The organism is Burkholderia sp. D-99 (assembly GCF_011605345.1).
GTDB lineage: Bacteria > Pseudomonadota > Gammaproteobacteria > Burkholderiales > Burkholderiaceae > Burkholderia.
On sequence record NZ_JAAOXM010000004.1, the window covers coordinates 287,552 to 518,237 of the forward strand.

Below are 230,686 nucleotides of genomic sequence, written 5' to 3' on the forward strand. Positions count from 1 at the left end.
TCACGGTAACAAGATGCGGAAAGTCGGGCCGTACAGGCACTCCTCGGGCCGAATCTATCGGCCGTTTCAGCAGGCTTGGCCGCTATTTAGGCGTCATATCGCCTTGGCGGTGTCAGCGGCGGCGCATGGTCATTCCAAGGAGGGAAGCCTCGATGACGATGAGCGGGAAGAGCTTGGACTTCAACATCGCATGCACCAGGCCGATCGATGTCCATTCGTTCTTGCTGACAATTGGACTAGCTTGCCAACCGACCGCAACAATGGCGACATCTATTGGGCATCTGTAGATCTTGAGAAGTTCTACCCGTCCGTCCACCTCACAGCATGCGTCGACGCAATCGCGCAGTCTGTTCCAGCCGAACTGCGCCCAGAAGTTCAACGACTGCTAAAGACGTTGACACAACTTCCATTGAACCTTGATGGTTGGACGGATGCCGAACTAAAGCACATCGAACTTGATGAGTCTCGTAAAACATTCCGCAGAATTCCTACTGGGCTCATGGTGTCAGGGTTTCTCGCAAATGCGGCTCTCCTACTGGTCGACGAAGAGGTACAGAAAACGCTCCCGCGTGGGCGCGTCGCGCACTTCCGCTATGTCGATGACCATGTGATATTGGCAAAGACGTTTGAGGAACTGATTACGTGGATCGATCACTACAAGGATGTGATCGATAGGCTAGGTTCCGGCGCAAGCATTAATCCCGCAAAGACCGAACCGAAAGCGCTAGGGGAACTGCTTGGAACAGACGACACCAGCAAGCGCCTTGTCGGGTCAGACCTATGGAATCGCGCACAAGATGAGTGCCGCCTCGATCCTGAGTTTCCAACTCCATTAATGACGAAGACGATTGCTCTGGTTTCGGCAATCGGCAAAACCGACTTCACGACGCTCGAAGACAACGAACTCTCCATCCTATCGCAGCAGTTGGAGCATCTATTGCTCGTAGATGTTCCTGAAGCGGAGATGCCAGCGCGAACACGTCAGGCATTCGCAGCGACTCGCCTTGCTCGCGTCGCCGAAGCAAGACTCGCCGCACCGGAAACACTCAACATTCGACATGGCGCGTCCAGCCAAAGCCGAACGACCGGGGGGCAAGCAACCAGTCGCAATGGCGAGGCCCCTTCACTCGATCCAATCGCTGCTCTTACTGGCATCAATGACTTTCAGATTCAAGCCCGGCTTGCCGGCATTGCCGACAGAGTATTCGGCTTGGTCAGAAGAGTTCTGCACGAACGGCCTGATCGCGTCCGTCTTTGGACTCATGCACTAACCATCGCTCGCCGCCTTGGTGCTACAGGACTGGAACTCCTCTTTGATGACATCGATCGCTATGCGCGCGACCCAGTGAATCGTCTAGCGGCCAGCTACATACTCGGCAATTCATACGCGGTGCTCGCGGCAGAAACAGTGCGAGCTGCACAGCTACTTGTTGACATCAATGCGGCGGGGTGGCGTAGAGCGGCCGCGCTGAGATTTCTGCGAGATATCGCGAGGCTTACCAATAGATGCCTGCCTGAAGCAGACCGATGGTTTGTACAGAAAAGCCAAAACCAGCTTTTCGTCGGTGTGTATTGCGCCACGGTGTTGTTGGAACAATCGCCAGGCACCTTGCAACTCTTAGGGGAGCGGCTGAGCAAACCATTTGTTGACAAAGGCCGCGCGTTGCTAACTAGCCATGACATGCCGTCGGAACTGCGCGTTGCGCTTGCCTGGTGGGGATGCAAGTTCGACCTTCGCAAGCCTGTTCGCCGAGCGTCTGATCTGATCATTCACTTGGGAACCCTCGTCGATGACCTCGCTGAATCCGACGACCTGTGGACTTTCTTCCCTGCGGATGCACCAATTGCACCACTACTGCGAATCGCGTCAGCAACTAAGTCAACTCAAACGAATCAAGAAGGGTGGTGGTTTGACGCTTTGATGAGCCGCCTCGATCGCCCAGAGATCCTGCAAGTGACGGCTCTTTCACCGGCGGCGTCTCGCGTTCGGACATCACTCGAAGGACCTGAGACGGGGAAACTAATACCGCTGCCGGTCTGGGCAACACGGATCTGGGGCAGTCGCGATCCCAGAATCACAAAGGAATGGAGAATCGGTGAATGGACCTGCCTAGAAATTGTCAGGCAAGCAGCGTTGTTGCTGTCGCCTACCGCCGAGACCTTAGACCAAGACTATCTTAAACGCGCGTCGCGCAAAGACACTGATACGCGCTCCCCTTGCGCACACCCGCTCAACTTCGCGCTGCCGAGACATCTCATCGACACGGGGGCAGTCTCCTGGCAAGAGTGGAAGCAGAAGCTGCGAGAGCCCGGAATTGGAGCTCTACGACGAGTCCCCCAGCGGCAACAGATCTATGACAGACGGTATGCGCCGCTCGTCGTAAGCGAAATAGGCTCCGCGCAGAATCCAATTCGCGGCCTTGGCCTGTGCCTATTTGCCTTGCTTTCGCGCTCGTTCCTACTGCCAGCCCAATGGAACGGGCTGGGGCATGAAAGCATGCTTAGACATCTCCCTCAGCTCCTGCGAGACGAGATCACATATTCGTCGGCAACACTTGGAATTCTTGAGGCGTGCCTCCAACCTCGCGCGGACGAGAACGTATTGGCTGGCCTGTACCAAGCATGGAGCCCGGACTTCGATGATGACACTAAGCATGATCCGGTAAGCCTCATCGACACGGCGGATTTGGCGCGCGTCATCTCGATTGCACAACTCGAATTAGAAGCAAATCAAATCTCGACCTTCAATCAGCAATCTCGGCAAGTCACTCCCGTCAATCTCATGCACCTCACCGACGTCGATTGGAAGCGTTATTTTGAAATGGGGCCGGCATGATTTCTGAGAAGCCAGCATTGGTTGAGACGCTTACGCTTGGCGTAATTCAGACGACCTTAGATTCCACGGTCGCGTGGAATGCCGATAGTGGTGAGCCAAAAATCTCGGCAGCCGAGGATAGCCGCGCATGGCACGAGATTCGCAGAGCGATGAGGGCATTGGCAGATCATGATGATCAGCCTCGCGTCGTTCTTCTCCCCGAGCTAGCACTCCCAAGAACGCGATTGGATGACTTCGAGCGGCTTGTCTGTTCCATGAATGTGCTAGCAATCGTTGGGGTTGACTACCGTCTGGACCATCGAACAAAGTCTGCGAAAAATGAAGGTCTCGTCCTCGTTCCTAGAAATTTTTGGAAGCGCACACCTTCACGCTATGCCGCCAGAGTTTGGTTCGGCAAGCGGGACCCTGCGCCAGCTGAGGCATCCGGCTTCAAAAAGTACGTACCACCGTGGGCATTCCATGCCGATCCCAACGTCTATGTCTTCGATTCAGGGCCTTATGGACGGATCGGGGTCAGCATTTGCTACGATTTCATGGATATTGAGCGCGCCCTACTCTATCGTGGTCGGGTTCACCACTTGTTCGTCATAGCCTACAACCGCGACGTAAAGCTCTTTGAGTCGTTGGCCGTTTCTTTATCAAGGACGGTCTTCTGCAACGTAGTGGTCTGCAACACCGGGCACTTCGGCGGCTCGCTGGTCGTCAGCCCATACCACGAGGCATTCAAGCGCGTTGGATACTCGGTCGACGGGGGAAAGATTTTCACAGCTCAGTGCGTTCAGCTTCCAGTGCGCGATCTCCATGCGGCCATTCACGGTTGCGACACCGAGCCAAAGGCCACATACAAGCACTTGCCACCCGGCTTCACGGCTAGCATCGGTCACACGGCTGCGCCGCCAGACGGTCCATCGCCAGTGACCATCCCACTGTTCACTCCGAACTAAACGTTGATTGCGACATGCTCAGATTCCGGCGCCAACCTACGCCGACTCGATAACAGGTCGTCGCGGGCGACGGCCTACATCAGCATGTGCACTCAAAAATTGAACGACCGCATTCAGGAGTCGAATTAGCCTTACGTAGGACAGCGGCCGCTGCAAAGTAGACGTTAGCGATCGAAATTCGAACGGCCGCAATGGGGGATTCAATCGGTAACGTACCACCGCGGAATTCTGCCATTATGAGCAATTCACGACCAGCGCCCGTAATGGCGCTTAAGTGCCGCGGTGACGCTCGCAGCGATACGCTCGAAACTTGTTCTGCGACCTAGTACGCCCGGTTGTTTTCATCGCTAATGAGTACCCTGTCGCCCGTGCGGCCCCGATGAGCGGCGCACTCGAAGGCATCACCCTTCCGATCATAGTGCCTCTGCACAGGCGCCAACGTCAGCGCCAGGCGGCATGTAGCACCATCCGGCTTCGGCGCACCTGCCCAGGCACACCCCATGCGATGATTCGCCATGACTAACATGAGAGATGTAATGACGACTACATTCGACGAGGCGACAACGGCGGCGATCGCCGCGTTTGCCCAATTGGATTTCTACACGGCTGTGCAAGCGATGCGCGCCGAGGCCGATTACGACCACGAACGAGATCAGTGGATCTCGCGCTACATCGACGAGCACGGCGGCGGCGCGGACGACGCAGACCTTGCACGCGCAGGCCCAGGCAACCCCGGAATACGCGCAGTTCATCGATGCGGCTCGCCGGGAAATCCTGGAATACTTCGACGTGACCGACGAGCAACTGGACTGCATGGTCCTGCTGCGCGATGACGACAGCGATGAGCTTTGGGCGGAAGTCAACCGCCAGCGGAGCGCGCTGGGAACCGGTGAAGTGCGCGGAGATCTCTGATCATTGCTTGCCATTGGAGTCTCGAGCCGTGCAGGGTTCGGGCTAGAGTCAGGTCAGTCACGTGGTACGCCGGGCATCACATATCCCGGCGGTCAGGTCATCGCCTCCCCTGCTACGCCTTTTTCGCATAAGCACTACACCAGCCTTTCGCATTGACCTGCTTGCCGCCGAAGATGGCGCACGGCGCCATCGCGGCACCCGTCTTGCCCTGGAAGAACTGGCAATTCGCGCAGGCCTCGCCCGCCTGAAATTTCGGGAATTTCGCATGGTCGACCCGGCTTGCATCCGTCTTGTAGCCGAGGGCCTGGGCGTTTGCATCGGTTTCCTTCACGGCCCCGGCCCCGGTATCTGCGGCCGCAGCGCGGCGTCCAAGGGCCAGCGCGGATGCCAGAACAGTGGTGGCTGCAATAAAACGTCGGCGTGAAAACTTCATCTTGCCCTCCTCCATGTTTGCGTGACCGGATGACCGGCTCCTCCGATGCCGCGACGCCGCCCGGCGCACAACCGCGGCGCATCACCCTGCCCGTCGCGCTGCGACACGCTCATCGCCCGCAAACCACCCGGCGAAGAAATCACCGAAAGAACAGCTCCCGCATCCCAAACGTGTGATGCGCCTCAGCCGCCATCAACACCATGAGCACCAGCAGACACAGCGGCGGCACCAGAATCGCGTACACCAGCGCCAGCCGCTCCCACATCATGTGCATGAAGATCGACACGATCAGCCCGGCCTTGGCGATCATCAGCACGACGATCAGCACCCAGCGCAGCAAACCCTGCACATTGAAATAGTCGACCAGGTACGACAACGTGCTCAGCACGAACAGCAGGCCCCAGATCTTCAGGTAGAGGCCGATCGGATGCTGCTGGCCGTGCGCGGCGTCGGGTCGATCGGCGGGATCGGTGTGGTCCATGGCCTGCCTCACCACAAATAGAACAGTGCGAAGATGAACACCCAAACCAGGTCGACGAAGTGCCAGTACAGGCCGGCGATCTCGACGATCTGGAAGTTGCCGTGTTCGGTGAACCCCGGCTGCAGGATCTTGCGTGCGATCAGCAGCAGGTAGATCACGCCGCAGGTCACGTGAAACCCGTGGAACCCGGTGATCGTGAAGAAGCACGCGCCGAACTGCGCCGCGCCCAGCGGGTTGCCCCACGGGCGGATGCCTTCACGAAAGATCAGGTTGCTCCATTCGAACGCCTGCAGCGACACGAAGGTGGCGCCCAGCAGCGCGGTCGCCAGCAACAGCGCGGCGGCAGGCTTGGCGTTGCGCCGGTAGCCGAAGTTGACGGCCATCGCCATGGTGCCGCTGCTGCTGATCAGCGTGAACGTCATGATGGCAATCAGCAGCAACGGCACTTCCACGCCGCCCACGTTGAGCCCGAACACCTTCGCGGTATCGGGCCACGGCGCCGTGGTCGACATGCGCACCGTCATGTAGCCGATCAGGAAACTGCTGAAGACGAAGGTGTCCGACAGCAGGAAGATCCACATCATCGCCTTGCCCCACGGCACCTTGAAGGCTTCGCGATCGGCCGACCAGTCGGTGACGATGCCGCGCCAGCCGTCGGGCCGGGCATCGGCAGATGAAGCATCGGCGGGCAGAGCCGCAGGCGAATCGGCCGCGGATTCAGTGGGTGCCGTGGGCGCGGTCATGGCGCGGCTCCATACAAGGGCCCGCAGACGGCGGCGACGATCCCGGGGGTCAGCCACCACATCGCCGCCAGCAACACGAGCCAAACCGCGAGCAGGAAATGCCAGTAGAGCGCGCACAGCGCGATGGCGCGCCGGGCCCGGAACGGGTCCGCGCGCCGGAGCTGCACGATCGTCACCACCCACGCCACCAGCCCGCCCAGCACATGCAATCCGTGCAGCCCGGTAAGCAGGTAGAGGAAGCTGTTGGACGGATTGACGGCGACAGTCTGCCCGGCCGCCGACAGCATGTGCCAGGCGGTCAATTGCCCGATCACGAACACGGCCGCCAGCACGCCGCCGCCCACCAGCCACGCCGCGCGGTGCAAGGTCAATTGCCGGGCGCGCTGCATGGCGATGCTGGCCAGTACCAGCGCGCCAGTGTTCCACCACAGCAGCGCCGGATGCGGAATCGGCTGCCAGTCAGGCTCGCGCATGCGCATCGCATAGGCGAGCAGCAGCAGCGAAAACAACGTGGTCGCGACCGCCATGAAAACGACCAGGCCGGTGCGGCCCGCATTCGGCAAGCCGGGTGGCGCGTCGTGAACGAAGGGGCGCGGCAGCGTGGTCATTCGTGGGCCTCGCCAGGGTGAAGCGCCGGGTGGGCCGGTTCAGGCGCCGTTGCGGGCGGCTGGTTCTGCGGCACGAAATCTTCCTCTTGCCCCGGCGGACTGTATTCGTATGCCCAGCGGTAGACGACCGGAAGCGCCGCGCCCCAGTTGCCGTGCACGGGCGGCGTTTGCGGCGTCTGCCATTCGAGCGTGGTGGCCCGCCACGGGTTGCCGTCCGCACGCTTGCCGCGCACGAGGCTCCACGCCAGGTTGAACAGGAACAGCAACTGCGCCGCCGCGACGATCAGCGCGACGACGGTGATGAACGTGTTGAGCGTCTGCGCCGAATGCGGAATGAAGCTGTAGCCCTGATACGCGTAATACCGCCGCGGCATGCCGAGGATCCCGAGATAGTGCATCGGGAAGTAGATCGCATAGGTGCCGACGAAGGTGATCCAGAAGTGCGCGCGCCCGAGCGTGTCGTCGAGCATGCGGCCCGTCACCTTCGGGTACCAGTGGTAGAGGCCGCCGAACACCACCAGGATCGGCGACACGGCCATCACCATATGGAAATGCGCGACCACGAAATACGTGTTCGACAGCGGGATATCCACGCTCACGTTGCCGAGATAGAGCCCGGTCAACCCGCCCAGCACGAAGGTGCTGATGAAGCCGATGGCGAACAGCATCGGCACGGTCAGGTGGATGTCGCCGCGCCACAGCGTCAGCACCCAGTTGTAGACCTTGAGGGCGGTCGGCACGGCGATGATGAGCGTGGTGGTCGCGAAGAAGAAGCCGAAGTACGGGTTCATGCCGGCGATGAACATGTGGTGCGCCCAGACCACGAAGCTCAGCGCGCCGATGATGACGATGGCCCACACCATCATCCGGTAGCCGAAGATGCTCTTGCGCGCGTGCGTACTGATCAGGTCCGACGCGATGCCGAAGGCCGGCAGCGCGACGATGTAGACCTCCGGATGCCCGAAGAACCAGAACAGGTGCTGGAACAGCAGCGGGCTGCCGCCGGCATGCTTGAGCGTCTGCCCCATCGACACAACGGCCGGTATGAAGAAACTGGTGCCGAGCGTCCGGTCGAACAGCATCATCACCGCCGACACGAACAGCGCCGGAAACGCCAGCAGCGCCATGATGGTCGCGATGAAGATGCCCCAAACCGTGAGCGGCATGCGCATGAGCGTCATGCCGCGCGTGCGGGCCTGCAGCGTGGTGGTCACGTAATTCAGGCCGCCCATCGTCGCTGCGACGATAAAGATCGCCAGCGACACGAGCATCAGCACGATGCCCCATTCCACGCCCGGCGTGCCCGGCAGGATGGCCTGCGGCGGATACAGCGTCCAGCCCGCACCGGTCGGCCCGCCCGGCACGAAGAAGCTCGCCACCAGCACCAGCACGGCCACCAGGTAAACCCAGTAGCTCAGCATGTTGAGAAACGGGAACACCATGTCGCGCGCGCCCAGCATCAGCGGGATCAGGTAGTTGCCGAAGCCGCCCAGGAACAGCGCCGTCAGCAGGTAGATCACCATGATCATCCCGTGCATCGTGACGAACTGGTAGTAGTGGTTCGCGTCGATGAAAGCGAACTTGCCCGGAAAACCGAGCTGCAGCCGCATCAGGTCGGACAATACGAGGCCGACCAGGCCGATGGAGATGGCCGTCAGCGCATACTGCACGGCGATGACCTTGTGGTCCTGGCTCCAGACATACCGGGTCCAGAAGCTGCGCGGGGCGTGGTCGGTGTGCGCATAAGTCATGGTTTCTGCTCCGCTATTGCTTGGCCGCAGTACTGGCGGCGGGCGGCCCGCCTTGCGCCTCGATATACGCCACCAGCGCGGACAGCTCCTGGTCGCTCAGGTCGAAGTGCGGCATGATCGGCGAGAAGCCCTTCACGACCCGCGCCGTCGGATTGCGGATGAACGCGCGCAGATAGGCTTCGTCCACCTTCGCGGTGCTGCCGTCGGCCATCGTTTCGGTCTTGCCGTACAGCCCCTTCCAGGTCGGGCCCACGAGCGGGCTGCCGTCCACGGTATGGCAGGCGACGCAGCCCTTGGCCGCCGCGAGCGTCTTGCCCAGTTCGGCCAGCGCCTTCGCGCTGCCGCCGGCAGCGGCCGGTGCGGCCTGCACGTGGGCGAGTTGCTGCTGCGCGAAGGTGGTCTGCTGCGCGAGCCAGCGCGAGAACGCGGCTTCGTCTTCCACGACCACCATGCCGCGCATCCCGGAGTGCCCGATCCCGCAGAGCTGCGCGCACAGGATGTCGTAGCGCCCTGCCTTGGTCGGCGTGAACCAGAAGGTGGTCACCATGCCCGGCACCATGTTCATCCGCGCCCGGAACGGCGGAACGTAGAAGTCGTGCAGCACGTCGCGCGAACGCGTCAGGACCTGAATCGGCCGATTCAGCGGCAGGTGTACCTCGGGCGTTTCGATCAGGTAATTGTCACGGCCGTTGGGGTCGGCAGGGTTCAGGCCGAACGGGTTGTCGTTGCTGATGTAGCGCACGTCGGTCGTGCCCAGCTTGCCGCCGGGGCCGGCGAAGCGGAAGCGCCATTGCCATTGCTGGCCGAGCACTTCCATCTGCAGCACGTTGCGCGGCGGCCGGATGTAGTCCGCGTAGACGAACAGCCCCGGCGCCAGCAACGCCGCCACGCCGACGGCGGTCAGGCCGATCAGCCACCATTCCAGCTTCCGGTTGTGCGGCTCGTAGGCCGCGCGATGCCCGCTGCGGTGGCGATAGCGCACCAGTGCGACGACGATGAACAGGTTGATGGCGATGAAGAGTGCACCGGTGATGACGAGCGTGATCGTCAGCATGTCGTCCATGCGCACCCAGTTCGACGCGATCGGCGTGATCCACCACGGACTGGCAAAGTGAAACCCCACCGCCAATACGATGATCAGGACCAGGGCAATCGCAAGGGCCATAGGCCGCCTCGCTGCATGTCACTCGCCGGAGCCGCCGACACCGGGTTCCGTGTCTCCCGCGAACGCTGCGTGGTCAAGCTCGGCGCGGCGGGAAACGCAATGTGTCAGTCGTCCACGTTCTGCTTGCGCAATCGCTCCAGCCTGCCGTAGGTGATGGCCGCAACCACGCCGAACAACAGGTTGGCCAACAAGGGCCCGGAACCCCGCTCGGAGACGAACCACGGGAACACGGCCGTCATGACGTAGAAGTTCCACCCATACGCGACGATCCCGAACGCCAGCCCGATGGCGGCTTCCATGGCCACGCTCGAATCGAGGCGGAAAGGCGCCATGATCGCGGCGAGCATCATCCCCATGATCGCGCCGAGCACGTAGTGCAGCAGCAGCGCCATCGCCACGATTTCAAGGTTGAATTGCGTCATCTGGCCGAGTGCGCTGCGGCCCATCACCATCGCCGCGATCTTGTGCGTCGGTTGCCACGGGCTTGAGCCGAGCACGAGTGTCGACCAGACGAATTCCAGCGCGATCACCAGCGCACCGCCTGCGAGACCGGCCACGGCGGCGGCGACCCAGTCCGGCGTACGACGCTCCCAATGGTGCGATTGAATGTGCAGTTCCATACGACCTCCTTGCCGGCGGTTCGACGTCGGCGCTTCGGTTCCGAGGGCGTCACGCGCGTCGGGCCTGCGTCTCTTGCGCGATTCGGAAGCGCGGACCGGGTTGCCTGCGCAACTTGCGAACGCCCCTCTCCGCGCTCCGCCCGCGGCCGTGCGCTCGACGAAATGCGTCGATGAACCCGGGTATCGGGCAGGCAGGCTTGCTGTCGCGCGTCAGGGGAAGATCGGTGTCGTAGGCTCGGCGCCTTCCAGGTCCGCCTTCGGAAAATGCTGGGCGACCATCTCTTCGATTTCCTGCTCTCGCAATGCCGGCACGTCGGCCATGATCAGGATCTGGCCTTCCTGTATGGCCTCGCGAAATCTCTGGAGTCGCGCGTTCGGCTCGGCGATGCCGATCATCGCGGCGGTCCACGCCCCGAAACCCGCTCCGGCCAACGTCAACCCGACGACGGCGCCGCCTGCGATCACGAGCTCCGCCGGGGGAAATACCAGCGCGACGAGGCCGATCAGCGCACCCGCCGCGCCGCCAAGCGCGACGCCGCGCTCGAGCGCATGCACGACATCGCTGCTTTGCAGCAACGATGCTTCGGGTAACTGATCGAGTGTGACGCTGTGATCGGCGAGAACGTGGATATGGCGCCAGATAATGCGTGCGCGCAATAGATCGTCGACGATGGCCTTCGCCATCTGCGTATCGGGTACGAGGAAATAAAGGCGTCTCATGTTGGCACCCCTTTTCTTGCCATCAAGTCGTCCTCAAGGGACTGTTTTATATTCTATGTCAGCATCGGCGACGCGCTAGGTGCGCGTGGGCCAGCGCCGGGGCCGCACGCGTGCATTCGGCACGCGCGGCAGGTGTGGCTGAAGAGGGGTGAGTGGTCGTCGATCGCGGTCGATCGATGCAGGGCGACGCGGCACGCGCGGCATTCGCCCCTGATTGGCGTTATCCGCGTTTTCGCAACGGCTCCAGCAAGTCTCGCAGGCCGTTGTGATCGATCTCGTGCATCAGCGCGAGTTGCCGGCCGATTTCGCCGCGCGGGAACCCTTCGCGGGCGAGCCAGTTGAGGTATGGCCCAGGCAGGTCGGCAATGAGTCGGCCCTTGTACTTTCCGAAGGGCATGGTGACGGTGACGAGGTGTTCAAGGTCTGGGGTCTGCATGCGGGTATTGTGCACGGCTTTTCGAGCCTGCCGCGTGTCGGGCGATTCCGGCCGGCTGAAGGTCGTGAATCCCGCCGTTCACGGGAGGCTGAATCGGGTTGACGGCCATCGCTCACGTCCGGCGGGTGCCAGCCGATTACCCGTCAGATCGAGTTCCGACGAAGACAAATGAATGGACCGGAATGACGCACGGACATCGAGGCGGGAAAACCTCCCGCGAAGACCTCGCGGAAAGGATGCAGCGAACCGCCTGCGCCCCTTTTCTGGCCTGCTAGACTGGAATTCCCCCCCTGCAAACGATGGAGGGAATCATGTTGTCCGTCTACGTCGTGAAGACCGGCGAGCAGTTCCTCTGCACCGCCGAGGATGGCGATATCGGCATGGCACCGGCGGTCGAAGATGCCACGTCGTTTCGTTCGTATGAGGAAGCGGAAAAGGCGGCGCACGTGCATGCCGACCCCGGATACGAAATCGTGGCCGTTTGCGTGCTCAGACACTGACGTGGCGCCCGCTGCCGGGTGCCCGGCTCGTCCACACACGCTTCAGGCGGCCGCCTCTCCATTGCGATCCTGCCCATCCGGTCGCGGCCTCACGCGCTCCGTCTCCGTCTCCATCAAGCGGCGGCGCGCGGCTGCGGTAACAACACCCGCCTGGTAACGCAATTCGGTAGCGGGCGCCGATGAACCCACATCATCGACGCCCGCACACCGGCCCGCAGGCCGGTCATGCGGCTTCAGCCCTCGCTGCCGGCCGCCCCCTTCCCGCCAAACGCCTCACACTCCGGCTTGTCCCACCGCGTCTTCACCACGCGGCTATCCGAATCGAACCGGACCTGGTACTGGCAGGTCGCGACCTTGCCGGCCTCGCGGAACTGGAACAGGTAGTTCCACGTCCGCACGTGGAAGATCCACTCGTGAAAATGCGGCGGGCCGAGCAGCTCGTACAGCTGGTTCTTCGTCACCCCCGGCTGGACCTGCGCCAGATTGGCGAGATTCGGGTACGTCCCCTCGGGCAGCGTGGCCGTATCGGCGGACGGAAACGGCGGATCGCCCTGCTGCGTGGCGCATCCGGTCAGGCCGGCGGCAGCGAGCAGTGCCGCGGCCGCGAACTTTGCAAGATTTGCGTTCATGTTTGGCATCGTTTGAATGGAAGGGAAACGGCGCGGGCCGCGGCTCACCACTGGTACCCGGCACCGACCACCGCGCCATACGTGCCGCGCGTGTTGGTCGAAACGGCCGCCTTGTAGACCCAGTGGTTGTTCTCCGAGATCGTCGAAATACCGAGCGCCTGCCCCGACTGGCCGCGATACACGCTGCCGGCCAGCGCGACCATGCTCTTGCCGGGCCCCGACGGTTGCGGCAGGCCGGCCACGGCCATCGCCGTCGCCGTGCCGCCGTCCGCGTCGCGGCGGTAGCTGTCGAGGCTGTTGCGCAGGCCGGCGACCTGGCCGTCCGTGTAGCTGTTCGCCTGCGACAGCGTGTTGCCCACGCTGGCGTTCAGCTGGTTCACGTTGACCGCGTCGGTGCCCTGCGTGCCGGCCGCGACGTTGACGACCTGGCGCGCCGAATCCGCGGAGCCCACGGCGACGACGTTCGAGCGGCCGCCGTCGTTGCTGCCCGTGCCGATCGCGGCCGAATTGCTGCCCGCCGCGGTCGACCCGACGCCGATCGCGGTCGATCCGTTGCCGGACGCCACCGATCCGTTGCCGACCGCCGTGCTGTTCGAGCCCGAAGCGATCGCGCCCGAACCGCCCGCCGACGAATTCGATCCCGTCGAGCCCGGCGGCACGTTCGTGCCGGTCGGGTTCGTCGTGTACGACCCGCCGAGGTTCGACGTGCGCTGGGTGATCAACGTCGTCAACTGGTTGGCGACCGAGTCGAGCTGCGACACGTTCACCGCATCGGTGCCGTTCTTGCCGGCCGCGAGGCCGGTGATCTGCCGGTTGCCGACGTTCACTTCGCCGGCCGACGACTGCGGGCTGCTCAGGCCATACGCGATGTAGTTCGTCTGCGCGCCGACGGTGGTCAGCGAACCCGCGCCGAGCGCGACGCTGTTCGCGAACGTCGCTGTCGCGCCGGCGCCGAGCGCGAGCGCATCGGTCGCGGTGCTGCGTGCGCCTGAACCGAGCGCGACGCTGCCGACGCTCACCGCGACCGCGTTGGCGCCCTGCGCCACCGACTGCGCGCCGGTGGCCGTCGCGCCGCTGCCGAGCGCCATCGCGTCGGCCTGCGCGGCGCTCGCCGCCTGCCCGATCGCGACGCCGCCCGGCGCGGTCGCGTCGACGATCGCACCGTTGCCGATACCCACGCCGTTGTCGCCGTTGACCACCGTCGTCGGGCCGACCGCGACCGACTCCGCGCCGACCGCGAGCGAATCCACGGCCGTCGAGTTCGCGTGGAAGTACTTCGTGGTCGTGACCGCGAACGACTGCAGCGCGCCGGCCAGCTGACGCACAGTCACCGCGTCCTGCTGGCCGGTGCCGTCCGCGACGTTGGTGATCTGGCGATACGTCTTGCTCGTCGCGTCGCCGACCGATACCGCACCCAGCAGCGTCTGGTCGGTCGTGTTGAACGGAATCGACGCGCTGCCGTTGCGGAGGATCCCCGAAGCCGGCGCCGTCGCGCGATCGGACACCGAACCGGCGCCGAGCGCGATGCTGCCGTCCACCTTCGCGATCGCGTTCGGGCCGATCGCGACGCTGTCGAGCCCGAGCGCCTGGCTGTCCGGCGCGGTCGAGTTCGCGTGGAAATACTTGATGCCGTGCGCGTTGATGTTGTCGATCGCCGAGCCGACGTTGTTGTTGACCGTCGTCGAGCCGTCGCTGTTGTACGTCACGTATGACGGCGCGGAAATCGTGCCGGTCGTCGGGTTGTAGGTCGCCCCGCCGCCGAGCCCGCCAGCCGCGCTGTTGCCGAGATTGGTGTTGTTCGACGCGATCGAGCTGAGGCCCGTCGACAGCGAACCGATGCCCGTCGACGTCGCGGTGGACAGCGACGTCAGGTTGCTGTTCGTGCTCGACAGGCCGGTGGACAGCGAGCCGACCGTCGTCGAGGTCGACGTCGACAGCGACGAAATCGAGCTGGTCGTCGAACTGAGGCCGGTGGACAGCGAACCGATGCTCGTCGACGTGGCGGTCGACAGCGACGTCACGCTGCTGTTCGTCGTGCTCAGGCCGGTCGACAGCGACGCGACGCCGGTGGACAGCGAACCGACGATCGTCGACGTGGACGTTGACAGCGACGTTACCGCGCTGTTCGTCGAACTCAGGCCGGTGGACAGCGAGCTGACGATCGTCGACGTGGATGTCGACAGCGACGTGACCGCGCTGTTCGTCGAACTCAGGCCGGTGGACAACGAGCCGACGATCGTCGACGTGGATGTCGACAGCGACGTGACCGCGCTGTTCGTCGAACTCAGGCCGGTGGACAACGAGCTGATGCCGGTCGATGTCGAAGTCGACAACGAAGCCACCGAGCTGTTGGTTGAACTCAGGCCGGTCGAAGCCGACGTGGACAGCGACGTGATCGCGCTGTTGGTCGACGACAGGCCGGTCGACGTGGACGTCGACAATGAAGTCACCGCGCTGTTGGTCGAACTCAAGCCCGTCGACAACGAAGTGATGCCCGTCGACGTCGATGTGGAGAGCGACGCGATCGAGCTGTTGGCCGACGACAAGCCGGTCGACGTGGACGTCGACAATGACGTCACTGCGCTGTTGGTCGAACTCAATCCCGTCGACAACGAGGTGATGCCGGTCGACGTCGACGTGGACAACGACGTGATCGCGCTATTTGCCGACGACAACCCAGTCGACGTGGAGGTCGACAACGAAGTCACCGAGCTATTGGTCGAACTCAATCCCGTCGACAGCGAGCTGATGCCCGTCGACGTCGATGTGGAAAGCGACGTGATCGCGCTGTTAGCCGATGACAACCCGGTAGACGCAGAGGTCGACAACGAGCTGATCCCCGTCGAAGTCGACGTGGAAAGCGACGTGATCGCACTATTGGCCGACGACAACCCGGTCGACAACGACGACACCCCCGTCGACAACGAACTGACGCTCGACGCGGTCGAAGTCGACAGCGAATTCACCGCCAGATTCGTCGCATTGAGCTGCGACCCGTTGATCGCGTCCGTGCTCGCCGAACTGATGCGCCCGGCCGCGACATTGGTGATCTGGCGCTCGGTGCCCGCCGCCCCGACGCTGACGACACTGGTCGGCGACGTGCCGTTGAAGTTGTACGTAACGCCGCCAATCACCGCGCTTGCCGTCGGATTCGGCGCGGCCGTCGTCGACCCGGAACCGAGCGCGACATCGCCCGCATTGTTCGCCACGGCCGACGCACCGAACGCCACCGCACCCGCCGCCGCGGCCGTCGACGTATTGCCGAGCGCGAGCGAACCGGTGCCCTGCGCAATGTTCGAATTGCCGATTGCGACCGCGCCGTTGCCGTTCGCCGTGTTGTTCGCCCCGGCCGTGACCGCGCCGGTTCCGATCGCGGTGCTCGGGTCGCCGATCGCCACCGCACCGTTGCCGCTGACCGTCTGGCCCAGGCCGAGCGCGACGGCACCGGCCCCGCTCAGCACCTTCGAGCTGTTGCCGCCGGCGATCGAGCCCGCGCCTGCCGCGGCCGCGACCGAGTTGCTGTCGCCGATCGCGACGGTGGAACCCGCCGCCGCGACGCTGTTGATGCCGATGGCCGTCGCATTCGTGGCCGACGCCGTCGCACCGGAGCCCAGCGCAGTCGCCGATATGCCGCTGCCGAGCGCAAGATTGCCGAGCGCGACGGCAAACTGCTGGGTCGTGGTCGACTGCACGCCCATCGCGATCGAACTGACACCCGATGCGTTGGCGTTCAGGCCGAACGCCATCGCCGTATCGGCGCCGGCCGTCGTGGACGAGCCGAGCGCGATCGAACTGGTGCCGAGCGACTGCGTGCCCGAGCCCGCTACGCCGGCTATCCCGCCCCAGCCGATCGCAATCGACGTCGCGCCCTTCGCGCCGCTGTTGACCCCCATCGAGATCGAGGAATTGCCGGTCGTCAGCGCACCGCTGCCCACCGCCACGCCGGCTGCGCCGGAACTCGTCGACTGGTTGCCGAGCGCAATCGCGCCCTGATTGGTCGCCTGTGACGCATAACCGAGCGACACGCTGCCGATGCCCAACGAAGTCGAACCGAGCCCAAGCGCAACCGCATACTGACCGGAGGCCGTGGCATTGTTCCCGAGCCCGATGGCGGAAACGCCGTTCGCGGTCGCCCCACTGCCGATCGCCACCGTGCCGGACTGCGTCGCCTGCGCTAAATTGCCGACGGCAACCGCAAATGGTCCCGAACTGATCGCCTGCACGCCGAGCGATGCGCTGTTGGTGCCGGTCGCCTGCGCATTGATGCCGATGGCCGTCGAGCCGTCGGCCATCGCATGCGCGCCCGGGCCCAGCGCCGTGGCCGACACGCCTTGCGCCGTCGCCAGGTTGCCCAGCGCGGTCGAATTCTGTTGCGCGGCACTCGACCCGACGCCGATCGAGATCGACGTCACGCCGCCGGTCGCGGAGCCGCTATCCGGCGCGTACTGCGCGTGTGCACCCGCATGGAACAACGCAAGATACGCGGACGCCATCAGCACGGCCAGCCGTCGCGGCGACGGCGCCGAACGCAGGCCCGCGCGTATCGCCGCGCCCTCGTTCGCCGCGTGCTCGCGCGTGCCGCACGCCGACGCGACACGCTTTCCGCGCGCACGGTCAAGCTCGGAAGCCGCAACCCAGGCCCCCAGTGCTTCGTTCCAGATCGACTTGAACGACTTGTTCATCTTGTGTTCCCTCGGTTCTCATGTGCTGGATCACGCAGCAGCGAACGCGACGGCAGGCGATGACGCATCGGTCTGCCTCCTCGCCCGTGTCGCGATGCCCCGCGCTTCACTTTGGATAGCTAACTAAACGATCGAACAACACTGCTCGGCAATCGCGATCGTCATGGCGATCGCACGACTGCACGCCGCACGTGCGTGACGGCACGTTGAGCGGCGGCACTCGCCGGTAATCGGGACATGGAGGTCGACGGCACGGGAAAAACGGCGACGCGCTGCCCCGCGCACCGCGAATCCGCGTGCGTGTGCCGTCGCGCCGAACCGGCGGCGACCTCGAATTTCATGGGAAGGCGTCGTTCAGACGCCGGATGGACGGATGCCGGCCCGAACCACGGGACGGCCCGTCATGATTCATTCAGGAGGAGGATGACGCCGTGTAATCCCCGGGTATGAAGCATGCGCATCCGGTTCGCTCGAACCGGTGCGTTGACCTGTGATGCCTGTCGTGCTCATGTTTTTCGTGCCCGCCTGATTCGAGAACGCACTGCGTGATCGCGCCCGGACGGATCAGACCGCCGGGCCGCCCACGCGCAGCCGCTCACCCTCTCCGCCGGCAATCAAACGCTTTTCCGGATTTCCGGGAAAAGCGCCTGACTTGCCGAACGACCCCCGCATCGATTAATCGATCGAATTTCCTTGACGATTTTTCTTGTCGATGCGTCACACCCGAACCGGTCTCACAATTTTTCCGCTTATCTTGTATACGAACCCATTCGGAAAATTATGAAACCTGTATTACCCTCGCGCCAATTTTTTGTCCGTCATCGCACTCCCATACTCTGAGAATTGCCATCATTCGATGCCACATTGAATATCGCGTGATCCGAATATGGCAGCGGCAAGGAATCCACGAACAGCCACGCTCCTCGAAGAACCGATTCCAGCCGCGCCGGGGCTAGTGTGCCGGCATCCATTCAAACAAACCTTTTCCGGAGCGGAAAAATACTTTTCCCGAGCGGATGATATTTACATTCATACACTCCGACTCGAAATCCGGTTTTCCATCAAATAAAACTTGACCGATAAGACATAAATCATTAATCAGGCGTCCGCCGATTAGATGCATCCATTTCACATTGAAAGGAATCGCCTCTCGACACAACCCACCCGAATTCATCATGCGGGCCAATTCGATTTGATAATCGATAAAACCCGGAAATTAAGACCGATATTAAAAAGCACTTCGGCATGTTTTTCCACTCCCGTTCCGTTCGGTCGCGCGTCGGTGCCGAAATCGCGCGGCGCCCCACCCCACAAGCCCCCACGAACCGCACGGAATCCTCACAGCCCGCAGGGTTGTCGACATATAATTTTTCGCAACAATCGAGCAGAAAGCGATGCTCTCAAGCTGACCGGCCACCTTTCCACCGCCTTCGCCACCATGTCATCCCGCTCGTCCAGTTCGGCGTCGCCTCGTCCCACGCCGGATCTCGCTGACGCACATATTCTTGTCGTCGACGATCGCCCGAACGACCTGCGGCTCCTGACCGAAATCCTGCGTGCCGCGCGGTGCCGGATCAGCGTCGCGTTCGACGGGCTGCAGGCCTATCACCGCGCCCAGGCGATCGCGCCCGACCTGATCCTGATGGATGTCCGCATGCCGCGCATGGACGGCTTCGCCGCGTGCCGGCTGCTGGCGTCGACCCCTTCGACACAAACGATCCCGGTCATCATCCTGACGGCCGCGGGCGATCTCGAGGATCGCATCGCGGGGCTCGAAACCGGCGCGATCGACTACATCGTCAAACCTTTCGAGCCGGCTGAAGTGCTGGCCCGGATCCGCAATCACCTGAAGCGCGCACGGCGCAGCCAGCCGTTCGCGCACCTGCCCGAACTGCCCGACAACCCGGATGCGGCCCTCGTGCGCGCGGCGACCGAGGTCCTGCTGCGCGACCTGCGCCATCCGCCGGCGCTCGAGGAGCTCGCCCGGCAGGTCGGCACGCACGAAAAGCGCCTGTCCCGCGTGTTCCGCGACCAGCTCGGCCAGACCGTGTTCGAGTACCTGCGCGATACGCGCCTGCGCGCCGCGATGCATTTCCTCGCGGAAACGTCGATGGGGATCGGCGACATCGCCGAGGAAATCGGCTTCTCCACGCCCGGCAATTTCGCGACGGCGTTCCGCGAGCGCTTCGGCATCACGCCGTCCGACTGGCGGCGCCAGCGCCACGCGGTCAACGCGCCGCCCGCGCCCGGCGGGCATCATCCCGATGCGTAGGCACGACGCGGCGTGGGCAGCCGGATGGCGCGCGGTGCTGCTGCTCCTGGTGGCACTGGCCGTCACCTGCGCGACGGCCCGCGCGGCATCGACACCGAACCCTGCGCAGCTGGAAGCCGTGTCGGTGTTCGAAGACGCGAGCACGACGATGACCGCCGACCAGGTCGCTGCTCGTCAGGCCGACCGGTCGCACGATGCATCGACGACAACCGCGCGCTCGTTCAATATCGCGTTCTCGCGGTCGGCATGGTGGGTTCGCGCGACGCTGACCAACCGTGACAGCGCCGCACGTTCGCTGGTGCTGGTGATTCGCGACGCGCGCGTCGACCGGGCCGACTTCTATGTCGGCCAGAACGACCGGTGGACGCTCGACAACCGCTTCCCGGCCGCCGACGCCGGTGGTGGTAATGCCGGGCCGCCATCGCGCTACCCGGCACTCGACGTCACGCTACCCGCCGGCGCAAGCATCCCCGTGCTGATCCGCGTCACGTCGCGCAAGGAAATGCGGCTCGCGCCGGCCGCATTCACTCACGCAGCATGGGATGCGCTGGAACGGCGCGCGACGATGTGGGACTTCGGTTTCTTCGGCGGGCTGCTCGCGCTCGTGTGGTGCGCGCTGCTGATCGGGTTCTTTTCGCGCAGCGGCGTGTTCTACGTCCTGGCCGGGCTTGCGCTGGGCACGACGCTGTTCGAGGCGACCTACCGCGGCTATACGGCGATGGCGCTGCCGCCCGCGCTGCGCGAGTGGTCGGCGCGCGGCGAAATCATCTCCGTGTACCTGGCGATCGCCTGCTTCATCGTCTTCATCCTGACGGTCGCCCGGCGCGAACAGGCCAGGCTGCCGCTGCGCGCGGTCTACATGGTTTTCCTCGCGCTCGAGTTCATCGGCATGGCGGGCGCCGCAAGCGGCGACCTGCTGACCTTCACGTGGTTCTGCCTGCGGCTGAACGCGGTGCTGGGGATCGTCAACATCAGCCTCGCACTGTTGCTCGCCGTCCGCCGGACCCCCACCGGCCGCGTGATGCTGATCGCGATCGCGTTCGCCACCTTCAACATGCTGATCCGCGTGCTTGACGGCATGGACGCGCTGCCGCCGGTGCTGTCCTGGCTCAAGTCCGACATCTATCCGAACCCCGTCATCGCGGTCATCGGGCTCGCCACGCACCTGCTGGTGCTGGCCGCGTGGATCCACCACGTGGGCCGTCAGCGCACCGAGGCACGCAAGCGGCTCGAACACTGGCAGCTCACCGAACAGGATCGCCTGCGCGACGAAGTCGCACGCCGCACGCTCGCGCTCAACGACGCGCTGCAGCAGGTCACCACCCACATGCAGCAGAAGATCGAGACGCTCGGCTATGTCAGCCACGACCTGCGCGCGCCGCTGTCCACGATCAACGGTTACGCGAAGCTGCTGCTGCAAGGCGCGACGCACGGCCAGGCGCGGCTGATCCGCTCGATCGATCGCAGCATCCGCTACCAGCTCACGCTGATCGATGAACTGCTCGCGTTCACGAAGGCCGAGCTGCAGCCGCTCGGCGTGTCGCCGGACGCGACCGACCTGCCCGGCCTGCTCGACGACATCGGCCACTATGCCCTCGCGCTGTGCGCGCAGCAGGACAACCGGTTCGTGTACCGGCCGGCCACGCCGCTGCCGCGCACGATGTCGATCGACGGGATGCGGCTGCAGCAGGTGCTGCTGAACCTGCTGTCCAACGCATCGAAGTTCACGCGCGACGGCACGGTCACGCTGTCGATTCACGCCGCGCGCGAAGGCGACACATGGCGCCTGCGGTTCGAAGTGGCCGATACGGGTATCGGGATCGACATCAGCGGAAACCGCGACATCTTCCGCGCGTACCAGCAGGTGCAGGCCGTCAACGGCGGCACCGGGCTCGGCCTGTTCATCGCGCAGCGCATCGTCGGCGCGATGGGCGGCGAGCTGGCCGTCGCCAGCCAGCCGGGCATCGGCACGGCGTTCTCGTTCGCGATCGTTGCGCCGGCCGTCGGGCATGCAGTCGTGCCGGCATCGGAACTCGTGCGGCGGTTTCATCCGGCGGACGATGTCGCGCCGGGCGGCGCCGCTCCCGCGATGGGCTGCCCGCCCGACGATGCACTCGACGAGCTGATCCTGTTTGCCGGCAACGGGCAGCTCACCGATATCGAGGAATGGCTCGGGCAGTATGCGGACGAGCAGGACTACGCGGCCTTCGTGCAGGCGGTGCGCGAGCATCTCGATACGCTGGACCTGCACGCGATCGGGAAGCTGGCCGGCGCGCTGAAACGTGCGCGCGACGCGGCTGCAACGGATGACGCGGAGACAGACGCGGCCGGGCCGGCCTGATCGCAACCGGGCACGCAGCTTCGGAGCGAATCCGCTTACCTGAACGCGCGGTGAAAGCGCGCAGAAAGAAACCAGTCACGCGGCGCTCCCGCGCCGGTACCCATCGCCGTTCACGCCGTCTTGCTCAAAATAGCGGCGGGATCGGACGCACACGAGCGGCGTGCCGTTCCATCGGGAATGTGCGAGCCGGCAATCGTTCGACTGACGAACCGGCTTCGACAGCCCCGTCCGTCCGCACACGTTTGCGCCGCTTCCGCACCGATTCGTTTCCCGTGCAGACCTCGATTTCGTTGCCAACCTGCCGTTAACCCGGGTTTCAGCGCAGCCCGGTTCATCGCCCCGGTCTTCCCCCACGAGCGCGTAGCATGCCCGCATCCACTTCCATCGAGAAAATCGCCGACTGGGCGGGACGAAACCACCTTGTCGTCGGCGCGCTCGGCACACTGATGTCGCTTGCGGCGCTGGGCCTCAGCGCGATGACGCTCTGGGCCGCGAGAAGCGAAGTCGTCGAGCACGCGCACGAAACCTCGCGCAACGTCGCCGCCGTGCTGGTCAGCGAGATCGCGCGGACCGTCGAGACGTCCAACAACGCGCTGATCGCGCTCGCCGCCGATCTCGGCAAGCCGGCGGTGCGGCGCATGGACGCCGGGCTGCGGCACGACCTGCTGTTCCAGCGCGCCGCCGCGCAATACGTGACCGGGATGGGCGTGACGGACCAGGGCGGCCAGCTGATCGACGCGTGCTGCGGCCCGTCCCACCACTGGAACTTCGGCGATCGCGACTATTTCAAGGTTCATCGCGACTCGCCGAATGTCGGCCTTTACGTTTCCGAGGCCTATCGCGCGCGCTCGCGCGGCGGCACGGCATCCATCGCGCTGTCCCGGCGCATCGAACGGCCCGACCACACGTTCAGCGGGATCGCGGTGGTCGCGATCGACCTCACGTATTTCGATCAGCTGCTGTCACGGCTGAACGTCGGGCAGTACGGCATCAGCGCAATCCTGCGCGCGGACGGCACCATCCTGGCCCGCAACCCGCCGGTGAGCGATCACCAGATGATCCGCCTGACTCGGTCGAAAACCTTCGATCGCATGCTGAACCAGGATGCGGGATTCTATGCGGCCTACTCGCGCATCGACGGGACCTTGCGGCTGTATACGTTCCAGCGGGTACCCGGTACGCCGCTGATCGCGGTCGTCGCCCCTGCCGAACGCGACGTGCTGGCCGATTTCATCCGCATGTCATGGTCGGTCGGCATATCGGCGTCGATCATCTGCGCGCTCTTCTGCACGGTCGTCTGGCTGCTCGCCTTCGCGTTGCGGGACAACCTTCGCAAGCAGACGCTGCTGACCGGTCTCACCCGCACCGATCCGCTGACCGGCCTGCACAACCGCCGCGCGCTCGACGCCGCGCTGGCCGACGAATGGGCGCGGCTCCAGCGCGGCCACGACGGCAGCCTGTCCGTACTGTTCATCGACGCCGACCACTTCAAGCAGTACAACGACCGATACGGGCATGCGCAAGGCGACATCGCGCTCCGGTTCCTGGCCGAATGCATCCGCGCGCACACGCAGCGGCGCGGCGATCTCGCCGTGCGTTACGGCGGCGAGGAATTCGTCGCGGTGTTGCCGGATACCGACGAAAACGGCGCCTCGCAAGTGGCGGAGGCCATTCGCCGGGACGTGGAAAGCAACCGGCTCGACGGATTTGCCGAGCCGGTTCCCCCTTTTACGGTGAGCATCGGCTGCGCGACCGCCCGCCCTGCGTACCCGTCTTCCATCGACGCGCTGTCGCGTCAGGCGGACGTCGCGCTGTACACCGCCAAGCGCCATGGACGCAACCGGGTCTGCCAGGCACCGGCGGAGCTGCACGAGCATGCGGCCTGAAAGCGCGTATCGATGCGTGCGTTGACGCCGCGCATCCGGCGCACGCGCGCTGGATCGCTAGACGCCCGGGGGGAACACCGGCTGGTGCGTCAGCGCGCACCAGTACGGACAGTCTCGCTCATCGCATCGGCAGATCGCTCCGCTCGCTCGACGAGGCGTGTCAGCCGCATGATGTCGGACAGCGCGAACTCGCTCGCGTCGGGCCTCGGCCGGCCCAGCTCGTCCGCCATGCGCGTCGCGAACGCAAGCGCTTCGGCGCGCTCGCGCAGCAGCGCACGCAGTGCGTCCGCGACAACGCGGCGGTCGCGCGGATCCCCGAGACCGAGTATCGGCCCGTGATCCTGTCCTGCGTCCGGCGTCGCGAGCGGCACGGCCGCCGCCTTCACGATGCGTGGCACGGGAACCGTGTTCCGTTTCATCCCTTTCCCCCGTTGATCGGCGACCGGCATCGCGTCACCGCCGGTTCGACCGCGACACCACGTCGATCCACACCGCCAGCACCAGTACCGCGCCCTTGACGATCATCTGCCAGTACGCGTCGACGTCCAGCATCGACATGCCGTTGTCGAGGCTCGCCATCACGAGCGCGCCGATCAGCGCGCCGTACACGGTGCCCGAGCCGCCGCGCATCGACGTGCCGCCGATGAAGCACGCGGCGATCGCGTCGAGTTCGCCCATCGTGCCCGCGGACGGCGAGCCGGCCGCGAGCCGCGCGGTGTTCACGATGCCGGCGAACGCGCACATCAGCCCCATCAGCGCGAAGATCGCGAGCTTCACGCGGTCGGTATCGACGCCGGACAGCCGCGTCGCCTCGAGATTCGAGCCGACCGCGTAGATGCGCCGCCCGAACACGGTCTGCGTCGCGATCCACGAGAAGATGCCGAGCAGCGCGAGCAGCAACAGCACCGGCACCGGGATACCGCCGTAGCGGTCGAGCGTTGCGACGAACGCGAACAGCACCGCACCCGCGCCCGCGATCTTGACGGCGTCCTGCCAGGGCGGCGCGACCGCGAGCCGGTAGCGGCGCCGCGTGCCGCGCTGGCGCACGACCAGCAGCGCGACGAGCGCGAACAGCAGCAGCGCGAGGCCGTCCCCCGCCACGCGCGGCAGGTAGCCCTGCCCGAGGAACACGAAGCCGTCGGACACGGGTGCGATCGTCGAGCCGCCCGTCACGCCGAGCAGGATCCCGCGAAACGCGAGCATCCCGCCCAACCCGACGATGAACGACGGCACGCGCCGGTAGGTCGACCACCAGCCGTTGAGGAGCCCGACCAGCACGCCGAGCACGAGCACCGCCGGCACCGTCGCGGCGACCGGCCAGTGGCGGTTCACGTCGAGGATCGCCGCGACGCCGCCGAGCAGCCCGAGCAGCGAGCCGACCGACAGGTCGATCTCGCCCGCGATGATCACGAACACCATCCCGCACGCGAGCATGCCGGTGATCGACATCTGCCGCAGCAGGTTCGACACGTTGCGCGGCGTGACGAACGCGCCGTCGGTCAGCACCGAGAAGAATGCCCAGATCGCCGCGACCGCGAGCAGCAGCGCGAGGATCTTGTAGCGCACGAAGACCTGGCGAAGCTGACTGCCGGTCGAGCGACCCGCCGGGCGCCCCGCTTCGTGATCGCCTGAACGGCGCGCGTCCGCGTCCTGCGTCGCCGGGGTAGAAGAGGAAAGTTCGGAATTCATGTCGCACTCGCTGCGGTGGGTTCGGTTGGCCGCCGGCCGGATTTCAGCGCGGCGCCGAGGATCTGTTCCTGCGTGAGGCCGTCGTTGACGAAGTCGCCGCGCAGCTCGCCTTCGCCGATCACCAGCACGCGATCGGCAAGCCCGAGCACTTCCGGCATTTCCGACGACACGACGATCAGCGCGACGCCGCGCTTCGCGAGCGCGAACACGAGGCGGTAGATCTCGGCTTTCGCGCCGACGTCGACGCCGCGCGTCGGCTCGTCGAGAATCAGCACCTGCGGCTCGGCCAGCAGCATCTTCGCGAGCACGGCCTTCTGCTGGTTGCCGCCGGACAGGCTCGCGATCGGCAGGAACGGATGCGCGGCGCGCACCGACAGCCGCTGCATCTCGGTGCGGATCGCGTCCAGCTCGGCGGCCGCGTCGATCCGGCCGCGCGCCGCGAAGCGCCGCAGCACCGCCAGCGTGATGTTGTGGCCGACACCGAGCTGCGGCACGATGCCGTGCCGCTTGCGATCCTCGGGCACCATCGCGATACCGGCGCGGATCGCATCGGCGGGCGTGCGGATCGACAGTGGCCGGCCGTTCATCAGCACGGTCGCCGTGCACGCGCCCGGATACGCGCCGAAGATCGCCTGCATCAGCTCGGTACGGCCCGCGCCGACGAGCCCCGCGACACCGAGAATCTCGCCGCGCCGCACGCTGAACGACACGTCGTCCACCCGTTTGCGATGCACGTTCGTCACGTCGCGACAGGTCACGTGGCGCGCTTCCAGCACGACGTCGCCGATCTCGTGCGGCTCGCGCGGATACAGGTCACGGATCTCGCGGCCGACCATCATCGCGATGATCCGGTCGGTCGTGAGCGCGCGCATCGGCTCGGTCGCGACGTGGCGACCGTCGCGGATCACCGTCACCGTGTCGCACACCGCCTCGACCTCGTCGAGCTTGTGCGAGATGTACACGCACGCGACGCCGCGACGCTTCAGATCGCGCACGATGTCGAGCAGGATGCGTGTTTCGGACGCGCTCAGCGACGACGAAGGCTCGTCGAGGATCAGCAGCTTCGCGCGCTTGTTCAGCGCCTTCGCGATCTCGATCAGCTGCTGGTGGCCGCCGCCGTAGTTCATCACCGGCTGCGCGACGTTGATCGAGTCGATCCGCAATTCGTGCAGCAGTGCCTCGGCGCGCTGCACCATCGCCGCGTAGTTCATGCGCCCGCCCGGCAGCGTGATCTCGTTGCCGAGGAAAATGTTCTCGGCCACCGACAGCTCGGGTACGAGCATCAGTTCCTGGTGGATGATCACGATGCCCGCGCGCTCGGTGTCGCGCACGCCGGACGCGACGAGCGGCGCGCCCTCCCAGCGGATCTCGCCATCCCACGTGCCGTGCGGATACACGCCCGACAGCACCTTCATCAGCGTCGATTTGCCCGCGCCGTTCTCGCCGCACAGCCCCACGCACTCGCCTGGCCGCACCATCAGGTCGATCCCGTCGAGTGCCTTCACGCCGTCGAATTCCTTGACGATGCCGCGCATCGTCAGCAAGGGTTCCGTCATACCTTCATGCCCCGCGATATGCGCACGGCCGCACCGGCGGCCGGCCGCGCGCGTTGCGCCGTTACTGGCTCGCCAGTTGCGCCTGGGTGTAGAAGCCGTCCTTCACGACGACGTCGACGTTGCGTTTGGTCAACAGCGTCGGCTGCAGCAGTACCGTGTCGACCTTCTTCTTGCCGTTGTCGTATTGCGCGTTGAACGCGGGCTTCGTGCCCTTCGCGAGATCCACCGCGAGCTTCGCCGCTTCGCTCGCGATCAGCTTGAGCGGCTTGTAGACGGTCATCGTCTGCGTGCCGGCGATCACGCGCTTGACCGCGGCGAGATCGGCATCCTGCCCGGACACCGGCACCTTGCCGGCCAGGTGCTGCGCGGCGAGCGCCTGGATCGCGCCGCCTGCGGTGCCGTCGTTCGATGCGACGATCGCGTCGATCTTGTTGTTGTTCGCGGTCAGCGCATCCTCGACGATCCGCAGCGCGGTCGACGCGCTCCACTCCGGCACCCACTGCTGGCCGACGACCTTGATGTCGCCGCGATCGATCGCCGGCTTCAGCACCTTCAGTTGCCCTTCGCGCAGCATCTTCGCGTTGTTGTCGGTCGGCGCGCCGCCGAGCAGGAAATAGTTGCCCTTCGGCTTCGCGTCGTAGACGCCCTGCGCCTGCAGTTCGCCGACCTTCTGGTTGTCGAACGAGATGTACGCATCGACGTCGGCGTCGAGGATCAGGCGGTCGTACGACACGATCTTGATGCCCGCCTTGCGCGCTTCGGCGACGACGTTGCCGAGCGTCTTCGAATTGAACGGCACGATCACGATCACGTCCACGCCGCGGGAGATCAGGTTCTCGATCTGCGAGATCTGCCGCTCCTCGCTCGCATCCGCGGACTGCACGGACACTTTCGCGCCGAGCTTCGTCGCGGCGGCCACGAAATAGTCGCGGTCGCGCGACCAGCGCTCGACGCGCAGGTCGTCGATGCAGAAGCCGATTTCCGGCTTGTCCTTGCTCGCATGTGCGAGCGGTGCGCCCAGCGCGAGGATCGCCAGCGCGGCGGCGCCGGCAAGCGAGCTCAATACGGTACGACGCGTCACGGATTTCATGTCTCCAACTCCTCGTTATTGGACAACCTCACGAACGCCGGGCCGGCGCCGGAATGCGCCGCCCGCATCGAGTCACTGCAACGTACGGCGCCGTTCAGGCGAGCCGCCGTTCAAGCGCCCTGTGCAAACACCGGTTCGAGCGCCCGATAGAGCGCGCGAAACGTCGGCCGCCGCGCGTCGCGATACCACGCGTGGCGCGCCATGTCGGGCTCCCGTACCGCGACGACGGGCGGCTGCGGGCACACGGCGTCGAGCGGCGCATCCGGTTCGAGCGCGAGATGCGCGAGCCGCGCGGCGCCGAGCGCCGGGCCGACTTCGCCGCCCGCGCGCAAGGTCAGCGCGCGGCCGCTCAGGTCGGCCAGCATCTGCGTCCAGTACGCGCTGCGCGAACCGCCGCCGATCACCGTGATGCCGTCGGGCGCGAGCCCGGCCGCATGCAGCGCGTCGATCCCGTCGAGCAGCGCGAAACCGACGCCTTCGAGCGTCGCGTTCGCGAGATCCGCGCGCCGCGTGTCAGGCGTCAGCCCGTAGAACACGCCCTTCGCATTCACGTCGTTGTGCGGCGTGCGCTCGCCGCTCAGGTAAGGCAGGAACCACGGGCGATCCGCGCGCGCGTTCGCTTCCGCGTCGGCGAGCAGCGCGGCAACGCCGTCGTAGCCGGCCAGTTGCGCGGTGAAATCGACGCAGCCGGCCGCATTCAGCATCACCGACATCAGGTGCCACGTGCGCGGCAACGCGTGACAGAAGCTGTGGACGCCGGATTCGGGATTCGCGCGAAAACCATCCGACACCGCGAAATAAACGCCCGACGTGCCGAGCGAAAGCAGCGCATCGCCGGGCCGCACGATGCCCACGCCCACCGCGCCGGCCGCGTTGTCGCCCCCGCCCGCGACGACCGGGATTTCACGCAACCCGAGCGCGCGAGCGACGGCCGGCAGCAGCGTGCCGGTGATGCGGTTGCCCTCGAACACGGCCGGCACCTGCGCACGCGAAAGCCCGCATGCGGCAAGCAGCGTGTCGTCGTAATCGCGCTTCGCGACATCGAGCCACAACGTGCCGGCCGCATCCGACGGATCGGTCGCGAACGCGCCGGTCAACCGGTAGCGCAGATAATCCTTCGGCAACAGTACGTGGGCGATCCGCGCGAATACGTCCGGCTCGTGCCGCCGCACCCACAACAGCTTCGGCGCGGTGAAACCCGGCATCGCGAGATTGCCGGCGACCGCGCGCAGCGTGGGCGCGCGCCGCTCGAGTTCCGCGCACTCTGCATCCGCGCGGCCGTCATTCCACAGGATCGCGGGGCGCAGCACGTCGCCGCGCGCATCGAGCAGCGTCGCACCGTGCATCTGCCCGGTCAGGCCGAGCGCATCGATATCACGCGGATCGATGCCGGCCGCGCGCGCATCGGCGACGAGCGCCGCCAGCGCGCCGCACGCGGCGTCCCACCAGTCGCGCGGCGCCTGTTCGGACCAGCGCGGCCGAGGCCGGCTCACTGCCAGCGGCCTGCTTGCGCTGGCTCGCACCGCGCCGTCGCGGTCGAGCAGCACGGCCTTCACGCCCGACGTACCGAGGTCGACTCCGATGTACATGGCGTCAGCGCAGCCCGTAGATGGCCTGGTTCACGATGTTCTCGAGCCGCTCCTGCCCGCCGCTCGCATGCTGCGGGTTCACGCCGCGCGCGAGTGCGTCGGCGGCAAGCGACTCCAGCGTGTAGCCGCCCGACAGGATCTCGCGGCCGAATGCGCTGTCCCACTGCGCGTAGCGCTGCCGGCGCAGCGCGTCGAGCCGGTCGCTTTCGACCAGCACGGCCGCGCGCTCGACGGCCAGCGCGAGCACGTCGATCGCGCCGACATGGCCGTAGAACAGGTCTTCCGGATCGACGCTCTGGCGTCGCACTTTCGCGTCGAAGTTCATGCCGCCGGTGGTGAAGCCACCGTGGCGCAGGATCTCGTAGAACGCGAGGGTCAGCTCCTCGACACTGTTCGGGAACTGGTCGGTATCCCAGCCGTTCTGCGGATCGCCGCGATTCGCATCGACGCTGCCGAACACGCCGAGCGCGAACGCGTTCGCGATCTCGTGATGGAACGAATGGCCGGCGAGCGTCGCGTGGTTCGCCTCGATGTTCACGCGGATCTCGTTCTGCAGTCCGTACTGGGTGAGGAAGCCGTGCACGGTCGCGACATCGTAGTCGTACTGGTGCTTGGTCGGTTCCTGCGGCTTCGGCTCGATCAGCAGCGCGCCGTTGAAACCGATCCGGTGCTTGTGCTCGACAACCATCGACAGGAAGCGCGCGAACTGGTCGCGTTCGCGCTTCAAGTCGGTATTGAGCAGCGTCTCGTACCCTTCGCGGCCGCCCCACAGCACGTAGTTCTCACCGCCGAGCCGATGCGTCGCGTCGAGCGCGTGGCGCACCTGGGTGGCCGCCCACGCGAACACGTCGGGATTCGGGTTGGTCGCCGCGCCCGCCGCGAAGCGTGGATGCGAGAACAGGTTCGCGGTGCCCCACAGCAACCGCACGCCCGTCGCCTGCTGACGCTCGCCCAGGTAATCGGTCATCCGCGCGAAGTTCTCGACATACTCGCGCAGGTTGTCGCCCTCCGGCGCGACATCGGTGTCGTGGAACGTATAGAACGGCGTACCGAGCTTCGTGAAGAACTCGAACGCCGCATCGGCCTTCTGCCGCGCGCGCTCGAGCGGGTCGCCCGGCTGGTGCCATGGCCGCCGGAATGCCCCCTGGCCGAAGATGTCGTGGCCCGGCCACACGAACGTGTGCCAGTAGCACACCGCGATCCGCAGATGCTCCTCGAGCGTCTTGCCAAGCACCCGCTTCGTGCGGTCGTAATAGCGGTAGGCAAGCGGGTTGTCCGACTGCGGACCTTCGTAGCGAATCGCGGGAATCTGTTCGAAATACGACATGGCGTCTCCGTCCGGTTTCTTGTTGCAGTGCGGCGTGCATCGCGGTGGCGTGCGACGCCGAATTCGGTCTGGCTGGATCGTGCCCGCGCGCCCCCTCGCCCGCAATTGCGAAATTGCGCAGTACGCTTAACGTTTCTTGCCAGTGCGGTGCGCAGGGCATGCGTTCCGTCCTACAATCGCCGGACACCTGACAAACCCGACAGCCGCGCGGCACCGCCGCGCCCCCGGAGACAACGGCGCGACGCCCCGGACGGCGCGCGCCTCGAGACCGAGATGACCCGCGCCCCTTCCAGCCAGACGCCGCACCGCATCGCGCTGCTGTTCAACGCCAACAAGGTCTACGACCGCGAGATCATCAGCGGCATCGGCCAGTACCTGCGCTCGACGCGCGTGGTGTGGGACCTGTTCCTCGAAGACGACTTCCGCTGCCGGCTCGCCGGCATCGAGCATTTCGACGGCGACGGCATCATTGCCGACTTCGACGATCCGGCCGTCGCCGACGCGCTCGCCGGCTCGCCGCTGCCGGTCGTCGCGCTCGGCTCGTCTTACGAGGATCCGGCGCAATATCCGGACGGCGTGCCGTATATCGCGACCGACAACGCAAAGCTCGTGTCGCTCGCGTACACGCACCTGATCGGCGCCGGGCTCGCGCACTTCGCGATGTACAGCCTGCCCGTCGCGCAGCAGAACCGCTGGGCGCAGCAGCGCGAGCTGGCGTTCGACCGGCTCGCGCGCGCGGACGGGCTCGACGCGCCGATCTACCGCGGGCTGTCGACCAGCGCATCGGCATGGAACCACGCGATCGAGCAGTTGATCGGCTGGCTGCACGCGCTGCCCAAGCCCGTCGGCATCATCGCAGTGACCGACGCGCGCGCGCGGCACCTGCTGCAGGCGTGCCTGATCGCCGGCCTCGCGGTGCCGGAACAGGTCGCGATCATCGGCATCGACAACGACCCGCTCACCCGCACGCTCACGCGCATTCCGCTGTCGTCCGTGATCCAGGGCACCGAGGAAATGGGCCGCACCGCCGCGCACCTGCTGCACCAGATGCTGCGCGGCGCGCGGTTTCCCGACCGGCGGATTCTCGTGCCGCCGGTCGGGATCAACGTGCTCGAATCGACGCGCCACCAGCCGCTCACGAGCCCGTACGTGATGCGCGCACGCCATTTCATTCGCCAGTACGCGTGCCAGGGCATCAAGACCGAGCAGGTCGCCGACTATGTCGGCGTATCGCGATCGCTGCTCGAGGAACACTTCCGGCGCGAACTGCAGCGCACCGTGCACCAGGAGATCCTGCGCCACAAGCTCGAAGCGGCGCAGGCGCTGCTCGCCGGCCGGCAGGCATCGAGCGCCGAAGTCGCGATCCGTTGCGGGTTCACGTCGATTCAGTACATGTACGCGGTATTCCGGCGCGAGCTGGGCTGTACGCCGCGCGAATACCAGGAACGCGCGGTCGCCGCGCCCTGAAGCCCGCCTTTCTCATCGAATCCACCCATGCACATCGATACCGACTCTCCCCGCCTGACGCCCGGCATCGCACGCGTGCCTTCCGAACCGTGGGGCACGCTGCCCGACGGCGACGCGGTGCGGCGCTATACGCTGCGCAACGCGCACGGGATGCGCGTCGTCGTCAGCGATCTCGGCGCGACCGTCGTGTCGTGGCTCGCGCCTGACCGCACCGGACGCTTCGCCGATATCGTGCTCGCGCACGACACGCCCGCCGAATACGTCGAATCGGGCGTCTACCTCGGCGCGACGATCGGCCGGTGGGCGAACCGGATCGCCGGCGCGCGCTTCACGCTCGACGGCGTCGACTACCGGCTCGATCGCAACGAGCGCGGCAATCTGCTACACGGCGGCGCAAACGGCTTTCATCGCCAGCGCTGGGCCGTCGTCGACGATTGCGGCGGGCTGACGCTGCGGCTCGACTCGCCGGAAGGCGACGCGGGTTTTCCGGGCAACGTAAGTGTGCAGGTTCGCTATGCGCTCGACGACGACGGCACGCTGACGATCGACTACACCGGCGTCACCGACGCGCCCACACCGCTCAACCTGACGAATCACAGCTATTTCAACCTCAGCGGCCGCGCGGGCGGCGACGTGCACGGCCACGTGCTGAGCATCGACGCCGACGCGTTCCTCGAAGTCGACGACGCACTGATCCCGACCGGCACCGCCGACGTGACCGGCACGGCGTTCGACTTCCGGCAGAGCGCGCCGCTCGGCGCGCGCCTCGACTGGCCGCATGCGCAACTCGCAAGGGCGCGCGGCTTCGATCACTGCTTCGTGCTGCGCGACGGCGCGCACGCGCTCAGGCCCGTCGCAAGCATCTACGATCCGGAAAGCGGCCGCGAGCTGGTCGTGTCGACGGATCAGCGCGGCCTGCAACTCTATACGGGCAACTACCTCGACGGCGTGCGTGTGAGCGGCGGCACGCGCTGCGCGCGACACGCCGCGCTGTGCGTCGAAGCCGGCGGCTTTCCGGATCAGGTCAACATGGCCGAACTGCGCGACGACGTCATCGTTCATCCGGGCGCCGTCTATCGGCAGACCACGCAGTACCGCGTGGGTGTTCGCGCATGACGCGGTGCGCGCCGCCCGGGACACGCACCGGCGGTGCGGCGCGGCGCGGCCACACCGCGCGGCCGCTGCCCTGTTGATCCACTGCGCCGCACGCGTCGCGCAATCCGCTACACGCGCCGCATCGTCGATACGAGCGCCGCGTCGTCGCCCGTCCCTGCCGGCCGTGCCGATGCAGCGTCGGCTGGTCGCGGCCGCTCCCCCAGCCCCGTGCCGCCGGTGCGCCGCCGCGCGGCATGCCGCTCGATCACCCGCTGCAGCACGCAAAACACGCACAGCAGCGCGCCGATCACGATCCGCGTCCACCACGAGCTCAACGTACCGTCGAACGTGATCAGCACCTGGATCGTGCCGAGGATGCCGACGCCGAATACCGAACCGATCACATAGCCCACGCCGCCGGTGAGCAGCGTGCCGCCGATCACGGTCGCGGCGATCGCGTCGAGTTCCATCCCCTGCGCCTGAAGCCCGTAGCCCGACAGCACGTACAGCGTGAACACCACGCCGCCGAGCGCCGAACAGAAGCCGCTGAGCGCATAGACACCGATCTTCGTGCGCGCGACCGGCAAGCCCATCAGCAGCGCCGAGCGCTCGTTGCCGCCGATCGCATACACGTTGCGGCCGAAGCGCGTGAAGTGCGCGACGTAGATCGCGGCGGCCAGCGTCGCGAGCGCGATCAGCGCGCCCGCACTCAGCGTGCCGCCGCCGAGCGGCACGCTGATGCCCGCGATCGCATGAAACGTCGGCTCGTTGATCGTGATCGACTGCGTCGTGATCAGGAAACACGCGCCGCGCGCGAGAAACATCCCGGCGAGCGTGACGATGAACGGCTGCAACCGGAAATAATGGATCAGCGCGCCCATCGCTGCGCCGTACAACGCGCCGAATGCAAGCACGAGCGGCACGATGATCCACACCGGCCAGTGCAGCCGCTCGGCGCCGACCGCACAAAATATGGTTGTCAGCGCAACCACCGAGCCGACCGACAGGTCGATCCCGCCCGACACGATCACGAACGTCATCCCGATCGCGACGATCAGCAGGAACGCGTTGTCGACGAGCAGCCCGGTCAGCACCTGCATCGAGAAAAAGCCCGTGTACATCACGGACCCGAAACCGAACAGCGCGACGAACAGCAGGATCGTCACGACGATCGGCAGCGTGCGCGGGTCGGCGAGCCGGCCAAGGAATCGGGTCATCGGGGCGTCGCTCCGGTGGTGGCGCGCGAACGCGCGGAAGGCAGCAGCCGTGACGCGTGCCGGACGACGAGCGCGCGCGCCGCCTCCGACTGGATCAGCGTCACGACGATCACGACGATCGCCTTGACGACGAGCGTCGCCTCCGGCGGCACACCGATCGAATAGGTCGTATAGGTGAGCGTCTGGATGATCAGCGCGCCGAGCACGGAACCGGCGAGGCTGAAGCGGCCGCCGAGCAGCGACGTGCCGCCGAGTGTCACCGCGAGGATCGCGTCGAGTTCGAGCAGCAGCCCCGCGTTGTTGCCGTCGGCGCTGCGCACGTTCGAACTCAAGAGGACGCCGGCAAGCGCCGCCATCACGCCCGAACACAGATACACGCCGAACACCACCGCGCCCGAGCGCAGCCCGACGAGCCGCGTCGCGACCGGGTTCACGCCGATCGCGCGGATGAACAGACCGAGCGCCGTGCGGTTCACGAGCAGCGCGGTCGCGGCAATCGTCGCGATCGCGATCCACACCGCGCACGGCACGGTCGCGAGATAACCGCCGCCGAGCGCGAGGTAGCCGGGTGCGCCGATCGGGATGATCTGACCGCCCGTCAGCAGTTGCGCGACGCCGCGGCCGGCCACCATCAGGATCAGCGTCGCGATGATCGGCTGCATCCCGACGAACGCAACGAGCAGCCCATTCCATGCGCCCGCGAGCAGCCCGACGCCGAGCGCGGCGGCCAGCGCCGCGCCGACGCGCGACGGGTCCGCATCGAGCACGATCGCCGCGGCCGCACCGGCAATCGCGACGATCGCGCCGACCGAGATGTCGATCCCGCGCGTCGCGATCACGAGCGTCATCCCGAGCGACACGATCACGAGCGGCGCCGCACGATTCAGGATGTCGATCGGCGCGCCGAACAGGTGGCCGTCGAGCAGCGCGATCGACAGGAACCCGGGACGATGCGCGACATCGAGCGCGAACAGCAGCGCGAGCGTCAGCACCGGCCACACCAGCGAATGACGGAACAGCGTGCGCAACCGCGTCATGACTGGCCTCCCGCGATCAGCCGGTACACCTGTTCCTCGGATGCATCGGCGCCGGTCAGCTCGGCGACCTTGCGCCGGTCGCGCAGCACCGCGATCCGGTGGCTCACGCGCACGACCTCGCCGATCTCCGACGAGATGAACAGGATCGCAAGCCCGGTCTTGCACAGCGCGAGTACGCGCTCCATGATGTCGAACTTCGCGGCGACGTCGATCCCGCGTGTCGGTTCGTCGAGAATCAGCAGCTTCGGGTCCGTCGCAAGCCAGCGCGCGAGCAGCACCTTCTGCTGATTGCCGCCCGACAGCAGCCCGATCGGCTGCTCCGCGTCGCGCGCCTTGATGCCGAGCCTGGCGATGTACGTATCGGCGATCTCGCGCTGGCGCGCGCGCCCGATCAGCCGCCACCAGCCGCGCCGCGCCTGCAGCGCGAGCACGATGTTCTCGCGGATCGACAGCGCGGCGACGATGCCTTCCTTCTTGCGGTCCTCCGGGCAGTACGCGATGCCGTGCCGCACCGCGTCGTGCGGCGACGCGAGCCGCGTGCGCGCGCCGTCGATCTCGATCGCGCCGGTGTCCGGGCGTTCCGCGGCGAACGCGAGCTGCGCGGTTTCGGTGCGCCCCGAGCCGAGCAGCCCGGCCAGCCCGACGATCTCGCCAGGACGCACGTCGAGGTCGAGCGCGCTCATCATCCCGCGCCGGCCGACCTGCCGCATCGACAGGAACGGCGCGGCGTCGCCGGCGGTGCGCCCGACGGCCGCGGCACCCGCCTGCAGTGTGTCCGACATCCGCTCGCGGCCGGTCATCTTCGCGACCAGCGCATCGACCGGCAGGTCGCGCGCCAGGTACTCGCCTTCACGTTCGCCGTTACGCATCACGGTGATCCGGTCGGACACCGCATAGGTCTGTTCCAGGAAGTGCGTGACGAACAGGATCGCGATGCCCGACGCCTTCAGCCGGCGCAGCACGTCGAACAGCCGCGCGACCTCGCCGTCGTCGAGACTCGAGGTCGGCTCGTCGAGGATCAGCACGCGCGCGTCGACGGAAACGGCGCGCGCGATCGCCACCATCTGCTGCACGGCGATCGGATACGCGTCGAGCGAGCGCGTGACGTCGAGCGACAGGTCGAGTTCGGCCAGTGCCGCGCGCGAGCGCGCATGGATCGCGCTCCAGTCGATCGCGCCGCGCCGCATCGGCTGCCGGCCCGCAAAGATGTTCTCGGCGACCGACAGGTTCGTGCACAGATTCACTTCCTGGTAGAGCGTCTGGATCCCGGCCGCCTCGGCTTCGCGCGGCGCGGCAAACCGCACGGGCCGGCCGCCGACGCGAATCTCGCCCGCGTCGTGCGCATGCACGCCGGTGAGCACGTTGATCAGCGTCGACTTGCCCGCGCCGTTCTGGCCCATCAGCGCATGGATCTCGCCCGGATACAGCCGGAAGTCCACGCGCCGCAGCGCGCTGACGCCCGGGAATGCCTTGTCGATGCCGGTCATCTCGACCACCGGCGTATGCGTCATGACCCCTCCGTCGAAACGGTTGCGATGCGGGCGGCGGCCACACCGCCGCCCGTGCGGGACATCAGTACTTGCGGTTCGGCAGCACCTGCGCCGCGACGCTCATCGGGAACACCGTCTCGTTCGTCACGATCCGCTTGGGCAGTTGCTTGCCGGCGACGACGTCCTTCACCGCGCTCATCAGTTGCGGGCCGAGCAGCGGGCTGCATTCGACGTCGACGTTGATCTTGCCGGCGATCATTGCCTGGAAGCCGCCCTTCGTCGCGTCGAACGACACGACGCTCACGTCCTTGCCGGGCTTGATCCCCGCTTCCTCCATCGCCTGGATCGCGCCGAGCGCCATGTCGTCGTTGTGCGCGTACACGACGTTGATCTGCTTGCCGTAGGTCTTCGCGAACGCTTCCATCACCTGCTTGCCGCCGGCGAGCGTGAAGTCGCCGCTTTGCGACGCGATCACCTTGAATTTCGGATTGCTTTTGATCACTTCGAGCAGCCCCGCGCGGCGATCGTTGGCCGGCGCCGAGCCGACCGTGCCCTGCAGCTCGACGATGTTGATCGGGCCCGCGTCGTTCTTGTAGTGCTCTTCCATCCAGTGGCCCGCGCGCCGCCCTTCCTCGAGGAAGTCCGAGCCGATCATCGTCACGTACAGCGACGGATCCTTCACGTCGACCGCACGATCGGTCAGGATCACCGGGATGTGCGCGGCCTTCGCTTCGGTCAGCACCGGTTCCCAGCCCGATTCGACGACCGGCGAGAACGCGATCACGTCGACCTTCTGCGCGATGAACGAGCGGATCGCGCGGATCTGGTTCTCCTGCTTCTGCTGCGCGTCCGAGAATTTCAGGTTGATGCCGGCGTCCTTCGCCGCGCCCTTCACCGACACGGTGTTCGCGGTGCGCCACGCGCTTTCCGCGCCCACCTGCGAAAACCCGAGCGTGATCGGCTTCTGCTGCGCGAACGCGCCGGGCGCGAACACCGTCGCCGCGGCGACGAGCGCGCCGGCCGTCAGCTTCCTGATGAATGTCATGATCCGTCTCCGATGATGTCGTTGTATGCCGCTGCGCTGTTCTCGTTCTGCGTGGCGCGGATGCGGGGAGGGGCTGCGGCCAGCCGGCGCGTGCGGCCGGCCCGGTCTGCATGCCCCGCATCAGTCTAGAAACAAGTCCGATAACCTTCCAATGAAATATTGGATTGGGGAGATACCGGAATCGGCATACGTATAAACACCTAAACGTGCCGGGTAGCCGGCGCGGCTGCCAGGCGCGGCCTGGCGGTGACGAATGCGTAATGGCCGGCGCATTCGTGAATGCGCCGGCCAGACCGCGATGCCGTAATGGAAGAGAAAGCTGCAGACCCGTTTCAGATCGCGACCAGCAGGCCGGACGACAGCGTCGCGCGAATCCCGAACCGCATCACCCGCTTCGACGACAAGCCCCGCGAAAACCCCGCCATCACGACGCTGGCCGGCAGGAACGCGAGCCCGACCTGCATCGCGCCGTAGTGCAGCACACGCTGCAGGTGCAGCGCGGAAATGAACGACCGCGCGAACAGGCGCAGCGGCATCAGCGGTTGCGGCACGCGCGACTCGACGACGACAACGACGAACGCGAACGCGAGCACGAACGCGACACCGAGCTGGACGAGCGTCTGCGCCGATGTCCAGCCTGCTGCATTGCCGTGCACGATCGCGTAAACGGCCAGCATCAGCGACGCGGTAACGGTCACCGCGCCCGCCAGATCCAGCGGAGCGCGCTCGGCCGGCGGCCGGCGCGCCGCTCAGCGCATCGCGCCCTTCGCGCGCAGTGCGTGGCCGATGCGCACGATCTCGCGCTCGCCTTCCACCAGCGCGGCGGCGCTCGTATGCACCGAGTAGTTGCCGAGATGCAGATCGTGCGGATGCGGGATGGCCGTCCCGACGACGAAGCGCGCATCGGTCACCGCTTCGAATTCGAGCGGCGCGTCGGACGCATCGAAGACGGCCAGTTCGCCCTGGCCGACCGGCTCCGGCATGCGCAGGCTGCCGTCCATCACGGCGGTCCAGCCGACCCGGTAGCCCTGCGGCGGCCGCGACACCCAGCGTTCGCCGGCCTTCAGCTGCACGACCAGGTAGTTGATGCCCGGCGGCGCATCGATCGGGCTGACCGCGTCGCCGCTGCGGCCGAGCAGCACGCGCGCCGGGCCGTCGGTCGGGATGTCGTCGATCGACAGGTGCTGGCTGAACGCCGGCGCCAGCTCGCGCCCCGGCGGCAGCGCGACCCACAGCTGGAACGCCTTGACCGGCGGCACGACGGAACCCGTATGCCAGACGCCGCGCCCCGCGCTCATCCATTCGATGTCGCCGGGCGCCATCGTGCCTTCGTGGCCGGTGGATTCGGCATAGGTGCCGCGTCCGTCGATCGCGAGCGTCAGCGTCGCGATGCCCGAATGCGGATGCCAGCCGAAAGCCGTCTGCCCGATCGGCGCCTGCGTGTCGATCAGGTCGAGAAACACGAACGGCTTGATCATCTCGCCGACGTCGGACGGGCTCACCATCCGCACGACCGGCCCGTGTGCGTGGCCACGCGTGCGAAACACGACGTGACGGCCGGCGACAGCGGTCCGCGGGGCGGGTTCGAGGGCATTCAACATGATGGTTCTCCTGTGGCCGGCATCCGGCCCGTTGCGTCAGGCCGCGAGTGCCGCCGCCGCTTCCTTCGCCGACGCGATCGCGCCGCTGCGCTTGTCCGGCCCCATCGCGACGCCTTCCGCGCGAATGAACGTGATGTCCGTGATGCCGAGGAAGCCGAACGCGTCTTTCAGATAGGTTTCCTGATGATCGAACGAGGCCACCGGCGAGCCAGCGCTGTACACGCCGCCGCGCGACGACGCGACGACCAGCTTCTTGCCGCCGGACAGGCCCTCCGGCCCGTTCTCGGTATAGCGGAACGTCTTGCCGGCCACCGAGATGCGGTCGATCCACGCCTTCAGTTGCGACGCGATGCCGAAGTTGTACATCGGTGCGCCGATGACCACGATGTCGGCCGCGAGGAATTCGTCGAGCGCGCGCTGGCCGATCTCGACGTCCGCCTTCAGCGCGTCGTCGACGGGCGCGCCTTGTGCGGCGGCCAGGTGCAGGCCGGTCAGATGACCGATTGGCGTCGCGGCGAGATCGAGGCGCGTGACCGTGAGGCCGGGATCGCGGGCGCGGAAGGTCGCGACGACCTCCGCCGACAGTTCGCGGCTGACCGAGCCTTGACCGAGGATGCTGGAATCGATGTGCAGCAGTTTCATGAGGGTTCTCCGAACGGGATGACGGGATTACTGCTTGATGGCTTCGGCCGTGATGAGCAGGCGGGTCTTCATGCTGAAGCCGTACGCCTTGCCGAAATCGACGCCGAAGTCGCTGCGGTCGAACTCGCCCACCGCGTCGACGCCGCACACTTCGCGCTTGAGCATCGGATGCGGCATGCACTTGAACGAATCGATCTTCAGCGTGAGCGGACGCGTCACGCCGTGCATCGTGAGATTGCCGACGACCGTCGCCGGCCTGTCGCCGTCGAACGTGATCGCACCCTTGTAAGTCGCTTGCGGGAACTTCGATGCGTCGAAGAACTGGTTCGACTGCAGGTCCTGGTCGAGCTTCGCGCTGCCGGTATGCACCGATGCAATCGCGGTGGTCACGTCGACGGTGCCGGTCTTGGCCGCGCGGTCGAGCGTCACCGTGCCGCCCGATTTGTCGAACTTGCCGCGCCAGACCGACAGGCCGCCGATATGATCGGCCTCGAAGCTCGGGTACGTATGGTCCGGATCGAACTGGTACGTCGACGCGGCGGCGAATGCGGAAAACGACAGCGAGGCGGCGAGCAGGCCAGCCGCGAACGTCAGGGGCTTGTTCAATTCAATCTCCGTGGGACATCAGGGGTTCGTCTGTAGCGTGAAACCAGTATGGAGACTGAAGCCGCTTTACACTAGACGGATAAATAGGATTTGATTAATCCATTTTTGGAGGAATCCGATGCTCGATCTGAATGATCTCGCGCTGTTCGTCCAGGTCGTCCGGGCCGGCAGCTTCTCGGAGGCCGCGCGGCGCCTTCGCATGCCGGCCAACACGCTGAGCCGGCGCATCGACCAGCTCGAGGGGCAGATCGGCACGCGCCTGCTGCACCGCTCCACCCGCAAGCTCGCGCCGAGCACCGAAGGCCAGGCGCTGTTCGAGCGCTATGCGCCGGCGCTCGACCGGATCTTCGAGATCGAGCGGCAGCATGCGGACGGGCAGGAACCGTCCGGCACCGTGCGCGTGGCGGCAATGGCCGGCCTGTTCGAATTCTTCAAGCTGGAATGGCTCGCCGAGTTCTATGCGCGCTATCCGCAGATCAGCATCGACTTCCTGCTCGACGACACGCCGTCCGACCTGATCGCCGAGCGCATCGACCTCGCGCTGCGCATCGGCATCGAGACGGGCGGCAGCTTCCGCGTGCGCCGGATCGCGCCGGGCACGATGATCCTCGCCGCCAGCCCCGCCTATCTCGAACGACGCGGCGCGCCACGCACGCCGCGCGACCTGGCCGACCACGATTGCCTCACCGTGTCGAGCCGCCAGGGGCGCAGCATGTGGCGCCTGCAGGGGCCGCGCGGCACGCAGGAAATCTCGATCGCCGGCCGTTTCTCGGTCAACGACATGCGCGTGGTCGTGCAAGCCTGCATCGCCGGGCTGGGCATCGCGCTGGTGCCGCAGTTGCTCGTCGAGCCTGCGATCGAGCAAGGCAAGCTGGTGCGCGTGCTGCCGTCCTATCGACGCTCGAGCACGGGCCTCGGGCTGCAGCTCGTCTATACGAGCCGCCCGCCGCTGCCGCCCGCGGTCACGCTCGTCGCCGAATTCCTGCTGGAAAAGCTGGGGCAAGGGATACCGGGGTACCCGGAGCACACGGCCGACCGATAAGGTTTCGTTGTCGCGGCAAACGGAATTTCTTGTTGGACGCGGAATTTCGGCACACGAACACTGCGGGGCATCGCGTCGGGTACCGCCCGACGCCCAAGCAAGGGCCCGGGGCCCCATCGCAGGAGACAGCCATGCCGGCATCAGGAAGCGCCATCAACGTCCGGGAATTCATCGACGAACGCCCCGTCAGCCCGTTTCAGTGGCTGGTGGGGTTGCTCACGTTCGTCGTGATCTCGCTGGACGGCTGGGATACCGTCATCATCGGTTTCGTCGTGCCGGAGCTCATCAAGGAATGGGGCGTCACCAAAAGCGCGCTGGCGCCGGTACTCAGCGCCGCGCTGTTCGGGCTGGCAGCCGGCGCGCTGTCGGGCGGGCCGATCGCCGACCGGTTCGGCCGCAAGCGCGTGCTGGTCGCGAGCGTGCTGATCATCGGTATCGGGACGCTGGCCACTGCGCACGCGACGTCGCTCGCGACGATGCTGCCGATCCGCTTCGTCACCGGGCTCGGCCTCGGCGCCGTGATGCCGAACGTCGTGACGCTGTGGTCCGAGTACGTGCCGGAACGCCGGCGCTCGTTCCTCGTGACGCTCGTGTACAGCGGGTTCACGGTCGGCGCCGCGCTGTGCGGGTTCATCGCGGCATGGATCATCCCGAGCTACGGGTGGCGCGCGATGCTGACGGTGGGTGGTGTGCTTGCGGTGGTCTGCGTCCCGATCCTGATGCGCTGGCTGCCCGAATCGGTCGCATTCCTGACGGTTCAGAACAAGCGTCCCGAACTGATTGCGAAGATCCTTGCCGCGATCGGCCGCACGCGCGTGGCGGCTGATACGACATTCTTCCTGCCCGCGCAGCCGAAGGTGAAAGGCGGCGCGATCGGCACGATCCTGTCGACGCGCTATCTCGCGGGCACGGTCCTGATCTGGCTGTGTTATTTCGTCGGGCTGTTCGTCCTTTACCTGCTGTACAACTGGCTGCCGACGATGGCGAAAGACGCCGGTTATACCAGTGCACAAGGCGCGATCATGGTCGGCTTCCTGAACTGGGGCGGCACGCTGGGCTCGGTCGCGATCGGCTGGCTGATGGATCGCTTCGACCGCTACCGGGTGATCGCCGTGAGTTTTTGCCTGGCGGCACTGTCGCTCTGGGCCGTACACGGAATGCAGTCGACGTTCTGGGTCCTGCAGGTGCTCGCCTTTGCGTGGGGATGGTTCATTCCCGGCACCAATACCGGCATGAACGCGCTGACCGCGCGCTTCTACCCGACCGTCGCGCGTTCGACCGGATTGAGCTGGATGCACGCGTTCGGACGGCTGGGCGCGATCGGCAGCGCATTTGCCGGCGCGGCGCTCCTGAGCGCGGGGCTGGGGCTCGGCCAGATTCTCCCGATCATGGCCGTCGCGCCGCTGACCGGCGCCGTAGCCGTGCTCGTGATCGCGGGGCTCGTGAAGCGCTGGGCGCTGGCCGATGAGTCGGCGGGAACGGCGGTGACTTCTGCGGCGGAGGTTTCCGCGAATACCTAACGATAGCCGTCGCGACAGCGCTCAGATCCGGCAGGTCGCCACCTTCCTGTCGGTCTCGCCAACAATCTCCGCGGTCAACGAGGGGATAACGACTTGTGTCCCGTTGCCTTCAACGCGACATTGACATCATCGCGCGTGTTGACGATACGGCCTTCCACCTTGCAGTCCGATTGCACCGGCTTCGCACCGACTGCAAATCCCACGCCGCCGAGATCGGTTGCTACCCATTGCGCGTTGCGCTTTTCAAGCGCGAACTTCATGATCTCGGCCTGGTCATCCGTCATCTCCAGGCTGCCGTCCTTATCCGTCAATGCAACACATGCGAAGGCGGCATCACGATCCTTGATCAGATCGACCACGAAATAGTGGTAATCCTTCAGGTCCGGTTCGCTGTCGTTCAGCCGGTGAACGGCGGCCAGTATATGGGCGCGGTCAGGGTCGCTCTTGTCCAGATCGCGGGCATACGTCACGTTGGCGACGGTCGCGACGAGGATCAATGCGCATGCAGTGAGCTTTGATAGCTTTATCATCAAGATTCGAGAAAAATAAGTAACCGGGATCGCCCCGTCATCGAGCGGCAGTGCGAACGTCTCGCGGGACATCGCAACACCCGGCGTCGGGCAAAAGTACATCTATCGAGTCGATGCTGCCGTCATCGATGTGCTGCCGTCATCCGGCACAAGCGCCAGTTGATAGTCATCATCCGTTGCGTCATAGCCGTTCGGGAGACGATACGCTACCACCAAAGACGGCGGCAGATGGCTTTTGTTCACCTCATGCGCCTTGCCCTGGTTCCCACCCAACGTTGCCAACGATTGCAGATGTTGATGAGCATCGAAGCGATGAGCACCGTTGACAAAGGTAACGTGGTACGCGCTCTTGCCGAAGCGCACGACGGCGATGGCGCCGTACACCGGCTTGTTCCCCTTGGTCGGCTTCCCCCACTTCAGGAAACTGCTTGCCATCGCATTGGTCTTTCCCTTCGTCCCCTCATAGCCCGCGCGCTGCAGACACCAGTTCACGAATGCCGCACAGTATGCGGCGGAATTCGGATCAGCCTTGGCTTGCGACGTCGCACCGAAATACTCCTTGATGTGCTCGGTGGAAACGTCTCCTCCCTTGCGCTTGATGCCGACGCGACGCTCCTCCTCTGCATACGTCATCCACGGTGCATGACTGGCACTCAGTGCCTCGGTTTTCGGGTGATCGCTCTCGTCCCGGGAACGGACAGCATGCACTTCCGGCGCCGGCTTTGGCGCGGGTGATGACCCGGCAGACCCGCTTGCCGGATGCGTGCTTGGGTGCGCAGGCGCGCTCGTTGCAGGTGCGGCAGGAGCCGTATGAACGGCTTTCCCGTGAGTCTCCGCTGCGTGGGCCGAGGCAGCGGTCGATGCAGATGCCGCGGTCGTCGCGGGAGCCGCCGCTGCGACGGCCGATCCGGCGCCCACAGGGGCCGCCGCAGATGATGAGCCTGCCGCCACCGGTGCGGCGGCCGTTGCCGCGCCCGGTGACGAAGACGGGTGCGCATGTGCCTTCGGTACGGTCAATACCTGATGCGGATACAGAAAGTACGGCGATGCAATGCCGTTCAGACGCGCCAGCACGCGATAGCTCGTCGAGTATTTTTTCGCGATCTTGCTGAGCGTATCGCCTTTCTGAACGATATAGGTCTCCGTACCGCCATGCGGAGCGACGCTGGCTGCGCTGGCGTGCGAGGCGGCAGCAGCGGGAGCGGGAGCGGGAGCGGGAGTCGGGGTAGGCGCCGCGGGATGACTCGCTGCAGGCTGAGGCTGCGCAGGCGCAGGCGGCGGCTTGTGCAATTCGGTCGCCGACGGCACGACGATTGTCGGCGCAACGACCGTAATGGCCGTAGCGGGCGTCGTCGGTGTCACGGTCTGCTCGATCTGCACCCACTTGTGATCGTGTTCCGACCAGGCCTGCAAGGAAACCGGCCCACCCGACAGCGCGGCCTGTACCTGCACTTGCCCGTTCTTGTCCGTGACCAGGTCGATCGTTTTGCCGCCCTGGGTTGCCTTCATTTTGGTGTTGACCAGATGCGCCTTGGCCTGGTCGAGCACGTAGACGTTCACCGTCGGCAGACAGCCTTTGCAGCCAGCCTTCTGTGCGCGTTCGATAGCCCGCTTCATCGACGGGCCACCGGCCACTTCGATAATGTTCTTCGCGTATTTCTTGTCCGTGGCGTAACCAGCCGACTGCAGCGCCCGTGCTTCCGCTTCGAGATTCCCCTTTACCCCTTCGCTATAAAGACCCGCCGCCGCATAGCGAGGATTCGATGCAAGAAATTTCTGACGATCTCGCAAGCTCTCCAGCATGGACGGATACACGCGAAACGCAGCCGTCACCAAATACTTGCTTCCATCTTCCCTCTCTTCCGGGACGGTAAAGGTACGCGACTCACCGTGCCACGACGCATCAGCCTTGATGTTGAAGAAGTTGTTCGTTCCCTGCAGAACGCGCTCTCCCCAGCCCGTTTCCTGCGCAGCCTGCGCAAGAATCAGTTTCCACGAGCAGCCCGTCTCGTCGGCGACCTGTCGAGCCGGACAATACAGGTTCTTGATGAATTCCAGTTCGTCGTCGTACGTATATTTCTTGTCGCCCGCCATGACTTAACTCGCTCCCCGCTGAAATACAGCGCCATGCCCTTTGGTTTTCGTCACGCCGACCCAATTACTGCCGTCGAACCCGATCGCATCCATCTCGCTGCCGAACGTATGGAGCGTACTCACGGCATGCGAGGTCGGATCGATGGACAGCAACACGGCGCGATTGCCCTTGCATGCGTCACCGATGACGCTCACGGTACGATTGCCGCTAGCGACCGCATCGATGCTGCAGAGCGTGCCATTTCCCGTCGAGAAGGTGGACGTTGTCTTTCCCGCAGGATCGACCGTCACGACCGTCAACACACCAGCAGGCGTGACGCCGACGTCATGCACAAGCCCGTCGGAAGACACGAACGCACTCGCCGCCGTCACGTTGCCGGGCAACGGATACGCGGAACGGACATATCGCTTGCTGTCGAGATCGATCTGCGACACCGCGTATCCGTCGTGCCCTGCTCCGGCGTTCGGCAGGAACTTGCCTGCCACCAGAAGGCGCCGGCCATCCAGCCGGGCGGACGCGTCGGTCCAGAATGCTCCACTCGAAAGCTGCGTCAGCGTGGGCTGCCCGAGATCGGCATCGAAGTGCGCGACGAATGTGCCGAATGGCCCGCCACGCTGCAATGTCGCGCTCGTGCCCCCTGCGACATTGACGCCGGCAGGACCCACGTCGAGCATGTAGAACCACTCGTCAAAGCCTGCATGAATCGGCTGCCGCTTTTCGAGCTTGCCCGCAACGGAGAGGCGGTTCACGACGACGCTCGTTTGATTGAGCGACTCGCTGCCCTGCGTGTGTTCCTCGGTCACCGCATAAATCGAGTGGCCGTCGCTACCACAGGCCACCGCCGAATTGCTGACATGACCCGAGCCATATGGAATGGCGGTACGCCACTCCACCCGGCGGCTACCCGCATCGACCAGCACGACCATTGCGGATCGGCTCGGCGCGCTGTCGTCATAGATATGTCCGCTGATGCAGTAACGGTCATTGCCGAGAGGATTGATGGCGTCGGCACTGAATCCTGCCGGCGTACCGAGCGGAAGCTCCGTCGTCTGCGCCGATGCAACCGTGGCGTGGACCAGCATCGCACCCAATACAGCGCGTATCCAGTACTTGACCTGCACTCGTGCTTTCATCTGCTTTTGCCTTATCTCTCTGACTGCCTTTCGCGACCTCAAATGCCCACCCGTCCACTTCCGGATGGGGGTCAGGCCGCCGTGTGTTCCGTATCCGTCGAATCGTCCGCGTCAGTCGAATCGTCTTCGCCCGTCGTGTCGCCGGCATCGTCCGTCATCGCATGATCCGCGTAGTCAAACACGCCCGCATCGGGGTGATCGACCTCGTTGGCGCTCATGTAGAACGGCTCCTGATACATCATCGTCTTCCATTTGCCATGGTTCAGATCGAAGATCGCGTGGATCTGCTGCGGCGTATCGGTAAAGGCGCGCAAGGTCTGTCCACTGCCATCGAGCATGCCGCTGCCGAGAATGACCCCCGCGTCACCAACCAATCGATAACCGACCGCCTGCACAACGCCATCCGGTTTGTGCAGGACTTCGTCGAGCACCAGTTGCTGGCTGTACTGCAACGGTTGCTGGCTTTCGAAAAACGCCTGCTGCGGGGGCGAGACGCTCGTGCCGCCTTGCTTTTCCCACGATGCGCACCGCTCGAGGATCTGCCCCGGCGTACCGTTCTCGATCCCGTTCGTCGAGATCTTGATGTAAGAGTTGCCCGCGCCGATCCAGATTTCTTTCGGAGCGGTCAGAACGATCCGGCCGTCCTTGGTCGAGATCGAAATGTCTTTCAATGCCGCCAACGCCATCGCATCACCCTGTGCCTGGATCTCGACCTTGCCTTTGGCCGCGAACAGTTTCATCCCCGCTTTCTGAACGAACAGGCTGAGTTTCTCCGCAACGCTCGCGACAAGAGACTTGCCTGTCGCAACGTGCATGTTTTGCCCGCTGACGAGATTGACGTGCTCATCTGCCGTGATCTGCGTCGACTGCTGCGTCGACAGCGCGATACCGTCCGGACTTGCCATCAGCATCACCGGCTTCGCAAAGCTGTTCGCGCTGCCCGTGCCACCGCCAGCAGTCCGCCCGCCATGCGACGCGGCAGTGACACTGTGCCGCGTCGCATCACGGAATCCGGCCAGCGCATCGCTGCCCGGCTGCAGGCTTTCCGCCTGGCTCGCCACACTCGCCTGCGACTGCGCGTCGAGCACCCCGTATGCATTGACGAGTTGCTCCGTCGCCTCGCCTGCATCCAGCGGTTGTCCCGCGGTCGCCTGATGCGTCGATATGTACAATCCTTGACCTGCACGGATCGCGCCGTATGCTGTCGACTTCAGATCGAAGCCCGTTCCGAGATAGCTTCCCCGCGTGTTGTCGGCATGCTCGACAAGGTGCCCGAGATGCAGATGCGAATCGCCACTCGTCGAGTACAGCTGCGCCCGGTTCTGGCCAGTAGAGTCATCCATCACGAGATGGTTGTAACCACTGCCGCCATATTCTTTCGACCGATAGCCGGACAAGACGCCGTGGCTGTGCCACTGGGGCCGGACGCTCCCGTTGTAGACTCGATGGAGAACGATCGGCCTGTCACAATCCCCGCCTACGTATCCGACCAATACTTCCTCACCGACCCTCGGAACGTGAACGCTCCCGTACCCGCCACCGGTATCCGATTGCGCAACTCTCACCCAGCATGAAGCACTCGCATCGGCCGGGTTTTGGCGATCCCACACGAACATGACCTTGACCCGGTTCAGTTCGTCCGTGTACACCTCTTCTCCACGGGGACCCACTACGATGGCCGTCTCCAGCTCCATCACCGGCTTCTTGTGCTCGAACGGGCTCCGATACGGGACGGTCACCCGCTGCGCTTCCACCTCGACCAGGTAAAATCCCGCCGATCCATCTCCGTGCACAACGGCCTCTCCCGTATGTGCCGATTTCGCGTGCGCAAGCTGGCTCTGCAAGCTATGCGGGAAGCTCGCTTCCTGGATGGGCAGCGGCAGGTTGTTCTCGATGTGCCGCTGCACCTTGATCGCGACGAATTCGCGCTGGCTGGCCGAGTCGCGATCATGTTCCGGATGTCCCGTCAAAGTGAAGCGACAACCGGCGTCAATTGCGCGGACACCACCCACGCCGAAGAATCGCTTCGCTCGCGACTCCCATTCCTCCAGGTGAATCTTTGACAGGTGTTCGCCGCGGCTCCGGTCCAGATACGTATAGGCGCCGGTGTATTCGTAGACTTCAGCCTGCTCCGGCAAATTCCCCTGACCAGACATTGTCGGCAAAGTCGTGCCTTTGGGATTGACGACGGACGAAGGCGCCTTGTAATCGAACGTGCGTGTCGTGTAAACGGTGCTCTGCAACGTCCGGGAACCCGCCCACTGCGCAAATGCATCCGTTTCGCCACGCGTACCCGACCTGGAGAACCCGACCGAACCGGGTGACATCTCATCGAGTGAGTAGATATCGTCGGTCACGACAAATCGATGCGACTTCCCGTCGTTGTCGTGCCGCCAGAAGCCGAACAAGCCCTCTTCCTCCAGCAAGCGATGGATGAAATTCCAGTCGGTCTCGCTCTGGCGGCAATATGAACGCGAAGGCAGCGGCTTCAGCAACGCAAATTCGAACTGCCCTCGTGCCTGCGGATGCACGTTGAATACGTCCGTGATGATGGCGTCGACGCTTTTGTCCTGCCAGTACCGCATGTCGGTGCGGAACTTGAGGAAATGCATCCAGGAAGCGAAAGTCAGCTGATAGCTCGAAAGGCTACCGTCAGCACCCAGTCTGCGAGCCGTATGAATGTAGCCGTTGAGCGGCCGATAGGACTTGTTCGCTTGTTGAATCCAGAGCGTGATCGGTTGGGCGATCAGCGTCTTCAATTCGATGTCGCCCGCCGTGGAGACCATGTCGAGCGTCACGCTAAAATCGCGACCAAGCTCGGCATAGGTCACGGCTCGCCGCGGTACGAGTGCGTTCTCCGGCAACATCGGGATGCTCGTCTTGAGCAGGCGGTCCTGCTGGATCAGGCCGCCACGAATCGCCTGAGCCACTTCGGTCATGTTCATTCGTTATCCATCTTCTTGTTTTTTGCGAGCCAGCAGTGGTCCGCACTCTCACGGGAACGGCACCCCGTCTTGCCGCCGCAATTCTAGCGGCAACAACAAGTCGCGAGATTGTATTTAATCTCTAAAACAACAATATTGACTGACAAAAATTGAAGTGCGAATCACGAACCTGCCAGCCGCATCCTTTCGGCATCTTCAATATTTCATTTTCCAAACAACTTCATTTATTTTTAATTTCTATTTTCGTTACAGAGAATGAAATATGTAATGTCGAGGTGCCTCACGGTAACCGCCACAGTCGATGCTGATGTCGACGACGCTTCAATCAGCCCCACTGGCGTTGTATCCGGCTGAACCGCCCGGAGGCGGACGACGTCGCAATCAATACCGGCTGTTCAGTGCTGTCAACTGAAAAGCGAACCGCCTATCGGGTTCGCCTCATTGCAGACCAATTTGATTCAAACTGAATGAGTTACGCAACGAACCATTTCGGAACAGCCAACACGGCAAATCAAGCACCGCGCCTCGCTTCGGAACAAGCGTCCCGAACTGATTGCGAAGATCCTTGCCGCGATCGGCCGCACGCGCGTGACAGCTGATACGACATTCTTCCTGCCCGCGCAGCCGAAGGTGAAAGGCGGCGCGATCGGCACGATCCTGTCGACGCGCTATCTCGCGGGCACGGTCCTGATCTGGCTGTGTTACTTCGTCGGGCTGTTCGTCCTTTACCTGCTGTACAACTGGCTGCCGACGATGGCGAAAGACGCCGGTTATACGAGCGCACAAGGCGCGATCATGGTCGGCTTCCTGAACCGGGGCGGCACGCTGGGCTCGGTCGCGATCGGCTGGCTGATGGATCGCTTCGACCGCTACCGGGTGATCGCCGCGAGTTTTTGCCTGGCGGCACTGTCGCTATGGGCCGTGCACGGGATGCAGTCGACGTTCTGGGTCCTGCAGGTGCTCGCCTTTGCGTGGGGATGGTTCATTCCCGGCACCAATACCGGCATGAACGCGCTGACCGCGCGCTTCTACCCGACCGTCGCGCGTTCGACCGGCTTGAGCTGGATGCACGCGTTCGGACGGCTGGGCGCGATCGGCAGCGCATTTGCCGGCGCGGCCCTCCTGAGCGCGGGGCTGGGGCTCGGCCAGACTCTCCCGATCATGGCCGTCGCGCCGCTGACCGGTGCGGTCGCCGTGCTCGTGATCGCGGGGCTCGTGAAACGCTGGGCGCTGGCCGATGAATCGGCGGTGCCGGCCGCACCTGCGGAGGCCGAGGTTTCGCTGAATACCTGAGAGCGGATGAACCGGGGCAGCCTCGCTTCACGGTGTGTTCGCCGCATCACCCGCGCTTTCCGGCCGGATTGCGATCCCGTCGCTCACGTCGGCCGGGATTGCCGCCCGTGGCGGTTCATGGCCGCTCATGGCCGCGCATCGCCGGCCACGCCGAGTTGCCGGTCGATGCCGCTGTCGCGACCGCGCGACGTCTCGCCGCCCCGATTCGATACGACGCCGGCCGCATGCGGTCGACCGTCGTCAGCCACGCGCGCCGGGTTCAACGCTTGCAGCACGCTGGCGCGGCTGCCGTCGTCATTGGGCAATTGCGGCATCCCGCGTGCAAAGGCGGGCGCGACCGCCGCCGTGAGCAGCGCAGCGATCGCCAGTCGGGAAAGACGCTTCATCGCCAGCCTCCCGGTTACTGCGCACTGACGGCCGGCACCGGCGCCGACGCCGTCGCGGTAGCCTGCTCGCCGTGCGCGATCGCATAGAGCTCGCGATTGCGCGCGATCGTCTGCGTGCTCGGCGGATAGTCCCAGTTCGACGTGGGCACGGTGCCGTCGCGCTGCGCCTGAACGAGATCGGCGATCACGTCGGCACGGGTCGGGCCCGACGATGACGTCTGCGCGAAAGCGGCTACCGGCGTGCCGATGGCGAGGGTGAGCAGCGCGGTCGCTGCGATCAGTCTGCGATTCATGATGAAACTCCCCAGAACGGTTCGATGAGGACGCATCGTCGATGCGCCGCCGGCGGTGCCGCGGATGCGGTTCGCCGCCCGACACCTTCATTCTGGTGACCGCGGCCGGCACGACGCTGACCGCCACATGACAATCCTGAAATCTGCGCCGCAACCCGCAGATAACAGCTTCGTAATCTTCGAGTCAGGGCCGGGTCAACGCGGCATCGGCAGACTGCACGCTCGTCGCATCCATTGCGGCGCCCGTGCCCTGCTTCGAGGAAAACATCATGTGGATCGTCCGGCTGGCGTTGCGCAGGCCCTATACGTTCGTCGTGCTCGCGCTGCTGATCTTCATCGCGGGCACGCTCGCGATCCTGCGCACGCCGACCGACATCTTTCCGAACATCGACATCCCGGTCGTCAGCATCGTCTGGTCGTACAACGGTTTTTCCGCCGAGGACATGGCCAGGCGCATCACGACCAACTACGAGCGCGCGCTCACGTCCGACGTCGACGACATCGAGCACATCGAATCGCAATCCCTGAACGGCGTGTCGGTCGTGAAGATCTTCTTCCACCCCGGCGCGGACATCAATCGCGCGATTGCCGAAGCCTCGAGCAACTCCGCGTCGATCCTGCGGATCCTGCCGCCCGGCACGCTGCCGCCGAACATCATCACGTACAACGCGTCGACGGTGCCGATCCTGCAGCTCGGGCTGTCGAGCAGCACGCTCGCCGAACAGCAGCTGTACGACCTCGGCAACAGCTTCATCCGCACGCAGCTCGCGACCGTCCAGGGCGCGGCCGTGCCGCTGCCGTTCGGCGGCAAGGTGCCCGAGATCGTCGTCGACCTGAACATGCGCGCGCTGCAGGCCAAGGGGCTCGCACCGATCGACGTGGTCAACGCGATCAACGCGCAGAACCTGATCCTGCCCGGCGGCACCGCGAAGATCGGCGCGCGCGAATACAACGTGCAGATGAACGGCAGCACGCAGACCGTCGCCGCGTTGAACGACCTGCCGGTGAAGACCATCGGCGGCAACGTCGTCTATGTGCGCGACGTGGCCCACGTGCGCAACGGCTACGCGCCGCAGACCAACATCGTGCGCAGCGACGGCAAGCGCGCGGCGCTGCTGACGGTCGAGAAGACCGGCAGCGCATCGACGCTGACGATCATCGGCCAGGTGAAGGCGATGCTGCCGAAGATCGCGGCCGGCCTGCCGAAGGCGCTGCACATCACGCCGCTCGGCGACCAGTCGGTGTTCGTGAAATCGGCGATCCAGGGCGTCGCGCGCGAAGCGCTGATCGCCGCGTGCCTGACGGCGCTGATGATCCTGCTGTTCCTCGGCAGCTGGCGCGCGACGCTGATCATCGCGGTGACGATCCCGCTCGCGGTGCTGACCTCGCTGTGCGCGCTGGCCGCGCTCCGCGAGACGATCAACATCATGACGCTCGGCGGGCTCGCGCTGGCGGTCGGGATTCTCGTCGACGATGCGACCGTCGCGATCGAGAACATCACGCACCACCTCGAACGCGGCGCGCCGCTCGAGGAGGCGATCCTGACCGGCGCGGGCGAGATCGCCGTGCCGACCTTCGTGTCGACGCTGTCGATCTGCATCGTGTTCGCGCCGATGTTCCTGCTGACGGGCGTCGCGCGCTACCTGTTCGTGCCGATGGCCGAAGCGGTGATCTTCGCGATGATCGCGTCGTACTTCTTCTCGCGCACGCTGATCCCGACGCTTGCGATGGTGCTGATGCGCGCAAAGGGGCACGGCAGGCCGCCGCGCCGCATCTTCGCTCGCTTCGCGCGCTTCCAGGCCGCCTTCGAGCACCGTTTCGAGGCGGTCCGCGCGCGCTATCGCGCACTGCTGTCGGCCGCGATCGAGAACCGCCGCCGCTTCACGGCCGCGTTCCTGCTCGCCTGTGTGGCTTCCACGAGCCTGTTCGCCGTCGCCGGGCAGGATTTCTTCCCGTCGGTCGATACCGGCGAGATCCGGCTGCACCTGCGCGCGCCGACCGGCACGCGAATCGAGGAGACCGCGCGCCTGACCGACGAGGTCGAGGCGCGGATCCGCTCAGTGATCCCGGCGAACGAACTGGCCGGCGTGCTCGACAACATCGGCGTGCCGGTCAGCGGGATCAACCTGACCTACGACTCGTCCGATCCGGTCGGCGCCGGCGATGCCGACATCATGATCACGCTGAAGCCGAACCACCCGCCGACCGCGCAGTACGTGACGAAGCTGCGCAACCTGCTGAACCAGGCGTTCCCGGGCGTGACCTTCGCGTTCCTGCCGGCCGACATCGTCAGCCAGATCCTCAACTTCGGGTTGCCCGCGCCGATCGACATCCAGATCGTCGGCAACCGGCTCGATGCGAACCGCGCGGTCGCGAACCGGTTGCTCGCGCAACTGCGCGGCGTGCGCGGCCTCGTGGACGCGCGCATCCAGCAGCCCGGCGACGCACCCGCGATCAACGTCGACGTCGATCGCACCAAGGCGATCCAGGCCGGGCTCCAGCAACGCGACGTGTCGCAGAACCTGCTGATCGCGCTGTCCGGCAGCTCGCAGACCACGCCGAACTTCTGGCTGAACCCGGCCAACGGCGTCAGTTACCCGGTGCTGGTGCAGACGCCGCAGTACGACGTCAATTCGCTGCAGTCGCTCGCGAACATCGCGATGCCGACCGCCGCGCAATCGCCGCAGACGCCCGCGGGCGGCCCCGCGGCCGGCGCGGGTGCGCAGAACCTGCTCGGCACGCTGGGCACCTTCTCGCGCGCCGAGCAGCAGGCCGTCGTGTCGCACTACAACGTGCAGCCGGTGCTCGACATCTTCGCGTCGGTGCAGGACCGCGATCTCGGCGGCGTGACGGCCGACGTGACGACGCTCGTCGACGCCGCACGCGCGCAACTGCCGCCCGGCTCGTCGATCGTGCTGCGCGGCCAGGTGCAGGCGATGCACCAGTCGTTCGCGGGGCTGCTGAGCGGCCTCGTGCTCGCGATCGCGCTGGTCTACCTGCTGATGGTCGTGAACTTCCAGTCGTGGCTCGACCCGCTCGTGATCGTCAGCGGCCTGCCCGCATCGCTCGCGGGCATCGCGTGGATGCTGTTCGTCACGAACACGACGCTGTCGGTGCCCGCGCTGACCGGCACGATCCTGTGCATCGGCATCGCGACCGCGAACAGCATTCTCGTCGTCAACGCGGCGCGCGAGCTGAGCGCCGGCGGCACGCCGCCGTGGCAGGCCGCGCTCGACGCGGGGTTCAGCCGGTTCCGCCCGGTCGTGATGACCGCGCTCGCGATGCTGATCGGCATGCTGCCAATGGCGCTCGGCCTCGGCGACGGCGGCGAACAGAACGCGCCGCTCGGCCGCGCGGTGATCGGCGGCCTGGCGTTCGGCACGGTGTCGACGCTGCTGTTCGTGCCCGTCGTGTTCGGCTTTGTCCATGCGTGGCTCGAACGGCGCCGCGATGCGGCCGCCGCAGCCCGCGTGCCGGACACGCCGGCACTGCCCTGAGCACGGTTGCCCGGAATACCCGCCGATTTCCTCCGACTCGCCCGACTTCGAACCCATCATGAACGACTCGACCGAACCGCTCGCCCCGCTTTCCGCCGAAACGGCGGCGGTGCCGCCTGCCGCGCGCGACACCGCGCCCGACGCGCCGCTGCCCCGTCGCGGCTACAGGCTCGCCGTCCCGCTGGCCGCGCTCGCACTCGCCGCCGCGCTGCTGGCCGCCGGCATCGTGCCGCGTATCGATGCACGTGCCGCCCAGCGCGTGCAGGTGGCCGCGCAGCGGGCGCTGCCGGTGTCCGTGATCCGGCCCGGCGCCGCGCCGGCCGACCAGACGCTCACACTGCCCGGTGCGGTGATGCCGTACGCGGAGGCGTCGATCTACGCCCGCACGAGCGGCTACATCGCGCACTGGAGTGCGGATATCGGCACGCACGTGAAAGCCGGGCAGACGCTCGCGCAGATCACGGCGCCCGACCTCGACGCGCAGTTGCGCCAGGCGCACGCCGACACATCGACCGCGCAGGCGAACTACGACTATGCGAAATCGACCGCGCAGCGCTGGCAGGACATGCTGAAGACGCAGTCGGTATCGCAGCAGGACACCGACACGAAGGTCGCCGACATGAACGCGAAGCGCGCGATGCTCGCCTCCGCACAGGCGAATGCCGCCCATCTGAACGAACTCGTGTCGTACGAATCGGTGACGGCGCCGTTCGACGGCGTGATCACCGCGCGCAACGTCGACGTCGGCACGCTCGTCACGGCGGGCGGCACACCGGGCAGCCCGGGGCTGTCGGGCGAGCTGTTCCACCTCGAGCAGACCGACACGCTGCGCGTGTTCGTCGACGTTCCGCAGGATAGCGCGGCCGGCGTGTCGGCCGGCACACCCGTGTACCTGACCACGCAGCAGTATCCGGGCCGGCGCTTCGCCGCGCGCGTGGCGCGCAGCGCGGGCGCGATCGATCCCGTGACGCGCACGCTGCGGGTCGAGATCGACGTCGACAACCGCGACCGCGCACTGATGCCGGGCGCGTATGCGCAGGCGCACCTGCTCGTCGCGAGCGCGGCGCCCGCGTTCGAGCTGCCGGTCAGCGCGCTGCTGTTCCGGCCGAACGGCGTGACGGTCGCGACCGTCGCCGCGAACGGCACCACCGCGCTGAAGACCGTGCAGATCGGCCGCGATTTCGGTACGCACGTCGAAATCGTCGCGGGGCTGGCCGCGTCCGATCAGGTGATCGACAACCCGGGCGATTCGATCGCCGGCGGCGAGGCCGTGAAGATCGTGGCGGTCGAGCCGGGTGCGGCGCAGGCGGCTGCGCGGGCCGGCGCGGCAACCGGTGTGCCGGCGGCGCCTCGCGCGGGAGCGGGAGCGGCGGCCGCACCTGCCGCACCTGCCGCACCTGCCGCCGTCGCGACGCCCGCGTCGACGCCGGTTGCAACGTCGACGCACGCCCGCGGCTGACCGTTCATGACAACCCGCGAGATCGCCACCATGTGCCTCCTTCATCCGCTCCCGTTCGCGCGCCGCGTCGTCGCGCTCGGCATCGCCGCCGCGTTGACCGCGTGCTCGACACTACCCGCCTATTCGCCGCCCGCCATCGCGGTGCCGGCGCACTATGCGGGCGTACCGGCTACGGGCGCCCCCGCCTCCCCATCCGGCTGGAACGTCGCCACACCAGCCGATGCCGCGTCGCGCGGCCCCTGGTGGACCGTCTTCGACGACGCAACGCTGAACGCGCTCGAAGCGCGTGTCGACATCTCGAACCAGACCGTGAAGAAAGCCGTCGCCGATCTCCAGCAGGCGCGCGCGATGGTCGACTACCAGCATGCGGGGTTCCTGCCGACCGTCACGGCCGGCGTCGCGCAAAGCCGCTCGCGCGTGTCGCAGAACAAGCTCGGCTCGTCGCTCGCCGGCAAGACGACGCCCGACTACCAGGCCGGCGTAGCCGCGAGCTGGGAACCCGACCTGTTCGGCCGCGTGCGCGACGCCGTGACGGGCGCACAGGCGAATGCCGAGGCGAGCGCGGCCGACCTGCAGGCCGTGAGGCTGTCCGTCACGGCCGAACTCGCGACCGACTATTTCGCGCTGCGCTCGCTCGACACGCAGAAGCAACTGCTCGACGAGACGGTGCGCGCGTATGCCGATGCACTGAAGCTGCTGAAGCAGCAACTCGCGGCCGGCGCGATCGACGCGTCGGCCGTCGCGCAGGCCGAGACGCAGCTCGAATCGACGCAGACGCAGGACACCGACATCGACGCATCGCGCGCGCAGCTTCAGCATGCGCTCGCGACGCTCGTCGGCGAAAGCGCGTCGACCTTCACACTGCCGCCGCGCGTACAGGCATTCGACGTGCCGGCGATCCCGGCCGGCGTGCCGTCGCAACTGCTCGAACGGCGGCCCGACATCGCGGCGGCCGAGCGGCGCGTGGCGGCCGCGAACGCGCAGATCGGCGAGGCGCGCGCCGCGTTCTTTCCCGATCTGGTGCTGTCGGCGAGCGCGGGGCTCGAAAGCGGGTTCTTCGCGCCGTGGCTCACCGCGCCGAGCCTGTTCTGGTCGCTTGGCTCGCAGCTCGCCGGCACGCTGTTCGATGGCGGGCGCCGCAGCGCGTCGCTGCACGCCGCGCATGCGCAGTACGACGGCGTGGTCGCCGATTACCGGCAGACCGTGCTGGCCGCGTTCCAGCAGGTCGAGGATCAACTGTCCGCGCTCGATGCGCTCGCATCGGAAGCGAACAGCCAGCAGCGCGCGACCGACGCGGCCGACCTGTCGCTGAAGCTGACGACCAACCGCTTCAACGCAGGTGCGGTCAGCTATCTCGACGTCGTGACCGCGCAGACGATCGCGCTGTCGAACCGGCGCCTGGCCGACCAGATCGCCGCGCGCCGGATGGAAGCGGCGGTCGCGCTGCTGACGGCGCTCGGCGGCGGCTGGAACAAGGATGCGGATGCGGATGCGCACGCAACGGCCGCCGCGCACGCGGCCGCTACGCCGCCGGCGTCCGGACGAACGTGAGGATGAAGCGCGTGCCGGCCGCGTCGCTTTCGACGCGTGCGGTGCCGCCGTGCAATTCCATCACCGAGCGCACGATCGCGAGGCCGAGCCCGGCCGTGCCGCCCGGCACGCCGCCGCTGCGTGCGGGGTCGCCGCGCACGAAGCGCTCGAAGATGCGCGGCAGCAGCGCGGGATCGATCGGCTCGCCCGGGTTCGCGACGACGACGCGCACCGCATCCGGCGTTTCGTCGACGCTCATCACGATCGCGCCGCCCGCCGGCGTATAGCGCAGCGCGTTGGCCAGCAGGTTACTGACCGCGCGGCGGAACAGTTCGAGATCGGCGGTCAGTTGCCCGTGCCCGTCGACGCGCAGCGTCGATCCGGCTTCGTCGGCCAGCCCTTCGAAATAGCCGGCGATACGCTCCAGTTCGTCGTGCACGTCGAACGCACGCTGCCGCGTGACGAAGCCCGGATGCTCGGCGCGCGCGAGAAACAGCACGTTCTCGATCATCCGCGCGAGACGGTCGTATTCCTCGAGATTCGATTCGAGCAGCGCCTGGTACTCGTCGGGCGAACGCGGCCGCGCGAGCGCCACCTCGGTCGCGCCGCGCATGTTGTTCAGCGGCGTGCGCAGGTCGTGCGCGAGATCCGCGCTGAATTGCGACAGGTGTCCGAACGCCTGCTGCAGGCGGCCGAGCATCGCGTTCTGCGCGTCGACGAGTGCCGTCAACTCGCGCGGCGCGCGCGACGCGTCGAGCCGCATATCGAGCTTGTCGACGGTGATCCGGCCCGTGTTCGCGACGATTTCGCGCAGCGGTGCGAGCGATGTACGGATCAGCCAGTAGCTGAGCAGCATCGCGAACAGCGCACCCAGGCCGCCGGCGATCTTCAGCCGGTCGCGGTAGCCGTCGAGCATCGCGGCGCGATCGCTCATGTTGCGCGCGATCGCGATCCGGATCGTCGAGTGGTCGCGCAACCGCGCATCGGTGACGACGCCGCGCACGGACACGCCGCCGTCGGCCGTCCAGGTCGCGATCCGGTCGGTGGTGATCCGTTCGTTCGCGGGCACCGGCGTCGCGTGCGGCGGGAACAGCTCGGCGTCGGGCAAGGCCGGCTGCGCGGGCGATGCGGGCGTCGATGCGGTTGCCGCCGGCTCGGGCAAGTCCTCGAACTCGGTGCGCTCGACGTTGTGGCGCGCGAGCACGTTGCCCTGCCCGTCGACGACGGCGATCGACAGCGCCGCGTTGCCGAGCACCTGGCTCGTCAGCCGGTCCGCATGCGTGCGCACCGCGTCGAGCGAATCGAGCTCGCCCGCCAGCCGGCGCGTGTGCCGCGCGGCGAGCACGATGTCGAGGTCGTCCTGCGTGCTCACCTGCCGCTCGAGGCCCGTGTACACATAGGTGCCGACCAGCGCGAAGACAGCGAGCGTGGTCGCGCCGAACGCGAGCGCGAGCGTCGCGCCGAGCGAACGCCCGAGCGTCATGCGGCGTCCTTCGGTTCGAGCACGTAACCGACACCGCGCACCGTATGGATCAGCTTGACCGCGAAATCGTCGTCGATCTTCGCGCGCAGCCGCCGGATCGCGACTTCGACCACGTTGGTATCGCTGTCGAAATTCATGTCCCACACGTACGACGCGATCTGCGTGCGGCTCAGCACCTCGCCCTGCCTGCGTGCGAGCAGCTGCAGCAGCGAGAATTCGCGCGGCGTCAGGTCGATCCGCACGGTGCCGCGCTTCACGCGGCGACGCACGACGTCGATCTCCAGGTCACCCACCGCGATGCGTTCCGTCTCGCGCGGCGGACCGCGCCGTGCGAGCGTGCGGATGCGCGCAAGCAGCTCGACGAATGCGAACGGCTTCACGAGGTAGTCGTCGGCGCCGAGTTCGAGGCCGTGCACGCGGTCCTGCACGTCGTCGCGCGCGGTCAGGAACAGCACGGGCGTCGCATGCGTGTCGCGCAGCCGCTTGAGCACACTCCAGCCGTCGAGCACGGGCAGCATCACGTCGAGCACGATCACGTCGTAGCTTTCCTCCTGCGCGAGCGTCAGGCCCTCGCCGCCATCCTTCGCGAGATCGACGCTGAAGCCGGATTCCTCGAGCCCCTTCTTCAGGTACGCACCGGTCTTCGGTTCGTCTTCGACTATCAGGATGCGCATGATCGGCTCCGTCGCATTCGGTGGTGACATGCGCCGATGTTACCGGGAAACGCCGCGCGCGAGCCGCGTCGCGCCGGTGCGAAACGGGATGATTACAAAACTGTCATCTGCGGGTCAGCATCGTGACTGCCGCGGGAACCAGAATGGGATACGTGGGGCCGCCCCACTCGCCCGTTCGTTCAACCGCCAAGGAATCGCCATGAAACTCTTCACTGCCTTTGTCGTCGCCGCGCTGAGCCTGCCGTTCGGCACCCAGGCCTTCGCCCAGTCCACGCAGGCGCCGCTCACGCGCGCCGAAGTCCGCCAGCAGCTGATCGATGCCGAAGCCGACGGCCTGCTGCCGACGAACCGGAACGACTATCCGCCGTCGCACGCGCAGATCGCGCGCAATCGCCAGCTTTACGCGCTCGCGCATCCCGATGCGGCGCCGGTCGCGACGGCATCGGCCGGTAATTGATCTCCGCCTGTGACCGACAGCCCGCTGACAGCCGGATGGTGTGCCGGCCCGGCGCCTGTCGGCGGAATTCGCGGCGCCCGCAGCCGGGCCCGCGAAATCCTTGTCGCTCAAGCGCTTGAGCGCGCCGGCCCGACGGCCGCCCTCCTGTCCGACGATTGCGCCGCCCGCGTGAGCGCCGCCGTGAATCGCCGCCTGCCCGGCCCCGCCATTTCTTCGAAATCCGACGTTACCCGCGTGTCATTCCCATTCATCGCACCTTCCACTGGATTGAAGACACTCCCCGCCCAACGAGGTGAAACGATGAACGCGAAACAATGGGCCGTGCCCGGCTCGGGCGTGCCGGCCGCATGCCTTTCCAGCGCGATCCTGCTCATGGGCCGGTTCGGGGGCCGCCGCTCACGCATCGCCGCTCACTCGCGGCTGCGCGGTCGAGCGCTCGCCTCGGCGACGCGGTCGACCCAGCCCCGGTAGAACGCGCGGTACTTGAGCACGAGCTTGTCGTACCTGCTGTACGCGCCGCCACCGTCCGGCTTCATCCCGTTCCAGATCTTGACGTCGTACCCCGCGGCCTGTCGGGTCTGCAACCCGAACAGCACGTAGTCGATCGCGCGGCGCACGGGGCCGCCCACCTTCTTGATCGAGATGAGCATGTGCATGACGTTTTTGCCGTCGCTCACCGGCGTCACGCACTGGAGCAGCTTGTACTTGAAGTCTCCGTCCAGCGCGACCGTCATGACGCATCCGCCGGGGTAGCCGTCGAAGTGCAGGTTCATCTGCGACATGTTCAGGCCGAGCGCACGCGACAGCATGCCGAGGGGCCCGAAGTACCGATTCACGGTGAAGTCGATCCCGGCACCGAACCACGCACCCGCCCGGGCCAGCGACTCGACCTCCGGCCACGGGCGCCAATCGTCGAAGAGCTTGAGCTCGAAGGCCGAGATCGGGAGCGCGTGCACGGGAGTCGCGTGCTGCGCGTCGTAGAAGTTCTCGACGATCCGCAAGACCGCCGTCGTCGTCTCGAACGCGAAGTGCAGGTGCATGAAATCGCCGTTGTCGACGTCGGCCGCGGCGATGTCGGGCAGCGGGTGCAGAGGCTGCGGGGAGCCGTACCACACCCACACGTAGCCGTATCGCTCGGCGGTGACCAAGGTCGGCTGGCGCGCCCCGCGCGGGACGGGCTCCAGTTGGCGCACCGCCTGGCTGTGACCGGGGATGTGAACGCACTGGCCCTGCTCGTCGTACCGCCAGTGGTGAAACGGGCACTGGATGCACCCGTCCTCGACCCGCCCGTCGGCCAGGTTTGCGCCGAGGTGCGAGCAGTGACGGTCCATCACCACGGCCCGCCCCGTCGCGCCGCGCCACGCCACGCACGGACGGCCGAAGAGCGTCAACTCGGTCGGCTTGTCCTTGAGGTGGTCCGAGCGCATCGCGACGTACCAGCTCGCGGCCACGCGCGTGGTCGCGTCGTACGCCCCTGGGGGAGGCGCGTTGGCAACCGCTTGATCCAATTGAACGTCGTCCATCGTTGTCCTGACGGTGTCGGCCGACTACTTCAGCGCCAGGCCAATGCGGGTCGTGATGTACGCCCTGAGCAGCGCGAACATCGGGTTGTAGTCGAAGTATTTTTTCACCTCGGCCGGCGCGCTGGTTTGCGTCCAGTGCATCAGCTTCATTGCCGGTACCAGGCTGTACTTCGAGTTGTTGAGCTGCGGCCTGGCCCCGGTGATGCAGTACCCGAAGCCGAACATCGGCCTGGCGAAATCCCGTTCGTCGATGAGGGCGTGAATCCGCGCCGCGGCCTCCTCGGCCGGCTTGCGCCCGGCGCTCACGGCCTCGACCTCGGCCTTGGCGTCGTTGAACAGCTGGTAGTACCCCTCCATGTCCGCGCACAGGTACCCGAGGTACGGGGGGTCGTTGTCGAGGTGATCGAGGTCGCCCTCGTCACGCGACGCGCGGAACCTCGCGTGGGCTTGCACGAGCCGGAACTGCCCGAGGATCGTGCCGACCGCCCACAGCCGGTGGAACGCGTCCCACAGGCGGAAGTCCGAGAACGCCGTGTAGCAGCAGCTGACGAAGTCGTCGTTGTGGTCCAGAAGCTTCTGCTGCAGGCGCTCGATGTACTCGAAGCGCTCGGGGGAGAAGTCGTCGTCACGCAGCGCCTTGATGAGGCGCGCCGCGAGCGCGTGGATCGTCACCGCGGTGTTCTCGAGCCCCCGGGAGAAGAGCGGGTCGATGAACCCGTTCGCGTGCAGCATCAGGCAATAGCGGTCGCCGACGCAGGCGCTCGACGAGAATTGCAGGCGGTCGGTCTTGACCCAGTCGCGCACCGGCACGGCGTCCCGGAACTGCGCCGCGATGCTCGGGAATCGCGCGAGGAACGCGTCGAATTCCTGCTGCGCGGAGATGTCCGTTTTCGGGTAGATGCGCGGGTCGAGCTGCAGGCCGACGCTCACCAGGTTGTTGGTCGACCGCGGGTGGTTGTTGAACGGAATCACCCAGAGCCAGCCGCCCTCGAACATGTGGTGCAAGGTGCCCTCGTGCCAGCGCCAGCGCTGCCCCTTGACCTTGAAGATGTCGTCGAACGGCTTGACCCCGAGCATGTGCGTGTAGAGGCTGCGCGAGTGTGTCTTGAAGCGGCACGGCTCCTCGCGGAGGTTGAACTTGGTCGCGAGCGGCGCGCGCGGTCCGCCGCAGTCGATCATGTACCGGCCGGTGAACCGTTCGCCCTGGGCAGTGGTCACCGCGACGCCGTCCTTGTCCGCGTGGTATTCGGTCACGGTCGTTTTCTGACGCACCGTGCAGCCGTACTTGATCGCGGCCTGCAACAGGTAGGCATCGACGTCTTGCCGGTAATAATGGCTCTCCGGACCCCACGGCAGCTCGGGAATGACGCACTGCGTGAATTCCTTCGGGTCGTGCTCCTGGCCGGGCTTGTGGAACACGAAGCCGAAGTTGCGCTTGATGCCCGTGCTCGACGCGACGTAACGCTGCGTCGCGTAGAACGACGTGATGCGGTCGAGCTCCGGAATGCCGTAGCGATCGGCGATGATGCGATTCATGAGCGACGTCTCGGGGATCGACGATTCGCCGATCGTGAACCTCGGGTGCGACGACTCCTCGATGATCAGCACGCGAAACTGCTGGTTGGCCAGGATGGCTCCCATCTGGGTGCCGGACATGCCCGAACCGAGGATGATCACGTCGAAGTGGTTGCTGTCGCGCCCGTTCGCGGGGCTCTGCTGAGTCATGGGGGCACACTCTCCTTGTGAGATGGAACACATGGTCGAACGCGTCAGGCGTCAGGTGTCAGGGCGCGTCGAGCGCGGCGCGGACGCGGGACCGCGCGGCACGCGTGAGCGCGAGTAAATCGACGAGCGCGCTGGGCGCATACCCCCCGCTGCCGATCGCGGGGCCGCTTTGCCCGGCTTCGTACGCCCGCTCCGCCAATTTGATGTGAGGCGCGCGGAAGCGCAGCAGGACCTCGAAGACCCGGTCGAGAGCCGCCAGCCCGGCCCCGACTGCCCCCCCTCGCGCACCGGCCGCTTGCGCCTCGCCAAGCACGCGGTCGACGAGCGCCGGCTCCCCGGCGAACCGGGCGTAGACCGCCCTGTAAGCGGGAAGCACGTAAGGCAGGTACGTCTCCTTGAATTCTCGATAACCCTGGTGGTCCGCTTGCGAGCCCCACAGCACGTGCTCCAGCACGAAGAGAGGCATTTCCACGGCACCGGGGCCGAGGTAGCTCCGCCCCCCGATTCGAATCGGTTCGTAGTACGGGCGGAGCTCGTCGTAGAAGACCTGCACCGAGATGAAGCGGTAGGCGTAGACGATCGATTCGACCATTTTGTGGAGATAGTCCGCCAGTTCGTCGCACCCTTCGGCGAACGCCGGCGACCGCAGGGGCACGTCGTACAGCTCGACGGTCAACGCGATGGCCGCCTCGAGGGCCGCCATCGAGATGCGCACGCTCTCGAGCAGGTGCGATTCGTCGCGCAGCCCGGTGTAGCTCCGCTGCGCGTCGGCTGCCGCAGGGTTCCAGACTGTCACATGCAGGAGCGTCTCGCGCGGCGGCAGGTCGGTCGCGCGCGCCAGGTCGAGCAGCACCGGCTCGAGCCCGGGCACCGCCTCCGCGGGCTCGTGTCCGTGCCGCTTGAGCGACCCCAGGAAGAACCCGATGTCCCGCATCGCGGCGGCGGCTTCGACGAAGCCCCAGCGGGCGGGCACGCCGCGCGCCGGGAGAAACTCGCGCAACAGGCCGACGATGCCGGGCACGTCCCTTTTACGGTTCAGGCCTGGCAGTTGCAGAACGAGCGCGCGCGCCTGCAGCGGATCGCAGGCTGCCACCGCGGCGTGCGTGGCCGCCGATGCGCATACCCGGTCGAGGGTACGCTCCACTACAGGATTTCCGGTGCCGCGAGCGTCGGCCCGGGCTGGCTGCGAGACAGCCCCGCGTCACCCTCGCGCAGCGACCGCAGGTAGTCGTAGTTGGTCGGCAGGCTCGTCCGCAGACGCTCGGCCTCGCGCCGGATGCGGGCGAACATCGCCTCGGCCTTGTCGATCGACTCCGGCCGGTGCCGCAAGAGCGGCAGCGACCGGTCGGGCAGCATGCCCAGGCCGGCAAAGATGCAGTAGTAGTTTCCGTTCAACCAGAAGTTCCTGAATTCGTAGTCGAACGTTTCGTAGTACGTGGAATCGTCGAACGACGTGGTGGTCAGCGGCAGCCCCGCCTTGTAGCGCTCGACCTTTTCCTTGATGGCGTCCGAGAGCCGGAGCTCGTGACGGTTCGCGAGCCAGAACGGCGTGTCGTCGCGCGACGTGGTGAAGTAATGTGCCTGGACGAAATCCCGGCAGTCGTCGAACATGTGGACGATCTCGGCGTTGAATGCGTCGGTCAACCGCGGGTCGAACGAAGTATCGGGGAAGTGCTTCACGAGCTGGTAAAGCGCCGCGTAGATGAAGTAGATTCCCGTCGATTCCAGGGGCTCCAGAAAGCACGACGACAGCCCGATGGCGACGCAGTTGTTGACCCACGCCCGCCCGTTGCGACCGACCCGGAACTTGATCTGGTTGAGCGGCTGCTTGTCCGAGAGGCCCCAGAGGTTGAGGAAGTCGGCGGTGGCCTGGTCGCGCGAGGTGAACTTGCTCGAGAAGACGTAGCCGCTGCCGAACCGGCCCAGCATCGGAATCTTCCACGTCCACCCCGAATTCATGGCGATCGCGGAGGTGTACGGTTCGACCCCCACGCGCGCGTCGGCGTTGGGCACGGCGCTGGCGACCGCGCTGTCGCACAGCAGGTAGTCGGACATGTCGATGAAGGGCTCCTTCAGCGCCTGGTTGATCAGGAGCCCCCGCATGCCGGAGCAATCGATGAACAGGTCCGCCTCCAGCGTCCGCCCTTCCTTGGTGGAGAGACTGGAGATGTAGCCGCGGTCGTTCAGGTGAACCTCCACGACCTCGTCGACCACCCGCTTCACCCCGCGTTCGACGGCCCAGCGCTTCAGGAAGTCGGCCACCAGGTGGGCGTCGAAGTGCCACGCGTGAGACATCTGGCGGGTGCCGTCGGACAGGCACGGTGCCAGCTTGCCGTCGAGCGCCCCGGGCTGCGGGTAGCAGGCGTACTCCATCGGCTGCTGGAAGCCCTGTTCGCGCTTGCGCAGCCAGTAGTGGGTCAGCGGCACGCCGTCGCAGTTCGGCACGTTGCCGAACAAATGATAGAAGTGATCGTCGCGCGAGCGGTCAGGGGACTTCCTCCAGTTCACGAACTTGATGGCGGCCTTGAACGCGCCGTTCACCTGGGGCATCCACTCCCGCTCCGGTATCCCGAGGAAGTCGAAGAACACCTTCTGCAAGCTCGGGATGGTCGCCTCGCCCACGCCGATCCGGGGGATCGCCTCAGACTCGACGAGCGTAATGTTCGTGTGCTGCTGGAGCGCCCGGACCAGGTACGACGCGGCCATCCAGCCCGCGGTGCCGCCGCCCACGATGACGATATTCTTGATCGGGTTGCTCATGACCCTCTTCTCATAGGATATGAAACCTGAATGGATAGTGCCGCCTTGTCGAGCCGAACCCGGAACCCTTCAGGTAAGGCGTCCTAACATATATGAGACCATCACGAACGGATCGACTTGCCGATTCCGCAATCGCCATTAGCGCATCGAGATGCTCACACAACGTCAGCTTCCCGAGTCTTGCCATGCCAAGCAGCCGATCTCTGCGGCACACCTTAGCAGTGTTAACGATGCCGCATATCTCAAAAATTCATATCAACTTCAATTGATCCAGAGGAATATTTAATCCAGTAAAGTACCGGCGAGATATTTTCCACAAAACCATTTACCTTTCCAAACGATACATTCACTTTTTCATTCGGATCTCGCGCACCGGTGAATTTATTGTATAAAAATTCGAAATAACAGACTGAATTCACATGAAGCAAAAAGGTCATCATCATTTCCGAAACAAAGATGTCAACCTTTGCGCATTTCGGCGGCCTTGACCGGCTTCCCGTGTTTAGTGGGTGTGGTGAACATGAACTTTTCCTCTGACAAGACAAGATGTCGGGATGAACGCCCGCAAGCCTTACCCGCGCGATGCAAGCGACAAAGAACGGTCGTTCGTTGTGCCGTATCTGGCGCTGGTGCGAGAAGACAGCGAACAACGCCGCCACGCGCTTCGCGAGGCCCTCAATGCGCTGCGCTGGATGCGAGCGGGCTGTTTCGGGGCGATCGTGCATGATCGGCGAGAACTGTTGCGCGTGTTCGATAGACGCAAAGCGCAACCCGGTGCCATGATCATCGACAGCCGCACATTGCAATCGACCCCGGAATCCGGTGCGCGCACCGGCTACGACCGCGCGAAGCGCCTCAAGGGTTCGAAAGTGCATCTGGCGGTCGATACGCCGGGCCAGTTGCTGGCACTGCATGTGACACCGGCCAATGAGCGGGATCTAATTAAACGATTCAGAATCGCGACTGAACCTACCACGCGGCAAGTTCCGCTTTACTTTGCGGCGCAAAAATAGGTGTGATCATGTAACAGTGTTTGCGTCTATTTTTAATCATGATCAGGAACCTCCATCCCCGGAATTATTCGGGTCGACAACGTACAATTTACTGCGCAATGGCAAAGCTGTAAAAAATGCGCCATTTCCAGAAAACCCATCGAAAATCAGGCGATTTTCTCTTGATCACCGTTAGCATATTGACTGAGCACCGCTAGCGCTTATTGTGACCCCCAACAGCTTCCCGAATTCTGAATGACTGACAACGAATACGACAGTCCGCCCCGACGCGTGGCGACCGTCATCGACACCAAGGAAGCAAGATGCCGACATTCCAGGTGATGTTGAAGATGGCACTCTACGTTTCGCTGGTCCTGGCCACGCCCGGGCCAACAAATACCCTGCTTCTGTCATCGGGAATCAAGGTCGGCTTCCGGCAATCGTCATCGCTCCTGGTTGCAGAGGCATCGGGCTATGGCTTCGCGATATCACTGTGGGGTTTCTTCCTGGCGACATTCGCGGCCACCCGGCCATGGCTTTACGATGTGCTGAAGCTCGGGAGCTCGGCCTATATTTTCTATCTCGCCCTGCAGCTATGGAAAAGCCCACGCCTTGAAGACATCCGGTCGGGCACCATCGGCTTTCGCGACATGTTCGTCGCGACGACCATGAACCCGAAGGCGTTATTGTTCGCCACCGCGATCTTTCCCCCGCAAGCTTTCGTATCGGTTCCGTTCTATCTCTGCTCGATCGCGGTCTTCACGGCGCTCGCCGTGACGATCGGCTCGATGTGGCTTGTCATCGGCGGCGTCCTGACCGCGCGCCGGTCTCTGGCCACCCATACCGGAACGCTGCTTCGCGGTGCGTCGGTCGTGCTGTTGATGTTCGCGGGCACGCTGGCGTTTTCCGTACTCAATCGTTAGGGCCTGCCGTTCGGCACACTGGCCTTCGCACAGGCCACGCAGGCGCCGCTCACGCGCGCCGAAGTCCGCCAGCAACCGATCGGGGCCGACGCCGACGGCCTGCTGCCGACGAACCGGAACGACTATCCGCCGTCGCACGCGCCGATCGCGCGCAACCGCCGGCTTGACGCGCTCGCACATCCCGATGCGGCCCCGGTCGCGACGGATTCTGCCGGCAATTGATCTCCGCATATTACCGACAGCCAGCTGACAACCGGATGGCGTGCCGGCCCGGCACCGGTCGGAGGATTCCGCGGCGCCCGCAGCCGGGCCCGCGAAATCCTTGTCAATCAAGCGCTTGAGCGCACCGGCCCGACGGCCGTCATCCCGTCCGACGATCGCGCCGCCCGCGTGAACGCCGCCGTGAATCACCGCTTCCCCGGCCCCGCTATTTTTCGAAATCCGACGTTACCCGCGTGTAATTCTCATTCATCGGACCTTCCACTAGATTGAAGGCATTCCCAGCCCAACGAGGTGAAGTGATGAACGCGAAACAATGGGCCGTGCTCGGCTCGGGCGTGCTGGCCGCATGCCTTTCCATCCAGCCGGCAATGGCCGGCATTTCGATCGGTCTCGGCATCGCCGCGCCCGCTCCCGTTTATGTCGCACCGGCACCCGTGTACGTCGCGCCGCCGCCGGTCGTCTATGCGCCGCCCCCCGTGGCGTACGCGCCGCCCGTCGTGGCCGCGCCCGTGATGGTGCCGACGGTCGGCATCTCGCTCGGCTGGCACAACGGCCGCTATTGGGACGGCCGCCGCTGGTGGGGCCGGCAGGAATGGGCAGCCCATCGTCGCTGGTAAGCCGCTCCCGATATCGGGCCGCACGCGGGCGCCCGCCGCCCTTCCGGCCGCACCCGCCCTTTCGTCCGTCCACGGTTTCGCCAGCAAGCGCCGCACCGCGTGCACCGTCACGCGGCGCCGGCCGGTTGGCGGTACACGGTTGCACCGCAGCGGCCGTCTATTTCCATTCGATCGCCACCCCCATTCTCAGGAGTCCTTTCATGTCATGCAGTAGCGCGATGTGTCGCCCATGCGGGAGCCGGACATGAGCGCCCCCCAGGCCGCCCCGCCGGCGCGGCGCCGGGCCCGCCGCTGGATCGTCATCGTCGTGCTGGCCGTGCCGGTCGCGCTGATCGCCTTTCACCTGCTGCGCCCGACGAAGCCGGTCCGTACGACACCGGCCCAGGTCGTCAGCGTCGCGACCGCCGCGACGGGCGACATGCCGGTCGTGCTGAACGAACTCGGCACGGTGACGCCGGTCGCGACCGTGACCGTGCTGCCGCAACTGAGCGGTTACCTGACCGAGGTGGGCTATCACGAGGGCCAGGAGGTCACCAAAGGCCAGTTCCTCGCGCAAATCGATCCGCGCCAGTACCAGATCAGCAAGCAGCAGGCACAGGCCCAGCTCGCGAAGGACGCGGCGAGCCTCGCGCAGGCGCGCGCCGATCTCGCCCGCTATGCGCAGCTCGCCGAACACCAGTCGATTGCCGCGCAGACTTACCAGGACGCGCAGTTCACTGTGCAGCAGGACGAAGCGGCCACCCAGGCCGACCGCGCGAACATCGCGCAATACGATCTCGATCTCGCCTATTGCCACATCACCGCACCGGTGGCGGGCCGCGTCGGGCTGCGGCTCGTCGACCCGGGCAACTACGTAACGTCGTCGAGCACGACGGGCATCGTCGTGATCACGCAGATGAAACCGATGACCGTTCAGTTCACGGTGCCGCAGAACGCGCTGTCGGCCGTGATCCGGCGCGTCGGCGCGGGCGCGCAACTGCCGGTGACCGTTTATTCGAGCGACGACGACAAGCAGGTCGCGACCGGCACGCTGTACGCGATCGGCAACCAGATGGCGACCGCCACCGGCACCGTCACGCTGCGCGCGACGTTCGCGAACGACGACGAGGCGCTGTTCCCGAACGAATTCGTCAACGTGCGGCTCCACGTCGACACGCTGCACGACGCGGTGCTCGTGCCGACCGCCGCGGTGCAGAACGGCGCGCCGGGCGACTACGTGTATCTCGTCAATGCAAACCGGACGGTGTCGGTGCACAAGGTCACGCTCGGGCCGAGCAACGGCCGCTCGACCGCGATCGTCGCGGGGCTCGCGGCCGGGCAGCAGGTCGTGACCGACGGCGTCGACCGGCTCAGCGACGGCGCGGTGATCCGTATCGCATCGAACCGGGCCGGCGCCGCGCTGCCGGCTTCCGGCGCTTCGGCGGGCGACGCACCACGCCATGCCGGCCATCGCGCTGCCGTGGCCGGCGCGGCATCCGGCGCGGCCTGACGAGCGACACGCCCCGACACGATGAACATTTCCCGCCTTTTCATCCTGCGGCCGGTCGCGACGCTGCTGCTGACGATCGCGCTCGTGCTGGCCGGCGCGGTTGCGGTACGCTTCCTGCCGGTATCGTCGCTGCCCGACGTCGACTACCCGACGATCCAGGTGCAGACTTTCTACCCCGGCGCGAGCCCCGACGTGATGGCGACGACCGTCACCGCGCCGCTCGAGGTCCAGCTCGGCGAGATTCCCGGGCTGCAGCAGATGATCTCGTACAGCTCGGAAGGCGCGTCGGTCATCACGCTGCAGTTCGACCTGTCGGTCAGCCTCGACGTCGCCGAGCAGAACGTCCAGCAGGCGATCAACGCGGCGAACAGCTACCTGCCGAGCGGCCTGCCCGCGCCGCCGACCTACGCGAAGGTGAACCCGGCCGACCAGCCCGTGCTCACGCTCGCGGTCACGTCGAATTCGATGTCGCTCACGCAGTTGCAGGACACCGCGAACAACCGGCTCGCGACGAAAATCTCCGAAGTGCCGGGCGTCGGCCTCGTCACGACAGCGGGCGGCCACGTGCCGGCCGTGCGCGTCGAGGCCGATCCGCACAAGCTCGCCGCGTACGGGCTGAACATCGACGATCTGCGCACGCTGCTCGCGAACGTGAACGTCAGCCAGCCGAAAGGCAACTTCGACGGCCCCGATCTCGACTACACGATCAACGCCAACGACCAGATCACCGATCCGAACGCGTACCTGCGCACGGTGATCGCATACCAGAACGGCGCGCCGGTGTTCCTCGGCGACGTCGCGCGGGTATCGCAGGCACCGCAGGACGTCGAGCGCGGCGCGTGGCTGAACCGCACGCCGGCAATCGTGCTGAACGTGCAGCGCCAGCCGGGTGCCAACGTGATCGCGACCGTCGACCAGATCAAGCGGCAGCTCCCCGCGCTCGAAGCGACGCTGCCGGCCGGCATGAATGTGCAGATCGTCGGCGACGGCACCGGCGTGATCCGTGCGTCCGTGTTCGACGCCGCGACCGAGCTCGTGCTGGCCGTCGCGCTCGTCGTGCTGGTGATCTTCGTATTCCTGCGCAACCTGCCGGCGACGCTGATCCCGAGCATCGCGGTGCCCGTGTCGCTGATCGGCACCGTGGCCGCGATGCTCGAACTGCACTACTCGATCGACAACCTGTCGCTGATGGCGCTGATCATCGCGACCGGGTTCGTCGTCGACGATTCGATCGTGATGATCGAGAACATCGTGCGCTACATCGAGCAGGGCATGCGGCCGCTCGACGCCGCGCTGAAAGGCGCGGGGCAGATCGGCTTCACGATCCTGTCGCTAACGGTCTCGCTGATCGCTGTGCTGATCCCGCTGCTGTTCATGGGCGGCGTGATCGGGCGGCTCTTCAGCGAGTTCGCGGTCACGCTCGCGGTGACGATCCTGATCTCCGCGGTCGTGTCGCTGACCGTCGTACCGATGCTGTGCGCGCGTATCCTGCGGGCGCAGTCGGAATCGCAACCGGGCCGCTTCGAGCGTTTCAGCGAACGGATCTTCGAGCGCACGCTCGCGGCCTACGAACGCGCACTGAAGTGGGTGCTTCGCCACCAGCCGCTGACGCTCGCCGTCGCGCTGGTGACGCTCGCGCTGACACTGATCCTCTACGTCGCGATCCCGAAGGGGCTGTTCCCCGTGCAGGACGTCGGCACGATCCAGGGCATCAGCGTGGCCGACACGTCGGTGTCGTACGCGGCGATGGTCGAGCGTCAGGCGCAGCTCGCCGATGCACTGCTCAAGGATCCGGATGTCGCGTCGCTCACGTCGTACGTCGGGATCGACGGCGTCAATGCGACGCTGAACAACGGCCGCTTCCTGATCAACCTGCGCGCACACGGCGACCGCTCGGCCAGCGCCGGGACGATCGCGCGGCGGCTCCAGCAGGAAACCGCCGGCGTGCCGGGTGTGCGGCTCTACCTGCAGCCGGTGCAGGACCTGACGCTCGACACGACGCTGTCGCCGAACCAGTACCGCTTCGTGCTGCGCGGCCCGAGCCGGCAGGCACTGCAGCAGGTGATGCCCGCGCTGGTCGCGAAGCTGAAGCAATTGCACTCGATTACCGACGTGCAGAGCGATCTCGACGTCGACGGGCTCGGCGTGCAGGTCGACGTCGACCGCCAGGCGGCCGCGCGCTACGGCATCACGCCGGCGACGATCGACAACGCGCTGTACGATTCGCTCGGCCAGCGCATCGTATCGACGATCTTCGAGCAGTCGAACCAGTACCGCGTGATCCTCGTCGCGAAGCCCGAGACGATGCCGAACGTCGCGTCGCTCGGCAACCTGTACCTGCCGAGCCAGACGAGCAGCAGCGGCCAGGTGCCGCTCAGCCAGATCGCGACCGTGCGGCTCGTGAAGACGCCGCTCGCGATCCGCCATCTCGCACAGTTCCCGGCCGTGACCGTGTCGTTCAATCTCGCGAGCGGCGCGTCGCTGAGCGCGGCCGTGGCCGACGTGCGGCGGGTCGAGCGCGACGCCGCGCTGCCGCCGTCGATCCAGTCGTCGTTCCAGGGCGCGGCGGCCGCGTTCGAGGATTCGCTGTCGAGCGAGGTCTACCTGCTGATCGCCGCACTCGTCGCGGTCTACATCGTGCTCGGCGTGCTGTACGAGAGCTTCATCCATCCGGTCACGATCCTGTCGACGCTGCCGTCCGCCGGGATCGGCGCGCTGCTCGCGCTGATGATCGCGGGCGCCGATCTCGACGTGATCGGGATCATCGGCATCGTGCTGCTGATCGGCATCGTGAAGAAGAACGCGATCATGATCGTCGACTTCGCGCTCGAAGCGGAACGCGTGCACGGCAAGACCCCGGCCGACGCGATCTTCGAGGCATCGCTGCTGCGTTTCCGGCCGATCCTGATGACGACCTTCGCGGCGATGCTCGGCGCGCTGCCGATGCTGGTCGGCACCGGCACGGGCTCGGAGCTGCGCCGCCCGCTCGGCCTCGCGATCATCGGCGGGCTCGCGCTGAGCCAGCTCCTCACGCTGTTCACGACACCGGTGGTCTACCTGCTGTTCGACCGGCTAGCCGCGCGCCTGCGGCGCCGCCGTGACGCGGCCGCGCCCGGCAACGCCGCACCGGACGGCGGGAGCGCATCGTGAACCCGGCCGCGCTGTTCATCAACCGGCCGGTCGCCACGACGCTGCTGGCGATCGCGATCCTGCTGTCCGGCGCGCTCGCGTACTTCCGGATGCCGGTCGCGCCGCTGCCGAACGTCGCGTATCCGGTGATCGTCGTGCAGGCGAACATGGCCGGCGCCAGCCCGGATGTGATGGCATCGACGGTCGCCGAACCGCTCGAACGGCGGCTCGAAACGATCGCGGACGTGCAGGAGCTCACGTCGATGAGCTATGTGGGCTCGTCGATGATCGTGATCGAGTTCGGCCTCGACCGCGACATCAACGGCGCCGCGCGCGACGTGCAGGCCGCGATCCAGGCCGCGCGCGCGGACCTGCCGACCACGCTGCGCGCGAACCCCACCTACCGCCAGTACAACCCGGCCGACGCGCCGGTGATGGTGCTCGCGCTCACGTCCGACACGCTGACGTCCGCGCAGCTCTACGATTCCGCGGATTCCGTGATCCAGCAGCAGTTGTCACAGATCAAGGGTGTCGGGCAGATCACGCTCGGCGGCGGCGCGCTGCCGTCGGTGCGTGTCGAGCTGAATCCATCGAAGCTGAACAGCTATGGTATCGGCCTCGAAGACGTTCGCGCATCGCTCGGCGCGGCGAACGCGGACAGCCCGAAGGGCCATCTCGACCAGGGCGGCCATCGCTACGAGATTTTGTCGAACGACCAGATCGGCACCGCCGCGCCGTATCGCAACCTCGTCGTCGCGTACCGCAACGGCGCGGCCGTGCAGCTGCGCGACGTCGCGCAGGTTCTCGATTCGAACGAGAACGTACGCAACGCGGGGCTCTACAACGGCAAGCAGGCCGTGCTCGTGATCGTGTTTCCGGAGCCCGGCAGCAATGTCGTCAACACGGTGCGGCAGATTCGCGAGCGCCTGCCGGTGATCGAGGCTGCGTTGCCCGGCTCGGTGCACGTGGGCGTCGCGGTCGACCATTCGCAGTCGATCAACGCGTCGGTCGCCGACACCGAGCGCACGCTCGGCATCGCGGTGCTGCTCGTCGTCGGCGTCGTGTTCGTGTTCCTGCTGTCGCCGCGCGCGACGCTGATTCCGGCCGTCGCGCTGCCGCTGTCGATCGTCGGCACGTTCGGGCCGATGTTTCTGCTCGGCTACAGCATCGACAACCTGTCGCTGATGGCGCTGACAATCGGCACCGGCTTCGTCGTCGACGACGCGGTGGTCGTGCTCGAGAACGTCACGCGCTTTCTCGAGGCCGGCTACGCGCCGAAGGAGGCGGCGCTGCGCGGCAGCGCGGAGGTGGCATTCACGGTCGTGTCGATGAGCCTGTCGCTGATCGCCGTGTTCCTGCCGATCCTGCTGATGCCCGGCATCGTCGGCCTGCTGTTCCACGAGTTCGCGGTTACGCTGTCGATCGCGATCCTGCTTTCGATGGCGATCTCGCTGACCGTCACGCCGATGATGTGCGCGTACGTGCTGAGCCGGCAACATGCGCATGCAACGCCGTCGCGCGCCGGGCAGCGCGTCGCGGCCATGCTCGACCGGCTGCGCGATGCATACGCCCGCTCGCTCGACGCGGTGCTCGATCGCGCGTCGCTCGTCGGCGTCGTGCTGATCGCGCTGATCGTCGGCAACCTGTTGCTGTTCCGGCTGCTGCCCGCCACCTTCTTCCCCGAGCAGGACAACGGCACGCTGATGGGGCAGATCATCGCGGACCAGAGCATCTCGTTCGGCGCGATGCGGCAGAAGCTCGCGCAGCTCCAGTCGATCGTCCAGCAGGATCCGGCCGTCGCCGCGGTGGCCGGCTTCACCGGCGGGCGCGCGCTGAACACGGCCAACGTGTTCGTCGCGCTGAAGCCGCTCGCGCAGCGTCACGCGTCGGCCACCGAAGTCGTCAACCGGCTGCGGCCGAAGCTCGCGGCCGTCTCGGGTGCGCGCCTGTTCCTGCAGGCGCAGCAGGATCTGCGCATCGGCGGCCGGCAGTCGGCCGCCGAATACCAGTACACGCTGACGAGCGACGATCCGCAGGCGCTCTATGCGTGGACGCCGCGGCTCGTCGATGCATTGAACCAGCGGCGCGGCCAGCTGGTCGACGTGAACTCCGATCTGCAGCAGCACGGGTTGCAGACGATGGTGACGGTCGACCGCGCGACCGCGAAACGCTACGGCTTCGACCCGAACCAGATCGACAACGTGCTGTACGACGCCTTCGGCCAGCGCACCGTTTCGACGATCTACAACCAGCTGAACCAGTACTTCGTCGTGATGGAAGTCGCGCCGCAGTCCTGGCAGTACCCGTCGTCGCTCGGCCGGATCTTCGCGAGCACGGCCGCCGGCAACGCGAACGGCACCGCGCAGACGCAGTATTCGTCGGCCACCGTGCCGAATGCCGCCACGACGCTCGCGACCGGTGCGGCGGTCGGCGTCGCGACGTCGGGCGCAGGCACGAGCGGCACGACCAATGCGCAGAATGCGAATGCGCAAGCGAATGCATCGACCAACAGCATCTCGAACAGCAAGGGCGGCAGTTCGACCGGCAGCGCGGACAGCACGTCGGCGGAAACGATGGTGCCGCTCACCGCGCTCGCGCTGTTCTCGAACAGCCATACCGCGACGCAGGTGAACCACCAGGGCGGCCTCGTCGCGGCGACGATCTCGTTCAACCTGCCGCCGAACGGCTCGCTGAGCGATGCGGCCGCCGCGATCGCCGACGCCGAACGGTCGATCGGCATGCCTGCGTCGGTACACGGCGCGTTCGCCGGTGCCGCGCAGGCGTTCACGCGCTCGATGGACGTGGTGCCGCTCCTGATCGTCGCGGCGCTCGCGGTCGTCTACCTCGTGCTCGGCGTGCTGTACGAGAACACGATCCACCCGCTGACGATCCTGTCGACGCTGCCGTCGGCCGGCATCGGCGCGACGCTCGCGCTGCTCGTATTCGGCGTGCCGTTCTCGGTGATCTCGATGATCGGCTTCATCCTGCTCATCGGCATCGTGAAGAAGAACGGGATCATGATGGTCGACGTCGCGATCCAGCTGCAGCGCGACGAGGGTATCGACGCGCGCCGCGCGATCCACGAGGCGGCCGTGCGACGCCTGCGCCCGATCATGATGACGACGGCCGCGGCCGTGCTCGGCGCGCTGCCGCTCGCGCTCGCGATCGGCCAGGGCGCGTCGCTGCGCCAGCCGCTCGGCGTGACGGTCATGGGCGGGCTGCTGATCAGCCAGGTCTTCACGCTCTATACGACGCCCGTGATCTATCTGACTCTCGACCGGCTGCGCGAGCGACTCGCGCGCGGGTCGTGGCTGTGGCCGCGCGAACGGCGGCCCGAATCGAGGCACTGACCGATGACACTCCCCCGCTCCTTTTCCGGGCACGCACCCTCCGCGTGGCGGCTGTGCACCTGCGTGCTCGGTGCGGCGATCACGCTGGCGCTGGCGCTGGCCGGCTGCGCGGTCGGCCCCGACTACCACCGCCCTGCGGTCGCAACGCCCACGACCTATCGCGAGCTGCCCGGCTGGACGCAGGCAAAGCCCGACGCCGACGGCCCCAAAGGCGACTGGTGGACGGCTTTCCACGATCCGCTGCTGAACGAACTGGAGCCGCTCGTCACGGTGTCGAACCAGACGGTCAGACAGGATTACTACAACTACCAGCAGGCGCTCGCACTGGTACGCGAAGCGCGTTCCGGGCTGTTTCCGACGATCTCCGCGACGAGTTCCGCCACGCGGCAGCGTACGGCCGGTGCGGGTGCCGCGTCGGTGGCAAACTCGGGCGCGCTCGAAGGCAACGTGAGCTGGTCGCCGGATCTGTGGGGCGAAGTGCGGCGCACGGTCGAGGAGCGCAAGGCGAGCGCGCAGGCCAGCGCCGCGACCTACGCGAATGCGGCGCTGTCGGAGCAGGTGACGCTCGCGACGACGGTGATCGACCTGCGCGTAACCGACGCGAACATCGACCTGCTCGATGCGACCGTCAAGGCCGACGAAGCGTACCTGCGCGTGATCGCCGACCAGGACAAAGCCGGCACGATCCCGCCGTCTGATCTCGTCACCGCGCAGACGCAGCTCGAAAGCGCGCAGTCGAGCCTGATCGCACTCGGCGTGTCGCGCGCGAAGTACGTGCATGCGATCGCAGTGCTCGTCGGCCGCAATCCGGAAGCGCTCGACGTGCCGCATGACGCGACATTGCCGGTGCTGCCCGACGTCCCTGTCGGCGTGCCGTCGACGCTGCTGCAGCGGCGGCCCGACATCGCGGTGGCCGAGCGGCAGATGGCGTCGGAGAACGCGGCGATCGGCGTCGCGATCGCCGCGTACTATCCGACTATCTCGCTGTCGGCCGTGGCCGGGTTTTCGGCGTCGCCGCTGGCTGGGTTGCTGAACGTGTCGCACTATGTGTGGTCGCTCGGGGCGAGTGCGTCGGAAACGCTGTTCGACGGCGGCGAGCGCAGCGGTGAGGTGGCTGCCTCGAAGGCGGCGTATGACGCGGCGGTCGCGAACTATCGCGGGACGGTGCTCGGGGCGCTGCAGAACGTCGAGGACGACCTCGCCAGCGTGCGAGTGCTGGCGGATCAGGCGGCCGTGCTGGAGCGCGCGGTGGCTAACGCGAAGCGCGGTGCGGATATTGCGTTCAATGAGTATCAGGCAGGAACCGTCGACTATACGACGGTCGCTACCGCGCAGACCACGTTGCTCGGGTTGCAGGAGAGCGCGTTGACCGTGCAGCAGGAGCGGCTGGTGGCTACGGCGACGTTGTTCGGTGATCTGGGGGGTGGGTGGTCGGATGCGCGGCTGGATGTGGGGCAGCCGGGGTGATGATCATTGCGGGGCGCGTGTGGATCGCTGCCTTTCCTTTTATGACTCTTCGTAGATTGTCGAGGTCATCTGTCGGCTCGCGACCCATTGCAGACCATCGACTCACGAAATATGCGGCACGAAAGCAGCCGCTCGGCTACCCGATCCGGCTGAGACCAAGCCATCGGAAGGCTGGCAGCCCATTCTCATTGGGCATGGGTTATTCTTAAATAGGGCATCATGCCGCGAACTGCGAACCGCATTGCGGTCTCGATTCTCGCTGGGCGGCCCCAGTCGATCAACCCGAACACGGCACATTCGATGTCAACCATTCCAAACACGCGATCCATTACACTTCCGCGGCGCGGCGCAGCCGATGAGAAAATTACAACCCGTCGGAATCTGCTTTTCGTTGGTGCCAATGGCTCAGGCAAGACTCGCCTCGGAACTTGGCTTGAAATGGACTCGCCTGACAAAGCCCGCGTGTTCAGAATCTCCGCGCAGAAATCGCTGTCTATGCCTGACACGACGACGCCAATGGCTATCGACCTAGCGGAGCGGAACCTCGTCTTCGGCAACCCGACGGAGCAAGGAAACAAGCAGTTCTACCGTTGGCAAAACAAGCCTGCCACGGCGTTCCTAAATGACTTCGAGAAGCTGATGATCTTTCTGTTCTCGGACGAGACGGAGGCGAACGCCAAATTCAAGGTCGCCCAGCGCCAATCAGCCACCAAGGTCGATCCACCCCTGACCAGGCTTGACAAGGTAAAGCAGGCATGGGAGCGAATTCTTCCTCATCGCGAACTCGTAATCGGTGGCTTACGAATCCAGACCCAGGTTCGGGGCGACGCAAGCAAAATCTACAACTCGTCTGAGATGAGTGATGGCGAACGCGTCATCTTCTATCTCATCGGACAGTGTCTTGCCGCGCCCAACGACGGCATTATCGTCATCGACGAGCCGGAGCTGCACCTACATAAGTCGGTACAAGCCCCTCTGTGGGCTGAGGTTGAGAGGCTGCGCCCCGATTGCCTGTTCGTGTACCTGACTCACGATGTCGACTTTGCCGTGGCGCAAGAAGGCGCGCAGCGCGTCTGGCTAAAGTCTTTCGACGGCACATCTTGGGATTGGGAGCTCATCGAGGACAAGGACGATCTCCCGGATGACCTCTTGATCGAGGTGCTCGGCAGTCGAAAGCCTGTTGTCTTCGTCGAGGGCGTGAACGGCAGTCACGACGTCTCGCTCTACCGCGAGATACTTACCGGTTTCTTGGTCATCCCTCGCGGCAGCTGCGACCAGGTCATCCAAGCTGTTCGAGCTTTGCGTTCGAACGCTCAGCTCCATCACCTGCAGGTCTACGGCCTCATCGACCGTGACCGGCGCACGGCGCCAGAAATCGCCGCGCTGCGGAGCGACAACATCTACACGCTGGAGGTGGCGGAGGTGGAGAACCTCTTTTGTACACAGGAGGTACTGGCCCTCGTTAGCGGCCGCTTGGCTCGCGACACCGCAATCGATTTCAACCAGGCCGTCACCCAGGTCTTCAAGCAGTTACAAACCGAACTCGACACCCAGGTCTCTTTGCGGGTCGTCGCGGAGGTGAAGTTCAAGCTCAATTGTTTTGATGCGGCGGCTCGTGGAGTACCCGCGCTCTCCGCGGCTTTGCAACAACTGACTCAAAGCATTGACATTTCTGCTCTTTACGCGCAGTTCAACGCGGAATTTCAGATTGCGATTAACGCAAAAGACTATCGAGGATTGCTGCGCCTCTACAACCGCAAGTCTCTGCCGAACCAGATAGGAAACGCATTGGGACTGAAGCCGGGCGAGCTCGTCGAGCTCGTGGTTCGCCTTGCGAGAACTGATGCGCGCGCCGCTGTCGTCGCCGCCATCAAGCCGTACCTCGGTGCCTTTGCACCCCTCGTGATCTGACCAAAAGCGGCAAAAGGCAGCAGGTTCGGCATCCGGCGGACCTGACAGGCGCTTCTACTTCCGGCGCTCGAGACCGAGACGCGTACTTATGTAGCCTATCCGAAAGCGGTCTGTTGCCGATGTCCGCTCCTGGCCGAACCCTGCCGGTGACCCCTCCGACAAACCGCGACTGGCTCAACCCAACGGTGGATTCAACCGGCCTCCTCGAAAGCAGCCGTTCGAATCGGGGCCAACGAACTGGTCGGCCCCGATCCTCGGGGCGTGCTGTAACGGCTACCGAGTCCGATCGCGACGTATCATCGCGGACAGGATATATCCGGCGATTCGTGGATTCTCCTTGATTCGTCGAGTGCTGTAGCCATACCAGTCGTGCCCGTATGGCACATAGACGCGCACATCGAATCCTTGCGCAAGCAAAGCGTCACGCAGCGGTTCGCACACCCCCAGTAACATCTGGAACTCGAATCGTGACCTGTCGATTTGCTCGCGTTGCAGCCAGTTGATCAGCGCATCGATCAATTGTGCATCGTGCGTTGCAATGCCGACGAATGATCCCGCCTGAATAGCGGTCAGGACGTGCCGAATGAAGTGGGAATTGATCGCGGCCCGATCCATCGATGCGCCCTCGACAAGATGCTCCTTTGCCTCCGCATAAATCCCCTTGCAAATACGCATGCGACTCTTGCGCGCCTGCAGTGGAACTATGTCATCGTTTGTGCGCGTCAAATACGCCTGTAGCGCGATTCCGACTGGATACCCGTCGGAATCGAGCTTCAAGAACGCGTCGAGCGTTCTCTGGGTGCAACGGATGTCTTCCATGTCGATGCACGCGCTGATCCCCTGCGATGCTGCTGCTCGCAGAATCACCGAGACTCGCGCCATGCAAGCGTCTTCGTCGAGATGCAACCCCAGCGCGGTCAACTTTATCGACAGCTCGGTGGACTCATTTTGCGCGTCGAACGCCTGGATCAGATTGAGATAATCGCGAGTCATCGACTCTGCCTGATCCGACGACGACGCCGTCTCGCCCAACACATCGACGGTTGTTCTGAAGCCCGCTGCGTGGAGCGCGTGGATGCGCGTACGGGCATCGCCAAGCGTTTCGCCGGCGATATATCGGCGGGAGATCTTGCGGATCAGTGAACGGGGAACGAGCGGGATGGCGTGAGCTGCCATCGTATTTAAAATACGCATGCTGTGGTCTCATGAAAACGCAGTCGAACGAATCTGGAGGTGATAAGTCGATTCGAGCGACATCTCCGGACTGTTGTCGACAACAGTCCGGGACGAATGCCATGGCGGATGCAATCACTGCATCGACGCAGGCTTTCAGTGCGTTTTCGAGGGAGGCCAGGCAGCTGCGTACATTGTTCGAGTGGACTCAGTACAAGGTCGGTTGGAGCCTGCTTTCGCTACGTCAGTCAGGCACCGCGAATCGTAGCATGAACGTGCCGTGGTCATAAGAGCGGCTAACACAACCTGGATATGATGCTGCGGGCGTCGTCTCGTCTACGGCATGGCAAGACGCAAAATCAGTAACGAATGATGGGTGGCGCTGGAGCCGCTGATTCCGGAGTTCACGCCATCGCCCAGGGGTGGTCGGCGGCACACAGTCGATGATCGCGCAGCGCTGAACGGCATCTTGTATGTATTGCAGACGGGCATTCCGTGGGAAGACCTTCCGCAGGAGTTGGGCTTCGGCAGTGGCATGACATGCTGGCGACGTCTGCGACTGGCAAGCGGCCGGCGTATGGCATCGACTGCGAGAGCACGACCAGATCGATTGGGAGCGTGCGAGCCTAGATGGAGCCAGCGTCTCCAGCCCCCGGGGGGCCAAGAAACCGGCCCCAACCCGACGGACCGAGGCAAGCTCGGATCGAAGCGACACATAACGCAGCGGTTTCGCGGACGCCGGCGATCGTCATCCCCGCGCGCACGACGCTGCGTTACAAGGCTGAGCCGTCAGCAAGCGGTGTCGGGTATATTCAGCACGTTCTCGATCATCAAGGTAGCCATTCAATGGAATCACGACGCAAGGCAGTGGGCGTGGTCGCGCCTGCGGGTGTGCCCGATCCGGAAGGCATCGCGCGTGGCATTGCGCTCGTCGAAAGTTGGGGCTTCGAGGTCAGGGCGGGCGCGCATCTCGGCAGCCGGTACCGCTATTTCGCCGGTACCGCCGAGGAGCGCGCGGACGACCTGCGGCGCACCCTGATGGATCCGTCGATCGAGATCGTGTGGCTCGCGCGGGGGGGGATTCGGTTGCGCGCATTTGCTTGAGCACTTGCCCGACGAGATCGCAACGCCAAAGACGATCATCGGCTTTTCCGACGCAACGTCACTGTTCTGCGCACTCGCGGATCGGCCCGGCGTGCGTTTGCTGCATGGTCCGACATTTCACAGTCTGGCGACCAAGGTCGACGACGCGACTCGCGCCGACATTCGCGCTGTGCTGACGGGCGACGAACGCGCCGCGCTGAGTCTGCGGCATTTGTCCGGCGCCCCTGGTGCAGTGCAGGGACGTCTGTGCGGCGGCAACGTGACGGTACTCGCGAGCGTCGCGGGTACGCGCTGGTCGCTTCGCTCACGCGACGCGATCGTACTGCTGGAGGACGTGACGGAGTTCGGCTACCGGCTCGACCGCAGCCTGACGCAACTGCGTCTGAGCGGCGCGTTCGACGGAGCCCGTGCGTTCGTGCTCGGGCAATTCACGCGCTGCCCGATCCCGGACGGCGCGGATTTCACGCTCGAGCAGATGCTTGTCGACGTGCTGGGCGGCTTCGGCCTGCCGATCTACTCGGGTCTGCCGATCGGACATGAACACCGCAACATCACTTGGCAATACGGCAACCAGGCTGCCATCGAGAACAGCGCGATCCGGTTCGTCGCGTAGCGTCGAATCCAGAAGGACAGGAACGCGTGTTCAAAGCCGGCCGTCCCGGGCACAGGCACAAGGGCCGGTGCCCGGTCGAATACCGGAAGAGTCTCGGAATTGCGGCATATACCCGTCCAGGATTTTTGCCGTCCCGCGCCCCGCGCGGTCAAGATTCGTTGAACGCCAACACCTTGATTTCATCTGTTCCCGCAGCCTTCCATGTGTGCCAGCTTAGAGTCGCTAACACAAGTCATCCACGAATCTAGAGCAGATGACAGCGGCAGCCAGAGCGAGCAAAGCGGCATGAATATCGAGGCGGCGCTCGAAGCGAATCCGGAGCTTGCCGAAACCATCAAACCAGGCATGCGTGCGCTCGACGACCCAACGATGACGCCCGAGCCGCTCACTGCTTTCGATACCACGGCATCCTATCTCGCTCACCGACTCCTCTCAGGCAGCCTGAAATTCGTTTCGATAGGCGAATAAACCAGGTAATCCCCCGGTCATGATGAAGAGGATGTTTTTATCAGATGCGTAACGACCTGATGTGATGCCTTCAATCAGCCCCGCAAACGCCTTGCCGCTATAAACAGGATCGAGCAAGAGCCCTTCTTGCGAGGCCAGCAACCGGACGGCCCGGCGCATGGAGTCCGTCGGCATCCCGTAGCCCGGGCCGAGTTGCGAGGAGTCGACGCGAACGGCATCGGGCGAGATATCCCTGTCGCAGTGGAGGATACGCGCCGTCTGCCGCACCTTGTCGAGCGTGCTGCGATGAGCGTCGGCGGCTGGGGCATAGACGGTGTAGGCGTCGACTTCGATCGTGTCAGACCCGAGCGCCGCGAGCCCGGCAACCAGCCCGGCATGTGTGCCGCCACTTCCGTTGGGTACGACGATGCGATCGAAGAGAGGGCCGTGTGCCTGGGACTGCTGCACGATTTCGGCCGCGCACGCGGCATAGGCGACGCAGCCAGTCGGACTCGATCCACCGAAGGGACAGACATAGACACGGTGGCCTGCGGCACGCAATTCGCCCGCACGCGAGACAGCGTATGCCATCGCATCGGCCGAAGCCGATAAATCGTGCACATGCGCGTTGAACAGGCTATCGAGCAGGACGTTGCCGCTTTCGATGTAGTCGGCGTCGTCGCGCGGCACGGATCGCGTGAGAACGACCTCACATCGCATGCCCGCGCGGGCTGCCGCAGCCGCGGTGAGTCGCGCGTGATTCAATTGCCTCGCCCCCACCGTAATGACCGTGTCTGCGCCGCCCTGCAATGCCTCGCCAATCAGGAGTTCCAGTTTCCGCAACTTGTTGCCGCCGCCGCCCACGCCCGCCACATCTTCCCGCTTGACATAAATGTTCGCCCCGCCGAGATGCATGCTCAGGCGCGGCAGAGCGTGAATCGGCGTCGGGCCGTCAAGCAGACGGTAACGCGGTACCCGGATTGAATCAAAGCCGAACAGTCCCTCGAGATGCGCTCGCGCAAAGCGCGCGGAAGCGGCTGACGTGTCGAAAGTCATGCGGGCACCTTGTGGCGATTCATGCCTGCAAGACAGATCTGCTCGCACAGTTGCGGGAACGCAATACCGGATGCAGCCGCGGACTGCGGGAGCAGGCTCGTGACGGTCATGCCTGGCAGCGTATTCACCTCGAGACACCAAAGATTTCCCTGCGCGTCGAGCCTGAAGTCAGTCCGGCTGTAGCCGTCGAGCTCCAGCAGCGCATGAGCGCGCAAGGCGATTCGTTGCGCCGTTTCGAGCGTAGCCGCCGGCAAGCTCGCCGGAAATTGTTCGAGTACATCGCCGGCCTGATACTTCGACCGGTAATCGAAAACTTCATCCGCCTCGACGAAGATTTCACCGACACTCAACGCCCGCGTGCCCAGCACGCCGACCGTGAGTTCTCGGCCCGTAATGAACTGCTCCACCATCACCTGCGTGTCGAACCGGCGAGCGAGGCGCACCGCGTCTCCCAGCGCTTCGGGAGCATGCACCAGCGACAGGCCGACCGTCGAGCCCTGCCGATTGGGTTTGACGATGAGCGGATAGCCGACGCGCCGGGTTATCTCATCGGAGTCGCATGGCAGCATCAACCAGCGTGGCGTGCGAATGCCGCCCGCGGTAAACAGGCTCTTTGCCACGTTCTTGTTCATGGCAATCGCACTACCCATTTGCCCGCTGCCCGTATAAGACAGGCCCGCCATGTCGAGCATCGCCTGAACGGTGCCGTCTTCCCCTGCTCCGCCGTGCAGTGCGAGAAATACGACATCGGCATCGGTCAGTTCGCGAAAACGGAGCAGGTCGAAAACAGCCGACGGCAATTGATCTAATACGTCGGGCTGCGGCGGGGAGTCGGTCACTCGGAATGTCAGCATGCGCGCCTCTTCTTCTGCCGAGAGCGGGCCGCGTGCGGTGTCTATTGCTACCACGCTGTGACCCACGCTGCGCAGCGCCTTGACCACTTGAGCGGCACTGGAAATCGAGACGTCGCGCTCTTCACTGGCGCCGCCGAAAAGTACCGCGATCTTGAGTTTGGAATCACGCATTGCTCTGTTCATGCGACAAAAAATAGTGGACAACGCCCCGAGCAGGCGTCCTCCCGGGCCCATTGGCGGAGTGAGCATTCAGGGCCGGGGATTTCGTCAGTCATTGCGTTGCTGATGCGGAATGCGGCGGCGGCAAATCCGTCTTTTCCGTCACCGCCGGCTGGCAACTGTAGGGGGCAATTTCATCCACGTATACTTATCGTTTTTTGTGCAATACATTAGCCGTTTTAATCATTGATCGAGTGGAGGCAAGCGTTGGAAGTCGGGCGACTGAAAGCACTTCTCGAACTGGCGAGATCAGGGACGATGGCGGCCGCCGCTGAAGCCTTGCACCTGACGCCATCGGCCGTTTCGCAGCAGATCGCGCAACTGGAGGAGGATGCGGGCATCCAGCTTACGGAGCGAATCGGCCGTGGCGTCAGGCTGACGCCTGCAGGTCGCGCATTGGTAGGTCATGCCGAACGGGTGATGGTTGTACTGGACGAGGCACGCTCGGAACTAGTTCAACTGCGGCGCGAGATAGTGGGAGAACTACGCGTTGCCGCGTTTCCTTCGATTGCTTCTCTTGTCCTTCCTGATACGGTCAAAAGGCTAGAGCTCGCGCATCCGCGGCTGGAAATCGGACTTGAGGAACTGGAGCCCATCGACGCAGTCGCGGCACTGCGGGCGTGGCGAACCGACATCGCGCTGATCGACGATCTTTCGATCGAAGCGGGCAAGGACCGAGAGAACATCGAGCTTGTACCGCTTACGGAAGATGTGCTTTACGTGGCGGTCGCGACGGATCATCCGTTGAGCAAAAGGCGATCGCTTGGTGTTGCCGATCTCCGGCACGAAGCCTGGGCGATGGAATCCACCTGGAGCACCTTCGGCGATTTCGTCATCGACTTGTGCCGCCGTGCCGGCTTCGAGCCTCGCATCAACGCCAAATGCCGCGGCTCCGAAATGGTCGAAGCGATGGTGGCCTCCGGCTGCTCGGTGTCGGTTGCCCCCAGTCTGCGGGTACTGAAGGCGCCGGCCGGCGTGACGTGGATCAAGTTGAAGCCAGAGGTGCGGCGCAAGATCTATGTCGCGTATCGCCGCAGCGAGCGTAAACATCCAATGATCAAGGTGTTCGTTGAGGAAATCGTCAAAGGGGTATCGAGCGTTCCCCGCTAGGTGAATCGACGACGGATGCCCGCCAGCGCCCTTACCGGCCGCGGCGGCGCATCAAACGTCGTGACTTGTATCCGTATCGGTGCGGCCTGCCTTCGGGCCGGCCGCGACGATCGCGCTCGCGAATGCCCGCCTGCCGGAAGTGCGAACAAGTCACGACGCCCCCAAAGCACCCTGCCCCTCCCCTCGAAGCAGACACCCCACAGCGCCTCTCCCCCGTTGTCGACCACCCCCACACACAAAACCAACGCAAAAACTGAAAGACTGAATTGCCGATCCGCGCGTGATTGACGCAGCTATATTCTCGACGACCAGCCCTTTAAACAAGGACTGCGAATAATATCCGTCAACCTACGTTCGAGACATTCATCCATGAATAAAACGACACGGCTGCTGCGCATGACGTGCGCACTCGCCTGCTGCGGCCTGTTCTCCCACGCGCATGCGCAAAGCAGCGTCACGCTGTACGGCATCATCGACACCGGGATCGACTTCGCGTCGAACGTCGACGGCCAGCACCTGTGGCAGATGGCGAGCGGCGTCAGTGCCGGCAGCCGCTGGGGGCTGCGCGGCAAGGAAGATCTCGGTGGCGGGCTCGCCGCTATCTTCGATCTCGAAAGCGGCTTCAATTCCACCAACGGCGGGCTCGGCAGCGGCCTCGCGTTCTCGCGCAACGCTTACGTCGGGCTGTCCGACCAGCGCATGGGCACGCTGACGCTCGGCCGCCAGTGGGATCCGGTCGTCGACCTGATCGAGCCGTATTCGCTGAACGACTATTACGGGGGCTGGTATTTCTCGCACCCGAACGACATGGACAACCTCGACAACGGCTTCGCGATCAGCAATGCCGTGAAATACACGAGCCCGACGATCGCCGGCTTCACCGCCGAGGCGCTCTACTCGTTCGGCGGCCAGCCCGGCCGCTTCTCCGACAACGCCGCGTACAGCGCGGCCGTCGCCTACACGAACGGGCCGTTCTCGGCCGGCGTCGGCTATCTGCGCGTCAACGATCCGGAGCAGGCCGTGCAGAGCTATCAGAACGGCAGCGGATACACGAACGCCGTATACGGCAACGCCCTCGAAAACGCACGCAGCCAGAACATCGTCGCGGCCGGTGCGTCGTACCAGCTCGGCAACGTCAAGCTGATGGGCAACTTCACCGACGTCGATTTCCAGCAAGGCGACGACGAGCAGGACGTGAAGTTCCAGAACTACGAAATCGCGGGCACACTCGCCGCCACGAGCCAGCTCAATTTCGGCCTCGGCTATACCTACACGACCGGCCGCGATCACGCGACCGGCCAGGAACCCAAGTACCGGCAACTGAACGCGAGCGCCGAATACGAACTGACAAAGCGCACGGCAATCTACGCGCTCGCGGCACTGCAGATGGCGTCGGGCGGCGCCGTCGCGCAGGTCGCGGGCTTCGATCCGTCGTCGAGCGGCCGGCAGGCGGTCGGCCGGATCGGGCTGCGCCACACGTTCTAGGCGATCGTGCGAAGGGGCTGGCTTCCCGCGTACAGGAAGCCGGCCCCGGCGTGATATCGATCGATACGCGATCAGGCGGCGACGCATTGCCCGCCGGCCATGACCAGCGCGATCGACACACGCGGCGAATCAGTTCGGCAGGCTGATCACCTGCTGCTCGTCCTCGAGCAGTTGCGACAGCGACCCGTGCAGACGCTCGAGGCTCTGCGGCGGCAGCGCGAAACTCGTCCAGCCGAGCCCGGTGTGCCGCAGCAACAGTACCGCGCCACCGTACAGCGGATGGCGCTCCGCATACCAGCACGGATCCATCTCCGTCACGAACTGCTGCGCGCGCGGCGGCATCTCGGGCACCGCCGGCTGCATCGACGCGCGCAACAGGCTCAGGTACTGGATGACCGCATCGACGTCCTCAGGATCGAGCACCGCGGCACCCCGTTCGATCGACACCAGCACCACCGGCTTGCCGTGCTCCTGGATCATCTTGATACTCAGCGGCTGCGTCATGTCTGCGTTCCTTGTGGCTACTCATGTCGGCCTATTATCGGCAGCCGCGCCACGTGCGCACCTGAAGATTTGGTGCAGCTTCATGAATTTATTTTTAGATTGATTGCCGTTGCGACGAACGAATCTTCGCTGTCACGGTGCCCGTCGGACCGACGCACGATGACCTTGACGGTGCTATAGACGCCTTCGACGATGCGAGTGTTCAGTTGATCGTGGAGACGGGCGAGAACACCGTCCCGCTCACGCTGAAATCGCTCGGCAAGCGGATGCCGCACCGCAAGCCGCGCCTCGCTTTCCTGCACTCGTGCGCCCCATACCCCGCCTCGTCCGCCGCTTACTTAAACGAAATTTCATCCATCCCGCGTCGTTTTTTAAGCGTCCGACGCCGGCCCGCATCCCATAATCGGCTCGCTACCTTGCCGGTCACGCATAGCGGCACGCATCGAGCGATGCGTCTGCGGTGCATGCGACCGGTCAATTCTTTCCTTCCGCGGACCATGAACCAACTGCAAGCGATGCGCGTGTTCACGCGCGTAGTCGAGTTGTCGAGTTTCAATCTCGCCGCGCGCCAGCTCGGGATGTCGGCAGCCGCGGTCACACGCAGCGTCGGCATGCTCGAAGCGCACCTGAACATGCGACTGCTGAACCGGACAACCCGCAGCCTGTCCCTCACCGAGACCGGCCGCGAATATCTCGACGGTTGCCGCACGATCATCGAGAAGCTCGACGAGATCGAGTCAAACCTCGTGCAGGTCACGCGCGATCCGCGCGGCACGCTGCGGATCGCCGCGTCGGCGACCTCCGTCGCGACTGGCCTCGGCGTCCTGCTGTCGACGTATCGCGACGGGCATCCGCGCGTCCGGTTCGACGTGACGACGTTCGACACGCACGTCGACATGGTCGAGGGCGGCTACGACGTGTGCTTCTGCGACGATCGCCGCCTCGTCAACGCGACCTTCGTGTCGCGGATGCTGACGAGCGTGCGCGACGTGGTCGTCGCGTCGCCCGAATACCTCGCGCGCCACGGCACGCCAAACGACCCCGTCGAACTGAACGAACACAGTCTGCTGACCGTGTCGAACGGCGCGGCGCGCAGCTGGGAATTCTCGGACGTCGACGGCTCCTACCGCGTCTACACCGGCAACGCACTGGCATCGACCGGCAGCATGATGGTACGGATCGCGGCGCTCAATCACATGGGCATCACGCAATTGCCGCATCCGCTCGTCGCCGACGATCTCGCACGCGGCACGCTGGTGCCGCTGCTCGAACGCTACGAAGTGAACGGCGGTGCACGCTGCATCTCGATGCTTTATCCGAGCCGCCATCATCTGTCGACCAAGGTCCGCAGCTTCATCGACTACGTGGTCGAACACTATCGCGCGCCCGAGCGCGCCGCCGCCTGATTCCGCCCGGGCCGCTCCGTCCATGTCCCACATCCTGACGATCGAAGACGATCCGCTGATCGCGGATCACATTACGCAGACGCTGCGCGCCGCCGGCCACGAGGTCGACGTCGCGCGCACCGGCCGCGACGGCATGGCCAAGGCGATGCGTGCCGACTACGACGTCGTGACGCTCGACCGCATGCTGCCGGATCTCGACGGGCTCACGATACTCGCGACGATGCGTGGCGTCGGCCTCGATACGCCGGTGCTCGTGATGAGCGCGATGTCCGACGTCGACCAGCGCATCCAGGGGCTGCGCGCGGGCGGCGACGACTATCTCGTCAAGCCGTTCTCGCTCGACGAGATGTGCGCGCGCATCGACGTGCTGATCCGCCGCCGGCCGCGCGGCCCGCAGGTCGAGACGCTCCTGCGCGCGGGCGAGCTCGCATTCGACCTGGTGCGGCGCCGTGTCACGCTCGGCGCGCGCGAGCTCGCGCTGCTGCCGACCGAACTGCGCGTGCTCGAATTCATGATGCGCCACGCCGGGCGCGTGCTCACACGCACGATGATCTTCGAGGCGGTGTGGGGCTGCCGCTTCGATCCGGGCACGAACCTGATCGACGTCCACGTCGGCCGCCTGCGCAAGAAGGTGAACCGGCCGGGCACGGCACCGTTGATCCGCACGATCCGCGGCTCGGGCTACATGCTCGGCTGAATCCGACCGCCACCTAAAACTTGTTTCATCTTTTTAGCGACCGGCTGTTAGGGGCCGCTGCGCAGAATGCGGTCATCGGCTGCGCATCGGTGTTTTCCCGAAGCCGCGCGCATCCGGCTCTTCTTCACGACGCTTTTGAACGGAGCAGCACCTCATGCTGAAAATTGTCCGGCTCGCGCTCACCCGGCCCTATACGTTCGTCGTGCTGGCGCTGCTGATCCTGATCGCAGGTCCGCTCGCGGCACTCCGCACGCCCATCGACATCTTCCCGGATATCCGCATTCCGGTGATCAGCGTCGTCTGGAACTACTCCGGCCTGCAGCCGGACGACATGTCCGGCCGGATCGTCACGTACTACGAGCGCACGCTCGGCACGACGGTCAACGACATCCAGCACATCGAATCGCAGTCGTTCCGCAGCTTTGGCATCGTCAAGATCTTCTTCCAGCCGACCGTCGACATTCGCACGGCCACCGCGCAGGTCACGTCGATCTCGCAGACGGTGCTCAAGCAGATGCCCCCCGGCACCACGCCGCCGCAGATCCTCAACTACAACGCGTCGACCGTGCCGGTGCTGCAGATCGCGCTGAGCAGCAACACGCTCGACGAGCAGAAGCTGGAAGACTATGCGGAGAACTTCATCCGCCCGCAGCTGCTGTCGGTGCCCGGCGTCGCGATTCCGACGCCGTACGGCGGCAAGGCGCGCGAAGTGCAGATCGACCTCGACCCGCAGGCGCTGCAATCGAAGGGGTTGTCGGCGCAGGACGTCGCGCACGCGCTTGCCCAGCAGAACCAGATCATCCCGGCCGGCACGCAGAAGATCGGCCGCTTCGAGTACAACATCAAGCTCAACAACAGCCCGCTCGCGCTCGACGCGCTGAACGACCTGCCGATCAAGTCGGTCGACGGCACGACGATCACCATTCGCGATGTCGCGCACGTGCGCGACGGCTTCCCGCCGCAATCCAACATCGTGCGCGTGGACGGCCACCGCGCCGTGTTGATGAGCATCCTGAAGAACGGCTCGGCGTCGACGCTCGACATCATCGCGGGCGTGAAGGCGAAGCTGCCGCTGATCGAGCAGACCCTGCCGCCGGGCCTGAAGCTCGTCACGATGGGCGACCAGTCGACCTTCGTGAAGGGCGCCGTCAGCGGCGTCGCACGCGAAGGCATCATCGCCGCCGCGCTGACGTCGCTGATGATCCTGCTGTTCCTCGGCTCGTGGCGCTCGACGCTGATCATCGCCGCGTCGATCCCGCTGGCCGTGCTCTCGGCGATCGCGCTGCTCGCGGCCACCGGCGAGACGCTCAACGTGATGACGCTCGGCGGCCTCGCGCTCGCGGTCGGGATCCTGGTGGACGATGCGACGGTGACGATCGAGAACGTGAACTGGCACCTCGAACAGGGCAAGGACACGCGCACGGCGATCGTCGACGGCGCGAAGCAGATCGTGATGCCGGCGCTCGTCTCGCTGCTGTGCATCTGCATCGTGTTCGTGCCGATGCTGATGCTCGACGGCATCTCGCGCTTCCTGTTCGTGCCGATGGCCAAGGCCGTGATCTTCTCGATGGTGTCGTCGTTCGTGCTGTCGCGCACCTTCGTGCCGATGCTCGCGCAGTACCTGCTCAAGCCGCACGCGTCGGCCGGCCACGCCTCGGGCGAGCTGGCCGCGATCATGGATTCGCACGCGGGTCACGCCGGCGCGCACGACGTGCCGCCGTCGCGCAATCCGCTGGTGCGCTTCCAGCGCGCATTCGAGCGCCGCTTCGAGGCCGTGCGCGCGTCGTACCGGATCCTGTTGGGCCTCGCACTCACACGCCGCAAGCCGTTCGTCGTCGCGTTCCTGTGCGTGGTGGCCGCGTCGTTCCTGCTCGTACCGTGGCTCGGCCGCAACTTCTTCCCGACCATCGACTCGGGCGAGATCTCGCTGCATGTGCGCGCACCGGTCGGCACACGCGTCGAGGAAACCGCGGCCGAGTTCGACCGGATCGAGAACACGATCCGCAGCGTGATTCCGCCCGCGCAGTTGCGCGAGGTGGTCGACAACATCGGCCTGCCGAAGAGCGGGATCAACCTGACCTACAACAACAGCGGCACGCTCGGGCCGCAGGACGGCGACATCCTGATCTCGCTGTCGAAGGATCACGCGCCGACCGCCGACTACGTGCGCACGCTGCGCGAACGGCTGCCGCGCGCGTATCCGGGCACCACGTTCTCGTTCCTGCCGGCCGACATCGTCAGCCAGATCCTCAACTTCGGTGCGCCCGCGCCGGTCGACCTGCAGGTGGCCGGCCCGAACCAGCCGGCCAACCTCGCGTATGCGCAGGAGCTGTACCGCAAGCTGCGCCTGATCGCCGGCGTCGCCGACCCGCGCATCCAGCAGGCCAGCACCTATCCGCAGTTCACGGTGGCGGTCGACCGGACCCGCGCCGACCAGCTCGGCATCACCGAGCAGGACGTGACGAACTCGGTGGTCGCGACACTCGCGGGCACCAGCCAGGTCGACCCGACCTACTGGCTCAATCCGCGCAACGGCGTGTCCTATCCGATCGTGGCGCAGACGCCGCAGTACCGGATGACCACGCTGTCGGCACTGCAGAACCTGCCGGTCACCGGCGCGAACGGCCAGTCGCAACTGCTCGGCGGTCTCGCGACGATCACGCGCGGCGTCGGCAACGCGGTGGTGTCGCACTACAACATCGAGCCGCTTTTCGACATCTACGCGACGACGCAAGGGCGCGACCTCGGCGCGGTCGCTGCCGATATCGGCAGCATCGTCAAGGCCACCGCGAAGGATCTGCCCAAGGGCTCGACCGTCACGCTGCGCGGCCAGGTGCAGACCATGAACGGCGCGTTCACCGGCCTGCTGCTCGGGCTGGTCGGCGCGATCGCGCTGATCTACCTGCTGATCGTCGTGAACTTCCACTCGTGGGCCGATGCATTCGTGATCGTCTCCGCGCTGCCGGCGGCGCTGGCCGGCATCGTGTGGATGCTGTTCACCACGCACACGCCGCTGTCAGTGCCCGCGCTGACCGGCGCGATCCTGTGCATGGGCGTGGCCACCGCGAACGCGATCCTCGTCGTCAGCTTTGCGCGCGAGCGCCTCGCCGAAACCGGCAACGCGCTCGCATCGGCGCTCGAAGCCGGCTTCACGCGCTTCCGCCCCGTGCTGATGACCGCGCTCGCGATGATCATCGGCATGGCGCCGATGGCGCTCGGCCTCGGCGACGGCGGCGAGCAGAACGCGCCGCTCGGCCGCGCCGTGATCGGCGGCCTCGCGTGCGCGACGATCGCAACACTGTTCTTCGTTCCCGTCGTGTTCAGCCTCGTGCATCGGCGCGATGCGCTGAAACACGACGCACCCCGCGCTTCCTCCCCTTCCGCGTCCGGAGCTTCCCATGTCCACTGAGATCGAAATCAAGTCGCCGAAACGGCTGCCCAACCTCAAGCTCGTCGCCACGATCACCGCGCTGGTCGCGGTCGGCATCGTGACGAACGGCATCGTCGGCCGCGCGCACGCGAAGCAGGAAATGACGACGTGGTCCGCCGAACAGGCGGTGCCGACCGTGGTCGCGTACACGCCGACGACCGGCGCCGACGGCGCCACGCTGGTGCTGCCGGGCCACCTGTCCGCGTTCGAGAGCGCGCCGATTCACGCGCAGGTGTCGGGCTACCTGCATGCGTGGTACACCGATATCGGCGCGCACGTGAAGTCGGGTCAGCTGCTCGGCCTGATCGACACACCCGAGCTCGACCAGCAGCTTCAGCAGGCGCGTGCCGATCTGCAAAGCTCGCTCGCCAACGAGAAGCTGGCCGCGTCCACGGCCGCGCGCTGGACCAAGATGCTCGCGCAGGATTCGGTGTCGCAGCAGGAAACCGACGAGAAGACCAGCGACCTCGCCGCCAAGCAGGCGATCGTCGCGGCCAACGAGGCCAACGTGCGGCGCCTCGACGCGCTGGAGGCATTCAAGCGCATCGTCGCGCCGTTCGACGGCGTCGTCACCGCGCGCAAGACCGACATCGGCCAGCTGATCTCGGCCGGCGGCGGCACCGGCCCCGAACTGTTCGCAGTGTCCGATGTGCGCCAGATGCGCGTGTACGTGAGCGTGCCGCAGAACGAGGCCGCCGCGATCCGCCCCGGCATGACCGCGACGCTCACCGTGCCCGAGCATCCGGGCGAAACCTTCCACGCGACGCTCGCCGACACCGACGACTCGATCGCCGATTCGACCGGCACGCTGCTCGTGCAGTTGATGGTCGACAACCGCGACGGCAAGCTGATTCCGGGCGAATACACCGAGGTGCATTTCGCGCTGCCGGCCGACAGCAGCCACGCGTTGACGATTCCGGCCAGCTCGCTGATCTTCCGCCAGGCCGGCCTGCAGGTCGCCGTGGTCGGCAAGGACGATCGCGCGGTGTTCAAGCCCGTCACGATCGCGACCGACCTCGGCACGCACGTGCAGATCGCGACCGGCCTCGCGCCCGACGATCGCGTGATCGACAACCCGCCCGACTCGCTGTCCGCGGGCGACCGGGTCCGGCTCGCGGCGCCGGCCGGCACCGTTGCTTCGGCCGCGCGCCACACGGAGCGTGCGAATGGCTAACCCGCGTCGGCTCTGCGCGATGCTCGCCAGCGTCGCGTTCCTCTCCGCCTGCTCGTTCGCGCCCGTCTACCATGCGCCGCAGACCGCATTGCCTGCCCGCTTCAAGGAAGCGGGCGGCTGGCAGCCCGCGCAGCCGGCCGACCGCATCGCGCGCGAGGGCTGGTGGAAGGCATTCCGCGATCCGGTGCTCGACCGGCTCGAAGTGCAGGTGGCGGCAGCCAACCCCGACGTGGCCGCCGCGGTGGCCCGCCATGACGAAGCCGGCGCGCTGTTCGATCAGGCGCGCTCGGGGCTGTTCCCGACCATCGGCCTCGGCGCGCAGATCTCGAGCAACCGGCAATCGGCCACGCGCCCGCTGCGCGGCTCGAACCAGCCGAACGTGTACGGCTCGAACACGCTCGACGCCGGCTTCGACTACGACCTCGACCTGTGGGGCAAGGTCCGCAACGAGGTCGCGGCCGGGCGCGCGAACGCACAGGCCAGCGCCGACGATCTCGCGTCGGTGCAGTTGAGCCTGCAGGCCAGCCTCGCGAACGCCTATTTCAACCTGCGCGGGCTCGACCAGCAGCAGCAGTTGCTGTCCGACACGATCGACACGTACCAGCGTGCGCTGAAACTCACGATGAGCCGGCATGCAGGCGGCATCGCATCCGATCTCGACGTCTCGCGCGCGCAGACGCAGCTCGACTCGGCACGCGCGTCGGCCGAGGACGTGCGGGCACGGCGCGCGCTCTACGAGCACGCGATCGCGACGCTCACGGGTGTGCCGGCGTCGTCGTTCTCGCTGACGCCGGACCAGGGCGTGGGGTATCTGCCCGCGATCCCGGCCGGCGTTCCAGCCACGCTGCTGCAGCGGCGCCCCGACATTGCCGCCGCGGAACGCCGCATGGCAGCCGCCAACGCGAAGATCGGCGTGGTGCGCGCGGCGTTCTTCCCCGACATCACGCTCGGGCTGATCGGCGGGTACCAGAGCTCGGGGCTCGGCCATTGGCTCAGCGCGCCGAACGAGATCTGGTCGATCGGGCCCAGCCTCGCACTCACGCTGTTCGACGGCGGCCGCCGCCAGGCGCTCACGGACCAAGCGCACGCGCAGCTGGCCGAAAACGGCGCTCGGTATCGGGCGGTGGTACTCGCGGCGTGCCAGCAGGTGGAGGACAACCTCGCGCTCACCCACCATCTCGGCGACGAAGCCGAGCGCGAGCAGGAAGCGCTCGACGCGGCCGAACGCACGTTGCAGTTGTCGATGTCGCGCTATCGGGACGGCGTCGTCAGCTATCTCGACGTGGTGACTGCCCAGACCACCGAGCTCAATACGAAGGTTGCGATGCTGGAACTGGATACTCGCCGGCAACTGGCGGCGGTCGGGTTGATCGCGGCACTGGGCGGAGGGTGGTCGGCCGACGATGCACCGCCCGGTGCGAAAGTGCCGGCCGCGACGCCGACGCGTTCGACGACCTGAACCCGTTGCGGCACGTGGGGAGCGTGTCGCGTTTCGATGCACCCGTCATCGCGACGGGTGCTTTTTTTACGTAGGCCCGGCCGATCAGAACTTGTGACGGATGCCGGCCGCGACCACCGCCTGGCGATCGTTGCCCGACGCGGCAAGATTGAAGATCCCCGCGTTGCCGAGCACCGCGACACCCTCTGCGCCCGTCACGCGCTGGTACACGCCTTCGAGATAGAGATCGGTGCGGCGCGACAGCGCATAGTCGGCCTGCAGCATGAACTGGTTCCACTTCGGCGCGATGCTGCGGCCCGCATCGTCGAAGCGGCCCTGCGTGAACGTATACGAGCCGCCCAGCGAGAAGGCCGGCGTCAGGAAGTAGCGCCCGTTCAGTTCGTAGTTGCTGAAGGTCAGCAACTGGCCGTTCACGGCGCCGTACGCGCCGCCCTGCGACAGTTCGCGCGGGTCGTTCAGGATCGTTCTCGTATAGACGAAGCCGATCGTCGCATGATCGAACGCATAGTGCGCGCCGGTGCCGAACGTGCGCCAGCGGCCGCCCACGAGCATCGCATCGCCGTCCGAACTGCTCAGCGATCCACCTGTGTTCTGCGGCGCATTCACGCCGCCTGGCTGGTTCGACTGCAGGTAGGCGACGGCCAGATCGACCGGACCGTTCGCATACTGCGCGCCGACGCTGTACGCGCTGTTGTTGCTGAACCCGCCGCCCTGATTACTGAAGCCGTACGCGCCGCCGAACGTGAAGCCGCCATAGTCTGCACTGCGGAATTTCACCGCGTTGTTCATCCGCGTGTCGTTGGCGAGGTTGTCGTTGTCGTAAGGGTGATCGGCGATGTTGCCGCCGAATCCCGAGCCCGTCGCCGACAGCGGCGCGACGAAGTCGACCAGGAAATCGTACTGCCGGCCGAGCGTTACCGTGCCCCATTGGCGGCTCGCGAGGCCGACCCAGGCCTGACGGCCGAACTCGTCGCCGCCATTGCCGAGCTTGCCGTTCGCGACGTTGAAGCCGTTCTCCAGGGTGAACACGGCAGCCAGGCCGCCGCCGAGATCCTCGTTGCCGCGCAGCCCCCAGCGCGACGTGCTGACGTTGCCGCTCTGCACACCGTAGGCGGGCCCCGCGCCGGCCGCCGATTTCTGGTTGCTGATGTAGTCCAGGCCCGCGTCGATCGTGCCATACAGCGTGACGCTGCTCTGCGCATGTGCCGCGCCTGCAAGCAGGCACGCAACCGCTGCCGGGATTGCCAGATGTTTCTTCATGATGGTTTCGCTAGAGTGGATCGGTCTTCTCGCATCGCCGGCCGGTGTGGAGCGGCCGATCTGTCCGCGATGCGATGGCGCACAATTTAGGCAGCGGGCATGACAGCGCCGTTATCAAAACGGCCCGATTAATGAAACCTTCTTCATCTTCGCGATACGCCCGTTTCATGTCCTCGCAGATCGCGCGCCGGCGCATGAATTTCTTTTCACGTTGCGTATGCCGATCCGATAGCGCCCCTCCCCTATGCTTGTCCTCAACCCGATGCGCGACATCGACAAGCCGCGCCGGTGGATGACCCCAGTCAATCATCATGAGGACTCCAAACATGAAAACCGCCAAGATCGCCGCTTCCGCACTACTCGCCGCGTGCGCCGCGCTGTCCGTTCCCGCGTTCGCTCAAACCAGTACCCAGGCGATGCAGATGACGCCGGCCGCCACCAAGGATGGCGTGCCCGGCGCGCAGGCCGCCGGCCAGTGGGTGCCGCCGTACGGACAGCCGATCCACGAGAAGACACGTGCCGAGGTCTACGCGGAACTCGTGCACGCCGAACAGGACGGGCAGCTCAAGTACCTGGACTCCACGCTCTATTCGCATTAATGCGCACCGCCGTGCGGCCGGGCACGCTGCCCGGCGCACGCCGCCCGCGCCGTTCGTGGCGTCCGTGGCGACGCCTCCCGCTCATCGCATCACTCGTCATCCATGAAGCTTCGTCCCTTGCTCGTTCGTTCCGCCCGTGTTGCGCTCGTCGCGATCGCGGCCGGCGTGATGCTGTCCGGCTGTGCCGGCGCGCAACCCGACGGCCCCGGCGATTGTGTCGGCCCGCCCGATTTCTGTGTGCCGTTCTTCGGCTCGTAAACGCAAGACGGGCGCGCTGCCATCGGCAACGCGCCCGTTCGTACAGGGCGCCGGCCCGAGCTGCGCAACTACGCGTCCGGCAGCGTCACCTGGTAGCCGTAGCGGCTCACCGTATCGATCCGGACATCGGGCAGATGCCGCGCGAGCTTGCGGCGCAGCCGCGACACCACGAGATTGACGCTCGACGGATCGACATCGTCCTTGTCCTGCCACACATACCGGATCAACTGGTCGCGCGGCACCGGCGCGTTCGGATGGCGCATCAGGCATTCGAGCAGCAGGCATTCGCGGCGCGTCACGGCGAGGCGCAGCTTGCCGTCCTTGAGTTCGCGCGCAAGCGTCTCCAGCATAGACACCACCGCGACCGGACCGTCCACGTCGCGCGGCCCGGCCAGCCGCTGCAACGCCTGCAGGCGCTCATGCAGCTCGATGAACGAATACGGCGCGCCGAAACACGCATCGGCGCCTGCGCGCAGCACGCGGATGCGCTCGCGCGCCGACGCCTGGCCGATCAGCACCACCAGGGCCGCGCCGCCGCCGTCGGCAACGAAACGCGGCAGCGTCGCGATCAGCGCGGCATCGCTGCCCGGCTCGAACGCGGTCGCGACGATCGCGTCGAAGGTCTCCTGCGACGCGAGGAACAGCCCGTCACGCAGATCGTCGGCGCGCTGCAGGCTGTGCCCGCTTTCCTGCAGCGCCTTGTGCAGCCACGACGCTTCCGGGTGCGGCGAAGTCACGAGCAGCACGCGCATCGTCAGCGGGCCTCGCGGCGGGAACCGGCGCGCACATACGGTTGCATGCGAACCCCCGTCATCCCAGCGACCTCGGCCAGCATTCGATCGTCACGCGCGTGCCGGGCTCGGCATTGCCGATGCGCAGCGTGAAGTCGTGCACGTTGACGACCGTCGACACGATGCTCAGGCCGAGCCCGGCCCCGGCGAGGTGCCCGGTGCGGCGGCTGCGGTAACGATGCTGCAGCACGGCCTCGCGTTCGTTCGCCGCGATACCCGGGCCGTTGTCGACCACGTCGATGCGCGGACCGGACGGCGTATCGTGGAGCTCCAGGCGCACGGTGTCGCCCGAGGTCGTGTACTTGAGCGCGTTGTCGAGCAGGTTCGTGAGTGCCTCGAACAGCAGCGCGCGATCGCCGTGAATCCGCGCGACGGGTTCGACAAGCACGACGAAATGGATGGCACGGCTGTCGGCGAGCGGCTCGAACAGTTGCCCGACGTCCGTGACGAGATCTTCCAGTGCAAGCTCGGCGAACCCGCCGCGCCGCTGCAGCGATCCGATTTCGGCGATGCGCAGCATCGCGCGAAACCGGCTGAGCAGCACATCGGTCTCGTTGCGTGCGCGGGCGACGAGCGTCGCCAGCGCGGCATCGTCGAGCCCGTCCGCGCGCTCTGCCGCATGCGCCAGCAGCGTATGCACGTGCGCGAGCGGCGTACGCAGGTCGTGCGCGATGCCGTCGCAGACGCCCTTCACCTCGTTCATCAGGCGCTCGATTTCCTCGAGCATGTGATTGACCAGATGCGACAGCAGGTCGATCTCGTCGTGCCCGCCGATCGGCAGCCGCTGCCCGAGGTCGCCCTGCGCGATGCGCTGCGTGATGCGCCGGACTTCCTTCAGGCGCCGCATCTGCCGCACGCTGAGGATCAGGCCGCCGACGACCCCCGCCCCGAGGCAGAGCAGCCCGCCGCCGACCAGCGCCTGGATGATCGCCGCGCGAATCCGCAGGATGTGCGTCAGGTCGCGCCCAAGCACCAGCACGTCGCCGTTGGCGCGCCGCTCCGCCATAGTGCGGACGACCGGCGGCACCTGGTCGCCCGCGATCGTCATCGTGTGATCGAGCGTCACGCCGTTGCGATCCGGCCGGATGCCGTCGGGCATGGCCAGCACGTCGCCGGCGATATGCCTGCCGTCGGCCGTGAAGAGCCCGAAGTAGTTGGTGTGCATCCGTTCGTGCTCGATCCGGTGCTGGATGGCCGCGGCAAGCTGGCTGTCCTGGAGCGAATCGAAGTAGATCATCTGCCAGTCGATCACCACGTCGGTTTCGCGCTCCATGTCGTGCGTGATGACCGATGCGATGAAGCCGAGCAGCAGCATTACCGAAACGGAAAACGTCAGCGCATAGACCGAGACGAGCCGGAACGTGCTGGAGTACCAGCGGCGCTTCGGCGCCGGCTGGACGTGATGCATCGAGGACGTCAAGGTAGCGGACTCAGCCAAGGATGTAGCCTGCGCCGCGTACCGTCTGGATCATCTGCTTCACATCGGGCGGATCGATCTTCTTGCGCAGCCGGCCCATGTGCACTTCGATCAGGTTGGTGCCGGGGTCGAAGTGATAGCCCCATACGGCCTCGAACAGCATCGTGCGCGTGATGGTCTGTCCGGCATTGCGCATCATGTATTCGAGCACGCGGTACTCGGTCGGCAGCAGCGCGATTTCATCGCCGTCGCGAAACACCTTGCGCGAGATCAGGTCGAGCTTGAGCGGGCCGACGGTCAGCGTCGTGGCGAACGGCGCCGGCGAGCTCTGGCTCCGGCGCAGCAGGACTTCCAGGCGCGCCGCCATTTCCTCGGGATCGAACGGCTTGGTCAGGTAGTCGTCGCCGCCCGCGCGCAGGCCGCGCACGCGTTCGTCGACATCGCCGAGCGCACTCAGCATCAGCACCGGAGTGCGCACACCGACGCTGCGCATCGTGGTCAGGATCGTGAGACCGTCGACGACCGGCAGCATGCGGTCGAGCGTGATCACGTCGAACTCGTTGCCGAGCGCACGCGCCATGCCGTCACGGCCGTTCGCCACCCATTCGACCGTAAAGCCACGGCCTTTCAGCTCTCTGACGATTTCGTTCGCGGTGATTTCGTCGTCTTCGATCGTCAGTACGTGCGCGATGGCCGCACCGTTTTCGACCAGCCTGTCGGGCAGGGCCGGCGTGTTACCGGGGGAAACTGATAATGCCATATACGATTCTCGTCTTCAGCGAAGGGACGCCACGCTTCGACACCCGAAGGGCGATCGCGTTCGGATGCAGACTACACGCACGCGCGTAAATCGTGCGCGTCGACTTCATGAAGAAAGTTTCATATACGGCGGCAACGCCGGCCGGCGTTACCGGCCCGCGCCGTTGCGACAGGATGCCGCACGGCCCTCCGCCGTCGTGCGCGGGCGGTTGCAACCGCTCGCGCCGAAAGGTATCGGTAAAGAATCGTGCATCAGCTTCGGTGCGGCTCCACACCCGGCTGGTCGACGCGATGCGAAGCGACACGATGCGCCGCGTCCTCCGCGCGCTGCATGCGTTCGGCCTTCTCATGCGCGAGCGTCGCATCGGCAATCGCGAGCCCCGTTCCCTGCACCTTCGCGAACGACAGCACCGGTGAGCACACCAGCACGATGAGTGCGGCCATCCTGACGGTCTTTTTCATTGCATTACCCCGATGCAGGCCGCGCCGTGCGCAGCGTCGATTGATCACGTGTTCGACGATACGCCCGCGCGTCTAACCGTTCGGTCGCACGTGCATGAAGGATTCTTTAAGGTTCGATGCGTACGGCGACGAACGCGTCGGCCGGGGTCGACCGGTATAAAACTTGTTTCATCTTCGCGCGGCCGTTTCGATAGTCCGCGGTGCCTAACCTTGGTCGTGAGGTCGACGTTGGCATCCCACCGTACGGCCAGTTCCCCACGCTTCCCAGGAGTCGAAGATGAAACATCCCGCCCGTTACCTCGCCTGTTCCGCGCTGCTCGTGCTGAGCTTCGCTGCGCATGCCGCGCCAAAGCTCACGGCGGCGCAATGCAACGACTATCCGTTCGTGCATACGCAAGGCCCGGTTTCCCATCGGCAACTGATCAACGAGCTGAACGAGCTGGAATCTGTCGGCTACAACCCGTCGTCGGGTGACGAGAGCAGCTATCCGGACGATATCGATTCGGCGCAGGCGCGCCTGATGAAGGAGTATCAGAAGGATTGTGCCGGCGCAGCCAACACCGTCGCGTCGAACGGCAACTGATTCGCCACCCGCAAACGATCTCCGAGCTTGCGCGCGTGCCTTGCGGCCGCGCGCTTTTTTGTTGATGAAACCCCGCGACGATTCCGGTTGATTCCCCCTACAGCCGCGTCGCCCAAAAATTCCGCGCCGTACTCGTCAACCTCGACCAGGGCCCCGGCCGCCGCTCGCTCTCCTGCTCGGCCAACCCGCCCAACGCCGCCTTCATCATCGCGAGTTCGCTCGCGAGCACCGCATCGCAACCGAAACTGCCGGCCGCCGCAAGATCGACGATCCGGAGCGCCTGATCCACGCACATCTTCCCGTACGCATCCGTCGCATCGGCATCCGCGCGCGTGCCCAGCGTCGCCTCGGCGAGCTTGCTTGCCCACAGCGCAAGCGCGTCGACCGGCGCGCTGCCGTCGCGCACCAGCAACTTGCCGACCTCCATCGCGACGAGATGGGCATCCTCATTGTCGGCGGACGACAGGTTCCGGCCACGCAGCGCGCGGTTCCGGTGCGCGGCACGCAGCGACGGCGTCAATCCGGTCAGGTTCGCGATCCACGCTTCGGCGGCACTCAGGTACGCGTGCGACCGGATCGCCAGGTCGCAGTCGAAAACCGCATCCGCATGGGTCGTCGCATGGCGCATCGCGAGCAGCCAGCAACCGAGAAAGGCGCGATACGAAGCCGCCGGCCCCACGTACGCCGCATGGGCCTTGAAGAATTCGATGCACTGATCGGGCTGCCACTCGCCGACCGACGGAAAATTGTCCGGCAGGTCGATGCGCAGGCCGACGACCACCCGCTCGACCGCCGCCACGCTGCGGCCGCACGCCAGCGCCAGGAACGGCATCGCGATGCTGAACGTGTCGCAATGCGCGACGAGCCGGTCGCAGCACGCTTGCCACTGCGCGAGCGGATTGCGCGCGACGACGATATGGACGACATCGGGGAACGCGCGACGCATCCATGCGAGGCGCCCGAGCGATTCGCCGAACCGGAACACCGGTATGCGGCCGCGATCGAACGCCTGGGTCATCAGCGTGCGCAGGAAATATTCGATGTCGCCCGCGTATTCGGGCGTCGCTTCTTCGAACTGGTTCGCCAGGAAGGCCATTTCGACGCGCGACAGGCCGGGCGTGTCCAGCCTGAGCGCGTCGGCCACGTCCGCCGCCGGTCGCTCGCCGGGGCACGGCATCGCGGCCGGCGGACCGTCGGAGCCGGTGCTCGCGTATTGCGCGTAATCGACCGATTCGACCATCGCGCGCAGCGGTTCGTCGTATGCCATGACACCGTCGAGATCGCGAAGGCACGACCACAGCCAGCCATCGGTCGCCCCATATCCGGAATGCAGAAACACCGCTTGTGTCGAGTTCATGGCGGCCCTTGTCTCGTTGCGTTGAAGTTCGTCCATCCGATCGATCCAGTGTAGATTGCGATGGAATTACCCGGTTTACGGGCCGCGTTACCGCGATTTACCGGCCTCACGCAGTCGCCAAGCAAGCGGGTTACGTGCCCGCCTGATCGCCCCCTCCTTTTTCCGCCTGTTTTCATTACGGCATTTGACGCGCGAATGTGCGGTTCCCTGGCGCTTCGCACCAACGCATGGGTGCTCGCCCCCGATGCCGCCCCTTGCTACGCGGATTGCGTCGTGAGTGCGCGCGCTCCGTCACGCACGTCAAATCGGTTGCGTACACAACCATCAAATTACATAAATGCCGAGCGGAAATCTGCGGTAAACCCGTCGTTGTGGAATCCCAACGGATCGAAAATTGTGTCGTGACCTAATGGCGGCTCCTGACGAAGGCCCGACGCTTCGGCAGGAAGGAAAGCAGTTCCGTTACATGCCAGGAGAGTTCATGATGAAAGGTATCTTGAGGAAATCGCTGTTGTCGCTCGCGTTGCTGGCCGGCGTTTCCGCCGCGCACGCACAGAGCACGGTGACGCTGTACGGCGTCATCGACGAGTCGATCCAGTTCACGCACAACGCCACGCCCACCGGCAGCAACCAGCTCGGCCTCTACTCGGGCAACCTGTCCGGCAGCCGCTGGGGCCTGATGGGCAGCGAGGATCTCGGCGGCGGGCTGAAGGCGATCTTCCAGCTCGAGAACGGCTTCGACGTCAACAACGGCAAGATGGGGACGTACAACGGCACGACCTCGCTGTTCGGCCGCCAGGCGTACGTCGGCCTGCAAAGCGCCCAGTACGGCACGCTCACGCTCGGCCGCCAGTACGATCCGCTCGTCGACCAGGTTCAGGGGCTGACCGAAGACAACTACTTCGGCAGCACGTTCGCCACCGCCGGCGATGTCGACAACTACGACAACAGCTCGCGCACCAACAACGCGATCAAGTACCTGTCGCCGAACTACGGCGGGTTGCAGGTCGAGACGATGTACGCACTCGGCGGCGTCGCGGGGCAAACCGGATCGGGGCAGACGTGGTCGGTCGCGGCGGCGTACAACAACGGCCCGTTCTCGCTGGCCGCCGGCTACTACGTGGCCGACAACGCGAATTCGACGATCGCGCGCACGGGCTGGTCGTCGACTTCCGACGGCACCTTCGACGGCCCGGTGAACTCGGGCTACGCGACGGCGAAGTCGATCAATATCGCGCGGGTCGCCGCACGCTACGTCGCCGGGCCGTATACGATCGGCCTCTCGTACAGCAATGCAGCGTACAAGGCGGACGCACTGTCGGCGTTCGCATCGACCGAGAAGTTCAACACCGGCCAGGCGTACTTCAACTACCAGGCCACGCCGGCGCTGCTGCTCGGCCTCGGCTACAGCTATACGCATGCGAGCGGCGACACCGACGCGTCCTACAACCAGGTATCGCTCGGCGCCGACTACAGCCTGTCGAAGCGAACCGACGTGTATCTCGTCGGCGCGTGGCAAAAGGCGACCGGTTCGCAGCTGAACGCGGACGGGTCGGTATCGAGCGCCGAAGCATCGATCGGTTCGTACGGCGTCGCCGGCACCGACAGCCAGGAGATGGTCAGCCTCGGCATCCGCCACCGGTTCTGATCGCAGCAGATGCCGGCCGTCACTCGCGACGGCCGGCGCACGACACGCTCGCCCCTCTCGGCAATCGTTTGAAATATTGCAGCCTCGATACGCGCTGAAATGCGCATTTCCCCGCGAAATTCCGTCATCCGAGAGTCTGCACGCTTCGTGATGCAGCATCGATTACCGATCCGGACCATCGCCCGCTGTCACCCTCGCCACATATCTCAATAATTACGGGCCACTCTTGCGCGAAGTCCAATTCAATCCGCTTACAACGCGTCAATACCGGAGTCCTGAATATGACGAAACAATCTTGAAATTTATTTGACGATAGCGTGACCTATGCTTCCGTCACACCGCGTACCGGCCACGCCGATGGCGGCAGTGTTCCCCGACAGCGACAGTGAAAGGCCCGATCATGTATCACACGATGCGCATGGAAGTCTCCACCGAATCCGGGTATCCAGTGATCAGGTTCACGATCGACGGCCAGACCGCCGTACTCGGCGTCAACGATATCGACCAGATGATCCTGCAGCTCGCGACCGCACGCGCGGCGATGCAGCCGACGCATCCGGTCGAACCGCCGGAAGGCCAGTATCCATTGCAGATCGACCCGTGCTGGCGGGTCGACCGGCTCGCCGATTACGACGGCGCCGTCCTGTCGATTCGTCACGTCGGGATGGGCTGGATCGCATTCGCGCTGCCCGCCGTCAACCTGACCAACCTCGTCGAAGCACTCGCGTCGCCGCCCGAAATGACCGCACCGGTCAATCACGCGATGCTGAACTGATGCGCGACCGGCGCTGACCGGCCCCGCCTTCGATTGGCGAATCCGGCCAATTTCAATTCGCAATCCGAATCACACGACGATCCGAGCCGAACCGGCTCGAATCGCGGCTTTCCGTTCCTTTCTGACAGGACATGCTCATCATGCGAATCCCTTCTTCGACCGCCGCACTCGCCCGGCAACCCTTCGCCTACGCGCTGTCGGATTTCGACGCCGGCAGCTGGTACCTGCTGCCGGTCGACGCGCGCACGATCTTCCGCTGCCGGCTCACCGGCCGTTACGCGACGGGACTGTCGCTGAGTGCCATCTGCGGCAACGGCTACGCGGCCGTGCACCAGCTGGCCGAATCGCATGTCGACACGGTGTCGCGCCTGCTCGCGCGCGATGCGCAGAACGACGCGGAACATCGCGTTCATGCGTTCGACGACGGGATCGACTGGCAGTGAAAACGCGTTCGATCAGGTTCGGCTGGCTTGCCCGGCTGTGGTGGCTCACGCCGGCTGCTTTGCCGGTTCACGCGCAGTCGGTGCCGGCTGCGCAAGCGGCACCCGACACACCCGCGTCGAGCGGTTTCACGATCCAGGACATCCGCGTCGAGGGCCTGACGCGCATCGAGCCCGGCACGGTGTTCTCGTATCTGCCGTTCAAGATCGGCACCCCCTTCACCGACGACAAGGCCTCGGCCGCGATTCGCGCGCTCTACGCAACCGGGTTCTTCAACGACGTGCGGATCGCGACGGAAGGCAACGTCGTGATCGTGAACGTCGCGGAACGCTCGGTGATCGGCACGATCGATTTCACCGGGCTCCACGAGTTCGACCGGGACGCGATCGAAAAGGCGATGAAGGCGGTCGGCCTGGTGTCCGGTCACGCATACGACCCGTCGCTCGTCAGCAAGGCCGAACAGGAGCTGAAGCGCCAGTACCTGACGCGCGGCTACTACGCGGCCGAAGTGACGACCACCGTGAGCCCGATCGACCGCAACCGCGTGGGCCTGCTGTTCTCCGTCGTCGAAGGGCCGAGCGCGAAGATCCGTCAGGTTGCGTTCATCGGCAATCACGTGTTCAGCGACGCGACGCTGCGCGACGAAATGCAGCTGTCGACGCCGAACTGGTTCTCCTGGTACACGAAGGACGACCTGTATTCGAAGGACAAGCTCGCGACCGATCTCGACGCCGTCCGCGCGTACTACCTCGATCGCGGTTATCTGGAATTCAACATCGAGTCGACCCAGGTGTCGCTGTCGCCGGACCGCAAGGACATGGACCTGACCATCGCGCTGCACGAAGGCAAGCCGTACACGATCTCGGGCATCCGGCTCGCCGGCGACCTGCTCGGGCGCGAGACCGAGCTGAACCGGATCGTCGCGATCCGTGCCGGCGAACGCTTCTCCGCGGCGAAACTCAAGGACACGACGCAGGCATTGATCGACAAGCTCGGCGAATACGGCTACGCGTTCGCGACGATCAATACCGTGCCGCAGATCGACCAGCAGCATCACACCGTCGATCTCACACTGCAGGTCACGCCCGGGCGCCGCGTCTACGTGCGGCACATCGACATTTCCGGCAACACGCGCACGCGCGACGAGGTGATCCGCCGCGAGATGCGCCAGATGGAAGATGCGTGGTTCGATTCGTCGCGGCTCAAGCTGTCGAAGGAGCGCATCAACCGGCTCGGCTATTTCACTGACGTGGACGTCACGACGGTGCCGGTCGAAGGCACCACCGACCAGGTCGACGTACAGGTGAAGGTGACCGAGAAGCCCACCGGCACGATCTCGCTCGGCCTCGGCTACGGTTCCGGCGAAGGGCCGATCATCTCGGCGGGCGTATCGCAGGACAACGTGTTCGGCAGCGGCCAGACGATCGCCGTCAACGCGAACACCGCAACGACGATGCGCACGCTGAGCGTGTCGCAAACCGATCCATACTTCACGATCGACGGCGTGAAGCGCATCACCGACGTGTACTACCGGACCACGCAGCCGCTCTACTATTCGAGCACCAACGACACGAGCTTCCGGATCATTTCGTACGGGGTGGACACGAAGTTCGGCATCCCGTTCTCCGAAAGCGACATGGTGTATTTCGGGCTCGGGCTCGAACAGGATCGGCTCGACGTCGATTCGACGACGCCGCAGAGCTATATCGATTACGTGAACACGTTCGGGCGCGTGTCGAACGTCGCGCCGTTCACGATCGGCTGGTCGCGCGACATGCGCGACAGCGCGCTGATCCCCGGGCGCGGCTACTTCCTGCAGGCGAACGCGGAGTACGGCACGCCGATCGGCACCGTGTCGTACTACAAGACCGACGTGCAGGCGCAGTACTACCACTCGTTCGCGCGCGGCCTCGTGCTCGGGTTCAATGTCCAGGCCGGCTACGGCAACGGGCTCGGCAGCCAGCCGTACCCGATCTTCAAGAACTACTTCGCGGGCGGCATCGGCTCCGTGCGCGGCTACGAGCCCGGCTCGCTCGGCCCGCGCGATGCGACGACGGGCGACCCGATCGGCGGCTCGAGGATGGTGGTCGGCAACGTCGAGATGACCGTGCCGCTGCCCGGCACCGGCTACGACCGCACGCTGCGCGTGTTCACGTTCGTCGACGGCGGCAACGTCTGGGGCACCGAAGGCAACAGCGTCGGCGCGAACGGGTTGCGGTACAGCTACGGCGTCGGGCTCGAATGGATCTCGCCGATCGGCCCGCTGAAGATCGACTATGCGCTGCCGATCGTCCACCACACCGGCGACCAGTACCAGAAGTTCCAGTTCCAGATTGGCACGTCGTTCTGATTCCGCTCCCGGCCCGCGCCACGCCGCGCGCGGCGGCCTCGTCGCCCGCCTGTGCGCCTGGGTGCTCACGGTGCTCGTCGAGGTCGCGCTGTCGGTCGCGCTGTCAGTCGCATTCGGCGCGCCCCGCGATGCCGATGCGCAACTGCAGAGCGCCGCGGCCGACCCTTACCGGATCGGCGACGCATGGGGGTTGCGCATCGCGTCGCAGCTCGTCGAGCATCCCCTCGCACCCGGCCAGGCCGCAACGACGTTCGGGATCGGCGCCGCCGCGACCGGCACCGTCGACCAGGACCTGTCGCTGCGCGGGCATGCCGAATTGCGGCGCGACACGTCGGTCGTGAAGGCCGACGCGATCCACTACGACGCGGATACCGACATGACCGACGCATACGGTCATGTGCAGGTCACACACGACGGCAACACGTTCGCCGGCCCCGACGCGCATCTGCAGCTCGACAGCGTCGCGGGCACGATGAGCGCGCCGCACTACCGCTTCAACCTGACGGGCGGCTCGGGCTCCGGCACGCGCGCCGACCTGCTCGACGATACGCGCGAGGTCGTGTACGACGGCACGTACACGACCTGCCATTGCGCGAACGATCCGGCGTGGTATCTCCGCGCGTCGCGACTCGATCTCGACAATGCGGCGGGCGTCGGCGTCGCGCACGACGGCGTGCTCTACTTCGCGGGCGTGCCGCTGTTCGCGTCGCCGTGGATGTCGTTTCCGCTGAACGATCAACGCAAGACCGGGATCCTGCCGCCCACGTTCGCGATCAGCTCGACGAGCGGCTACGACCTCGCGGTGCCGATCTATTTCAATCTCGCGCCCAACTACGACCTGACGGTCACGCCGCGGCTGATGACCAAGCGCGGCGCGATGCTGACGACCGACTATCGCTACCTGGGCGCGGCTGACTCCGGCTCGCTGTCGGCCAGCGTGCTGCCCGACGACGCGACGACGCACACCAACCGCTACTCGATCGCGTTCCAGCATCGCGAGAACCTCGGCAACGGCTTCGCCGCGTATGCGAACTACAACCGCGTGTCCGATGCATCGGTGCCGTCGGATTTCTCGAGCGCGAACTCGCTCGTCGTCGGCTCGCAGACGCTGTTCCAGCAGGAAGCGGGCGTCACCTACAACCACGGCCCGTGGTCCGTGCTCGCACGCGTGCAGAACTGGCAGTCGTTCACGACCACGCCGCCGTACAACCGCGAGCCGGAGCTCGATGCGAAATACACGCGCTACAACGTCGGCGGCTTCGACTTCGGCGCCGACGTGAACGCGACGCGCTTCACGATCCCGACCGCCGATTCGACCGAAGGCAACCGGCTCACGTTCGATACGTACCTCAGCTACCCGATCGTCGCGCCCGGCTGGTACGTGACGCCCAAGCTCCAGTGGCACGCCGCGTCGTACGACCTCACGTCGATCGGCAGCGATGCGCCGGCCGGCCAGCCGAAGAACTTCACCGTCAACGTGCCGACCGCGAGCCTCGACATGGGCGCGACATTCGAGCGCGCGGTACGGCTGTTCGGCATCGACATGATCCAGACGCTCGAGCCGAGGCTGTACTACGTCTATACGCCGTACCGCAACCAGACCTTCGCGCCGGCGTTCGACACCGCGCCGCTCGATTTCGGGCTCGCGGAGATCTTCACGAGCAACCGCTTCGTCGGCGGCGACCGCGTGAGCGACATGAACCGGTTGACGGCCGGCGTCACCACGCGCTTCGTCGATGCGGGCAGCGGCACCGAGCTCGCGCGCTTCGTGCTCGCGCAGGAGTATTACTTTCGCGCGTCGCAGGTCACGATGCCGGGCGACACGCCGCCGACGGTCGGCCCGTCCGACGTGATCGCCGGCGCCGCGTTTCATGTCGGCACCGGCCTCGAATGGCAGCAGGCGGTCGAATACAACCAGTCGAGCAGCGAGCTGACGCAGGCCACGGCCGGCGTCGACTGGAAGCCGGCCGACGGCAAGGTGATCAATCTCGCTTACCTGTATGCGCGTGCGAACGCGACGCTCGACGACGAGCCGGAGAACCAGGTGTTGCTGTCCGCGCAGTGGCCGCTCACGCATGCGCTGTCGGGCGTCGGCTCGGTCGACTACGATCTCGCCGCGCACCGGCTGGTGAGCGGGCTGCTCGGGTTCCAGTACGCGGCCGACTGCTGGGCCGTCAGCTTCGCGCTGCAGAAGTACACGAACTACAACGGCACGACGTCGCCGACCACCGGCACGCGCGTGCTGGTGCAGTTGCAGCTCAACGGGCTGAGCCGCATCGACAACGGGCTGCTGCAGCAATTCCGCGCGAACGTGCCCGGGTATTCGACGCCGACGCTGCCGGCGCCGACGTCGCGGTTCAGCGACTATCCGTGAGCTGCTCGCTCAGCGCCCACAAGCGCTCGGCGGCGGCGGCGATCGCCCACGGCAATACACCGTCCAGCGGACGGTAATCGGCCGGCACGGCTTGCGCAATGTCGACGTCCTCGCCGCCCATGCCTTGCCGCCGTTGATCCACCTGCGCGCCGCCGACCTCGCTGCGCACACGCTGTCGCACGTGCTGGCGCTGCTGCGGATCGAAACCGGCGCGCCTACGACGGCTCCGAGTCGAGGAACACATAGAGCGCGGCGATCTTCCCGTCGCGCACGATGATCACGTCGACGCCCGTATATTCGGGCGCCTCGCCGCGCGGGCCGGAGCCCCACGACACACGGCCCGCGTTGTGCAGCGCCTGCGGCCGGCCATGCGCGGTATAGACGAAATGCGGATGCGTCGCGCGCAAGTCGCCGGCGAACCTGTCGAGCGCGTCGTGCCCGACGAACGTGCCGGGCGGCACGTAGAGCACGCAGTCGTCGGTATAAAGCGCTTCGATCGCGGCGCGGCGGCGCACCGCGTCACCTTCGCCGAACACCTCCTGCAGATTGCGTTCGAGCAGTTCGTGGATACGGTCGTTCATCATCGTTCTCCTGATCAAATAGCTTGTGGTCGGATTACCGCGCGAGTGCCAGTGTCTTTTCGACGGCGGTGACGACCGCCGGGCGCGCGGCAATGTCGTCGTACCAGCGCGTCACCGACGGAAAGCGGTCGAGCGTCGCGCCGATCGCCTGATGGCGCCACAGCCAGCCGAAGTGCGCGATGTCCGCGATGCTGTACGCATCGCCCGCCACGTACCGGCCGCGTTCGAGCACGCGATCCAGTACGCCCAGCACCCGCTCCACTTCCTCCAGCGCGCGCGCTTTCGCATCGGGTTCCGGTGCCGCGCCGATCGCCACCCTGAACGCCTGCAGGAAGGCCGGACTCAATGCGGACGCGTGAAAGAAAAGTTGCTCGAACACCTTGCCGCGCGACAAGCCATCCTGCGGCAGCAATTGCCCGGTTTTCTCGGCGAGGTACACCAGGATCGCCGCCGACTCGCTCAACACGATGTCGCCATCGGCGTGCGCCGCGCGGTCGACGAGCACCGGCACCTTGGCGTCGGGATTCATTGCGCGGAACGCGTCGGTCTTCTGTTCGCCGCGGCGCAAGTCGACCGCCACGAGCCGATAGTCGACGCCCATCTCTTCCAGTGCGATCGGCACCTTCACGCTGTTGGGCGTCGCGAATGCGAACACGTCCAGCGTGGCCGTACCGGGATGGCGGCCCGCCGCGACCGCCCGGTTTCCTGCGAATTGGGGTTCCATGATTCATCTCCGTTGAGGTGAGACAAATGTAGGGCGCCGTGCTATTTTTCGAAACAGAAACGATTGCAAACCATCATTGCAAAAATGTCGATATCCCACCTGCCGGATTTTGAAGGTTTCGCGATGTTCGCGAAGGTCGCCGAAGAAGGCTCGTTCGCCGCTGCAGCGGCGGCGATGGGCGTCTCGGTCGCGACGGTTTCGCGCGCCGTGACGCGCCTCGAGGAACGGCTGGGCGGGCGCCTGTTCAACCGCACATCGCGGCGGCTCGCGCTCACCGACTACGGCCACACGCTGATCGAGCGCGCGGCGAAACTCTATGCCGATGCGGAAGACACCGAGGATTTCGCGCGCGAGACATCGAGCCGGCCGCGCGGCCTCGTCAAGCTGGCCGCACCGCTGTCGTTCGGCGCCCGCTGGGTGGCGCCGCTGCTGCCCGAGTTCTTCGACCTCTATCCGGACATCGCGGTCGACCTGCACCTCACCGATGCGCAATCCGACCTGATCGGCGACGGCTTCGATGCCGCGCTGCGCATCGCGATCATGGAAGATTCATCGCTCGTCGCGCGGCTCATTGCACCGGTCCGGCGCTTCGTCGTCGCGTCGCCGGCCTATCTGTCGCGCCACGGGCGGCCGCGTCATCCGCAGGAGCTTGGCGCCCATCCCTGCCTGACGTACGCGAACCGAAGCCAGCGCGACGTGTGGCGCTTCACCCACGCGCGTGGTGACACTTGCGCGGTCACGCCCGGCGGAATGTTGCGCGGCACCAGCGTCGAGGCGCTGTTGCCGACGGTGCTCGCGGGCCTCGCGATTACCGAGCTGCCCGAATTCATCGCGACGCAGTATTTCGCTGGCGGGCAGCTCGAACCGATCCTGACGGACTGGCGTCTGCCCGAAGGCGGCCTGTACTTCGTCACACCGTCCGCGCGCGCACGGCCGGCCAAGGTGAGCGCGCTGGCCGATTTCTTCGTCGCGAAGCTGACCGCTGCCGACTGGCGTTTGCCGGCAGCGTAAGCGCGCGTATGCGCGTTCTCGTGTACCTGCCTCGCGTCATTCGCGATCGATGCATGGCCGCTGCCGCCGTGCGGTGTCCCGCGCACGGCAAGCTCACACGTACCCGATTCGGCACGACAGCCGCCGTTCCTTCCGTGTCGTTTACAACCGGGTTCCGGGCGCATGACCGATAGCCGGCTGCGCCCGTTTCTCTAAACTGGCTCTCACAACAATCTTGCCCGGTGTCGCCCGCAGCGCGCGTCACTTCACCGACATCGAGGCCCCCGAGACATCCGCCTTCGCTGACCATCGGCCCGCACGACTCCACTGCATTCCAGCCCGGCCGGCTGCCAAGGCAATTCCAGGAGAGTTCATTGAGCCCGTCGCAAGCGCACCCCGCGAAAGCCCGGTCTTCGCGCCAGTCCGTCAAGCTGGATGACATCACGATCGTCGACCCCGCCGTCCTCAAGCGCGCGGTCGGCGCCATGGCATTCGGCAACGCGATGGAATGGTTCGACTTCGGCGTCTACAGCTACATCGCCGTCACGCTCGGCAAAGTGTTCTTCCCGTCCAGCAGCCCGTCCGCGCAGTTGCTCGCGACTTTCGGCACGTTCGCGGCCGCGTTCCTCGTGCGCCCCCTCGGCGGCATGGTGTTCGGCCCGCTCGGCGACCGCATCGGCCGCCAGCGCGTGCTCGCCGCCACGATGATCATGATGGCCGTCGGCACCTTCGCGATCGGCCTGATCCCCAGCTACGCGTCGATCGGCATCATGGCGCCCGTGCTGCTGCTCGTCGCCCGCCTCGTGCAGGGCTTCTCGACCGGCGGCGAGTACGGCGGCGCCGCCACCTTCATCGCCGAATTCTCGACCGACAAGCGCCGCGGCTTCATGGGAAGCTTCCTCGAATTCGGCACGCTGATCGGCTATACGCTCGGCGCGGCCACCGTCGCGCTGCTCACGGCGACGCTGTCGCAGGAAGCACTGCTGTCGTGGGGCTGGCGCGTGCCGTTCTTCATCGCCGGCCCGCTCGGCCTCGTGGGCCTCTATATCCGCCTGAAACTCGAGGAAACGCCCGCCTTCAAGAAGGAAGCCGAAGCACGCGAAGCGGACGAACGCACGCGGCCGAAGCAACGCTTCGCGACGCTGCTCGTCGAACAGTGGAAGCCGCTGCTGCAATGCGTCGGCCTCGTGCTGATCTTCAACGTGACCGACTACATGGCGCTGTCGTACCTGCCGAGCTACCTGTCGGCGACGCTGCACTTTCGCGAATCGCACGGCTTGTTCCTGGTGCTGCTCGTGATGGTGCTGATGATGCCGATGACGCTCTACGCCGGGCATCTGTCGGACAAGGTCGGCCGCAAGCCGGTGATGATGGCCGGCTGCGTGGGCCTGCTCGTGCTGGCGGTGCCGGCGCTGATGCTGATCCGCACCGGCGGCATGCTGCCCGTGTTCGGCGGGATGCTGATCTACGGCACGTTGCTGTCGACCTTCACCGGCGTGATGCCGTCTGCGCTGCCCGCGCTGTTTCCCACGCGCATCCGCTATGGCGCGCTCGCGATCGGCTTCAACGTGTCGGTGTCGCTGTTCGGCGGCACGACGCCGCTCGTCACCGCGTGGCTGGTCGATCGCACCGGCGACCTGATGATGCCCGCGTACTACCTGATGGGCGCCTCGTTCATCGGCATCGTGTCGGTGCTCGCGTTGCGCGAAACGGCACGCCAGCCGCTACCCGGCTCCGCGCCGTGCGTGGCGAGCCGCGCGGAGGCGCTGAGCCTCGCGCGGGGCGGCGCCGACGAAGCCCGTGTACCGGGCAGGAAGTTCACGCCGGTCGGCAAGCGCGCCTGACGCGATCCGGCATGACGCGACGCCGCGCGGCCCGCGCCGGCGTCGCCGCCCACTCGTTCGTCAGTTCGACGACAGCTGCCGCGCGTCGAACCCGTCGAGCAGCGCACGCGCTCAGAACACCGCGTGCCCGCTGATCACGCTCGGCAGCCACGTCGAGAAGAACGGCAGGTAAGTGACGATGTTGATCGCACTGAAGATCGCAAGGTAATACGGCCACGCCATCTTCGTGGTCTCCCCGATCGACACGTTGCCGATCGCGCAGCCGACGAACTGCACCGAGCCGATCGGCGGATGCACGAGGCCGAGCGAGCAGTTCAGCAGCAGCATGATCCCGAACTGCACCGGCCCGACGCCGCACGCCATCGCGATCGGCAGGAACAGCGGCGTCGTGATCAGGATGTGCGCGGCCATGTCGACGAACGTGCCGAGGAACACCTGGATGATGTTGATGTACAGCAGCATCAGCCAGGGCGCCGCGGTCGACTGCTTCAGCAGCCCCTCGATCGCATCCGGAATCTCCAGGTACGACATCTGGAAGCGCAGCATGTTGGACACCGCGATCAGCAGCAGCACGACACCTGTCGTACGCGCCGCATGCGACAGCGCGCGGCGCAGCTTCTCGGCCGTCAGCGTGCGGTACACGACTGCGGTCAACACGAGCGAGTACACGACGGCGATCGCGGCGGCTTCGGTCGCGGTCGCAATCCCCTTCGCGACGCACACGAGGATGATCGCGATCACCATCAGGCCCGGCACCGCGCCGACGAAGCTGCGCAGCACCGCATACCAGCCGGGGAACGCGGGCAGCGCGGACGAACCGTCTTCACGGCGCGGATAGCCGTGGCGCACGGCCTGCCAGTACGCGGCGGCGAGCACGAAGCCCATCACCCACAACACCGGCAGCAGCCCGGAGAACAGCAGGTCGCCGATCGACACGCCGCTCACCGGCTGGCCGTGCAGCATCCCGGTGATGCCCTGCGCGGCGAACGCGTAGATGATCATGTTGGTCGACGTCGGCATCAGCGCGCCGGCGAGCGACGCATGCGTCGTCACGTTGACTGCGTACGCGGCGCTGTAGCCTTCGCGCTTCATCAGCGGAATCACCACGCCACCCATCGCCGACGTATCGGCGGTCGGCGAGCCCGACACGCCGCCGAACAGCGTACACGCGACGACGTTCGCCATCCCGAGGCCGCCGCGGAAGTGGCCGACGGTCGCCTGCGCGAAGCGCAGGATCCGGTCCGCGATGCCGCCGTGCAGCATCAGTTCGCCGGAGAAGATGAAGAACGGCACCGCGAGGAACGAGAACGCATTCATCCCCGAGATCATGGCCTGCATCGCGGTCGCGATCGGCAAGCCTTCGACCATATAGGTCAGCACGCAGGCGATGCCGAGCGCGAACGACACGGGCACGCCCAGCACGAGGAAAATCAGAAAACTGACGGACAGGATCGCGAGTTCCATGGCGTTATTGTCCCGGCGAAGAACGACGAAGCGCGAGCAGGTGCTCGAGCGAGAAGAGAATGATGGCGACCGCCGCGGGCATCGCGATCAGGTAGCGCACGCCTTCGGGCAGCCCGATGATCGGAATGCGGTCGCCCATCGTCTCGGCGGCCATGCTGCCGCAGCCGGCCATGATCATGATCGCGAACGCGATCAGGCTCAGGTGCTGGATTGCGATCACCACCGTGCGCGACTTCGGCGGCAGCCGGCGCACGAGCGAATCGAGGCCGATATGGCCGCCGTCGCGCACCTTCATCGCCGCACCGAACATCGCGATCACGATCACGAGCAGCAGCGCGATCGGCTCCACGAAATCCGGCGCGTTCTCGAACACGTAGCGCATCACGACCGCGTAGAACACCAGCACCGTGAGCACCGCGAGGCACGCCGACGCGATCACGGCCAGCACGCGGAACAGCACGTCGTTCACGCAGCGCAACAGCGGCGCCGCATGCGGCCGCGCCGGCGCCGTGCCGTCCGGGGCGGCCGCCCCACCCGCGGCCGCCGCGCCGTTCAGGGAAGTACGACGCGTCACTTGGTGGCCTCGATCTCGTCGACGATCTGCTTCATCTGCGGCGTCTTTTCATACTTGGTCCACAGCGGCTGCATCGCCTTCACGAACGCCGCGCGATCGATCTGCGCGGCCGGCAGGATCTTCGCGCCGCCCTTCGTCACCATCTGCTGCGCGGATGCCTCGCGTGCCGTCCACAGCTTCTGGTAGTACGGCACCGAATCGGCCGCGGCCTTCCTGATCGCGGCCTGCTCCTGCGGCGACAGCGTGTCCCAGATCTTCTTCGAGAACACCAGCACCTCCGGCGTCATCGCGTGCTGCGTCTCCGAGTAATCGGGCGCCACTTCGTAGTGCTTGGTTTCCTCGTACGACGGCATGTTGTTTTCCGCCGCGTCGACGAGGCCCGTCTTCAGGCCCGTGTACACCTCGGCGAACGGCATCGGCGTCGGCGTGCCGCCCATCGCCTTAATCTCGTCGACCATCAGGTCCGACGGTTGCACGCGTACCTTCAGCCCCTTCATGTCGGCCGGCGAGCGCACCGGGCGCTTCGCGTAGATCGAGCGCGCGCCGCTCTCGTAGAACGTCAGCGCGATCATCCCCTTCGCGGTGAATGCGTCGAGGATCTTCTGGCCGGCCGGGCCGTACATCGCCTTGCGGAAATGATCGACGTCGCGGAACAGGAACGGAAACGACGGGATCAGCGATTCCGGCACGATCTCGTTGAACGACGCGCCGTTCACGCGCGCCATGTCGATCGCGCCGATCCGCACCTGGTCCACCGTGTCCTTCTCCGAGCCGAGCGCGCTGTTGCCGAACACCTTGATCGAATCCTTGCCGCCCGTCTGCTTCGACAGTTCGTCGCCCATGAACTTCACGGCCATGTTGGTCGGGAAGTTGTCGCCATGCACGTCCGCCGAGCGGAACACGCGCGCCTGGGCGGACATCGCGAAGCCGGCCAGCAGCGCGACGGCCAGAACGGTACGGGAGCCGGTGAATCGGTGCTTCATGGTGAGTCTCCTTGATGGTCGATCGTTGTTGTGTGGCGATCCGTCGGCAGGCACATGCGTCGGCGAGACGCTCCGCTGAATCGCAGAGTCATACGTCGTATGACGTGTTGACGCGAATGTACGTCGGTTAATCGTTTAACTCACTTGGTGCATACCCGTAGAGCCGCTGTCACGAAGGGTTTTGAGCAAATTTCGGGGAATCGTGTTCTCTGTTTAGGCGAATTTATGCGAAACGTTTTCCGGAAACGGGTTCGCATTCAAGCCGGGTAGCCGCACGACCGCTTCCGCCGATACTGGAAACCAATCTTTCGCGTCGCTTTCGCATATTGTAGGATGACCGACTTCTGTGGCAGCACGGTGGCACGGTGGCACGGTGGCACGGTGGCACGGTGGCACGGCGGCACGGAGGCACGGAGGCACGGAGGCACGGAGGCACGGAGGCACGGAGGCACGGAGGCACGGAGGCACGGAGGCACGGAGGCACGGCAGCACGGCAGCACGGCGGCGCGATGCCACGAGCACGCGCCGGCCGCGCACCGCGCTCGGCGCCAACCAGGAAGGAACAACAGGGAATTCGTGCAACGGCAGGCACCGGCGCCTGCCGCGTCGTCACGTCTGCATGACCAGCGACGTCAGCTGCGCCGCGCGCGTCACGGCCGTTTTCGCATAGATCGATTTGATCTGCGTGCGGATCGTGCCGATCGACACGCCGCGCAACCCGGCGCATTCCTGCGGCGACAGCCCGTCGCAGCACAGCAGCACGGCGAGATCGGCCTCGGCCGACGACAGCCCGTAGAACACCCGCAGCCGTTGCGCGCGGGCCGACGGCGAACGCAGGTCGGCGGCCGTCATCAGCGTCGCGACGCCCGGCCGCTCGCGCATCAGGCGCGACTGCTCGGGCACCGGCATCAGCGCCAGCGGCAACGGTTCACCCGTTGCGCGCCGCAACAACAGCCCGCCGCGCGCATACGCGTGCCGCCATTGCGCATCGTCGACGCAGCCTTCCGGCGCGAAACGCCCGTTCACGACCCGCAACGCCGGCTCCGCCGCGATCAGTTGATCGGCCGCGCGGTTCGTATAGCGCAGTTCGCGCTGCGCGCCGAGCAGGAAGACCGGCACCGGAATCGCATCGAGCGCCGATTCGGCGGCGGCCACGCGCGCTTCGAGCTCGCCGATCCGCGCCTGGATCTGCAGCGCGCGGCTGATATGCATCCCCATGGTTTCGATCGCGTGGCGCTGATCGTCGGAAAGCCCCTGCGATTCAGGCCCGCTCTGCACGCTGAGGAATGCGCCGGAGCCCTCGCTGCGATGAATGTACAGGCCCGAGATGCTGCCGAGCCCGTAAGGGTGAAGGAACTCCTGATAGAACTCGCTGTGTGCGCGCTGGTGCGCGGACAGGTGCTTGACGTCCTCGAACCAGCGGCCCGCCGGCCAGTTGCCGGCGACCGGCACGACCGGGTCGTACAGATAGAACTCGGTGTTGTACGTGTGATAACACGCGGCGACCCATGACGCGTCGTCGCCCGCCGCCTGCTCGATCGCCGGCACCCGCGCGGCGGCGTCGAACGACAGCAGCGTGACCATGCGCACGCCGACCCACGATCGCAGCCCGTCCAGCACCGTTTCCCACCGTTGATCGCCCAGTGCCGCAGCGTAGACGTCATCGATCCATGCCGATGGAATCAACCCGTTCATTTGCATCTGGCCACCCCGCGCCGTGCGTTTTTGTCGAACGTCTTCTGCGCATCTTAGTCAATCGGCGCCATCGTTTGAATCACTCGTTTGCGTTTGATCGAAATACGACGTTTGTTACCGCTTATCGTCAGACGTAATGGCCGTTTTCCCGGTTTTGCAGCCCAATTGAATCCGGCGCGCACAGTGCGGCCCGCTTTTCATCCGGATCGCGGTATGCCATGATGCGGCGCATGACGATTCGAAACACCACACCCTCGCTGCACCATCACCACGGTCGCCCCCTGTTGCGCCGTGGCTCGTTTCGCATCTAGCAATTGCATCGGGTAAATGCCCGATCAAGACGACAACCAAGGCGCCTTCGGCGCCTTTTTTGTTTTTTGCCGCCTTAAAAACCTGCTGCGCCGATCAATCGATACCGTACGGAGTGTTTTCAATGCAACAGCCCTGGAAAGAAGTCGCCTTGTCGGATTTACCGCTGCGCGAGGACCTCAAGTTGCAGCACGCGTACGGGGCGCCGCAGCTCGACGTGCCCGTCTGCCTGAACGTCAACGAGAATCCCTATCCGCCGTCGCCCGCGCTCGTCGAGCGCATCGCGACCGCGGTGGCCGACGCCGCGCGCGCGGCGAACCGCTATCCCGATCGCGACTTTGCCGAGCTGCGATCGCATCTGGCTGCGTATCTGACGCACGACACCGGCGTGACGGTCGGCGCATCGAGCGTCTGGGCGGCCAACGGCTCGAATGAAGTGATCCAGCAGATCCTGCAGGCCTTCGGCGGCCCGGGGCGATCGGCGCTGGCCTTTACGCCCGCCTATCCCATGTATGACGAATACTGCCGGACGACTTTCACACGCCTGCATACGTTGCCGCGCACCGAGGATTTCGCGCTGGATCTCGATCAGGCGCTCGACAGTATCCGCACGCATCAGCCGAGCGTGGTGCTGCTGACGTCGCCGAACAACCCGACCGGAACCGCGCTGCCGGTCGGCGATATCCGCGCCATCCTCGACGTCGCGCCGGGCGTGGTCGTCGTCGACGAAGCCTATGCCGAGTTCCGGCGCCACGGCGTCCCCAGCGCGGTGACGCTGCTGCCAGATCATCCGCGGCTCATCGTGACCCGCACGTTGAGCAAGGCGTTCAAGTTCGCGGGCGGCCGTGTCGGATATTGCGCGTGCGCGCCCGCGATCGTGCAAGCGCTGAAGCTGGTTCGATTGCCCTACCACCTGTCCGCCTTTACCCAGGCGGCGGCCTGCGCGGCGCTCGTGGCGCGTGACGAGATGCTGTCGCAAGTCGAGGCGATCAAGGCCGAGCGCGATGCAACCGTCGGCTGGCTGCGTGACCTGGGCCTCACGGTGGCCGATTCCGATGCCAATTTCGTGATGTTCGGCGAGTTTGCGGACCGGCACGGGATCTGGAGCGGCCTCCTGCGCCATGGCGTCCTGATTCGCGAATCAGGCCCGCCGGCGTATCTTCGCGCGTCCATCGGTACCGCCGCGGAGATGGCAGCATTCCGTGCGGCCCTGCTTGACGTGATGGCGCTCGCATGAGCGACCGGCCATCCGGTCGACGACGCGATGGAGCACACGCCCGCGCCGTATCCGACGATGCACTTACTTCATCGTCGCGAATCGCAGCTCCATCTCGTCGATTTTCGCGAGCACCGCTTCGCTGAGCTTTCTGATGTGGCGCGGCACATCGGGCGCCGACAGCAGCTCCTCGATTCGCCCGCGCCAGTAGCTCGGATGCCGCACACGCCCCGCGCCCGACATCGACACATCGTCAGCGTTCTGCTCGCTGTCCAGGAGAGCCACCATTCTCTGGATGTGAGAGAGCTCTCGTTCCACATAGTCTCGTGCCAGCATATTGATTGAAATTCCCCGAAATACGACAGCAGGCCTTCCGTCATCAACGCGCCATCGTGTTGCGATGAAAACCGCTCACCGCACACGTCGAGCGCCATCGTACGCAGAAGCTGTGTCAGTAAACCGCGTGGGCATGTGTTGATTTCGACACGGCATGGCGGGGCTGCCCGTTTGTTCTGATGCCATCCGGCCCCGGATGCCCTGTGGCCAATCGTAGGCTTACCGTCGGGCAATGGCATCTCCCAAAGTGGGGATGCCGGTTGATATTGTCGGAGTATTGGTTTCCGGAGATTGCGGGGGAGTCGGGAGTCGCGCGGTACGCATGCGGTTGCCGGCTGGAGACGAATTCGCGATCGGCTTACTACTTGAATGGCATGCAGCCGGTGCACTGCCGCCGGGCAGGCAGGTGGCGAGGATTGGCGGCGCGAACGGGTGTAGTCCGAGGTTCGTGCTCACGACGATTGCGGACGGGAACGTGCGGCGCCGTACGCTTCGGCCTCGGCAACGTCGGCACCCTGCTCTACTGGCCAGCGCGCAAGATCGTCCGGACACGGGGCGAGCGACGGCGTAGCCCACTTGCCCGCCCGCCGCGCGCATTCACATCGCCGGTATCGAATACCGCCTGAAGCTTCGCGAGGTTCTCTTCGTCAAGCAACCCTTCTTCGGCGGCAGTCTTTTTTTGGCATTGCAGGCGCTTGTCGTCACTGGCTCGCGCGTCATGCGCGGATATCCGAATGTTTCGCGGAACTACACACCCGCGAGATGCGACCCGTCGGAATCAGATACCGGCATTGCCCTGCTTCAACCCGAAAATGAAATCCGCTTCCACCGATGCGCCTTTGGGCAATTGCAGCACGCCGACCGACGTACGCGTATGAATACCGGCGTCGCCAAGCACCGCATACAAAATGTCGGATGCGCCGTCGGCCACTTCGCTTTGCATCGTGAAGCCGGGTGCACTTCGCACATACACGGTAATGCGTGGCACCGTCACTATCGCGCCGAGCGTGCCACAGCGCTTTCGGATCAACGAGAGCGCACGCAGCGCCGATACGCCGGCAGCCCGGCGACCTTCGTCGAGCGAAACGGATTCCCCCACTATGCCGACGAAATGCACCACTTCGCCGATTCGCGGAATCTGGCCGGCAATGTAGGCCGTGTTCCCGTCGACCAGAACGGGGGTGTACTTTCCGCCGATCCGGATTTCCTCGTCCGGATTGAAGCCGAATTCGGCGGCGACCTCGATCAGCTTATCGTCCCTGTTCATTAGTGAATTCCCCGATACTTCAGAAAAATGTAAAGAGTCGTTAAATCTCTGCTGCTTGTCTCCTGGAAGAAAACCCGCCGCGCACGGTCAACGTGACGTGCCGCTTCCGTTAAAGATGCACGGGCAATCCTCCAGGTCTTCTTCAATGTGACACACTTCTCAGGTGTTCGAAGCAGTCTTGCATCGCCTTATCGATGACAAAAAACGTAGTCGACGAGAATTTCCTAAAAATTTGCCGGTGAAACCGCTATCATGTGTGTACCTAACCCGAAGAGCGATACATGGCAACGTACAAGGAACTGAAAGCCCAAATGGATGCTTTGGCCGAGAAAGCCGAAGCAGCACGTGCCGCGGAATTCCAGGCGATCGTCGACGACATCCGCACCAAGGTTGCGGAATTCGGCATTACCGAAAAGGATATTTTCGGTAGCCGTCGCGGCCGTCCGGCCAAGCAAGCGGCCGCCCCCGTGCAGGCAAAGTATCGCGACCCGAAGTCCGGGGCAACCTGGTCGGGCCGTGGTCGCGCGCCCGCATGGATCAAGGACGCAAAGAATCGCAATCGATTCCTGATCCAGGAATAAGGTTCTCGACGTGCACCGGCGCGCGGTTTTGCGCGCCGTCCTGCTATTTGGGCATCGATACCGGCGGTATTCAACGACCGCACCGGGTTGATGAAGCTTTGTCTCATTCGGCGCGTGGCGGTTTGCTACGCGCCGAATCGCATTCAGCCCCGCCCGATATTTCCTGATTCAACGTTCGTAATAGATCGCAAGCCAGACGGATTGCGCTTCTTCGTGCGTCCAAGCGACGCGATGGCGGCAATGCGGCTCGATCAGCACGTAGTCGCCAGGATGCATTTCATGGCGCGCCGGGCCTTCTTCGAATTCGAGCACCGCCGCACCCGACAGCAGCACGACCCATTCGGCGCGTGAGTCGTCATACCAAAAGCCGTCGGGGCTCGTGTGGCCCATCGAGATGATTCGCTCGACGTTCAGACGCTGGCCCGTGACGAGGAGGTCGATTTGTTCATCGTCGCCACGATTGCCTTCGGCGGTGAACAGGTTGCCGGTTTGAAGTTGCATGGGTTGGCCTCGTGGGTGAGGTTTGGGGAGATGGGCGCCAGGGTTGAAGGCGGCGGGGAATGTTCACTGTAGCCCAATGGACGCTGTTGGAACGGGCTCGTTTCGTTGGGAAGGGTATGGTGGCGTGTAGGTTTGCGCGCCGGGTCTTGTCAGAGGAGACGCAGGCACTGCCGCATCACGGGAGTCACGTTTGCAGGTGCTGCCGTGTGTTGAGTGCTCATCGGACGAGGAAAAGTCACCTTGGCCGCCCGAGTTTATCGGCGGCCTGGACATGCGAGCGCGACGCTCGCTTTCCATTCCAGGCCGGCGGAGGCGCGGTTAGCTGATCGACAGGTGATATTGCACCAGTCCCGTATGTTCGATCCGCTCCTTGACAGCAAATCCATGGCGTTCATAGAACGGAATATTGCGCGGCTCCGCGGTTTCCAACGAAATCGTCCCGGATGGTTCGATCTCACAAAGATGCGCCAATGTCGCATTCAGGAGCGTCGACCCGATCCCTTCGCCTTGCCCCTTCGGGGATACCCCGATGAACTCAATCCAGCTTGTATTCGCATCAGTGGAGTTCGAGGCGGAACGCTCGCGAAGCAGGTCGATTCTTCCCAACGACGATTCACCACAACCACTTGCAATCTGACGTCCCAGTTCGGCGAGGTTGCCTGGCGATTCGGCGCACGATGCCGGTGTGAAGTAGCTCACGGCAACGAGGTCACCGTTACGCCACGCACCCAAAGCAGGCATGAGAACATCGTGGTGATATCTCAAATAGCTTCTTAGATAATTTGTCCGGCGCTCATCGAATCCGCGGTTTTCAGCGAACAGGCACCAGGCAAGTGTAGGGTCTTGTTTGAACGCTGAATCCAGCAAAACCAGCGCCGATTCAGAAAACTGATGTGGTAACGGTGCTACCGATAGTTTTGTGCCGTGCATGTTCGGTTCGGGCAGCAGGCGATCGTTGAGTGAGTAAGAGAAACTTGTCGTGACCTGCGGCGGAATATTGCAGCCAATCAGGCAGTGAGTCTAGCGTCGATATTATCGGAATCCAGCCAGGCTCGACGGACCATGGCGGGAGGTTGATAGCGATGCGCGCTATGGGGCCGGCGCTCGTTATAGAATTGCCGCCATCGTTCGATGAGCACCTTGGCCTCGGCCCGGCTGCGGAACCGTTCCCGGTTCAGGGACCTGTCCGTCGTTTTGTGGGCGGCCCACCAGCGGGGCGAGCTTTGACCCAGTTCGGCCACGACCGGTCCGCGCTTCCATCACTCAACTGATTCAAACCCTATATGTGGCCCTTCCAAAAGCGCGCGGCGGCCTCGCCAGCACACCCCGCCCCGCCCTCAGAAAAGGTCGTAGAGGCTGCGACCGCTCCAGGCGGTCAGGCTTACTGCTGCGTTGAATTCGAATCGAATGGCGAGAAGGCTTTACAGCGGCTGACGGAATTCTTTGACCTCGTGAAGGCAGCGAAAGATAGCGATGTGCCCGCAGACGAGTCGCAACTATCGGCTTATCTGACCGATGGTGAGCGCTCCTACTTTTCGAACCTGACCGCGGAAGAAATGGCCGAATGGAACGAATATTGGTTCTCCACGCCGCTTCCGAAGCGACATTCCCCTGAGATGCCGACGCCGCAGTGGGACTTCGCTTCCATGCTTGATGCATTCTGGAATGGGGACTACGACCTCATCGCAATCCGGCCGCGAGCAACACGGCATGCGTTGGAGTTCAACCCGCATGGGTACCCATTTGGCGGCACCGGCAGTCTTGTTGCGCTGGTTGAGTGTTTCGGCCATCAAATCGTCGGCGTTGATGACGGAACGGGATATGAGAAATACGTGCCACGTACGAACATCTGGAAGCCGCGTGCCGGCCGTGTTGTCTGACCTCGCATCGCGGCCGCACCGAATGACTGCTTCGGGGCAAGACCGATGACCGCGTGGGGTGGCGGTTTCCGCCGGCCACCGCTGACCACCGCCGGCAGTTGCCGGCTATGACCGGTCATTGACGAAAATCCCCGATTGCGGACATTCCAGATCGATGCGGTTATGCTCATGGTCTGGGTCGCCGATTTGTACAGAGTTTTAATGGCGGTGATTCCCGAGTTGATCTTCCGCAATGTCATTCACCGGGGGCTCGTCGGCAATATGACGGGCCGGAGTTCTGGCGCACAGCGATAAGCAGGGAGCCAAACCGCTCTCGACAACAAAAAGTCATGCATCTTTCAAACTCGGCGGGAAATAGCAAGATGTCCGACAGACCAAAGCTCGTATACGTAGTGGCAATGCCCTTGGTTACCTACGTCGTGCTGACCACAGTCCGGCTCGAGTGGGGCAATCTCGAAGGCGCTCAGCTCTTCTCCATGGTCAAGCACCTGGTTGTCGTTCTGCTTCTTGTCGCGTCGCTTTTCTTTTACTTGCGCGCGGGGTGTTGGGCTACTTTGGCGTGGTGCATCTTCGCCCCGTTAGAACGTTACGGCGCTCTGTTTAGTGCGTTCTCGTCAGTTGCGGCAGGAGGGGCGTGGTCCTTGGCGGGAGTGGATGTTGTTCGAATCCTTCTGCTATTCATTGCGTGCCTGCTTTCGGCAGCATTAGCGTTCGTTGTGCAATTTCGGTCACCGGCCGCCACCCAAGCTTCGGCCGATGCATAACGCTGCAATCAACCTGACCTACGCGGTAAGCCGCGCAGTCCGGTTATTGACACGTTGAGCGTCTGCTTTCCTGAGTATCGACAGTCGGTTTTGGATCGATTGCTTTCGAATGACGATCTCACCGTTGAGTGTGCCGATATTCACCTGCCGCCGTTGCACCAGATGAGGCGTGCTTGACTTCGGCGCTTCAAAAAACGCGACCTCCTCGAATAAGTCGCCAACCACTCCAGCGCGAGCGTGCCGGTACTCCGGATCCGGCTCATGAGCCTGGGGGGCGGGTTTAGAGGAAGGTTGAGCGGAAATTCGGGACGCGTTTCAAGGGGAGCGTGAGCCTGAGCGAGGCGGAGTCCGAGAACGCGCGAGCCGAACACATCGTCGCAGGACGAAGCGCACTTGAGGTATAAAATCCGGCAAACTACACACTGTTCCTGAAACGAAATGAATGACAGATCCCTTGACCTGATTCACATTCACGAGGATGACTGGGCTCTGCGTAGCCTTCACCCTGTCGCTGTCCAGCATGAAGTCGCTAGCGATCTTGAAGCGTCGCGAGATGCCAGTAAAAAAAACGAAGCGCCGTCGCGAGTTGGCTGGACTGATCTACACATCATTCAACAACCTTCGACAAACTACGCCCAAGCTGGGCTTCGCTTGACTGATGTCGCCGCAGTTCTGGGCTCGATCATGCCCCGGGTCAAACGCTTTTACGCAACAGCTTCCGCCGGATTTGACCTGGCGAGACGAGATCCCTATGGTTCCTATGACGACGATGCCTGGTGCTTCGGACACCAGCATTGTTATCTCAAGGTGGAAGTCAAAGACGATCTTGTAACGGAAATCTGGTTCGATTTCTCCAGCTCAGACGCCGCAGATGCTGATGCGTTGCGCAACATGTTCGAGGCAATCGACCGGCTCGTGCCTAGCATGGTGGCTGACTACTGCATGGGCACCCCAGGTCTGGTCGCGGACCGCCAATTTCTCGATATGTACTTCCAGCGTCTAATGACAAACTAACGGACGCTCGTCGCGTTCCTCTGGATAGGCCGAATTCGCGACAGCCTGTAAGGCGCTCCGCTCGTGTTGGCGCCGCTGCATGATCTGTTGTTCCGCGCTCGTTGCCGATAGTCTGCCCTTGCCCGCTTCCCTGAATCGCTACGGGTGGCACCGTTGCATTCAGCGCACACGCTTCATGAAGCTTTAGGCCGCGAATCGAATGGCCGCTTTGTAGTGCGGATTCAACCCGTCGATACACCGGCTGAGCGCTTGCATCAATTCGTTGCATCGACGGGTTGAATCCGCAAGCGAAATGGCTGTCTCTTATAGGTCGGCTACGATCGGCCAGCTCAGGCCGTAGTCGACCAAGAACGATCGCTCGACGCCACATGCTAGTCTGTTGATAATCAGGATATGATCGGCCGACGCAAGGTGACAGTGGTTACCCAAACAATCGCGACCGATACGTCTTTTGCGCATTTCTTGCCGGAGTTCTTTGTGTACATTGACGTGCCCCGCGGTCTCGTATTCTTTGACCAAACTGACTCGTTCCTTCCCAAGCCGGCGATAGTGCAATACGACCGGGATTCGGGAGCGATTACATCGGTCGCCGGCGCGCAGACGGACGACACAGTGTGCGATGTGTCGCGCGATGGCCGTCGCCTTGCACTAGCATCGGCGTCGTGGATAATCGCACGCAATACCAACCGTAGCCGCTTGAGTTTCGTTGCCGATGGTGCCGTACTGCATCAGACCGACAAGTTTCTGTCGTTCTGGACGCGTCTGGATCCTTCCGGGCGCTATGCGCTGGTAAGCGCCTTCAAGAGCAATGACAGAGGCCGTCCAGTGGTGATCGATCTGGACACAGGTGAGTATAGCGATCCTATCGCGCGTGATTTGGATGCACGTTTCGGCGACGTGGATCCGGTCGAGGGACTCCTGTGGGCTCCGGACGAACGAACCAAGAATTCGGTGCTGACTGTGAATTGCCGCAGCGGCGAGATCAACAAGATCAATCTCCCGGTGGGCGGCAAGGTCAAGCGCCTGCGCTTTGCGCGAGATGGGTCAGTCGTGTTCGTCGCCGGCGATAACAATCAATTGCTGTGTTGTGACCGGGATGGCTCAGCAGTATGGTCGCGCGATATTGGTGAATTTGGCGAGATTCGCTCGGCCAACATGCTGTTTAATGAGAGTGGCAGCCATTTTTGCTTACCCTTGTCGGAAACGGCACGCTGCAATTGGGGCGAGGATCTGGTGATCGACTCGCATACCGGTGCGGTCGAACATGCCATTCAACGTCACCGTGCACCGCCGGCGCGACTGGCAGCAGATTGGTTCGGCGACCGGTTGCTGACGCATGGCGGTGAAATCGTCGATTTTTATACCGGCAAGGTGATGGACATGTTGCCGTTCAAAAGCGCGCAGTAGCGCGATCGCGGGGAACCTCGGCTGCTGACATCTGCAATGTCCAGGTATGCGCCGCGTCATCGTGATCGCTTGGCGGCGCTTGTCACGTACGACTGCTTACGTCGTGTTCTTCGCATACGGCGTCGTTCCGGCGAAGGTTCGTGACGCATTCTTTCGAACCCGACGTCCTCACATGGATGCACCGGGGCTTTTCTGCCGCGTTCGTCGAGGTTGGATTCAAGCTCGCCCTGCCGCGCCCCCCCCTATCTCGGCAATACGTGGACGTTCGGACGCCATCGCGTAATGACACCCGCTCGCTTCGGGAAAGCCCACAGTAAATCGCCTTCTGATTCAATCTAAAGCGCGCCCTATTCAATGCCGCTCTTCACAGCAATTGAATGACCGAACTGTGTCGGTTTATGCCTGTTGCATAAATCTCTCCGCCGGATCGAGCGACACCGCGTCCGCGACAGACCGATTGCAACGTACCGCTCGTCAGCCAACGCGACACGCCCCGCGCCCACCTCACTCGGTCAGCAATTCAACGCCACGACGCGACGAAATCCCGACCAGCTGTTCGGCAGGCTGCGGCCGCGCGAACAGAAACCCCTGCACCTGGTGGCAACCGATTTCCTGCAGGAAAGCCAACTGCTTCTCCGTCTCCACTCCCTCCATCACGACATCGAGCCCCAGCGCGCGCCCCATCGCAACGATCGCGCGCACGATCGCGTCGTCCGTGCTGCCCGAACCGCAGTCCGTAAGAAACGACCGATCGATCTTCAGCGTATCGACGGGCAAATCCTTCAGATACACCAGCGACGAATAGCCCGTACCGAAATCGTCGATCGCCAGGCTGATCCCCCGCGTCGCCAGTTCGCGCAGCAGGATGCCGATTTCCTCGCGGGTGTTCATCGCCATGCTTTCGAGCAACTCGAGCTGCAGGCATTCGGCCGGCAACGCGGTTTCGCTGAGGATGGTCGTCAGGTCGCTGAGAAAATGGTCGGTAAAGCACTGCCGCGCCGACACGTTCACCGACACCCGCCCGAACTCGAAACCCTCGTCGAGCCAGCGACGCGCCTGCCGGCAGGCTTCGCGCAGCACCCACCGGCCGATCGGGACGATCAGCGCGGATCGCTCCGCCAGCCCGATGAAGTCGCCCGGCGGCACCATGCCCTTGCGCGGATGCAGCCAGCGCAGCAGCGCCTCCACGCCGACGATCCGGCCGCTGGCCAGATCGTATTGCGGCTGGTAGAACAGCCGGAATTCGTCCTGCTCGAGCGCGCGGTGCAGCTCGCCAAGCGTCTCCAACTGCTCCATCGCCGACGACGTCATCTTGCTCTCGAAGAACTGGAACACATTCCTGCCGCGGCTCTTCGCGCCGTACATCGCCTGGTCCGCGAGCAGGATCAAGTGCTCCGCCTCGGTGCCGTCGTCCGGATAGATGCTGATGCCGACGCTCGGCGTCACGAAGATCTCGCGACCGCCGATATCGATCGCCCGCCCCACTTCGTCCAGCAGCTTGCGTGCCACTCGCCCGACGTCGCGGACATCGTCGAACTCCTCGAGCACGAGTGCGAATTCGTCGCCGCCCATGCGCGCCACCGTGTCGTTCGCGCGCACTGTCGCGACGATGCGCTCCGCGACCCGCTTCAGCACCTCGTCGCCGGCGTTGTGGCCGAGCGTGTCGTTGACCAGCTTGAAGCGGTCGAGATCGAGGTACATCACCGCGACCTTGCGACCGAGCCGCTTCGCGTGAGCGATCGCGTGCGCGAGCCGCTCCTCGAACAGCGCACGGTTCGCGAGATCGGTTAGCACGTCGTGCGTGGCGAGATAGCCCAGCCGCTCCTCCGCCTGACGCCGCTGCGTGATGTCGGAGAAGATCGCCGCATAGTGCGAGATCTCGCCTTCGTTGTCGCGAATGCTGGTGATCGTCAGGTATTCCAGAAACAGCTCGCCGGTCTTGCGGCGATTCCAGATTTCGCCCTGCCAGTGGCCATCGGTCGTCAGCGAATGCCACAGCTGCTTGTAGAAGTCCGGCGTCTGGCGCCCGGAACTGAGCAGGCCCGGGTTGCGCCCGATCACTTCGTCCTCGGTATATCCGGTCAGGCGCGTGAAAGCCTGGTTGACGCGCTCGATCTTCGCGTGCCGGTCGGTCACCATGATGCCTTCGAGTGCCGATTCGAACACCCGATCGGCCATGCGCAGGTTGAAGCGCGCCAGACCCAGCGCTTCGTCGCGCTCGCGCAACGCGCTGCGCAGCTCATTCGCGTATTCGTGCTCGATGCTTTGCAGCACGTCCGCGAAACAGAGCAGCCCGGTCAGCTTGCCCGCCTCGTCCCGGATGCCGACGTGCCGCATATTGTGCTCGGTCATGAAGCGCTGCGCCGCATACAGGCTCTGCTTCGCGGTCAGCATCTGCAGCGGCTTGCTCGCATAGGCTCCAACCGCGCCGTGAGCCCCGCCGTCCGCCAGGAGCCGGACGATGTCACGTTCGGTCAGGATGCCGTGCTCACCGTCGTCGTAGCCGATGAGGATCGCATCGAGTCGTTGCGCGCGCATCCGTGCGATGACCTCGTGCAGCGCGACCTGCTCGGGCACCACGACGGGCGGATGGACGCGGATCGATTCGATCGGCTTCAGGTGCAGGAAGAATTCCGGCCCCTGGTTCACGACGATGTCGGTCTGCGTCAGCACGCCGATCGCTGTGCCATCGCGGACCACTACGAAGTGCCGCACGCCCGACTGCTTGAACTTCATCGCGGCCTCACCGAGCGGCGTATTGGCCTCGAGCGTCAGCACCGGCCGGCTCATCACCTCGCTGACCGGCCGGTCGAGCTCGTGCGGATCGTTGCCGGCCGACAGTGCATCATGCTCGGTCCAGATCCCGACGACCTGTTCATCCTCCATCACGACGATCGAACTGCAACGCTCGGTAAACATGCGTCGCGCGACTTCCCGCACCGGCGTGGCGGGCGCGCAGGACAGGATCTGACGCGCGACGAGGCGCGCAATCGGAATATCGTAGCTGCTCGGATACATTCTCTAACCAAGACGAAAAAACCTCGCCGGCGCACTTCGATCCGGCAACCTGCGGGCTCGCCCGCGGCGACAAGCACGGTGCGATCTCACTTGCCTCGAATGGTTGCGTACTCATCGAACTCGCAAACGGGGATTTGGCCCATCGCTTGATGCGTCGCGGCGGCGAGCGCGGCACATTGGCCCCGACACCGCATTTGACGATCCCTTGTCCAGCGGGTTGACACGCCGGAGCGCCGCCCTCTCGGAGGCAGTCGCCCTGAGTTAACGACAGATTCGGACAAGAGTTGAGTGCCGTGACGAAATCCGGGCTGCGCGCCGGCAAGTCGAGCGGCTGTGGGAGGGGGGGACGCGTCGATGCTCCCGCGACACCGCCAGCTTCATCAGGCCTTGGTGCTTCACGCGGGCGGCGAGATGTCGCATGCCCCGGCGATCCCGCTCATGGTGGGATGGACACCGGCCGCGACTGCCGTGAAGCCTGGGCGATCCGGAGGATCGCGACTTTAGATCGGGCGGACGGTTGCGCCCCGGCCGCTTTCTGCCGTCCGCCGTGAACACGCGAATCGTTGACGATCCGATCCACGTGGTCACGCGGAACCGGCAGAATGCTTCTAACCCGGAGTAATGCGTCCACTACTCCGGGCTTCCGAGCCTGCGATCAGAAGCTATGGTGCATACCGATGTTGACTTGAACCTGGTTACCGCCAGATGCGGTGTTGCCAAAGTCAGCAGCCGAAGCCTGCGCGCCTTGAGCATGGACATAGGCACCCACGGCGTAAACCGACGTGCGCTTCGACAGCGCGTACATGGCACCCAGCGACGCCTGGTTGATCGAAGCCATCGTGCGGCCTTCGGCAGCCTGGTTGGGCGTGGCGGCGGAACCGTAGACATACGTGTACCCGGTGGCCAGCGACAACGCCGGGGTGACCTGGTACTGCAGGAGCGCACCCAGCACGTTGAAGTGGATCGACGGCTGACCATTGTTGCCTTGGTACTGAGCGTTCGAGTACCGCAAGCCAGCCGTGTACGGACCGATCTGGTATTGAGCAGCGGCTTGAGCGATGCCCGCGCTCTTGAACGCATTGCCACCGTTGTAACCCGAGCTCGGATAGCCCAGCGCGGTACCGAAACCCGGTTGTGCCGTTGCGTTCAACCACCCGTTCTCACCCTGGTTTGCCGCGCGGAAGTAGCCGCCGGCGACCGTCAGGCCACCTTGAGCGTAGTTCGCCGCCACCGACCACGATTGCCCCGAACCCATCGCCCCGGCAACACCGCCGAACGAGTAAGCGCCTTCAGCCTGGAAGCCGTTGATGACTGGCGAAATGTACTTCACGGCGCTGTTTTGGTTCGTCGTGTTGTCGTTGTTGTCGACGTCGCCCGGGGTCGAGAATGTCGATGCCGAAATGGCGTCGCCCGTCAGTCCCTGCACCATTTCCGTCACGGCGTCGAGCTGGCGACCCATGCGCAGGGTACCGTACCGATCGGACGTGATGCCGACGTAGGCCTGGCGGTTGAACAGCGAACGCGTGGCACCAATGGGCCCTTGGCCGTTGATGCCGCCGGTACCAATGTTGAAACCGTTTTCGAGCTTGAATACCGCCTTGAGGCCGCCGCCGAGGTCTTCCTCCCCCTTGAGGCCCCATTTGTTCGAACCTACGGCACCGCCATCGAGGCCGAACCGCTTGTGGCCATTGATGTTCGAGGTGTAGCCGATACCCGAATCGAGCATGCCATACAGGGTGACCGACGACTGCGCCATTGCCGCCGAAGATGCTGCAAAAGCGGCAACAGCGATAACGCTGACGTTGATGTTTTTGTTTTTCATCTGTATTTCACTGTCAGGAGTGGTTTTGGGATTGTTTGAAACAGGTTGTGTTGTCTTCGAATGCAGATGACGGCGCACGGCACGCACGTCGTCTCAGCCGCAACGGCCAGCGTCATGTTCGAAAAATCGGCATACTGAGTTCGATAATTTCGTCATCCTCACAATTCAATGTGGAGAGGCACCTCACGTCTCGACCTGTCCGGCGCTCATCCGGTTAGAACAATCGCGGCGCCCCTACCGGACGAAAACCGCCGCCTTGCTTCCGTTCTCGCTCCAGCTATCCGGCACCGTGGATCGAGAATGTGCCGAACCGCCTGTTTTCAGCACAAGCACCTTGCCTTCCAGCTTCGGCAAAACTTCACCGTCGATCACGTAAAGGAACTCGCCCCCGCGTGGTGACTTCCTAGCGCGTCTTGTCCACGAGCGTGCGCAAGCGGATCCATTCGAACTGACGTTCTCCTACCGTATTCGTGATCCGGGTGAACAGACAGGCCGAATCCGCGAAGCCGAAAAACTCGAGTGGATCACCGCGCTTGGCCGAACGTTCCTCCGATGGCATTTCGAAGAAGTGCTGCAACATCACGCTCAACGCTCGTGCGATACCCGCACGCGCGGTCGGCGATGACGAAACCGGACCACGCTCCACCTGCGACAAAGGACGGCCTGGAAACACCGGCCGCCCTTGCAGGCTGATTGAGCGCCCGGTTCAGCCGCTGGCGAAGTGCGCAAAGCGCTTCGCCAAACACCCACAGAACCGGACCGCGCTTTGCAGGCGTAAAGACCATATCAGGAACATAAATAGTCGTCAAAATTTGTTTGATATAAGTTAATCTGGTTTGATAACCTTTCGCCATGCCGGAATTACCCTTACAGGAGCTGGCACGAGGACACAGCGATAGCAAGATCCGCGCCGCCACTCCGTGCACAATCAGACAAAAATCCGGGGGCGAACACGAGCGCCTATGCCGCGACTGCAGGCGATCTCTCCCTGACGTCGCTCCGCACCTGAAATGGCTGAGAGAAACAGGTATCCTCGCTGGCATCGCGGGGAACCACCCCGTTGAAACCGAAGATGCGCTCTACTCGCTCGAAGTGTTCGCAGATATCGAGGCTTCCGTCACTTCCGGATCTGTTACCCGGACTTTGATGCTTTCGCGACCGCGTGTGACTGCTTTCGGGAAAAGCGCCTGGCTGCTTCCGGTACCAGAATGAATTCATGCCCCATTCGTCTCCGCGAACACGTACCGTCCGACATCGATCGATTTTGCGAATTGCAGATGAGTCCGCAAGTGGCCCGCTATGTGTCGTGGCTCCCGCGAACGAGAGTGCAATGTGAGCATGCGTTGGCAGACGCGATCACACAGCAACGTTGCGCGGAGCGGATACGCTTCTTCTATGCCGTTGAATGCCGGCATGCGAAGGGGATGATCGGGAGTATCGGGTATACGATCCGCGACTCGGCTTCGGCCGATTGTGGCTGGTTTTTGTTGCCCGACTTCTGGGGAAAGGATTACGCGGCTCACGCGATTCGTGCGCTGCTCGTTCTCGCGTTTGAGTCAGGCAGGATTGTGCGCTTGACGGCGTCATGTTCGATCGAGAATCGAGCCTCTCTTCGCGTAGCCTAAAAATGCGGGTTTCGCCTGATAACCAGGAGCGGCGACCGATACCGCTTCGAAATCCGCAAGGAAGAGGTCGATCTCCACGGCGTGAAGACGTGAACCTGGTGACGGTTCAAATGGTTGAGCGTTGGCGAGGAGTCGGCGGCCGCCATCGGCGGCGGCGGCCGTCGACACGGCAGAATCGTCTTCGTAGGACCGCATTCAGCCAGTTTCGATCACTCAGCCCCGGTATCTAGATCGTCCGGAATCGATATATAAAAAGTGACAGAGTTCGTCTGTCGACTTTAATTGCAGACGCAAACGGATACGATCACAGTGGTTAGGGTGGACGAAGACGCCACGCAGGAAATTTCCCACTGGCAACGCGATGGCAGCTCGGCTCAACCATCATCGAACTAGCTATTTCCTGCCAACTGGAGATGGGGCAAACTCCTAACGGCGCATCAGCAGTATTGCTGATGCGCCGCATCAACCTAAATCAACCACCTCTGCGATTCCCGAGGCGGTTCACAAATCTGTAGCCACACTCAAAATGAAAGGAATATGAAATATGACGACTATAAATCCCGGTCCGAAACCCAAACGAGAGGATGGCAAAGATGACCGGAGGCATCATGTAAATCCTCCAACCAAACCCAAACATCCCACCCTCCCCATTCACGATCCAAAGAAAAAGTGAATACGTGAGCGATCTTGATGAGGGTAGCTCACTTCTGGTCTGTTCACTAAGCCACCTTTCGGTGGCTTCTTTGTTTTCGATCTCCACGATTCCGTCACCGCAACAGTAAGCTCGTGCGGAACAGCCATTCGGTGCGCCACCTGCTCGGGTTATATTCGCCGGTCAATACACTTGAATGTCTGCTGTTCGGCAACATGATCGACCGCGTCGGGCGGCAGCCGGCCAGAAAGAGACCGTCGACGCTTGTATCAAGATTGACGACCATCCAAACCATCCCAACCAAGGCAAAACAATGATGACTTCCGGCGACGGCCTGACCAGTCCAGCGCGGCTCCTGCGACTCGCCTCATGGGTGATCGCGATCATCTTCGCCGTCTTCCTGAACATGCTCGGCAGTCTCGTGATCCGCGACATGGCGTTCGCCCCGAGGGGCGGTCCGCCCGTCATCGAGAAATTCGCTGATGCGCAGGCGAAAGCGCGGCTGGACGCGGCGCGGCGCAATCTGCAGGCGCAGCACGACGCGCTTGCCGAGAAGGCCGACACGATGGAGGTCGCGCGCGGCCGCGCCGCGAAGGAGTACACGGCCGAGAAGGAAAGTTTCCGCAACTGGTTGGCAACCCGCTCGGTGACGGGAGACAGTTCGAGGGACCCGGACATTCTGGCGAGAACCCGCAAGCTGGATGCGCTCCAGGCAGTGGTGGTCAACTGGCAGCATCAGATCGATGCGATCAACGACCAGCAACGGGCACTGGCATCGCAGCAGACTCAAGTGGACACGCAAATCGCCGAAGCGGACGCGGCCGCCGAACGGCGCTTCGACGAGGCGACACGGCATTACGAGTTGCAAGTGTTCGGACTGCGGCTTGCGCTGACGCTGCCGATACTGCTGGTTGCGATCTGGCTGTTCATACGCTACCGCAAGATGCGCTACTGGCCTTTCGTGTACGGTTTTGGCCTGTTTGCACTGAGCGCGTTTTTCATTGAACTGGTCCCGTACTTGCCGAATTTCGGCGGCTATGTCCGGGTCCTAGTCGGCATTGCGCTCACGGTATTCGCCGGCCTTTACATGATGAAGGCCTTCCAGCGCTATGCCGAGCGCAAACGGCTCGAATTGCAGCAGGATCAGGGAGAACGCGCGCGCACGATCGGATACGAAAAAGCCGTTCGCTCGCTCGAAAAAAAGCGCTGCCCGTCGTGCGACAAACAATGGAATCTCGGCGGCGACGACTCCACGTTCTGCGTCCATTGCGGATTGAAGCTCTTCAATGTATGCGAATGCGGCGGCCGGAATTTCTTCTTCTTCCCGCATTGCCATCAATGCGGTACTGCGCAGGGAAACGAGTTGCCGGCGTCATCCGACTGACGGTCAGCATGTTTGCAACACGCACTGGCGCCGCCGTACGAAGGCTGTCGCGGGTTGTCGATTTCCATTGCGGGTCAGGTTGGATCAGTCGCGGATTGTCGAAGCGGGCAGCGACCGGGTCCGGCCACGAAGGGACGCCCGGCCTGACGCGAGAATCGTCGGCAATCGCAGGGGAAACCATACTCGCTCAAAGCCACCCCGGTACACGGCCAGTCAGAAGATAGGTTGATTGTTCGAATCAAGATTGACGTTTCGCTCGCGAATTTACACAATTTCCTCTGGCCATTTTGACGGAACGAGGAACGCGAATGGATCAACCCAAAGCTTGCATGGTCGCCGCCGACGCCGCACCGCGCACCAAACCCTCAAATTACCCGGAGCCGTTTGCGTCTCGCATGACGGGACGAGAGAAGAAACCTCTTGGCGATCCGTTCGGTTTGAGTCAGTTTGGTGTGAACTTGACGACATTGAGCCCCGGCGCGGTGTCTGCGCTACACCATCAGCACTCGAAACAGGACGAGTGGGTGTATGTCCTCAGCGGTGAGGTCACCCTCTACATCGGTGAGGAAAACTATCTAATGCGCGCTGGAATGTGTGCGGGGTTTCGCGCGAATGGCACGCCGCACCATCTACAAAACAACTCGACAGGCGATGCCACGATCATCGAGGTCGGCAGCAGGGTATCCGACGACGCAGTGAGCTATGCAACGGACGATCTCGTTGCTGTCATGGGTTCAAACGGACAGTGGGCTTTCGAGCACAAGAACGGTGAACCGTATTGATCTCGATGTCTGCTTTAGAGCGAGCTGAACGTCCCCGCTGGTTCGACTACGGCCGACCAGCGTAGCGCAAAGCGAAGATATCGACTCGAGGTGCCCGTCGCTCGTGACGGGCTTAATCCGCAGCCCTCTGCGGACGGACGCGAGCTGATGCTGTCACGCGGACGTCCGACCGACACCTTCCCCCCGCTTTACTGCCATTCACCGGGATGACAGATCACCCAACCCGGATGGTAGCTATCCATGTCCGTGTGACCCCAGCACCAGCCGTGCTGGCGAATGGTCTTCATCGCCAGTTCGCGTTCTGCGCAGGCACTTCCCGGAGCATATTGCCCGTTGGGCAATAGTTTCGGTGCCGCGCCGTTCCTGCATTTGTCATCGACCGCTTCCTCCTGACGCATCAATGCCTGAACATCGGGTGGAATGGTGCGGGCCAACGTAGCCTTGTATTCGATGCAGGCTGCTGCCTTGGGATCGTTGGACTTGCTGGCACATCTGGACTGGAGCTTGTCGATGTTTCTCGACACTTCCGGCGGGTACGTCTCGGCGTGCGCCGCAGTCATACATCCAGCCAGCAACAGGCAGGCGGCGGCAAGAGATCGGATCAAAATCATTTCGCGAAGGACACGATGCGTCGGGTAGCCCGGGAACGGGCGAATTATGGCATGTGCGCGTTTTCAACGTCCCGCGCTGCAGTGGTGTCGGACAACCGCCGGCGCCGCAACGGGACGCTCATGAACACGGTCAGCGACACGCGGATTGCTCCAGTCGCTCGATGTAAGCGTCGCCCCATTGCTTCATCGCCTCGAGCACAGGGGCGAGCGTTCTTCCGAATTCGGTCAACGAGTATTCGACGCGGGGCGGAACCTCGGCGAAAACCGCGCGGGTCACGATGCCATCCGACTCGAGCTCGCGAAGCTGAAGCGTCAACGAGCGCTGTGTCACCGTTCCGATCAAGCGGCGCAATTCGCCGAACCGTTTGGTGCCGCCCAGCAGATAGTGCACGATCAACGGCTTCCATTTCCCCCCAGCGACATCGACCGTCGCTGCAACCGAGCATGGATACGTGCTAACCGAAGATGTCATGCCGGCTCCCAATAGGATAATTTCTTTCCCTATATATCAAAGACGTGCCTTCTTGTGCAAAAACGGTCGACCACCGATAGTCCCCGCTTCGTTGTACCGGCCGCCGATAACCGGCGATCGGACTCATTCAAGGGATCAGATCGATGAAGGCCGCCTATTACGAACGACAGGGCAAAGCGTCGGAAGTGTTGAAGCTCGGAGATTTTCCGGTTCCGCAACCGGGCCCGGGCGAAGTCCGGGTGCGAATCCACGCGTCTGGCCTGAATCCCAGCGACATCAAGGCGCGTACCGGCTTCTCCGGCCCTTCCGCATTCCCCGTGGTCATTCCGCATCAAGATGGTGCCGGCGTGATCGACGCGGTCGGTGCCGGCGTTGCGCCGACACGGACAGGCGAACGGGTATGGCTGTTCGAAGCGCAGTATCGCCGCCCCTTCGGCACGGCTGCGGAATATGCGGTCGTTCCCGAAGCACAGGCCGTTCCTTTACCCGACAACGTTTCGTTCGAGGTCGGCGCCTGCCTGGGCGTTCCGGCACTCACGGCCCATCGCTGCCTCTTCCCGGACGGCGACATCAAGGGGCGCGCGATACTCGTCCAAGGCGGCGCGGGCGCAGTCGGAACCGCAGCAATCCTGCTCGCGAAATGGGCCGGAGCGTGGGTCGCGACGACCGTTTCAACGCCCGGTCAGGCAGACGCTGCGCAGCGTGCAGGTGCAGACCTCGTGATCAATCGACGGCTGCAGGATGTGGCCGCGATCGTGAAGTCGGCAACCCGGCAGCGGGGAGTCGATCGTATCGTGGAAGTCAGTCTGCAAGACAACCTCGAAATCGACATGCGTTGCCTGGCTAATGGCGGCACCATCAGTTCCTATGCCGTGGGATCCGCGGCCGATCACTTGTCGCTTCCCCTGCTCGAGGCCATGATCGCCGGCTGCACATTCCGGTTCGTCTACATTTACACCGTCCCGGCGGCCGCCAAGTCCGCAGCCGTTTCAGCAATCGGCCGATGCCTCGAGGACGGTGCCTATGTGCCGACCATAGGCATGCAAGTCACACTCGACGCCATCGTTGAAGCCCATCAGGCTCAAGAAACCGGCCAGGTTATCGGCAAGATCATCGTCAAGCCGTCGCTCGTCCGGTCGCATGGACCGGTGGACGTTCAGCCGAATAGTTGAGCACCGCAAGGACGTGTCGACAAGCCCACGTCCCCGCTTTCGCAAGCTGCGTCGCCTCCGGCGAGGGACGGCCGGGATTCGCGAGGCCCCCGGCGCGAGATCGAACCGACGGGTCTCACGTTCGAGCGCGTCACGGTCAGCGTCAAGAAGCCCCTTCGAGAATGACAAAGGTCCCGGTCGCAGCCCCGGCGCGGAGTGCCTTGGCGGTCTGGTATTCGGGGCTCTCATAGAAACGCTTCGCCTCGGTGAACGAATCAAATTCGAGGACCACATGCCGCTCGTGGGCCTCGCCTTCGAGGTTTTCATACTGCCCCCAGGCCGCAATGACCTTGGGGCCGAAAGTCTTGATTGCATCACCCGCGGCTTCTGCATAGGCAGCATAGGCGGCTGGGTCTGAAACGCTGACATGGGCGACCAGATAACCCTTTGGCATGTCGAACTCTCCTTTGTAGCGGGAACACGCAATTCGATGTGGCGCGGAAATTTTTCAACGACCTTCCTCGACAGGATTGAAGTGCGATACCCGGTTCTATTCCGACACGACGCGCCGGAAAGGTTGGGGGCGCCTGCCGGCCTCCTGACGCTCGATCATCCAGCCGGGATAGCAGGCCGGCAAAGCACTCACGGCATCGAGACGCGCAAGCTCGTTCTCGGTCAGGACGACATCGACCGCGCCGAGGTTGTCTTCGAGCTGTTCGATCCGTTTGGCGCCGACAATGACACTCGTGACGTGCGGCTTGGCGAGTAACCAGGCGAGCGCGATCCGGGCAACCGAGACATCGTGCGCATCGGCAATGGTGCGCATCTCTGCAATGCACGGCCAGGCTCGATCAAGATCGACCGGCGGAAAATCGAAATGACTGCGCCGCGAACCGCTGTCGGTCGACGTACCAGGACCAAACTTCCCCGACAGCAACCCGCCGGCGAGGGGCGACCAGACGAGCAGCCCCATCTGCTCCTCGATGGCGAGTGGCACCAGTTCGCGCTCGACGTCACGTCCGGCGATCGAATAGTAGGCCTGGAGCGTCTCGAAGCGTGTGGCGTGAAGCGCGGCACTCAGCCCGAGCGCCTTGCCGATCCTGCCTGCACGCCAATTCGACACGCCGACATAACGCACCAGCCCCTGCCGCGTGAGATCGTCGAGGGCGCGCAGCGTCTCTTCGATCGGCGTGACAGGATCGCTGGCGTGAATCTGGTACAGATCGATATGGTCGACCTGGAGCCGTTCCAGGCTGCGCTGCACGGAATCCATGATGTGCCCGCGCGACGCCCCCTGCTCGTTGGGTTTCTGGCCCATCACGCCGGCCGTCTTGGTCGCCAGCACAATCTCGCTGCGCGGTACGCCGATATCTCTGAGCGCCTGCCCGACGACGCGTTCAGACTGGCCAAAGGAGTAAATATCGGCGGTATCGATGAAATTGATTCCGTCGGCAAGCGCGCGGGCGATCAGCTGGTTCGCCTCGTCCTGACCGACCGCGCCGATCGCCTTCCACATGCCGGCGTCGGCATTGCCGCCGAGCGTCATCGTGCCGAGGCACAACTCGGAAACGTACAGGCCCGTGCGGCCAAGTTGCTTGTATCTCATCACCATTTCCTTCAAGCGTGGCTGGATAACATGGGGCGGCGTCCGTTCTGTCGCGCCCGGCAGGATTTCAGTTGCCTCGAGAGGTTCCGGACCGAAACTGTCCGGCGATCATCGCGACGCGCATGCCATAGCGGCGCGCCGTCTCGAGGTCCCCCGGCGACATTTCTTCAGGCGACGCATCGGCAGGCGTTTGCGCCATCGGCGCGATATAGGAGCCCATGCGATTCAGGTCGTCGCGCGTCGAGGCTTTCAGGTTCGCCGGCTTGATGTCCATGCTGACCCAGATGCCGCCGTGCTGCCCGGCGAGCAGGAAGAAGTATTCGAGCGTGTTGAGCTTGTCGCCGTTGATACTTGCGCTGTTGGTGAAGCCGCCAAAGACCTTGTTCCGCCATCCGCCTTCGAACCAGACCTTCGAGGATGCGTCGGCAAACTTCTTGAACTGCCAGCTCGGGCCGCCCATGTAGGTCGGCGAGCCGAGCAGGATCGCATCCGCACCGGCGAGCGTATTCCAGGCATCCGCTGCAATGTTTCCCTCGGTGTCGATCGCGACGAGTACGGCGTCGGCGCCTTCGGCGACAGCGCTTGCCATACGCTTGGTGTGCCCATAGCTGGAGTGGTAGACGACGACCGTGTTGATCGGAGAGGCGTGTGGTGACATGGGTGCTCCCTTTCGTTCGGATTGTCCGCAGCGGACGACATGGGAAGCCACTCTACCGAGCCACAACTGAGTTATAAACGATGGCAAATTGAACGTTCTGTTACTCCCTGGGTGAACAATGCAAAACCTCGACGCGCTTTTGATCTTTGCCCGTGTCGCCGAAATGACAAGCTTCACGCGCGCGGCCGAAAGCCTCGGTATTCAGAAAGGACGTGTGTCGATGGTGATCCGTGAGCTCGAACGGGATGTGGGTGTTGCACTCCTGCACCGCACCACGAGGCGTGTGCAGCTGACGGAAGACGGACGCGCCTTTTATTCACGCGCACGCGACCTGCTGGCCGAAGTCCAGGAACTGCAATCGATGTTCTCGGGTAACGGCACATCACTGCGGGGAAGGCTGCGCGTCGACATGCCCACCGAGTTGGCACGCAGCGTCGTGATTCCTGCACTCCCGCAACTGATGGCGGCGCACCCGGAACTGGAACTGGAACTTTCCAGCACCGATCGGCGTGTCGATCTCGTCCAGGAAGGATTCGATTGCGTGATCCGTCTGGGGCCGATCGTCGACGAGACGCTGATTGCCCGGCCGCTGGGAAAACTGCGCATGACAAATGCGGCGAGCCCGAGCTATCTGGCACGGTACGGCATACCGCACACGCTCGATGATCTGCGCACACAAGGACACCGGATGGTCCACTACACGCTGACGCTTGGCGCCAGGCATACCGGATGGGAGTACCCCGATGGCGACAGCTATGCGTCGCTTTCGTTGCCAAGCGCGATGCAGGTCAACAGTGTTCAGACCTATCACGCAGCCGGGCTTGCGGGCATTGGATTGATTCAGGCGGGATACTCGGCGCTCGCGCATTACATTGAAAGCGGCGCGCTGGTAGAGGTTCTGCCCGACTTGCGTCCCGAGCCGCTCAACGCGTCGCTTGTCGTGGCCCATCGGCGCAATCTGTCGCCTCGCGTCCGGGCCTTCATGGATTGGATCGAGGGGGTATTGGAACCCTATCTTGATTGAGCGGCAGGTGTGCCGGCTCATATCGAACGCAGGCCATCCAGCCTTTCGGCGAAACCTTCGTCGCTCAGGACTTGAATCGCGCGGGCGCTTGTACGTTTGTCGAAGGTCGCTTACTGGAACGCAAGTCGAATGGTCGTGGCAACTCGCACCGGCTTGCCGGCCGCATCGTGGTCTGGGGTGCATCGGGTGGCGAGTAACGCCGCCTTCGCACTGTCGTCCAGGCGCGAGTACCCTGTCGATTCGACAACGGTCACATTTTCAACCTGACCGGTGACGCTGATTTCGAAACGCAGCTTTACCGTCCCGCTTTCGTTTGCCTGTCGCGCCGCGCTCGGGTAGTCCGGCCTGACAATGTTGCAGATCACCTTGTGAGCGACATCAGGTGCGGCCACGGATGGCACGGGCGCTTCAGGCGCCACTGCAAAGGCCGATAATGCGAAACAACCCAGGCATGCCGCTGCGCCGTGTCGCAGAATCGGAATAAGTTTCATTTTCCGCATGAGGTATGAGTGGTCGGCGCCGATCGGTTGTTGAAGCAGTTGCAAAGCGTTGGATCAAAATCCATAGGTCAGGCGATCATAGCTGAACGGTCGCTTGATGTCGGCAGGCAGTGCGATGAATGTCCGATTTTGCTTTCGACGCAGGTCCGGAAGGGTCGGGAAGCGCCGATCATGATCGACGGCTATCGGCCATATTCGGCCGTTCTTCAATGAAAATAACGGCCATTCGAGTGACCGCTTCGGTCGCCGAACCCGGACCGATGCGGTTAAAGTTCTGCTGAACCCGGGTTTGTGAATTCAAAACTATACTTCACTATCAGCAATGGCTTCGACCAAAAAAAATACAGGAAACGTGTCTCGCGGAAAACCGGCTCTTGAGCGCCATCTTACTAGTCTGAAACGTATTTTGATGCTGGGAGATGCTCGCCTGCTTGAGCGGCTTGCCGCCAGCCTCATTGGTTCGCTTATCGGCGTAAGACTGGCTGTTTCGGATTCTGGCTTTCAGTTTGGTGCGGATGCCGGGACCGCAGGCAGCCAGGGCCGACACGTTCGTATCGAGAGCAAGCGCTATGCGGACGGCACCTCGCTCAACAAACGCGAATTGCAGGGTGAAGTCGACGATGCACTCAAACGCAATCCGCTTCTGGAGCTTTGGATTCTGGTGTGCACACGTCGGGCTGACGAAGGACTCAGAGAGACGCTGAATGGGAAAGCCGACTCTGAGGGGTTACCCATTGCTGTTATCGACTGGGACGACCAGAGTGGAGGAATACCAGAACTCGCGGCGCTCTGCGCAGTCGATCCAGAGCTTGTGAAGCGATTCTACGGTAAGCCTGCGAGCGACGCCGCACGGGCAATCCAGGAAGCCGCCCAACCGGTAATCAGAATGATTCGCCGGGAACTGGAGCCTTGGAAAATCGGCTTCGATTCTGTGCGGGAAGCTGCGGCGCAGCGTATTGTTTCTATCTGGAACAATGCCACCGAGTCAACCGCGCTTTTTGCACAGAACGCAGCGGGCGGCGCTGCCGACATCTTTATTACCAGGAAAACTGTTCTCGATCAGTTGGATAACTGGTGGGCAAAGCCCTCGCACCAGCGCGCTATTGCTCACGGCAGTGAGGGAGTCGGTAAAACGTGGTCAATCCTGCACTGGATTGTGCGCGAACTGGAACGTCTACCTATTGTCCTCGCGATACCTTCATCGGCCATCCGTCGCTTAACAGGGCTTTCGAACGGCACCTTGCAAGAGTTTCTCGGCGACGAGCTGTACGACCTCACTCGTAGCAGGAACCGTGTCTACTGGGAGCAACGTGTCCGCCGACTGCTTAGCCGTCCGGTCGAGGAAGGGCCAGCTCTGCTGCTCACGTTGGACGGGCTGAACCAAGAGCCGTCGTTCGAATGGGTGCGCCTTCTCCAAATATTGCAGGGCGAGACGTTTCACGCTTCCGTGCGTACTCTGGTCAGTGTCCAGACTCACTTCCTAGAAAACCGGCTTCAGGGGCTTCGCTCGGCACCGAATACGAGCGTACGCATTGGAATTGAACCCTACAGTGACATCCCGGGGGGAGAGCTCGATGAGTTGCTAACCGCACATTCCATTCCGCGTACAGAGTTGTCTGCGGACCTAATCAGGCTGGCCTGCATTCCAAGGCTCTTTCCGCTCGTCGTCCGATTCCGTGAAGAGGCGTCGTTTAAGGGTGGCGTGACGGTCAATCGTCTGTTGTGGGCCTATGGCCGAGACGAATTGGGGATGCGAGAGGGGCGGAGCTTTTCAGAGCTGGAGTGGACTCAATGGCTGGTTGATCAGGCGAATAAATATCTTGAACAGATTGGAAGTACCGGTGCAGATCTCGCACGGCTCGCAGAGCAGTTCTCATACACGGCGGATGAACTTGCGAGTTCGGCGCAGGTGAGTGCTCGCAGTGTCGACGATAACTACCGACGCCTAAGCGAAATCATTTCTGGCGCGTGGATGGAAGAAGTCCCCGGTAGACTTGGGGTTCATCGTCCAAAGGAATCGACAATTCATCTCGCTTTGGCAGCGGCGTTGCTGACAAAGTTGGAGGAGGCCTCGGCAAACGGCCATGATGTAACCGCAGCACTTGAAGAGTGGCTAGATCCTATTGCTTCCACATCGGCCTCGCCCGACATCCTTTCCGCAGCAATCTCAGTGCTTGTTGCGCGAGGTGCGACAATTAAGCAGGACGTCACGACGCCTGTTCTTTTTGCACTGTTACAGAGCCAGAACGCAAACGACGAGCATCGGAATGAGGTAGTAAACCTTGCCCCCGCGCTGGCTGTGCCCTTGCTCGATGTAGCCGAGATATCCAGTGGCCGTGCAATGGCCTCTGCTCGAAGCTGGGCTGTGCAAGCCCTCCGCCTTATTACACCTGCCGGCGGCATAGTCTGGAATACCGTTCTTGACCGACTGGTCGAGTGGGTGGCGCGAGTGCCATGTCCGTCTCCTGAGGAAAAGATTGGCGACAAGGAAGCTTCCGCAATGCTCTCCCGGCATCTTGTCCACTTGATTGGTACCGATGAGGCCGGAATCCATCCTGTGATGGGCATTCCACTCAGGTTGCAGCATCAACGATTCGATGATTTGCGCGAGCTCGTTCCAATTCTTCTGCAGGGAAAAGCATTGCACTCTGCGGAGAGAGTTTTTGCTGCCGTTTGCGTCGTGCATCACGTGGACATGCAGGGTAGCGATTTTTGGCTCGCAATGCGTTGGCTAGTGCTTCTCAATCAGGTGGACCGCGATGACGTGGTCAGAATGCTGGTGCGCATATCGGACGCGGCGATGCATGTCGTGACCGAGAAGGGTGTTCACAAAGACTTTCAGCAAAAGATTGCGGCCTTCCTGCGCTGGCTTGCGGGCACTGAAACGTCGGAGGTTGAGGCGTCCACAATTCAGGATCGCCTGCCAGGTAATTTTGAATACGAGCGGGATTACCTCACCAACCCGAGTCAAAGCTTCTATGCGCTTGAATATCGTCATACGCTACAGGTGCTTGGAAATTCGACCCTGTCCGTTTTGAGACGAGCAGAACGCACGGCCAGGTACTGGGCAGCGCCTAATTTGAATGCGCCGAAGTCGTTTGTTGATGCATTGACCGAGACCGCAAACGCACTCGACGTTAGTCTGCTCAGAACAGGCGGGACATCGACAATTGAGGACCACAATTTCGATACTTTAATTGGAGTGCTGGGTCGCTTTACCCCCGACGCACTCGGCTCGCTGGTGACACGTTTGCTCAGGCAACTTGCTGAACGCACTGATCAAACTCGCCACTGGGCGGGTTTACAGGCTCCAGACCACGTGCTGCTTGTCGACGATGCTGCTGCCAACTCTGCGAACACGTTACGGCACAAGCAACCGGCCGTACTGCACAAGGATGAACAATTTATCGCGGCACGACTGGTCCATCTTGAACTTCTGCCACTAGATGTGAGGTCCCAACTCGACCTGCTGGCGGAAGCGGAAGGCGTCCCGATTTCTCTCACGCTTCGCTATGCGTTGAAGCCTGCTGACTCCGGTACGCTGTCCCGGTTTATTGAAGACCAGGGTGTGGAAAATCAACGGGCGATAGAGGTGGTATTCGCATCTCTCGGGTTCCATCCAGTACCACTGCCAGACTCCGAAGTCGAACGTCTCGCGAGTGTTGCGTTGGCTCTAGAACATGAGGTTCTTCGCAACGTAGCCTTTATCGGTCTTTCAACTTCCAATCCTGCGTCGTTCGGCCGGGTGCTGCTGCAAAACGGATGGTGTTTTAAAGCGAGCCAAACCGTCTTCGAGCAGGAGTACGGAAGCGCTGCTGTGCTTGCGGCTGCGGGGGAGCGGTCGTTGATCTCGCTGGCAGATCTTGTCGCCCCGTGGTCGTTGCTACGTGCCGCTCTCGAGCGAGGCGCCGCAGGAGATGACGTGAAAGTGGCTGCTCAGGCTCTAGATGCAACACTAAGCGCCAGCCAACATCTAGACGTCGGCGTGCTGGACTCAGATGTCACGATCGACGTTTCGGACAATATTGCTCGGCTATCGCTGCGCGCTCGCCAGAACGAAGAAAATGTTCAGTCTCTTGCGGAGATGTTTGATTTCAAGAAGCGGGAGGCGCGTGAGCGTGCAGCTCGATCCAATACGTTGGCTCAACTTGAACGGGCGCGCGCCGCTGGCGCGAATCTGTATTCGATACTGTTCCCGATTGTACAAGCGCGATTGCTTGTGAAGAGCGCTTCAGCCGAGGTCGACGCGTGGCTGGACGGGATGGAGGAGTTGACGGCTGACTTTGTCCGGCGTGTGAATCAGGCGGGGGGGTTATTTGTGGCGCTCTGCGAGGCCCTGATGGAAGTTGCTCCCATTCGCGGTATTGCCCTTTGGCGTGCGCTTAGACGCTCCCTTCGTGTCAAATTCACCGGCATCGCTGGCGTTGACGACCTGATGCACATGCCATTTCGGGTAGACGGTGGTCCGGCAATCAATCAGTTTCGCGACGAGTTGTATCAGCTCCAGCGCAACGCGACGACCGCCGACTACGTGGAAACGGTCCTGTGCGCACTCGCAAATGGTCGTCGCGACTGGCTGGATTCACGGATCTTGGCTGATGAGAACTCGACAGAAGATTGGCGACGCAAACGCGCAATCCTGTTGCGGGGACTGACGGATCATGTCGCTATTGACGAACTGGAGTGGCCGGAAGGAGACTTGAACGAAGGTTGGGCGCAGGTGAAGCGGGAGGCGCAATTCTGGCGTAACCGGTCGGCTTTCTCCCGGTACTGGTGGCAAGAGTTTGTTGCGGCGAGCAGCGCGGTGGCGGCCTACGCCGCATGGCAGGTTCTGCTCACCTGTGTGGACCGAAAAATCTGGATTTGGATTGACCAGGATTTTGCAAGTCTAGACGAGTCGGATCTGTTGTCGCGGAGAAAGCTGTTACACCTTCAACTGTCGAGGGGGGCGCTTGAAAGAGCAGTCAACGACGGGGAAAAGAATGCCGGGAACAACGCCACTGAAAGTCTGATGTCCTGGAAGGCTCCCAACCATTGGCTGGATTTGTCGGTGGTGCAAGGCTAGAAATACTTTTTACGTGGCGATTACAAGGCCTCATAGCTGAGGCGCCTTGGCGGCAAGCAACCGCTCCGCTGCTCGATGCCGCTAATGCCTACGATTCGCCACATTGTTGACGTAGAAGCGAGCTTCGTCGAACGTCGGCTCCGGTCGATGACCTACCGACCAACATGGCCGCCCGAATGGTCGTTATAGCTTAAATGCTGCCTTTGAGTACACGTGAGCCCTCAGGACCGCTGTGGGTCGGCTTCCGCTGGTCACCACCGACAGTTGTCGCCGCGCCCATCCCCATCGCACATATGCGCGAGTATTCAAGCAGCAGGTGATCAGAGAAACGTTGGAGCCGGGCGTTGTGATGCACCTGCGTTGTCAGCGGATTCGCGAGTGACCACGCGAACTGCAAGCATGCCGGCACATGGAAGGCTTGAACTCAACTAGTCTCCCCTCTCGCTACTCCGCATGCTTGCAATCGAACGCACGATTGCTCGCTTCGATTGTCGCGAGCGCATTCTCCGCCCATGCCTTGAGATCGATGACGAGTGGAAGCAGCGTACCTGCCAGAGGGCTCAGCATGTACTCGACACGCAGCGGCAGCTCGTCATACACATTACGCACCACCAGTCCGTCACGCTCCATCGCGCGCAGCGTCTGGGTCAGCATCTTCTGCGACACACCTTCCAGGCGACGCTTGATGTCACCGAAACGCATCGGCCCATCCTTCATCGCGACCATGGCGAGCACCGTCCATTTCTGCCCGATACGCGCGAGCACGGCACGGGACGGACAAACCTTCAGGAACGCATCAGGCGGCAACTTGATTTTCTTCGTCATGGTTACTCTCAGGTACCTAATTGATTGCAGAAACCATTGTTGGAAGAATGATGCCACCCAATCAATCGTGAGGTACATGCCATGAAGATCGCATTCCTGGGCGGTGGAAACTTTGGCGGGAATCTGGCCGAATTACTGGTAGCGGCGGGACATGACGTGGTGGTCGGACTGCGTGATCCCGCACGGGCACGCTTGGGCGCACGGTACCGTATCGTGTCGCTGGAAGAGGCTGCGGCGCATGGTGACGTTGTCGTCATCGCCATCCTCTATCAGGCATGTGTAGAGGTACTCCCGCCCCTTTCGCATCGGCTGACTGGCAAGATCGTGGTGGACGCAACGAATGCGCTCAAGGACGACTGGTCGCCACTTCCGCTGGGTGCCGACGGATCGGCGGCCGAGGCGATTGGCCACCTGCTGCCAGGCGCGCGTCTCGTGAAGTGCTTCAACACGGTATTCGCCGACATCATGACGCTGGATCGCATCGATCGGGGTGGTCATGCCGTTACCGCATTCATCGCGGGCAACGACTTTGAGGCCAACACCACGGTCGCCGAGATCGCGGAAAGTGCAGGGTTTGCGCCAGTCGTGACCGGCCCCTTGCACAACGCCCGTTATCTTGAAGCCATGGCACACCTAAATATTCAGATCGCGGTAGGCCGGGGCGGCGGAACGAATGCCGGCTTCGTGTACCACCGCGCTCACGCTTAGCGATCTGGGCTTTCAACCTCGACGCGGTCGCCTATACGGTCGCAGCCGTGCTGAGTAGCCCGGCACTGGCGGGCGGCGGGCGCTTCGGGTCTCAGGTGCCATGCACTCGGGACGCGTCACCCGCTAAGACGCCTCCCGCCCCCCCTACATGCTCGAGCAAATGCGCCACGAAGCGGGTCAGCTTCGGCAGTGGCCGCCGATCGTGCCGATACACGATATGAACCGGGTGTGGCTCAGGCAAATACGCCTGCATCACCGGCACCAGCGCCCCACTCGCCAGATCGTGCGCCACCAGAACTTCAGGCTGCAACAACAATCCCGCACCCGCGATTGCGGCCATGCGCAGCCCGTTCCCGTCGTCGCACGTGAAGACCGGATCCTGCGAAACCTGCGGCCCGTCCCACCCGCCGAGCTTCCACCCGTTACGGCCATTCCACACCGAGTGCGAGAGGCAGTGATGCACGCCCAGGTCCTGCGGCGTCTCCGGACGCCCATGCCGCGCGAGATAACCGGGCGATGCACAGATCACCATGCGATAAAGGGTCAACGGCTTTGCGATCAGATCGACATCACCCAGTTCACCGATACGAATGGCGAGATCGAAACCCTCGTCAACCAGGTCGACGACGCGATTGCTCAATGCCAGCTCGATACGCACGAGCGGATACCTCTGCTGGAAAGTCGCGGCCAGCGGCGCGACGACACACGCACCGAAGGTAATCGGCGCGCTGATACGCAACGTGCCGGACGGCGACGCGCGCAACCGTTCGACCGACGTCTCGGCAATCCGCACCTGTTCAAGCGCACGCTTGGCATCTTCGTAGAACACGCGCCCCGCATCCGTGAGGCTCTGTCGTCGTGTGGTGCGCTCCAGCATGCGCGCACCGAGGCGCTCTTCGAGTTCGCGCACATACTTGCCCACCATGACCGCCGATATGCCGAGCCGCTGCGCCGCCTCGGTGAAGTTGCCCCCTTCCACGACGGCAACGAAGGTTTCCATTGAACGCAGCTTGTCCATATTGCGAACCGGCGATTAGTAGTGTCGGAAATTAGAGCACATTTATCTCAATATTGGTTCGAAGAACAATGGCCGCTCCAACCCGAAATCGAAAAGGAGTGGTTCCATGAAGATCGTTGTAATCGGTGCCGGCGGCGACGTAGGTCGTGCCGTGGCCAATGAGCTTGCGCGTGACGGAAAACACGACATCATTCGCGTGGGTCGCACCTCCGGCGACCATCAGGTCGACATCACCCGTGACGAGAGCGTCAGCGCGCTGTTCGAGAAGATCGGGCAAGTCGACGCGATCATCGCTGCCGCTGGCAATGTGATCCTTGCTCCGATCCAGAAGATGACGGCGGCCGATTTCCACAAGGGATTGCAGGACAAACTGCTGAGCCAGGTGCGCGTCGCACTGGTGGGTCAGCACTACCTGTTCGATGGCGGGTCGATCACGCTGACCTCGGGCATCGCGGTCGATGATCCGATTGCGCAGGGCGCCAATGCCGCAACGTCGAATGCCGGGATCGAAGGATTCGTGCGTGCGGCCGCATGCGATTTTCCACGCGGCATCCGGATCAACGCCGTGAGCCCGACGGTACTGACGGAATCCATGGATCGGTTCGGTCCGTTTTTCCCAGGCTGCGAGAGCGTGCCCGCGTCACGTGTGGCAATGGCCTATCGACGCAGCGTGGAAGGCGTGCATAGCGGTCGCGTCTATCGGGTTGGTCATTGACGCAGCGGGCTCGCCTCGCGAGCCCGAATCCCGCGCGCCCCTGCCGCCCCCAGGTTCCGCCAGGCCATTGCCGCGCCAACCACCAGCAACAAAACCGAAACGATCAACGCCCGCTCCATCCCGTGAACGAACGTCACGCCCCCGGCCTCCCGAACGAAGAAGCCGAACAGCGCGACGCCCATCACGCCGCCCACCTGCCGTGCCGTATTCAACAACCCCGACGCCACACCTGACTGCGTGCCGCTCACCGCCGCGAGCGCCGCATCCGTGATGGTCGGTATCGTCAGTGCGATGCCGCTGCCTGCCAGCAGCATCGGTATCGCGAGCAGTCCGTTGGATTGCGCGGCGATCGCCGGCCACATCGCCAGATAGCCGACGGCGGAAATCGACAATCCGGCCGTCGCAAGCGTGCGCGCACCCAGCCTGCCGGTCAGTCGCCCGGCAACGATGCTCATGACCATCAGCACACCCATCATCGGCAGAAACGCGACGCCCGTGCGCACGGGCGTCATATGCCACACCGACTGAAACAGCAGGCTCAACGTAAAAACAATGCCGTAGAACACCAGATTCGCGATCGCGCCGATCGCGATCGAACTGCGGACGACCCTGTCCTGCCACAACGCGGCCGGCAGCATCGCGTCCGGATTGCGCGCTTCCAGCCTGACGAACGCGATGCCCAGCCCGACGCACAATGCGAATGCACCCACGATGACCGGACTGCGCCACCCCAGAGCACTGATCTCGGTCGACGCGAACGTGAGCGCGGCCAGCGCCAACGCACCGGTCAGTTGGCCGGGAAGATCCAGGCTCCTTCCGCGCTGCGCTTTCGTGTCAGGCGCAAACCGCCAGGTCATCCAGATACCGGCCAGGCCGATCGGCACGTTGACCAGGAAAATGCTGCGCCAGCCCACTGCGGCGATGAGCAACCCGCCGGCCAACGGCCCCGCGGCCAGCGCGATACCGCCGCCCGCGCCCCACCAGCCGATCGCCCGGCTGCGCGCCGCTGCGTCGTCGAATGCGAGGCGCAGCACGGCCAGCGAGTTCGGCACCAGCAGCGCGGCGCCGATCCCCTGAACGAGACGCCAGGCAATCAACGCTTCCATGGAATGCGCCATGCCGCAGCCGATCGACGACAGCGTGAATATCGCGTAACCGGCAATGAATACGCGCTTTGCCCCCAGCCTGTCGCCGAGGGCGCCGGCCATGAGCAGCGTCGCCGCGAACACGAGCGCATACGCATTGACGACCCATTGCAGGTCCGTGACCGCTGCCCCGAAGGCCGTTCGCAATGCATCGAGCGCGACATTGACGACGCTGACGTCGATCAGGACGACGGCGAAACCAAGGCACGCGGCCGTTTGAACCAGCCGCGGGTGATGTCTGGATGAGGTCTGCATCGGCAATCCTTCGTATTCGGAGGAGTGAAGCGTAGAGGATCGCCTTCTGTGCGAATATTCCGCAAAACAGCACAGCCACCTGGAGAAAATGCACCGATGTTCGACTGGGAAAACCTGCGCTACTTCGTGGCCGTCGCACAAACGGGGAGTCTATCGGCGGCCGCCAGGCGGTTGAATGTCGACCACGCGACCGTCAGCCGTCGCTTGAGCGCGCTCGAAGCCGAACTGAAGATCCGCGTGATCGACCGGTTGCCGCGCGCGTGCCGGCCGACCGCCGCCGGCCGGCAGATGCTCGAATTCGCCGAGAAAATGGAGGAGCACGCGTTTGCGATCGAGCGCCTCGCACGCACGGAACACCTGCCGATGCACGGCACCGTGACGATCAGTGTGCCGCCCGTACTCGCCAACAACTTCTTCGCGAATCATCTGCATGAGTTCGCGCAATTGCATCCGGGCATTCGGCTGTCGATGGCCAGCCAGGCACAACGCGTGTCGCTCGCCCGTCGTGAAGCCGATATCGCCGTGCGCCTGTTCCGCCCGGAGGAGCCGCAAAACGTGACGCGCAAGCTGGGCGAGATGGCTTTCGGGCTCTACGCGAGCCGCGACTATGCGCACGCGTCGACGCCCGACGATTGGGCCTTCATCTGCTACGACGCGCAATTCGCGGAAATGCCGCATCAGAAGTGGCTCGAGTCGGTCGCTCGAGGCCGGCGTATCGCGTGCGAGGTGAGCGACATCACGACCCAGCAGGCGGCGGCACGTACGGGCATCGGCGTGGCGGGCCTGCCCGTGTTCATGGGCGACAGCGATCCCGGGTTGCAGCGCCTGCCGTTCGACGGAGAACCGTACGCGCGGGACATCTGGCTGGTCGTGCATGCCGACCTCAGACATTCGCCGACGATTCGTGCGGCAATCGACTTTATCGTGGACGTGACGGGCAGGACTTTCGCGCCGGATGCCCGACCGTAGCGACGGCCGCCACGGGCGCCTGCGATACCTGGCACAGGCGCCCGATAGCCCTGCCTGAGCCCGCCCTCACCTCACCGCTTCAACATCGACGAAAGCGGCGCGGAAACAGCCCGCCCCGGGCATCCACGCACCGATCAGACCACCGACCTCAACCACGCAAGCACGTCCGACGGCGCACGCCCCGCCGCCACCGGCTCCGGCGTCAACAGGCAGTAGTGCGAACCATCCTCGACGAACCCCATCGGCGCGACCAGCACACCGCTTTCGATATCGTCACGAACGAGATGCCACGGGCCGATGGCGACGCCGAGCCCCGCAACCGCCGCCTGCAGACTGAAGTAGAAATGGTCGAACACCTGCCCGCGCCCGCTGACGGCCGGCTGATTCGCGGCCACCGCCCATTCCTTCCACGCGTCCGGCCGTGTCCGCGCATGCAATTGCGGAACGTCCGTCTTCAACGAGCGCGCGCCGCGGCGAGCGGAAAACCACGTATCGACCTTGTCCGGCCGGCAAACCGGCCCCACCCGCTCCGCGAACAAACGCTCCGCGTGATAACCCGCCGGCCATGCAAAGTCATTGCGTCGAATCGCCATGTCGATGCCGCTGTCGAATGAAAACGGGCCACCCGCTGCAGCCAGATGAATGTCGACGTCCGCATGGCGCGCCTGAAAATCCGGCCAGCGCGGAATCAGCCAGCGCATCAGAAGCGTCGGTTCGCACGACAGCACCCAGCGCCGTGCGCGGGCGGCCTCGGCACGCAACTCCTGCGCGGCGTGACGCATCAGCCCCAGCCCGTCATGGACGGCCTGCGCCAGCTTGCGGCCCGCGTCGGTCAGGAAGACGCGACGGCTGCGCCGCTGGAACAGCGCCACGCCCAGGTCGTCCTCGAGCAGCCGCACCGCGCGGCTGACCGCGCCATGGGTCAGGCACAGCTCGTCGGCGGCACGGCTGAAATTCTCGTGACGCGCCGCCGCCTCGAAGCAACGCAGGGCCATCAGCGAAGGCAGGTTCGCGCGAACCGGTTGTGAGTCAATCTCACCATTCTGGTCAGAAATCATCGCTTTTCCCGATGAAACATGACCCATAAGATTGCGCCATCAAGCCATCAATCGCAAGGACAAGACGATGACCGAACTGATAGTTGTAATCACCATCACGCTGCTGGCCGTAATCAGCCCCGGCCCGGACTTCGCGATGGTCACGCGCAACAGCCTGATGCTGTCGCGCCGCTCGGGCGTGCTCACCGCGCTGGGTATCGGGCTGGGCGTGACGGTTCACGTGAGCTACACGCTGCTGGGCGTCGGCCTGCTGATCCGGCAATCGTTGTGGCTCTTCAATGCCGTCAAGCTGATCGGCGCGATCTACCTGGTCTACCTGGGCGTGAAGATGCTCATGACGAAGGCCGGCAACGGGCAGCCGGACGCACCGTCCGCACCGCTGTCCGACCTGGCCGCGCTGCGCACCGGCTTCCTGACCAATGCGCTGAACCCCAAGACCACGGTGTTCATCGTCAGCCTGTTCATGCAGGCCGTGCGGCCCGACACGCCGTTGATCGTGCAGATCGGCTACGGCGCATTCATCGCCATCGCGCATGCCGGCTGGTTCAGCCTGGTGGCCGTGTGTTTCTCCGCGACGGCCGTCCGCGATCGCCTGCTGTCGCTGCGCCACTGGATCGACCGTACCTTCGGATGCCTGCTCGTCGGCTTCGGCGTCGCGCTCGCCATCGCACGCGGCGGGCGCTGATTTGAGCGTCCGCGCCGCACGCCGGCGCAAGCGCCGGGCGCGCCGCCGGTGCGCCGGATGCGGGGCGCTGCGCAGCGCAGCGCGGCAGCGGCAGCGTCAAAACACGCGTGCGATCGTGCGGGCTTCATCGATCGCGCGGCTGCGATCGACCTTTCCGTCGGCACCGAACAAGGTACGCTCGACGACGATGCCGGCGACGTCCGTCACGCCTACGAACCTGAGCCAGGTTTCCATGTACGGGCGTTGAAGATCGAACTCGGCGGCCGGCGTAAACGAACCCGGCGACTGATACCCGAGCCCGCGCGCATAGACCACCGCCGCCTTTTTCCCGGCCAGCTTGCCGGTGAAGCCCGTCTCGTCGAATGTGAACAGCACGTCCTTCTGCGAGATCGCATCGATCAGGTGCTTGAGCTTGTACGGAATGCTGAAATTCCACAGCGGCACGCCAAACAGCAACTTGTCCGCTGCATGAAACGGCGCCGCGAGCTGCTCGATCCGCTGCCATGCCGCCGCCTGCGACGGCGTCAACGCGGTACCGCTCAGCCCCGCATATTTCGCGGCCAACGCGTCTTCGTCGAATTCGGGCATCGCCAGATCCCAGACGTCGAGCTTCCGAATTTCATGATCGGGATGCGCGTGCCGGTACGCATCGAGAAACGCATTGCACACGTCGATGGAGGCGGAATAGGCCTTGTTGGGTGAGCCTTCGATATAGAGCACGCACGTCATGGAGCCGGTCCTTGCCAAGAGTGACGGCGACGCGCCGGATGCGCGGTCGCCCACTGCGATTCGCAGCGTATCGAGCGCGCTTATAATCTGGAAACGATATTAATTGATTGAATTAACCCGGATTGGTGATCAATGGAGAATCCTCTCGACACGGCGCTGCTTCTGACGTTCGTCGCGGTCGCCGACGTGCGGAGTTTCACCGGCGCCGGTCGCAGGCTGCATCTCAGCCAGTCTGCGGTGAGCGCCCAGATCGTTCGTCTCGAAGAACAGGTCGGTCGAGCGCTGCTCGTGCGCAATACGCGCAGCGTCACGCTCACCGCGCATGGCCAGACGCTGCTCGGCTACGCGCGCGCGATGCTCAATCTGAGCGGGGAAGCGAGAGCCCGGCTGGGAACCGGCGACCCAGTCGATACCAAACTGCGTATCGGCGCATCGGAGGATTTTGCGGAAGGGTGGCTGCCGGACGTGATGCGCCGCCACTCGGCCGCGCGGCGCGGCTTGCGGCTGGATCTGACGGTCGACATCGGCGACAGCCTGTTTCGACGGCATGCCAACGGCGAATTCGATCTCGTGATCGGCAGCCGCTGCTCGCACACGGATCAGGGCGCGACGTTGTGGCAAGAGCCGCTCGTCTGGGCCTTTGCACGCCACGAGCGGTTGCCCGACGGCGAGGTGCCGCTCGCGTGCTTCCCCGATCCGTGCCCGTACCGGGGCGCCGCCCTCAAAGCGCTCGCGCTGGCCGACCTGCGCTACCGGATCGCATGCGAAAGCCCGAGCGTCATGGGCATCCGGACATGCGTGCGTGCCGGCATCGCAATCGCGCCGGTGCCGCGCAGCGCGATCGACGACACACTCCGGGAGCTCGGCGTGTCCGACGGTTTGCCGGAGCTGCCGGCAGTCGAATTCGTGCTGATGCATGACGCGCGGATGCCGGCCGCCGTCGAATTCGCCGCGACGATCTTCGACGAAGCCGCCGTTCGCACGGGGGCAGGCAAGCGCACCATGCCTTAGCCGACATCGTGCGGCCTGCTGATTCCGCCACGGCCGTGCGCGATCGCTTGCTGTCGCTGCGGCACTGGATCGATCGCACCTTCGGTGCCTTGCTCATGCGGGTTTTGGCATCGCGCTCGCCATCGCGCACGGCGGGCGCTGATTCGAGCATCCACGCCGCACTGCCGATGCAATCGTCGTACGCGCCGCGCCGATGCCCATCCGCCCCGCTCAGCGCTTGGCGCTCAATCCCGCCCGCACGCCCACCGGTTCCCGGCTCCGCCCGAGCAGCGCCGCCAGCGAGAGATCCGCGAGCTTGCCGAACGGCGCGCGCAGCAGGCTCGGCAGGTTCCAGCGCCCCTGCACGAACACCCCCTTCGCGTGACTCATCGCGCGGAATCCCTCGATGCCGTGATACGCGCCCATCCCGCTCGGACCGACGCCGCCGAACGGCAAGTCTTCCTGCGCGACATGCAGGAGCGTGTTGTTGATGCCGACATTGCCCGACGTGGTGCGCTTGAGCAACGACTCGCAGTCGCCGTCCTGCGCGCCGAAGTAGTACAGCACGAGCGGACGCGGACGCGCATTCACGTAGTCGACGACTTCGTCGATCGTGCGATACGTGCGCACCGCCAGGATCGGCCCGAAGATTTCTTCCTGCATGACGGCCGTATCGTCGCCGGCCCCGACGATCAGCGTCGGCGCGAGGGTCCGCTTGCGGGTAGCGGCCTGCTGCGGGCTCACGCCCGCCTCGATCACGCGCGCGCCCTTGCTGCGCGCTTCGTCGACGAGACCCTTCAGGCGATCGTAATGCCGGTCGCTGACGATCGACGTGTAATCCGGGCTCGCCGGCCCGCCCGGATAGAAGCGCGCGACGGCCGCATCGTATTGCGTGACGAACGCGTCCAGATCGTCTTCATGTACCAGCGCATAGTCGGGCGCCACGCAGGTTTGTCCGCCGTTCGACAGCTTGCCGAACACGATGCTGGACATCGTCCGGCCATCGACGTGCCCCCTCGCGACGATCGCCGGGCTCTTGCCGCCGAGTTCGAGCGTCACCGGCACCAGGTTCTCGCTGGCCGCCTTCATGACCTTGCGGCCCACCTGCGTGCTGCCGGTAAACAGCAGATGATCGAACGGCAAGCCGCTGAAGGCGGCGCCGACTTCCGGGCCGCCGAGCACGACCGCGACTTCTTCGCTCGGGAAGGTCTCCGCGAGCATCCGGCGCATCACCTCGCTCGTGCGCGGCGTCAGTTCCGACGGCTTGAGCATCGCGCGGTTACCCGCGGCCAGCGCGGTAGCCAGCGGAATGAAGGTGAGCGAGAACGGGTAATTCCACGGTGCCATCACGCCGATGACGCCCAACGGCTGGTACTCCACGTGCGCCTGCCCGGCCCGATAGAAAATCCCGACGTGCCGCCGCTGCGGCTTCGTGAAGCGGCGCAGGTTGCGCGTCAGGTAGTCGATCGCCTGGATCACGCCGACCAGCTCCATGATCGCGGTCTCGTGCCGAGAGCGATTCCCGAAATCGGCGCTGATCGCCTCCTCCACTTCGCGGCGATATGCCAGCACCACGGCGCGCAGCCGCGCGAGCCGGGCCTTGCGCTGCTGCAGGCTCGGCGGCCCCTCGCTGACGAACGCGTTGCGCTGTCGGGCCAGCAACACCGCCGGGTCGAAGCTCGAGATGGATTCGATGGATTCTGCGGAAACGGCCATGGTGCACCTCACGAGGTTGCGTCGATGTAGACACTGTCAACTTGCATGCGTCGGATCATAGGCCCACAATGTGTTCCCTGTCAACATAGGAGCAACACGATGTCGTCGGATGCGGATGCGGACGCCGGGCAAAAGGCTTATCACCACGGGGATCTGCGTCGCGCGATCATCGAAACGGCGCTCGACACGCTGCAGGAGCAACAGGGCTGGCAGTTCACGCTGCGTGAAATCGCGCGGCGCGCGAACGTCAGCCACTCCGCGCCGTACCGGCATTTCCCGGACAAGGCCGCATTGCTGCACGAGCTCGCGCTGATCGGCTTCGATCGCTTGCGCGACGATCTCGCCGCGTCCGTCGATCCCGCGGCGGACGCGCCGGACGTGCTGCTCGCGCTCGCGTACGCCCATCTCGCATTCGGGCAGCGCAACCCGGATCTCTATCGACTGATGTTTGCGGCGGATGCCGGGGAGCCCTCGGACATCCATCTCGATCCGCGCGTGCAGGCGCCGTTCCTGCTGGTCGTCGACATCCTGGAACGCGGCCAGCGCGCCGGCACGATCCGCCCGCGCCCGGCGCTCGGCCAGGCAACCGCCTGCTGGGCGCATCTGCATGGCCTGACGATGCTGGCGATCGACGGGCGGCTGGTGCGCGAGAAGGTCGGCGATCACGCGATCGAAGATGCGCTGACAACCTTGCTGGACGGACTCGTACTGCCCGCAAGCCCGGCGCGGGCCACGAAGACAAAAACGAAAGGGCCTTGACCTTCAACTTCGCTTGAAGGTTATGGTTTGCCTCGGCAGCGTATCGAGGCCATGGGTATGGGTACTGCCATCCGACAATCCGGCGACGCGTCGAAGACGTCCGCCCGTGGCCGATGAAAGGGAAACCGCATCATGAGCAAGCGCATCCTTCACGTCGTCAGCAACGTCGCGCACTACGCCGATCCGTCGCAGCCGACCGGCCTGTGGCTGTCCGAACTGACCCATGCCCATCACATCTTCGCGGCGCAAGGCTATGAGCAGATGCTCGTGAGCCCCAAGGGCGGCGTGTCGCCGCTGGAGCCGCGCTCGCTCAAATGGCCGCACGCGGACGCCGCCGCGAAAGCGTGGCGCGCCGACAAGGCCAACGCGGCACTGCTTGCCAACACCGCACGCCCCGACGAGATCGATCCGGCCGATTTCGATGCGATCTACTTCACCGGCGGCCATGCCGTGATGTGGGACTACCCGGACGATGCGGGGCTGCAGCGGCTCACGCGCGAGATCTACGAGCGCGGCGGCATCGTGTCGTCGGTCTGTCACGGCTACTGCGGGCTGCTGAACACGAGGCTGTCGGACGGCTCGCTGCTGGTTGCCGGACGCCGGATCACCGGCTACTCGTGGGTGGAGGAAATCCTGGCCGGCGTCGCGAAGAAGGTGCCCTACAACGTCGAGGAGCAGATGCAGCAGCGTGGCGCGCGCTACGAGAAGGCGCTGCTACCGTTCACGTCGAACGTCGTCGTCGACGGCCGCCTCGTGACCGGCCAGAATCCGCAATCGGCGAAGGCGACCGCCGAACAGGTCGTCGCGCTGCTGTGAGGTGACCGCCGGCGCCCCGCTAGGCGCGGGTCGACCGGCGCACAACCGGTTCGTCACGATCGGCGGCGGCGGCAGCCTCGCCGCCATCCGCCGCGTCCGCCGCATTCTCTGGCGGAATCCTCGACAGCAATCGTTGCGCATGAGTTGCACAATCGACCGACTCCGGCTTCGCGGCGATTTCGGCGATCAGCGACATGACCTGCGCCTTGCTGCGCGCCAGCCGCGCCTCCAGCGCCTCGATGTCCCGCACCTTGCGGCCCAGCGCATCCAGCAGCGAATCGCATGGCCACTGCGCGAGGTCGGCCGGAATCAGCGTGCGAATCTCGTCGAGACTGAAATCCGCCTTCTGCGCGGCCGTGATCAGGTCGAGCACCGTCACCGCTTCCTGCGGATAGGTGCGATAGCCGTTCGCTTCGCGCTCGACGAGCGTCAACAGACCGATACGCTCGTAGAAGCGGATGCGCGAAGGGGTAAGGCCGGTGCGTTCCGCCAGTTCCCCGATCTTCATGTTCCGATACTCCCTGGCCGGATCGCGTCCGGCCATCTGCCCCGTCGTGACTGCAGGTCGTCTCCTGATGTTGATTCGCAATCCGATCTTTATCGGCTTCCTGTCGAATGGCGGGCGGCGCGCGCGCTCAAATCACGTCGAAACGCAGCCCCGCATGGCGAACCAGGCGCTCGATGTAGCGCTCGTCGAACATCGTCGCGGGCGTCCAGAAGCCGCCGCCACGGCCGGTCTTGACGCCGTCGCCGACGCAATCCAGCGCGAGACTGATCGCGGCCTGGCCGAGCATCTTGCCGGTGGAGCCATAGCCCGGATCGCGATCGCCGGTGACTTTCACGCGCAAGGTTCGCCCGTCGTCGGCACGGCCGAAGAAACGCAAATCGTAGCGGCCGGCCAGTTGGGCCGCGGCGCTCGGCCCCTCGCCGGGCTTCGGCAGCAGGAAACGCTCCATCAGGCTGCGCACCGGCTTGATGAGGACACCGATCATGAACGCGCCGAGGCCGGCCACCATCGTCAGCGCCGTCAGGCGACCCTTGAGGCCCGTGCCCGTCATCACCGCTTCGTCGTACGTGAAGCGGCTGCCGTACGCGTTGCCGGCAAGCGCATTCGAGCGATGCACGACGCGCTCATTGATGGCCGCCATCACGAATGGCGCGATCCACGCGTCGAAGTCGCGATCGAATGCCGCGGATCGCACCGCATGCTGGCGCACCGTGAAACCATGCCCCTGCGGGCACAGCGAATAAGGATCGAGCAGTTCCCTGCGCAATGCGGGATCGGCGGCCGCTTCCCGGACGACGTTGATCACGCTCGCCACCGTGCCGCCCGACGCGCCGCCCTTCAGCGTCTTCACACGCATCTTCACCTGCGCGGCCGGCGCGCCCCACTGCTGCCGCGCCTCTCGCTGCAGGAAGAACACGCCCATGTCCGACGGCACCGAGTCGAAGCCGCAGCAATGAACGATGCGCGCGCCGGATTGCCGGGCCGCCGGCTCGTACTTGTCGATCATCCGTTTGATCCACTGCGTCTCGCCGGTGAGGTCGCAGTAGTCGGTGCCGGTTTCCGCGCAGACCCTGACCAGCGGCTCCCCGTAAAGCGCATAGGGGCCGACGGTGGACACGACCACCCGCGTCTGCGCGCAGAGCGCGCGAAGCTGCGCTTCGTCGGCCGCATCGGCAACGATGATCGGCACCGACTGCCCGGCAGCACCCAGCGTATCCCTCACCTGCCTGAGCTTCGCTTCGGACCGGCCGGCAATGGCCCAGCGCAGCGTCTCGCCGGAGCCCGGCAGGTACTCGGACAGGTAGCGGGCGAGGATCTGCCCGACAAAACTGGTGGCGCCAAATACGACGAGATCGTGGGTCGGCCGGGTCATGGGCGATTCCTCATGGGCGATTCCTTCGGCGCGGGCGTTCCGCGGACAGGTGTGGCGTCAGCGCTGCTTTCCGGGTTCATCGAAGGCCTTCAACGGGGTCGGCAGGTTCAGGACCAGTTGCGCGTCCTTCACCACGTCGAGACGCAGGATGGTGGACGCGCCCAGCCCGTCAAGCAGCTGGCTCAACGGACCGCCGTGCCGCACGAGCTCGACGTTGCGCGGCAACAGGCGCTGGGCGAACGATAGCGCATTCGTCTGCACCGATGTCTGGTGCCATTCGCCGTCGATGCGATTGATCATCGTCGCCGTGCCCATGTGCGACTGGGACGGCACGTTGGTCAGTGCAGGCAGCGGCACGCTCAGGCTCAGGTCCGGCCGGCCGCCCGGGCCGGCGATGCGGGCGCTCGCGGTGGCGCCGAGGTTCACGTCGATGTCGGCGAGCCACTTGGGCAGCTGATAGCCGTGCACGCCGCGCACCCGCGCGATTTCCGTGGTGACCGGCAGCGCCAGCACGTGCGCGAAGAAGCTCCGGCGCCGCATCGAATCGATCAGCTCGAGCGCGTGCGACCCTGTCGCGCCGGGCCGGCGGACCACCACCGCGACGGACACTTCGTCGTACGGATCGTTGTCGCACACCGAATACGAGAAGAAGGTCAGCGCGACCAGCCCGTAGCCGGGGAGCGCACGCAGCGGTTCGAGCGGCACCGGCAGCGTGGTCCGCAGGCGCTCGAGCGGTGCAAGAAACAGGAGCTGGATGCTGCTGGAACGGTAGTAGAAGTTCGGCGCCCAGGTCGGGCCGACCCGCGAAGCGACCTGACGCTTCGGAATCCGACGGAAAAAGTCGATGTTTCCCGCCGCGGGATCGCGCGCCACCTCGTCGAGGTCGGGATTCATCCGGAACCGGTCGTAATACCCGCCTTCGGGCACGTCGACCTTGTGCGGACCGAATTCGACCTGTGTAAACCGCCTGTCCATGTTCGTTGCCTCTCGTCGATGATCGACCGTGGCAGGCAACACCCGAAGCCTGCTGACTCACCGCCGTCAGCAAGCACTCTAAGATTAAAGTCAACTTTAAGGTCAAGGACCGGAATAGAGGGGCAAGTCGGATTGCGTTCACACGACCGGCCGGTGCGCGCCGTGGGGGTGCCGACTCACTTGGTGGTCGTGCGACGGCCCTTGCCGCGTATCGGCACCCCCTCCGGTTTGCGCAAACGATCCATCACCCATCGCGTACGCTCCGAGCAATTCAGTTCGGTCGGCCGGTTCCGGTCTCCTGTCGGCGAAGCTGGCCAGGAACAGCATGCTGACGACGTATAAGGGCTTCCCGCATGGCATGCCCACGTCCAACGCCGAGACGATCAACGCCGATCTGCTCGCGTTCATCCGCGGCTGAACGCCGAAAACGCCATCGCGGCCCTCAACGGCAATCGCCGCTGAAGGCCGTGTCCTACCCGCTCTCGACGGCCGCTAGTCGAGCCTGCGAAGAAAATCGGGAACCGCTTCTCCGATCGATTCAAGATAGCCGGCCATCGCGCCGGCGACCTTTCGCACGGCGGGACGTGCCGTCACCCGTTCGCGCCACGCGAGCAGGCGGGGCGTTTCATCCGTCATCGGTGCGCCCTTGCGCGCGCCGAACAGCTGCGCCATGTAGAACGCGATGTCGGCATAGGAATACGATCCGGCCAGGAATTCGCGATCCGCAAGCACGCGCTCCATGCGCCGATAGTATTGCGCCGCTTCGTCACGCGCGGCGCGCGCGGCCGGATCATCCGGCGTCGCTTCCAGCCCCATCAGCCGGACGACGTGCGGAAAATAGATTTCGTCGCTGCAATGTTCGAGCTGACGCGCGATCGCGCGCGCCGCCGGATGCGCCGGCCACAGCGCGGGATCGGGCTTCAGATCCTCGAGATACTCGAAAATCTGCGTGGAATCGAACAGTTCCAGATCGCCGTCCATCAGCACCGGCACCTGCCGCTTCGGGTTGATGCGCAATACATCCGGATGTTTGGGATCGTAGCCGCGAAGCTGGCTGAACGGCGTCATCACCAGCTCGAAGTCGATGCCCTTCTCGTGTGCCGCAATCTCGACCTTCGCCCCGAACATGCTCAGCGGCCCGGAAATTATCTTCATGGTTCGATCCCTTGTGAGGTCATGCGCGACCCGCGTCGAATACGCTCACGCGTACACTGCCGAGCGTGCGGTCGGTACCAGCCGATGCGTCTCGGTCGCGCGGATCGGCCAGTTCGCCCATTGCGGCGCCAGCTCGTGCGCCCATCGATTCGAGCGGCCGAATGCGTCGAAACGCGCGATGTCGGGAAATACCGCGATGCCCGCCAGCACCTGCTCGTTTGCCCGCACCGGCAATCGGCGAAAGTCGTTCTCGCGCGGCTCCGTGACATACCACCCCTGAGCGGTCGCTCCACCGGTGTCGAGAACGACTGACATGCATTCGCGACAAAACGCCAGCAGCTGCGCCGACGCCGGCTCGTTCAGATAGAAGATCGTGATATCGACGCATCCCGGCGGGATAACCCCGGCGTCGCGGCCGGCCCGGCGCGACAGGTCGACGGGCAGGTTCGATCCTTCCCACGCCGGGCGCAACAGCAGGACGTCGTCCGAATCGATCATCGTCGCGTTGGCCGCGTCGGCATGCGCTTTCCACACGGGGCCGCCGTAGAAATCCGTGAGCCCGCCCAGCCGGGTTTCCATGCTCTCGAAACCGCGCAACCAGACGAACCGGTCCGGACGATCGAGGTCGCGAAACTGCCCCATGACCTTCATGCCGACCGCTTCCTGCGGCTCGACCAGCTCGCGATCGAACAGATCGATCAGCACGTCGCGTTTGCCTGGATGGAGGGTGTACCGGCGCAGCTCGACGACGTCGAGTGGCGTTACTCGAATGCGCTCGTTCATGTTTGACCTCGGTGTCGATGGAACGGATCAGGCATGCGGCAAAGCATAAGTCCGATAACATGACACCTCATGTCAGGTATTCGAGCGAGGTGCTTCCGATGAAAGCCGGTCGCCTGTTGTCGATCATGATGATGCTGCAGGCGCGCGGCCGGATGACCGCGCCGGCGCTGGCCGACGCGTTGGAAGTATCCGAGCGCACGATCCTGCGCGATATCGACCAGCTTTCCACGGCGGGCGTGCCCATCTGGGGCGATCGCGGCCGCAACGGGGGATTTCAGCTGCGCGACGGCTGGAGCACCGATCTCACCGGCCTGACCGAGCACGAGGCGCACGCGCTGATCCTGGCGGGCTTGCCCGGCCCCGCGAGAGAACTGGGGCTGGACGGCATGGCGACCTCCGCACGGCTGAAAATGATGGCCAGCCTGCCGCCTGGCTCGCGCGAGCAGGCCGATCGCGTCGCCAGCCGGCTGCACATCGATACCGTCGACTGGTATCGCGCGCAGGAAACGCCCGAATTCCTGCGCGAAGCCGCCGATGCGGTGTGGGGTTCGTACCGTATCGACGTGAAGTATCAGAGCTGGCGCGGGCTGTCCCGCCGCGAGCTCGAACCGCTCGGCCTCGTGCTCAAGGGCGGCGCGTGGTACCTGATTGCCAGGGTGGTCGGCAAGCCCGGTGCACTCACGTTCCGGCTCGCGAATATCCTCGAACTCCATGCATTGCGCCGCCGCTTCAAGCGCCCCGCGCGATTCGATCTGGCGACGCACTGGCGTGACGCGATGAGCCGGTACGAAGCCGACCTCGATCGGCTGACCGCCCATATCGCCGTGTCGCCGCGCGGCGAAACCTGGCTGGCCAACGCACGGATCAAGACGGCGCCGGTCTCGCAGGATGCACGCAGCGCGGAAGTGCCACCGGGATGGAAAGCGTTCCTGATGCCCATCGAATCCATCGAGCACGGCGCGCGGAAACTGCTGGGGTACGGCGCGCACGTGAAGGTGCTTGGGCCGCAGACGCTCAAGGAGCGATTCATCGAAGAGGTGTCGCAGGTGAAGGCGCTCTATCCGGCGGGCGGTGTTTGACGCGTCGACACTGGCCGCAATGCGATCGTCGAACGGCATGCCGTATCGACCGTTTCCGGCGCCATCGTGCCATCCTGCAATACGTCAGGTCCGTTGCGCCTTCAGATGCTGCCAGATCTTCGCGAGAATGCCCTGCAGCGCATGGCGGTCGTGCTCGTCGAGACAGTCCACCAGTGACGCGCACATCGCCCAGAATGCCGGCAGCGCCCGGCCGAGCACGTCGCGCCCCTCGTCCGTCAACGTCAGTGAAATGCTGCGCCGATCGTCCTGATTCAGCGCGCGCGTGAGCAGCGCGCGCTTCTCCAGCCAGTCCAGCAGCCCCGTGACCGTCGAGCGCGTCACACCAAAATAATCCGCGATATATGACGGCGTCACCGCGCGGCTGTCGATCAACCCACGCTCGGCCAGCCCGAAGATCATCAGCACGTCGAGCTTGCTTTCCGTCAGCCCGAACGCCGTCAACGATGCGTTCGCACGATGCTCGACATCGTCGGAGAGCCAAAGCAGCAGCAGCCCCAGCCCGGCCGCCCCCGCATCGGTACCGCGCGACGCCGTTTGCGCCATCAACGCAAGATGCGGCCGTGCGGCCGACACGGCGTCGCCGGCCGGCGTGTCCATCTCGGGCTGGGGTGTCCGGGCAGCCTTCATCGCTTTCACGACTTTCGTCGCCTTCGCGGTCTTGTTGATCGTGGCAGGGGTCTTGCGTGCAGTCATGGGCGTCAATCGAATCGGCAATCGAGGAAGGGGCGGGTCAAATTATACGACGACCGAATAATTCGTTTACGTATAGTACGGTTTACGTACTATAATTTGTCACGCCGACGCCCTCCCGGCTTCCGCAACCTTCTGCCGCCCCGTCGGCGACGCTATCCTGAACCGCATGAGGACACTGCAATGCCCATCAACGTACTCGAACTTCATCACGTCGGATTCGGTGTGACCCACGCCCAGGCCGATGCCATGCTCGACTTCTATCGTGATGTCCTGAGTCTGCCGCAGGATCCGGCGCGCTGGAAGATTCCCGGCATCTACGGCTCGTGGATCAACCTGCCCAACGGCACCCAGTTGCACATCCTGGGCACCGAAGGCGTCTCACGCTACGCGAAAGGCCCTGGCCAGGACCCCGTGTCGAATCACATCGCGCTCGCCGTCGAGGACGTGCTGGCTGCCGAGCAGGAACTCGTCGAGCGTGGCATCGCGTACTTCACGCTCGACAACGTCGCGTCGCCCGATCTGAAGCAACTGTTCCTGCACGACCCCGCGGGCAATCTGGTGGAGCTTCACCAGTCCAATGCGCGCCGCGCCGGCATCGACAAGCCCGTTCAGAATCCTGCCCGCGTCGGCAACGAGTAACGACCGCTCCCGCTTCCAACGGATACTTTCCATGTATTTCGACATGCAAGCACTCAGCGGCCGGCAGCGCAGCAATCTCGTGCACTCCACCGTGCTGCCGCGCCCCATCGCCTGGGTGAGCTCCCGCAACGCCGAGGGCGAACTGAACGTCGCGCCGTTCTCGTTCTTCAACGCGATGTCCGGCGATCCGCCGGTCCTCTGCTTCTGCGTCGGCTCCCGAGACGGCGTGCTCAAGGACACCGCGCGAAACATCGCCGCACACGGCGAATTCGTGGTGAACCTGGTGTCGTCGGCACAGGCCCGCCGCATGGTCGTGACGTCGATCGACTTCGACACGGCCGTCGACGAATCCGTCGAGGCCGGCCTCGCGATGGCGCCGGGGCGCCTCGTCGACGTTCCGCGCATCCAGGACAGTCCTGCATCGATGGAATGCCGCGTGCGCCAGCTCGTCGATATCGATGCGCGCCGCACCCTGGTGATCGGCGACATCGTCGGCATGCATCTGATCGACGAATCGGTGACCGATACCGAGCGCATGTTCATCGACCCGTTGCCGATGCAACTGATCGGCAGGCTGCACAACCCGGGTTGGTATGGCGAAGTCACACACGCTTTCCAGATGCCGGCGCCGTCGCTCGCGCAGTGGCGTGACATGCAGCATGACGGTCTGGACCAGCAATATCTCGATGCACCGCTGCCGGTTGCGCCGGTACGTCAAGGACCGCCCCGATGCTGACTGACAACGACATTCGAACCTTCGCCCGCGAACTCGACGCCGCGGAGCAATCGCGTACCCAGATGAAGCAGATATCGCTCACCCGGCCCGATATCACGGTTGCCGACGCCTACGCGATCCAGCGGACCTGGGTCGACGCCAAGCTCGCACGCGGGCGCACCGTCATCGGCCACAAGATCGGGCTGACGTCTCGCGCCATGCAGATGGCATCACGGATCGACGAACCGGACTTCGGCGTGTTGCTCGACGACATGCGCTGGGAGGACGGTGGCGAGATCGATTGCGCGCGGCTGATCGTGCCGCGCGTCGAGGTGGAACTGGCATTCCTGCTCGACCACGCGCTGACCGGCCCCGACGTGACGCTCTTCGATGTCCTGGACGCCACCCGCTACGTGGTGCCGGCACTCGAAATCATCGACGCCCGTTCCGAGCAGTTCGATGCCCTGACCGGCCAGCCACGCAAGGTGTTCGACACCATCGCCGACAACGCGGCCAATGCCGGCGTGATTCTGGGCGGCAGGCCGGTGCGGGCTGCGGACGTCGACCTGCGTTGGGTCGGCACACTCCTGCAACGCAACGGCGTGATCGAGGAAACGGGGCTGGCCGCCGGGGTGCTCAATCATCCGGCCAACGGCGTAGCGTGGCTGGCGCGCCGACTCGCGGCCTTCGGCGAAGGGCTCCAGCCGATGCAGATCGTCCTGGCCGGATCGTTTACGCGCCCGGTATACGCGCGGCCCGGCGACACCTTCCACGCGGATTTCGGCCAGTTGGGCAGCGTGTCGTGCCGCTTTGTCTGATGCTGTCGATCTTGATCCGCCGCCTGGCTCCGCGTTAGTAACGTGCCCTTCCGGCCACGCTGCTTTCGACGCGTGCCGCATGCGGGAACGACCTGGGCCGGCACGGTGCTTCAACGGAGCAAGGCAACGCACCGTTCACCGTACCCGTCATCGCACGCGACGAAACACACAAGCCGGACGCAGACATTGAAAACGTCAGAGCCGTTTCTGCTGAATACGATTCCGACTGAAAAGGCGAGCGCTCCGTCGCGCAGTGCTGTGACGAGAGGTAACGCAATGCTACATCGAATGCGACCGGATCAGATCTCGTCCGCAAACTCGTCGAGAAAGCGCTGCAACCGATCGCGGCGGACGATCGCGAGACGGGTACCGGTGACGGTCTGGAAACCGGTTGAAAGCTTCAACAGTTTCGTGCGGAAGTGATCGATCGCAAATCGCTTGTCGTCGAGTTCCCGTTCCGTTGCGTGCGGATCGGCCGGGTCATACAACGCGCTGCCCATCCGGCCCGCGACATAAAAGCACCGCGCGACGCCCACCATGCCGATCGCATCGAGCCGGTCGGCATCCTGCAGCACCTTTGCTTCGAGCGTCGTCGGCGCGATACAGGCAGAAAAACTGTGCGCCTCGACCGCGTGCGCGACGGCGTCGATCTTCGCGTCCGGCCAATCCAGCGACTTCAGCACCCGCCGGGCCTTTTCCGCCGACAATCGCGATGCCTGCGCGCGAAGCGGGGAATTTTTCTCCACCGCCACGCAGTCGTGCAGCAGTGTCGCGGCAAACAGCACCTCGGCGTCTCCGCCCTCCTTCGCCTGGATCGCGGCCGCGTTCTTCCACACGCGTTGCAGATGCGACGTGTCGTGGGAGCCGTCGCCATTGGCATCGCTCCAGTGAGCCAGCAAGGCCTTGGCCAGTTCCTGAAAGGGGGCGAACGCAAGGATAGTCATGGGGGAAATCGGTCGAGATCGGGATGCCGATTATCGCCGCAAGTGCCGCACCGCACACGATCGACTGTCCGATCCGCCGTTGATCCCGACGGATCAGGCAAACCATTCCATCCGCGTGAACCCGGTTGGCTTATAGTGCGGCGTGCCAATACAACGAGGAGCGCTGCAATGACACTGCTGGCCAACGGTCCGTTTGAAGTGAAGCTGAATCCGGAATCCCTGAGTCCCGTCGCGGAACATACCGGGCTCGGCCGCATGTCGCTGGACAAGCGGTATCACGGCGACCTGGAGGCCGTCAGTCATGGCGAGATGCTCGCGTTTCGAAGCAGCGTCCAGGGCTCCGCGGGCTACGTGGCCATGGAAACCGTGCAAGGCGCGCTGGGCGGCCGCCACGGCAGTTTCGTCCTGCAGCACAGCTCCACCATGACCCGCGGACAGCCGCAGCAATCGATCACCGTCGTGCCCGATTCCGGAACGGGAGAGTTGCTGGGGCTCTCCGGCTCGATGATCATCGCCATCGACGACGGCCGGCACTCATACCGCTTCGACTACACACTGCCCGGCTCGCCTCGGTAAGCCGACTCATGGGAATGCGGCTGCCTCATGGTGTCGCCGCGCCGGGGCAGTGACGCAGCCCCCTCTCATTCACCTCCCGATACCCGGCGATTGCGCGTCGAAGGCATCGCCGGGTTCGCTCATGATCGTGTGAATGCGTTCGACCTCGGCGACGCGCTCAGCAATCGCCGAACCATCGCGCCACGATCACAACGGGTTCAATTCCACGCATGGCGCGCCGGGCGCACGCCGTTCAGGTAGTAGTTGCCGACGAGGTGATATTTCCAGCGCACCGGATCGTGCAACGTATGCGTGCGTGCATTGCGCCAGTGCCGGTCGAGGTTGTGCTCGGCCAGCGTCGCCTGCGTGCCGGCCAGCTCGAACAGCTTCTCGCCCGCGAGCAGCGCGATCTCCGTCGTCAGCACCTTCGCCTCGCCCACCGCCACCGACGCACGCGCAACATCGTCTTCAGTCACGTCGCCGCGCGCCGCGATCTCGTCGAGCGTACGCGCCGCGCGCTCGAGCAGCGCCTCCGCAGCATGCAGCTGGATATGCAGATGGCCGATCTCGCGGATCGTCAACGGATCGTCGGCTGCGCGCTCGACGCCGCTGTCGACCCACGGCCGCGTGCGCGTGCGCACGAACGCCAGCGTATCGTCGAGCGCGGCCCTGGCGATGCCCGCGTCGATCGCGGCCTGGATGATCTGCGACAGCGGGCCGTTCAGCGTCGGCAGATCCGACACGCGCTGGGCCGGCAGCACGTGCGACGCCGGCACGCGCACGTTGTCGAGCACGACGGTGCCGCTCGCGGTGGTCCGCTGCCCGAACCCCGACCAGTCGTCGATCACGGTCAGCCCCGGCGCCGGCTGGCGAATGTAAGCGAGCCACGCGCGGCGCTCGTCGTCGAGGCCGAGCACCGGCACGTAATGCGCGAACAGCGCCCCGGTCGAATAGAACTTGGTGCCATCGACGACGTAATCGTCGCCGTCCCGGCGCACACGCGTCTTCAGGTCGAGCACGTGCTTCGTGCCCTTCTCCGAAAAGCCGTTGCCGAACCGCTTGCCGCTCAGCACTTCCGAGAACAGGTGGCGCTTCTGCGCGTCGGTGCCGGTCAGCGCGATCACGTCGACCAGCCCGAAATGATTCTGCGGCAACTGCCCGAGCGACGGATCGGCCGCCGCGACGATCTTCACCACCTCCGTCAACGTCACATGCGAGACACCCGCGCCGCCATAAGCCTTCGGCACGGTGATGGCCCACAGCCCCGACTGCGAGAACCATTCAATCTCGTCGCGCGGCAGCCGGCGCTCCCGGTCGCGCTCGGCCGCACCTTGCGCGAGCCGTTGCGCAAGCGCATGCGCGGTCGCGATGGCCTGCGCGTCGTCGGCGATCACGTGCGCCACCTGCGGTTGCGTATCGGCGGGCCGTTCCTGGATCGTGGCGCTCGTCTCTGACATCGGGCTCTCCTGCTGATTGACGGAAACGTTCAATCTAGCAGCGCCCCGCGCGCCGGCAAACCGAGCGATTCGCACAACGATATTCCTTCGAACGGCAAACGATGCGGCACGCCGCACGCAAGAAACCGCGCGTCAGCAGCGACATCGACGCTCCGGCATCGATGCCGCGCCGCCTCGCCCGCGTAATGCCCGGTGGCGATAACGATGTACGAATCCGTTATTGGATCGTCCGCGTCGCGCTTCCTATACTGGCCTGCCGGCATCGACGGCCCCCGCCTTTCAAGGACCACCGCATGACTTCGTCTCCCGCAGCAATCGAGCTTTCCACCGGCACCGACTATGACGCGCTTGCCAGCCGCTTCAGGCCGATCTTCGAACGCATCGCGGCCGGCACCGCGGAACGCGAACGCCGCCGCGAACTGCCGTACGAGGCGATCGGCTGGCTGAAGGCCGCCGGCTTCGGCGCCGTGCGGCTGCCGGTGCGCGATGGCGGCGCCGGCGCATCGCTGCCGCAGCTGTTCCGGCTGCTGACCGAGCTGGCCGCCGCCGATTCCAATCTGCCGCAGGCATTGCGCGGGCACTTCGCGTTCGTCGAGGACTGGCTGAACGCGCCGCCCGGCGCCGACCGCCAGACGTGGTTCGACCGCTTCGCGAGCGGCCAGCTCGTCGGCAACGCGTGGACCGAGACCGGCGACGTGTCGCTCGGCCAGACCATCACGAAGGTTTCAGAGAAGAACGGCCGGCTCGTGCTGAACGGCCGGAAGTTCTACAGCACCGGCAGCCTGTTCGCCGACTGGATCGACGTGTTCGCGCAACGCGCGAGCGACGGCAGCGACGTGATCGTCGCCGTCGCGACCGCGCAGCCCGGCGTGATCCGCGAAGACGACTGGGACGGCTTCGGCCAGACGACGACCGGCAGCGGCACCACGCGCTTCGAAGACGCGACGGTCGACGCACGGGACGTGATCGACTTCGCGCGACGCTTCAAGTACCAGACCGCGTTCTACCAGCTCTTCCATGTCGCGACGCTGGCCGGCATCGGCCACGCGGTCGTGCGCGACGCCGGCAACCTGGTGCGCCACCGCACCCGCGTATACAGCCACGGCAACGCCCCGCGTGCGGGCGACGACGCGCAACTGCAGCAGGTGGTCGGCGAGATCGCGTCGTGGGCCTATGCGGCCGACGCGCTCGCGCTGCGCGCCGCGCAGCCGCTGCAACGGGCCTACGAAGCGCACTTCGGCGGCGACGCAGCGGCCGAGCACGATGCGAACGTCGCGGCCGAGATCGAATCCGCGCAAAGCCAGCTCGTCGTGTCGGAACTCGTGTTGCGCGCGGCGACGCACCTGTTCGACGCGCTCGGCGCGTCCGCCACCCGCAGCACGACGGCACTCGATCGCCACTGGCGCAACGCGCGCACCGTGTCGTCGCACAATCCGCTCGTCTACAAGGCGCGGATCGTCGGCGACTGGGTCATCAACGGGCGCACGCCGCCGTTCGTCTGGCAGGTCGGCAACGGCGCGGGCGCGGGCGCGAGCACGCATGCAGAAACGGGAGCCGCCCAATGAGCAAGACCAGCAAGACCATCCGCTTCAACGCGTTCGAGATGAACTGCGTCGGCCACCAGTCGCCCGGGCTGTGGGCCCATCCGCGCGACCGGTCGTGGCAGTACAAGGATCTCGACTACTGGACCGACCTTGCCCGCGTGCTCGAACGCGGGATTTTCGACGCGATCTTCATCGCGGACGTGATCGGCTACTACGACGTCTACAAAGGCAGCAACTACCACGCGCTGCACCAGGCCGCGCAGATCCCGGTCAACGATCCGCTGCAGCTCGCCGCGCCGATCGCGATGGCGACCGAGCATCTCGGCATCGGCATCACCGCGTCGACGACGTTCGAACACCCGTACACGTTCGCGCGCCGGCTGTCGACCGCCGATCATCACACGAAGGGCCGGCTCGCGTGGAACATCGTCACGTCCTACCTTGAAAGCGGCGCGAAGAACGTCGGCGACCACGGCCTGCGCACGCACGACGACCGCTATGCCGTCGCGGCCGAATACGTCGAGGTGCTGTACAAGCTGTTCGAAGGCAGCTGGGAAGACGGCGCGGTGGTGCGCGACCGCGACGGCCGCGTGTTCACGCATCCGGAGAAGGTCCACGAGATCGGCCACAAGGGCCGCTTCTTCGACGTGCCCGGCTACCACCTGTGCGAACCGTCGCCGCAGCGCACGCCGGTGCTGTTCCAGGCCGGCGCGTCCGGCCCCGGCAAGACATTCGCCGCGCAGCATGCCGAATGCGTGTTCGTCGCCGCGCCGACCCGCGCGCAGCTCGCGCGCTACGTGGCCGACGTGCGCGCGCAGGCCACCGCCGCGGGGCGGGACGCGAGCAAGGTATTGATCTACAACCTCGTCACCGTGATCGTTGATGAGACCGACGAGAAGGCACAGGCCAAGTTCGACGAATATCGCAAGTACGTGTCGTACGACGGCTCGCTGGTCTTCATGTCCGGCTGGACCGGCATCGACTTCGGCCAGTACGCGCCGAACGATCCCGTCCGGCGCGTCGAAACGAATGCAATCGTGTCGGCGGTCGAGCACCTGTCGGGCGGCGACACCGCATGGACGATCGAGGAACTGGCGGCCTGGGGCGGCATCGGTGGCCTGGGCCCGGTCTTCGTCGGCTCGGCGGCGACCGTCGCGGACATCCTGCAGGAGTGGGTCGCCGCCACCGACGTGGACGGCTTCAACCTCGCGTATGCGGTCGCGCACGAAACCTTCGAGGACGTCGTGCGTCATCTCGTCCCCGAACTGCAGCGGCGCGGCGTGTATCCGACCGGCTATGCGCCGGGCACGCTGCGCGAGAAACTGTTCGGCGGGTCGGCACGGCTGCCGGACGAACATCCGGCCGCGCAGTTCCGCGACATCGAGCAGGTCAAGCGCGATGCCGAGCGGGTAGCGGCCTGAGCGTACGGCAACGCGGCGGCTGGCCGGCCCGTGTGCGGGCCGGCCGACGTCACGACAAGCAGAGCAACCGGTACGTCGGGCCGCTCGCCCGACACGCCGCCTGATCGCCCCACTCCCCTCAATCGAAACCTGGTGCAGCTCCGCTGCGCGTTCAGCTTGCGCACGCGCGCACCGAAGAAAGCGCGCGCATGTTCCAGACGACGAGCGACAGAGATCCTGCGCAACTGCGCGCCTCTCGACACGCGATGCCGTCGAGCCCCGGCAGCACGCATTCTGTTCTCCCGATCCGGTTCTCCCAAGCGATATAAATCGATAAATTAATCGGCACGCGTCATAAAGTTGCTCGCGCCCGCGCTTAGCAGCAACGCGCATGTTCAATCGCGGATTTCTTCGTTACCGGAACCTCGGTGCTTCGTTACATTAGCCGGCCACCCTGCCTGTTCCCGGCTCGTTGCCGTTCTTCCGGAGAATCCCCGATGAAGCTGTCCTGGTCCCGCGCATGGCAATCCGCGGCCCTCGTCGTTGCCGCGTTCGCCGGCCTCGTCTCGGTGCACGCACGCGCAGCGACGCCCGCGGAAATCCGCGTCGACTACGCGTACTACTCACCGGAGAGCCTGGTGATCCGCCACTTCGGCTGGCTCGAAGACGAATTCAAGGCCGACCGCACGTCGATTCGCTGGGTGCTGAGCCTGGGCAGCAATCGCGCACTCGAATACCTGAACAGCGGTGCGGTCGATTTCGGTTCCGCCGCCGGTCTCGCGTCGGTGCTCGCGCGTGCGAACGGCAACCCGATCCATACGGTCTACGTGTTCTCCCGCCCCGAGTGGACCGCGCTCGTGGTCCGCAAGGATTCGCCGATCCGCTCGCTCGCGGACCTGAAGGGCAAGAAAATCGCCGCGACGCGCGGCACCGATCCGTTCCTGTTCACGCTGCGCGCGCTGCACACGGTCGGCCTGACCCGCGACGACGTCGAGATCGTCAACCTGCAGCATCCCGACGGGCGGACCGCACTCGCGAACGGCCAGGTCGATGCATGGGCCGGTCTCGATCCGCACATGGCCGCGGCGCAGCTCGACGACGGCGCTCGCCTGCTCTACCGCAATGTCGCGTTCAACACCTATGGTTTCCTGAACGTGCGAGACGCATTCGCCAGCCAGTACCCGCAAGCAGTCACGCGCGTACTGAAGGTCTACGATCGCGCGCGCCAGTGGATCGTCGCGCATCCGGCCGACACCGCACAGATCGTCGCCGACGAATCGAAGGTATCGCTGCAGGTCGCGAAACTGCAGCTTCAGCGCAACGACTTCAGCGATCCCGTTCCCGGCGAAACCCAGCGCGCGGCGCTGAAGGCAGCCGCGCCGGTGCTGACGGCCGAGCAGTTGACCAAGCCCGGTGTCGATCCTGCGAAGATCGTCGATACGCTGATCGATCCGGCGTTCGCGCGCCCGCTCGCCGCCGCTTCGCACTGAGGCTGTCGCCCATGACGAACACCGCCGCGCGCGACGACACGCTCGCGCCTCGCCACCCCGCTTCGCCGCGCGCCGGCCGGCGTGATCCGCTTCGCCGGTGGCGAATCGCGGGCCTCGCGCTGCCGTTCGCGGTGCTCGCGTTGCTGGAGGTCGTCGTGCGGCAGGGTTGGCTACCTGACCATCTCGTTCCGGCGCCCAGCGAGATTCTCGACACGCTCGCCCGGATGGGCATCACGCGCGTGGCGCGCCATGTCGGCGCGAGTACGCTGCGGGTCGCGGCGGGTTTTGCGGCCGGCGCCGCACTCGCGCTCGTCGTCGGCGCGGCGATGGGCCTGAGCCGCCGGATCGACGCGCTGCTCGAACCGACGTTCCAGGCGCTGCGCGCGATTCCGTCGCTCGCGTGGGTGCCGGTGTTGCTGCTGTGGCTCGGCATCGATGAAGCGCCGAAGATCACGCTCATTGCCATTGGCGCATTCTTCCCGGTGCACCTCGCGGTGGTCGCCGGCATTCGCGACGTCGACCGCAAGCTCGTCGAGCTTGGCGCGGTGTACCGGCTCGGTCCGCTCGCGCTGTTCCGGCGAATCCTGCTGCCGGCCGCGCTGCCGCAAATCGTCACCGGCTTGCGTACCGGCCTCAGTCTCGCGTGGATGTTCATGGTCGCCGCGGAGTTGATCGCGGCCACGCGCGGCCTCGGCTTCCTGTTGAGCGACGGCCGCGAAACCGGGCGGCCCGATCTCGTGTTCGGTGCGATCCTGCTGCTGGCCTTGCTCGGCAAGCTGACCGACGGCGCAATGGCGCGCATCGAGTCACACTGGCTCGGCTGGCGCGACGCATTCGATCACGCGCCACGCAAGGTGTCGGAATGAGCAGACATCCTTCCGCACACACCGCAGCGGACACGGCAACCCCGCTGCTCGACCTGCGAATCACCCGCAAGCTATACGGCGATCGCACGATCCTCGCCGACGTCCCGCTGCAGGTCACGCGCGGCGAGATCGTCTGCGTGGTCGGCCCGAGCGGTTGCGGGAAGAGCACGCTGCTGCGGATCGTCGCCGGCCTCGACACGGATTTCCGCGGCAGCGTGAAGCTGGGAGGCATCGCGCTCGACGGCCCCTCCCCGCGCGTCGGCGTGATCTTTCAGGAGCCGCGACTGCTGCCGTGGCTCTCGATCGCGGACAACGTCGGCTTTGCGGCCGGCCCCCGAGGCGGGCGCGAGCCGGCCGTCGCCCGGCTGCTCGACGAAGTCGGCCTGGCCGGTGTCACCCGGCAACTGCCGGCCACGTTGTCGGGCGGGATGGCCCAGCGCGCCGCGATCGCGCGCGGGCTGTTCGGCGAGCCCGACCTGCTGCTGCTCGACGAACCGTTCAGCGCGGTCGATGCGATGACCCGGATGCGCTTGCAGACGCTGCTGCTCGATGTCGTCGACCGGCACCGGATGGCCGCGATCGTCGTCACGCACGATCTGGACGAAGCGCTGTACCTGGGCGATCGCGTGCTGATGCTCGCGCCCGACCCGGGCCGCGTCGACGACGAGATCCATGTCGAGGTCGCACGGCCGCGCGACCGGCGCGACCCGTCGCTGGCCGTGCTGCGCGCGCGGCTGCTGGACGCATTCCAGCACCTTCAGGATCGTGCCGACGGGGCGAGGCGTCAGTCGCGCGGCTATCAAGGTGCAGAATCCGGAATGCGCGCCGGCTGATTCGTCAGCGGCTGATTCATCGCCTGCCTATCCCGGCCGCGATCCGGCACGCGTTCAGCGCCGAGACTACACATCCGTCGTCGTGTCGTGCCAGTGCGACGAGCGTCTCCGTCGTATCGGGGCCCCAATAGGGTGCGCGGGGTATCGCGTGTGCCCGCTCGCGCCGCAGCGACACACAATGCTGCGACGCGCCGGTGCACGCGCGCACTTCAACCGTGCGTATGCCGCAATTCGCCGTCGATCGTCTGCGGCAATCTCAGCAGGTTGAAGATCGGGTACACGGCCTCGACCGCCTGATGCAGTTCACGAATCGTCTCCGGCGGCTCGGGCGAGACGATATCGAGCGTGTAGCGGAGGTTGTGCGGGAACACCGGCACATGCTCGAAGCCCGGCTGCTGCGCGAGCGGATGCTGGTCGCCGGTCACTTCGACTTCGATCGAATCGATCTTCAGGCCGCGCTCCGCGGCCTGGATCAGCGTGATGTGCGTCAGGCAGCTGCCCAGCACGCCGAGCTGCAGCTCCGGCGACGCCGGCCCGAGGTTGTAGCCCGCGGAATCGGGCGGACTGTCGCTGATCACCTGGAAATCGCGAATGCGGATCTCGCGCACGCCGCTGCGGCCCAGCGCACGCACGGTCGCTTTCAGCGGGGTCGCCTTGACATCCGGATCGTTGCGGGCCGCATCCTTTTTCGCGAGCCAGGCGTCGCGCTTCTGTTCGAGATAGTCGTTCAGTGTCGTCATGATCGCGCCGCCAGGGTCGCAATGATTGGCCTCGCATACGGCGGCCAATTGAGGGGAGTGGTCATGCTATTCCCTTCCGCTTCGGCCACTAAACGATCTTTCCAGCAAAGCAATTCGCGGCGCGTGATGTCACATTGCGACATGCGCGTTCCGGTACCGTCGGACTTCCTTCACGGTCCCCGACTTATCCACAATTTCCGTGCATAACCCTGTGGAGAACCTTGACGCAATCGCGCTGCCGCCCTTGCCGACAGGCGTCACCGCGCCGCTATCGCCGCCTCGCGGGCACTGCACGTTTACCGCTCTCACCGGATTCGGTGCTCGTCCGGATCTCGCGCCTCATCGGGCCGGCGCATGGGTCGCGTCGATATCGGCGGTCAGGATGCGCGCACCAGAAATGTGCCGCTTCGACGACGTCCGCACCACGTCGGACGCGGGCGCGGTCCGACGGTCCGGTGCCGGCCGCCCGCCTTGGTGCGTCACGCGAGCGCCTCGTCACGCAGACGGAACTGCGCGACCGCCGCACTCAGCCGCGCGCCTTGTTCGTCGAGCGACAGCGCCGCGGCCGCGGCCTCCTCGACCAGCGCGGCATTGCGCTGCATCGTCTGCTCGATCTGGATGACCGCGGCATTCACCTGCTCGATGCCCGACGATTGCTCTTCGAACGCGTTGCTCGTGTCGCTCATGATCGTATTGACGCGCTCGACCGCGGCGACGAGCTCGGCCATCGCCGAGCCGGCCAGGGCGACGAGACCGCTGCCGTCCTCGACGCGCTGCGCGGAATGGCCGATCAGCTCGCGGATTTCCTTCGCCGCCGACGCGCAGCGCTGCGCGAGTCCGCGCACTTCCGTCGCGACGACCGCGAAGCCGCGCCCTTGCTCGCCTGCGCGCGCGGCTTCGACGGCAGCGTTCAAGGCAAGGATGTTGGTCTGGAACGCGATGCTCTCGATCACGGCGACGATGCCGGAGATCTTCGCGGAGCTGTGCGATATCGCCGACATCGTCTCGACGACGCGCTGCATCGCCTCGCCGCCGCGCGACGCGATGCCAGCCGCGCCCTCGACGTAGGTGCGGGCATCGCGCGCGTTGTCCGCGTTCTGGCGCACGGCCGCCGTCAGTTGCTCGACGCTCGCCGCTGCCTGTTGCAGCGATACGGCCTGCTGCTCGGTGCGCGCCGACAAGTCGACGTTGCCGCTCGCGATCGTGCGGACGTCGCCGACGATCGTCTCCGTACTCGCGCGCACCTGGTGCACGGTGTCGACGAGGCCGTCCTGCATCCGCTTCAGCGCATGCAGCAGATAAGCCATCTCGTTCTCGCCGGGCACGACGACCGTGCCGGTCAGGTCGCCCTTCGAGATCTTTTCGAACTGGTCGACCGCGAGCCCGATCGGCTCGATGATCGCCTTCGCGAGCATGCGCTGCGCGAAGAAGCCGACGACGAGGGCGAACACCGCGACCGCGACCATCCCCCCCACGATCCGGTGGAAATGCACACTGGCCGTCTCGTAGCGCGCCTTTTCACGCGCAACCTGGAACGATTCGAGCGCATCGATCGCCTCCTGGTAGGCGGCGAACAGCGCGGGCGGCGCGGTGCGTTGCGTGTCGAGGAAGCCGAACGCGTCATCGCCGTCGAGTTGCGCGAGCGCCTTCAGGAACACGCCGTCGAGCAGGGCCCGACGGCGATTCTGCAGCGTATCGAAAAGTGCCTGCTCGTCGGCGTTGCGCGCGTGCAGGCGCGCGTAGGCGTCCAGTTCGTCATTGCTCTGCTTGAGGAGTGCGTGGACTTTCGCGACCTCTTCCCTGGCCGACCGGCCGGCGCTGATGACCTGCGCGACGTCGCTCATGCGTTCGCGCAGCACGAGCATGCGCTCGGAGCTGGTCTTCAGGTGCAGCAGCGACGCGGTGTCGTCGCGGTACATCGCCTCGAGCGAAGCGTTGCCCATATAGAGGGCCGCGATGCATGCGCCGACCACCAGCACGAGCAGCACGGTATAGCCGGCAATGGTCGCGACGAGACCACCACGGATAGTGAGTTGTTTTCGCATGACGTTCCCTTGCGCCGGCCGGGCGCGGCCAGCGGCGGATGTGGACTCCGGATCACGAAAGACGCGCGGCGCATCGCAACACGCGGCGCATGGGCTGCGAACGGGTTAACGGCGGGAGAAACGGGGAGGTTTTATCTGCAAGCGACGCGAATCTTGACGATTGCGACAGGTGTCGGTCTTGCGGCGGCGGGCGGCGGCAAGAACCGGAATTCGATCGGCGAGCGCAGCCTGCTCGGCGCGAACGCCGGCATCGGCATTTCCCTTGGCGACGAGTGCATTGTCGAGGCAGGGCTTTACGTCACCGCCGAAACGAAGGTGAAGATGCCGGATGGCAGCATCGTCGCGGCACGACAACTGTCCGGTCAGTCCGGCCTGCTATTTCGCCGGAACAGTCAAACCGACGCTGTCGAGGTCTTGCCAACCGATGCGTCGCGATGGGGCGGCCTGAACGCGAGCTTGCACAACAACGACTGAGGCCGAAGAAAAGCGATTCGAGAAGTGCTGTCCGCTCTCTCGCACCTTTTGATGCACCCGCCACACCAACCGCACCGGAATCCAGGGTCGACCGTTGCCGCCGCTACGTAACGGTAATCGTCCTCCCTGGCCTCGAGTGGGTCCACCCCGGTTTCCCCCAGTCCTGCGCATTTCGCAATCGGATGCCGCTGGCATGCAGCGTCGTTTGCCAGACGCCTTTCAATGGCGTGAGCCTGTCCACGACCCGCAACGCGATATCCCTCGACGCCAGTTCGCCCATCAGGTCATCCAGCACGTCGACCTGCGTGGGAACAACCGGCGTACGCGAGACATGCATCCCGACATCATCGATAGCCTCGAACGATTCGGCCGGCAGACGGTAGCGATAGATGCGGGCTGTCCTGACGCGGTCGAGCCACGCGCGCTCGATATGAGCGATCGCACGAAACGCCGTTCCGCCGAACCATGCGGCCCGATCCTCGATGCTCGTTGACGGCGTCGGCCAGACGACAATGCGCGGACACTCGCGGGGAAACAGGTACAGCAGTTCGTGCGCCTCGTCCGTCGACCATACCAGTGGCCCATTCAACCATTCCTGCCCGGCCGGGCGCTCAACCGCAACACGCACCGGCCTCGGATGAAATTCCGCGATGGTCGAATCGTCGCTGAAATGGAAGAGACGGCTTGTCATGTCGCGGCGGCCCACAAGAGAGACAACCCCGAACACAGCATGACCGCGTCCAGCACATGATGGAACGCATGCACGCTCATGCGCCGAACGACCGCCTTGCCGACGAAAGCCCCGATCATCACCGACGTGCCGATGATCAGCCCGCGAACGATGGACGGCAGCGGCAACGCGCCGAGCTGCTTGAACGTCACGATCTTGCTGACCATCAGGGCCAGCGAGCTGGCCGCCTCTGTCGACAGGAACGCGCCCTTTGCCAATCCGTACGCGGTGAAGGCCGGTACGCTCAGCGGCCCTGTTGAAAGCACGATCCCCGTCAGGAACCCGACGACTGCGCCCGCCAGCGCGAACTGCCATAACCGAATCCGGAACTGCCGCGCGTGGAGCCAGCGCCGCCCCGGGATCATCGCGAGGAAAAACACACCCAGCGCGACGTCCACCACCTGCGGCGGCAAGATCAGCAGCGTGCGCGCGCCCAGTGCCGCCGCCGGTACGCCCGGAACCGACCACGCGGCGAATGCGCGCCAGTCGATCTCGCGCCACCAGGACAACACCTTCGCGACGTTCGACATCAGCGCCGCAATCGCCATGATCGGCACGGCCTGCTGCGGGCCGAACTGGAACACGAGTACCGGCAGGAGCAGGATCGACGACCCCGCGCCGACGACACCGCTCAGCGCACCGGCAACGAGCCCGACCAGCAGCACGAAGAGGTAGGTCATGTCATTGACGTTTCATGCAGCACTGAAACGAAGTGGTCCCGATCACGGTGAAAATGGAGTGTCGAAATTTCTCTCCGAATATCATGGAAACCCGCAGCATCAGCCTTCCTGTTTTGTACTTCGGCACGCCTGTTGCCCTCGTTTCCAGCCTGAGTCCAGACGGAACCACGAATCTTAGCCCGATCTCATCCTATTGGGCACTGTCCGATACGTTACTGATCGGCCTGAGCGAAACAGGTCAATGCTGTCGCAATCTGAAACGATGCAGAGAGTTGGTACTCAATTTGCCGGATGCGTCGTTGTGGTCGAACGTCGAGGCCATCGCAGCAACTTCCGGGGCAGAAGCCATGCCTGACGCGAAGAGGAAAATGGGCTACAGGTTCGAACGCGACAAGTTCAAGCGCGCAGGCCTCACTGCGAAAGCGAGTGAATGTGTTGCTCCAATGCGAGCCGCTGAATGCCCGATCCAGATCGAAGCAGGTGTGGTTCGCGTTCATCCGATTGGCAAGGAAGCAGATGCTTTGATCGCCGTCGAGGTGCAGGCGCTGCGCATCCATGTCCATACCGAACTGCTTACCCTCTCGGATCGAATCCAACTCGATCGATGGCATCCGCTGTACTACGTCTTCCGCCAGTATTTCTCGCTTGGACAACATCTGGGGAAAAATTTCAGAGCATAGCTCAGCGTTGCCTCACCGAGATGCTCCTTGACTCTGAGGGGCGTCATGGATGGATCGCATACTTTCAATGCCATGCAGACGAGTTTGAATTCGGCTTGCACCTTCGCCAAACCACGCATGCTGAATTGCCTGAAGCGCAGGGTGCGCCTTAATTCAACCGTTGGGCGGTTCGACGATCCATTTACGTTTGCGATACCGTGCGTGTCGCGACACGCCTTCGACGCAAAAAACAAGACCTGGATCGAAGCGCCGCACTGAGCGGAAACTGATTGCGCGTGATGCCCGGTTTCCCTGGCAGGATCAGGCCGCCCGGCCTGTTTGCGACGTATTGCGGTCGCGTCGAGAGACTTCTGCATGGCCGTCAACGAGCAATACCGCGAAAACTGCATGGGCGGCGCATCTCGAGTGCGGCGAAAAAGAGCAAAGGCCCGGCATCGCGGCCAGGCCTTTGGGTTGAATGGCAAGTCTCGCGACCGAACGCCCGACAAACCGCGTTCGACTGCTCGCGGAAGGCGCGCGGGCTCCGGTCAGGCGTGCCCGTCAGCACGCTGCACGGCGCCGCCCCCGGGCGTCGTTGCGCCGGAGGTCGGTGACGTAAGCTTCTGGGCAACCAGCAACTCGAACAGTTGCAACAACGCATTCCCGCCGGTACCGGAACTGGTGATCAACGTGCTGGGGACGATCGGCAGCTTGGCCTCCCTGACGGCGTCGGCTACGCGCTCGAAAGCAGCAAGCGTCAAGCCATAATCGGCACCGCCGGCGGCCTCGAATCGTGCACGGGTGGCTTCCGCTTCACCTCGGCCAATGCTTGCCAGCCGTTCGCCTTCGCCCTGACCTTGCAGCTTCGCGGCTTCGGCGTTGGCCTGCGCGAGCGCCTTGATCTTCTCCGCTTCGCGGTTTGCGCGCCGCACCTCGGCCTGGCCGTTGTTTTCGGCGATTTCGATTTCGATGCTCGATTGAGTCAGGTGGCTTTGCTGCTGGGCTCGCGCCTGTTCTTCATTCAACTCGCGCAGCTTTGCAGCGGACAGCTTCTGATCTTCGTATGCCTTGACCTGTTCTTTCGCGATCTGGCTGGCCCGCATCTGTTCCAGGACAGGTTCGATACTGGACCCGGTCGGCGTACCGAGCACGACGTCGACCAGTTCGAGATCGTACTTCGCGAACTCGACGGTCAGATGCTCCTTCGCTTCGTTCTGAATCGTCATGCGGTCGTGCACGAGCGACGTCGCGGTCTTGCCTTGTGCGACGTTCTTGAAATATGAAGACACAAGTGGATCGAGCGTCTGATTCACCAGTTGATCCAGGTTGCCAAACCGTTGCACGACCGACGAGGCCTTCTGCGGATCAACGTGCAGGACGACGGACAGCGGCAGATCCGGTTCGAATGCATCGAGCGTAATCAAGCGGACCTCCTTCAGCCTCGCGTCCAGGTTGTGCTCGGATGTCTCGCCCTTTTGCCACAGCAGGATGGTATTGGTGGTCGGTACCAGCGTCACCTGTCCGGCGTAGGGGTTGAACGGATACTTGCCCGGCGGCAGCGAATTGCGACGCACCCCTTTCGCATCGTCACCGACGAGCCGGCCATGCTTCAGCGGCTTGTCGTTCACGTCGTCCGTGGCACCGGCCTGACCTGGCGTTTCACCCCTGCCGAAGTTGGACACGATGACGCCGACTTTCCCGACCGGAATCACGAGCTTGGAGATCAGTTCGACCGTCGCGAACATGCGGTTGATGTAGTACGAACCGTCGACCAGCACCTGGTACTGACGCCCCTTGAAGCCACCGGCACGGATAAATGCGTCGGGGGCCTGAAACGCGTGGTGAAACGTCCCGACGTTGCTGGAATCCGTGCCGACGGCGGGCTGCACCAGCTCGCCGCTGGGCGGGCCATCAAGCACCGTGACAATACCGATTTCATCACGGGCGCCGTCGATCACGACGGGATCGTAGCCGTTGATGTCGAGCAGGCTCTTGTGCGCCTCCGCGAGCATCGCGGTTTCTTCCTTGTCGAGGTTCAGCGCGTATACCTTGCTTTTCGTCAGAATCGCGAACTGTGCAAGGTTGATCGGGTGGACACCGCCGCGCAGGACGAGACGCTGCAGACCTTTCTGGCCTCCGGCCTCGAGAAATGCCCGCACGTCCTCGAACTGGTTGGCCGTCTCGTTGGACGCCAGTGCCTGGGAGGGCGGCAACTGTACGCCGCTTCGCGCAAATACATAGCCGAGTTCATTGTTCGGTACGACCGGAATTGGCTGGTGGTGGAGTCGATACGAATACGGCCTGAAAATGTGAATCCCGCCACGCAGCAGATCCGGTAGCAACCCGGCCTCTCCATTCAATGCGATGACGCCGCTGGTGAGCGAGCCCCTGGCGCTCCAGATTCGCTCGACGACAGCGGCATCCGAGTTCGACACGTACCGGACCACGCCAGCCGTGCGAACAACGATGGCGAGGACAAGGATCGGAATCAAGACAATCGCGGCGTGGGCCGCAAGATCTAAAATGTTCACGGCTTATGGTCTCAAGTGGGCAAGGAGCAAGTGATCGCAGCGCACGGCATCTCGTCAATTCACAACCTTTCAAAACCATCCCGCACGGCTTCGATTTCCGCGGCGTGAAACGCTTGTTCGGACGCGCGACCGCACTCGTAGCGTGCGGCAACCTCGACATCGTCGCGGGCAAAGAGAGGCCTGGCGAGATCGATTCCTACGGTAACAACGGACAGGTCTTCCGTCCAGATGGCGTTGATGAACGATTGTCACTGCATCATGGCATATTGATGCCGATTCGCGACTTCCGTCCCGGCCCCGGGACGGGGAAGTGCCTTTCATTACCTGAATCTCGCCGTGCACCGTCATGAATTCACGACAGCTTCGCCCGCCACCGGCGTCGGCCGGCGAAATGACATCCATGCTTCGCAAACCGGGAGCGCCCATGCACGGCCTGTGGAATGCGTACCCCATGCACTTGCGTCGTATCGTGCTGTTGATCCTGTGCGTGTCGTTTTCATTTCTTTCCGGATGCGCGGCGCTGCACCTATGCGGCCCCTTCGAGACTTACGAGGAAGGCATCGGAACGTACGTTGACTGGCAGCCCGATACGTTGGCGGCCCACCGCCTGGGGGTCGAGCAGGCGCGGGGCCAGTGTCGCTCGGCGCTGCAAGAGCAATGTGTCGCGAGCTATGTCGAAATCTGCCAGGATCGCTCGAACGAGCGTTTCAGGAACATGAGCCAGGCCGATGCCGATCGCGCCTGCGCCGCTGCCGCTCCCTATATCCGGGAGCCTGGCATGACGTGCGATCGGTTCGAGCAACGCGCCACCGCTGCCGGAACATGGACATCTTCCGAATTGCCCTGGGTAGACGCGTGCATGCGGTGTACCTATATACCCGACTATCAGCATCACAATCCTCTTGTCCCGCGACCCGACAACCGCATGTTCGAAGCGTGCATGGTCACCAAGGGGTTCAAGCTGGTCACGAAGACGAGGCGGGGAACATGCGAGCCGCGTGGAATCCTGAACGGCGTCCTCTGACATCAACAGGGCGTTAAAGATCTGTCGGCCTGACCGAAGGCCGGCAACTTGTCAAAGGCGAGGAACGGGAAACCGCCGCCGCGATCACGCTCCGTCCGGCGGATCGCGACATCGATCGCAATCCGAAGCACATCCAGATTCGCGAGCCCGATACGGGCATCATCGGGCGCGCGATCGACGGTCTCGATGCGGCCGTCATCAATTCGGACCGGGCGATCAAGACCGGCATCCGCATTCCGCAGGAACGCATCGCGCAGGAGAAGGTGGCCGGCAACCCGTATCGCAACGTGCTTGCCGTCAATGCGAAGGATGCGGACGCTCCTCCATGGTGCGCGCCCTCGTCGACAGCTATCAGCAACCGAACGTGGCGGCGAAGATCATCAGCATCTATCACGGCTAGGCACTGCCGGCATGGCAAGGGGCGCCGCAGCCGTGACCGTGACCGCGAACGGGGCGGCGCGGTGCGTCGCGCGAGGCGGCTCCGCGCCGAACCCGCTCACCGATCCGCCACGCGCGGGGGACGCCTGACGCGCGCCGGGCTTACGCGGCCCTGGCAAGCTCCGCATCGATCGCGGCGACGAGCTTCGGGTCGTCCGCGGCTGTGTCGGGCGAGAAGCGCGCGACCACTTCACCCGTCCGGCTCACGAGAAACTTCTCGAAGTTCCACAGCACGTCGGGCGCCGGATTCGGCTGAATGCCGTAGCCTTCGAGGCGGGCACGGAACGGGCCGTCGCCGGCCGCCTGCGGCTGCGCCTGTGTGAGCGAGCGATAGAGCGGATGCTTGTCGTCGCCGACCACGGAGATTTTCGAGAACAACGGAAACTTCACGCCGAAGGTCCCGGTGCAAAAGGATTGGATTTCGGCATCGGTGCCCGGTTCCTGGCCCTTGAAGTCGTTGGCGGGGAACGCCAGCACTTCGAGGCCGTCGGCGCGCTTGTCCTCGTAGAGCGTTTCGAGACCTTCGTATTGCGGCGTCAGCCCGCATTTGGACGCCACGTTCACCACCAGCAGCACTTTGCCTGCGTAGGACCGCAGCGTGGTTTGTGCACCGTCGATGGCGGTGACGGGAATATCGTAAATCGCGCTCATGTCTGCATCCTTCAATGGATTGAATCGACGGGTCAACTACCGGAATCGCCGTGTATCGCGTTCCTTCGGGAATCTCGCACGTCGTCAGCAAAGTCACCCGAGAGATCGCGCTGATGCGTAGCGATCTGCCATGTATTCCCCCACTTGTCTTTCACCATCGCCCGCCTGTCACCATACGGCATGTCGGCCGGGGCCTCGAGCGGAATCGCTTGAGCCGCGAGCGCCCGCCGATAGGTCAGATCGGCATCCTCGACATAGACATACAGAAACGCAGGCATCGGATCGCGCAGGCCGTCTTCGCCGCTGATCATCACGACGGAATCGCCGATCCGGATTTCCGCGGGCAACCCGGGACGGAACGCGCCCTGTGCGTGAAACACGGATCGCAAGAATTCGATCAGGTTTTCCGGATCCGGCACGACGATGCGGGGCGTGACGGTGTGCCATCCGTCGGGCTGAAATCCGGCCATGTCAGGGAGCCTCCGAAGCGATTTCCGCCGGTATTGTCCTCCCGCTTCTGCAGCCTGCAAAGGGCAGGCTACGGCCGGCCGCCAGAACGCCCCCGGTTCAATCGACGATGAACAGTTTCGCGCCCGCTCGGGTGGACGATCGATGCGCCTCCGCGTGGTCGGCCACCTGGTAGCTCATGCCCGGCCGAAGCGTGAACTGCCGCCCGTCGTCGAGCTCCGTCAGCAACTCGCCTTCGAGGCAATACAGGATGTGGCCTTTGACGCACCAGTGATCGGCCGCGTAGCCGGCCGAATATTCAACCTGCCGCACCCGGATATCGCCGAATTGCAGCGTGCGCCAGCGCGCAATCCCATGTTCTCCGCGGTGCTCGGTCGGTTCCACGGTGCGCCAGTCGGTCGTGCCAAACGGGATGTCGGTCATTTTCATCATTCATCTCCCTGATGCGACCCGGCAGTCGGCCTGTCCGGCTCGACGCGGCAAGGTATTCGCGCACCTTTTAGCGTGCGCCTCAACGAATCTCCACTTCCACGAACACCACTTCGTGGCCGGACGCATTGACGACGTTGTGCTCGACGCCCTTCAGCCCCGCATAGCTGCACCCGGCGTGCAACTGCGATTCGCGATTGCCTTGCGCGGTTTCGAGAAGAAGCTGTCCGTCCGTTTGCGGCACGACGACATAGTCGTGCTGATGGACATGCCAGCCGGTCTCGGCACCGGGCGCGAATCGCCATTCGGTGACGATCACGCGCTCGTTCGCAACCTGCTGCGTCGGAACGGCTTTCGGACGGTGCTGCATCGGATGTCTCCCAAAATATCAAGCAGGCTGGCCGACGATGGCGGCAACCGCACTTTCGCCGGTTGGTGTACGCCGCCGGCCGGATGTAAGGACGTCTTGCCACGCCCGATGTTCCCGACGGCCATTCTAAAGACGAAGCGCCTCCTTCGACACATTCAGATCGTTGCCGTTTTCCCGCACATCTGTTGTCGCCGATGATGCAACCCAACCGATCGCGAATGTCCGAACGGCTGCTTCGGCAACCCGCCGTCTTGCCCCGACGCGAATGCGGCCGGGGCACGCGCAGTCAATCCCGCGCCCATCACGTCACGCAATCGGCGGCTCGTGCGTGTCCGGCATCGAGCGACCGCGCAACGCGAACGCCGAGACCGTCGATTGCAAGTGCCGGACGACTGCGACTGCGACGGCGGCGCGTCACAAGCCAACTTCGTTCGACACCGGCAGATCGAGCGTGTCGGACAGATATTCCATGTCCTCCACGCCACCGCACCTCTACGAACCCCGCCTGACGGCGCCGTCTTCGTCATAAGCCACGATGTTCAACCCTTCCGTCGCTGCCGGCGCGACGAAGTACCGCGTGATCCGTTCGAACTCGGCGTCCGACGCCTGGAACGGATGGTCGCCGCGCGCATTGCGCGCGCGCAGCCGTGCCTTGCAGACCGCATCGCTGACGTCGAGGTAATGCAGTCGATGATCACAATCGGCCGCCTGCGCTACGGCAAGCCCCCATGCACGCGCAGCGACGGTGTTGAACGGCAGGTCGAGCACCACGGATACGCCGGCCTGCAGCAACGCGCGGGCGTGATCGGCCAGTACATCCCGGAAGCGCGTTGCACACCGGACATAGTCATCGATCGACAGAATCTCGCCCGGATAGAGATGCGCGAGCCACACGTCTTCGCTGATCGAAACGACCGGCCCGGCACTCGCGAGCCGCGCGACGAGCGTCGATTTTCCGGACGCGATCTTGCCGCATACCATGTGGAGCAACACGGCATCGTTCGATGCCGTCGCGTGAAGTGACTTCCCTGTCTGCATTTCCAGGCTCTCCATCGAATGCCCAGAAAGCAAAAACCCGCCTTCCGGGCGGGTTGTGACGATATCCATTCAGTCGATCGTTATCCCGCCGGCAACATTGCGGCGCGAATAATCGAACGGGTTTGCGAATGGGTCATGCGCATCAGAATAATCAACTACCCGATCATGAGCAAGCGGATTGGAAGCGGCATACTTCAACCTGCAGGCTTAAAACTGATACGCTTGCCGGAAAACAACGATGGAATTCCGTGGCGGCTCCACGCCACCTCCATTCAGATAACAGATAAAAGAGGGCATTCCGAGATGAAACGTGGTTTTGTATTTGCCGCCGTGCTGGCGACGTCGTTATTGGCCGCGCAAGCGGCACAGGCGCAGGAAAAGGCCGCGCCGCCTGTCTATACGTGGCTGTCCGAGCGTTTCCCGGATTACACCCGCTACGATTCCCCCGCACTGACCGTCACCGATTCCGGCTTATCGGCTGACCAGGGCATCGTCGACGCGCAATTGACGCTCGTCCAGTCGCCGCAAGGCGTCGATTCCGTACTGGGGCTGGCCGTCGCCTTCCATACGACGCAGAAGTGGAATTTCAATACCGTGCGCGATTACGGGAAATACGGCACCCACTACCGGCAGCCGAAAATCCCGGTCGTGATTCCGACGCTGAACGGTGGCGGCTACGCCGACACCGCATACTGGAACACGGCGGCCGACGGCGCCAAGGCCTGGCCCGTCAACGGCGGCGTCTTCATCATGCTGGACCGCCTCTACCTGAAGACCTACGAGATCAGCGGGACCGACCTCGTGCTCACCCTCTCGGACTACAACGCGGTCGACAAGGGCTTCAGGATCCGGATTCCGGCCGCGTACCTGTCGCGCTTTCTCGCCGGCATTCCGAACGACCGCCGTCTGGTGCCGGAGGAACTGAAGGGCCGGCCGATGGGCTTCGGCGTGCATTTTGTCGATCTGGACGAAGGGATACAGGAGGGGATGAAGGTCCCCAGCAGCGCGATGCAGATCCTCGGTGTGCTGCCCGGCACCGTCGCCGATCGGGCCGGCCTGAAGAACTACGATGTGCTGATCCGGTTCGGCGATCGCCCGCTCAAGCAGATGGCCGACCTGGCCGACGCCGTGCATGCGACCGCCAAGGGCACGGTGGTGCCGCTGACGGTCTGGCGCGACGCCAGGGAAGTCACGCTGCAGGCGCAGTTCTAAGAGTGCCGCCGGCGCCGGGTCGCGGCGCCATCGCGGCCGGGTGCCGCGATGCAGGGCTCACGCAGCCCCGTCACGCCCCTTCGGAAACGCGCCATGGCTCATGGCGTCGAGTTGCCGGCCAATCTCCGCGCGCAATTCGGCGGATATCTCGACGCTGTCGAGCAGCTGCGAAATCCATAGCCCGTCGGCGGCGAGCCGGCAGATCATCAGCGTCGCGGCCTGCTCGAGCGGCACGGGGTCGGGCCGCGTCCATTCCCGCATCGGCACCGACCATCGTTCGCGCGTGTCCTGGTCGGTCATCATCGACGCGACCAGCACACGCAGCACATCGGTACTCGCGACCGGCTGCGACTCGTCGAGCACCGCGTGCATGTAGGCCCGCGCCGCCGCACCTGCACCGCCGGCATCCGCCGCCACCCGCGCAGCCATCTGCGCGGTGAACCGCTCGGTCGCCTGGCCGAACAGCGCATCCAGCAGCCCCTGCTTGTTCGCGAAGTGATACTGCAGCGCGCCTTTCGTCACGCCGGCGCGCTCGGCCACCGCATCGAGCGTCAACGCGGCCACGCCGTGATGTGTCGCGATTTCCGATGCAGCCGCCAGCAACTGCGCGCGCACCTGATCCGGCGCTTTTTTGCGACGCACGCCGGCGGTGACGACGGCCGGCGCCGCCGATGCTTCAGGCGCCCGCGCACCGGCCTCCGCAGCCGGTTCGGCAGGCGCGGGCACATCGTGCGGCGCGGGTTCGAGGTGTTTTTTCATGGAGCGGATGGTAGCACCCGGGCGTCTCGATATAAACATTCCAGCTGGATGGTATGATCCGCCGCATGAATAAACCCGCCCCTTCCCCCTGGTCCGCGCTCGACACCGCCATCGCCCGTGGACGCGACGCCCTCGTGCGTCTCCAGCAGCCCGACGGCAGCTGGTGTTTCGAACTCGAATCCGACGCGACGATCACCGCGGAATACATCCTGATGATGCATTTCATGGACAAGATCGACGACCTCCGCCAGGAGAGGATGGCGCGCTACCTGCGTGCGAACCAGCGGCTCGACACGCACGGCGGCTGGTCGCTGTACGTCGACGGCGATCCGGACGTGTCGTGCAGCGTGAAGGCGTACTTCGCGCTGAAGGCGGCCGGCGACAGCGAACATGCGCCGCACATGGTCCGCGCGCGCGACGCGATCCTGAAGCTCGGCGGCGCGGCACGCTCGAACGTGTTCACCCGCATCCTGCTCGCGACGTTCGGCCAGGTGCCGTGGCGCGCGGCGCCGTTCATGCCGATCGAATTCGTGCTGTTCCCGAAGTGGGTGCCGATCTCGATGTACAAGGTCGCGTACTGGGCGCGCACGACGATGGTGCCGCTGCTCGTGCTGTGCTCGCTGAAGGCGCGCGCCCGTAATCCGCGCAACATCTCGATCCGCGAGCTGTTCGTCACACCGCCGGAAGAAGAACGTCAGTACTTCCCGCCCGCGCGCGGCATGCGCAAGCTGTTCCTCGCGCTCGACCGCACGGTGCGTCACGTCGAGCCGCTGATGCCGAAGGGCCTGCGGCAGCGCGCGATCCGCCACGCCGAGGCGTGGTGCGCGGAGCGCATGAACGGCGAGGACGGGCTCGGCGGGATCTTCCCGCCGATCGTCTACAGCTACCAGATGATGCAGGTGCTCGGCTACCCGGACGATCATCCGCTGCGGCGCGATTGCGAAAACGCGCTGGAAAAGCTGCTGGTCACGCGGCAGGACGGCAGCATGTATTGCCAGCCCTGCCTGTCGCCGGTGTGGGATACCGCGTGGAGCACGATGGCGCTCGAGCAGGCGCGCGGCGTGGCGGTGCCGGAAGACGGCGCGCCGGACGACGCGCGGCGCGCACTCGACGAACGCATCGCGCGTGCGTACGACTGGCTGGCCGAACGCCAGGTGAACGACCTGCGCGGCGACTGGATCGAGAACGCGCCGGCCGACGTCCAGCCGGGCGGGTGGGCGTTTCAGTACGCGAACCCGTACTACCCCGACATCGACGACACGGCAGTCGTCACCGCGATGCTCGATCGCCGCGGCCGCACGCATTGCAACGCGGACGGCACGAACCCGTATGCGCCGCGCGTCGCGCGCGCGCTCGACTGGATGCGCGGGCTGCAATCGCGCAACGGCGGCTTCGCGGCCTTCGACGCCGACTGCGACCGCATGTACCTGAACGCGATCCCGTTCGCCGATCACGGCGCGCTGCTCGATCCGCCGACCGAGGACGTGTCGGGCCGCGTGCTGCTGTGCTTCGGCGTGACGAAACGCGCGGACGAACGCACGTCGGTCGCGCGCTGCATCGAGTACGTGAAGCGCACGCAGCAGCCCGACGGCAGCTGGTGGGGCCGCTGGGGCACGAACTACATCTACGGGACGTGGAGCGTGCTGGCCGGCCTCGCGCTCGCCGGCGAGGACAAGTCGCAGCCGTATATCGCACGCGCGATCGAATGGCTGCGTTCAAAACAGCATGCGGATGGCGGCTGGGGCGAAACGAACGACAGCTATATCGACGCGAAGCTCGCCGGCACCAATGGCGGCGAGAGCACGTCGAACTTCACCGCGTGGGCGCTGCTCGCGCAGATGGCGTTCGGCGACTGCGAATCCGATTCGGTGAAGCGCGGCATCGCGTATCTGCAGTCCGTGCAGCAGGAGGACGGTTTCTGGTGGCATCGTTCGCACAATGCACCCGGCTTCCCGCGCATCTTCTACCTGAAGTATCACGGCTATACCGCGTACTTCCCGCTGTGGGCGCTCGCGCGTTATCGGCGGCTGGCGGGCGCAGCGGCATCGACCGGCTCGACGGCACGCGAGGCGGCCGCTACGACTGCTGTGACCGCAGCCGATACGGCCGTCGTTTGACGGACGACGCGCTCGCTGCCATGCGCGGCGAGCGCGTCAGACAAACCCCTCTTCGACCAGCGTGCAGCCGTTCGCGGTGATCTCGTGCCGCTGCCCCGAGCCGCCGACCACCCGGCTCCAGCTCGCGGACACGAGCATGGCCGCATCGCCGTCCGTGCGCAGCGCATAGTCGAATCCACCGTACATGCCCGGCACCGCGAACCACATGCGTTCGGCCTGCGCGTCGAGTTCGAGCAGCGGTTCGAGTTCGGGCAGGCGCAGCGCGTCGACACGCAGGTGTGCGATGCGGCCGAGAATCATCTCGTGGAAATGGCGCTGAATGGCGAGCAGCGTAGCGTCGGGCACGAAGCGTCGCGGCTGCGGCGTCAGCACATCGACCAGATGCCGATGCCCGCGCCGCGCGGCGATATCGACCGCGCGCTCGCGTTGCGCATCGCGCAGCATCCGCCATGCGCCGAGCTGCAACAGCTCGGCGACGACCACTTTCGGCGCGCCGCCGTAAGCCGCCTGATGCAGCGGCGCATAAAGCGACGTACCGCCGAGCCGCGTCGCGTTGACGAGCGCGGGCTCCTTCGCCACGAGGTCGAGCATCGTCGCCCAGTCGCGGTTCCTTGCCGCGTCGGCGAGTGCGTGCCGGGTCGCGACCTGCGCGTCGCCGAGCATGTCGGCGCCCGTGATGCCGTCCCATGCGATGCTCAATCGAATCTCCTCGTCAGTCGCGTTTGCGTGACCGCATTGACCGCTCATCATAAGCGTTCGTCGCGGCGGCGCGATCATGCGGCGCTGCTTCGAGTCGGGATTCCCCGGCTCCACATCCGGCCACTGCCCGCGCCGCCCCGCCGATCTGCGATGATGTCGGACGCGAGGCCACCCATCGCGATCGCCTCGCACGGGCGCGCCACAGGCGCCCCACTCCATCCAACCCGACGAAGCATGCCCATCATGATCGACGTTTCCTCCATCACCGACGCGTTTGCCCCGAGCGGCGAGCCGACGCAGTACCGCGTTTCTCCCGAGAAACTGATTGCCGGCGACCCGCTGCAAACGCTCACGCCCGGCTTCGCGAGCCCGTGCGGCCGTTTCTCGACCGGCATCTGGGAAAGCACGCCCGGCTGCTGGCACGTCGCGTACACCGAAGCGGAATACTGCGAGATCCTCGAAGGCACGTCGGTGATCACCGACCTCGAAGGAAACCGGAAGACCCTGCGCACCGGCCATCGTTTCGTGATTCCACCGGGCTTTCGCGGCACGTGGGAAGTCGTCGAACGCACGCGGAAGATCTTCGTCGCATACGACGAGCAGCCGCCCGAATGAGCGGCGAACGGGCGCGACTGATGCAACATCGCGCCCCAATTTGCCACGCACATCCACGCCGATGACACGGCATTGACACACGCGGCCGGTAAGTTCCGCTCGTCTCGTCCCGTGTGTCGCCATGCTTGCCCTGCTTCTCGCCGCCTTCTACGAAACCGCCCGTCAAGGGAGCGTGACCGCGGCCGCGAAGCGCCTCGACGTGAGCCAGCCGACGATCACGTCGCGCATCCAGCAGCTCGAACGCCACTACGGCGTCGAGCTGTTCCATCGCCGCGGCAACCGTCTCGATCTCAGCGACGCCGGCGCAGCGCTGATGCCGATGATCGGCCAGATGCTGCAGATGGAGAACGACATCGATTTCGCGCTGCGCAACGAGCGCGAACTGCACACGGGCAACCTGCGGGTCGGCACGACCGGCCCGTTCTACATCCTGCCGGCGATCGCCGCATTCCGCCGCCAGTATCCGGCCGTGAAGATCAGCATCGAGATCGGCAACTCGCAACAGGTGCTCGATGCGCTCGTCGATTTTCGTGTCGACGTCGCCGTGTCGTCGCAGCGCGACGACGATCCGCGTTTCGTCCGGCATACGATCGCGAACGATCCACTGGTGCTGGTCGTGCACCGCTCGCATCCGCTCGCCGCGCGTGACTCGATCGCGCTCGCGACGCTGGCCCGCGAGACGCTGCTGCTGCGCGAGGCCGGCTCGCGCACACGTGCGCTGATGGAGCACGTGCTGAAGCACGCGGGCATCGACGTGCCCGCGAACGCGATCGAGCTCGGCAGCCGCGAAGCGATCCGCGAAGCCGTGCGGCACGACATGGGCTGCACGCTGATGCCGCGCGGCGAGGTCGGCGCGCATCCGGAGCTGCGCGCGATCGCGCTCGCCGACGATCTGCCGCCGATGCACGAATACCTGTATTACCTCGACGCGCGCGCCGGTACGCGGCTGATTACCGCGTTCATGGCCAACGTCGAACGCCGCGACGAACGCACGCCGGCGCGCGCATAACGACGCGCACGTTCACGCCGTTTCGAACAGGTCGACGATCTGCCAGCCTCGCTGCATCGCCACCGTGCGCAAGCGTTCATCCGGATTGGTCGCGACCGCATCGGTCACCTTCTCGAGCAACGGCACGTCGTTGTGCGAATCGCTGTAGAACCAGCTGCGTTCGAAATCCGTCCACGCGAGGCCGAGCGACGCGAGCCATGCGTCGGTGCGCACGATCTTCCCTTCGCGATAGCTCGGCACGCCGGCCGGGCGGCCCGTATAGCGCGACTCGGGCCGTCCGTCGACGGTCTCCAGCTCGCAGGCGATCAGCGCGTCGATGCCGAACGCGCGCGCGATCGGCCGCGTGATGAAAGCGTTCGTCGCGGTGACGACGCAGCACAGGTCGCCGCGCGCGCGATGATGGCGCACGAGCTCGAGCGCGGCCGGCGAAATCGCGGGCCGCACGACGTCGGCCATGAAGCACGCGTGCCAGTGCGCGAGCCGTTCGCGCGAGTATCGTGCGAGCGGCGCGAGCATGTCGCACAGGTGCGCATGGATGTCGAGCGTGCCGGCCGCATAGCCGGCTGAAAATGCCGCGTCGATGCGGTCGAATTCGGCCGCGTCGACGAGGCCGTGCTCGACCATGAAACGGCCCCAGGCCTGGTCGCTGTCGAACGGAATGAGGGTGAGGTCGAGATCGAAAAGCGCGAGTTGCGTCATCGAATGAAGCGTCGTGTGAACAGGAAGGAATGAAAAACGCGCGGCCTCGCCCACGCGAAGCCGCGCACAAAAGCCGCCGGCGCGGGTCGGCGCGCCGGCGGCACCCGGTGATGCGACGCCGGCCGCACGGCCGGCGTCCGTCAGCTGGACACGCCCATCGCCGGATCGCTGATGCTGTCCTTGCCGGTCTCGACGCGGCCCGCGAAGCGGCGCACGAGGCCGTTCTCGGCCGCCAGCGTGAAGTCGTACCAGCCGTTCGACGCGGCGAGCGTCCAGTACGGCTCGACCTGCATCCCGGCCGGCACCGCGTAGCTCCACGGGCCGTCGGTGCGGTACGCGTTCGACGTGACCGTGACCTGGCTCGCCGCGTTGCCGACGTTCATGATCGTCAGGTACACGGCATCGTTCGCCGGGTCGTAGCACACGCGGATTTCCGGCACGGGGCCACTCGCGGCCTGCGCGACGTTGCCCTGGAATTCGCGCAGGAAGCCGTTCGGCCCGAGCACCCACAGGTCGTAGTTGCCGGCATCGTCGGCCACCGCGCGCCACGAATCCGACAGCTGCTTGCCCGCTTCGACCGTATAGCGGCGCGGCGCGCGATCGAGATGCAGCTTGTCGTACACATGGAACACCGCGCCGACCGTACCCGTGTTGCTGAAGGTGAGCCACAGCAGCCCGCCCGATACATCGGCGCTCGCGCTCGTATGCAGCTCGTATGGCAACGCACGTGAGGGCCGCGTGCCCTGCGGCTGCACCGGCATCTGCTGCGACGCGACCGGCGGCACGGGCACCGCGCCCATCAGCGCCTGCTGCACGTGCTGCGCATCGGCCGCGGCCTTGGTCGGCGCCGGCAGCGACGTCGTCGGGTTGCCGTTCGGGTTCCTGAAATTGAACGCCGACGTCATGTCGCCGCACACCGCGCGGCGCCACGGGCTGATGTTCGGCTCCTGCACGCCGAAGCGCTGCTCCAGAAAGCGCAGCACCGACGTATGGTCGAACACTTCCGAGTTGACCCAGCCGCCCGTGCTCCACGGCGACACGACGAACATCGGCACGCGCGGGCCGGGCCCGTACGGGCGGCCGTCCGGCGCGAGCGGCGACGAATCGCCGGGCGGGTTCGGCAGCGTGAAGTACTCGTACTGCGTGGTCACGGTCGACTTGCCCGCATACGTGCCGTCCGTGTTGCGCGACGGCGGGTTCGGCGGCGGCATGTGATCGAAGAAGCCGTCGTTCTCGTCGTAGTTCACGAACAGCACGGTCTTGCTCCACACGTCCGGATTCGCAGTCAGCGTGTCGAGCAGGCGCTGCAGGTAGTACGCGCCCTGCCCCGGCGTCGACGCGCCCGGGTGCTCGCAGTACGCGGTCGGCGACACGATCCAGCTCACCTGCGGCATCCGGTTCGCCGCGATGTCGTCGGCGAGCGACTGCAGGAAGCCGCCATCGGGCATCGTGTTGCCGATCCCCTTGTACAGCGGCGACAGCGCCTCCATCGCAGGCGTGTACGGCGCGTTCGGCGAGCCCGGCACGGTTTCGTTGACCTTGCGGAACGTCGCGAAGCCCGCGAGCGGGTTGTCGGTGTAGTTGTCCGGCATGTTCTGGTAGACCTTCCAGCTCACGCCCGACGCCTGCAGGCGCTCCGGGTAGGTCGTCCACGTGAGGCCCGTCTTCGACGAACCCAGGCCGTCCCAGCCGTCGTTGTTCACGACGGCCGTGTTCGAGCCGGTCGGGCCGTTCGTGCCGGTCCACAGGAAGATCCGGTTCGAGTTCGTGCCGCCGTGCAGCGAGCAGTGGTACGCGTCGCAGACGGTAAACGCATTCGCGAGCGCGAAGTGAAACGGCAGGTCGGACTGGCGCAGGTAGCCCATCGACGCATCGCCCTTCGACGCGGGCCATGCGGTCATCCGGCCGTTGTCCCACGCCGAATGCGAATCGGTCCACGAGTGCGCGCCGCCGACGAGCAGCGCATTGCCCTTCGTGCTGTCGAGGTAGAACGGCAGCACCGGACGCTTGCCGTCGTTCTGCTGCCACACGGGCGTGCCGCCCGGCTGCGGGATCGTCAGCCGATCGCCGAAGCCGCGCACGCCGGGCATCGTGCCGAAGTAATGGTCGAACGAGCGGTTTTCCTGCATGAAGATCACGACGTGCTGGACGTCGTTGATCGTGCCCGTCTGGTTGTTGGCGGGAATCGCGAGCGCACGCCGGATCGCCGGCGGGAACATCGAGAAGGCCGTGCCGGCAGCGGCGGCACGGAGAAACGAGCGGCGGTCGATGGAAGTCATGATCGGGAAGGAAGGTCGTTCCGGAAAGGCGCGCGCGTCACGGCGCGCAGCGCAGCTGCGAGTTCAGCAACGGCGACGGCAGCGCGGCCGTGCCCGACGCGGCGCACGGGCCGGCGCCCGGCAGCGCGACGATCGGCACCGGCGCGCTCGCGCCGCCGGCGCCGGCCGGCGCGGCATTCGCCTTCGCGGCGCTGGCGGCCGTGCCGCCCGAATCGTCGCCGCCGCATCCGGCAACCAGCGCGCTCAGCACGCAGGCGGCGAGCGCGACGCGCACGCGGCGCAGGTCAGTGAGGTTCATGTCGGCACTCCGTCAGTGAAGGATCGTCGACAGCGGCTTGCCCGAGCCCGCGACCGACTGCAGTTCGGTTTCAGTCACGACGCGGTTCCACATCGCGACGTCGGAGAAGCTCTCGACGTTCGGCTTCACCGTCGTGCACGCGTTGACCGTGTAGCCGCCGCTGTAATGGCTGGCCGGATAGCCGCACGCGAGCATGTGGTACTGGCCCGTGCCGTCCTCGTTCACGCCGAAGGTCTTCGTGCCGAGGCCCGGCAGCGCGGCCGCCGACACCGTCAGCGGCGTGCTCTGCTTCTGCTCGCCGAGCACCGGGTCGAACGTGTAGGCCGTCATCGTCTTGCCGACGGTGTCGATCACGAACGCCGCGTACACCCATTGGTTCGCGCTCACGCTCATCGTCTTCAGGTCGTTGCGGTTGGTGCCGTCGCCCGCGTTGTACTGGATGTTGCACGTGCCCGACGGCGCGCCCGACGCCTGCGGGAACAGCCCGATCGCAATGCCCGCGTTCTTGCCGCTCTGCCAGTTCTTGTTCGCGAACACCGGCGTGCCGAAGCCGACCACGTCGGTACACGGCGTCTTCAGCCACATGCCGATGGTGAACTGCGCCTGCGTCGCAATGTCGGCGTTCTGCACCAGCTTGTAGCCGTCGTAGCCGTTCGTGTCGACGGTCTGCGTCGTCACCTGCAGCGCCTGCCCGCCGAACGGATCGGCGGTCAGCGAGCCGCCGTTCGCGGCGGCCGAGAACGAGCCCATCGTGCTCGCGTTCAACGCATCGACGGCCGGCAGCGCGCCGAACGGGTAGTACGACGCGAGGCCGTTCTTCAGGGTCGTCGCGAGCGGCGGCGGCGGGGGCGGCGGCGGCACGTACGCGATCCGCGCGATGCTGCCGAGCGGCGCGGCGCCCGCCGTCACCACGTAGTCGAAGCTGTAGGTGCCGGCCGCGGTCAGGCCGAGATTGCTGTCGGTGTAGGTCGTCGTGCCGGCCGGCAGCGTCGCGATCTGCTGGCCCGCGCGGTACACCGCGATCGCGCCGCTCGCGGGCGCGGCCCACGTCAGCACGACGCTGTGGCCGTCGGCGCTGGCCGCGCCGGCGAGTTGGGACACCGGCTGCGCACCGATCAGTTCGCCGCCGTCCATTTCATACGCGGACGGAGCCGGCAGCGCGCCGAGTTGCGCGAGCACGGTCGGCGCGACGTCCGCGATGCTGGCGCGCGTGTGCAGGTCGGCCAGCGATGCCGGCTGCGCGGCGCTGCCCAGCCGCCCGTTGTCGGCCTGGTTCATCGCGACGAAGGTCGTCGATTCGGGCAAGAGCGGCAGCCCGTCGCTGCCGCCCGCCGCGTTCAGGCCGTGGCCGCCGGTGACGACGACCAGCCAGTTCTCCTTGTTGCGCTTCGCGGTTTCGGCGACGAGCGCGCCGACGGCCGCGTCGAGCTGCTGAAGCGTGTTCGCATACGCCGATGCGCCGAGGCCGTAGTTCAGCGCCGCGTCCTGCGCCGAGTGGTACTGCGCGACGACCAGCGAGTAGCCCTGCTGGATCATCGTGGCGCCTTGCTGCGTGACGCAGCTGTCGACCGCCGCGCAGTTCGCGAGCGTGTCGAGGCTGCCCGCGTTGCGCCCGGCCGTCAGCAGCGACGCGAGCGCCGGCGACCCGACGGCCGCGCCGAGCAGGCCCGCGTTCGCGGTCTTCAGCGTGTCGAAGGCGGTCGGCGCCTGCAACGCCTGGTTCGGTGCGTCGGACAGCACCTGGTGACGATTGCCCCACGCGCCGGTGAGCAGCGTGGCCCAGCTCGGCGTGTCGAGGTTCGGCTGCTGCGACAGCAGGCCGTTGACGCCGCCGCTGTACGCGGGCGCGACGTGCAGCTTCGCGAGATTCGGCAGCGTGCCGCCCGCAATGCCGGCCGCGAGCGCCGCATACGTGACGCCGTCGAGCTCGATCACGAGCGCGCGGTTCGCGACCTGCTGGCCCGGCGGGTTGCCGCCGTTGCCCTTGCCGTTATCGGTGCCGCCGGAGCCGCCGGCCGCATTCGCCGACGGCCCGGCCGCACCGCCCGTGCCATCCATGTTGCCGCCGCACGCGCCGAGCGCGCCGACCAAGGTCAGCCCGCACAGCAGTTGCGCGAGAGTGGTCTTCCGCATGTTTCCCCCTGACTGGACTATCCGGACACGCCCGGAGATCTGCCCGGATTCTGCTCAGGGGATGCGATGCGCGTATTTCGTTTTGCAGAAGCGCGCCGATACAGGTATCAGCTTTTTTGGGGGGAGCCGGCCAGGTGGAACGACCGGCCCGCCGGCGTAAACGTTACCGCCGGCCGTCGAGCGCCTCGAGGATCCCGTACGCGGCCTTCACGCGGTCCTCGTTCGGATAGCTGCGGTTCGCGAGCATCACGATCGCGATCCGCTTCGAGGGAACGAACGCCACATAGGTACTGAAGCCGTTGGTCGAGCCCGTCTTGTTGATCCACGTATCCGCGCTCGGCGCGAGCGGCGGCTTGATCGCGGTGGCCTGCACCCCGTCGCGCAGCATCTTCATCGAGTTGCCCTCGAGCAGCGTCGGCAGCGCGACCGGATACGGATACTGCTCCCAGATCAGGTCCTGCGTCAGCGGCCCTGCGCGGAAATAGCCGGTGTGCGTGCGTTCGAGCGCGCGCTGCAGGCGCGGCGCGGTGTCGATCAGCCCCATGTTCGCCTGCACGAAGCGCAGCAGATCCGCCGCCGTGGTCCGCACGCCGTACGCCGGCTGCCACAGCATGCCGCCCGTCATCCGGATCGGCTTGCCGTCCTGCGTATAGCCCTGTGCATAGTCGGCCTGCCGCGCGTCGGGCACGTTGATGTACGTGTGCGTCATCCCGAGCGCGGGAAAGAGCCGCTGCTCCATCAGCGCCGCGAAATCCTTGTGCATCGCCTTCGCGGTGAGCCACCCGAGCATCCCGATCGCGACGTTCGAATACGTGCGATACGTGCCCGGCGCATAGGCGGGCCGCCACGCGTCGAGATAGCGGATCAGGTCCGCGTCGTTGCGGATGTTGTCCGGCACCTGCAGCGGCATGCCCCCGGGCGTATGCGTGCCGAGATTGAGCAGCGTCACGACGCCGAACGGCTTGCCCTGCAGCGCGGGCAGGTACTTGCCGGCCGGGTCGGCAAGCGACAGTTCGCCGCCCTCCTGCGCGTCGGCCGCCAGCGTCGCGGTCAGCGTCTTGCTGACGGAGCCGATTTCGAACAGCGTGTCGCCGGTGACGGGCTTGCCGGTTTGCGTCGACATCACGCCGTAGTCGAACACGTAGGGCTTGCCGTCGGCGACGATGCCGATGGCCATGCCGGGAATCGCGTACTGCTTCATCAGCGGCGCGATGTGGCGGGTCACGGTGTCGTGAAGGTCGTCCTGGGTGACGGCGGCCGCGCGGCCGGCCGTGGCAGTGGCGCACACGGCGACGAACAGGGTCGCGGCGAAGCGTGTCGCGTTGAATCGCATGGTTGCGGTTCCTTCGATTTCTGATGGTTGCGTGGACAACAGATCCGGCCGCGCCCTGCGGAAATCGCAGCGGCCGGCCTGCCGAAGCAGGACTATCCGCTGTAAGCTGTCCGTCAACAATCGACGTTATGTTGAGCGAGCCTAAAGAAAAACTTATGAGGCAGGCGAAGCAGTGGCGACCGCTGCCGCCATCGCGGCACGCTCGACAGTTTGCGCGGAACATCGGGTAGCACCGTCACGCGCCCTTCGACGAGCGCGACACGTCCGGGAATTTGCCTTACCAGCGGGTCAGCATACGCGTCACGGCGCTCGCGACCCTCGGCGCCGAAACCCGACGGTTTGAGCGCGTCAGCCCGGCACCCGCTCGAGGAACGCCAGCAGCGCCGCGTTGAACCGCGCGGGCCGCTGCAGCGGCGCGAAATGGCTCACGCCGGGCAGGATCGTCAACGTCGCGCCCGGGATCGTCCGCGCCAGGTACGCCGCATGCTCGGCCCGGATGAATTCGTCGTGCTCGCCCAGCACGATCGCGACCGGCACGGCGATTGCCGCGAGATCCTGCGCGCGGTAATCCGGTTGCGTGCGCATCATTTTGCTGACGGCCGCGACGAATGCATCGAACTGGTCCGGTGTCGCGGAAAGCGCCGCGTAGTCCTTGCGATGCCGCGCGAAGCAGCGGTCGAGCAGCGGGCCCGGCACCATCTCCTTCGTTCCGCTCGGGTCCATGTTGCACGCGAAGAAGAACACGCCGGCCGCACGATCCGGCGCGCGATCGGCCAGCACGAGCGCGATGCACGCGCCGTCGCTCCAGCCGATGAAGCGCGCACGGTCGACGTGCAGCGCGTCGAGCACCGCGAGCACGTCCGACGCCATGCGTTCGTAGGAATAGGGTTGGTCGTCGCGCGTGCTGCGGCCGTGGCCGCGGCTGTCGATCACGATCGCGCGGTAGCCGGCCGCGAGCAGCGCCGGCACCTGCTTGCCCCAGTTGCCGCTGTGGCCGAGGCCGCCGTGCAGCAGCACGACCGGCGGGCCCTGGCCGAACGACGCGTGCCAGATGCGCGCGCCGTCGTGTTCCAGCCAACCTTGCTCATCGGCCGCGGGCAGCGGCGTGCCGCCTTGCGCGTCGAAGCGGACGAGGTCGTCGTCGTCGAGTTCCGCATTCATCGTTCTGCCGTCCTGTCGAGGGAGACGCGCTTGCGATTGTAATGCGTGCGGCCGATGCGGCCGCAACCGGTCAGGCCTGCGTCGACACCAGCCCGCCCGCCGTCGAGCCGCCCGTCTTCTCGATCGCCGCCGCGAGTTGCGAGATCGCGGTCGAAAGCGCCCCCGAGATCGCGCCGGCTTCCGCGCTCAGCGACTGCTGCTCGATCGTCGCGGCCGGGTCGTCCTTCGCGCGCTGCGCCGCGCTCGCCATCTGGCGCTCGATCGTGGCCAGCTGCTTCTGCAGCCGGTCGATCAACGCTTTCAGTTGCGCGACCGCCGGGCTGTCCGACGAGCCGCCCGATGCGCCGAGCGTTTCGCCGGTGGCGCCGGAGCCGTTGGTCGAACCCTGCGTGCCGGTGGCATTCGTCGCGCCATCGGTCGATGACGTTGCGGCGGGCGCGGCCGACGCAGCGTTCGCGCTCGGGCTGGCGTCCGCCAGCGGGGCGCGCGTAGTCGTGGAGAAATCGATCTGCATCGTGTCGGTCCGTATATCGGTAAGCGAATCGTGACTGGGGCGGAATTGACTTCCAACTCGTTTACGGCATTCGTCACACGAAACTTGAATATCGGGGCCGGACTGATTTGGCGGAAGTTCGCCGGTTTTAGTCGCGAAAGGGCCAGATTGGCGGCATCGCAGCGCTGATAAAATTGCGGCTTCGCCGGCGGGATTCGCGCGCCCACCGCCTCCGGGCGCGAGCGTGCAACGCCGCCGGTGTCGACTCCCGCCCTGCCGGGCGCGGCACGCAACACGTGCCGACGTCGCGGTCGCGGCTGCGCGGGTCGCCATTTCCGTTCGCCTGCGTGCCCCGCTCGCCGCTTCAACCGGCGAACGCCGGGCGGCGCGCGCTCACTTCATCACGCATTCGAGGAACACACGATGGCCCGCATCGGCGCCTTCTGCATCACGACGTGGCTTGCCGCCGCGATTCTCTATTTCGGCCAGCACTCCGTCGCAATGATCGTGTTGAGCGGTGTCGTCGTATTCGGCGGGTTCGATCTGCTGCGTCCGTAAGCGCGCAGGGCAACGCGGCCGTTCCCGGTCGCGACGGCCGACGCGACTGTGATAGCCTCTCCCGCACCCTCTGTCACGCGCACGCCTCGCCGGCTAACAGGAGTACGGAACTTGAATCACGGTCCGAGCCGCCACCCGGCGGCCCTCACCTGCAAAGTGTGTTCGGCCCGCGCGCCCATCTGCGGCCTGGTCGATTTCTCGCGCTGCGGCGCCGACTTCATTGCCGGGAAAAAAGTCGACCCGTATGCAGGGGTGCCCGTGTATTACCACGCTTGCGAGCAATGCGGCTTCACGTGGGCACCCCTGTTCGACAGCTGGACCCACGACGATTTTGCGCAGCACGTCTACAACGCCGACTATGCGCGCCACGACCCCGAGTATCTCGAGATCCGTCCGCAACAGCATGCCGACCTGATCTGCACCAGCTTTCCGGAAATGCGGGAAGGCCGGGTGCTCGATTTCGGCTCGGGGCTCGGCTTGCTGGAACGGAAACTGGCGTCGCGCGGCTTCACGAACGTGACGTCGTACGATCCGTTCTCGCATCCGGTTCCGCCCGAAGGCACGTTCGACACGATCCTGTCGTTCGAAGTGTTCGAGCATCATCCGGCGCCGTTCGACCTCTTCGACCAGATCATGCGTTACCGGAAACCCGACGGCGCGCTGCTGTTCCAGACGTCGCTGATCACTCCGGACATCCTCTCGCGCGGCATCGAGCAATGGTGGTACTGCGTGCCGCGCAACGGGCACATCTCGTTTCACACCGCCCGTTCCCTGACGCTGCTTGCCCAACGCCACGGGCTCGAATATGGCGCGTTCAGTCCCGAGCTGCACGTCGTCTTCGATCGCGCCGCGACACCACGCTGGCTCGACCGGTTTCTCAAGCCGTAACGGCTTGCCGGCCATCGGGCACGTAACGACCGCCGCGCGCATTCGCCCGGCGCGTCAACGGCTCGCTACCGCTTGCGCGGCATCGCGTGCACGCCACCGTCAGCATGCCCCGAATGTCGGCACCGCCGGATCGACCGCCAGCGCGCGCTCGTTGAACACGACCGGCACGCCGCCGAGCCCGAGCCTGCAGTTCGGCCGATCGAGCCGCCACCCGTCCACGCGCAACGCGACGCGCGATACCGGCGCACCGCTCGCATGCGGCAGGTCGATCGTGATCTGCCGCTTCGCGCCCGGCACCAGGTTCAGGTAGTTGTCGCTGTAGAACGCGGGCAGCACGCGCGCGCCGGTCGACGGATCGAACACCTGCAGGTGTGTCATCAGCGCGACTGTCGCACCGATGTTCGCGACGTCGACCGTGATGCGCGTCGTCGTGTCGTCGGCCTCGGCCGATGCCGCGCGGATGGAAACCGCCGCGCCCGGCATCGTATCGAGCGACGTGTACGCGTTGTCGCCTCCGTCGCGCTGCCGCCAGTACACGTTCTCCGCAAGCGTATTGCCGCCCGAATCGGTCAGCACGAGCGACACGATGCACACGACGGATTTCGCGGCAGCCAGCGCCGACGCGAGGTTCGCCACCACGCGATACGACGCCTTCGCCACGCCGCCGACATCCGCGCTGGCCCGGCTGTTCAGCGAGCCGTCGAGGTTGTACACGCGCATCTCGACGCGGCCGGTGACGGCCGCTGCCGTGTGATTCGCGATCGTCACGTCGGCCGTGCCCGCATCGAGAATCGCATTGACGCGACGGCACCCGTGCTGCACCGCGAAGAACGATGCATGCTCCTCGAGATCGTGGCTGTACATCTGCCACACGAAGCTCGGTTGCGCGGGGTTCGTCATCCACATGATCACGCCGGTGGCCGGCGACGTGATCTTTCCGGCCACCGGGCCGATCATCACGGCCGCGTTCGCCTCGTAGATCGAGCGGATGCACTCGTAGTTCATCATCTGCGCCTTGCGCACGAAATCCGCGAGATTCCGGATCGCGCCGTAGCGCTGCGCCGTCATCGCAATGTAGCCGGCGCCGCCCTGCTTGCCGACGGCCGGGTAGTACGCGCCGTTGCCGTTCATGTCGCGGTCGGCCCAGAAGTCGTCCGGGCATTCGTACGAGCCGGGCGGCAGCATCGCTTCGACGCATTCGAGCGTGGGGATCGAATGCGAGCCGACTTCGTTGTGAAACGCGATCGACGTCGTGCCGTAGCCACGGCTGAACGCGGCCTGCGGCGAGGCCCAGTTGTACGGGCCGCCGGACGAATAGCCGTTCACCGCGCCGGCGCCCGTATCGCCGGCCGAACTCGTGAGGCACAGGCGTTGCGGGTCCAGTTCGGCGACGAGCGCGTCGAGCCCCTTGACGAGGGCCGGCGGCGGCGAGCCTTCGTTGCCGCCACACCAGAGCAGGATGGACGGACGATGACGGTTGCGTGCGATCACGTCGCGGAGGTTGTCGAGATCGCGCGGCACGTTGGCCGGGCCCGACCCGTCGCCTTCGGTCGAAAAGAAGAAATCCTGCCAGACGAGGATCCCGTAGCGGTCGCATGCGTCGAAGAAATCGTCGCTCGTGCTCTGCCCGTTCCAGTTGCGGATCAGGTTGAGGTTCGCGTCGCGATGGAGCCGCACCTGGTTGAACAGCCGTTCGCGCGGAATGCGCTTGAGCGCTTCGTCGAGCCCCCAGTTGCCGCCCATCACGAGGATCGGCAGGCCGTTGACCGTGATGCTCAACTGCTTGCCCATGCCGATGTCGCGCACGTATTCGATGCGACGCAGGCCGACGTTCAGCGTGCGCTCGTCCGAGCGCCTGCGCGCCACCTCGACACCGACCGTCACCGCGTAGAGATTCGGCTCGCCATACCCGTTCGGCCACCACAGGCGCGGCTGCCTGATCGACAGCGCCGCGATATCCGACGACGTGAGCGACACCTTCGTCGTCGTACGTGAGGCGGGAATCGCGATGTCGTGGCGGAACGGCGCACCGTTGCCGATGGTGCCGACGACGGTCGCGACGAGATCCGCGCCGGAGCCGTTGTCCAGTTCGAGATCGAGCCGCAACTCGGCGCGCGACAGGTCGGTGGACAGCGTGTGCGCGACGTTGATCGCCGCGATGCGCACCGCGCCGGTCGTGAACCACGCGACCGGCTGCCAGATGCCGAGCTCGCGATCGGGGATCGTCGGCAGCCAGTCCCAGCCCGCCGAGCAGAAGAAGGTCGGCCCGTTCTTCAGCGTGACGCCGGTCGGGCCGCCGTTGCGCCCGCCGCGCGTGACGCCGCTCGTGTAGCTCGGCAGCAGCGGGCCTTCGGAGAAATCCAGCTTGACGACGCGCACCGCGAGACTGGCCGCGCCGCCCGCTTGCGGCACCAGCCTCGAGATATCGAACGCACCCTGCTTGAACGCGCCTTCCAGCCGGCCGACGAGCGTGCCGTTCAGCCAGACTTCGGCGCAGTAGTTGACGCCGCCGAAGCGCAGCCACAGCCGCTGCCCCGGCTGCCGTGCCGGCGCCGCGAAGGTCGTCCGGTACCAGTAGTCGGTGTCCTTCAGCGTATCGGGAATCGTATCCGTGACGATGCGGCCGTAGAACGGATCGGGATACTTGCCGTTGACGATCATGCTGTTCAGCACGGTGCCGGGCACGGTCGCCGGCATCATGCCCGTCACGCCGGCCGTGCCCGACAGTTGCGCACCGCCGGCGCCCGGCAGGCTGCTCGCCGACGCGAACGTCCAGTTCGCGCTGAGTTCCTGCGCGGCCAGCAGGCTGCGCTCCGGATCGTTCGGCACCCCCGGCACGGTGGGCGTGGCCGTCGCCGGGCCGTCGGCGCCCGGCGTGCCGGCGGCGCCCGATGCGGAATCGATATCGCCATTGCAGCCGGCGAGCCAGCCCGTGCCGACGAATGCCGCGCTGTAGGACAGGAATTTCCGGCGCGCTTTCGATTTCATGCTGTCGTCCTCCCGGATTGCGTCGTGTCGACGCGCGCGCAGGGTCGACCCTGCGCGCGCCCGCTTGCGTTTATCGCGCGCCGGCCTGGCGCATCCGCATCGCGACTGACGAGCCGCCGGCCGTCATCTGCGTGTAGTCCGCATTCGGCCCGGACGGCGGCGTCAGGTTGTCGGCGGCCGCCCATTGCGTCGGCGCAGCCGACAGCGTGTAGTTCATCGTGCCGCCATTGGCGATCTTGCCCAGCGGCAGCCATGAGCCCGCGTAGTCCACGCCGTTGACCTTCAGCGACTGGATATACGCAAACGACGGGCGCCCTGCACTGTCCATCGCCACCTGCTTGTCGCTTTCGAGCCGCAGCGTCTTGCCGTTGCCGAACCAGACGGTGATCCCGCTGAACTGCGGCGTGGACAGCGCGAGCCCCGCTTCCGACGGAATCACCGGGAACATGCCGAGTGCCGCCCACACGTACCAGCTCGACGTCGCGCCCATGTCGTCGTTGCCCGGCAGCCCGTCGCGGCCGGTCGTGAACGTTTTCGACATGATGATCGGGAGAACGTACTGTGCGCCGCTCGGCTGCCCGGCCCAGTTGTACCCCCACGGCGACTGGAACGACGGTTCGTTGCCGATGTACAGGTTGTTCGACGATTCGCCGCCGTTCAGGTCGCCGGAGCTCGGCACGGTCGAGAACGGTGTCGTGATCGCAAACAGCGTGTTCAGCCGCGCGACGGCTGCCTGCTTCCCGCCGATCGCGTCGATCAGCGCGCTCCAGTCCTGCGCGAAGGTCCAGAAGTAGTTCGGTTCCGTCGACTCGTGGAACGAACCCTGCACGAGCGTGCCCAGCGTGCCGGGCGCCGAGCCGGCCGGCGGCGCGTTGCGCGCGGCGATCACCTTGTTCGTGTAGTCGAAGATGTTGCGCCACCACCCCGCCCGCGTGTACAGCATGCCGATGTTGTCGGGCGTCACGCCGACCGACGGTGCGTTCAGCACGCTGGCGGGCAGCGCCTGCAGGAACGCGGCCGCGGAACGGTCGCTCAGCACGCGCTCGATGGTCGCCGAAGACGAGTGGCCGTCGTCGCTCTGCGACAGGTAGTGGGCCGTCAGGAAATTGGCGAGCCCCGCTGCGCTCGTGCGGTCGTTACACGCGCTGGACGGATCGAACACCGACTGCTTCGTCAGGCGTGCGGCCGACACCAGGTCGAAATCGGTCGCGCCGAACTTGTACGCGCCGGCAATCACGTTCAACGCGTTGTCGCCCGCCATCGGCGTCGAGTCGTCGCTGCCGTCGACCCAGTGCGGGAACGCGCCGCACTGCAACGCGTCGACCACGAGCGACTGCATCATGTCGCTCGATTCCTTCGGTGCGAGCAGCGCCAGCAACTGTGCCTGCGACCGGTACGTGTCCCACAGCGAGAAGCCCGTGTAGTGGTTGCCCGCGCCGCCCTGCGAACCGTCGGCGCGCCGGAATGCGTAGTCGCTGGCCTTCGCCGTCGCGCGCGGCGGAACGGTGCCGGTCTGGTCGACCGACGTCGGATAGCTGCCGTCCGCGTTCCTGGGCTGGCGCATGCTGCGGAATTCGCCATTCGTGTCGCTGTAGAGCGTCGGCGTGCCGAACACGCGATACAGCGCGGTATAGAACTTCGTCAGGTTCGCCTTCTGCGTCGCATTCAGCGATGCGGGCGTGGCGGCCTGGTCGATCTGGATCGTGTTGAGCCGGTCGTTCCACGAGCCGGACGCCTGCTTGCGTGCGTCGTCGAATGCGAGCTTCTCGCCCTCGGCTTTGAGGTTGGCCTGAGCGTTCCCGATGCTGACGGAGGAAATCCCGACTTTCACGGTAACGGTCCGGTCCGCGTCGGTCAGGTCGAACTGCAGCGTCGCCGCGCCATTGCTGGCGGTATTCACCGCCGATGTGCCCGCCTGCTTGCGCAGCGGCTTGTCGAAGGTCGCGTAGAAATACACGGGCGCATTCCACACCGTGCCGTACGGCGTGCAGAACGCCGGCGCGACGGCCTGCCCGCTCATCGACTTGCCGTCGCTCGCGATGGCCAGTGCGACGTTCTTGGCGGTGACCTTCGTGCTGCCCGAATCGCTGTTGCCGTTCAGCTTCGCGTCGATCGAGAAGAAGCCCTTGTCCTTGTTCGTGTACGTGAAGCGCGCGATGCCGGAGCGTGCGGTCGCGCTCAGCTCCGTCACGATGCCGTTCGCGAGGCGGACCTTGTAGTACCCCGGTTCGGCCGTTTCATCCGCGTAGCTGTACCCGACGCCGATCGGCCGGCCGCCCGATGCCACGGCCGTCGCCGCGTCGGTCGGCAGCATCGCGACCGTGCCCTGCCCCGGGCACCCGACACCGCTCAGGTGCGTCACGCTGAAGAAGTCGATCGTGCCGCCCGACCCGCCCGACGACAGGTAGCCGCCCGAGCCGTTGAAGTTGTAGCGCGGCGTGTTGGGCCCGAAATTGACCATCCCGAACGGCACCATCGCGCCGGGGCTCACGTTGCCCGCGTAGCCGGAGTCCGAATTGACCTGCGTGCCGATGAGCGGATTGACGAACTGCGTCAACGGCATGTTGGTGCGCGTCGGCGGGGCCGGTTGATCCGGCCGGGACGGTTGCGACGGCCCCGAGGTCGACGGCGTGTCTCCCGCGCCGCTGCTGGCCGTCGGAACACTGTTCACGTCGTCGCCGCCACATGCGGCGAGCGCTGCACAAGTCAGTGCGGCGACGAGCAAGAGTCGTGGATTTTTCATTTTTTCGTTTAGTACCGTTAATTAAAACGATTGATCCGGTGTCGCGATCATCCGGCACGCCGCCTGGCTTGCGGCCCTGCGTGGCACTTCGATACCGCACGGCATAACGTCGACCGGTCCCCACGCGACGTCACGCTGACTTGTTACGTGCGAATACCCGGCAGCAATCGTTGCTGCCGCAACCGTCTCCTCTACCGCCCTGTCTCCGGGAACGTCACAGGCTTCCCAGGGGCTTACAGTGCCGTAACGACTGTTTATTCACCACGAGAAGTTTCCCGAATTTTCAGTTTGTTTAACTAAACAATTGGGAGTTATGTGGCTTCAGGTACAAATTTCCGCCATTTGTTGCGTTGCAACGGCGGCGCACGGGAGGTGCATTGGCGGGCGCCCGGCGAATCCGGGCGCCGCATGAACTTGCAGAACGGAACGAACGGATGCCGTGCGCGTCAGCGCGGCAACGTCCTCAACGACGACGGCCCGCCCGTCAGCGCGATCCGCTTGCCGGTATCGCGCAGCTTGCCGCCTTCCACCGCATACAGCGCCAGTTGCCGTTCGACGTTGAACTGCACGATCACGTGCCGGCTGTCGGCGGTGAACACGATGCCTTGCGCGGCTTCTCCGCCCGGCAACTCGCTCACCTTCACGGCCTGCTCGCCGCGGATCTCGAACAGCAGCACCTTGCCGATCTTGTGGCGGCCCGGATTGTCGGGCGTCAGGTTCGAACCGTCCATCGCCTGCACGGCGATCCACTTCCCGTTCGGCGAGATCGCGACGCCTTCCGGCAGCGACGGCACCGTCAGGTACTGGACCGTGCGGAACGGCACGCGCGACACGTCGATCAGCGCGATCGAATCGGCATCGCCCGCCAGGGTGCCCGTATAACCCGGCAGCCCGGCCAGCCCCACGTTGCTGACGACGGCCCAGCGGTTGTCGCTCGACACGTCGATCGTGTAAGGCGCGACGCCGGTGCTCAGGCGCGAGCCGCTGTCGGTCACCTTGCCGTCGTCGACGTTCAGCACCGCGACGCCCTGCTCGTCGCGCAGCGACACGAGCGCATGCTTGCCGTCATGCGTGAAGCTGATCCCGGCCAGCCGCTTCTTGCCGATCTTCAGGCTGCCGTCGAGCGTCACGTGCGTGCCGTCGATGCGAAGGATCGACACGCTGCCGTCGACGTTCGCGACCAGCGCGAGCTTGCCCGAGCGGTCGATCGCGATCCCTTGCGGATGCGCGCCGAGCTCGATGCGCGTGACCGTCGGCGGCGCGGCCTCGAGATCCACGACCTGCAGGAACGTGTCGTACACGAGCTGCTTCGCGGCCGTGTCGTAACGCGTCGGCGCGCCGACGAGCGCGATCTTCGCGTCGGGCGTGATCGCGACGGCCTGCGGCGGCCCCTGGATGCCGTTCTCGACGTCGACCTGCAGCGCGACCTTCGGCGGGAACGTGCTGGCGTCGAGCAGCGTCAGCGTGTCGGCGGGCGGCGAGGCCAGATAGGTGTCGCGGCCCTCGACGCGCTGGTACTTGCCGTCGTTGCCGGACACGATCCAGTCGGCGGCGTGCGCGGCAACGGCCGTCGTGGCGAGGGTCAGCGCGGCGAGCAGGCGCGCGCTGCGCGGGCGGAAAGGATTCGAATGCATGTCGGTCGGTTCTCCGGATCGGTTGCGGACGCAATGGATGGCTCGACCCTGCTGCTCGACGGGTCGATGCCATCGCATGATGCCCGAAAGCCGGCGGATCCGCCGTTTCGCACCCGGTTCGTTTCGGTCAAGCCGCCGGTCGCGCGCCAGGCGGCCAGTCGCCGGCGTCATCGAGCGGATACACCGGCCGCGCAAGCCGCTCGTAGTGAAACAGCCCGTAGTCCGAGCCTGTCACGCCGCGGCTGTCGCACTCGACCAGCGCGGCCGCGATCGGCACGAACACCGGCCGGCAGTACATCCGCGATTTCAGCAGCAGGAAGCGCGCGCGGCGCGGATCGACGCCGACGCTCTCGAACACGCCGAGATCCCACGGCTCCTGCGTCCGCTCGGTGATGACGAGCGTGGCCGCGCCGATATCGAGCACGGCCGTGCGGCCCATATACGCGCGCTGGCCCGTGTAAGTCGGCCCCGTGATCACGTATTCGCCGTCGGTGAGCGCACGCACGATGCCGGTCGCGCGAAACGGCTCGCGCCGCACGCCGCCGTGCGACGGCAAGCCGTTGCCGACCGGTACCGTGACGGTCGCGCCGACACCCGCGTCGATCAGTGCAGCGACGGCTCGCGGGTCGCACAGCGGCCCGCTGACGATGCCGTCGAGCCCGTGCTCGAGCGCAGCCTCGAGCAGATCCATCGTGTCGCACGGGCCGCCCGACATGCAGTTGTCGCCGTGATCGAGCATCAGCACGGGGCGATCCGCGTCGCGCGCGAGCGCTGCGGCCTGCGCCACCGATTCGGCAAGTGGCGCGCTGCGATAGACGAACGCGTCGCGCTCGTCCCAGATCTGCCGCGCGATGCGCTCGGCCACCGCGTCGGCCGCGGCCCGGTCGCCGTCGGCCACCACCACGACGCTGATGCACGGCGCGGGAATATCCGCGAGCGAGAAGCCGGGCAGCACCGAAACCGCGAGCATCCCGTCGGCCTCGGCCGCGCGCGCGGCCTCCACCGCGCGACGCATCGCGCCTTCCGCGCTCGCGCTGCGCAGCGTCGACGTCATCAGCGGCGGCTGCCGCCACGCGAGCACGGGCCGTGCGCGGCCGTGAAGCTTGTCGAACAGCACGCGTGCCGCATGTTCGCCCGTCTCGACCATGTCGACGTGCGGATAGGTCTTGAAACTGACGATCACGTCCGCGTGGTCGATCATCTTCTGCGTGACGTTCGCGTGCAGGTCGAGCGCGACCGCGATCGGTGCGTCGGGCAGCGCCGCGCACACGCGCTCGAGCAGGTCGCCCTCGCCATCCGCGCTCTGCTCGGCGACCATCGCGCCGTGCAGGTCGAGCATCACCGCGTCGCAGCCCGGCGCGGCCGCGACGATCGCGTCGCAGATCGCCGCATACGCGTCGGCCGCGACCGGCCCGCTCGGGTTCGCGGCCGCCGAGACGGGCGTGACGATCTCCGCGCCCTCGCGCGCCGCCGCATCGATGAACGCGGCCATCGCGGTGCGCATCCCGCGATTCGCGCGATACGCGTCGTCGCCCCAGTCGGGGCCGTTGCGGCCGAACGCGGCGAGCGGAGTCGGCACCGGCGAGAACGTGTTCGTCTCGTGGTTCATCCGGGCGATCAGGATCTTCATCGTGCGCCGCCCTCCGCGTTCGCGGCCGTATCGCGTCGGCCCGCTGTCGTCTCCTTCACCCGCATCGTCGAATTCCTCGCAATCGATCAAACGATCAAACGATGAAACGGCACGGCACGCGCAGCGTGCCGTCGCCGGCATCGCACCGCCGCCCGCCGGCTCACTTGCCATCGCGAACCGGGGCAGAGGCGCGCACCGCTCAAGCGTACCCCGTCGTGCCCTTCGTCTCCAGATATTCGACGAGGCCGAACTCCGCATACTCACGTCCGTTACCCGAACGCTTGTAGCCGCCGAACGGCGCGGCCGGGTTCCACGCCGGATAGTTGATGTGCACGTTGCCGACCCGCAACCGTGCCGCGACCCGCCGCGCGCGCTCCGGGTCCTTCGTCTGCACGTACGCCGCGAGCCCGTAGACCGAATCGTTCGCGAGCGCGACGGCTTCGTCCTCGGTGCGATAGGTCATGATCGCCAGCACCGGCCCGAAAATTTCCTCGCGCGCGATCGTCATGCCAGGCGTGACGTTCGAGAACACCGTCGGCCGCACGTAGAACCCGTCTCCAAGCCCGTCGGGTCGACCGAGGCCACCGGCGACAAGCGTTGCGCCTTCGTCGATCCCGCACTGGATCAGCTGCTGGATGCGGTCGAACTGCGTGCGACTGACCACCGGCCCGATGCCGGTTTCCGTCGAACGCGGATCGCCGACGACGGTGCGCGCCGCCTCCCGTCGCGCGGCCTGCTCGGCCAGTGCGAGATGGTCGACATGCACGAACATCCGCGTCGGCGCGTTGCACGACTGCCCGCTGTTGCTGAAGCAACTACGCACGCCGCGCGTGACCGCATCGTCGATATCGGCGTCGGGCAGGATCAGGTTCGGGCTCTTGCTGCCGAGCTCCTGGTGCACGCGCTTCACGGTCTCGGCCGCCGCCTTCGCGACTTCGACGCCCGCGCGCGTCGAACCGGTGAACGACACCATGTCGACATCCGGGTGCCGCGACAGCGCGTCGCCCACTTCATGCCCGTAGCCGTGCACGAGGTTGAACACACCGGGCGGCACGCCGGCTTCGTGCAGGATCTCGGCGAACAGGATCGCGCTGAACGGTGCGATCTCGCTCGGCTTGAGCACCATCGTGCAGCCGACCGCAAGCGCCGGCGCGACCTTGCACACGATCTGGTTGATCGGCCAGTTCCACGGCGTGATCAGCGCGCACACGCCGATCGGCTCGTGCGACACCAGCAGCGAATCGGTCTGCGTACTGAAGCGGAACGACTGCAGCGCGCGGATCGTCTGCTCGAGATGGGCGGTGCCGACCGCCGCCTGCATCGCACGCGCGAACGCGATCGGCGCGCCCATCTCCTGGCTGATCGTCTGCGCGACCTCCTCGTAGCGGCGCTGGTAGATCTCGAGCACGCGCCGCAGCAGCGCGACGCGCTCGTCCACCGGCCAGCGCGAGTACGTGTCGAAGGCCTGTTTGGCCGCGCCGACCGCGTGATCGACGTCGGCGGCACCGCCGATCCTGAGCTGCGCATACGGCCGCGCCGTACTCGGGTCGATCACGTCGATCGGCTGCGCATCGGCGGGGTCGAGCCACTGGCCGTCGATATAGGACTGTCGTGACGTTCGCATCGAATGCTCCTGTTGTGACGGATGCAGGTGCTCAGCGCGTCGCGCGCGCGAAGGTGTCGACGAGGATGTCGCGGATCTGCGCGACGAACCACACGATCTCGTCGCGCGACATCACGAGCGGCGGCGAGAACTGCACGATCGGCGTGCCTTCGTGATCGACGCCCGCACGGCACAGCAGCCCCGCGTCGAAGATCGCCGGCGCGAGCAGCGTCGACACGAATGCCTGCGCGCTGATGCCGGCCGCCCAGCGGCGCGCCGCCTTGTCGGTCACGAGTTCGAGCGAGTAGTGGTAGCCGTCGCCGCGCACGTCGCCGACACACGGCAGTTCGAGCAGGCCGTCGAGCGTCTGGCGGAACACCGCTTCGTTGCTGCGGACGTTCTCGAGCACGCCTTCGCGCTCCATGATTGCGAGGTTCGCGAGCGCGGCCGTGCACGCGACCGGATGGCCGCCGTAGGTCGCGCCGTGCAGGAACATCTGCTGCGGGCCGTCGAGCACCGTGTCGACGACCGCATCGCTCGCGATCACGCCGCCGAGCGGCACGTAGCCCGACGCGATGCCTTTCGCGAACGTGATGATGTCCGGCTTCAACCCGTAGCGCGCGGAGCCGAAATATTCGCCGAGCCGGCCGAACCCGCAGATCACTTCGTCGGCGACGAGCAGCACGCCGTGCCGGTCGCAGATGTCGCGCAGCCCCGCCGCGTAGCCGGCCGGCGGCGTCAGGCTGCCGCCCGCGTTCTGCAGCGGCTCGACGACGATCGCGGCAACGGTATCCGGCCCTTCCTGCACGATCAGCGATTCGATCTCGTCGAGCAGATGGCGCGTGAACTGCGCTTCCGTCTCGCCCGTCGGCCGGCCGTAGCGTTTCGTGTTGCCCACGTGCCGCACGCCCGACATCAGCGGCTCGAAATGCTTGCGGAAGTTCGTCATCCCGTTCAGCGCGAGCGCGCCGAACGACGTGCCGTGATACGCGACGCGCCGCGCGATGAACTTGCGCCGCTGCGGCTCGCCGCGCGACTGGTGATACTGGCGCACCAGCTTGATCGCCGATTCGTTCGACTCCGAGCCGCTCGACGTGAAGAACACGCGGTTCAACCCGTCCGGTGCGAGCGTCGCGAGCTTGTGCGCGAGCGTGATCGCCGGCTCGTGGCCGACACCCCAGTTGGTGGCGAACGGCAGCCGCACCATCTGCTCGCGGATCGCGTCGCCGATTTCCGCGCCGTGGCTGTAGCCGACCTGCACGCAGTAGAGCCCGGCCAGCGCATCGAAGTAGCGCTTGCCGTTGCGGTCGACGAGCCAGCAGCCTTCGCCGCGGTCGAACACGGTCAGCGCGTTGTCGCGATACGCATCGGCGTGCGTGAAATGCATCAGCAGGTGGCGCTTGCCGAGCGCCTGCAGGTCCGCATCGAGATTGACGTCAACAGCGTTCATGGTTCACTCCTCGTTCAGGGTTTCAAGTCCGGCGCGGCGCGTCCGGTCATTCAATTCATCGACAGCGTCGGCGCGGGGCGCGTGAAGCCGCGCGTCAGCCATACGAGCTGGCAGAGTCCGAGCACGAGCCAGCCGATGCCGACGTAGAACGTCTGGCGCGACAGTCCCGACCAGAGCCACACGTTCATCGCGAAGCCGATCGCCGGCATCACGCCGAACGTGATCCAGCCCGCGAAGCGGCGATGCTCGGGGCGGCACAGATAGCTGCGCATCACGCACAGGTTCACGATCGCGAACGCGACGAGCGCGCCGAAGCTGATCATCGTCGACGCGAGATCGAGCGTGATGAACAGCGCGGACAGCGACACGATGCCGACCGCGAGCGTCGCGCGCACCGGCGTACGCAGCCGCGCATGCAGGTGGCCGAACACGCGCTCGGGTAGCACCCGGTCGCGGCCCATCGCGAACAGCACACGCGTCACGCTCGCCTGCCCGGCCATCGCGCTCGCGAAACAGCCGGCCACGTACACCGCGACGAAGAACGCCGACAGCGTGCCGCCGCCGATGCGCTGCATCAGCTCGAGGCTGGCCGAATCGAGATCCTTGAATGCGTGCCAGTCGGGAAACACCACCTGCCCGACGTACGCGATCAGCATGAACAGCACGCCGCTCGCCAGCGTGCAGAGCAGGATCGCGCGCGGCACCGTGCGCTTCGGCTCGCGCGTTTCCTCCGACAACGTGGTGACCGCATCGAAGCCGAGGAACGACAGGCACAGGATCGCGGACCCGGCGAAGATCGCGTGCGCATCGCCCGACGACGGCAACGCGACGGCCATCGACAGCCCTTCGCCTGCCGCGACCCGCGCCGATGCGACGACGAAGATCGCGATGAACACCAGCTGGCTCGCGATCAGGATCAGGTTCACGCGATTGACGAGCCGGATGCCGACGATGTTCAGCCCGGTGATCAGCGCGATGCTCCCGACGATCCACACGCTGGCCGGCACCAGCGGAAAAATCTGCTTCATGTAGATGCCGATCGCGAGGTAGCTGATCATCGGGATGAACAGGTAGTCCATCAGCAAGGCCCAGCCGACCATGAAGCCGGCCGACGTGCCGAAGTTGCGGCTCGCGAACGTGTAGGCGGACCCGGCGCTCGGCATCAGCCGCGCCATGTGGCCATAGCTGCGCGCGGTGAACAGCATCGCGACCAGCGTGACCGCATACGCGGCCGTCAGGTGCCCGTTCGTCGCGCTCGTGACGAGCCCGTAGGTCGTGAACACCGTCATCGGCAGCATGTACGCGAGGCCGAAGATCACCAGCGTCGCGAGGCCGAGCAGGTGCGGCTTGCGGCGTTCGTCCGCATCGCCGCGCATCGCGTGTGCGCCGAAGTCATGCGTCGCGGCGGCCGATGCGTATCGACCCGGGCTGTCGTTGTCCATGCTGTCCTCACGTGGGTGGCATTCACGGTTTCAACACTCGTTCGCCCGGCACGGCCGGCGGCGCACGACTGGAAGAAAGTGTGGTGCGCCCAAAATTCCGCCACGAATGAGAAATGCGGACGTAATCAGGGGATATTTGCGGACACGTCGCCACGCGTCGCGCCGGCGAGTCATGCATGGTGCGATGCCGCACTGGCGTTTTGCGGACATTCCGGCTATGTTCTACGCGACCCAGTCGCCCCGTCAGCACCATGGACAGCCGCTCCCATCGAAACCAGAGCCGGGCCGAGCGCAGCCTGCGTTCGTCGCTCGGCCTCGCGCGCCCGGCCGGACGCCAGGAGGACATTCCCGCCACCGTCCACGCGATCGCGGTCGCGCTGGACGAGTGCCGCGTGCGCCATATCGACGGTGCCGCGCTGCTCGAAGGCACGGGGCTCGGCGCGGCCGAAGTCGCGTCGCCGAACCTGCACGTGAATCGTGGCCAGGAGCAGCGCTGCTTCCACAACCTGCTGCAGCGCAGCGGCGTGCCGTCGATCGGGCTGTCGATCGGCGCGCGGCTGCACGTGTCGACACTCGGCCTCGCCGGCTACGCGATGCTGATCAGCGGCTCCGTCATGCAGGCATTCCGGTGCATGGGCCAGTTTCCGCTGTTCATGGGGCTGTATTTCGATGTACGTATCGATGCGCACGCGGACGGCATGAGCGTGACGATCAGCCGCTACAACGGCGAACCCGATCTCGAGGTGTTCCAGGTCGACATGTGCCTGTCGAGCCTGCGCCTGATCGTGTCCGATCTCGTCGGCAAGCCGGTCTGGCCCGCGCAGGTGCAGCTCGCGCGCCGCACGCCGCGCAACGCGGCCGATTACACGCGCCACTTCGGCTGCAAGGTCGCGTTCAATGCGGGTGACAACCGGCTCGTGTTCACGTCCGTGAACGGTACCGAGATGCCGCTGCTCGCGAACGAAGTCAGCTTCAATGCGCTGCACGGCCAGTGCGAGGCGCTCGAACGGCAGTGGGCCGCGTCGGTCGGCACGCGCTTCGCCGATCGCGCGAAGGAGCTGATGGCGCGCGACCTCACGCGTTTCAAGTCGATGACGTCGCTCGCGAACGCGCTGCACCTGACGGAGCGCACGCTGCGCCGGCGGCTCGACAAGGACGGCCTCTCGTTCCAGTCGCTGCTCGACGACGTGCGCCGCGACGAAGCGGTACGGATGCTCGACGACCCCGCGCTGACGGTCGCGGCCATTGCCGAACGTCTCGGCTACAGCGAGCCGCGCAGCTTCCGTCATGCGTATCGCCGCTGGACCGGGCGCACGCCGCGCGCCGGCGCGGATCCCGATGCGTAACGCGCAATAGGCGCCCGTTTGAAAGGGCTGCAGCACAAGCTTTCCCGGCGGACGACGGCGAGCCGGCTTCATGGCCGGCATCGGCGCTTCCCGCACACGTGATTCATGACCTGCGTCCGAATGGCGTCGCGTTCGACGTGGCGGCAGTCATCCGGGTCTACTCGCGTAGAATGCGCGCAACCATCAAGCCGAGCGGGCCACGCCTTCATTCCACTCGCGCCGGCGCAACGCGAACAAGACGACACGAACAAGACCCGCGGCATCCGCCGACGGCGCCGCCCCGGCCGGGCAAGCGCCGCCGCGACGAATGCCCGCCGACGACGCCTCCATGAGCAAACCGATCCTGTACCTCCTCGCCGGCAACGGCAGCGCGGCCGACTGGTGGGACGATGCGCTGCCCCACTTCCGGCATTACCGGCCCGTGCCGCTGGAACTGCCGGGCTTCGGCGACAACCCCGCGCCGCCCTGCGAGGATCTCGCCACGTATGCGCAAGCGCTGCTGGACGCGACCGAACCGGGCCACGCGATCATGGCGGTGGGCGTGAACGCGCTGCTGGTGCTGCACGCGCTGCAGCGACGCCCCGGCCACTTCAGCCGCAGCGTGCTGCTCGCGCCCGTCGGTGCATTTCTGTGGGAGCGACGCCTGCCGAAACTGATGGCGCCGAAGCCGCTGCGCAAGACCATCCACTGGCTGCTCTCGCACTACCCGGCGCTGTTCGCCCGCAAGTTCTCGAACCTGACCTGGACGCGCGCGCAGTACCGCCGCATGGGCGCAGGCTACGCGCGCTGCCGCGCGTTCCTGCCGCACTGGGATCTGGTGCGCGCCGATACCGCGCTGCCGCTGCTCGAGTGGGTCACCGATCGCATCGAACTCGTGTGGGGCGACCAGGACAACGTGCTCGGCGTGCGCCAGGCCGCCGCGTGGTCGGCCATCCTCGCGCGCGCCGAGCTCACCGTCACGCTGCAGGCCGGCTGGGGACACTATCCGTGGATCGACGCGCCGGCCGCGTTCGCGCAGTGGCTCGAAGCGGGCGACGCCGGCTTCGTCGCGCACACCAAGGGCGGGCGCCTCGCGCTGGCCACGATGGCCGGCCTGCCCGTGCCGCCCGCGCTGTCGCTGACCCGCGCCGACGATCCGCGCCTGCCCGGCTTTCTCGCGAGCCAGCCCGACGCCGAGTGGGCGATCCGCTCGTCGAGCCACGGCGAAGACCAGGCCGATGCGGCCAACGCCGGCCTGCACACCACGTTCCTGCGCGTACCGGCATCGCAGGCCGCCGCGCGCGTGGCCGAGCTGCTCGACGGCGGCCTCGAGGAAACGGTCGTCCAGCGCTTCATCACGCCCGTGCTGTCGGGCATCGCGTTCGTGCGGCATCTCGCGGCAGAAGTCGAGTGGGTGGAAGGCCACCTCGAAACGCTCGCCGACGGCCAGGCCAGCCCGCAACGTGCGATCCTGTCACGGCTTGGCGAGCCCTGGCAACGCGGCACGTTCCCGACCGCGCACGGCCTGGGTGAGACGCAGCTGTGGGCCTTCCTGCAACGCGTGCTGCACGCGTTCCACTACGTGCCGGGCGATGTCGAATGGGCGTGGGACGGCAAGCAGCTGTGGCTGCTGCAGTACCGTCCGATCAGCAGCTACGGCTGGCACCGGCACCTGACCGCCGCGAACATTGCCGAGATCCTGCCACCGCAACCGAGCCGGCTGGTCGAGTATGCGCAACGGCGCGCGGCCGGCAGCATCCCGGCCATCATGGCGCGCTGGGATGCGCGCGTACTGCAGGACAACGAACCATTCACCGCGCTCTATGGCGGCGCGTCGTACATCAACAACGACCTGTTCCTCGCCCGTCTCGCCGACTGGGGCGTATCGGCCGGCAACTACAGCGGCGAGATCGGCGGTGCGACCCCGCCGCTGCGCTGGCGCCCGCTGCGGCTGCTGCGTTCGCTGCCGGTGTTCTGGCGCATGCTGCGCGTCGCGCGCGGGCATCTGCCGACGCTCGAACGCGGCTTGCAGCGCTTCGACCAGGAACTCGCGATGCTCGTCGAGCGACGCGCCGACGGCCAGCAACTGGCCGACTGGTTCACGCGCTTCTACGTGTTCGTCGTACAGGGCAACCTGTGCATCGCGTCATCGCTGGCCAGCAGCGGCGGCGCATTGTGGGGCCGCCCGCCGACCGCATACGGCCAGCTCGAGAACAGCCCGCATCGCCTGCCGTGGGAAACCGATCCGGGCACCGCGCGGCTCGCGCCCACCGACCTCCCGTTGCAGGCGTTTCCCGTCTGGCCGCTGCCGGTCCGCGTACTCCACGCGCTCGGCGCGCCCGGCATGCGCGGCTGGTATCTGCAGGTACGCGAGTGGTATCGCGACAACCTGATGCGCGTGTTCTTCCGCCTGCATCACGCGATGCCGGCCGCCGACCGCGACGTGTGGTTCGCCCCCCATCCCGATCGCCGCGAACGCAACGGCAGCTTCTGGCAGGACGGCAGCGAAGGCACCGACGAGGCGGCCGGCTTCATGATCTATCCGGGCCACACGCAAGGGGTGCTCGGCCACGACATCCTGCTGGAAGACACGCTCGACCCCGGCCGGCACGCGCAGTACCAGGCCGCGCGCGCCGTGATCGCGCGCATGGGCGGCCGGCTGTCGCACGGTGCGACGCTGCTGCGCGAACTGCGCAAGCCGTCGGCCGTGCTGCCGCGCGTCGATGCGGCGTGGATCGGGCGCGAGGTGCGGCTCAGCGACGGGCGGCTGACGCTGGTCGAATAGGCGCGGCGCGGTTGCCGCGTGTCTGGGTCTGGGTCTGGGTCTGGGTCTGGGTCTGGGTCTGGGTCTGGGTCTGGGTCTGGGTCTGGGTCTGGGTCTGGGTCTGGGTCTGGGTCTGGGTCTGGGTCTGGGTCTGGGTCTGGGCCTGAGCCTGGGCCTGAGCTCGAGCCGGTGCCGATGCCGGTGCCGGTGCCGGTGCCGGTGCCGGTGCCGGTGCCGGTGCCGGTGCCGGTGCCGGTGCCGGTGCCGGTGCCGGTGCCGGTGCCGGTGTCAGTGCCAGGCCAGTGCCAGTGCCAGTCCCAGTGCCAGTGCCAGTGCCAGTGCCGATGCCCGTGCTCGTGCCCAAGCCCAAGCCCAAGCCCAAGCCCGAACTCAGCGTACCGGCGTGCGGACTTTCCCGTCGACCTTCAACGTGCGCCGGTCGTGCGCGGCTTCGTATTCGACCGTCTGCGCGGGCGTGACGGCGCCGTACGAACGGCCGTTCACATAGACCATGCCGTCCCGCAGCTCGACCCGGTCGCCGTTGACCGTCGCGGTGGCCCGTTCGCCCTGCAGCACCGCGCCCGAGCAACCGGCGGTCGAAAAGCTGCGGACCGACGTGCCCGGCATCGCGGCGATCCCGCCCTGATCCGCTGCATGCGCCGCGCTGCAGGGCGGCGCGTCCATGCTGCCGGCAGCGTGGACCGCGCCGGCGCTGATGCCGCATCCGGCAAGCAACGCAATCGTCATCGGCTTCAGATGGTTCATGGTGAGCTCCGTTGTCCGCCGCCGCGGATCGATGACCGGCCGACACCCGTGCTCGCATCGCAGGCCGTCCGGATGCACCGAGTATGCGTCCGGTTCGCGGCACTCCGCCATCCGCGCCAGTACCACTCCCGGCCCGCCCCATCCGCCCCCGTGATCCGCGCCGGCGCCGGTCCCGGAAGCGCCCCCAGGCAAAACCCGTCCCGATGAAAATCCGCCTTGATCAAGTTGCGACCCGCAACTATTATTGATTGCGATTCGCAACCATTCCGGGCTGACCATGGACCTCATCGACGCTCCCGCCAAGCCTCGCGAAGCCACCATCCTCGAGCTTCGCGACTTCTCCCGCAAACTGGTTCGCGAGCTCGGCTTCATGCGCGCGACGCTCGCCGACAGCGACTGGGCGCCTTCGGCGGTTCACGCGATCCTCGAGATCGGGATGGCGCCCGGCATCAACGCCCGCGACCTGGGCAACATCCTGCGGCTGGACAAATCGAACACGAGCCGGCAACTCGCGCGGCTCGAGGCGGCCGGTGTCGTCGAACGGCGCGTGTCGAGCGACGATGCGCGCGCGACCGAGCTGTACCTGACCACCGACGGAAAAAAGCTCCAGAAAAGAATCGACACGTTCGCGACGGATCAGGTGTCGAATGCGCTGCGCCGCATGGTGCCCGCCGACCAGCAGGCGCTACTGCGCTCGCTCGCGCTGTATGCCGATGCGCTCGCGCAGGACAACGCCGCCAAGGAGAACACTGTGACGCCCGATGCGCCGTCGATCCGCGAAGGCTACCAGCCGGGCTGTATCGGCGATATCGCGAGCCTGCACGCGCGCTTTTATTCGGAACAGTGGGGATTCGGCGCCTTTTTCGAAAAACGGGTGGCGACCGAGCTGGCCGAGTTCGCCGGTACGCTGCCGGCCGACGGCAAGGCGCTTTGGCTGTGCCAGGAAGACGGCCGCACGCTCGCGTCGCTCGCGATCGACGGCGACCCGGCAACCGGAATCGCGCACCTGCGATGGTTCATCGTGAACGATGCGTTGCGCGGGTCGGGCGTCGGGCGCCGGCTCATGACGGAAGCCATGCGCTTCGTCGATTCGCAGCGGTTTCGCGAAACCTATCTGTGGACGTTCAAGGGCCTGGATTCGGCGCGCCATCTGTACGAGTCGTTCGGCTTCACGCTGACGAGCGAATCCGCGGGCACGCATTGGGGCACCGAGGTGGTCGAACAGCGCTTCAGCCGGCCCGGGCCGGCCGGCGGCTGAGGGTCGACGGGCCGTCTGCGCTGCGAATGCCCTGATGGTCTGTCGACACGATGCTCCCGCCCCGCCAACCACGACGCCCGGCATGTTCGAACGTCTCGCAGCCCTCGCACGCTGCGCGGCGGCCGCCCTTGCCCTGCCAGCCCCCGCCGCACAGATCAT

At 65.1% G+C, this 230,686-nt stretch carries 193 protein-coding genes and 9 pseudogenes (1 of these 202 only partly in view); 88 read left to right on the top strand and 114 right to left on the bottom strand.

The genetic code is table 11. The features are described 5' to 3' along the window. The 3 genes and pseudogenes from HAV18_RS18515 to HAV18_RS18525 all read left to right on the top strand — a co-directional run. Positions 1-2,836, top strand: partial view of an RNA-directed DNA polymerase gene (locus HAV18_RS18515; RefSeq protein WP_166958322.1) — the 3' portion only. It extends 92 nt beyond the left edge of the window; 2,836 of the gene's 2,928 nt are visible here — the last part of the coding sequence; its start codon lies beyond the left edge, outside the window; it ends in the stop codon at positions 2,834-2,836. Beyond that, on the top strand, positions 2,833-3,780 hold the full coding sequence (locus HAV18_RS18520) for a carbon-nitrogen hydrolase family protein (RefSeq protein ID WP_243771698.1): 948 nt from the start codon (positions 2,833-2,835) through the stop codon (positions 3,778-3,780). The genes HAV18_RS18515 and HAV18_RS18520 overlap by 4 nt, the downstream gene beginning before the upstream one ends. A gap of 536 nt (positions 3,781-4,316) precedes the next feature. Continuing rightward, a pseudogene (locus HAV18_RS18525) lies at positions 4,317-4,692 on the top strand (ATP-dependent protease). 112 nt (positions 4,693-4,804) lie between these two features. Here HAV18_RS18525 and HAV18_RS18530 read toward each other — a convergent pair. The 9 genes from HAV18_RS18530 to HAV18_RS18570 all read right to left on the bottom strand — a co-directional run bounded on the left by HAV18_RS18530 (position 4,805) and on the right by HAV18_RS18570 (position 11,649). Then, a complete protein-coding gene (locus HAV18_RS18530) occupies positions 4,805-5,125 on the bottom strand; it encodes a high-potential iron-sulfur protein (RefSeq protein WP_166958324.1) in 321 nt (106 codons plus the stop codon). Between the two features lie 139 nt (positions 5,126-5,264). After that, positions 5,265-5,606, bottom strand: coding sequence for a cytochrome C oxidase subunit IV family protein (locus HAV18_RS18535; RefSeq protein ID WP_027792794.1), 342 nt, complete (start codon positions 5,604-5,606; stop codon positions 5,265-5,267). Positions 5,607-5,614: 8 nt separating this feature from the next. Next, a complete protein-coding gene (locus HAV18_RS18540) occupies positions 5,615-6,349 on the bottom strand; it encodes a heme-copper oxidase subunit III family protein (protein WP_166958326.1) in 735 nt (244 codons plus the stop codon). Further along, the gene (locus tag HAV18_RS18545; protein WP_166958328.1) at positions 6,346-6,957 is read right to left on the bottom strand and encodes a cytochrome c oxidase subunit 3; all 612 of its coding nucleotides are present in this window, start codon (positions 6,955-6,957) and stop codon (positions 6,346-6,348) included. The genes HAV18_RS18540 and HAV18_RS18545 overlap by 4 nt, the downstream gene beginning before the upstream one ends. Then, a complete protein-coding gene (gene ctaD, locus HAV18_RS18550; protein ID WP_166958330.1) occupies positions 6,954-8,708 on the bottom strand; it encodes a cytochrome c oxidase subunit I in 1,755 nt (584 codons plus the stop codon). Before ctaD ends, HAV18_RS18545 begins: the two co-directional genes overlap by 4 nt. 13 nt (positions 8,709-8,721) lie before the next feature. Continuing rightward, positions 8,722-9,873: a c-type cytochrome gene (locus HAV18_RS18555; protein ID WP_166958332.1), complete on the bottom strand. Its 1,152-nt coding sequence runs from the start codon at positions 9,871-9,873 to the stop codon at positions 8,722-8,724. 104 nt (positions 9,874-9,977) lie between these two features. Then, positions 9,978-10,493 (bottom strand): hypothetical protein, encoded by a 516-nt coding sequence (locus tag HAV18_RS18560; RefSeq protein WP_166958334.1) that lies wholly within the window; start codon positions 10,491-10,493, stop codon positions 9,978-9,980. A 210-nt stretch (positions 10,494-10,703) separates the two neighbouring features. After that, entirely contained in the window at positions 10,704-11,213 is a 510-nt protein-coding gene (locus tag HAV18_RS18565) for a hypothetical protein (protein ID WP_043184322.1), read from the bottom strand. A gap of 220 nt (positions 11,214-11,433) precedes the next feature. Continuing rightward, positions 11,434-11,649: a DUF3820 family protein gene (locus tag HAV18_RS18570; protein ID WP_027792801.1), complete on the bottom strand. Its 216-nt coding sequence runs from the start codon at positions 11,647-11,649 to the stop codon at positions 11,434-11,436. A gap of 311 nt (positions 11,650-11,960) precedes the next feature. On the opposite strand from HAV18_RS18570, the gene HAV18_RS18575 reads away from it, so the two are divergent. Then, the gene (locus HAV18_RS18575; protein ID WP_034192021.1) at positions 11,961-12,149 is read left to right on the top strand and encodes a hypothetical protein; all 189 of its coding nucleotides are present in this window, start codon (positions 11,961-11,963) and stop codon (positions 12,147-12,149) included. Between the two features lie 233 nt (positions 12,150-12,382). Here HAV18_RS18575 and HAV18_RS18580 read toward each other — a convergent pair whose 3' ends face one another. Together HAV18_RS18580 and HAV18_RS40180 are read right to left on the bottom strand one after the other, a co-directional pair. Beyond that, positions 12,383-12,778, bottom strand: coding sequence for an outer membrane protein assembly factor BamE (locus HAV18_RS18580; protein ID WP_166958336.1), 396 nt, complete (start codon positions 12,776-12,778; stop codon positions 12,383-12,385). Positions 12,779-12,822: 44 nt separating this feature from the next. Then, a complete protein-coding gene (locus HAV18_RS40180; RefSeq protein WP_166958338.1) occupies positions 12,823-17,460 on the bottom strand; it encodes a YadA-like family protein in 4,638 nt (1,545 codons plus the stop codon). 1,438 nt (positions 17,461-18,898) lie between these two features. Here HAV18_RS40180 and HAV18_RS18590 point away from each other — a divergent pair. The 3 genes from HAV18_RS18590 to HAV18_RS18600 all read left to right on the top strand — a co-directional run bounded on the left by HAV18_RS18590 (position 18,899) and on the right by HAV18_RS18600 (position 23,959). After that, a complete protein-coding gene (locus HAV18_RS18590; protein ID WP_166958814.1) occupies positions 18,899-19,732 on the top strand; it encodes a response regulator in 834 nt (277 codons plus the stop codon). Continuing rightward, positions 19,725-22,073, top strand: a complete 2,349-nt coding sequence (locus HAV18_RS18595; protein WP_166958340.1) for a sensor histidine kinase — start codon at positions 19,725-19,727, stop codon at positions 22,071-22,073. Before HAV18_RS18590 ends, HAV18_RS18595 begins: the two co-directional genes overlap by 8 nt. 365 nt (positions 22,074-22,438) lie before the next feature. Next, positions 22,439-23,959 (top strand): GGDEF domain-containing protein, encoded by a 1,521-nt coding sequence (locus HAV18_RS18600; RefSeq protein WP_166958342.1) that lies wholly within the window; start codon positions 22,439-22,441, stop codon positions 23,957-23,959. Between the two features lie 89 nt (positions 23,960-24,048). On the opposite strand, the gene HAV18_RS18605 is transcribed toward HAV18_RS18600, so the two are convergent. From HAV18_RS18605 to xylA, 6 genes are all read right to left on the bottom strand, one after another. Continuing rightward, positions 24,049-24,378 (bottom strand): hypothetical protein, encoded by a 330-nt coding sequence (locus tag HAV18_RS18605; protein ID WP_208102017.1) that lies wholly within the window; start codon positions 24,376-24,378, stop codon positions 24,049-24,051. A gap of 34 nt (positions 24,379-24,412) precedes the next feature. Continuing rightward, the gene (locus tag HAV18_RS18610; protein WP_166958344.1) at positions 24,413-25,648 is read right to left on the bottom strand and encodes a sugar ABC transporter permease; all 1,236 of its coding nucleotides are present in this window, start codon (positions 25,646-25,648) and stop codon (positions 24,413-24,415) included. After that, positions 25,645-27,204: a D-xylose ABC transporter ATP-binding protein gene (xylG, locus tag HAV18_RS18615; RefSeq protein ID WP_166958346.1), complete on the bottom strand. Its 1,560-nt coding sequence runs from the start codon at positions 27,202-27,204 to the stop codon at positions 25,645-25,647. The genes HAV18_RS18610 and xylG overlap by 4 nt, the downstream gene beginning before the upstream one ends. Before the next feature lie 61 nt (positions 27,205-27,265). Continuing rightward, the gene (gene xylF / locus HAV18_RS18620) at positions 27,266-28,294 is read right to left on the bottom strand and encodes a D-xylose ABC transporter substrate-binding protein (protein WP_166958348.1); all 1,029 of its coding nucleotides are present in this window, start codon (positions 28,292-28,294) and stop codon (positions 27,266-27,268) included. A 110-nt stretch (positions 28,295-28,404) separates the two neighbouring features. Further along, positions 28,405-29,883 (bottom strand): xylulokinase, encoded by a 1,479-nt coding sequence (gene xylB, locus HAV18_RS18625; protein WP_166958350.1) that lies wholly within the window; start codon positions 29,881-29,883, stop codon positions 28,405-28,407. 4 nt (positions 29,884-29,887) lie between these two features. Further along, on the bottom strand, positions 29,888-31,210 hold the full coding sequence (gene xylA, locus HAV18_RS18630; protein WP_166958353.1) for a xylose isomerase: 1,323 nt from the start codon (positions 31,208-31,210) through the stop codon (positions 29,888-29,890). A gap of 273 nt (positions 31,211-31,483) precedes the next feature. Here xylA and HAV18_RS18635 point away from each other — a divergent pair, with 273 nt between their 5' ends. Together HAV18_RS18635 and HAV18_RS18640 are read left to right on the top strand one after the other, a co-directional pair. Further along, positions 31,484-32,677 carry a DNA-binding transcriptional regulator gene (locus HAV18_RS18635; RefSeq protein ID WP_166958355.1) on the top strand — a complete coding sequence of 398 codons (1,194 nt, stop codon included), beginning with the start codon at positions 31,484-31,486 and terminating at the stop codon, positions 32,675-32,677. A 27-nt stretch (positions 32,678-32,704) separates the two neighbouring features. Continuing rightward, a complete protein-coding gene (locus HAV18_RS18640) occupies positions 32,705-33,793 on the top strand; it encodes an aldose epimerase family protein (RefSeq protein ID WP_166958357.1) in 1,089 nt (362 codons plus the stop codon). Between the two features lie 107 nt (positions 33,794-33,900). On the opposite strand, the gene yjfF is transcribed toward HAV18_RS18640, so the two are convergent. The 8 genes and pseudogenes from yjfF to HAV18_RS18680 form a co-directional block, all read right to left on the bottom strand. Further along, a complete protein-coding gene (gene yjfF / locus HAV18_RS18645) occupies positions 33,901-34,989 on the bottom strand; it encodes a galactofuranose ABC transporter, permease protein YjfF (RefSeq protein ID WP_166958376.1) in 1,089 nt (362 codons plus the stop codon). Beyond that, complete coding sequence (locus tag HAV18_RS18650) at positions 34,986-36,026, bottom strand: ABC transporter permease (protein WP_166958378.1); 1,041 nt, start codon at positions 36,024-36,026, stop codon at positions 34,986-34,988. Before HAV18_RS18650 ends, yjfF begins: the two co-directional genes overlap by 4 nt. Continuing rightward, positions 36,023-37,537, bottom strand: a complete 1,515-nt coding sequence (locus tag HAV18_RS18655; RefSeq protein WP_166958380.1) for a sugar ABC transporter ATP-binding protein — start codon at positions 37,535-37,537, stop codon at positions 36,023-36,025. Before HAV18_RS18655 ends, HAV18_RS18650 begins: the two co-directional genes overlap by 4 nt. Positions 37,538-37,598: 61 nt before the next feature. Then, positions 37,599-38,561 (bottom strand): ABC transporter substrate-binding protein, encoded by a 963-nt coding sequence (locus HAV18_RS18660; RefSeq protein WP_166958382.1) that lies wholly within the window; start codon positions 38,559-38,561, stop codon positions 37,599-37,601. 338 nt (positions 38,562-38,899) lie between these two features. Continuing rightward, positions 38,900-39,301: pseudogene (locus HAV18_RS18665) on the bottom strand (MFS transporter); the annotation flags it as partial. Between the two features lie 9 nt (positions 39,302-39,310). Then, positions 39,311-40,162 (bottom strand): pirin family protein, encoded by an 852-nt coding sequence (locus HAV18_RS18670; protein ID WP_166958384.1) that lies wholly within the window; start codon positions 40,160-40,162, stop codon positions 39,311-39,313. Between the two features lie 36 nt (positions 40,163-40,198). After that, a complete protein-coding gene (locus HAV18_RS18675) occupies positions 40,199-40,804 on the bottom strand; it encodes an FMN-dependent NADH-azoreductase (protein WP_166958386.1) in 606 nt (201 codons plus the stop codon). Between the two features lie 27 nt (positions 40,805-40,831). Beyond that, entirely contained in the window at positions 40,832-41,410 is a 579-nt protein-coding gene (locus HAV18_RS18680) for a YceI family protein (RefSeq protein ID WP_166958388.1), read from the bottom strand. Between the two features lie 118 nt (positions 41,411-41,528). Between HAV18_RS18680 and HAV18_RS18685 the strand changes: the two genes are divergently transcribed. Next, on the top strand, positions 41,529-42,452 hold the full coding sequence (locus HAV18_RS18685; RefSeq protein ID WP_166958391.1) for a LysR family transcriptional regulator: 924 nt from the start codon (positions 41,529-41,531) through the stop codon (positions 42,450-42,452). A gap of 131 nt (positions 42,453-42,583) precedes the next feature. Next, positions 42,584-43,972 carry an MFS transporter gene (locus tag HAV18_RS18690; protein WP_166958393.1) on the top strand — a complete coding sequence of 463 codons (1,389 nt, stop codon included), beginning with the start codon at positions 42,584-42,586 and terminating at the stop codon, positions 43,970-43,972. Positions 43,973-44,046: 74 nt separating this feature from the next. On the opposite strand, the gene HAV18_RS18695 is transcribed toward HAV18_RS18690, so the two are convergent. The 4 genes from HAV18_RS18695 to HAV18_RS18710 all read right to left on the bottom strand — a co-directional run bounded on the left by HAV18_RS18695 (position 44,047) and on the right by HAV18_RS18710 (position 50,675). Continuing rightward, positions 44,047-44,574 (bottom strand): hypothetical protein, encoded by a 528-nt coding sequence (locus tag HAV18_RS18695; protein ID WP_166958395.1) that lies wholly within the window; start codon positions 44,572-44,574, stop codon positions 44,047-44,049. A 30-nt stretch (positions 44,575-44,604) separates the two neighbouring features. After that, complete coding sequence (locus HAV18_RS18700; protein WP_166958398.1) at positions 44,605-46,596, bottom strand: TIGR02594 family protein; 1,992 nt, start codon at positions 46,594-46,596, stop codon at positions 44,605-44,607. Positions 46,597-46,599: 3 nt separating this feature from the next. Beyond that, a complete protein-coding gene (locus HAV18_RS18705) occupies positions 46,600-47,730 on the bottom strand; it encodes a hypothetical protein (protein WP_166958400.1) in 1,131 nt (376 codons plus the stop codon). A gap of 71 nt (positions 47,731-47,801) precedes the next feature. Then, entirely contained in the window at positions 47,802-50,675 is a 2,874-nt protein-coding gene (locus HAV18_RS18710) for a type VI secretion system Vgr family protein (RefSeq protein WP_166958402.1), read from the bottom strand. Between the two features lie 588 nt (positions 50,676-51,263). On the opposite strand from HAV18_RS18710, the gene HAV18_RS18715 reads away from it, so the two are divergent. After that, complete coding sequence (locus tag HAV18_RS18715) at positions 51,264-51,968, top strand: MFS transporter (RefSeq protein ID WP_166958404.1); 705 nt, start codon at positions 51,264-51,266, stop codon at positions 51,966-51,968. A gap of 125 nt (positions 51,969-52,093) precedes the next feature. Here the strand turns inward: HAV18_RS18715 and HAV18_RS18720 are convergent, their stop codons facing one another. Together HAV18_RS18720 and HAV18_RS18725 are read right to left on the bottom strand one after the other, a co-directional pair. Then, positions 52,094-52,354, bottom strand: a complete 261-nt coding sequence (locus HAV18_RS18720; RefSeq protein WP_166957925.1) for a hypothetical protein — start codon at positions 52,352-52,354, stop codon at positions 52,094-52,096. A 14-nt stretch (positions 52,355-52,368) separates the two neighbouring features. Beyond that, positions 52,369-52,647, bottom strand: coding sequence for a DUF4148 domain-containing protein (locus HAV18_RS18725; RefSeq protein ID WP_166958406.1), 279 nt, complete (start codon positions 52,645-52,647; stop codon positions 52,369-52,371). Between the two features lie 269 nt (positions 52,648-52,916). Here HAV18_RS18725 and HAV18_RS18730 point away from each other — a divergent pair, with 269 nt between their 5' ends. Genes HAV18_RS18730 through HAV18_RS18740 form a run of 3 tightly spaced genes read left to right on the top strand, consistent with a single transcriptional unit; the run spans position 52,917 to position 59,154 of the window. Then, complete coding sequence (locus HAV18_RS18730; protein ID WP_166958408.1) at positions 52,917-56,144, top strand: efflux RND transporter permease subunit; 3,228 nt, start codon at positions 52,917-52,919, stop codon at positions 56,142-56,144. A 58-nt stretch (positions 56,145-56,202) separates the two neighbouring features. Further along, on the top strand, positions 56,203-57,603 hold the full coding sequence (locus tag HAV18_RS18735) for an efflux RND transporter periplasmic adaptor subunit (protein WP_166958410.1): 1,401 nt from the start codon (positions 56,203-56,205) through the stop codon (positions 57,601-57,603). Positions 57,604-57,633: 30 nt separating this feature from the next. Further along, complete coding sequence (locus HAV18_RS18740; RefSeq protein WP_166958412.1) at positions 57,634-59,154, top strand: efflux transporter outer membrane subunit; 1,521 nt, start codon at positions 57,634-57,636, stop codon at positions 59,152-59,154. Here HAV18_RS18740 and HAV18_RS18745 read toward each other — a convergent pair. Beyond that, positions 59,126-60,616, bottom strand: coding sequence for a heavy metal sensor histidine kinase (locus HAV18_RS18745; RefSeq protein ID WP_166958414.1), 1,491 nt, complete (start codon positions 60,614-60,616; stop codon positions 59,126-59,128). The two genes, HAV18_RS18740 and HAV18_RS18745, sit on opposite strands and share 29 nt — an antisense overlap. Then, the gene (locus tag HAV18_RS18750; protein WP_021160488.1) at positions 60,613-61,290 is read right to left on the bottom strand and encodes a heavy metal response regulator transcription factor; all 678 of its coding nucleotides are present in this window, start codon (positions 61,288-61,290) and stop codon (positions 60,613-60,615) included. Before HAV18_RS18750 ends, HAV18_RS18745 begins: the two co-directional genes overlap by 4 nt. A 199-nt stretch (positions 61,291-61,489) precedes the next feature. Between HAV18_RS18750 and HAV18_RS18755 the strand changes: the two genes are divergently transcribed. Beyond that, positions 61,490-61,747 (top strand): DUF4148 domain-containing protein, encoded by a 258-nt coding sequence (locus HAV18_RS18755; RefSeq protein ID WP_166958416.1) that lies wholly within the window; start codon positions 61,490-61,492, stop codon positions 61,745-61,747. A 410-nt stretch (positions 61,748-62,157) separates the two neighbouring features. Here the strand turns inward: HAV18_RS18755 and HAV18_RS18760 are convergent, their stop codons facing one another. From HAV18_RS18760 to HAV18_RS18775, 4 genes are read right to left on the bottom strand one after another with little or no spacing between them, the layout of a single operon-like run. Then, a complete protein-coding gene (locus tag HAV18_RS18760) occupies positions 62,158-63,270 on the bottom strand; it encodes a Rieske 2Fe-2S domain-containing protein (protein WP_166958418.1) in 1,113 nt (370 codons plus the stop codon). Positions 63,271-63,294: 24 nt separating this feature from the next. Then, positions 63,295-64,995, bottom strand: a complete 1,701-nt coding sequence (locus HAV18_RS18765) for an NAD(P)/FAD-dependent oxidoreductase (protein ID WP_166958420.1) — start codon at positions 64,993-64,995, stop codon at positions 63,295-63,297. 58 nt (positions 64,996-65,053) lie between these two features. Next, the gene (locus tag HAV18_RS18770) at positions 65,054-66,139 is read right to left on the bottom strand and encodes a monodechloroaminopyrrolnitrin synthase PrnB family protein (RefSeq protein ID WP_166958422.1); all 1,086 of its coding nucleotides are present in this window, start codon (positions 66,137-66,139) and stop codon (positions 65,054-65,056) included. Further along, positions 66,139-67,755, bottom strand: coding sequence for a tryptophan halogenase family protein (locus HAV18_RS18775; protein WP_166958424.1), 1,617 nt, complete (start codon positions 67,753-67,755; stop codon positions 66,139-66,141). Before HAV18_RS18775 ends, HAV18_RS18770 begins: the two co-directional genes overlap by 1 nt. Before the next feature lie 554 nt (positions 67,756-68,309). Here HAV18_RS18775 and HAV18_RS18780 point away from each other — a divergent pair. The 9 genes from HAV18_RS18780 (at position 68,310) to HAV18_RS18820 (ending at position 81,855) form a co-directional block, all read left to right on the top strand. After that, positions 68,310-68,768 carry a transposase gene (locus HAV18_RS18780; RefSeq protein WP_166958426.1) on the top strand — a complete coding sequence of 153 codons (459 nt, stop codon included), beginning with the start codon at positions 68,310-68,312 and terminating at the stop codon, positions 68,766-68,768. Positions 68,769-69,070: 302 nt separating this feature from the next. Beyond that, entirely contained in the window at positions 69,071-69,670 is a 600-nt protein-coding gene (locus tag HAV18_RS18785) for a LysE family translocator (protein ID WP_166958428.1), read from the top strand. 18 nt (positions 69,671-69,688) lie between these two features. Beyond that, positions 69,689-69,892, top strand: a complete 204-nt coding sequence (locus tag HAV18_RS18790) for a DUF4148 domain-containing protein (protein WP_279573929.1) — start codon at positions 69,689-69,691, stop codon at positions 69,890-69,892. Between the two features lie 299 nt (positions 69,893-70,191). Next, complete coding sequence (locus HAV18_RS18795; RefSeq protein ID WP_166958430.1) at positions 70,192-70,509, top strand: hypothetical protein; 318 nt, start codon at positions 70,192-70,194, stop codon at positions 70,507-70,509. A 244-nt stretch (positions 70,510-70,753) separates the two neighbouring features. Next, on the top strand, positions 70,754-71,998 hold the full coding sequence (locus tag HAV18_RS18800; protein WP_166958432.1) for an efflux RND transporter periplasmic adaptor subunit: 1,245 nt from the start codon (positions 70,754-70,756) through the stop codon (positions 71,996-71,998). Positions 71,999-72,019: 21 nt separating this feature from the next. Further along, a complete protein-coding gene (locus tag HAV18_RS18805) occupies positions 72,020-75,148 on the top strand; it encodes an efflux RND transporter permease subunit (RefSeq protein WP_166958434.1) in 3,129 nt (1,042 codons plus the stop codon). Further along, positions 75,145-78,477, top strand: coding sequence for an efflux RND transporter permease subunit (locus HAV18_RS18810; RefSeq protein ID WP_166958436.1), 3,333 nt, complete (start codon positions 75,145-75,147; stop codon positions 78,475-78,477). The genes HAV18_RS18805 and HAV18_RS18810 overlap by 4 nt, the downstream gene beginning before the upstream one ends. Before the next feature lie 3 nt (positions 78,478-78,480). Next, positions 78,481-79,944: an efflux transporter outer membrane subunit gene (locus HAV18_RS18815; RefSeq protein WP_166958438.1), complete on the top strand. Its 1,464-nt coding sequence runs from the start codon at positions 78,481-78,483 to the stop codon at positions 79,942-79,944. Positions 79,945-80,244: 300 nt separating this feature from the next. After that, positions 80,245-81,855, top strand: coding sequence for a DUF4435 domain-containing protein (locus HAV18_RS18820; protein ID WP_166958440.1), 1,611 nt, complete (start codon positions 80,245-80,247; stop codon positions 81,853-81,855). A 273-nt stretch (positions 81,856-82,128) separates the two neighbouring features. Here the strand turns inward: HAV18_RS18820 and HAV18_RS18825 are convergent, their stop codons facing one another. Further along, positions 82,129-83,049 (bottom strand): proline dehydrogenase family protein, encoded by a 921-nt coding sequence (locus HAV18_RS18825; RefSeq protein WP_166958442.1) that lies wholly within the window; start codon positions 83,047-83,049, stop codon positions 82,129-82,131. A gap of 355 nt (positions 83,050-83,404) precedes the next feature. Here HAV18_RS18825 and HAV18_RS18830 point away from each other — a divergent pair. The 3 genes and pseudogenes from HAV18_RS18830 to HAV18_RS40015 form a co-directional block, all read left to right on the top strand. Continuing rightward, a pseudogene (locus tag HAV18_RS18830) lies at positions 83,405-83,753 on the top strand (transposase); the annotation flags it as partial. A 121-nt stretch (positions 83,754-83,874) separates the two neighbouring features. After that, positions 83,875-84,132, top strand: a complete 258-nt coding sequence (locus tag HAV18_RS40010; protein ID WP_279573924.1) for an LD-carboxypeptidase — start codon at positions 83,875-83,877, stop codon at positions 84,130-84,132. 4 nt (positions 84,133-84,136) lie between these two features. Further along, positions 84,137-84,745, top strand: coding sequence for an LD-carboxypeptidase (locus HAV18_RS40015; protein WP_279573925.1), 609 nt, complete (start codon positions 84,137-84,139; stop codon positions 84,743-84,745). Between the two features lie 222 nt (positions 84,746-84,967). Here HAV18_RS40015 and HAV18_RS18840 read toward each other — a convergent pair. From HAV18_RS18840 to HAV18_RS18850, 3 genes and pseudogenes are all read right to left on the bottom strand, one after another. Then, a pseudogene (locus HAV18_RS18840) lies at positions 84,968-85,159 on the bottom strand (transposase); the annotation flags it as partial. 18 nt (positions 85,160-85,177) lie between these two features. Then, positions 85,178-86,248 (bottom strand): D-cysteine desulfhydrase family protein, encoded by a 1,071-nt coding sequence (locus tag HAV18_RS18845; RefSeq protein ID WP_166958444.1) that lies wholly within the window; start codon positions 86,246-86,248, stop codon positions 85,178-85,180. Next, a complete protein-coding gene (locus HAV18_RS18850) occupies positions 86,245-87,273 on the bottom strand; it encodes a D-alanine--D-alanine ligase (protein ID WP_166958446.1) in 1,029 nt (342 codons plus the stop codon). Before HAV18_RS18850 ends, HAV18_RS18845 begins: the two co-directional genes overlap by 4 nt. Positions 87,274-87,528: 255 nt before the next feature. Here HAV18_RS18850 and HAV18_RS18855 point away from each other — a divergent pair, with 255 nt between their 5' ends. After that, positions 87,529-88,431, top strand: coding sequence for a LysR family transcriptional regulator (locus HAV18_RS18855; protein ID WP_166958448.1), 903 nt, complete (start codon positions 87,529-87,531; stop codon positions 88,429-88,431). 396 nt (positions 88,432-88,827) lie between these two features. Further along, positions 88,828-89,916, top strand: coding sequence for a porin (locus HAV18_RS18860; RefSeq protein ID WP_166958820.1), 1,089 nt, complete (start codon positions 88,828-88,830; stop codon positions 89,914-89,916). A 129-nt stretch (positions 89,917-90,045) separates the two neighbouring features. On the opposite strand, the gene HAV18_RS18865 is transcribed toward HAV18_RS18860, so the two are convergent. Then, entirely contained in the window at positions 90,046-90,420 is a 375-nt protein-coding gene (locus HAV18_RS18865; RefSeq protein ID WP_166958450.1) for a hypothetical protein, read from the bottom strand. Positions 90,421-90,500: 80 nt separating this feature from the next. Beyond that, a complete protein-coding gene (locus HAV18_RS18870) occupies positions 90,501-90,722 on the bottom strand; it encodes a hypothetical protein (protein WP_166958452.1) in 222 nt (73 codons plus the stop codon). 195 nt (positions 90,723-90,917) lie between these two features. Between HAV18_RS18870 and HAV18_RS18875 the strand changes: the two genes are divergently transcribed. From HAV18_RS18875 to HAV18_RS18895, 5 genes are all read left to right on the top strand, one after another. Then, positions 90,918-91,826, top strand: a complete 909-nt coding sequence (locus tag HAV18_RS18875) for a LysR family transcriptional regulator (protein ID WP_166958454.1) — start codon at positions 90,918-90,920, stop codon at positions 91,824-91,826. Positions 91,827-91,848: 22 nt separating this feature from the next. Next, entirely contained in the window at positions 91,849-92,523 is a 675-nt protein-coding gene (locus HAV18_RS18880; protein ID WP_166958456.1) for a response regulator transcription factor, read from the top strand. Positions 92,524-92,677: 154 nt separating this feature from the next. Further along, positions 92,678-95,932, top strand: a complete 3,255-nt coding sequence (locus HAV18_RS18885; RefSeq protein WP_166958458.1) for an efflux RND transporter permease subunit — start codon at positions 92,678-92,680, stop codon at positions 95,930-95,932. After that, positions 95,922-97,127, top strand: coding sequence for an efflux RND transporter periplasmic adaptor subunit (locus HAV18_RS18890; RefSeq protein WP_166958460.1), 1,206 nt, complete (start codon positions 95,922-95,924; stop codon positions 97,125-97,127). Before HAV18_RS18885 ends, HAV18_RS18890 begins: the two co-directional genes overlap by 11 nt. After that, positions 97,120-98,586 (top strand): efflux transporter outer membrane subunit, encoded by a 1,467-nt coding sequence (locus HAV18_RS18895; protein WP_166958462.1) that lies wholly within the window; start codon positions 97,120-97,122, stop codon positions 98,584-98,586. The genes HAV18_RS18890 and HAV18_RS18895 overlap by 8 nt, the downstream gene beginning before the upstream one ends. Positions 98,587-98,670: 84 nt before the next feature. On the opposite strand, the gene HAV18_RS18900 is transcribed toward HAV18_RS18895, so the two are convergent. Beyond that, on the bottom strand, positions 98,671-99,846 hold the full coding sequence (locus tag HAV18_RS18900; protein WP_166958464.1) for a porin: 1,176 nt from the start codon (positions 99,844-99,846) through the stop codon (positions 98,671-98,673). Between the two features lie 10 nt (positions 99,847-99,856). Further along, entirely contained in the window at positions 99,857-100,159 is a 303-nt protein-coding gene (locus HAV18_RS18905; RefSeq protein WP_166958466.1) for a hypothetical protein, read from the bottom strand. A gap of 13 nt (positions 100,160-100,172) precedes the next feature. On the opposite strand from HAV18_RS18905, the gene HAV18_RS18910 reads away from it, so the two are divergent. Then, positions 100,173-100,445: a DUF4148 domain-containing protein gene (locus HAV18_RS18910; RefSeq protein ID WP_166958468.1), complete on the top strand. Its 273-nt coding sequence runs from the start codon at positions 100,173-100,175 to the stop codon at positions 100,443-100,445. Between the two features lie 102 nt (positions 100,446-100,547). Then, the gene (locus tag HAV18_RS18915; protein ID WP_162923038.1) at positions 100,548-100,703 is read left to right on the top strand and encodes a hypothetical protein; all 156 of its coding nucleotides are present in this window, start codon (positions 100,548-100,550) and stop codon (positions 100,701-100,703) included. Positions 100,704-100,771: 68 nt separating this feature from the next. Here the strand turns inward: HAV18_RS18915 and HAV18_RS18920 are convergent, their stop codons facing one another. From HAV18_RS18920 to HAV18_RS18935, 4 genes are all read right to left on the bottom strand, one after another. After that, positions 100,772-101,455, bottom strand: coding sequence for a response regulator transcription factor (locus HAV18_RS18920; protein ID WP_166958471.1), 684 nt, complete (start codon positions 101,453-101,455; stop codon positions 100,772-100,774). A gap of 58 nt (positions 101,456-101,513) precedes the next feature. Then, positions 101,514-102,902, bottom strand: coding sequence for a HAMP domain-containing sensor histidine kinase (locus tag HAV18_RS18925; RefSeq protein ID WP_166958822.1), 1,389 nt, complete (start codon positions 102,900-102,902; stop codon positions 101,514-101,516). 22 nt (positions 102,903-102,924) lie between these two features. Continuing rightward, positions 102,925-103,602: a response regulator transcription factor gene (locus HAV18_RS18930; protein ID WP_347814773.1), complete on the bottom strand. Its 678-nt coding sequence runs from the start codon at positions 103,600-103,602 to the stop codon at positions 102,925-102,927. A gap of 320 nt (positions 103,603-103,922) precedes the next feature. Continuing rightward, on the bottom strand, positions 103,923-104,132 hold the full coding sequence (locus HAV18_RS18935) for a hypothetical protein (protein ID WP_166958475.1): 210 nt from the start codon (positions 104,130-104,132) through the stop codon (positions 103,923-103,925). Between the two features lie 277 nt (positions 104,133-104,409). Between HAV18_RS18935 and HAV18_RS18940 the strand changes: the two genes are divergently transcribed. Further along, complete coding sequence (locus HAV18_RS18940) at positions 104,410-104,715, top strand: DUF4148 domain-containing protein (protein ID WP_166958477.1); 306 nt, start codon at positions 104,410-104,412, stop codon at positions 104,713-104,715. A 97-nt stretch (positions 104,716-104,812) separates the two neighbouring features. On the opposite strand, the gene HAV18_RS18945 is transcribed toward HAV18_RS18940, so the two are convergent. After that, the gene (locus HAV18_RS18945) at positions 104,813-106,072 is read right to left on the bottom strand and encodes a hypothetical protein (protein ID WP_166958480.1); all 1,260 of its coding nucleotides are present in this window, start codon (positions 106,070-106,072) and stop codon (positions 104,813-104,815) included. Between the two features lie 481 nt (positions 106,073-106,553). Here HAV18_RS18945 and HAV18_RS18950 point away from each other — a divergent pair, with 481 nt between their 5' ends. From HAV18_RS18950 to HAV18_RS18970, 5 genes are all read left to right on the top strand, one after another. After that, positions 106,554-107,720, top strand: a complete 1,167-nt coding sequence (locus HAV18_RS18950; protein ID WP_407062429.1) for a porin — start codon at positions 106,554-106,556, stop codon at positions 107,718-107,720. 418 nt (positions 107,721-108,138) lie between these two features. Then, positions 108,139-108,495: a hypothetical protein gene (locus HAV18_RS18955; RefSeq protein ID WP_166958482.1), complete on the top strand. Its 357-nt coding sequence runs from the start codon at positions 108,139-108,141 to the stop codon at positions 108,493-108,495. Positions 108,496-108,635: 140 nt separating this feature from the next. Beyond that, positions 108,636-108,938 (top strand): hypothetical protein, encoded by a 303-nt coding sequence (locus HAV18_RS18960; RefSeq protein WP_166958484.1) that lies wholly within the window; start codon positions 108,636-108,638, stop codon positions 108,936-108,938. An 80-nt stretch (positions 108,939-109,018) separates the two neighbouring features. Further along, positions 109,019-111,286 carry an outer membrane protein assembly factor BamA gene (gene bamA, locus HAV18_RS18965; RefSeq protein WP_407062432.1) on the top strand — a complete coding sequence of 756 codons (2,268 nt, stop codon included), beginning with the start codon at positions 109,019-109,021 and terminating at the stop codon, positions 111,284-111,286. Then, positions 111,270-113,660 (top strand): LPS-assembly protein LptD, encoded by a 2,391-nt coding sequence (locus HAV18_RS18970; protein WP_243771699.1) that lies wholly within the window; start codon positions 111,270-111,272, stop codon positions 113,658-113,660. The genes bamA and HAV18_RS18970 overlap by 17 nt, the downstream gene beginning before the upstream one ends. Here HAV18_RS18970 and HAV18_RS18975 read toward each other — a convergent pair. From HAV18_RS18975 to HAV18_RS18985, 3 genes are read right to left on the bottom strand one after another with little or no spacing between them, the layout of a single operon-like run. Then, positions 113,644-113,841 carry a hypothetical protein gene (locus HAV18_RS18975; protein ID WP_243771700.1) on the bottom strand — a complete coding sequence of 66 codons (198 nt, stop codon included), beginning with the start codon at positions 113,839-113,841 and terminating at the stop codon, positions 113,644-113,646. The two genes, HAV18_RS18970 and HAV18_RS18975, sit on opposite strands and share 17 nt — an antisense overlap. Positions 113,842-113,875: 34 nt before the next feature. Further along, positions 113,876-114,241, bottom strand: coding sequence for a nuclear transport factor 2 family protein (locus tag HAV18_RS18980; RefSeq protein WP_166958488.1), 366 nt, complete (start codon positions 114,239-114,241; stop codon positions 113,876-113,878). 34 nt (positions 114,242-114,275) lie between these two features. Next, the gene (locus HAV18_RS18985) at positions 114,276-114,965 is read right to left on the bottom strand and encodes a glutathione S-transferase family protein (protein ID WP_166958490.1); all 690 of its coding nucleotides are present in this window, start codon (positions 114,963-114,965) and stop codon (positions 114,276-114,278) included. A gap of 90 nt (positions 114,966-115,055) precedes the next feature. Between HAV18_RS18985 and HAV18_RS18990 the strand changes: the two genes are divergently transcribed. Next, positions 115,056-115,976, top strand: a complete 921-nt coding sequence (locus HAV18_RS18990; RefSeq protein WP_166958828.1) for a LysR family transcriptional regulator — start codon at positions 115,056-115,058, stop codon at positions 115,974-115,976. 353 nt (positions 115,977-116,329) lie between these two features. Further along, positions 116,330-117,799 carry a glycine betaine/L-proline transporter ProP gene (gene proP, locus HAV18_RS18995; RefSeq protein WP_166958492.1) on the top strand — a complete coding sequence of 490 codons (1,470 nt, stop codon included), beginning with the start codon at positions 116,330-116,332 and terminating at the stop codon, positions 117,797-117,799. A gap of 111 nt (positions 117,800-117,910) precedes the next feature. Here the strand turns inward: proP and HAV18_RS19000 are convergent, their stop codons facing one another. From HAV18_RS19000 to HAV18_RS19015, 4 genes are all read right to left on the bottom strand, one after another. Further along, positions 117,911-119,263 carry a TRAP transporter large permease gene (locus HAV18_RS19000; protein ID WP_039347791.1) on the bottom strand — a complete coding sequence of 451 codons (1,353 nt, stop codon included), beginning with the start codon at positions 119,261-119,263 and terminating at the stop codon, positions 117,911-117,913. A gap of 4 nt (positions 119,264-119,267) precedes the next feature. After that, positions 119,268-119,837 carry a TRAP transporter small permease gene (locus HAV18_RS19005; RefSeq protein WP_166958494.1) on the bottom strand — a complete coding sequence of 190 codons (570 nt, stop codon included), beginning with the start codon at positions 119,835-119,837 and terminating at the stop codon, positions 119,268-119,270. Next, a complete protein-coding gene (locus HAV18_RS19010; RefSeq protein WP_166958496.1) occupies positions 119,834-120,820 on the bottom strand; it encodes a TRAP transporter substrate-binding protein in 987 nt (328 codons plus the stop codon). The genes HAV18_RS19005 and HAV18_RS19010 overlap by 4 nt, the downstream gene beginning before the upstream one ends. 609 nt (positions 120,821-121,429) lie before the next feature. After that, the gene (locus tag HAV18_RS19015; RefSeq protein WP_243771702.1) at positions 121,430-122,515 is read right to left on the bottom strand and encodes a helix-turn-helix transcriptional regulator; all 1,086 of its coding nucleotides are present in this window, start codon (positions 122,513-122,515) and stop codon (positions 121,430-121,432) included. A 370-nt stretch (positions 122,516-122,885) separates the two neighbouring features. On the opposite strand from HAV18_RS19015, the gene HAV18_RS19020 reads away from it, so the two are divergent. After that, positions 122,886-124,061, top strand: a complete 1,176-nt coding sequence (locus HAV18_RS19020) for a histidinol-phosphate transaminase (protein ID WP_243771703.1) — start codon at positions 122,886-122,888, stop codon at positions 124,059-124,061. 63 nt (positions 124,062-124,124) lie between these two features. Here HAV18_RS19020 and HAV18_RS19025 read toward each other — a convergent pair whose 3' ends face one another. Together HAV18_RS19025 and HAV18_RS19030 are read right to left on the bottom strand one after the other, a co-directional pair. After that, positions 124,125-124,376 carry a hypothetical protein gene (locus HAV18_RS19025; protein WP_166958500.1) on the bottom strand — a complete coding sequence of 84 codons (252 nt, stop codon included), beginning with the start codon at positions 124,374-124,376 and terminating at the stop codon, positions 124,125-124,127. Positions 124,377-125,154: 778 nt separating this feature from the next. Beyond that, the gene (locus HAV18_RS19030; protein WP_166958502.1) at positions 125,155-125,643 is read right to left on the bottom strand and encodes a RidA family protein; all 489 of its coding nucleotides are present in this window, start codon (positions 125,641-125,643) and stop codon (positions 125,155-125,157) included. A gap of 281 nt (positions 125,644-125,924) precedes the next feature. Between HAV18_RS19030 and HAV18_RS19035 the strand changes: the two genes are divergently transcribed. Then, on the top strand, positions 125,925-126,224 hold the full coding sequence (locus HAV18_RS19035) for an H-NS family nucleoid-associated regulatory protein (RefSeq protein ID WP_166958504.1): 300 nt from the start codon (positions 125,925-125,927) through the stop codon (positions 126,222-126,224). Positions 126,225-126,392: 168 nt separating this feature from the next. Here the strand turns inward: HAV18_RS19035 and HAV18_RS19040 are convergent, their stop codons facing one another. From HAV18_RS19040 to HAV18_RS19050, 3 genes and pseudogenes are all read right to left on the bottom strand, one after another. Further along, positions 126,393-126,725 (bottom strand): cupin domain-containing protein, encoded by a 333-nt coding sequence (locus HAV18_RS19040; protein ID WP_166958506.1) that lies wholly within the window; start codon positions 126,723-126,725, stop codon positions 126,393-126,395. Between the two features lie 318 nt (positions 126,726-127,043). Next, positions 127,044-127,655: an N-acetyltransferase gene (locus HAV18_RS19045; protein ID WP_166958508.1), complete on the bottom strand. Its 612-nt coding sequence runs from the start codon at positions 127,653-127,655 to the stop codon at positions 127,044-127,046. 77 nt (positions 127,656-127,732) lie between these two features. Next, positions 127,733-127,921 (bottom strand): annotated as a pseudogene (locus HAV18_RS19050) (integrase core domain-containing protein); the annotation flags it as partial. Positions 127,922-128,008: 87 nt separating this feature from the next. Between HAV18_RS19050 and HAV18_RS19055 the strand changes: the two are divergent. From HAV18_RS19055 to HAV18_RS19065, 3 genes are all read left to right on the top strand, one after another. Continuing rightward, on the top strand, positions 128,009-128,605 hold the full coding sequence (locus tag HAV18_RS19055) for a hypothetical protein (RefSeq protein ID WP_166958510.1): 597 nt from the start codon (positions 128,009-128,011) through the stop codon (positions 128,603-128,605). A 1,202-nt stretch (positions 128,606-129,807) separates the two neighbouring features. Next, positions 129,808-130,383, top strand: a complete 576-nt coding sequence (locus tag HAV18_RS19060) for a hypothetical protein (RefSeq protein WP_166958512.1) — start codon at positions 129,808-129,810, stop codon at positions 130,381-130,383. A gap of 393 nt (positions 130,384-130,776) precedes the next feature. Next, complete coding sequence (locus tag HAV18_RS19065) at positions 130,777-131,790, top strand: hypothetical protein (protein ID WP_208102018.1); 1,014 nt, start codon at positions 130,777-130,779, stop codon at positions 131,788-131,790. Between the two features lie 504 nt (positions 131,791-132,294). Here HAV18_RS19065 and HAV18_RS19070 read toward each other — a convergent pair. From HAV18_RS19070 to HAV18_RS40390, 3 genes are all read right to left on the bottom strand, one after another. Beyond that, complete coding sequence (locus HAV18_RS19070) at positions 132,295-134,808, bottom strand: EAL domain-containing protein (protein ID WP_166958514.1); 2,514 nt, start codon at positions 134,806-134,808, stop codon at positions 132,295-132,297. Positions 134,809-135,463: 655 nt separating this feature from the next. Beyond that, positions 135,464-136,630, bottom strand: coding sequence for a porin (locus HAV18_RS19075; RefSeq protein WP_166958516.1), 1,167 nt, complete (start codon positions 136,628-136,630; stop codon positions 135,464-135,466). A 524-nt stretch (positions 136,631-137,154) separates the two neighbouring features. After that, positions 137,155-137,484, bottom strand: coding sequence for a hypothetical protein (locus tag HAV18_RS40390; RefSeq protein WP_407062430.1), 330 nt, complete (start codon positions 137,482-137,484; stop codon positions 137,155-137,157). Between the two features lie 423 nt (positions 137,485-137,907). Between HAV18_RS40390 and HAV18_RS40395 the strand changes: the two genes are divergently transcribed. Continuing rightward, complete coding sequence (locus tag HAV18_RS40395) at positions 137,908-138,255, top strand: GNAT family N-acetyltransferase (RefSeq protein WP_407062431.1); 348 nt, start codon at positions 137,908-137,910, stop codon at positions 138,253-138,255. Here the strand turns inward: HAV18_RS40395 and HAV18_RS19090 are convergent. Further along, positions 138,214-138,450, bottom strand: a complete 237-nt coding sequence (locus HAV18_RS19090) for a hypothetical protein (RefSeq protein ID WP_166958520.1) — start codon at positions 138,448-138,450, stop codon at positions 138,214-138,216. The two genes, HAV18_RS40395 and HAV18_RS19090, sit on opposite strands and share 42 nt — an antisense overlap. A 773-nt stretch (positions 138,451-139,223) precedes the next feature. Here HAV18_RS19090 and HAV18_RS19095 point away from each other — a divergent pair. Together HAV18_RS19095 and HAV18_RS19100 are read left to right on the top strand one after the other, a co-directional pair. Beyond that, positions 139,224-140,291 (top strand): hypothetical protein, encoded by a 1,068-nt coding sequence (locus HAV18_RS19095; protein ID WP_407062433.1) that lies wholly within the window; start codon positions 139,224-139,226, stop codon positions 140,289-140,291. Between the two features lie 308 nt (positions 140,292-140,599). Further along, the gene (locus HAV18_RS19100) at positions 140,600-141,073 is read left to right on the top strand and encodes a cupin domain-containing protein (RefSeq protein ID WP_166958523.1); all 474 of its coding nucleotides are present in this window, start codon (positions 140,600-140,602) and stop codon (positions 141,071-141,073) included. A 188-nt stretch (positions 141,074-141,261) separates the two neighbouring features. On the opposite strand, the gene HAV18_RS19105 is transcribed toward HAV18_RS19100, so the two are convergent. Beyond that, entirely contained in the window at positions 141,262-141,684 is a 423-nt protein-coding gene (locus tag HAV18_RS19105; protein WP_166958525.1) for a hypothetical protein, read from the bottom strand. 130 nt (positions 141,685-141,814) lie between these two features. Continuing rightward, a complete protein-coding gene (locus HAV18_RS19110; RefSeq protein ID WP_166958527.1) occupies positions 141,815-142,156 on the bottom strand; it encodes a helix-turn-helix domain-containing protein in 342 nt (113 codons plus the stop codon). Between the two features lie 143 nt (positions 142,157-142,299). Here HAV18_RS19110 and HAV18_RS19115 point away from each other — a divergent pair, with 143 nt between their 5' ends. Next, a complete protein-coding gene (locus tag HAV18_RS19115) occupies positions 142,300-143,328 on the top strand; it encodes an NADPH:quinone reductase (RefSeq protein WP_166958529.1) in 1,029 nt (342 codons plus the stop codon). A gap of 142 nt (positions 143,329-143,470) precedes the next feature. Here HAV18_RS19115 and HAV18_RS19120 read toward each other — a convergent pair whose 3' ends face one another. The 3 genes from HAV18_RS19120 to HAV18_RS19130 all read right to left on the bottom strand — a co-directional run bounded on the left by HAV18_RS19120 (position 143,471) and on the right by HAV18_RS19130 (position 145,571). Beyond that, entirely contained in the window at positions 143,471-143,761 is a 291-nt protein-coding gene (locus tag HAV18_RS19120; protein WP_166958531.1) for a DUF1330 domain-containing protein, read from the bottom strand. Between the two features lie 96 nt (positions 143,762-143,857). Beyond that, positions 143,858-144,913 carry an aldo/keto reductase gene (locus HAV18_RS19125; protein WP_166958533.1) on the bottom strand — a complete coding sequence of 352 codons (1,056 nt, stop codon included), beginning with the start codon at positions 144,911-144,913 and terminating at the stop codon, positions 143,858-143,860. Between the two features lie 67 nt (positions 144,914-144,980). Continuing rightward, the gene (locus HAV18_RS19130; protein ID WP_166958535.1) at positions 144,981-145,571 is read right to left on the bottom strand and encodes a flavodoxin family protein; all 591 of its coding nucleotides are present in this window, start codon (positions 145,569-145,571) and stop codon (positions 144,981-144,983) included. Between the two features lie 118 nt (positions 145,572-145,689). Between HAV18_RS19130 and HAV18_RS19135 the strand changes: the two genes are divergently transcribed. Beyond that, positions 145,690-146,595: a LysR family transcriptional regulator gene (locus HAV18_RS19135; protein ID WP_166958537.1), complete on the top strand. Its 906-nt coding sequence runs from the start codon at positions 145,690-145,692 to the stop codon at positions 146,593-146,595. Positions 146,596-146,705: 110 nt separating this feature from the next. Here HAV18_RS19135 and HAV18_RS19140 read toward each other — a convergent pair whose 3' ends face one another. Continuing rightward, the gene (locus HAV18_RS19140; RefSeq protein WP_166958539.1) at positions 146,706-147,140 is read right to left on the bottom strand and encodes an energy transducer TonB; all 435 of its coding nucleotides are present in this window, start codon (positions 147,138-147,140) and stop codon (positions 146,706-146,708) included. Positions 147,141-147,417: 277 nt separating this feature from the next. Here HAV18_RS19140 and HAV18_RS19145 point away from each other — a divergent pair, with 277 nt between their 5' ends. Further along, a complete protein-coding gene (locus HAV18_RS19145) occupies positions 147,418-152,160 on the top strand; it encodes a hypothetical protein (RefSeq protein WP_166958541.1) in 4,743 nt (1,580 codons plus the stop codon). 444 nt (positions 152,161-152,604) lie between these two features. Here HAV18_RS19145 and HAV18_RS19150 read toward each other — a convergent pair whose 3' ends face one another. Then, positions 152,605-152,985: a helix-turn-helix domain-containing protein gene (locus HAV18_RS19150; protein WP_166958543.1), complete on the bottom strand. Its 381-nt coding sequence runs from the start codon at positions 152,983-152,985 to the stop codon at positions 152,605-152,607. 81 nt (positions 152,986-153,066) lie between these two features. Here HAV18_RS19150 and HAV18_RS19155 point away from each other — a divergent pair, with 81 nt between their 5' ends. Then, on the top strand, positions 153,067-153,693 hold the full coding sequence (locus tag HAV18_RS19155) for an NADPH-dependent F420 reductase (RefSeq protein ID WP_166958545.1): 627 nt from the start codon (positions 153,067-153,069) through the stop codon (positions 153,691-153,693). 91 nt (positions 153,694-153,784) lie between these two features. Here HAV18_RS19155 and HAV18_RS19160 read toward each other — a convergent pair whose 3' ends face one another. Next, a complete protein-coding gene (locus HAV18_RS19160) occupies positions 153,785-154,711 on the bottom strand; it encodes a LysR family transcriptional regulator (RefSeq protein ID WP_166958547.1) in 927 nt (308 codons plus the stop codon). A 106-nt stretch (positions 154,712-154,817) separates the two neighbouring features. Between HAV18_RS19160 and HAV18_RS19165 the strand changes: the two genes are divergently transcribed. Then, positions 154,818-155,426 (top strand): short chain dehydrogenase, encoded by a 609-nt coding sequence (locus tag HAV18_RS19165; RefSeq protein WP_166958549.1) that lies wholly within the window; start codon positions 154,818-154,820, stop codon positions 155,424-155,426. Here HAV18_RS19165 and HAV18_RS19170 read toward each other — a convergent pair. Then, complete coding sequence (locus HAV18_RS19170) at positions 155,420-156,826, bottom strand: MFS transporter (RefSeq protein ID WP_166958551.1); 1,407 nt, start codon at positions 156,824-156,826, stop codon at positions 155,420-155,422. The genes HAV18_RS19165 and HAV18_RS19170 overlap by 7 nt on opposite strands. A gap of 96 nt (positions 156,827-156,922) precedes the next feature. Between HAV18_RS19170 and HAV18_RS19175 the strand changes: the two genes are divergently transcribed. Further along, a complete protein-coding gene (locus tag HAV18_RS19175; RefSeq protein WP_166958553.1) occupies positions 156,923-157,795 on the top strand; it encodes a LysR family transcriptional regulator in 873 nt (290 codons plus the stop codon). Between the two features lie 134 nt (positions 157,796-157,929). Here HAV18_RS19175 and HAV18_RS19180 read toward each other — a convergent pair whose 3' ends face one another. Further along, a complete protein-coding gene (locus HAV18_RS19180) occupies positions 157,930-158,853 on the bottom strand; it encodes a LysR family transcriptional regulator (protein ID WP_166958555.1) in 924 nt (307 codons plus the stop codon). Positions 158,854-158,920: 67 nt separating this feature from the next. On the opposite strand from HAV18_RS19180, the gene HAV18_RS19185 reads away from it, so the two are divergent. After that, on the top strand, positions 158,921-159,538 hold the full coding sequence (locus HAV18_RS19185) for a LysE family translocator (RefSeq protein ID WP_166958557.1): 618 nt from the start codon (positions 158,921-158,923) through the stop codon (positions 159,536-159,538). A gap of 96 nt (positions 159,539-159,634) precedes the next feature. Here HAV18_RS19185 and HAV18_RS19190 read toward each other — a convergent pair whose 3' ends face one another. Continuing rightward, positions 159,635-160,267, bottom strand: coding sequence for an FMN-dependent NADH-azoreductase (locus HAV18_RS19190; protein ID WP_166958559.1), 633 nt, complete (start codon positions 160,265-160,267; stop codon positions 159,635-159,637). 132 nt (positions 160,268-160,399) lie between these two features. On the opposite strand from HAV18_RS19190, the gene HAV18_RS19195 reads away from it, so the two are divergent. Beyond that, a complete protein-coding gene (locus tag HAV18_RS19195) occupies positions 160,400-161,278 on the top strand; it encodes a LysR substrate-binding domain-containing protein (RefSeq protein WP_166958561.1) in 879 nt (292 codons plus the stop codon). 17 nt (positions 161,279-161,295) lie between these two features. Continuing rightward, positions 161,296-161,420, top strand: a pseudogene (locus tag HAV18_RS40285) (LysE family translocator); the annotation flags it as partial. Between the two features lie 68 nt (positions 161,421-161,488). Here HAV18_RS40285 and HAV18_RS19205 read toward each other — a convergent pair. Further along, positions 161,489-162,973, bottom strand: a complete 1,485-nt coding sequence (locus tag HAV18_RS19205; RefSeq protein ID WP_166958563.1) for a coniferyl aldehyde dehydrogenase — start codon at positions 162,971-162,973, stop codon at positions 161,489-161,491. A 99-nt stretch (positions 162,974-163,072) separates the two neighbouring features. Here HAV18_RS19205 and HAV18_RS19210 point away from each other — a divergent pair, with 99 nt between their 5' ends. Together HAV18_RS19210 and HAV18_RS19215 are read left to right on the top strand one after the other, a co-directional pair. Continuing rightward, positions 163,073-163,732: a TetR/AcrR family transcriptional regulator gene (locus HAV18_RS19210; protein ID WP_166958564.1), complete on the top strand. Its 660-nt coding sequence runs from the start codon at positions 163,073-163,075 to the stop codon at positions 163,730-163,732. 132 nt (positions 163,733-163,864) lie between these two features. Next, entirely contained in the window at positions 163,865-164,548 is a 684-nt protein-coding gene (locus HAV18_RS19215) for a type 1 glutamine amidotransferase domain-containing protein (RefSeq protein WP_166958566.1), read from the top strand. A 19-nt stretch (positions 164,549-164,567) separates the two neighbouring features. Here HAV18_RS19215 and HAV18_RS19220 read toward each other — a convergent pair whose 3' ends face one another. The 3 genes from HAV18_RS19220 to HAV18_RS19230 all read right to left on the bottom strand — a co-directional run bounded on the left by HAV18_RS19220 (position 164,568) and on the right by HAV18_RS19230 (position 167,403). Next, positions 164,568-165,056, bottom strand: a complete 489-nt coding sequence (locus tag HAV18_RS19220) for a MerR family transcriptional regulator (protein WP_166958568.1) — start codon at positions 165,054-165,056, stop codon at positions 164,568-164,570. A 127-nt stretch (positions 165,057-165,183) separates the two neighbouring features. Then, positions 165,184-166,428, bottom strand: a complete 1,245-nt coding sequence (locus tag HAV18_RS19225) for a trans-acting enoyl reductase family protein (protein ID WP_166958570.1) — start codon at positions 166,426-166,428, stop codon at positions 165,184-165,186. Positions 166,429-166,485: 57 nt separating this feature from the next. Continuing rightward, positions 166,486-167,403: an acetoacetate decarboxylase family protein gene (locus HAV18_RS19230; RefSeq protein ID WP_166958572.1), complete on the bottom strand. Its 918-nt coding sequence runs from the start codon at positions 167,401-167,403 to the stop codon at positions 166,486-166,488. A gap of 283 nt (positions 167,404-167,686) precedes the next feature. Here HAV18_RS19230 and HAV18_RS19235 point away from each other — a divergent pair. Then, positions 167,687-167,821 (top strand): annotated as a pseudogene (locus HAV18_RS19235) (alpha/beta hydrolase); the annotation flags it as partial. A gap of 74 nt (positions 167,822-167,895) precedes the next feature. On the opposite strand, the gene HAV18_RS19240 reads toward HAV18_RS19235, so the two are convergent. Next, on the bottom strand, positions 167,896-168,558 hold the full coding sequence (locus tag HAV18_RS19240; RefSeq protein WP_166958574.1) for a glutathione S-transferase family protein: 663 nt from the start codon (positions 168,556-168,558) through the stop codon (positions 167,896-167,898). A 45-nt stretch (positions 168,559-168,603) separates the two neighbouring features. After that, complete coding sequence (locus HAV18_RS19245; RefSeq protein WP_166958576.1) at positions 168,604-169,341, bottom strand: NIPSNAP family protein; 738 nt, start codon at positions 169,339-169,341, stop codon at positions 168,604-168,606. A 98-nt stretch (positions 169,342-169,439) separates the two neighbouring features. Between HAV18_RS19245 and HAV18_RS19250 the strand changes: the two genes are divergently transcribed. Beyond that, positions 169,440-170,420: a YafY family protein gene (locus HAV18_RS19250; protein ID WP_166958578.1), complete on the top strand. Its 981-nt coding sequence runs from the start codon at positions 169,440-169,442 to the stop codon at positions 170,418-170,420. Positions 170,421-170,504: 84 nt separating this feature from the next. Here the strand turns inward: HAV18_RS19250 and HAV18_RS19255 are convergent, their stop codons facing one another. Beyond that, the gene (locus HAV18_RS19255) at positions 170,505-171,068 is read right to left on the bottom strand and encodes a MarR family winged helix-turn-helix transcriptional regulator (protein WP_166958834.1); all 564 of its coding nucleotides are present in this window, start codon (positions 171,066-171,068) and stop codon (positions 170,505-170,507) included. A 246-nt stretch (positions 171,069-171,314) separates the two neighbouring features. Between HAV18_RS19255 and HAV18_RS19260 the strand changes: the two genes are divergently transcribed. Genes HAV18_RS19260 through hpaH form a run of 3 tightly spaced genes read left to right on the top strand, consistent with a single transcriptional unit; the run spans position 171,315 to position 173,306 of the window. Further along, a complete protein-coding gene (locus HAV18_RS19260; RefSeq protein WP_166958580.1) occupies positions 171,315-171,773 on the top strand; it encodes a VOC family protein in 459 nt (152 codons plus the stop codon). A 31-nt stretch (positions 171,774-171,804) separates the two neighbouring features. Continuing rightward, positions 171,805-172,509 (top strand): flavin reductase family protein, encoded by a 705-nt coding sequence (locus tag HAV18_RS19265; RefSeq protein WP_166958836.1) that lies wholly within the window; start codon positions 171,805-171,807, stop codon positions 172,507-172,509. Beyond that, positions 172,503-173,306 (top strand): 2-oxo-hept-4-ene-1,7-dioate hydratase, encoded by an 804-nt coding sequence (gene hpaH, locus HAV18_RS19270; RefSeq protein WP_166958582.1) that lies wholly within the window; start codon positions 172,503-172,505, stop codon positions 173,304-173,306. The genes HAV18_RS19265 and hpaH overlap by 7 nt, the downstream gene beginning before the upstream one ends. Positions 173,307-173,605: 299 nt before the next feature. On the opposite strand, the gene HAV18_RS19275 is transcribed toward hpaH, so the two are convergent. Beyond that, positions 173,606-174,250, bottom strand: coding sequence for an HD domain-containing protein (locus HAV18_RS19275; protein WP_166958584.1), 645 nt, complete (start codon positions 174,248-174,250; stop codon positions 173,606-173,608). Positions 174,251-174,418: 168 nt separating this feature from the next. On the opposite strand from HAV18_RS19275, the gene HAV18_RS19280 reads away from it, so the two are divergent. After that, complete coding sequence (locus HAV18_RS19280) at positions 174,419-174,826, top strand: DUF3224 domain-containing protein (protein ID WP_166958586.1); 408 nt, start codon at positions 174,419-174,421, stop codon at positions 174,824-174,826. Positions 174,827-175,023: 197 nt separating this feature from the next. On the opposite strand, the gene HAV18_RS19285 is transcribed toward HAV18_RS19280, so the two are convergent. Further along, on the bottom strand, positions 175,024-176,262 hold the full coding sequence (locus tag HAV18_RS19285) for an SfnB family sulfur acquisition oxidoreductase (RefSeq protein ID WP_166958588.1): 1,239 nt from the start codon (positions 176,260-176,262) through the stop codon (positions 175,024-175,026). A gap of 293 nt (positions 176,263-176,555) precedes the next feature. On the opposite strand from HAV18_RS19285, the gene HAV18_RS19290 reads away from it, so the two are divergent. The 5 genes from HAV18_RS19290 to HAV18_RS19310 all read left to right on the top strand — a co-directional run bounded on the left by HAV18_RS19290 (position 176,556) and on the right by HAV18_RS19310 (position 182,395). After that, positions 176,556-177,827, top strand: a complete 1,272-nt coding sequence (locus HAV18_RS19290; protein ID WP_166958590.1) for an acyl-CoA dehydrogenase family protein — start codon at positions 176,556-176,558, stop codon at positions 177,825-177,827. Further along, positions 177,824-179,227, top strand: a complete 1,404-nt coding sequence (locus HAV18_RS19295) for an LLM class flavin-dependent oxidoreductase (protein WP_166958592.1) — start codon at positions 177,824-177,826, stop codon at positions 179,225-179,227. Before HAV18_RS19290 ends, HAV18_RS19295 begins: the two co-directional genes overlap by 4 nt. 476 nt (positions 179,228-179,703) lie before the next feature. Next, the gene (locus HAV18_RS19300) at positions 179,704-180,696 is read left to right on the top strand and encodes an aliphatic sulfonate ABC transporter substrate-binding protein (RefSeq protein ID WP_166958594.1); all 993 of its coding nucleotides are present in this window, start codon (positions 179,704-179,706) and stop codon (positions 180,694-180,696) included. A gap of 11 nt (positions 180,697-180,707) precedes the next feature. Continuing rightward, positions 180,708-181,562, top strand: a complete 855-nt coding sequence (locus HAV18_RS19305) for an ABC transporter permease (protein ID WP_208102020.1) — start codon at positions 180,708-180,710, stop codon at positions 181,560-181,562. Then, complete coding sequence (locus HAV18_RS19310; RefSeq protein WP_166958596.1) at positions 181,559-182,395, top strand: ABC transporter ATP-binding protein; 837 nt, start codon at positions 181,559-181,561, stop codon at positions 182,393-182,395. The genes HAV18_RS19305 and HAV18_RS19310 overlap by 4 nt, the downstream gene beginning before the upstream one ends. A gap of 209 nt (positions 182,396-182,604) precedes the next feature. On the opposite strand, the gene HAV18_RS19315 is transcribed toward HAV18_RS19310, so the two are convergent. Continuing rightward, positions 182,605-183,135, bottom strand: a complete 531-nt coding sequence (locus HAV18_RS19315; protein ID WP_166958598.1) for an OsmC family protein — start codon at positions 183,133-183,135, stop codon at positions 182,605-182,607. Positions 183,136-183,614: 479 nt separating this feature from the next. Then, positions 183,615-185,180, bottom strand: coding sequence for a methyl-accepting chemotaxis protein (locus HAV18_RS19320; protein WP_166958600.1), 1,566 nt, complete (start codon positions 185,178-185,180; stop codon positions 183,615-183,617). Between HAV18_RS19320 and HAV18_RS40185 the strand changes: the two genes are divergently transcribed. Further along, positions 185,169-185,654, top strand: a complete 486-nt coding sequence (locus tag HAV18_RS40185) for a DapH/DapD/GlmU-related protein (protein WP_279573926.1) — start codon at positions 185,169-185,171, stop codon at positions 185,652-185,654. The two genes, HAV18_RS19320 and HAV18_RS40185, sit on opposite strands and share 12 nt — an antisense overlap. Before the next feature lie 103 nt (positions 185,655-185,757). Here the strand turns inward: HAV18_RS40185 and HAV18_RS19330 are convergent, their stop codons facing one another. Both HAV18_RS19330 and HAV18_RS19335 read right to left on the bottom strand, forming a co-directional pair. Further along, a complete protein-coding gene (locus HAV18_RS19330) occupies positions 185,758-186,345 on the bottom strand; it encodes a DUF6886 family protein (RefSeq protein WP_166958602.1) in 588 nt (195 codons plus the stop codon). Next, positions 186,342-187,064: a sulfite exporter TauE/SafE family protein gene (locus HAV18_RS19335; protein ID WP_166958604.1), complete on the bottom strand. Its 723-nt coding sequence runs from the start codon at positions 187,062-187,064 to the stop codon at positions 186,342-186,344. The genes HAV18_RS19330 and HAV18_RS19335 overlap by 4 nt, the downstream gene beginning before the upstream one ends. Before the next feature lie 83 nt (positions 187,065-187,147). On the opposite strand from HAV18_RS19335, the gene HAV18_RS19340 reads away from it, so the two are divergent. Continuing rightward, complete coding sequence (locus HAV18_RS19340; protein ID WP_208102021.1) at positions 187,148-187,744, top strand: flavin reductase family protein; 597 nt, start codon at positions 187,148-187,150, stop codon at positions 187,742-187,744. A 59-nt stretch (positions 187,745-187,803) separates the two neighbouring features. Here HAV18_RS19340 and HAV18_RS19345 read toward each other — a convergent pair. Both HAV18_RS19345 and HAV18_RS40290 read right to left on the bottom strand, forming a co-directional pair. Continuing rightward, positions 187,804-187,945, bottom strand: a pseudogene (locus HAV18_RS19345) (transposase); the annotation flags it as partial. Between the two features lie 326 nt (positions 187,946-188,271). Continuing rightward, the gene (locus HAV18_RS40290; protein ID WP_166958606.1) at positions 188,272-190,254 is read right to left on the bottom strand and encodes an SPFH domain-containing protein; all 1,983 of its coding nucleotides are present in this window, start codon (positions 190,252-190,254) and stop codon (positions 188,272-188,274) included. A gap of 424 nt (positions 190,255-190,678) precedes the next feature. On the opposite strand from HAV18_RS40290, the gene HAV18_RS19355 reads away from it, so the two are divergent. Together HAV18_RS19355 and HAV18_RS19360 are read left to right on the top strand one after the other, a co-directional pair. Then, a complete protein-coding gene (locus HAV18_RS19355) occupies positions 190,679-191,278 on the top strand; it encodes a hypothetical protein (protein WP_243771704.1) in 600 nt (199 codons plus the stop codon). A gap of 95 nt (positions 191,279-191,373) precedes the next feature. Further along, positions 191,374-191,678: pseudogene (locus HAV18_RS19360) on the top strand (MetQ/NlpA family ABC transporter substrate-binding protein); the annotation flags it as partial. Positions 191,679-191,818: 140 nt separating this feature from the next. Here HAV18_RS19360 and HAV18_RS19365 read toward each other — a convergent pair. The 5 genes from HAV18_RS19365 to HAV18_RS19385 form a co-directional block, all read right to left on the bottom strand. Further along, a complete protein-coding gene (locus tag HAV18_RS19365) occupies positions 191,819-192,367 on the bottom strand; it encodes a glutathione peroxidase (protein ID WP_166958608.1) in 549 nt (182 codons plus the stop codon). Positions 192,368-192,399: 32 nt separating this feature from the next. Then, positions 192,400-192,837: a VOC family protein gene (locus HAV18_RS19370; protein ID WP_166958610.1), complete on the bottom strand. Its 438-nt coding sequence runs from the start codon at positions 192,835-192,837 to the stop codon at positions 192,400-192,402. 97 nt (positions 192,838-192,934) lie between these two features. Then, positions 192,935-193,264, bottom strand: coding sequence for a DHCW motif cupin fold protein (locus tag HAV18_RS19375; protein ID WP_166958612.1), 330 nt, complete (start codon positions 193,262-193,264; stop codon positions 192,935-192,937). 82 nt (positions 193,265-193,346) lie between these two features. Further along, positions 193,347-193,634 (bottom strand): cupin domain-containing protein, encoded by a 288-nt coding sequence (locus HAV18_RS19380; protein WP_166958614.1) that lies wholly within the window; start codon positions 193,632-193,634, stop codon positions 193,347-193,349. A gap of 492 nt (positions 193,635-194,126) precedes the next feature. Beyond that, positions 194,127-194,672, bottom strand: coding sequence for an ATP-binding protein (locus tag HAV18_RS19385; RefSeq protein ID WP_166958616.1), 546 nt, complete (start codon positions 194,670-194,672; stop codon positions 194,127-194,129). A gap of 18 nt (positions 194,673-194,690) precedes the next feature. Here HAV18_RS19385 and HAV18_RS19390 point away from each other — a divergent pair, with 18 nt between their 5' ends. After that, complete coding sequence (locus HAV18_RS19390; protein WP_166958618.1) at positions 194,691-195,884, top strand: PDZ domain-containing protein; 1,194 nt, start codon at positions 194,691-194,693, stop codon at positions 195,882-195,884. A gap of 57 nt (positions 195,885-195,941) precedes the next feature. Here HAV18_RS19390 and HAV18_RS19395 read toward each other — a convergent pair whose 3' ends face one another. Beyond that, complete coding sequence (locus tag HAV18_RS19395; protein ID WP_166958620.1) at positions 195,942-196,643, bottom strand: TetR/AcrR family transcriptional regulator; 702 nt, start codon at positions 196,641-196,643, stop codon at positions 195,942-195,944. Between the two features lie 53 nt (positions 196,644-196,696). Here HAV18_RS19395 and shc point away from each other — a divergent pair, with 53 nt between their 5' ends. Further along, on the top strand, positions 196,697-198,760 hold the full coding sequence (gene shc / locus HAV18_RS19400; RefSeq protein WP_166958622.1) for a squalene--hopene cyclase: 2,064 nt from the start codon (positions 196,697-196,699) through the stop codon (positions 198,758-198,760). A gap of 36 nt (positions 198,761-198,796) precedes the next feature. On the opposite strand, the gene HAV18_RS19405 is transcribed toward shc, so the two are convergent. Next, a complete protein-coding gene (locus tag HAV18_RS19405) occupies positions 198,797-199,459 on the bottom strand; it encodes an ankyrin repeat domain-containing protein (protein ID WP_166958624.1) in 663 nt (220 codons plus the stop codon). A 243-nt stretch (positions 199,460-199,702) separates the two neighbouring features. Here HAV18_RS19405 and HAV18_RS19410 point away from each other — a divergent pair, with 243 nt between their 5' ends. Both HAV18_RS19410 and HAV18_RS19415 read left to right on the top strand, forming a co-directional pair. Next, positions 199,703-200,074: a cupin domain-containing protein gene (locus HAV18_RS19410; RefSeq protein WP_166958626.1), complete on the top strand. Its 372-nt coding sequence runs from the start codon at positions 199,703-199,705 to the stop codon at positions 200,072-200,074. A gap of 121 nt (positions 200,075-200,195) precedes the next feature. Further along, the gene (locus HAV18_RS19415; protein ID WP_166958628.1) at positions 200,196-201,083 is read left to right on the top strand and encodes a LysR substrate-binding domain-containing protein; all 888 of its coding nucleotides are present in this window, start codon (positions 200,196-200,198) and stop codon (positions 201,081-201,083) included. A gap of 12 nt (positions 201,084-201,095) precedes the next feature. Here HAV18_RS19415 and HAV18_RS19420 read toward each other — a convergent pair whose 3' ends face one another. The 7 genes from HAV18_RS19420 to HAV18_RS19450 all read right to left on the bottom strand — a co-directional run bounded on the left by HAV18_RS19420 (position 201,096) and on the right by HAV18_RS19450 (position 209,500). Continuing rightward, positions 201,096-201,782, bottom strand: a complete 687-nt coding sequence (locus HAV18_RS19420; protein ID WP_166958630.1) for an HAD family phosphatase — start codon at positions 201,780-201,782, stop codon at positions 201,096-201,098. Positions 201,783-201,922: 140 nt separating this feature from the next. Next, positions 201,923-204,061, bottom strand: a complete 2,139-nt coding sequence (locus tag HAV18_RS19425) for a phosphocholine-specific phospholipase C (protein WP_166958632.1) — start codon at positions 204,059-204,061, stop codon at positions 201,923-201,925. Between the two features lie 37 nt (positions 204,062-204,098). Continuing rightward, complete coding sequence (locus HAV18_RS19430) at positions 204,099-204,359, bottom strand: hypothetical protein (RefSeq protein WP_166958634.1); 261 nt, start codon at positions 204,357-204,359, stop codon at positions 204,099-204,101. Between the two features lie 12 nt (positions 204,360-204,371). Beyond that, entirely contained in the window at positions 204,372-206,492 is a 2,121-nt protein-coding gene (locus HAV18_RS19435; protein WP_166958636.1) for a hypothetical protein, read from the bottom strand. 163 nt (positions 206,493-206,655) lie between these two features. Beyond that, entirely contained in the window at positions 206,656-207,825 is a 1,170-nt protein-coding gene (gene ampC / locus HAV18_RS19440; RefSeq protein ID WP_166958638.1) for a class C beta-lactamase, read from the bottom strand. Between the two features lie 348 nt (positions 207,826-208,173). Further along, complete coding sequence (locus HAV18_RS19445) at positions 208,174-208,986, bottom strand: alpha/beta fold hydrolase (protein WP_166958640.1); 813 nt, start codon at positions 208,984-208,986, stop codon at positions 208,174-208,176. A 70-nt stretch (positions 208,987-209,056) separates the two neighbouring features. After that, positions 209,057-209,500, bottom strand: a complete 444-nt coding sequence (locus tag HAV18_RS19450; RefSeq protein WP_166958642.1) for a hypothetical protein — start codon at positions 209,498-209,500, stop codon at positions 209,057-209,059. Positions 209,501-209,902: 402 nt separating this feature from the next. On the opposite strand from HAV18_RS19450, the gene HAV18_RS40190 reads away from it, so the two are divergent. Both HAV18_RS40190 and HAV18_RS19455 read left to right on the top strand, forming a co-directional pair. Beyond that, on the top strand, positions 209,903-210,037 hold the full coding sequence (locus HAV18_RS40190) for a hypothetical protein (protein WP_006767081.1): 135 nt from the start codon (positions 209,903-209,905) through the stop codon (positions 210,035-210,037). A gap of 111 nt (positions 210,038-210,148) precedes the next feature. Then, positions 210,149-210,925, top strand: coding sequence for a class I SAM-dependent methyltransferase (locus HAV18_RS19455; RefSeq protein ID WP_166958644.1), 777 nt, complete (start codon positions 210,149-210,151; stop codon positions 210,923-210,925). Positions 210,926-211,024: 99 nt separating this feature from the next. On the opposite strand, the gene HAV18_RS19460 is transcribed toward HAV18_RS19455, so the two are convergent. The 7 genes from HAV18_RS19460 to HAV18_RS19490 form a co-directional block, all read right to left on the bottom strand. Next, positions 211,025-213,913 carry a glycosyl hydrolase 2 galactose-binding domain-containing protein gene (locus HAV18_RS19460; RefSeq protein ID WP_166958646.1) on the bottom strand — a complete coding sequence of 963 codons (2,889 nt, stop codon included), beginning with the start codon at positions 213,911-213,913 and terminating at the stop codon, positions 211,025-211,027. A 70-nt stretch (positions 213,914-213,983) separates the two neighbouring features. Next, on the bottom strand, positions 213,984-216,656 hold the full coding sequence (locus tag HAV18_RS19465; RefSeq protein ID WP_166958648.1) for a glycoside hydrolase domain-containing protein: 2,673 nt from the start codon (positions 216,654-216,656) through the stop codon (positions 213,984-213,986). 446 nt (positions 216,657-217,102) lie between these two features. Next, positions 217,103-218,290 (bottom strand): YncE family protein, encoded by a 1,188-nt coding sequence (locus HAV18_RS19470; protein ID WP_166958650.1) that lies wholly within the window; start codon positions 218,288-218,290, stop codon positions 217,103-217,105. Positions 218,291-218,417: 127 nt separating this feature from the next. Next, positions 218,418-219,920, bottom strand: coding sequence for a M81 family metallopeptidase (locus HAV18_RS19475; RefSeq protein WP_166958652.1), 1,503 nt, complete (start codon positions 219,918-219,920; stop codon positions 218,418-218,420). 199 nt (positions 219,921-220,119) lie between these two features. Beyond that, on the bottom strand, positions 220,120-221,544 hold the full coding sequence (locus tag HAV18_RS19480; RefSeq protein ID WP_166958654.1) for an aldehyde dehydrogenase family protein: 1,425 nt from the start codon (positions 221,542-221,544) through the stop codon (positions 220,120-220,122). 31 nt (positions 221,545-221,575) lie between these two features. Continuing rightward, positions 221,576-222,973, bottom strand: coding sequence for an aspartate aminotransferase family protein (locus HAV18_RS19485; protein WP_166958656.1), 1,398 nt, complete (start codon positions 222,971-222,973; stop codon positions 221,576-221,578). A 50-nt stretch (positions 222,974-223,023) separates the two neighbouring features. Continuing rightward, complete coding sequence (locus HAV18_RS19490) at positions 223,024-224,415, bottom strand: APC family permease (protein WP_166958659.1); 1,392 nt, start codon at positions 224,413-224,415, stop codon at positions 223,024-223,026. A gap of 251 nt (positions 224,416-224,666) precedes the next feature. Here HAV18_RS19490 and HAV18_RS19495 point away from each other — a divergent pair, with 251 nt between their 5' ends. After that, positions 224,667-225,761 carry an AraC family transcriptional regulator gene (locus HAV18_RS19495; RefSeq protein WP_166958661.1) on the top strand — a complete coding sequence of 365 codons (1,095 nt, stop codon included), beginning with the start codon at positions 224,667-224,669 and terminating at the stop codon, positions 225,759-225,761. Positions 225,762-226,089: 328 nt separating this feature from the next. Then, the gene (locus HAV18_RS19500) at positions 226,090-228,525 is read left to right on the top strand and encodes a PEP-utilizing enzyme (RefSeq protein ID WP_166958663.1); all 2,436 of its coding nucleotides are present in this window, start codon (positions 226,090-226,092) and stop codon (positions 228,523-228,525) included. A 369-nt stretch (positions 228,526-228,894) separates the two neighbouring features. On the opposite strand, the gene HAV18_RS19510 is transcribed toward HAV18_RS19500, so the two are convergent. Next, a complete protein-coding gene (locus tag HAV18_RS19510; protein WP_166958665.1) occupies positions 228,895-229,269 on the bottom strand; it encodes a sugar ABC transporter ATPase in 375 nt (124 codons plus the stop codon). 277 nt (positions 229,270-229,546) lie between these two features. On the opposite strand from HAV18_RS19510, the gene HAV18_RS19515 reads away from it, so the two are divergent. Beyond that, on the top strand, positions 229,547-230,527 hold the full coding sequence (locus HAV18_RS19515; RefSeq protein WP_166958667.1) for a helix-turn-helix domain-containing GNAT family N-acetyltransferase: 981 nt from the start codon (positions 229,547-229,549) through the stop codon (positions 230,525-230,527). Positions 230,528-230,686: the final 159 nt, after the last annotated feature.

Excerpts from the sequence above, each read along its gene's own strand:
- HAV18_RS18535 (WP_027792794.1), bottom strand. The coding sequence starts at position 5,606 with ATGGACCACACCGATCCCGCCGATCGACCCGACGCCGCGCACGGCCAG.
- HAV18_RS18845 (WP_166958444.1), bottom strand. The coding sequence starts at position 86,248 with ATGACTTTCGACACGTCAGCCGCTTCCGCGCGCTTTGCGCGAGCGCAT.
- HAV18_RS18910 (WP_166958468.1), top strand. The coding sequence starts at position 100,173 with ATGAAAACCGCCAAGATCGCCGCTTCCGCACTACTCGCCGCGTGCGCC.
- HAV18_RS19040 (WP_166958506.1), bottom strand. The coding sequence starts at position 126,725 with ATGCAACTTCAAACCGGCAACCTGTTCACCGCCGAAGGCAATCGTGGC.
- HAV18_RS18695 (WP_166958395.1), bottom strand. The coding sequence starts at position 44,574 with ATGTCCCGCGAGACGTTCGCACTGCCGCTCGATGACGGGGCGATCCCG.
- hpaH (WP_166958582.1), top strand. The coding sequence starts at position 172,503 with ATGCTGACTGACAACGACATTCGAACCTTCGCCCGCGAACTCGACGCC.
- HAV18_RS19445 (WP_166958640.1), bottom strand. The coding sequence starts at position 208,986 with ATGAATGCGGAACTCGACGACGACGACCTCGTCCGCTTCGACGCGCAA.
- xylB (WP_166958350.1), bottom strand. The coding sequence starts at position 29,883 with ATGTACATCGGAGTCGACCTCGGTACGTCGGGCGTGAAGGCCGTGCTG.
- HAV18_RS19460 (WP_166958646.1), bottom strand. The coding sequence starts at position 213,913 with ATGAAATCGAAAGCGCGCCGGAAATTCCTGTCCTACAGCGCGGCATTC.
- HAV18_RS19010 (WP_166958496.1), bottom strand. The coding sequence starts at position 120,820 with ATGAAGCACCGATTCACCGGCTCCCGTACCGTTCTGGCCGTCGCGCTG.
- HAV18_RS19300 (WP_166958594.1), top strand. The coding sequence starts at position 179,704 with ATGAAGCTGTCCTGGTCCCGCGCATGGCAATCCGCGGCCCTCGTCGTT.
- HAV18_RS19195 (WP_166958561.1), top strand. The coding sequence starts at position 160,400 with ATGGAGAATCCTCTCGACACGGCGCTGCTTCTGACGTTCGTCGCGGTC.
- HAV18_RS19355 (WP_243771704.1), top strand. The coding sequence starts at position 190,679 with ATGCACGGCCTGTGGAATGCGTACCCCATGCACTTGCGTCGTATCGTG.
- HAV18_RS19185 (WP_166958557.1), top strand. The coding sequence starts at position 158,921 with ATGACCGAACTGATAGTTGTAATCACCATCACGCTGCTGGCCGTAATC.
- HAV18_RS18750 (WP_021160488.1), bottom strand. The coding sequence starts at position 61,290 with ATGCGCATCCTGATAGTCGAAGACGAACCGAAGACCGGTGCGTACCTG.
- HAV18_RS18820 (WP_166958440.1), top strand. The coding sequence starts at position 80,245 with ATGTCAACCATTCCAAACACGCGATCCATTACACTTCCGCGGCGCGGC.
- HAV18_RS19450 (WP_166958642.1), bottom strand. The coding sequence starts at position 209,500 with ATGCAGATCGATTTCTCCACGACTACGCGCGCCCCGCTGGCGGACGCC.
- HAV18_RS19075 (WP_166958516.1), bottom strand. The coding sequence starts at position 136,630 with ATGAAAAACAAAAACATCAACGTCAGCGTTATCGCTGTTGCCGCTTTT.
- HAV18_RS19280 (WP_166958586.1), top strand. The coding sequence starts at position 174,419 with ATGACACTGCTGGCCAACGGTCCGTTTGAAGTGAAGCTGAATCCGGAA.
- xylF (WP_166958348.1), bottom strand. The coding sequence starts at position 28,294 with ATGAAATCCGTGACGCGTCGTACCGTATTGAGCTCGCTTGCCGGCGCC.
- HAV18_RS18900 (WP_166958464.1), bottom strand. The coding sequence starts at position 99,846 with ATGAAGAAACATCTGGCAATCCCGGCAGCGGTTGCGTGCCTGCTTGCA.
- HAV18_RS19295 (WP_166958592.1), top strand. The coding sequence starts at position 177,824 with ATGAGCAAGACCAGCAAGACCATCCGCTTCAACGCGTTCGAGATGAAC.
- HAV18_RS19340 (WP_208102021.1), top strand. The coding sequence starts at position 187,148 with ATGGAAACCCGCAGCATCAGCCTTCCTGTTTTGTACTTCGGCACGCCT.
- HAV18_RS19045 (WP_166958508.1), bottom strand. The coding sequence starts at position 127,655 with ATGCACGGCACAAAACTATCGGTAGCACCGTTACCACATCAGTTTTCT.
- HAV18_RS18775 (WP_166958424.1), bottom strand. The coding sequence starts at position 67,755 with ATGAGCAACCCGATCAAGAATATCGTCATCGTGGGCGGCGGCACCGCG.
- HAV18_RS19435 (WP_166958636.1), bottom strand. The coding sequence starts at position 206,492 with ATGCGGAAGACCACTCTCGCGCAACTGCTGTGCGGGCTGACCTTGGTC.
- HAV18_RS19260 (WP_166958580.1), top strand. The coding sequence starts at position 171,315 with ATGCCCATCAACGTACTCGAACTTCATCACGTCGGATTCGGTGTGACC.
- HAV18_RS19110 (WP_166958527.1), bottom strand. The coding sequence starts at position 142,156 with ATGACATCTTCGGTTAGCACGTATCCATGCTCGGTTGCAGCGACGGTC.
- ampC (WP_166958638.1), bottom strand. The coding sequence starts at position 207,825 with ATGCGATTCAACGCGACACGCTTCGCCGCGACCCTGTTCGTCGCCGTG.
- HAV18_RS19130 (WP_166958535.1), bottom strand. The coding sequence starts at position 145,571 with ATGTCACCACACGCCTCTCCGATCAACACGGTCGTCGTCTACCACTCC.
- HAV18_RS18690 (WP_166958393.1), top strand. The coding sequence starts at position 42,584 with ATGCCGGCATCAGGAAGCGCCATCAACGTCCGGGAATTCATCGACGAA.
- HAV18_RS40010 (WP_279573924.1), top strand. The coding sequence starts at position 83,875 with ATGGAATCACGACGCAAGGCAGTGGGCGTGGTCGCGCCTGCGGGTGTG.
- HAV18_RS18850 (WP_166958446.1), bottom strand. The coding sequence starts at position 87,273 with ATGCGTGATTCCAAACTCAAGATCGCGGTACTTTTCGGCGGCGCCAGT.
- HAV18_RS18925 (WP_166958822.1), bottom strand. The coding sequence starts at position 102,902 with ATGCATCACGTCCAGCCGGCGCCGAAGCGCCGCTGGTACTCCAGCACG.
- HAV18_RS18940 (WP_166958477.1), top strand. The coding sequence starts at position 104,410 with ATGAAACATCCCGCCCGTTACCTCGCCTGTTCCGCGCTGCTCGTGCTG.
- HAV18_RS18570 (WP_027792801.1), bottom strand. The coding sequence starts at position 11,649 with ATGCAGACCCCAGACCTTGAACACCTCGTCACCGTCACCATGCCCTTC.
- HAV18_RS18955 (WP_166958482.1), top strand. The coding sequence starts at position 108,139 with ATGGAAGTCTCCACCGAATCCGGGTATCCAGTGATCAGGTTCACGATC.
- HAV18_RS18595 (WP_166958340.1), top strand. The coding sequence starts at position 19,725 with ATGCGTAGGCACGACGCGGCGTGGGCAGCCGGATGGCGCGCGGTGCTG.
- HAV18_RS18780 (WP_166958426.1), top strand. The coding sequence starts at position 68,310 with ATGAACGCCCGCAAGCCTTACCCGCGCGATGCAAGCGACAAAGAACGG.
- HAV18_RS40390 (WP_407062430.1), bottom strand. The coding sequence starts at position 137,484 with ATGGCGAAAGGTTATCAAACCAGATTAACTTATATCAAACAAATTTTG.
- HAV18_RS19285 (WP_166958588.1), bottom strand. The coding sequence starts at position 176,262 with ATGTCAGAGACGAGCGCCACGATCCAGGAACGGCCCGCCGATACGCAA.
- HAV18_RS19385 (WP_166958616.1), bottom strand. The coding sequence starts at position 194,672 with ATGCAGACAGGGAAGTCACTTCACGCGACGGCATCGAACGATGCCGTG.
- HAV18_RS19025 (WP_166958500.1), bottom strand. The coding sequence starts at position 124,376 with ATGCTGGCACGAGACTATGTGGAACGAGAGCTCTCTCACATCCAGAGA.
- HAV18_RS18950 (WP_407062429.1), top strand. The coding sequence starts at position 106,554 with ATGATGAAAGGTATCTTGAGGAAATCGCTGTTGTCGCTCGCGTTGCTG.
- HAV18_RS18740 (WP_166958412.1), top strand. The coding sequence starts at position 57,634 with ATGTGCCTCCTTCATCCGCTCCCGTTCGCGCGCCGCGTCGTCGCGCTC.
- HAV18_RS19420 (WP_166958630.1), bottom strand. The coding sequence starts at position 201,782 with ATGACGCAACTCGCGCTTTTCGATCTCGACCTCACCCTCATTCCGTTC.
- HAV18_RS19120 (WP_166958531.1), bottom strand. The coding sequence starts at position 143,761 with ATGCCAAAGGGTTATCTGGTCGCCCATGTCAGCGTTTCAGACCCAGCC.
- HAV18_RS18905 (WP_166958466.1), bottom strand. The coding sequence starts at position 100,159 with ATGATGATTGACTGGGGTCATCCACCGGCGCGGCTTGTCGATGTCGCG.
- HAV18_RS19180 (WP_166958555.1), bottom strand. The coding sequence starts at position 158,853 with ATGATTTCTGACCAGAATGGTGAGATTGACTCACAACCGGTTCGCGCG.
- HAV18_RS19055 (WP_166958510.1), top strand. The coding sequence starts at position 128,009 with ATGTGGCCCTTCCAAAAGCGCGCGGCGGCCTCGCCAGCACACCCCGCC.
- HAV18_RS18945 (WP_166958480.1), bottom strand. The coding sequence starts at position 106,072 with ATGAACTCGACACAAGCGGTGTTTCTGCATTCCGGATATGGGGCGACC.
- HAV18_RS19320 (WP_166958600.1), bottom strand. The coding sequence starts at position 185,180 with ATGCGAAAACAACTCACTATCCGTGGTGGTCTCGTCGCGACCATTGCC.
- HAV18_RS18825 (WP_166958442.1), bottom strand. The coding sequence starts at position 83,049 with ATGCGTATTTTAAATACGATGGCAGCTCACGCCATCCCGCTCGTTCCC.
- HAV18_RS18860 (WP_166958820.1), top strand. The coding sequence starts at position 88,828 with ATGACGTGCGCACTCGCCTGCTGCGGCCTGTTCTCCCACGCGCATGCG.
- HAV18_RS19000 (WP_039347791.1), bottom strand. The coding sequence starts at position 119,263 with ATGGAACTCGCGATCCTGTCCGTCAGTTTTCTGATTTTCCTCGTGCTG.
- HAV18_RS19135 (WP_166958537.1), top strand. The coding sequence starts at position 145,690 with ATGCAAAACCTCGACGCGCTTTTGATCTTTGCCCGTGTCGCCGAAATG.
- HAV18_RS19015 (WP_243771702.1), bottom strand. The coding sequence starts at position 122,515 with ATGAACGGGTTGATTCCATCGGCATGGATCGATGACGTCTACGCTGCG.
- HAV18_RS18700 (WP_166958398.1), bottom strand. The coding sequence starts at position 46,596 with ATGGCGGGCGACAAGAAATATACGTACGACGACGAACTGGAATTCATC.
- HAV18_RS18730 (WP_166958408.1), top strand. The coding sequence starts at position 52,917 with ATGTGGATCGTCCGGCTGGCGTTGCGCAGGCCCTATACGTTCGTCGTG.
- ctaD (WP_166958330.1), bottom strand. The coding sequence starts at position 8,708 with ATGACTTATGCGCACACCGACCACGCCCCGCGCAGCTTCTGGACCCGG.
- HAV18_RS18985 (WP_166958490.1), bottom strand. The coding sequence starts at position 114,965 with ATGGAACCCCAATTCGCAGGAAACCGGGCGGTCGCGGCGGGCCGCCAT.
- HAV18_RS18935 (WP_166958475.1), bottom strand. The coding sequence starts at position 104,132 with ATGAAAAAGACCGTCAGGATGGCCGCACTCATCGTGCTGGTGTGCTCA.
- HAV18_RS18795 (WP_166958430.1), top strand. The coding sequence starts at position 70,192 with ATGAACGCGAAACAATGGGCCGTGCTCGGCTCGGGCGTGCTGGCCGCA.
- HAV18_RS18530 (WP_166958324.1), bottom strand. The coding sequence starts at position 5,125 with ATGAAGTTTTCACGCCGACGTTTTATTGCAGCCACCACTGTTCTGGCA.
- HAV18_RS19065 (WP_208102018.1), top strand. The coding sequence starts at position 130,777 with ATGATCGGCCGACGCAAGGTGACAGTGGTTACCCAAACAATCGCGACC.
- HAV18_RS18580 (WP_166958336.1), bottom strand. The coding sequence starts at position 12,778 with ATGAACGCAAATCTTGCAAAGTTCGCGGCCGCGGCACTGCTCGCTGCC.
- HAV18_RS18640 (WP_166958357.1), top strand. The coding sequence starts at position 32,705 with ATGCACATCGATACCGACTCTCCCCGCCTGACGCCCGGCATCGCACGC.
- HAV18_RS19410 (WP_166958626.1), top strand. The coding sequence starts at position 199,703 with ATGATCGACGTTTCCTCCATCACCGACGCGTTTGCCCCGAGCGGCGAG.
- HAV18_RS18755 (WP_166958416.1), top strand. The coding sequence starts at position 61,490 with ATGAAACTCTTCACTGCCTTTGTCGTCGCCGCGCTGAGCCTGCCGTTC.
- HAV18_RS18650 (WP_166958378.1), bottom strand. The coding sequence starts at position 36,026 with ATGACGCGGTTGCGCACGCTGTTCCGTCATTCGCTGGTGTGGCCGGTG.
- HAV18_RS18685 (WP_166958391.1), top strand. The coding sequence starts at position 41,529 with ATGCTCGATCTGAATGATCTCGCGCTGTTCGTCCAGGTCGTCCGGGCC.
- HAV18_RS19380 (WP_166958614.1), bottom strand. The coding sequence starts at position 193,634 with ATGCAGCACCGTCCGAAAGCCGTTCCGACGCAGCAGGTTGCGAACGAG.
- HAV18_RS18575 (WP_034192021.1), top strand. The coding sequence starts at position 11,961 with ATGTTGTCCGTCTACGTCGTGAAGACCGGCGAGCAGTTCCTCTGCACC.
- HAV18_RS19335 (WP_166958604.1), bottom strand. The coding sequence starts at position 187,064 with ATGACCTACCTCTTCGTGCTGCTGGTCGGGCTCGTTGCCGGTGCGCTG.
- HAV18_RS19465 (WP_166958648.1), bottom strand. The coding sequence starts at position 216,656 with ATGAAAAATCCACGACTCTTGCTCGTCGCCGCACTGACTTGTGCAGCG.
- HAV18_RS19290 (WP_166958590.1), top strand. The coding sequence starts at position 176,556 with ATGACTTCGTCTCCCGCAGCAATCGAGCTTTCCACCGGCACCGACTAT.
- HAV18_RS18765 (WP_166958420.1), bottom strand. The coding sequence starts at position 64,995 with ATGACTCAGCAGAGCCCCGCGAACGGGCGCGACAGCAACCACTTCGAC.
- HAV18_RS19030 (WP_166958502.1), bottom strand. The coding sequence starts at position 125,643 with ATGAACAGGGACGATAAGCTGATCGAGGTCGCCGCCGAATTCGGCTTC.
- HAV18_RS19150 (WP_166958543.1), bottom strand. The coding sequence starts at position 152,985 with ATGACGAAGAAAATCAAGTTGCCGCCTGATGCGTTCCTGAAGGTTTGT.
- HAV18_RS40190 (WP_006767081.1), top strand. The coding sequence starts at position 209,903 with ATGGCCCGCATCGGCGCCTTCTGCATCACGACGTGGCTTGCCGCCGCG.
- HAV18_RS18605 (WP_208102017.1), bottom strand. The coding sequence starts at position 24,378 with ATGAAACGGAACACGGTTCCCGTGCCACGCATCGTGAAGGCGGCGGCC.
- HAV18_RS19275 (WP_166958584.1), bottom strand. The coding sequence starts at position 174,250 with ATGACTATCCTTGCGTTCGCCCCCTTTCAGGAACTGGCCAAGGCCTTG.
- yjfF (WP_166958376.1), bottom strand. The coding sequence starts at position 34,989 with ATGACCCGATTCCTTGGCCGGCTCGCCGACCCGCGCACGCTGCCGATC.
- HAV18_RS19100 (WP_166958523.1), top strand. The coding sequence starts at position 140,600 with ATGGATCAACCCAAAGCTTGCATGGTCGCCGCCGACGCCGCACCGCGC.
- HAV18_RS19160 (WP_166958547.1), bottom strand. The coding sequence starts at position 154,711 with ATGGACAAGCTGCGTTCAATGGAAACCTTCGTTGCCGTCGTGGAAGGG.
- HAV18_RS18915 (WP_162923038.1), top strand. The coding sequence starts at position 100,548 with ATGAAGCTTCGTCCCTTGCTCGTTCGTTCCGCCCGTGTTGCGCTCGTC.
- HAV18_RS18805 (WP_166958434.1), top strand. The coding sequence starts at position 72,020 with ATGAACATTTCCCGCCTTTTCATCCTGCGGCCGGTCGCGACGCTGCTG.
- HAV18_RS40395 (WP_407062431.1), top strand. The coding sequence starts at position 137,908 with ATGAGTCCGCAAGTGGCCCGCTATGTGTCGTGGCTCCCGCGAACGAGA.
- HAV18_RS18760 (WP_166958418.1), bottom strand. The coding sequence starts at position 63,270 with ATGGACGACGTTCAATTGGATCAAGCGGTTGCCAACGCGCCTCCCCCA.
- HAV18_RS19115 (WP_166958529.1), top strand. The coding sequence starts at position 142,300 with ATGAAGGCCGCCTATTACGAACGACAGGGCAAAGCGTCGGAAGTGTTG.
- HAV18_RS19170 (WP_166958551.1), bottom strand. The coding sequence starts at position 156,826 with ATGCAGACCTCATCCAGACATCACCCGCGGCTGGTTCAAACGGCCGCG.
- HAV18_RS18875 (WP_166958454.1), top strand. The coding sequence starts at position 90,918 with ATGAACCAACTGCAAGCGATGCGCGTGTTCACGCGCGTAGTCGAGTTG.
- HAV18_RS18800 (WP_166958432.1), top strand. The coding sequence starts at position 70,754 with ATGAGCGCCCCCCAGGCCGCCCCGCCGGCGCGGCGCCGGGCCCGCCGC.
- HAV18_RS19255 (WP_166958834.1), bottom strand. The coding sequence starts at position 171,068 with ATGAAGGCTGCCCGGACACCCCAGCCCGAGATGGACACGCCGGCCGGC.
- HAV18_RS18885 (WP_166958458.1), top strand. The coding sequence starts at position 92,678 with ATGCTGAAAATTGTCCGGCTCGCGCTCACCCGGCCCTATACGTTCGTC.
- HAV18_RS19225 (WP_166958570.1), bottom strand. The coding sequence starts at position 166,428 with ATGACCCGGCCGACCCACGATCTCGTCGTATTTGGCGCCACCAGTTTT.
- HAV18_RS19220 (WP_166958568.1), bottom strand. The coding sequence starts at position 165,056 with ATGAAGATCGGGGAACTGGCGGAACGCACCGGCCTTACCCCTTCGCGC.
- xylA (WP_166958353.1), bottom strand. The coding sequence starts at position 31,210 with ATGTCGTATTTCGAACAGATTCCCGCGATTCGCTACGAAGGTCCGCAG.
- xylG (WP_166958346.1), bottom strand. The coding sequence starts at position 27,204 with ATGACGGAACCCTTGCTGACGATGCGCGGCATCGTCAAGGAATTCGAC.
- HAV18_RS18880 (WP_166958456.1), top strand. The coding sequence starts at position 91,849 with ATGTCCCACATCCTGACGATCGAAGACGATCCGCTGATCGCGGATCAC.
- HAV18_RS19155 (WP_166958545.1), top strand. The coding sequence starts at position 153,067 with ATGAAGATCGCATTCCTGGGCGGTGGAAACTTTGGCGGGAATCTGGCC.
- HAV18_RS18735 (WP_166958410.1), top strand. The coding sequence starts at position 56,203 with ATGAACGACTCGACCGAACCGCTCGCCCCGCTTTCCGCCGAAACGGCG.
- HAV18_RS19060 (WP_166958512.1), top strand. The coding sequence starts at position 129,808 with ATGAATGACAGATCCCTTGACCTGATTCACATTCACGAGGATGACTGG.
- HAV18_RS18590 (WP_166958814.1), top strand. The coding sequence starts at position 18,899 with ATGTCATCCCGCTCGTCCAGTTCGGCGTCGCCTCGTCCCACGCCGGAT.
- HAV18_RS19245 (WP_166958576.1), bottom strand. The coding sequence starts at position 169,341 with ATGAACGAGCGCATTCGAGTAACGCCACTCGACGTCGTCGAGCTGCGC.
- HAV18_RS19035 (WP_166958504.1), top strand. The coding sequence starts at position 125,925 with ATGGCAACGTACAAGGAACTGAAAGCCCAAATGGATGCTTTGGCCGAG.
- HAV18_RS18555 (WP_166958332.1), bottom strand. The coding sequence starts at position 9,873 with ATGGCCCTTGCGATTGCCCTGGTCCTGATCATCGTATTGGCGGTGGGG.
- HAV18_RS19470 (WP_166958650.1), bottom strand. The coding sequence starts at position 218,290 with ATGCATTCGAATCCTTTCCGCCCGCGCAGCGCGCGCCTGCTCGCCGCG.
- HAV18_RS19375 (WP_166958612.1), bottom strand. The coding sequence starts at position 193,264 with ATGAAAATGACCGACATCCCGTTTGGCACGACCGACTGGCGCACCGTG.
- HAV18_RS19495 (WP_166958661.1), top strand. The coding sequence starts at position 224,667 with ATGGACAGCCGCTCCCATCGAAACCAGAGCCGGGCCGAGCGCAGCCTG.
- HAV18_RS18520 (WP_243771698.1), top strand. The coding sequence starts at position 2,833 with ATGATTTCTGAGAAGCCAGCATTGGTTGAGACGCTTACGCTTGGCGTA.
- HAV18_RS19490 (WP_166958659.1), bottom strand. The coding sequence starts at position 224,415 with ATGGACAACGACAGCCCGGGTCGATACGCATCGGCCGCCGCGACGCAT.
- HAV18_RS19190 (WP_166958559.1), bottom strand. The coding sequence starts at position 160,267 with ATGACGTGCGTGCTCTATATCGAAGGCTCACCCAACAAGGCCTATTCC.
- HAV18_RS19415 (WP_166958628.1), top strand. The coding sequence starts at position 200,196 with ATGCTTGCCCTGCTTCTCGCCGCCTTCTACGAAACCGCCCGTCAAGGG.
- HAV18_RS19230 (WP_166958572.1), bottom strand. The coding sequence starts at position 167,403 with ATGGACAGGCGGTTTACACAGGTCGAATTCGGTCCGCACAAGGTCGAC.
- HAV18_RS19425 (WP_166958632.1), bottom strand. The coding sequence starts at position 204,061 with ATGACTTCCATCGACCGCCGCTCGTTTCTCCGTGCCGCCGCTGCCGGC.
- HAV18_RS18540 (WP_166958326.1), bottom strand. The coding sequence starts at position 6,349 with ATGACCGCGCCCACGGCACCCACTGAATCCGCGGCCGATTCGCCTGCG.
- HAV18_RS19330 (WP_166958602.1), bottom strand. The coding sequence starts at position 186,345 with ATGACAAGCCGTCTCTTCCATTTCAGCGACGATTCGACCATCGCGGAA.
- HAV18_RS19165 (WP_166958549.1), top strand. The coding sequence starts at position 154,818 with ATGAAGATCGTTGTAATCGGTGCCGGCGGCGACGTAGGTCGTGCCGTG.
- HAV18_RS40180 (WP_166958338.1), bottom strand. The coding sequence starts at position 17,460 with ATGAACAAGTCGTTCAAGTCGATCTGGAACGAAGCACTGGGGGCCTGG.
- HAV18_RS19125 (WP_166958533.1), bottom strand. The coding sequence starts at position 144,913 with ATGAGATACAAGCAACTTGGCCGCACGGGCCTGTACGTTTCCGAGTTG.
- HAV18_RS19095 (WP_407062433.1), top strand. The coding sequence starts at position 139,224 with ATGACTTCCGGCGACGGCCTGACCAGTCCAGCGCGGCTCCTGCGACTC.
- HAV18_RS18655 (WP_166958380.1), bottom strand. The coding sequence starts at position 37,537 with ATGACGCATACGCCGGTGGTCGAGATGACCGGCATCGACAAGGCATTC.
- HAV18_RS18960 (WP_166958484.1), top strand. The coding sequence starts at position 108,636 with ATGCGAATCCCTTCTTCGACCGCCGCACTCGCCCGGCAACCCTTCGCC.
- HAV18_RS19480 (WP_166958654.1), bottom strand. The coding sequence starts at position 221,544 with ATGCGAACGTCACGACAGTCCTATATCGACGGCCAGTGGCTCGACCCC.
- HAV18_RS19475 (WP_166958652.1), bottom strand. The coding sequence starts at position 219,920 with ATGAAGATCCTGATCGCCCGGATGAACCACGAGACGAACACGTTCTCG.
- HAV18_RS18600 (WP_166958342.1), top strand. The coding sequence starts at position 22,439 with ATGCCCGCATCCACTTCCATCGAGAAAATCGCCGACTGGGCGGGACGA.
- HAV18_RS19390 (WP_166958618.1), top strand. The coding sequence starts at position 194,691 with ATGCCCAGAAAGCAAAAACCCGCCTTCCGGGCGGGTTGTGACGATATC.
- HAV18_RS18545 (WP_166958328.1), bottom strand. The coding sequence starts at position 6,957 with ATGACCACGCTGCCGCGCCCCTTCGTTCACGACGCGCCACCCGGCTTG.
- HAV18_RS19305 (WP_208102020.1), top strand. The coding sequence starts at position 180,708 with ATGACGAACACCGCCGCGCGCGACGACACGCTCGCGCCTCGCCACCCC.
- HAV18_RS19205 (WP_166958563.1), bottom strand. The coding sequence starts at position 162,973 with ATGGCCGTTTCCGCAGAATCCATCGAATCCATCTCGAGCTTCGACCCG.
- HAV18_RS19250 (WP_166958578.1), top strand. The coding sequence starts at position 169,440 with ATGAAAGCCGGTCGCCTGTTGTCGATCATGATGATGCTGCAGGCGCGC.
- HAV18_RS19175 (WP_166958553.1), top strand. The coding sequence starts at position 156,923 with ATGTTCGACTGGGAAAACCTGCGCTACTTCGTGGCCGTCGCACAAACG.
- HAV18_RS18705 (WP_166958400.1), bottom strand. The coding sequence starts at position 47,730 with ATGAAAGCACGAGTGCAGGTCAAGTACTGGATACGCGCTGTATTGGGT.
- HAV18_RS19315 (WP_166958598.1), bottom strand. The coding sequence starts at position 183,135 with ATGACGACACTGAACGACTATCTCGAACAGAAGCGCGACGCCTGGCTC.
- HAV18_RS18710 (WP_166958402.1), bottom strand. The coding sequence starts at position 50,675 with ATGAACATGACCGAAGTGGCTCAGGCGATTCGTGGCGGCCTGATCCAG.
- HAV18_RS18785 (WP_166958428.1), top strand. The coding sequence starts at position 69,071 with ATGCCGACATTCCAGGTGATGTTGAAGATGGCACTCTACGTTTCGCTG.
- HAV18_RS18815 (WP_166958438.1), top strand. The coding sequence starts at position 78,481 with ATGACACTCCCCCGCTCCTTTTCCGGGCACGCACCCTCCGCGTGGCGG.
- HAV18_RS19500 (WP_166958663.1), top strand. The coding sequence starts at position 226,090 with ATGAGCAAACCGATCCTGTACCTCCTCGCCGGCAACGGCAGCGCGGCC.
- HAV18_RS18895 (WP_166958462.1), top strand. The coding sequence starts at position 97,120 with ATGGCTAACCCGCGTCGGCTCTGCGCGATGCTCGCCAGCGTCGCGTTC.
- HAV18_RS18635 (WP_166958355.1), top strand. The coding sequence starts at position 31,484 with ATGACCCGCGCCCCTTCCAGCCAGACGCCGCACCGCATCGCGCTGCTG.
- HAV18_RS19395 (WP_166958620.1), bottom strand. The coding sequence starts at position 196,643 with ATGAAAAAACACCTCGAACCCGCGCCGCACGATGTGCCCGCGCCTGCC.
- HAV18_RS18890 (WP_166958460.1), top strand. The coding sequence starts at position 95,922 with ATGTCCACTGAGATCGAAATCAAGTCGCCGAAACGGCTGCCCAACCTC.
- HAV18_RS18720 (WP_166957925.1), bottom strand. The coding sequence starts at position 52,354 with ATGAAGCGTCTTTCCCGACTGGCGATCGCTGCGCTGCTCACGGCGGCG.
- HAV18_RS18670 (WP_166958384.1), bottom strand. The coding sequence starts at position 40,162 with ATGTTGAATGCCCTCGAACCCGCCCCGCGGACCGCTGTCGCCGGCCGT.
- HAV18_RS18660 (WP_166958382.1), bottom strand. The coding sequence starts at position 38,561 with ATGACATTCATCAGGAAGCTGACGGCCGGCGCGCTCGTCGCCGCGGCG.
- HAV18_RS18565 (WP_043184322.1), bottom strand. The coding sequence starts at position 11,213 with ATGAGACGCCTTTATTTCCTCGTACCCGATACGCAGATGGCGAAGGCC.
- HAV18_RS19210 (WP_166958564.1), top strand. The coding sequence starts at position 163,073 with ATGTCGTCGGATGCGGATGCGGACGCCGGGCAAAAGGCTTATCACCAC.
- HAV18_RS19365 (WP_166958608.1), bottom strand. The coding sequence starts at position 192,367 with ATGAGCGCGATTTACGATATTCCCGTCACCGCCATCGACGGTGCACAA.
- HAV18_RS19515 (WP_166958667.1), top strand. The coding sequence starts at position 229,547 with ATGGACCTCATCGACGCTCCCGCCAAGCCTCGCGAAGCCACCATCCTC.
- HAV18_RS19090 (WP_166958520.1), bottom strand. The coding sequence starts at position 138,450 with ATGCGGTCCTACGAAGACGATTCTGCCGTGTCGACGGCCGCCGCCGCC.
- HAV18_RS19310 (WP_166958596.1), top strand. The coding sequence starts at position 181,559 with ATGAGCAGACATCCTTCCGCACACACCGCAGCGGACACGGCAACCCCG.
- HAV18_RS19430 (WP_166958634.1), bottom strand. The coding sequence starts at position 204,359 with ATGAACCTCACTGACCTGCGCCGCGTGCGCGTCGCGCTCGCCGCCTGC.
- HAV18_RS18920 (WP_166958471.1), bottom strand. The coding sequence starts at position 101,455 with ATGCGCGTGCTGCTCGTGACTTCGCCGCACCCGGAAGCGTCGTGGCTG.
- HAV18_RS18745 (WP_166958414.1), bottom strand. The coding sequence starts at position 60,616 with ATGACGCTCGGGCGTTCGCTCGGCGCGACGCTCGCGCTCGCGTTCGGC.
- HAV18_RS19240 (WP_166958574.1), bottom strand. The coding sequence starts at position 168,558 with ATGAAGATAATTTCCGGGCCGCTGAGCATGTTCGGGGCGAAGGTCGAG.
- HAV18_RS18980 (WP_166958488.1), bottom strand. The coding sequence starts at position 114,241 with ATGAACGACCGTATCCACGAACTGCTCGAACGCAATCTGCAGGAGGTG.
- HAV18_RS18610 (WP_166958344.1), bottom strand. The coding sequence starts at position 25,648 with ATGAATTCCGAACTTTCCTCTTCTACCCCGGCGACGCAGGACGCGGAC.
- HAV18_RS19070 (WP_166958514.1), bottom strand. The coding sequence starts at position 134,808 with ATGTATCCGAGCAGCTACGATATTCCGATTGCGCGCCTCGTCGCGCGT.
- HAV18_RS18725 (WP_166958406.1), bottom strand. The coding sequence starts at position 52,647 with ATGAATCGCAGACTGATCGCAGCGACCGCGCTGCTCACCCTCGCCATC.
- HAV18_RS18560 (WP_166958334.1), bottom strand. The coding sequence starts at position 10,493 with ATGGAACTGCACATTCAATCGCACCATTGGGAGCGTCGTACGCCGGAC.
- HAV18_RS19510 (WP_166958665.1), bottom strand. The coding sequence starts at position 229,269 with ATGAACCATCTGAAGCCGATGACGATTGCGTTGCTTGCCGGATGCGGC.
- HAV18_RS19485 (WP_166958656.1), bottom strand. The coding sequence starts at position 222,973 with ATGAACGCTGTTGACGTCAATCTCGATGCGGACCTGCAGGCGCTCGGC.
- HAV18_RS19145 (WP_166958541.1), top strand. The coding sequence starts at position 147,418 with ATGGCTTCGACCAAAAAAAATACAGGAAACGTGTCTCGCGGAAAACCG.
- shc (WP_166958622.1), top strand. The coding sequence starts at position 196,697 with ATGATCCGCCGCATGAATAAACCCGCCCCTTCCCCCTGGTCCGCGCTC.
- HAV18_RS19265 (WP_166958836.1), top strand. The coding sequence starts at position 171,805 with ATGTATTTCGACATGCAAGCACTCAGCGGCCGGCAGCGCAGCAATCTC.
- HAV18_RS18675 (WP_166958386.1), bottom strand. The coding sequence starts at position 40,804 with ATGAAACTGCTGCACATCGATTCCAGCATCCTCGGTCAAGGCTCGGTC.
- HAV18_RS19215 (WP_166958566.1), top strand. The coding sequence starts at position 163,865 with ATGAGCAAGCGCATCCTTCACGTCGTCAGCAACGTCGCGCACTACGCC.
- HAV18_RS18865 (WP_166958450.1), bottom strand. The coding sequence starts at position 90,420 with ATGACGCAGCCGCTGAGTATCAAGATGATCCAGGAGCACGGCAAGCCG.
- HAV18_RS19105 (WP_166958525.1), bottom strand. The coding sequence starts at position 141,684 with ATGATTTTGATCCGATCTCTTGCCGCCGCCTGCCTGTTGCTGGCTGGA.
- HAV18_RS19370 (WP_166958610.1), bottom strand. The coding sequence starts at position 192,837 with ATGGCCGGATTTCAGCCCGACGGATGGCACACCGTCACGCCCCGCATC.